General features: G+C 41.3%; 144 protein-coding genes, 1 tRNA gene and 2 pseudogenes (1 of these 147 only partly in view). 71 read left to right on the forward strand and 76 right to left on the reverse strand.

Annotated features, from left to right (window positions below; all coding sequences use genetic code 11):
- Positions 1 to 1,350, forward strand: the 3' portion of a protein-coding gene (locus tag CDG76_RS28275) for a cytochrome ubiquinol oxidase subunit I (RefSeq protein WP_094352183.1). The gene continues 93 nt to the left of window position 1, outside the view; 1,350 of the gene's 1,443 nt are visible here — the last part of the coding sequence; its start codon lies off the left edge, out of view; it ends in the stop codon at positions 1,348 to 1,350.
- A 203-nt stretch (positions 1,351 to 1,553) separates the two neighbouring features.
- The gene (gene cydB, locus CDG76_RS28280) at positions 1,554 to 2,567 is read left to right on the forward strand and encodes a cytochrome d ubiquinol oxidase subunit II (protein WP_094352184.1); all 1,014 of its coding nucleotides are present in this window, start codon (positions 1,554 to 1,556) and stop codon (positions 2,565 to 2,567) included.
- 233 nt (positions 2,568 to 2,800) lie between these two features.
- Here cydB and CDG76_RS28285 read toward each other — a convergent pair whose 3' ends face one another.
- On the reverse strand, positions 2,801 to 4,132 hold the full coding sequence (locus CDG76_RS28285) for an ABC transporter ATP-binding protein (RefSeq protein WP_094352185.1): 1,332 nt from the start codon (positions 4,130 to 4,132) through the stop codon (positions 2,801 to 2,803).
- Between the two features lie 165 nt (positions 4,133 to 4,297).
- On the opposite strand from CDG76_RS28285, the gene CDG76_RS28290 reads away from it, so the two are divergent.
- The 6 genes from CDG76_RS28290 (at position 4,298) to CDG76_RS28315 (ending at position 9,696) form a co-directional block, all read left to right on the forward strand.
- The gene (locus CDG76_RS28290; protein ID WP_094352186.1) at positions 4,298 to 5,554 is read left to right on the forward strand and encodes an FAD-dependent oxidoreductase; all 1,257 of its coding nucleotides are present in this window, start codon (positions 4,298 to 4,300) and stop codon (positions 5,552 to 5,554) included.
- 62 nt (positions 5,555 to 5,616) lie between these two features.
- Positions 5,617 to 5,811, forward strand: a complete 195-nt coding sequence (locus tag CDG76_RS28295; RefSeq protein WP_094352187.1) for a hypothetical protein — start codon at positions 5,617 to 5,619, stop codon at positions 5,809 to 5,811.
- A gap of 206 nt (positions 5,812 to 6,017) precedes the next feature.
- Positions 6,018 to 6,566, forward strand: a complete 549-nt coding sequence (locus CDG76_RS28300; protein ID WP_094352188.1) for a single-stranded DNA-binding protein — start codon at positions 6,018 to 6,020, stop codon at positions 6,564 to 6,566.
- 216 nt (positions 6,567 to 6,782) lie between these two features.
- Complete coding sequence (locus tag CDG76_RS28305; RefSeq protein ID WP_094352189.1) at positions 6,783 to 7,058, forward strand: hypothetical protein; 276 nt, start codon at positions 6,783 to 6,785, stop codon at positions 7,056 to 7,058.
- A 10-nt stretch (positions 7,059 to 7,068) separates the two neighbouring features.
- Positions 7,069 to 7,533 carry an HNH endonuclease gene (locus tag CDG76_RS28310; protein ID WP_094352190.1) on the forward strand — a complete coding sequence of 155 codons (465 nt, stop codon included), beginning with the start codon at positions 7,069 to 7,071 and terminating at the stop codon, positions 7,531 to 7,533.
- Positions 7,534 to 7,830: 297 nt separating this feature from the next.
- On the forward strand, positions 7,831 to 9,696 hold the full coding sequence (locus CDG76_RS28315; RefSeq protein ID WP_094352191.1) for an ABC transporter ATP-binding protein: 1,866 nt from the start codon (positions 7,831 to 7,833) through the stop codon (positions 9,694 to 9,696).
- A 65-nt stretch (positions 9,697 to 9,761) separates the two neighbouring features.
- On the opposite strand, the gene ureG is transcribed toward CDG76_RS28315, so the two are convergent.
- The 3 genes from ureG to ureE all read right to left on the reverse strand — a co-directional run bounded on the left by ureG (position 9,762) and on the right by ureE (position 11,569).
- A complete protein-coding gene (ureG, locus tag CDG76_RS28320; RefSeq protein WP_094352306.1) occupies positions 9,762 to 10,358 on the reverse strand; it encodes an urease accessory protein UreG in 597 nt (198 codons plus the stop codon).
- A gap of 100 nt (positions 10,359 to 10,458) precedes the next feature.
- Entirely contained in the window at positions 10,459 to 11,151 is a 693-nt protein-coding gene (locus CDG76_RS28325; RefSeq protein ID WP_094352192.1) for an urease accessory protein UreF, read from the reverse strand.
- The gene (ureE, locus tag CDG76_RS28330; RefSeq protein ID WP_094352193.1) at positions 11,126 to 11,569 is read right to left on the reverse strand and encodes an urease accessory protein UreE; all 444 of its coding nucleotides are present in this window, start codon (positions 11,567 to 11,569) and stop codon (positions 11,126 to 11,128) included. The genes CDG76_RS28325 and ureE overlap by 26 nt, the downstream gene beginning before the upstream one ends.
- Positions 11,570 to 11,944: 375 nt before the next feature.
- Here ureE and CDG76_RS28335 point away from each other — a divergent pair, with 375 nt between their 5' ends.
- The 4 genes from CDG76_RS28335 (at position 11,945) to CDG76_RS28350 (ending at position 19,680) form a co-directional block, all read left to right on the forward strand.
- A complete protein-coding gene (locus CDG76_RS28335; RefSeq protein WP_094352194.1) occupies positions 11,945 to 12,451 on the forward strand; it encodes a hypothetical protein in 507 nt (168 codons plus the stop codon).
- Between the two features lie 471 nt (positions 12,452 to 12,922).
- Positions 12,923 to 16,990, forward strand: coding sequence for a hypothetical protein (locus tag CDG76_RS28340; protein ID WP_094352195.1), 4,068 nt, complete (start codon positions 12,923 to 12,925; stop codon positions 16,988 to 16,990).
- Between the two features lie 166 nt (positions 16,991 to 17,156).
- Positions 17,157 to 18,614, forward strand: coding sequence for a lipase/acyltransferase domain-containing protein (locus CDG76_RS28345; protein ID WP_223265427.1), 1,458 nt, complete (start codon positions 17,157 to 17,159; stop codon positions 18,612 to 18,614).
- Positions 18,615 to 18,768: 154 nt separating this feature from the next.
- Entirely contained in the window at positions 18,769 to 19,680 is a 912-nt protein-coding gene (locus tag CDG76_RS28350) for a hypothetical protein (RefSeq protein WP_094352196.1), read from the forward strand.
- 77 nt (positions 19,681 to 19,757) lie between these two features.
- On the opposite strand, the gene CDG76_RS28355 is transcribed toward CDG76_RS28350, so the two are convergent.
- The 3 genes from CDG76_RS28355 to CDG76_RS37750 form a co-directional block, all read right to left on the reverse strand.
- Positions 19,758 to 21,497 (reverse strand): PAS domain-containing sensor histidine kinase, encoded by a 1,740-nt coding sequence (locus CDG76_RS28355; protein WP_094352308.1) that lies wholly within the window; start codon positions 21,495 to 21,497, stop codon positions 19,758 to 19,760.
- Positions 21,498 to 21,584: 87 nt separating this feature from the next.
- A complete protein-coding gene (locus tag CDG76_RS28360; RefSeq protein ID WP_094352197.1) occupies positions 21,585 to 24,329 on the reverse strand; it encodes a sensor histidine kinase in 2,745 nt (914 codons plus the stop codon).
- Entirely contained in the window at positions 24,320 to 24,466 is a 147-nt protein-coding gene (locus CDG76_RS37750; RefSeq protein ID WP_190241006.1) for a hypothetical protein, read from the reverse strand. Before CDG76_RS37750 ends, CDG76_RS28360 begins: the two co-directional genes overlap by 10 nt.
- Before the next feature lie 373 nt (positions 24,467 to 24,839).
- Between CDG76_RS37750 and CDG76_RS28365 the strand changes: the two genes are divergently transcribed.
- Positions 24,840 to 25,427, forward strand: a complete 588-nt coding sequence (locus CDG76_RS28365) for a Uma2 family endonuclease (protein ID WP_094352198.1) — start codon at positions 24,840 to 24,842, stop codon at positions 25,425 to 25,427.
- Between the two features lie 115 nt (positions 25,428 to 25,542).
- Here the strand turns inward: CDG76_RS28365 and CDG76_RS28370 are convergent, their stop codons facing one another.
- On the reverse strand, positions 25,543 to 26,634 hold the full coding sequence (locus tag CDG76_RS28370) for a hypothetical protein (protein WP_094352199.1): 1,092 nt from the start codon (positions 26,632 to 26,634) through the stop codon (positions 25,543 to 25,545).
- Between the two features lie 226 nt (positions 26,635 to 26,860).
- Here CDG76_RS28370 and ada point away from each other — a divergent pair, with 226 nt between their 5' ends.
- From ada to CDG76_RS28385, 3 genes are read left to right on the forward strand one after another with little or no spacing between them, the layout of a single operon-like run.
- Entirely contained in the window at positions 26,861 to 27,940 is a 1,080-nt protein-coding gene (gene ada, locus CDG76_RS28375; RefSeq protein WP_094352200.1) for a bifunctional DNA-binding transcriptional regulator/O6-methylguanine-DNA methyltransferase Ada, read from the forward strand.
- Entirely contained in the window at positions 27,924 to 28,583 is a 660-nt protein-coding gene (locus CDG76_RS28380) for a DNA-3-methyladenine glycosylase family protein (RefSeq protein WP_094352201.1), read from the forward strand. Before ada ends, CDG76_RS28380 begins: the two co-directional genes overlap by 17 nt.
- Before the next feature lie 44 nt (positions 28,584 to 28,627).
- Entirely contained in the window at positions 28,628 to 29,644 is a 1,017-nt protein-coding gene (locus CDG76_RS28385; RefSeq protein ID WP_094352202.1) for a DMT family transporter, read from the forward strand.
- A 358-nt stretch (positions 29,645 to 30,002) separates the two neighbouring features.
- On the opposite strand, the gene dapF is transcribed toward CDG76_RS28385, so the two are convergent.
- Positions 30,003 to 30,842 (reverse strand): diaminopimelate epimerase, encoded by an 840-nt coding sequence (gene dapF / locus CDG76_RS28390; protein WP_094352203.1) that lies wholly within the window; start codon positions 30,840 to 30,842, stop codon positions 30,003 to 30,005.
- 69 nt (positions 30,843 to 30,911) lie between these two features.
- Between dapF and CDG76_RS28395 the strand changes: the two genes are divergently transcribed.
- A complete protein-coding gene (locus tag CDG76_RS28395; protein WP_094352204.1) occupies positions 30,912 to 31,130 on the forward strand; it encodes an Hfq-related RNA-binding protein in 219 nt (72 codons plus the stop codon).
- Between the two features lie 369 nt (positions 31,131 to 31,499).
- Here CDG76_RS28395 and CDG76_RS28400 read toward each other — a convergent pair whose 3' ends face one another.
- The 5 genes from CDG76_RS28400 to CDG76_RS28420 all read right to left on the reverse strand — a co-directional run bounded on the left by CDG76_RS28400 (position 31,500) and on the right by CDG76_RS28420 (position 38,695).
- On the reverse strand, positions 31,500 to 33,284 hold the full coding sequence (locus tag CDG76_RS28400) for a diguanylate cyclase domain-containing protein (RefSeq protein ID WP_094352205.1): 1,785 nt from the start codon (positions 33,282 to 33,284) through the stop codon (positions 31,500 to 31,502).
- A 706-nt stretch (positions 33,285 to 33,990) separates the two neighbouring features.
- Positions 33,991 to 36,330, reverse strand: coding sequence for a cation:proton antiporter domain-containing protein (locus CDG76_RS28405; RefSeq protein ID WP_094352206.1), 2,340 nt, complete (start codon positions 36,328 to 36,330; stop codon positions 33,991 to 33,993).
- Between the two features lie 93 nt (positions 36,331 to 36,423).
- On the reverse strand, positions 36,424 to 36,726 hold the full coding sequence (locus CDG76_RS37755) for a hypothetical protein (protein ID WP_190241007.1): 303 nt from the start codon (positions 36,724 to 36,726) through the stop codon (positions 36,424 to 36,426).
- An 88-nt stretch (positions 36,727 to 36,814) separates the two neighbouring features.
- Complete coding sequence (locus CDG76_RS28415; RefSeq protein WP_094352207.1) at positions 36,815 to 37,789, reverse strand: SDR family NAD(P)-dependent oxidoreductase; 975 nt, start codon at positions 37,787 to 37,789, stop codon at positions 36,815 to 36,817.
- Between the two features lie 12 nt (positions 37,790 to 37,801).
- Complete coding sequence (locus CDG76_RS28420) at positions 37,802 to 38,695, reverse strand: hypothetical protein (protein WP_094352208.1); 894 nt, start codon at positions 38,693 to 38,695, stop codon at positions 37,802 to 37,804.
- A gap of 941 nt (positions 38,696 to 39,636) precedes the next feature.
- On the opposite strand from CDG76_RS28420, the gene CDG76_RS28425 reads away from it, so the two are divergent.
- Positions 39,637 to 42,222, forward strand: coding sequence for a GAF domain-containing protein (locus CDG76_RS28425; protein ID WP_094352209.1), 2,586 nt, complete (start codon positions 39,637 to 39,639; stop codon positions 42,220 to 42,222).
- 508 nt (positions 42,223 to 42,730) lie between these two features.
- On the opposite strand, the gene CDG76_RS28430 is transcribed toward CDG76_RS28425, so the two are convergent.
- The 4 genes from CDG76_RS28430 to CDG76_RS39225 form a co-directional block, all read right to left on the reverse strand.
- Positions 42,731 to 43,837 (reverse strand): response regulator, encoded by a 1,107-nt coding sequence (locus CDG76_RS28430; protein WP_094352210.1) that lies wholly within the window; start codon positions 43,835 to 43,837, stop codon positions 42,731 to 42,733.
- Between the two features lie 1,402 nt (positions 43,838 to 45,239).
- Positions 45,240 to 45,731 carry a hypothetical protein gene (locus tag CDG76_RS28435; protein WP_094352211.1) on the reverse strand — a complete coding sequence of 164 codons (492 nt, stop codon included), beginning with the start codon at positions 45,729 to 45,731 and terminating at the stop codon, positions 45,240 to 45,242.
- 343 nt (positions 45,732 to 46,074) lie between these two features.
- Positions 46,075 to 46,458: a pentapeptide repeat-containing protein gene (locus CDG76_RS28440; RefSeq protein WP_094352212.1), complete on the reverse strand. Its 384-nt coding sequence runs from the start codon at positions 46,456 to 46,458 to the stop codon at positions 46,075 to 46,077.
- A gap of 476 nt (positions 46,459 to 46,934) precedes the next feature.
- Positions 46,935 to 47,063 carry a hypothetical protein gene (locus tag CDG76_RS39225; protein ID WP_262984370.1) on the reverse strand — a complete coding sequence of 43 codons (129 nt, stop codon included), beginning with the start codon at positions 47,061 to 47,063 and terminating at the stop codon, positions 46,935 to 46,937.
- 1,372 nt (positions 47,064 to 48,435) lie between these two features.
- Here CDG76_RS39225 and CDG76_RS28445 point away from each other — a divergent pair.
- The 5 genes from CDG76_RS28445 to CDG76_RS28465 all read left to right on the forward strand — a co-directional run bounded on the left by CDG76_RS28445 (position 48,436) and on the right by CDG76_RS28465 (position 54,685).
- Entirely contained in the window at positions 48,436 to 49,665 is a 1,230-nt protein-coding gene (locus tag CDG76_RS28445) for a sedoheptulose 7-phosphate cyclase (protein ID WP_094352213.1), read from the forward strand.
- Positions 49,666 to 49,669: 4 nt separating this feature from the next.
- Positions 49,670 to 50,503 (forward strand): O-methyltransferase, encoded by an 834-nt coding sequence (locus tag CDG76_RS28450; RefSeq protein ID WP_094352214.1) that lies wholly within the window; start codon positions 49,670 to 49,672, stop codon positions 50,501 to 50,503.
- Positions 50,504 to 50,662: 159 nt separating this feature from the next.
- Positions 50,663 to 51,691, forward strand: a complete 1,029-nt coding sequence (locus CDG76_RS28455; protein WP_094352215.1) for a D-alanine--D-alanine ligase family protein — start codon at positions 50,663 to 50,665, stop codon at positions 51,689 to 51,691.
- Positions 51,692 to 51,822: 131 nt separating this feature from the next.
- Complete coding sequence (locus CDG76_RS28460) at positions 51,823 to 53,202, forward strand: ATP-grasp enzyme (RefSeq protein ID WP_094352216.1); 1,380 nt, start codon at positions 51,823 to 51,825, stop codon at positions 53,200 to 53,202.
- A gap of 154 nt (positions 53,203 to 53,356) precedes the next feature.
- On the forward strand, positions 53,357 to 54,685 hold the full coding sequence (locus tag CDG76_RS28465; protein WP_094352217.1) for an ATP-grasp enzyme: 1,329 nt from the start codon (positions 53,357 to 53,359) through the stop codon (positions 54,683 to 54,685).
- Positions 54,686 to 54,951: 266 nt separating this feature from the next.
- Here CDG76_RS28465 and CDG76_RS28470 read toward each other — a convergent pair whose 3' ends face one another.
- Positions 54,952 to 55,812 (reverse strand): alpha/beta fold hydrolase, encoded by an 861-nt coding sequence (locus tag CDG76_RS28470; RefSeq protein WP_094352218.1) that lies wholly within the window; start codon positions 55,810 to 55,812, stop codon positions 54,952 to 54,954.
- A gap of 454 nt (positions 55,813 to 56,266) precedes the next feature.
- Between CDG76_RS28470 and CDG76_RS38680 the strand changes: the two genes are divergently transcribed.
- Positions 56,267 to 56,485 carry a hypothetical protein gene (locus CDG76_RS38680; protein ID WP_223265428.1) on the forward strand — a complete coding sequence of 73 codons (219 nt, stop codon included), beginning with the start codon at positions 56,267 to 56,269 and terminating at the stop codon, positions 56,483 to 56,485.
- A gap of 17 nt (positions 56,486 to 56,502) precedes the next feature.
- Positions 56,503 to 57,261: a HesA/MoeB/ThiF family protein gene (locus CDG76_RS28480; RefSeq protein ID WP_094352219.1), complete on the forward strand. Its 759-nt coding sequence runs from the start codon at positions 56,503 to 56,505 to the stop codon at positions 57,259 to 57,261.
- A gap of 65 nt (positions 57,262 to 57,326) precedes the next feature.
- On the opposite strand, the gene CDG76_RS28485 is transcribed toward CDG76_RS28480, so the two are convergent.
- Both CDG76_RS28485 and CDG76_RS28490 read right to left on the reverse strand, forming a co-directional pair.
- Positions 57,327 to 57,536 (reverse strand): TOBE domain-containing protein, encoded by a 210-nt coding sequence (locus CDG76_RS28485; protein ID WP_094352220.1) that lies wholly within the window; start codon positions 57,534 to 57,536, stop codon positions 57,327 to 57,329.
- Between the two features lie 175 nt (positions 57,537 to 57,711).
- The gene (locus CDG76_RS28490) at positions 57,712 to 58,389 is read right to left on the reverse strand and encodes a hypothetical protein (RefSeq protein WP_094352221.1); all 678 of its coding nucleotides are present in this window, start codon (positions 58,387 to 58,389) and stop codon (positions 57,712 to 57,714) included.
- Between the two features lie 1,029 nt (positions 58,390 to 59,418).
- Between CDG76_RS28490 and CDG76_RS28495 the strand changes: the two genes are divergently transcribed.
- Positions 59,419 to 60,666, forward strand: coding sequence for an ISL3 family transposase (locus CDG76_RS28495; RefSeq protein WP_442946355.1), 1,248 nt, complete (start codon positions 59,419 to 59,421; stop codon positions 60,664 to 60,666).
- Between the two features lie 9 nt (positions 60,667 to 60,675).
- Here the strand turns inward: CDG76_RS28495 and modD are convergent, their stop codons facing one another.
- Entirely contained in the window at positions 60,676 to 61,476 is an 801-nt protein-coding gene (gene modD / locus CDG76_RS28500; RefSeq protein ID WP_094352222.1) for a ModD protein, read from the reverse strand.
- Positions 61,477 to 61,776: 300 nt separating this feature from the next.
- On the opposite strand from modD, the gene CDG76_RS28505 reads away from it, so the two are divergent.
- Entirely contained in the window at positions 61,777 to 61,974 is a 198-nt protein-coding gene (locus tag CDG76_RS28505) for a hypothetical protein (RefSeq protein WP_190241008.1), read from the forward strand.
- A gap of 110 nt (positions 61,975 to 62,084) precedes the next feature.
- Here the strand turns inward: CDG76_RS28505 and CDG76_RS28510 are convergent.
- The 3 genes from CDG76_RS28510 to CDG76_RS39230 all read right to left on the reverse strand — a co-directional run bounded on the left by CDG76_RS28510 (position 62,085) and on the right by CDG76_RS39230 (position 63,294).
- Positions 62,085 to 62,155, reverse strand: a tRNA-Cys gene (locus CDG76_RS28510).
- Between the two features lie 180 nt (positions 62,156 to 62,335).
- Positions 62,336 to 62,926, reverse strand: a complete 591-nt coding sequence (locus CDG76_RS28515; RefSeq protein ID WP_094352223.1) for a chromophore lyase CpcT/CpeT — start codon at positions 62,924 to 62,926, stop codon at positions 62,336 to 62,338.
- Positions 62,927 to 63,168: 242 nt separating this feature from the next.
- Complete coding sequence (locus CDG76_RS39230; protein ID WP_262984327.1) at positions 63,169 to 63,294, reverse strand: hypothetical protein; 126 nt, start codon at positions 63,292 to 63,294, stop codon at positions 63,169 to 63,171.
- Positions 63,295 to 63,430: 136 nt separating this feature from the next.
- On the opposite strand from CDG76_RS39230, the gene CDG76_RS28520 reads away from it, so the two are divergent.
- Together CDG76_RS28520 and CDG76_RS28525 are read left to right on the forward strand one after the other, a co-directional pair.
- Positions 63,431 to 64,663, forward strand: coding sequence for a tetratricopeptide repeat protein (locus tag CDG76_RS28520; protein ID WP_094352224.1), 1,233 nt, complete (start codon positions 63,431 to 63,433; stop codon positions 64,661 to 64,663).
- Positions 64,664 to 64,727: 64 nt separating this feature from the next.
- Entirely contained in the window at positions 64,728 to 65,474 is a 747-nt protein-coding gene (locus tag CDG76_RS28525; protein ID WP_094352225.1) for a Uma2 family endonuclease, read from the forward strand.
- Between the two features lie 73 nt (positions 65,475 to 65,547).
- On the opposite strand, the gene CDG76_RS28530 is transcribed toward CDG76_RS28525, so the two are convergent.
- The 4 genes from CDG76_RS28530 to CDG76_RS28545 form a co-directional block, all read right to left on the reverse strand.
- A complete protein-coding gene (locus CDG76_RS28530) occupies positions 65,548 to 65,982 on the reverse strand; it encodes a type II toxin-antitoxin system VapC family toxin (protein WP_094352226.1) in 435 nt (144 codons plus the stop codon).
- Entirely contained in the window at positions 65,982 to 66,281 is a 300-nt protein-coding gene (locus CDG76_RS28535) for a hypothetical protein (RefSeq protein WP_094352227.1), read from the reverse strand. The genes CDG76_RS28530 and CDG76_RS28535 overlap by 1 nt, the downstream gene beginning before the upstream one ends.
- A 152-nt stretch (positions 66,282 to 66,433) precedes the next feature.
- Positions 66,434 to 66,751, reverse strand: a complete 318-nt coding sequence (locus CDG76_RS28540) for a type II toxin-antitoxin system RelE/ParE family toxin (protein WP_094352228.1) — start codon at positions 66,749 to 66,751, stop codon at positions 66,434 to 66,436.
- The gene (locus tag CDG76_RS28545; protein ID WP_094352229.1) at positions 66,751 to 67,005 is read right to left on the reverse strand and encodes a type II toxin-antitoxin system ParD family antitoxin; all 255 of its coding nucleotides are present in this window, start codon (positions 67,003 to 67,005) and stop codon (positions 66,751 to 66,753) included. The genes CDG76_RS28540 and CDG76_RS28545 overlap by 1 nt, the downstream gene beginning before the upstream one ends.
- A 32-nt stretch (positions 67,006 to 67,037) precedes the next feature.
- Here CDG76_RS28545 and CDG76_RS37760 point away from each other — a divergent pair, with 32 nt between their 5' ends.
- Entirely contained in the window at positions 67,038 to 67,199 is a 162-nt protein-coding gene (locus CDG76_RS37760) for a hypothetical protein (RefSeq protein WP_190241009.1), read from the forward strand.
- Positions 67,200 to 67,230: 31 nt separating this feature from the next.
- Here CDG76_RS37760 and CDG76_RS28550 read toward each other — a convergent pair whose 3' ends face one another.
- On the reverse strand, positions 67,231 to 69,903 hold the full coding sequence (locus CDG76_RS28550) for a tetratricopeptide repeat protein (protein WP_094352230.1): 2,673 nt from the start codon (positions 69,901 to 69,903) through the stop codon (positions 67,231 to 67,233).
- A gap of 220 nt (positions 69,904 to 70,123) precedes the next feature.
- Positions 70,124 to 70,519 carry a hypothetical protein gene (locus CDG76_RS28555; protein WP_442946394.1) on the reverse strand — a complete coding sequence of 132 codons (396 nt, stop codon included), beginning with the start codon at positions 70,517 to 70,519 and terminating at the stop codon, positions 70,124 to 70,126.
- Between the two features lie 537 nt (positions 70,520 to 71,056).
- Here CDG76_RS28555 and CDG76_RS28560 point away from each other — a divergent pair.
- Positions 71,057 to 71,452, forward strand: coding sequence for a hypothetical protein (locus tag CDG76_RS28560; RefSeq protein WP_094352232.1), 396 nt, complete (start codon positions 71,057 to 71,059; stop codon positions 71,450 to 71,452).
- Between the two features lie 73 nt (positions 71,453 to 71,525).
- On the opposite strand, the gene CDG76_RS28565 is transcribed toward CDG76_RS28560, so the two are convergent.
- The 3 genes from CDG76_RS28565 to CDG76_RS28575 all read right to left on the reverse strand — a co-directional run bounded on the left by CDG76_RS28565 (position 71,526) and on the right by CDG76_RS28575 (position 73,771).
- Positions 71,526 to 72,533 carry an aldo/keto reductase gene (locus CDG76_RS28565; RefSeq protein WP_094352233.1) on the reverse strand — a complete coding sequence of 336 codons (1,008 nt, stop codon included), beginning with the start codon at positions 72,531 to 72,533 and terminating at the stop codon, positions 71,526 to 71,528.
- Positions 72,534 to 72,644: 111 nt separating this feature from the next.
- Positions 72,645 to 73,169: a hypothetical protein gene (locus CDG76_RS28570; protein WP_094352234.1), complete on the reverse strand. Its 525-nt coding sequence runs from the start codon at positions 73,167 to 73,169 to the stop codon at positions 72,645 to 72,647.
- Between the two features lie 290 nt (positions 73,170 to 73,459).
- On the reverse strand, positions 73,460 to 73,771 hold the full coding sequence (locus tag CDG76_RS28575; protein ID WP_094352235.1) for an RNA recognition motif domain-containing protein: 312 nt from the start codon (positions 73,769 to 73,771) through the stop codon (positions 73,460 to 73,462).
- Between the two features lie 391 nt (positions 73,772 to 74,162).
- Between CDG76_RS28575 and ilvA the strand changes: the two genes are divergently transcribed.
- A complete protein-coding gene (gene ilvA / locus CDG76_RS28580; protein WP_094352236.1) occupies positions 74,163 to 75,674 on the forward strand; it encodes a threonine ammonia-lyase, biosynthetic in 1,512 nt (503 codons plus the stop codon).
- 127 nt (positions 75,675 to 75,801) lie between these two features.
- On the opposite strand, the gene CDG76_RS28585 is transcribed toward ilvA, so the two are convergent.
- Complete coding sequence (locus CDG76_RS28585) at positions 75,802 to 76,842, reverse strand: hypothetical protein (RefSeq protein ID WP_094352237.1); 1,041 nt, start codon at positions 76,840 to 76,842, stop codon at positions 75,802 to 75,804.
- A gap of 10 nt (positions 76,843 to 76,852) precedes the next feature.
- Complete coding sequence (locus CDG76_RS38685) at positions 76,853 to 77,098, reverse strand: hypothetical protein (RefSeq protein ID WP_094352238.1); 246 nt, start codon at positions 77,096 to 77,098, stop codon at positions 76,853 to 76,855.
- Positions 77,099 to 77,362: 264 nt separating this feature from the next.
- On the opposite strand from CDG76_RS38685, the gene CDG76_RS37765 reads away from it, so the two are divergent.
- On the forward strand, positions 77,363 to 77,512 hold the full coding sequence (locus CDG76_RS37765) for a hypothetical protein (protein ID WP_190241010.1): 150 nt from the start codon (positions 77,363 to 77,365) through the stop codon (positions 77,510 to 77,512).
- 190 nt (positions 77,513 to 77,702) lie between these two features.
- Here the strand turns inward: CDG76_RS37765 and CDG76_RS28595 are convergent, their stop codons facing one another.
- Positions 77,703 to 79,181: a TonB family protein gene (locus CDG76_RS28595; protein ID WP_094352239.1), complete on the reverse strand. Its 1,479-nt coding sequence runs from the start codon at positions 79,179 to 79,181 to the stop codon at positions 77,703 to 77,705.
- Between the two features lie 342 nt (positions 79,182 to 79,523).
- On the opposite strand from CDG76_RS28595, the gene CDG76_RS28600 reads away from it, so the two are divergent.
- The 3 genes from CDG76_RS28600 (at position 79,524) to CDG76_RS28610 (ending at position 82,839) form a co-directional block, all read left to right on the forward strand.
- Positions 79,524 to 80,177: a MotA/TolQ/ExbB proton channel family protein gene (locus CDG76_RS28600; protein WP_094352240.1), complete on the forward strand. Its 654-nt coding sequence runs from the start codon at positions 79,524 to 79,526 to the stop codon at positions 80,175 to 80,177.
- Positions 80,161 to 80,565, forward strand: coding sequence for an ExbD/TolR family protein (locus CDG76_RS28605; protein WP_094352241.1), 405 nt, complete (start codon positions 80,161 to 80,163; stop codon positions 80,563 to 80,565). Before CDG76_RS28600 ends, CDG76_RS28605 begins: the two co-directional genes overlap by 17 nt.
- 339 nt (positions 80,566 to 80,904) lie before the next feature.
- A complete protein-coding gene (locus tag CDG76_RS28610; protein WP_094352242.1) occupies positions 80,905 to 82,839 on the forward strand; it encodes a type I restriction enzyme HsdR N-terminal domain-containing protein in 1,935 nt (644 codons plus the stop codon).
- 2 nt (positions 82,840 to 82,841) lie between these two features.
- Here CDG76_RS28610 and CDG76_RS28615 read toward each other — a convergent pair whose 3' ends face one another.
- From CDG76_RS28615 to CDG76_RS37770, 3 genes are all read right to left on the reverse strand, one after another.
- Positions 82,842 to 83,429: a Uma2 family endonuclease gene (locus tag CDG76_RS28615; protein WP_094352243.1), complete on the reverse strand. Its 588-nt coding sequence runs from the start codon at positions 83,427 to 83,429 to the stop codon at positions 82,842 to 82,844.
- An 81-nt stretch (positions 83,430 to 83,510) separates the two neighbouring features.
- Entirely contained in the window at positions 83,511 to 84,098 is a 588-nt protein-coding gene (locus CDG76_RS28620) for a Uma2 family endonuclease (protein ID WP_094352244.1), read from the reverse strand.
- On the reverse strand, positions 84,049 to 84,222 hold the full coding sequence (locus CDG76_RS37770; protein WP_190241011.1) for a hypothetical protein: 174 nt from the start codon (positions 84,220 to 84,222) through the stop codon (positions 84,049 to 84,051). The genes CDG76_RS28620 and CDG76_RS37770 overlap by 50 nt, the downstream gene beginning before the upstream one ends.
- A 110-nt stretch (positions 84,223 to 84,332) precedes the next feature.
- Between CDG76_RS37770 and CDG76_RS37775 the strand changes: the two genes are divergently transcribed.
- Both CDG76_RS37775 and CDG76_RS28630 read left to right on the forward strand, forming a co-directional pair.
- Positions 84,333 to 84,509, forward strand: a complete 177-nt coding sequence (locus CDG76_RS37775; RefSeq protein ID WP_190241012.1) for a DUF262 domain-containing protein — start codon at positions 84,333 to 84,335, stop codon at positions 84,507 to 84,509.
- Positions 84,510 to 84,766: 257 nt separating this feature from the next.
- Positions 84,767 to 85,222 (forward strand): nuclear transport factor 2 family protein, encoded by a 456-nt coding sequence (locus CDG76_RS28630; RefSeq protein WP_094352245.1) that lies wholly within the window; start codon positions 84,767 to 84,769, stop codon positions 85,220 to 85,222.
- Positions 85,223 to 85,638: 416 nt separating this feature from the next.
- On the opposite strand, the gene CDG76_RS28635 is transcribed toward CDG76_RS28630, so the two are convergent.
- Positions 85,639 to 86,331: a hypothetical protein gene (locus CDG76_RS28635; protein WP_094352246.1), complete on the reverse strand. Its 693-nt coding sequence runs from the start codon at positions 86,329 to 86,331 to the stop codon at positions 85,639 to 85,641.
- Between the two features lie 214 nt (positions 86,332 to 86,545).
- Between CDG76_RS28635 and CDG76_RS38690 the strand changes: the two genes are divergently transcribed.
- A complete protein-coding gene (locus tag CDG76_RS38690) occupies positions 86,546 to 86,752 on the forward strand; it encodes a hypothetical protein (protein WP_223265429.1) in 207 nt (68 codons plus the stop codon).
- Positions 86,753 to 86,815: 63 nt separating this feature from the next.
- Here CDG76_RS38690 and CDG76_RS28640 read toward each other — a convergent pair whose 3' ends face one another.
- Positions 86,816 to 87,778 (reverse strand): orange carotenoid protein N-terminal domain-containing protein, encoded by a 963-nt coding sequence (locus CDG76_RS28640; RefSeq protein ID WP_094352247.1) that lies wholly within the window; start codon positions 87,776 to 87,778, stop codon positions 86,816 to 86,818.
- Between the two features lie 82 nt (positions 87,779 to 87,860).
- Here CDG76_RS28640 and CDG76_RS37780 point away from each other — a divergent pair, with 82 nt between their 5' ends.
- Positions 87,861 to 88,022 (forward strand): hypothetical protein, encoded by a 162-nt coding sequence (locus tag CDG76_RS37780; protein WP_190241013.1) that lies wholly within the window; start codon positions 87,861 to 87,863, stop codon positions 88,020 to 88,022.
- Between the two features lie 194 nt (positions 88,023 to 88,216).
- Here CDG76_RS37780 and CDG76_RS37785 read toward each other — a convergent pair whose 3' ends face one another.
- Positions 88,217 to 88,378, reverse strand: a complete 162-nt coding sequence (locus CDG76_RS37785) for a hypothetical protein (protein ID WP_190241014.1) — start codon at positions 88,376 to 88,378, stop codon at positions 88,217 to 88,219.
- Positions 88,379 to 88,563: 185 nt separating this feature from the next.
- On the opposite strand from CDG76_RS37785, the gene CDG76_RS28645 reads away from it, so the two are divergent.
- A complete protein-coding gene (locus tag CDG76_RS28645) occupies positions 88,564 to 88,776 on the forward strand; it encodes a chlorophyll a/b-binding protein (protein ID WP_094352248.1) in 213 nt (70 codons plus the stop codon).
- A gap of 69 nt (positions 88,777 to 88,845) precedes the next feature.
- On the forward strand, positions 88,846 to 89,085 hold the full coding sequence (locus CDG76_RS28650; protein ID WP_094352249.1) for a hypothetical protein: 240 nt from the start codon (positions 88,846 to 88,848) through the stop codon (positions 89,083 to 89,085).
- Positions 89,086 to 89,575: 490 nt separating this feature from the next.
- Here the strand turns inward: CDG76_RS28650 and trpE are convergent, their stop codons facing one another.
- Both trpE and CDG76_RS28665 read right to left on the reverse strand, forming a co-directional pair.
- Positions 89,576 to 91,129, reverse strand: coding sequence for an anthranilate synthase component I (trpE, locus tag CDG76_RS28660; protein ID WP_094352309.1), 1,554 nt, complete (start codon positions 91,127 to 91,129; stop codon positions 89,576 to 89,578).
- Positions 91,130 to 91,277: 148 nt separating this feature from the next.
- Positions 91,278 to 93,287, reverse strand: a complete 2,010-nt coding sequence (locus tag CDG76_RS28665; RefSeq protein ID WP_094352251.1) for a DICT sensory domain-containing protein — start codon at positions 93,285 to 93,287, stop codon at positions 91,278 to 91,280.
- Between the two features lie 731 nt (positions 93,288 to 94,018).
- Between CDG76_RS28665 and CDG76_RS28670 the strand changes: the two genes are divergently transcribed.
- On the forward strand, positions 94,019 to 96,310 hold the full coding sequence (locus CDG76_RS28670) for an amylo-alpha-1,6-glucosidase (protein ID WP_094352252.1): 2,292 nt from the start codon (positions 94,019 to 94,021) through the stop codon (positions 96,308 to 96,310).
- Here CDG76_RS28670 and CDG76_RS39235 read toward each other — a convergent pair.
- The 9 genes from CDG76_RS39235 to CDG76_RS28710 form a co-directional block, all read right to left on the reverse strand.
- Positions 96,307 to 96,435 carry a hypothetical protein gene (locus CDG76_RS39235; protein WP_262984371.1) on the reverse strand — a complete coding sequence of 43 codons (129 nt, stop codon included), beginning with the start codon at positions 96,433 to 96,435 and terminating at the stop codon, positions 96,307 to 96,309. The two genes, CDG76_RS28670 and CDG76_RS39235, sit on opposite strands and share 4 nt — an antisense overlap.
- A 110-nt stretch (positions 96,436 to 96,545) precedes the next feature.
- Positions 96,546 to 97,226: a hypothetical protein gene (locus CDG76_RS28675; protein WP_094352253.1), complete on the reverse strand. Its 681-nt coding sequence runs from the start codon at positions 97,224 to 97,226 to the stop codon at positions 96,546 to 96,548.
- A complete protein-coding gene (locus CDG76_RS28680) occupies positions 97,226 to 97,639 on the reverse strand; it encodes a RusA family crossover junction endodeoxyribonuclease (protein ID WP_094352254.1) in 414 nt (137 codons plus the stop codon). The genes CDG76_RS28675 and CDG76_RS28680 overlap by 1 nt, the downstream gene beginning before the upstream one ends.
- Positions 97,640 to 97,737: 98 nt before the next feature.
- Entirely contained in the window at positions 97,738 to 98,034 is a 297-nt protein-coding gene (locus tag CDG76_RS28685; protein ID WP_094352255.1) for a hypothetical protein, read from the reverse strand.
- The gene (locus tag CDG76_RS28690; RefSeq protein WP_094352256.1) at positions 98,024 to 98,320 is read right to left on the reverse strand and encodes a BrnT family toxin; all 297 of its coding nucleotides are present in this window, start codon (positions 98,318 to 98,320) and stop codon (positions 98,024 to 98,026) included. The genes CDG76_RS28685 and CDG76_RS28690 overlap by 11 nt, the downstream gene beginning before the upstream one ends.
- 62 nt (positions 98,321 to 98,382) lie before the next feature.
- Positions 98,383 to 98,679 carry a type II toxin-antitoxin system RelE/ParE family toxin gene (locus CDG76_RS28695; protein ID WP_094352257.1) on the reverse strand — a complete coding sequence of 99 codons (297 nt, stop codon included), beginning with the start codon at positions 98,677 to 98,679 and terminating at the stop codon, positions 98,383 to 98,385.
- Positions 98,664 to 98,849 carry a hypothetical protein gene (locus CDG76_RS28700; protein WP_094352258.1) on the reverse strand — a complete coding sequence of 62 codons (186 nt, stop codon included), beginning with the start codon at positions 98,847 to 98,849 and terminating at the stop codon, positions 98,664 to 98,666. Before CDG76_RS28700 ends, CDG76_RS28695 begins: the two co-directional genes overlap by 16 nt.
- 174 nt (positions 98,850 to 99,023) lie before the next feature.
- Positions 99,024 to 99,353: a DUF2973 domain-containing protein gene (locus CDG76_RS28705; protein ID WP_094352259.1), complete on the reverse strand. Its 330-nt coding sequence runs from the start codon at positions 99,351 to 99,353 to the stop codon at positions 99,024 to 99,026.
- Between the two features lie 307 nt (positions 99,354 to 99,660).
- Positions 99,661 to 99,978, reverse strand: coding sequence for a DUF2605 domain-containing protein (locus CDG76_RS28710; protein WP_094352260.1), 318 nt, complete (start codon positions 99,976 to 99,978; stop codon positions 99,661 to 99,663).
- Positions 99,979 to 100,546: 568 nt separating this feature from the next.
- Between CDG76_RS28710 and thrS the strand changes: the two genes are divergently transcribed.
- From thrS to CDG76_RS28725, 3 genes are all read left to right on the forward strand, one after another.
- A complete protein-coding gene (gene thrS, locus CDG76_RS28715; protein ID WP_094352310.1) occupies positions 100,547 to 102,382 on the forward strand; it encodes a threonine--tRNA ligase in 1,836 nt (611 codons plus the stop codon).
- A 480-nt stretch (positions 102,383 to 102,862) separates the two neighbouring features.
- Positions 102,863 to 103,360, forward strand: a complete 498-nt coding sequence (locus CDG76_RS28720) for a hypothetical protein (protein WP_223265430.1) — start codon at positions 102,863 to 102,865, stop codon at positions 103,358 to 103,360.
- A 727-nt stretch (positions 103,361 to 104,087) separates the two neighbouring features.
- On the forward strand, positions 104,088 to 104,279 hold the full coding sequence (locus tag CDG76_RS28725) for a hypothetical protein (RefSeq protein ID WP_223265431.1): 192 nt from the start codon (positions 104,088 to 104,090) through the stop codon (positions 104,277 to 104,279).
- Between the two features lie 63 nt (positions 104,280 to 104,342).
- Here CDG76_RS28725 and CDG76_RS28730 read toward each other — a convergent pair whose 3' ends face one another.
- A complete protein-coding gene (locus tag CDG76_RS28730; protein WP_094352262.1) occupies positions 104,343 to 107,708 on the reverse strand; it encodes a HEAT repeat domain-containing protein in 3,366 nt (1,121 codons plus the stop codon).
- 344 nt (positions 107,709 to 108,052) lie between these two features.
- Here CDG76_RS28730 and CDG76_RS28735 point away from each other — a divergent pair, with 344 nt between their 5' ends.
- Complete coding sequence (locus CDG76_RS28735) at positions 108,053 to 108,922, forward strand: DUF4351 domain-containing protein (RefSeq protein ID WP_094352263.1); 870 nt, start codon at positions 108,053 to 108,055, stop codon at positions 108,920 to 108,922.
- A gap of 166 nt (positions 108,923 to 109,088) precedes the next feature.
- Here CDG76_RS28735 and CDG76_RS28740 read toward each other — a convergent pair whose 3' ends face one another.
- Positions 109,089 to 109,427: a hypothetical protein gene (locus CDG76_RS28740; protein ID WP_094352264.1), complete on the reverse strand. Its 339-nt coding sequence runs from the start codon at positions 109,425 to 109,427 to the stop codon at positions 109,089 to 109,091.
- Between the two features lie 141 nt (positions 109,428 to 109,568).
- Positions 109,569 to 112,118, reverse strand: coding sequence for a cyclic nucleotide-binding domain-containing protein (locus CDG76_RS28745; protein WP_094352265.1), 2,550 nt, complete (start codon positions 112,116 to 112,118; stop codon positions 109,569 to 109,571).
- Positions 112,119 to 112,992: 874 nt separating this feature from the next.
- On the opposite strand from CDG76_RS28745, the gene CDG76_RS39740 reads away from it, so the two are divergent.
- Positions 112,993 to 113,214, forward strand: a complete 222-nt coding sequence (locus tag CDG76_RS39740) for an H-NS family histone-like protein (protein WP_442946395.1) — start codon at positions 112,993 to 112,995, stop codon at positions 113,212 to 113,214.
- 124 nt (positions 113,215 to 113,338) lie between these two features.
- Here CDG76_RS39740 and CDG76_RS28755 read toward each other — a convergent pair whose 3' ends face one another.
- A complete protein-coding gene (locus CDG76_RS28755) occupies positions 113,339 to 113,986 on the reverse strand; it encodes a response regulator (protein WP_094352266.1) in 648 nt (215 codons plus the stop codon).
- Between the two features lie 3 nt (positions 113,987 to 113,989).
- Positions 113,990 to 115,210, reverse strand: a complete 1,221-nt coding sequence (locus CDG76_RS28760) for a sensor histidine kinase (RefSeq protein ID WP_223265432.1) — start codon at positions 115,208 to 115,210, stop codon at positions 113,990 to 113,992.
- Between the two features lie 479 nt (positions 115,211 to 115,689).
- Between CDG76_RS28760 and CDG76_RS28765 the strand changes: the two genes are divergently transcribed.
- The 11 genes from CDG76_RS28765 to CDG76_RS28825 all read left to right on the forward strand — a co-directional run bounded on the left by CDG76_RS28765 (position 115,690) and on the right by CDG76_RS28825 (position 128,472).
- The gene (locus CDG76_RS28765) at positions 115,690 to 116,073 is read left to right on the forward strand and encodes a hypothetical protein (protein WP_094352268.1); all 384 of its coding nucleotides are present in this window, start codon (positions 115,690 to 115,692) and stop codon (positions 116,071 to 116,073) included.
- 237 nt (positions 116,074 to 116,310) lie between these two features.
- Positions 116,311 to 116,727: a PDZ domain-containing protein gene (locus CDG76_RS28770; RefSeq protein ID WP_143854188.1), complete on the forward strand. Its 417-nt coding sequence runs from the start codon at positions 116,311 to 116,313 to the stop codon at positions 116,725 to 116,727.
- 19 nt (positions 116,728 to 116,746) lie between these two features.
- Positions 116,747 to 117,148 carry a hypothetical protein gene (locus CDG76_RS28775; RefSeq protein ID WP_094352270.1) on the forward strand — a complete coding sequence of 134 codons (402 nt, stop codon included), beginning with the start codon at positions 116,747 to 116,749 and terminating at the stop codon, positions 117,146 to 117,148.
- A gap of 6 nt (positions 117,149 to 117,154) precedes the next feature.
- Positions 117,155 to 118,141, forward strand: coding sequence for an RNA polymerase sigma factor, RpoD/SigA family (locus CDG76_RS28780; RefSeq protein WP_094352271.1), 987 nt, complete (start codon positions 117,155 to 117,157; stop codon positions 118,139 to 118,141).
- Between the two features lie 394 nt (positions 118,142 to 118,535).
- A complete protein-coding gene (locus tag CDG76_RS28790) occupies positions 118,536 to 119,324 on the forward strand; it encodes a biotin/lipoyl-binding protein (RefSeq protein WP_223265433.1) in 789 nt (262 codons plus the stop codon).
- 493 nt (positions 119,325 to 119,817) lie between these two features.
- Positions 119,818 to 120,582 carry a PPC domain-containing protein gene (locus CDG76_RS28795; protein ID WP_094352273.1) on the forward strand — a complete coding sequence of 255 codons (765 nt, stop codon included), beginning with the start codon at positions 119,818 to 119,820 and terminating at the stop codon, positions 120,580 to 120,582.
- Positions 120,583 to 121,728: 1,146 nt separating this feature from the next.
- Positions 121,729 to 122,487 carry a PPC domain-containing protein gene (locus CDG76_RS28805; RefSeq protein ID WP_094352274.1) on the forward strand — a complete coding sequence of 253 codons (759 nt, stop codon included), beginning with the start codon at positions 121,729 to 121,731 and terminating at the stop codon, positions 122,485 to 122,487.
- Between the two features lie 268 nt (positions 122,488 to 122,755).
- Positions 122,756 to 123,556 carry a peptidylprolyl isomerase gene (locus tag CDG76_RS28810; RefSeq protein ID WP_094352275.1) on the forward strand — a complete coding sequence of 267 codons (801 nt, stop codon included), beginning with the start codon at positions 122,756 to 122,758 and terminating at the stop codon, positions 123,554 to 123,556.
- 23 nt (positions 123,557 to 123,579) lie between these two features.
- Entirely contained in the window at positions 123,580 to 126,522 is a 2,943-nt protein-coding gene (locus CDG76_RS28815) for a peptidase domain-containing ABC transporter (protein WP_094352276.1), read from the forward strand.
- Positions 126,523 to 126,633: 111 nt separating this feature from the next.
- A complete protein-coding gene (locus CDG76_RS36580; protein WP_223265434.1) occupies positions 126,634 to 126,876 on the forward strand; it encodes a hypothetical protein in 243 nt (80 codons plus the stop codon).
- Positions 126,877 to 126,969: 93 nt separating this feature from the next.
- A complete protein-coding gene (locus tag CDG76_RS28825; protein ID WP_094352278.1) occupies positions 126,970 to 128,472 on the forward strand; it encodes an HlyD family efflux transporter periplasmic adaptor subunit in 1,503 nt (500 codons plus the stop codon).
- 66 nt (positions 128,473 to 128,538) lie between these two features.
- On the opposite strand, the gene CDG76_RS28830 is transcribed toward CDG76_RS28825, so the two are convergent.
- Both CDG76_RS28830 and CDG76_RS28835 read right to left on the reverse strand, forming a co-directional pair.
- Positions 128,539 to 129,135 (reverse strand): Uma2 family endonuclease, encoded by a 597-nt coding sequence (locus CDG76_RS28830; protein ID WP_094352279.1) that lies wholly within the window; start codon positions 129,133 to 129,135, stop codon positions 128,539 to 128,541.
- A gap of 209 nt (positions 129,136 to 129,344) precedes the next feature.
- The gene (locus tag CDG76_RS28835; protein WP_190241015.1) at positions 129,345 to 130,157 is read right to left on the reverse strand and encodes a class I SAM-dependent methyltransferase; all 813 of its coding nucleotides are present in this window, start codon (positions 130,155 to 130,157) and stop codon (positions 129,345 to 129,347) included.
- Between the two features lie 739 nt (positions 130,158 to 130,896).
- Between CDG76_RS28835 and CDG76_RS28840 the strand changes: the two genes are divergently transcribed.
- From CDG76_RS28840 to CDG76_RS37790, 4 genes are all read left to right on the forward strand, one after another.
- On the forward strand, positions 130,897 to 132,318 hold the full coding sequence (locus CDG76_RS28840; RefSeq protein ID WP_094352281.1) for an AAA-like domain-containing protein: 1,422 nt from the start codon (positions 130,897 to 130,899) through the stop codon (positions 132,316 to 132,318).
- Between the two features lie 5 nt (positions 132,319 to 132,323).
- On the forward strand, positions 132,324 to 133,898 hold the full coding sequence (locus CDG76_RS28845) for an AAA-like domain-containing protein (protein ID WP_094352282.1): 1,575 nt from the start codon (positions 132,324 to 132,326) through the stop codon (positions 133,896 to 133,898).
- A 549-nt stretch (positions 133,899 to 134,447) separates the two neighbouring features.
- A complete protein-coding gene (locus CDG76_RS28850; RefSeq protein WP_143854190.1) occupies positions 134,448 to 134,858 on the forward strand; it encodes a hypothetical protein in 411 nt (136 codons plus the stop codon).
- Between the two features lie 81 nt (positions 134,859 to 134,939).
- Positions 134,940 to 135,116, forward strand: a complete 177-nt coding sequence (locus CDG76_RS37790; RefSeq protein ID WP_223265435.1) for a hypothetical protein — start codon at positions 134,940 to 134,942, stop codon at positions 135,114 to 135,116.
- An 85-nt stretch (positions 135,117 to 135,201) separates the two neighbouring features.
- Here CDG76_RS37790 and CDG76_RS28855 read toward each other — a convergent pair whose 3' ends face one another.
- Together CDG76_RS28855 and CDG76_RS28860 are read right to left on the reverse strand one after the other, a co-directional pair.
- Entirely contained in the window at positions 135,202 to 135,870 is a 669-nt protein-coding gene (locus tag CDG76_RS28855; protein WP_094352312.1) for a hypothetical protein, read from the reverse strand.
- Positions 135,871 to 136,615: 745 nt separating this feature from the next.
- Positions 136,616 to 137,428 carry a response regulator gene (locus tag CDG76_RS28860; protein ID WP_094352284.1) on the reverse strand — a complete coding sequence of 271 codons (813 nt, stop codon included), beginning with the start codon at positions 137,426 to 137,428 and terminating at the stop codon, positions 136,616 to 136,618.
- Positions 137,429 to 137,745: 317 nt separating this feature from the next.
- On the opposite strand from CDG76_RS28860, the gene CDG76_RS28865 reads away from it, so the two are divergent.
- Entirely contained in the window at positions 137,746 to 138,993 is a 1,248-nt protein-coding gene (locus CDG76_RS28865) for an ISL3 family transposase (RefSeq protein WP_442946355.1), read from the forward strand.
- Positions 138,994 to 139,215: 222 nt separating this feature from the next.
- Here the strand turns inward: CDG76_RS28865 and CDG76_RS28870 are convergent, their stop codons facing one another.
- The 4 genes from CDG76_RS28870 to CDG76_RS28885 form a co-directional block, all read right to left on the reverse strand.
- The gene (locus CDG76_RS28870; RefSeq protein ID WP_094352285.1) at positions 139,216 to 141,696 is read right to left on the reverse strand and encodes a hybrid sensor histidine kinase/response regulator; all 2,481 of its coding nucleotides are present in this window, start codon (positions 141,694 to 141,696) and stop codon (positions 139,216 to 139,218) included.
- 94 nt (positions 141,697 to 141,790) lie between these two features.
- The gene (locus CDG76_RS28875; protein ID WP_094352286.1) at positions 141,791 to 143,236 is read right to left on the reverse strand and encodes an ABC transporter substrate-binding protein; all 1,446 of its coding nucleotides are present in this window, start codon (positions 143,234 to 143,236) and stop codon (positions 141,791 to 141,793) included.
- A 12-nt stretch (positions 143,237 to 143,248) separates the two neighbouring features.
- A complete protein-coding gene (locus CDG76_RS28880) occupies positions 143,249 to 144,733 on the reverse strand; it encodes a sugar ABC transporter substrate-binding protein (RefSeq protein ID WP_223265436.1) in 1,485 nt (494 codons plus the stop codon).
- 278 nt (positions 144,734 to 145,011) lie between these two features.
- Complete coding sequence (locus tag CDG76_RS28885; protein WP_094352287.1) at positions 145,012 to 147,822, reverse strand: beta strand repeat-containing protein; 2,811 nt, start codon at positions 147,820 to 147,822, stop codon at positions 145,012 to 145,014.
- Positions 147,823 to 148,772: 950 nt separating this feature from the next.
- Between CDG76_RS28885 and CDG76_RS36585 the strand changes: the two genes are divergently transcribed.
- Together CDG76_RS36585 and CDG76_RS28890 are read left to right on the forward strand one after the other, a co-directional pair.
- The gene (locus tag CDG76_RS36585) at positions 148,773 to 148,979 is read left to right on the forward strand and encodes a hypothetical protein (protein WP_143854191.1); all 207 of its coding nucleotides are present in this window, start codon (positions 148,773 to 148,775) and stop codon (positions 148,977 to 148,979) included.
- 546 nt (positions 148,980 to 149,525) lie between these two features.
- Positions 149,526 to 149,891: a hypothetical protein gene (locus CDG76_RS28890; protein WP_094352314.1), complete on the forward strand. Its 366-nt coding sequence runs from the start codon at positions 149,526 to 149,528 to the stop codon at positions 149,889 to 149,891.
- A gap of 529 nt (positions 149,892 to 150,420) precedes the next feature.
- On the opposite strand, the gene CDG76_RS28900 is transcribed toward CDG76_RS28890, so the two are convergent.
- Positions 150,421 to 155,853, reverse strand: a complete 5,433-nt coding sequence (locus CDG76_RS28900) for a trifunctional serine/threonine-protein kinase/ATP-binding protein/sensor histidine kinase (protein WP_094352289.1) — start codon at positions 155,851 to 155,853, stop codon at positions 150,421 to 150,423.
- Between the two features lie 304 nt (positions 155,854 to 156,157).
- Between CDG76_RS28900 and CDG76_RS28905 the strand changes: the two genes are divergently transcribed.
- Together CDG76_RS28905 and CDG76_RS28915 are read left to right on the forward strand one after the other, a co-directional pair.
- On the forward strand, positions 156,158 to 157,573 hold the full coding sequence (locus CDG76_RS28905) for a folate/biopterin family MFS transporter (protein ID WP_094352290.1): 1,416 nt from the start codon (positions 156,158 to 156,160) through the stop codon (positions 157,571 to 157,573).
- A gap of 349 nt (positions 157,574 to 157,922) precedes the next feature.
- Entirely contained in the window at positions 157,923 to 159,419 is a 1,497-nt protein-coding gene (locus tag CDG76_RS28915) for a carotenoid oxygenase family protein (RefSeq protein ID WP_094352292.1), read from the forward strand.
- Between the two features lie 4 nt (positions 159,420 to 159,423).
- Here CDG76_RS28915 and CDG76_RS28920 read toward each other — a convergent pair whose 3' ends face one another.
- The 3 genes from CDG76_RS28920 to kdpB form a co-directional block, all read right to left on the reverse strand.
- Positions 159,424 to 160,581: a universal stress protein gene (locus tag CDG76_RS28920; RefSeq protein WP_094352293.1), complete on the reverse strand. Its 1,158-nt coding sequence runs from the start codon at positions 160,579 to 160,581 to the stop codon at positions 159,424 to 159,426.
- A 61-nt stretch (positions 160,582 to 160,642) separates the two neighbouring features.
- The gene (gene kdpC / locus CDG76_RS28925) at positions 160,643 to 161,245 is read right to left on the reverse strand and encodes a K(+)-transporting ATPase subunit C (RefSeq protein WP_094352294.1); all 603 of its coding nucleotides are present in this window, start codon (positions 161,243 to 161,245) and stop codon (positions 160,643 to 160,645) included.
- 345 nt (positions 161,246 to 161,590) lie between these two features.
- Positions 161,591 to 163,696: a potassium-transporting ATPase subunit KdpB gene (kdpB, locus tag CDG76_RS28930; protein ID WP_094352295.1), complete on the reverse strand. Its 2,106-nt coding sequence runs from the start codon at positions 163,694 to 163,696 to the stop codon at positions 161,591 to 161,593.
- Positions 163,697 to 163,977: 281 nt separating this feature from the next.
- Between kdpB and CDG76_RS37795 the strand changes: the two genes are divergently transcribed.
- The gene (locus tag CDG76_RS37795; RefSeq protein WP_190241017.1) at positions 163,978 to 164,139 is read left to right on the forward strand and encodes a hypothetical protein; all 162 of its coding nucleotides are present in this window, start codon (positions 163,978 to 163,980) and stop codon (positions 164,137 to 164,139) included.
- Positions 164,140 to 164,249: 110 nt separating this feature from the next.
- Here CDG76_RS37795 and kdpA read toward each other — a convergent pair whose 3' ends face one another.
- Positions 164,250 to 165,935, reverse strand: a complete 1,686-nt coding sequence (gene kdpA / locus CDG76_RS28935) for a potassium-transporting ATPase subunit KdpA (RefSeq protein ID WP_094352296.1) — start codon at positions 165,933 to 165,935, stop codon at positions 164,250 to 164,252.
- Between the two features lie 756 nt (positions 165,936 to 166,691).
- Here kdpA and CDG76_RS28945 point away from each other — a divergent pair.
- Positions 166,692 to 167,786 (forward strand): annotated as a pseudogene (locus CDG76_RS28945) (sensor histidine kinase); the annotation flags it as partial.
- Between the two features lie 4 nt (positions 167,787 to 167,790).
- On the opposite strand, the pseudogene CDG76_RS39745 reads toward CDG76_RS28945, so the two are convergent.
- A pseudogene (locus CDG76_RS39745) lies at positions 167,791 to 167,865 on the reverse strand (DNA-binding response regulator); the annotation flags it as partial.
- A 105-nt stretch (positions 167,866 to 167,970) separates the two neighbouring features.
- Between CDG76_RS39745 and CDG76_RS28950 the strand changes: the two are divergent.
- A complete protein-coding gene (locus CDG76_RS28950; RefSeq protein WP_094352297.1) occupies positions 167,971 to 168,645 on the forward strand; it encodes a response regulator transcription factor in 675 nt (224 codons plus the stop codon).
- Between the two features lie 51 nt (positions 168,646 to 168,696).
- Here the strand turns inward: CDG76_RS28950 and CDG76_RS28955 are convergent, their stop codons facing one another.
- The 3 genes from CDG76_RS28955 to CDG76_RS28965 form a co-directional block, all read right to left on the reverse strand.
- On the reverse strand, positions 168,697 to 170,184 hold the full coding sequence (locus CDG76_RS28955; protein WP_223265438.1) for a hybrid sensor histidine kinase/response regulator: 1,488 nt from the start codon (positions 170,182 to 170,184) through the stop codon (positions 168,697 to 168,699).
- Between the two features lie 268 nt (positions 170,185 to 170,452).
- Positions 170,453 to 172,288 carry a GGDEF/EAL domain-containing response regulator gene (locus CDG76_RS28960; RefSeq protein WP_094352298.1) on the reverse strand — a complete coding sequence of 612 codons (1,836 nt, stop codon included), beginning with the start codon at positions 172,286 to 172,288 and terminating at the stop codon, positions 170,453 to 170,455.
- A partial coding sequence (locus CDG76_RS28965; protein WP_143854192.1) for an ATP-binding response regulator occupies positions 172,285 to 173,534 on the reverse strand: 1,250 nt, incomplete at its 5' end. The genes CDG76_RS28960 and CDG76_RS28965, both read right to left, overlap by 4 nt.

A 173,534-nucleotide genomic window follows, 5' to 3' on the forward strand; every position in this document is an offset into this window, starting at 1 on the left:
ATGGGGATTTATCTGGTCATCGTCGAAGGAATGTGGCTAAAAACACGCAATCCCGATTATTACCACCATGCTCGTTTCTGGGCAAAACTATATGTGTTGAACTTCGGTATTGGTGTAGCATCCGGTTTGCCGATGGAGTTTCAATTTGGCACAAACTGGGCACCGTTTTCTGAAGCCGTGGGTGACTTTTTTGGCAGCATTTTAGGCTTTGAGGCTTCGATGGCATTCATGCTAGAAGCCGGATTTTTGGGGATTATGCTGTTTGGTTGGGAACGAGTAAACCCAGTGGTTCACTATTTTGCCACCATTATGGTTGCCTTTGGCGCAAACCTATCTACCTTCTGGATTTTAGCGGCAAACTCTTGGTTACAGACCCCGGCAGGTGGGGAAATGGTCAACGGGAAGTTTGTTGTCGATGATTACTTTCAGGCAATCTTAAATCCCTTCATGCTCAACAGCGTCTCGCACATGTTTTTGGCGACGCTGGAAACTTCTCTGTTTGTGATTGGGGGAATTAGCGCCTGGTATATTCTCAACAAGCGTCATGAGGCCTTTTTTGCGCGATCGCTTAAAATTGTCTTGGCAATTGCGATCGCAGTCACCCCATTACAAATCTATATCGGACACCTCAGCGCCGAGCAGGTAGCAGATTATCAGCCTACCAAACTCGCCGCGATGGAAGCTAAGTGGGAAACCTCTCCAGCCGGACAGCCCGCACCCTGGAGTGTGGTGGCATTACCCAATAACCAGACTGAGCAAAACGACTGGGAATTCTCAATTCCCAACGGCTTAGGCTACATTTTGGAATTCAAACAGAACCTCTCTAAACCCGTTCTCGGACTGAAACATTGGCAGCCTAAAGATCGCCCCCGGATGGTGGGTTTGATTTATTATTCCTTCCGTATTATGAGCGGCATTGGCTTCTTCTTAGCTGGATTGATGGGACTCAGTGTGATTCAGTGGTTGCGGGGCAAACTCTCGCCAGAAGCGATCGCTCAACAGAAATGGCTACTGCGAATCTGGATTTTGGCGGCTCCACTGGGCTACATTGCTGTCGAATCAGGCTGGATTGTGCGTTGTGTTGGGCGGCAACCTTGGGTACTTTATGGGCAAATTCGCACGGCAGATGGAGTTTCTCACCTACCTGCTAGTGAAGTCTTAACATCCCTGCTAATTTTTGCTGTAATTTATACAGCCCTGTTTATTTGTGCCTTATTCTTTGGTAGTCGAATCATTCGTCAAGGCCCCAATCTAGAGCTTCCGGTTCCAGGCATTGACACCGAACCTGCCGCAGAAACTACTCCGGCTGAATTTATTCCAGATCAACGTCCTGTCGAAGCAGAGCAATAAAGAGTGCTGAGTATTGAGTATTGAGTGTTGAGTATTGAGTATTAGACCTCTTGCAAAAGTCCCTAACACCCCACCCCCAACCCCTCCCCGCAAGCGGGGAGGGGAGACAAAGCATAGCTTTGGCGGGGTGGGGTTCTTTCTTATTTTTGATTTATGCAAGAGGTCTATTGAGTGTTGAGTATGGTAAATCAATAGGTAACTGTATGGAGAATCTAGAACACTTTTTAGCACAAGTTTGGTTTGTCATTTTGGCTCTGTTTTTATTTCTCTATGTCATGTTAGACGGGTTTGATCTAGGCGTAGGTATCCTATCGCTAACCAGTTCCAATGACGACCGACGCGACATCTTAATGACGAGTTTGGGTAATATTTGGGATGCCAATGAAACCTGGTTGGTGTTGATGGGGGGTGCATTGTTTGGGGCATTTCCTCTTGCTTATGGCACCATTTTGAATGCGCTCTACATTCCCATTTTTGGGATGATCTTTGGCTTGATTTTTCGGGCTGTGGCCTTTGAGTTTCGAGAGCATTCTACAAACAAAGTGTTTTGGAATGTGGCGTTTGGAGTCGGTAGTTTCATGGCGGCGCTATTTCAAGGATTCGCCTTGGGCACCATTTTAGAAGGCATTAAGGTGGATGAAGCGGGTCACTTTATCGGCAGTATGTGGGATTGGTTCGATTGGCGATCGCTCTTAGTTGCCTTGACATTGATCCAGGGTTATGTATTGATTGGCTCCACCTATCTCATCTTAAAAACTGAGGGAGAACTGCAAACATCCCATTACCGCACAGCAAAAATCGCTGCCTGGACAACGCTTTTAGGTGCAATCTTAATTACGATCGCCACTCCTGTTGTGTATGAAAATGCCAGGGCAAAGTTATTTCATCAGCCAGAAGTGTATCTATTTTCAATCATTCCCGTGTTAGGTGTGCTGCTGATTTGGTTATTGATTCAAAGCCTAAACCGTAAAGCAGAAACTACTCCCCTGGTTTGGACAGTGCTGCTTTTTCTACTTACCTTTGTGGGCTTAGGATTAGTTGTTTTTCCCTATATTATTCCCCCAGGCATCACAATTTATCAGGCAGCCGCAGCACCTAGTGCATTAGTGTTCATGATTATTTTCATTGGATTTCTGATTCCCATTATGTTGTTCTACAACATCTACAATTACATTGTGTTTCGAGGGAAAGTGGCAGGTATAGATTATGGGAAATAGGTGACGCAATAAAGATGCGATACATCATCATAAAGACGCGATAAATCGCCGTCTATACAAAAGACCGATTATTGTAGAGACGGCGATTCATCGCGTCTCTTGCCTACGATTCATCGCGTCTCTTGCCTTAACCGAAGAACCAAAAGGTTTAGCACAGCTTCACAAATAAATGGTGTCTATCGAAAATTTAAAATCTAAAATTTGCTAAGTTTGTGTTTCTCTGTTGATTAATTTTATGGAAATATCGCTAACTCAGTTTCCGGGTCAAAAAAGTGAACTTTCTCTGGAGTTAGCGATAACCAAAGTTGCTCACCAGGTTGTACAAATCGGTCTGGTGGTATTCGCACTTGCAGGTAATTGGCTGTAGCGGCAGGTTGAGATCCCGGTTCGGCAATCTTAACAGCGAGAAATGAATCATTGCCGAGATTTTCTACCAAATCTACTTGTACAGGTAGATTTTTGGTTGCAGGCATACTCAAGTTTAAGTGTTCTGGGCGAATGCCTAAAATTAGAGTTTTCCCATCATATTTTTGTAGGGCTTTTCCCCAAACTTCTGGTAGCGTGAAACGCAACTGGGAATGAGTAATCAATAGAGGGGCATGAAATTCTACAGGAATAAAATTCATCGGTGGTGAACCAATGAACTCTGCTACAAAAAGGTTGGCAGGACGGTTGTAAAGTTCTAAGGGAGAAGCAACTTGCTGAATTTTACCCTCAGACATAATCGCAATGCGATCGCCCATTGTCATCGCTTCTGTTTGATCGTGGGTAACGTAAATTGTCGTTGTCCCCAATTGGCGCTGCAATTTCACAATTTGGGCGCGGGTTTCCGCCCGTAGTTTGGCATCTAAGTTAGAAAGCGGTTCATCCATTAAGAATACTTGGGGGTCACGCGCGATCGCTCTTCCCAATGCAACCCGTTGTCTTTGTCCCCCAGATAGCTGTTTGGGTAAGCGATTCAGCAATGTTTCAATTTGCAACAATTGAGCAACACTACGCACCTGCTGATCCACCGCCCGTTCTTTGTCAGAAGTGTAGCGTAATCCTTTAGGTAACTTTCTGGTCGCCCCCACAAAAAGATTTTCCGCCCACGTCCGAAGATAAGGAGATGAGGAAGTAATTTCTCCCCCTGCTTCCCCTGCTTCCCCTGCTTCCCCTGCTCTCCCAAAACGGCGGCGTAACCCAAAAGCGATGTTATCATACACCGTCATGTGGGGATAAAGGGCGTAATTTTGAAACACCATTGCGATGTCGCGTTCCTTGGGTGGTAGGTCATTGATCAAGCGATCGCCTATCCAGATATTACCGCCAGTCATCACTTCTAACCCAGCGATTAACCGCAGCAAGGTGCTTTTACCACAACCAGAAGGGCCCACCAGCACCATAAACTCGCCATCTGCGATCGTCAGGTTAATCCGCCGCAAGACGTTGACACTTCCCGCACGCTCTTGCGCTGGATCAACTTTATCCCCAGGTGTGAGGGGAGATTGAGTTTGTGAGGTAACACTTTCCCCTTTACGTGAGGAAAAACTTTTATAAACGTTTTCTAAAACAACTTGGGACACAACTGTTAATTCTTATCACTGGGCATGGAGCATTGGAAAAATGACTAATGAGACTTTAGCGCTCATAATAATACACGTTCAGGGTAAATACGAAAAGTTAAAAAAACAGCTTGCAACATCAAAAGCAAACTACCCTAAATTTTAGGGCTGTCAGGAGGTGTTGTGATGAATACCGATGTACCTAAAAATCTTTACCAAGATCCAAGCGTTAACCCTATCCATGACATTGTAGACGTACAAACCACAGATTGTTGCATTGTGGGTGGAGGCCCAGCAGGAGCAGTATTGGCGCTGTTGTTAGCGCGTCAAGGCATTTCTGTGATGTTGCTGGAAGCACACAAAGACTTCGATCGCGACTTTCGTGGCGATACGATTCATCCATCGGTGATGGAAATTATGGAGGAATTGGGACTTAGCGATCGCTTGCTACAACTTCCCCATACCAAAATGCGCCAAATTAGTATTCAAACTCCTCAAGATACGGTCACATTCGCAGATTTTAGTCATCTGAAAACCCACTACCCATACATTACAATGCTTCCCCAGGTAAAATTTCTGGAGTTCATCACCCAAGAAGCACAAAAATATCCTAGTTTCCATCTGGTGATGGGTGCGAATGTGCAGGAATTAATTTCCGAAAATGGCGTGATTCAAGGTGTCCGCTATCGCGGAGGCGGTGGCTGGCATGAAATCCGGGCAATACTGACAGTGGGTGCAGATGGTCGCCACTCACGTTTACGCCACCTGGGTGAGTTTGAGTCAATCGAAACCTCGCCGCCAATGGATATCCTTTGGTTTCGCCTACCGCGTCAACCAGAAGACCCAGAGGGGGGAATGGGGCGCTTTGGTAAACGTAACATCATCGCCATGCTTGACCGTGGTGATGAGTGGCAAGTTGCATATATCATCCCTAAAGGAGGCTATCAACAACTACGGGCTGCGGGTTTGGAGGAATTAAAAAAATCTATTGTCGAAGTAGTGCCAGAATTCCAGCAACGCATCCAAAATTTACATGATTGGTCACAAGTAGCTTTTCTCTCAGTGGAGTCCAGCCGCGTCAAACGCTGGTATCGTCCAGGGCTGCTACTCATCGGTGATGCAGCTCATATAATGTCCCCCGTTGGTGGAGTTGGGATTAACTACGCCATTCAAGATGCTGTAGTCGCGGCGAATGTACTCAGCAAACCGCTCAAAAAACAACAAGTACAACTTAGTGACCTAGCAAAAGTACAGCGTCAACGCGAGTTGCCCACACGCATCATTCAGGCGTTTCAAACTTTTATCCAAAAGCGGGTATTGGCCCCGGTTCTCAACTCAAATCGTACCTTTGTACCACCTGCGTTCTTGCGCTTACCCATCTTGCGCGACCTTCCCGCCAAGTTGATCGCCTTGGGTGTTTTTCCGGTTCACGTCAAGACTTAATTTTTGCCAATAATTTTTTCTATTTCTTCAATGGGTGGTACAATCATACTACTCATGCAGAATTGAATGCTCAATTTAGTCAAGCGAAGGTGGCGAACGGTATACTCAATGCTGTTCAAAGCGATCGCTTGGCTTTTATGCTAGAAAGGACTAAAAAGAATTCAGCACCCAGGTGGTCGCCGAGCGTAGCCGTTCGCGCAGCGTCTCCGGCAGGAGAGGTGAGTCAGAAGTCAGAATTGATAAAGAGTTTAGTATGATTGGTATATTCATTCATCAAGTGTTCTCCTGACTTCTGTTAGCGTAGCGGGGCGTAGCCCATTCTGACTCCTGAATTCTGTTATAAAATTTGTTCAAATATTATTAAAAAATGCAAACAATTAAACCTATCTAGATATTAATTGGCACTACATAGAAAAACCCCCACTTTTTCAATCAGTACTTTTTGCAGTCAGGAGTAATTTTAATGAACAGCTGCGTTTTAATGGCGGAAATTATTAACGAGCCGCAACTCCGTTATACAGCGGATAATTTGGGAGTTACGGAAATGCTGGTGCAGTTTCCCAATTCCCTGAAACCAGAAGATCCACCAGCCACCCTGAAAGTTGTTGGCTGGGGGAATTTAGCGACAGAAATTCAGCAAAACTACCACCAAGGCGATCGCGTCATTTTGGTAGGACGTTTAACGATGAATACTGTTGAGCGTCAAGAAGGTTTTAAAGAAAAACGCGCTGAATTGACGGTGCAGCAAATTCAATCTGTTGGAGGTAGTTTTAATACCGATCCATTACCCTCAGCAACCGTAACTCCATCATTTACTGAAACTGCTCCACGACAAACACCTTCAGCATCTCGTCCTCCACAGAAAGATGTTCCCACTTATGAGTCAGCAGCACGTCCAGCACCTACCCCAGCGCCAAGTTACGAACCCGTACCCCAACCCACAAATTATGAGCGAACCACTTATCCAGCAGTGAAAGAGCAAGAACCAGATCCAGATGACATTCCCTTTTAAAGTTGGTAGTTGAGCGTGTATTCAATTTGCTAACTAACATTACGATTAGACAATTTCTACAAATAGCCATCCTTGAGGATGTGCTATTTTTTTGTCTACGTTGATGCTTTACATCTTGTGTGAGATATCGCTTACCTACTCTGATTTCACCAACTCTCTATCTTCCCATGTAAGCTACAATCAAAATTACTTATCAATTAATTTTCTAGCACAGCTATGACCATTTCTCTGCCACCGAAAATCAATAGTCTTCCAACAACACTACCCATTGAGGGCGCGGTTCGGATTGATTTGGAGGAAGGTATTCCAGTTTTTCGAGCATCCACTACTGTTCAAAGTCGCATTGAAGAATTATTGGCGAAACAGCAAAACACTCAACTTAGCGCAGAGGAAGAAAAAGAACTTGATGGCTACGAAGAAATTGATGACTATATAAGCTTTGTAAATCGCACAATTCGTAATTTGGCTGTTGCTCCAACTCAGCAAGCATAATAAATAAATTGTGTCTTCTCGTAGCAAGATTTCTGAATCTATACAAAAGCAGGTACATCAACGTGCCAAGTGCCTGTGTGAATACTGTCATGCATCTGAACAATGGCAATATGTGCAGTTCACGGTAGATCATATTATGCCGTTGTCATTGGGTGGAACAGATAATTTGGAAAATCTGGCATTGGCTTGCTTTCACTGCAATCGCAGGAAGACAAATCGGCTGACAGCAACTGACCTTCAATCTGGAGAAGAAGTTTTACTGTTTAATCCGCGACAGCACATTTGGAGCGATCATTTTATTTGGTCTGTGGATGGACTATTAATTGTTGGTTTGACACCTATTGGACGAGTAACTGTCACTGTATTAGCCTTAAATCGGGAACGGGTTATCAATATTCGTGCAGCTGATAAAGAAATTGGTCGTCATCCACCAATGGACGATCTAATTCAAGAAAAAATTGATACAAACGAGTAAGGGATAGTACAATGTCTACGATGGTCACTGAGCGCAGCCGTACCACTTCGTGGAAGCAAGCTACGCGCAGCGTCTCGTAGAGAAGTGCGGGCTACGCCTATGCAATATTTTTGCGAAAATACATGAGCCGATCGCAATTTGCAGAGATCGCAAGCAGTTCTACATCGCAAATGCGTGTATATTGTGGAAGTATGTGAAAAACTGCCAAAAAGTGTAAAAACCAAATTTACTTACATATACATCAAAACTATTGTTAAAATCCAAATAATTTTAAGTTAATATTCATACCCAACTCCTATGAGAGAAACTGTCCTAGAGGTTCGCAATCTCCAAGTTGAATTTCCCGGTGATGGCAACATTAACAGAGCTTTGGATGGTATTTCCTTTGGGCTACATCGAGGTGAAACTCTAGGAATAGTAGGAGAATCGGGTAGTGGTAAATCAGTGACAGCACTAGCTGTGATGGGCTTGTTGCAAACTCCCGGTATAGTTACTGGCGGTGAAATCTGGTTTCGTCCGCAGGAGAATGGCAAAGCAATCGATTTGGTGAAATTGCCTCCTGAGCAAATGCAGTTACACCGGGGTGGCGACATTGCGATGATTTTTCAAGAACCGATGAGTTCGCTCAATCCAGTTTATGACATTGGGTTTCAGCTAACAGAAGCGATTGTGCGACATCAAAATGTGTCAGCAGCCCAAGCACGACAAATTGCGATCGCAGGTCTGCAAGAAGTAAAACTCCTACCTAGCGATGAGGAGATCCAACAGCAGTATACCGAAACTTCATCGAAACTAGAACCATCAAAGTTGTCACAGTTGGTTAAAGAACATAAAGAAGCCATGCTGGAACGCTACCCCCATGAACTTTCTGGGGGTCAGTTGCAACGGGTGATGATTGCAATGGCAATTTCTTGTAACCCATTAATCCTAATTGCCGATGAACCAACCACAGCCTTGGATGTGACGGTGCAAGCCACAATTTTGGACTTGTTGCGAGAATTGCAACAAAGCCGTGATATGGCAATGATTTTCATCACCCACGACTTGGGACTAATTTCAGAAATTGCTGACGAAGTAGCAGTTATGTATAGAGGCAAAGTTGTCGAATCTGGTACTTCTCGGCAAATTTTTAGCAGTCCCCAGCATCCATATACTAAAGGTTTGATCGCTTGTCGCCCCACACTCAACCGCCGTCCCCAAAAATTACTCACTGTTTCAGACTACATGAGTGCAGAAGAGACAGCAACCGGACAAGTAGTAATTCAGGCGAAAGAACCCGCACAACCCACAGAAGTCACCACTGAAGAGATTGCTGCAAGATTGGCAAACTTCAATGAATTGGAACCCCTGCTGCAAATTCGCAACCTGAAAGTTGGTTTTCCAGTGCGCGGGGTGTTTGGTGGGACAAAACGCTACAATATGGCAGTTAATGGCGTTTCCTTTGATGTCAAACCAGGGGAAACACTAGGTTTGGTTGGAGAATCTGGTTGCGGCAAAACCACCCTTGGCAGAACCTTGCTGCGATTAATTGAGCCGATGAGTGGTCAGATTATCTTTGAGAAACAAGATATTACCAGCCTCAAAGGAGAACCGTTGCAAAAACTGCGGCGGGAAATGCAAATAGTTTTCCAAAATCCTTTTAGTTCCCTCGATCCCCGGATGAAGGTTGGGGACGCGGTGATGGAACCTTTGGTAATTCACGCCGTTGGAAAAAGCAAACAACAACGACGCGTGCGAGTAGTTGAACTTTTAGAACGGGTGGGGTTGAGTGCAGATGCCGTTAACCGCTATCCGCATCAGTTTTCTGGCGGTCAACGCCAACGGATTTGCATAGCCCGTTCTTTGGCATTGAATCCTAAGTTTATCATCTGCGATGAATCAGTTTCAGCGCTGGATGTTTCCGTACAGGCGCAGGTATTAAATCTTCTTAAAGAGTTACAGTCAGACTTTCAGCTTACTTATATTTTTATTTCTCACGATTTAAGTGTGGTTAAGTTTATGAGCGATCGCATTTTAGTGATGAATCGCGGTCAAATTGTTGAAGAAGGCACAGCTGAAAGCATTTACCAAGAACCCAAAGAGGAATACACGCAAAAATTAATTGCTGCGATTCCTACTGGTAGTGCTGAACGGGTGCGAAGTCGTCATCTGAGGGCTTTATAGAAAGGGCGGTTAGAAACCGCGTCTACAAGAGACTTTACCCACCTCCGTGGGTTATAAAATTATTTTTAACAGATATTTGTGCAAACAAAGTTAATTACATCTGCAAGTCCAGACTGAGTTTTCAAATTAGTAAAAATAAAAGGTTTATCGCCGCGCATTTTTTTTGCATCTCGTTCCATCACATTTAAATCTGCACCAACATAAGGCGCAAGGTCAGTTTTGTTAATCACCAACAAATCAGATTTAGTAATACCGGGGCCACCCTTGCGGGGAATTTTATCACCAGCCGCAACATCGATGACGTAAATCGTTAAATCTACTAATTCTGGACTAAAGGTAGCAGCTAAATTATCACCGCCACTTTCCAAAAAGACTAAATTCAAATCAAGAAAACGTTCCTCTAACTGTTCAATTGCCGCCAAATTCATCGAAGCATCTTCGCGGATAGCAGTGTGAGGACAACCGCCAGTCTCTACACCCAAAATGCGATCGCTAGCCAACGCCTGAGAACGCACTAAAAACTGAGCATCCTCTTGAGTATAAATATCATTCGTCACCACCGCAATCTGATACTGCTCACGCAACCCCTTACACAAACCATCCACCAAAGCCGTCTTCCCCGAACCCACCGGGCCAGCAACTCCCACTCGAAATGCATTCATTTTTATTTGTCCTTTGTTATTTGTCATTTGTCACTTTCCCTTGGTAGATGGTTATTAGTTCTTAGTTTTTGACTAATGACTAATGACTAATGACCAATGACTAACTCCTAAACAACCTTGTATACTGTGTTTCATGCTGCATACTCGCTAGCGACAAACCCCAACTACAACAGGCGAGTTGATCGTCCTCCAACCCTAGAATTTCTAACGCCGCAGCACTGAGTAATGGTTGCAAATCTAGCAATAACCGTTGTCCTGCTGTTTGTCCAAGGGGAATCAGTTTCACACCAGCAGTAATCAAATTACTTGCCCAACTATGCAGATATGCGAGTAATGCGGCTTGGATACTGATTTCCCAATGGGCAACGGCAATGCCAAAAGCGATCGCATAATTGCAAGGATTACCGACAGTATTGGCAATAGGTACAATCTGCGGTTCTAGTTTACCAAGTAATTGGATCAGCGATCGCCCCATCTGCCAACTAGAGGCGCGTAATTCTTCTGTTTCTCTAGCAGCGGATAACCACAGATTCCAACGGCATAGGGACTCAATATCACCTATTTTTACAGCTTGCTGCGATCGTACCATCACCGCCGCCTCTAACCGAATTGCTCCGTAGAGCAACTCTGCTTTTAACCAATCTTTGAGATGTGTGTGGTTAGCGATCGTACCATTTTCTACCAGCATTTCCAAACCTTCAGAATAACTATATGCTCCCACAGGCAAAGCGGGGCTAGCCAGCTGCAAAATACTCAAAAGATGACTATCAGTGAGCATGATGGTGTTGTCCATAAGCTCCTAATTCTGGCTGAAACGGTAAAATTTCTTCTTTAACTTCTAACCCCAGTTGTTCTAACATCGCACGTAAAACTGAATCTGAGGACAAGCGTAAATAAATTGGAGTAATTTCTACAGGTACATGGCGATTTCCTAAATGATATGCCGCTCGTAATAATAAAAGTGGTGTTTGGGCAAAGGCAGTCAGCACTAGTTCTGGTTTAGCAGTAATTCTGATTAAACTACTATGGATTTCTTCTTGCAGAATATCGCCATCATGTAAGACGGTTCCTCTGGGTAAATGTAAAAACACAATACCATCTTCAGTTTCAAAACGATGACGGCTGCGGGTGCGTTCTTCTGCTGTTAGCGCCAGAGTAAAAGTAACTGCTACATCTATATTAGGTGGTTTAAGTTGGGTAAATGTCAGCATACAGAGTTTCGCTTGAACTTCCGCTTTTAATTATGGTTCTAGTCTAAACACTAATTATTGAGGGAGATGCTCTAAACCTACCTTTAACCCCATAAACCAGTATAAAAACCTCTATAACCGATGGAAAGCTCTAGAGGATCGAACTGCAAACAAGCCGATTTTAAAACCACATTAAGGGTCTTGTCAGTTTTTGGTAATCATATAGTGGTACGGTGGACTGGTTTAAGCAGAGGGCAATATTGCTTGAAAAGCTTATTATTTCGTTGACTTACAAAAGGTTTCGATTTTCTGTAGGTAAATTTATTTGGTATTTGCGAAATTTACCAATTTGCCGTTGTATAAGGTAATAACGATAAGATTATTGGAGACACGAATATGCTGAACCAAAAACAAGTTAAACCAGTAAAATCTAGCTTATATTCAAAAAAATTGAAAAGTTTTCTAGTTGGTAATTTCATCAAACCTAAGCTTTATTTATTGATATTGTTGACTGCAACCACTGGAGGGATTGTTATAGTCCCTGAGCTAGTTCCTCCAGTCCAGGCTGGAGTACCATGGCAAGAACTACCAGGATTACTACAACAATTTGAAAGATTTGTCTTGCCTACCTCTAAATTGTTCGATGGTCACGTTAGAATTCCCGGCAGGAGTGGGCGGGTTATTTTAGAATGCCTAAGCGACGCAGAGGAATATGGTGAGTTAGGAGCTGGTCTTTTTGTGTTGTTAAAACAAAATGGAGAGTGGGGGTCCAAGTACGTGATGCGCCACGGCGACCAGATAGAGGTGCCCGTTAAAAGTGGTTTACGTTATAAAGTACAGCGCTTAGACGGAAAAGGTGATCCCACTGGTGAATTGATAGAGGGAGTATTTGAAGAATACTAAGAATAAATGGCTTATTTTCCGCAATACCTTAGCCAAAATAAGAGGATGAAGAGAGGAGACCGATGTAACAAAATTATTGTCTTCGCATAAATTTCCAAGCTTAGGTGCGATCGCAAACTTTGAAGAGATATGACTGCGGTAGTAGAGTTATTGTCTCTCACAACGACAACTCAAAACCTACTCTCCAGCCTATGCCCGACATCTTATCACTGTTACAATGCCTCCTGCCGAGGGTTTTAGCTAACCTTTAAAACATCCCTTAATGTAGATTCCCGGTTTTGTGAAAGGCATCTGAGTGACAGAAAAAATTGGCAACCAAATATTGTTCCGAAATGAACCCAATTGAATTATCGATCTCTGGTTAAGGGAGCGCGAGGAACGGTTTTTCATCTTGACCAGTGAACCCGGAGTGGGAAAGAGTACAGTCGCTAATTTACCATTTTAATTGAAAACATTCTGGAATCTCAAACCATGACTGTTCTGTCTTCAAGCAAGGATGATTTGTTCAACTTGGAATTGATCCGCTCCTATGTGGACGTGGAACTGAACCCCCGATTTGTCGAACGCCATTGGCTGAAGCAGCAGGTTGAGGATAAGTTGGCTGATCCAGATTGCCGTTTTATATTACTGACCGCAGAACCAGGAGCGGGTAAGTCTGCTTTTATGGCTTGGCTGGCACATCAGCATCCTAATTGGTGTCGTTATTTCATCCGTCGTGACCAGCGCACTCCTTTTAGTGATGTCGGATCTCATTCATTCCTATTGCAGGTGGGATTCCAACTGGCAGCGATATATCCTGAACTGTTTAAGGAAGAACAAATTAAGATCGTAGTGGAGCAACGTATTAGTACAGCGACCGATAGTAACATTGTGGGTGCTTACATTAACAATATGTTTGCGTCTCCATTTTATAAAAAAGTTTTCCAGATTAAACAGCAGGTGACGCACAGCAAGGATACCAATATCACAGGAATTCACATTGATAATTTTTATCCTACCGAACGCGATTTGCCGCCAGAAAACCTTGAGTTCATGGCATTATTTGATCCAGCAAAAGCCATGATGGAACAAGTTGAGAACGGGGAGCATCCACAACGCCAGATTGTCGTGCTGGTGGATGCGTTGGATGAATTGCGTTATCAAGACAGCGAACTATCATTACTTAAGTGGCTGACAAACTGCCCAGAATTACCCGCAAATTTACGATTTGTCTTGACCTGTCGTCCCGATGATGACTTGCTGAGAAACTTTCGAGGAACTCAGCAGGGTCGTATTCAAGAAATAGAAATCGCGGAGGAAGATCCAGATGTGATTCAGGATTTGACTCGCTATACCCGTTTTCTGATTGAAACGCCAGAAGTGAATCAAATCCTGATCGAAATGTGTCAGGACTTGGATGAGTTTACCCATCAGGCAGTTACTAAGGCAAGTGGCAACTTTGGTTATTTAGGAGCAATCGGTCGTGCAGTAGATAAGGCAATTCGTCAGAATCAGGAGGAACTGCTTAGAGATATCCTTAAATTGTCTGAATTGCCCGATACTCTGCAATATCTATATGCTTTTTTCTTAAACAAGATTAAGGATACTGTTGCTAAAGAGAAAGTCAGCGTTGAAGATGCAGAGGGTGAGATTGGTTATATCCCAGTTTGGTCTGCTGTATATAAACCTATTCTGGGCATTCTTTCCGTTTCTCTTGAACCCCTGACTCCTCACCAGATTCAGAAACTAGGCTTAATCCAAGCTGAATTTGACTATATAACGGCAGCTATAGAGAAGTTACAACAGTTCCTAGATCAAGTAGGAAATTGTTATCGCCTTTACCACAGCACTTTACCTGAGTTTTTTATCTCACCAAAAACGAAAGAACGGACAGATTATTCCTACTGCTATGTGGATGCTGTTAAACAGAATCAGCGTATTGTCAACTATTACCAAGCGGGAGCAAAGTCTTGGGTAGAAGTCGATCTCAAGAAAATTGCAGAAGATGACTATGGACGACGGCATCTAGCTCAACATTTGGTAAGCGGAGATCGGGTTGAGGAACTTCATACGCTGTTGAAACTCAAGAAAGATGAAAGGAACGCCTGGTTCGATGCCAGAAAGTTAAAAGATGATGTTTTAGGTTTTCTGAATGATGTGAAACTTGCTTGGCAAATTGCTGAAAAAGAATTTTCTACTTCCCAATCCTCCCGCTCAATTGTTCTGCAATGTCGTTACGCCTTAATAACCTCATCCATCAACAGATTAACTGGTAAACTCCGAACTGAATTGGTTATAGAACTGGCAAGGAGAGACTTAGATACGGGCTGGGCTTATTTCCAACAAATGGTATCTAAGCAAAACTTAGATTTAGAGATTTTAAGTAAACTCGAACGTCAAACACCTGAATCTGAATTTGAGAAAAAGCTTTTACAGAATGTAGAAAAATTTTCTGACAAGAGTTACCAAATCTTGGTCAAATCCGCACTGATCCAATACTACCACTCTGAGTTATCAGATATTTTGGAGACAGTAAAAGTAATTGAGAAGGAGAAAGATAAAGTTCAAGCTCTAAAGATGTTAGTTCCCCACTTATCTTGGGATTCGATGCAACTATCAAAGATTTTAGAGGTGGCAGAGGGAATCTCAGATGAAGTTGTAGTTCAACTTTTGAGTATCCTGCCACAATATTTCTCCGAGTCTAAAGAACTGTTAGAAAAAGTTTTAACGATATCACAAAATTTTAATAGGTATCAGCGAGGAGATGTTCTGATTGGACTGGCACCATACTTATCTAATAAATTACTTAAACAGGCTTTAGACCGTGTACTAGTTGATGAAAATGAAGAATCTCAGGGGCGGTCTCTTGAGGCATTAGCCACTGCTCCCTACTTAAATGGAGACCTTGAAAAAAAGATTAGAAAAAAGGCAGAATCATATAAAAATCTGTATTTTAAAACTAAAGTACTTAGTGCTCTGTTAATACGCTTAACAGACCAATTAGACAAGGCCCAATTAGAGGCTCAATTAGATAATTTTCTACAAAAGGTACAGAGATTTGAAGATGAACATGATAAAGCTCAAATCATGAGCGTACTAGCATTTCGCTTGCCCTTAGACCAACTAGAGCAGATTTTACAAAAGGTGCAGACATTTGAAGATGAATATGATAAAGCTAAAATCCTGAGTATACTAGCATCTCGGTTGCCCTCAGACCAGCTAGAGCAAATTTTACAAAATGTGCAGACATTTAAATATGAGTATTCCAAAGTTTCGGTTTTAGAAAGACTAGCTAATAATCCCAATTTAACGTCAGGTCTAATAAAAACAATCCAGCAACAGGCAGAAAATTTTTATGACAAAGACAATAAAATTAAAGTTTTAAGTGCTTTAGTAATGCACTTGCCTCAAAACCAACGAGAAACATACTTCTCCACCAACCAACTAGTTAATATTTTGGAAGAGGTACAGACAATTAAGGATAACAAAGATGATTACCAAACTAACGCTATTAGATATTTGTTAGCTCAACTTCCACAACAGGTAGGAGTGTTAGAAGAAGTAAATACACTTGATGTTGAGTATTACAAAGATTTGGCTAAGAAAGAAATGACAATCTGTTTGTCTTCAGATCAACTAGATAAAATTCTACAAGAGGTAGAAAAGGTTGAACATGAAGAAGATAAAGTTTTCGCTTTGAGGGGAATAGCTATTACTCCCAACTTAGAGCCAGGTCTAATACAAAAAATTCAGCAACAGACAGAATCATTTCAACAGTATGGTAAAGTTCTAGTTCTCAGTGCGTTGTCAAAACACTGGGGATCATACTCGGAACTAATAAATAAGACTTTAAAAGAGGCAAATAAAATTGAAGATAACATTAATAAAGCTCAGGTTCTCAGCGCACTAGCATCTCACTTACCCTTAATCCAACTAGATAAAGTATTAGATAAACTTCTACAAGAGATACAGACACTTAAAGGTGAGTACTGGAAAGTAAAAGTTCTCAGTAAACTGGCATTCCGCTTATCCCAATTATCTTTAGATCAACACCACAATTCTTCAGATCAACACCACAATTCTTCAGATCAACACCACAATTGGCTATATAAAAACCACAAGGATCAAATTATACTTACTTTGGCACCAATCTTTCATTTAGATCAACTAGATGAAATTCTAGAACAGCTAATAGATCAAATTCTACAAGACATACAGATATCTAAAACAGGGGCTTTCAAACCTTTGGCTTTGAGTACAATATTACCCCATTTGGCGTTAGACCAAATAAAAAAGGTTCTAAAGGTGACACAAGTAATTGAGGATAGGTCTGAGCGTGCTGACATTTTGAGAGTTTTAGCACTTGAATTAGCAAAGTTTCCCTGCGATCATCTCCACGACCTTTGGGTTGAGATGCTTCACATCTTGGCTAGTCGCGACCGTAGGAGCTTGTTATCTGATTTTCGGGAGTTGACCCCCGTCATTTCTAGTCTAGGCAAGGATGAAGCAATAGTGAACATCTGTCATGCTATTAAAGACATAGGGCGGCAGTGGGCGTGAAGATACCATGCAATCCCTTACTTTAGGAATGAAAAGTGCCGGAACGATTATTAACGATATCATCAGCAAGTTTTATTCCAATTGTCAATAATTTGGACTAAATGACAATTTATTTAAAAGTTAATAAGCCAACACATATTAAAAAGCTTGAAAGGGGCTAAAAACAATGGCAAAAGTACAAATGCGTGATATCGTCGTTATTCTGCCTGGGATTACAGGTAGTGTTCTTCAGAAGGACGGCAAAGATATCTGGGCAGTATCGGGACAAGCTGCGTGGCAGGCTTTGCGTACTTTAGGGGACTCACTTCAGTGGCTAAAAATGGCAGGAGACGACCCTGACGCTGAGTATTTGGACGATGGTATCAAAGCAACTCGTTTGGTTGACGATGCACATCTTGTTCCAGGTTTGGTCAAAATTGATGGCTATACTACGACTGCACGATTGATAACAGATTACTTTGAGGTTATTTCTGGTGATATTCGTGAAGATAAGCCAGCAAATTTCTTTAAATTTCCCTACGACTGGCGACGTGATAATCGTGTAAACGCCAAAATACTCAAAAAATATCTGGATTTGCGTTTAAAGCAGTGGCGAGAATACACGGGTATTAAGGATGCTAAAGTCATTTTAATGGCACACAGCATGGGTGGACTCGTTTCTCGGTATTACTTGGAAGTGTTGCAAGGATGGCGAGATTGTAAAGCTCTTATTACCTTCGGTACACCCTTCCGAGGTTCTCTTAATGGTGTTAACTTTTTAGCAAACGGTTATAAACAACAATTCTTAGACTTAACTGAGGTAATGCGATCGCTTCCTTCAGTCTATCAATTGATGCCGATATACAAAATGTTAAAAATTGGCAACGAGTACCATCGTATTGCCGAAGCACCTGTAAAACTTCCCTACATCATCAAAGAACGCGCTGAAAACGCTCTCAAATTTCACCGCGAAATTGAAGATGCTGTAAATAGCCACAAAAATGATGCAGCCTATCACCAGTCTTACAAAATTATTCCCATAGTAGGTACTAAACAAACCACTTTCCAGTCAGCAAATTTCGCTGATGGTCAACTAACAGTTAGTTTAGACTTACCCACAGGCATTGATTCACTCTTAGGTGATGGTGATGGAACTGTTCCATACTTGTCAGCGATACCCATCGAATTATCTAGTGAATACAGGGAAACTTATATCCCTGGACAACATGGTTCGCTCCAAAACAATGACAAAATTTTAGGGCAACTCCTCGAACGTTTAAAAGGAATGCAAGTGCAAGGATTAGGTGATATCCGCGATCCATTTTATGTTGAAGTAAGTCCAAAAGCCGCAGAGCAACCAGCTATTTGTTTGACTTTGGATGACCTCTATTTAGCAGATGAGGCTATCGAGGTACGCGCCAAAATACTTAATACAGATAGAGATAACGGGCAACTGAAAGCCAAAATAGAACCTGTTTCTGGTGAGGGTAAATCTTTGAATGTAGATTTTGAGGAGCAAAACGGAGAATGGGTGCTGACACTTGGCGATTTAGCTCAAGGTTTGTATCGTCTAAAAGTACAAACTGAAAAAACTGGCGCTCAAGCTCCTATTCCTGTTAGTAGCTTGTTTGAAGTAGTCAAATAATCTCACTTGTCATGAGCAATTAAATAGATTGAATTTTGTAGAGGCATGATTAACAAAGTATCAACGCAGAGAAATTTTCTCTGGCGCGCTGATAACATTCATTTCTCTACAAACACATCTTTATCTTTTGATATAAAAATAAAGGAGTAATTCTATGTTACAGAATGAATGGAAATGGTCTAAAGCAGATGAAAAGTCATTGGCACAGTTTGTTAATGAAAAAGCTTTTGAACTATTGCTTAAGTTACCTGTTAATCGTTTTGATTTAATTAACACTCCCCAAGATCGCAAAGAACTAATCAAGACAATTTATGAAACTCTCCTCAGTCTTAAAATTCACTATGCTCATGAAAAGTATCAACCAGAGAAGGAAACACAACTCATACGAACCCCTTCTGCAATTCTCTCACAACCAGGAGAAGGAACGTGCCTAGATTTAGCACTCCTGTTCTGTAGTATATGCTTTGGATGTGATTTACTACCATTGGTGATTGTAATTGAAGGTCACGCATTGGCAGCAGTATCTCTTAACTATAAGCGGCAGAATGATGAATGGAATAAAGCCTTCGAGGCAGAGCGTAACTTATTTAATAATAATGAATTGTTTGCAGGAGAAGAAAAACGAGAGAAATTATTGGGGCTAATTAATGATGGAGATTACATTGCCATCGAATGTACGGGTTTTGCTCACTCCAAGACTTTGAGTGACTTGGAGCAGCCAGAAGCCAAGAAACGTGAGAAAGATGGAAGTTTACAATTTGATAGAGCTATTGATGTTGGTCGTCAACAACTTAGCAACCCGAAGCGACCTTTTAAATTTGCAATTGATATTGCAGCCGCTCAATACCTTTGGAAGATTCCGCCTTTAGAATTTCCAAGTTTATCAAGTGAAGCAACTCAATTAATTACAGCTGTAGCAGAGCAAAAATTTGGCACACTCAAAGACGGTAAAGTAATAGGTATTGATGCAAGAGGACTAGAGGGAGGTGGAAATTTAAAATCCAAACAAGATACTGATACTATGGAAGGCGGAGAAATGACAGGCATCAAATTGGGTAGCCTTTAACAAGTTTATTCATCTTTGTTCATCTATTTAGAGGTAAACAAATTAGCATAATATGTAATGAAGAACCAACTGTATTGTCATATAACTGGCAATGTAAACCAAAAATTTGCCCCTTCATCCAATGCACTATTCACACCAATTTCGCCGCCGTGAGCATTGATGATTTGTTTACACAAATACAAGCCCAATCCCAAACTTACAGAATTGCGGATACTTGCACCCCGAAAATAAAGGTCAAACAGCCGATCGCTTTGTTGTTGACTAATGCCCACGCCGTTATCACTAACAGTACAATAAATCATCTCACCCTCACGGGTAGCGTTGATTGTCAAAAGCAAACCAGGGGGATTATGTTTCAGAGCATTGACGATTAAGTTAGAAAAAACTCGCCATAGTTGCGTGGGATCTGCATTCACTAATGGCAAATCTGCGGATACCAAATTTGTGAGCTTGGCTTGATTTTGTGCTAATAATGGCTCTAAATCTGCGATCGCAGCTTCGACAACTGTCAGTAATTGTACGGTTTGGCGTTGTAAAACTACACCTTGCACCTCGCTGATATGAGTTTCCATCAACGAATTAATTAAGTTCAGTTGGCGATCGCTACTTTGAATCATCCGCTCTAAAATTGATCGGGAAATCGCAATATTTTCCTCTGAACGGGCCAGCAAATTCTTCAGCACCATTAAAGTACCCAGTACTGGGTTGCGTAAGTCGTGGGAAACTGCATGGAAAAATACTCGTAGTTCTTCTTCAGTTTGCTTGCGCTGGGTAATGTCTTCAATCAAACCTTCGTAGTAAAGCAGTTTAAGATGTTCGTCACGGACTGCGTAGGCTTTTTCGGAAATCCAGACAATACTCCCGTCTTGGCGATAAATTTGGGACTCGAAATCGGAAACGCTGCCATACTTTTCCATCAGGCGCACAAATTCTGCCCGGCGGTTCGGGTCAACGTACAATTGTTCAATATCAGTGAAATTTGCTGTCACCTCCTGCGCTACGGAGTAGCCATAAATCCTCGCTAAAGCAGGATTTGCCGTAATGTAATGTCCATCAGGGCTGCTTTGAAAAATTCCTTCAACGGCGTTTTCAAAAATGCTGCGATATTTAGCTTCGGCAACTTTGAGTTTTTGGTAGGCAGATTCTAGTTCTTGGCGGGCGAAAAATTCAGAACGTTGCAGGCGATCGTACAGATAAACACCGATGTCACATATAGTACAAAACCAGAAAATGTATAAAATGAACGTTACATTATATATTTCTGGGTGATCGGGGATTGGTGTTTTTAGCCCAAGTGTCGTATTTACACCAAAATAGTAAATCAGCACACTCACTTGAGTGAGCAAGTGAAGAATCCAGCAGACGGGCATCAACACAGCTTGGCTCAAGAACAGCAGCGACCAGCCGATGGTATCGGGTAGTGCGAAACCTCTGATGGTTGCAAACAACTGCGACGCTAAACTAATTGACCAAGAAGACCCTAAAAATAATAAATCTGGACGATGACGACCTAATTTAGTTTTATGTAAGGCAAAGCAAATAATTAATGTTGCAAGCATTGCAACATTAATTACTAGGCGCTGAGTTCTAAGTACTTCTGGCAGTTGCTGCAACTCTGCAAAAGGAAAAAACAGGCCGTAAATATCTCGCAAAGTAAAAGACAACAGACAGATCAGCGCCAGCCATAACCATAAACGTAATCTCTGCCACAAAAAACGGTTACGCCAAGCTCTGTAAAGACTAGTGATTTCATCTGTTGTTGGTGCAGAAAAGGTTTTTCTCCACCAGCTTTGCACTGTTGTAAATGGAGTAGCCATTAGCATCCGAGCAACTTTGCCCATACCTTGAGGGTGTTTCCTTTACTCAACATTGCTATAAATAACACCCTCTCATTTTTTGGTGATTTATGGGCGATTTGTTGCGGATGAAGTTGCCAAAGGTAGTGTAAACCAGAAAGTTAACCCACGCTTGCGGTTACTCATAACACCGATTTCGCCGCCATGCGCCTTAATAACTTTCCGACAAAGATACATTTTTAAGCCAATGCTTGTAGAGCAACAATCTTGAGGATCGCGGACATGGAGATCGAAAAGGCGATCGCACTCTACTTTACTCATTCCCACACCGTCATCTTGAATCTGAGTGCGAATCATTCCCGCCTCAACGGTGGCACTCAGGGTAAAATTTAATCCTGGTGGATTATTGTGCAAGCTATGTGCGATCAAATTTACCAAAACTTTCTGCAATCGAGTCCCATCTGCCATTACTAACGGCAAATCTGCGGGAACCAAGTTCTTCAGAGTCGCTTGATTTTGTGTCAGTATGGGTTCCAACTGGGAAAATGTGCCTCCCAGTAGGGTGCTAAATTGCACAGGTTCGATTTTGATCTCAAGACCCTGTTTTTCACAAGAATTAATTTCTAGCAATGAGTTAATCATCGTTAGTTGGCGATCGTTGCCCTGAATCATCCGCTCGATGATTGAGCGAGATATTGGAATTGAAGATTGGGCACTTGTACTGAGCGTAGTCGTTGGCGCAGCCTCTCCAAGAGTTGTATTGGGGATGGGGCATGGGGCATGGGAAGGAGGCAGAGGGGCAGCACTTCTCTCCGAGACGCTGCGCGTAGCTTGCTTCCACGAAGTGGTACGGCTACGCTCAGTGACCGAGGGGATGGGGGGCAGAGGGGAAAGACTTGCTGTAATTGCCCCCCTGCTCCCCTGCTCCTGCCCCTGATTTAACAAATTCTTTAACACCATCAAGTTACCCATCACCGAAGTTCGTAAATCGTGGGCAACTGTGTGCAAAACAACATCTTTGACGCGATGCAATTTTTCAACTTCTTGCATTTTCTGCTGCAACTGTGCTGTTCGTTCTTCTACTTGGTATTCTAAATTAGTGTTGAGTTCTGCTAGCTTTTGGCATATCTGGCTTTGTTGAATCGCGATCGCTAGCTGTTCTGACATCTGCTGTAACAAATCGATTTCTATTGGCTGCCAATGACGCGACCCTGAGCATTGATTAGCAATTAATGCGCCAAATAATTCGTTATTTAGCATAATTGGTACAGCCAAAGTAGCCTTCGTTTGGAATTTTCGATAGTGTGCTTTTACTTTGGGAGATACTGATATTTGGGTTATGTCTTCAACGACACGCACAAGATTATCTTTTAGTAAATTTCGTAATTCTTGTAAATAAGCTTCATCATTAATAGACCAACCTGAGACTGATGGATATTTGGGATCTACTGATTCGGCAATAGTTTTTATTCCTAAATTGGCATTATTTAAACCAATGAAAACTCGATCTGCTTGGAGAAATTGCCTAACTTCCGTCACGGTGGTTTGGAGAATTTGCTCTAAGTTCAGCGAAGATCGAATTCGCACTAGGGTTTCTGCCAACAAGCGATCGCGTTGCGCACAAAAGCGTAATTGTGCTTCTACTTGTTTGCGTTCTGTAATGTCGTGATGCACTGCTAAAATGGCAGGAATACCATTTAAATCAATGACTTCGGCTGACAGCAGCGTTGTAATTATCTCACCAGATTTTTGCCGAAAATCAATTTCTAAGTTACGAGCAACTCCCGTGCTTTGCAACTCTTGCACTAAGTTTAGGCGATCGCGATCGTTTACCCAAAGATTTAACTCAAAAGAAGTTTTACCAATTGCCTCATCTAGCCCATAACCTGAAAGATTCACAAAACTGTCGTTAACTTCGATAAAGCGTCCTTCTTGCAGCGTGCTAATGGTAATTGAATCAGGGCTGCAACTAAAAGCTTTAGCAAATTTTTGGGCAAGATTTTGTAAGGCGACTTCTCCTTGTTTGCGATCTGTGATATCTCGGACAATTGCTAGTACCTCATCTGTACCACTAACTACCAATCGTGCCTCATAATCTCTGACTCCCAAAGATGTTGGTAGTTGATATTCACAAGTTTGCAAAATTCCAGAATCTAAAGTTTTAGCGATCGCTACTTGGCTAATGGCTGCAACATCACTCGGCAATAACTCTTGCAAATTTTTTCCAACTATTTCTTCTCTCGAAAGAGTGATATTTGCGCCCTCACTTTTCAAATCTAGATACTCGCCATCGCGGCTGATGCGAAACATCAAATCGGGGATAGCATCCAAAATTGCTTTATACCGTGCCTCACTCTCTTGCAATTTTTCTTGGGCTTGTTTTCGGTCTGTAATATCCATAACCAAGCCATGCCAAAGAAAATCGCCATCTTCTTGTAATTCGGGTTGCGAAGTACCTTGAATCCATTTCAGTTTGCCACTAGGCGTAATGATCCGACCTTCCCAATGCCAAGGTGTAAGAGTATTGCGACAAACAGCAATAGATTCTGTAAAAGCTTGTATATCCTGTGGATGAATCAGTTTAGATAACACCCGAAAGTCTGCCTGTACAGCTTCTGGTTCTAATTCATACAAATATTTACAACCAGAACTAATATAAGGGATAAATACAGAACCATCCTGCCGTTGCAGAATTTGGAAAATCATCCCCGGTAAATTGGCAGCAACTGTTTCCAACAGAGGGATCTTCTCTGGTAGAAAATCTCGTTTATGCGGTAATTTTACAATTTCATCCACTCTTAGACCCTTTGATATATAAGCAATTGGCATAATATTCAAGGTAATCATAGCCATTGTAAAAGTTTTTTAGCTGTCGGCGCGTAGGCGTAGCCCGTCGTAGACATCGCTAACAGCAAAAAAAGTGGCTCTACTTTCAGAGTAGTTCTGGATGCTGCGATCGCATTCACCCAATCGGGTGAACCATTTGTCAAATAGCGAATCAGTTCAGGAGTGCTGAGTCACTTTGAGACAAAGGTTTCAATCCTTTTTTGAACACTAAGTACAGTTTTGCATAAATTCGTAGCTTTTTTAAACGCAAAGGAATGCAAAGAGAATGTAAAGATGTAGCACTGCTACCTTTTTAAAAGGGTTATGGATAATAACTAATTTATAAAAATGTCTAATAGGTGATTAATTAATAAAATTTTCTAGTCAGCTAATCGTCGTTCAAATAGTATCTCGGTGTCTTTGCGTAAGATTATCTGCACATCAGCTTATTCTCATATCCTTGAAAAACAAACCCTGATTTTAGGAACAATAACTATCTACTAGAATAGATATATTGCTTCCATCCAAACTGATAATATGAATACTACCACCGTCAGTTTACCTCCTACACTCGAATTAAATATCGACTTGACTGACGAGCAATTTTTTCAGCTTTGTCAAAATAATCGAGACTTAAAGTTTGAGCGGACAGCTTCAGGGGAATTAATTATTATGCCACCTACGGGCAGTAGTACTAGCGATAGTAATGCCGATTTAACTTATCAATTAAGAGCTTGGAGTCGTCAAAATAAGCTAGGGAAATCCTTTGACTCTTCTGGTGGTTTCAAACTTCCCAACGGTGCAGAGCGTTCTCCAGATGCTTCCTGGGTGAAAATGGAACGGTGGAATGCTTTAAGCGAAGCAGAAAAAGAAAGATTTGCTCCTTTGTGTCCCGATTTTGTGGTTGAGTTAATGTCTCCAAGTGATTCCTTAGAAAAAACGCGAGCAAAAATGAGGGAATACATCGAGAATGGCGCAAGATTAGGCTGGTTAATTAATAGAGGACAGCAACAGGTAGAAATTTATCGTCTCAATAGAGAAGTTGAGATTTTACAAAGTCCTAAAACTCTATCTGGAGAAGATGTTTTGCCAGGATTTGTTTTAGATTTAGCAGAAATTTGGTAAGTAATTGCCTACCCTGAATCATTCATAATCAACAAGATCCCCAACAAATTTTATGAAGTCGGGGATATGTGGGTTGCAATTCTCACAAATCAAATAGGATGGCTATACTATAAGATTATGATAATTTAATTTCACTAATAGCCCAGCCAAGTACTTCCAAAAACTGTTTGATAACTATTTCATCATTCAGAGCAGAAAAGGGAATATACCAGCAATAAGGATTAATAGAAATTGATGTTCCTACGACAGACTTAAATCGAGTCAGAAGTTCTGCTTTATGATCTTCTAAATTGAATGGTGGCTCGTAGGCACAAATTTCTACAGTGGCATTACTCCAAACTCGGAAAAAAGTGCGATTTTTTCCCTGGTAATAAAATTTAGGAACAAAAGAGCCATGACTTCTACCTGTACCCCATTGAATCTGCAACGTTTGAATAGTCGCCCATTCTAGAATCAGACTGGCGACATGAGCCGCTTTTGGGTTGTATTTAGTCTCAACTTCTTTCATGAAAGTTGATGCATTCCATTGTCTTTTATCCAAGGGAAACGTGGGAGGTTTCTTAATTTGTCCAATCACTCTAGGAACCAAAGTTTTTAAACCCTGACCCACATATTGTTTAATCTCTACTGCCAATACCTGTGCCGGACTCATTTGCTGATTTAAAAACTCGACTATCCGCTGAAGTTCGACAGAAATTTCATCAGCCACAAAAACGAGACGGACTTTACCTAATTGCAAGTTGGCTTTGACTTGTTGCCAAAACTTTTCTAAATCAGCCTCTTCATTACCAATTAAATCTATTAGTAGCTGTTCAGCATTGGAATTAGCTTCAAACTGGGTACGGATTTTCTCAATTGACCAATAAACTACTGCATTAGCTGCATAATCAAGCATCTGACCAACCACTTCTCGCCGAATCCGGGTATCGCTACTCCGCTTAACTTCTACAATGGTGGGAATTCCATCTTGATCGAGAAATAAATGATCGAGCGCCCAACGTCCAGCACTGTCTTCGCTATCTGGTATTGCTATCTCCCGTGAGATTAACAACCAGCGTCTTGGTGCAGTACTGTCAATCTGTTCTCCTGCTAACAAACTTGGATAGTCAGCTAGTAGCTTTTGTAACCCATCCTCTGATTCATAGGGTTCTTCCTTCATCTCAACTAATTGAGAATTATCCTGAATTAAGTAAATACCACCACTCATAAAAACTCCGTTGTGTTGACCTAATTTAAGGTTCCCGGTTTCATCCAGTAGTGAACACTCGTTCAGGGAGTTGGTACATTCAAAAACTGAGATAATCAACTTTGATCGCAACAATCAGATAGAAAGTAGTTTATCGATACATTTAATCTAGTTTTACCTAAAGCCAAAAACTAATAATGAACGCTCCAAAGTAGGGATACTTTGCAATAGATTTAAGGAGACATGAATGCAATTACAACAGACACAACTTTTAGAAGAAACGCTCTGGCAAGCAGTTCTCAATCGAGACTCCGCTTTTGAAGGTAAGTTTTTCTATGGTGTTCGTTCTACAGGTATTTATTGCCGACCGATTTGCCCTAGTCGCAGACCGAATCGGAATCAAGTTTGTTTCTTAAAGTCGGTACAAGAGGCTGAAATTACAGGTTTTCGAGCTTGTAAGCGCTGTCAGCCACAATCTGAAATAGTTCCAATTACAGCCAAAATCTTAGCAGTATGTCGATATATTGAAGCACAAGTTGACCACATTCCAACCCTCTCAGAATTATGCTCTCAGGTGGAAATGAGTCCCAGTTACCTGCAAAGAATATTTAAGCAAATAATTGGCGTATCGCCTTTTCAATATGCAGATGCGCTGCGTAGCCAGCGATTGAAGCAGCGCTTACAGTCGGGGGAAGAAATTGCTGATGCAGTTTACGATACAGGGTATGGTTCAAGTAGCCAACTGTATGAGAAAGCACCTAAACAACTGGGAATGACACCAAAGACTTACCAACAAGCTGGAAAGACAATTAACATTGTCTATGCGATCGCTCCATGTTCGCTAGGATATTTGCTTGTGGCAACAACAGAGAAGGGTATCTGCGCCGTAAAATTAGGTGATGAAGCAGACAAACTTGAACACATTTTGAACCAAGAATTTCACCAAGCGCAGATCGTGCGTGATGATTACACACACAAAGACTGGATACAATCAATCCTTGACTTTATTGCGGGAGATGTAACCCATCTCGATTTACCACTTGATGTCCGTGGGACAGCATTTCAGAAACAGGTTTGGCAAGCATTACAAAAAATTCCATACAGCGAAACGCGCACCTATGCCGATATCGCCCGTAATCTTGCCAAACCCCAAGCAGTCCGCGCGGTGGGTAATGCTTGTGGCGCTAATCCGATCGCGCTGATTGTACCATGTCACCGGGTGCTGCGGAGTGATGGCAGTCTTGGTGGTTATCACTGGGGAATTGAGCGCAAACAAAAACTGCTTACACAAGAATCGAAATTTCTCAAAGATGACTCAAACACCTGAACTAGAATCGCTGACTGAAGAAAGTCTTACCCGTGGTTTAATGGTGCTTGCCAAACTTGATAGCGATTTGGCTCGGATTTTAGAGACACTGGGGCCTCCACCTATATGGTCAAGAGAAGCGGGTTTTGCAACGCTGTTGTGTATAATTCTGGAACAACAAGTTTCTGTAGCGGCTGCAAGGGCAGTATTTACAAGACTCTGTGGGGTTGTTGTAACCCTGACGCCAGAAAATTTTCTGATATTGGATGATGTTCAATTAAGAGCAATTGGATTCAGTCGGCAAAAGATTCTATACTGTCGTGGGTTGGCTCAGGCGATGCCTACGGCGGGCAACGCCAACGCAACTGGTCAGCTTGACCTAACCAAGCTGGAAAAAATGGACGAAAATACGATCAGAACTGAGTTAAAGCGCCTCAAAGGCATCGGAGACTGGACAGTTGATATTTATTTGCTCATGGCGCTACAACGTCCTGATGTCTTTCCTAAAGGCGATTTAGCGATCGCGATCGCTCTACAAAAACTCAAAAACTTGGCGACGCGTCCAACACCAGTGCAACTAGAAGAAATGACACAGCAGTGGCGACCGTGGCGAGCAGTTGCGGCAAGACTTCTATGGCATTATTACCTAAGTAATCCCAAATAATTGCTCCTTCTCCCTTGGCGGTTCGTATAATAAATATAAACTAAATGGCAGAAAATCAATTAAGCCTAACATCAGAAAACTCTGATAAAACTTCAAAAATCCTGCCGATAATCATAGTAATAATTGCATTATTAGCTTTATCTTCAACAGCAATATTTATTAAAATTGCTGTTAGAGAAATGAGCGCTATTACTATATTATTTAATCGGTTATGGATAGCGACTATTATCTTTGGATTATGGAGTGGAATTAACCAAGTACAGACTCAAATTAAAGATGATGAACCTGTATTACCACAGCAGCGTTATCCAATCAAAGAGATAGCACTTTTAATAGCAGTGGGTTTAGTTCATGTATTAGGTCGATTATCTTGGACTTGGTCGCTAACTCAGACTGGTGCAGCTAATGCTAATGCGTTAGGTAGCCTCAATCCGCTATTTACTACTTTAGGAGGATGGCTATTTTTTAATCAAATTTTTGGGCGCAAATTTATCATCGGTTTGATCTTAGCCATAATCGGTGCGATCGCTGTTGTCTTTGAAGATTTGTTACGTTCTAATCATAATTTTACAGGTGATGCTGTTGCCCTCATATCATCGATATTTTATGCAGCAAACTTTTTACTTATTGAGCAGATCGGCAATAAGTTTTCAATTATCACCATCCTCGTGTGGCGCTGTGCGATCGCAACTTCATTGATGATACCAGTAGTGCTAATCTTGGAAAAACAAGTTTTCCCAGTTACCTTGTCGGGGTGGTTAGTAGTATTTGCGCTAGCTGCTATTTGCGAAGCCTTGGGTCATGGGCTAATTGTATACAGTCTCAAAAGTTTTTCATCAGGATTTATCTCTTTACTCTTACTACTCAATCCCGTGATTGTTGCGATTCTTGCTTGGATACTTTTCTCGGAAAACTTGAGTATTTTTAACTTGTTAGGGTTGGCTCTAATTTTAGGGGGTATATATCTCGCAATTTCTAATAAAGAATCTGTGCAATCTAAAATTAATCCCCAGAGCCAATCTCCACCAGAAATAGATTCATCCGCCAGTTCCCCAAAATAATATCAATTTGAAAAAATAATGCAACAAATAGACCATATTGTAGAGACGCGATTCATCGCGTCTTTACCCAAGGACGTGTTGCAATCATTAATTGAATTGGTATAAGAAACGGGTTCGACTTGATGGCACAGTAGTTTTGTAGGTTGGGTGCAGCGATAGCGTAACCCAACATAAAATTTGGTGGTAATGTTGGGTTGCGTTTCACTCCACCCAACCTACATAAATATATCTTTTAAAAAACTCTAGGTTTCAACATAGATGAGGTTTAGCTATAAGAAACGATGGCACAGCCTTCCACAGACATCGCTGTAAGGCTTCTATGGCACTACTACTTGAGTAATGCCAATAGTTAAGTCGGTTACAGTTTACCAGTGAATACCTTTTGGGCCGGGCCTGTCATATAAACTCGTTGGTCGATTTCTGACCATTCAATTTGCAAGGGGCCACCAGGTAATTCTACAGTCGCGGCGCGATCGCATTTCCCGGTTAGCACACCAGCTACTAAAGAAGCACAAGCACCAGTCCCGCAAGCTAATGTAATCCCAGCGCCCCGTTCCCACACCCGCATTTTCAAATAGTCACGGCGTACCACTTGAATAAATTCGGTATTTATGCGTTGCGGAAAAACTGGGTGATGCTCGAATTTGGGGCCGATGGTTTCTAGCTCAATTGCTGCGACATCTTCCACAAAGGTAATGCAGTGGGGATTTCCCATATTTACACAGGTGACATCCCAAGTTTTCCCCGCCACCTCTAACGGCTGATTAATTACTTTTTCTTGGGCGGGTGCAAGATTAGTCGGAATTTCGCTAGCGAGTAACCTGGGTAAACCCATGTCTACTTTAACTTGACCATTAGATAAGAGTTGGGGAGTCATTACACCACCCAAAGTATGAATGCGATATGAGTCTTGATTTCGGGATTCGCCTTCTAAGTCTGCCAAAAAGCCAGCTAAACAGCGAATGCCATTGCCACACATTTCCGGTTCAGAACCATCAGAATTAAAAATCCGCATGGTGTAGTCAGTGCCGTTTTCTCCCGGCAGGGCAAAAATTACACCATCAGCACCGATACCAAAATGGCGATCGCACAACTCGATCGCTTGCTCTGGAGTCACTATAGGCAAAGATGACGAGCGATTGTCAATCAAAATAAAGTCGTTGCCTAGACCATGATACTTAGTAAATTCGATTGCCATTTCTTCAAGGATGAATTATCAAGGATTAGTTACTCTTTATTTTGCCTTGTAGGTTCATCTTTACTAAAAATGCTTACCGAATTTGACACCACTTTACCCAGTATTAGACAAGTCCAAAACCTGATTAAACAAACAACGCCAGTTGAGTTAAAGCTGCTGACTGGCGATGTCCTCACAGGAAGGGTTTTATGGCAAGACCCACAGTGTATCTCTCTTGCTGATGAAAACAGTCAGCAAATCACCATTTGGAAACAAGCGATCGCATACATCAAGCCGCAAGTGAGTTAGGAGTGAGGCAGAAACATCACAACCCAATACTTTTCGGATAAACCTAACAATCTCTCTTTTGGTCTGGGGGAAAGGTTATACCAATTCAAAATTCAAAATTCAAAATTAAGAAAGCCAGACAGAACAGAGGTTTGGGAGTATGTATCTGTCGCATTCTTTTTTCAAATTGGTATTACTGGGTTTGGGGTAAAGGTAAATTCAAACCCTTTCCCTTTCCCCTTTTCCCCTTAACCGACAAGTATTGCAATACATCCTTGGCTAAAGACGCGATTCATCGCGTCTCTACAGATGGACTATTTATCGCATTATTTTTAAAATTGGTATCAATTTGGGGATATACCAGATGAAGCCTTATTCTTTCTCATAGGCTTAGAATTTTGCAGCACAAACCCACCGATTGCGTCCTTGTTCCTTAGCTTTATACAAAGCTTTGTCGGCTGCGTTAATCAATTCTTGAGGTGAACTTTTGTCTGTTGACCTTTGAGTTGCAACACCTAAACTGACTGTCACAAAATGTTGAAAATTATCTTTCTTTGTATGGGCAATCTTTAATTCTTGAATAGATTTTTGAATCAGCTTAGTTACTTTAATCGCACCTGATTCGTTCGTATTTGGCAAAATTACAACAAATTCTTCACCACCATAACGAGCTAGTAGATCGGTAGGACGCTTTAATACAGATTGTGCTGCATGAGCAACTTGTATTAAGCATTCATCCCCAGCTAAATGTCCATAAGAATCGTTATAATCCTTGAAATAGTCAATATCAAATATAATTAAAGATAAAGAATTTTCGCTTAGTTTTAGTCGATCCCATTCCTGCTCTAAAAACTGATCGAAACAATGACGGTTGGCGATTTGAGTTAGAGCATCTAGCTTACTAAGTTTTTCTAGCTGAGAATTTGCTAGTTCTAAAGCATTGTTTGCTTGAGCAAGTTGATTAGCTTGAGAGCGGAATTGCTCTAATAATTCAGAATGTTCTAAAGCGACATTAAACTGAGCAGCTAACTGGTGGATAAATTGAATTTCCGACTTTTTCCACTCGCGCGAACAATGGCACTGATGAACACATAGTAATCCCCATAAAGTTTTTCCTTTCATTAGAGGTGCAACAATTTGTGCCTTGATTTGAAATTGCTCTAACAGTTGAATGTGGCAATCTTTTAGACCAGCTTGATAAATATCTGATAATACCTGTATACGCCCTTGGTGATAAGCAAGTGCATATTTTCTACCAAAACAATCATCTTTCACTTTGATTGCGATCGCAGAATCGTAGTCAGGTAATACATTCTCAGAGACAAATTCCCCAGACGTATAGTTCGATTCCGGGTCAAATCGAAAGATACTGACGCGATCGCTACGGAGAGCCTTACGAATTTCGCGTACAGTAGTCTTAAACAAGGTGTCTATATTCAGAGATTCACGAATTTCAGCAACTAAATTAAACAGAATCTCCTGCTGCTGATTCGCTTTATAGAGTTCTGCTGCTTTTTGTTCTGCTTGAGCTAAAAATTCTGCTTGTTTTACTGCAAATCCTAACTGTGTTGCAATCTGAGACAGAAACTGAATTTCTAATTGTTTCCATTCATGTGGCTGTGAATGCTGATAAGCTGCAAGCACTCCCCACAGTTTTTTTCCCACAAAAATTGATGCAGTTGCATAAGCTCGAATATGGAACTGTTCTAAAATTTCTAAATGGCATTGAGATAAGCCTGCTGCGTAAATATCTGAAACAACTAAAGCTTCATTATTACGATACCGTCCACCTTGATTTTCTTGTAGATAAGAGTCATTCCAAACTGTATTTTTTCCTAATGTATCTACATCATCCCATCCAGTCTCTGCAAACTCAAAGTCGCTAACAAATTCTCCACCCCAGTTTTCATAGAAACGATAAACGGCAATTCTCTCAACGCGGAGTAACTTGCAAGTTTCTTTAGTGGCTGTACGAAAAATTGTTTCTAATTCAAGAGAAGCTCGAATTTTGCTAATAACTCGGTAAAGCGCCCTTTCTTGCTCTTCTAGCTGCTGAATTTGAATTTGTTTATCATGGAGTTTAGTTTCTAAATTACTAACACTAGGCTGTCCTAAAAGCTTACAGAGTAGATTAGCAGATACTCTGGTAATAATACGTAAACTTGTGTACAACATTATAAGTATAGTTTCAGTAATATTTTAAAGATGAAAAGAGACAGCTACAACGATGTAAAAACGTAGTTTTTCTTAGTTTATAACCATTATCGCGTAAGAAAGTTTCATGGTTACTTCTCTTCATCTGACTTTTACCATTAAGTCTTAAAAAGCTTGCTCAGAAATAATTTTGGATAAAGTACTGTAAATACAGTACAGTAATTATCATTATCGCCAAAGTATCTGATAACTGAAAATATGAGATGAAAAAGTATTGTAAAAACAGAATAAATTTGTAAAAAATAAAGCTCAATTCTTAGATAAATTCAGTTATCAAACAAGGTAATCAAATTCAGTAGACCGAAAACTTCTGCGATTGATAAAGATCAAGCAGATGACCCCATTAAATAGTTTTATGCAAAAGAGAATCAAAATTTAGAGTAGTCAAAGGTCAAAGGCAAAAGATCGCCAGTCCTCAAGCTTGATTTATCGCCTTATCCTGCAACCACTTTTCAAACATCCTCTTAAGCTCTTACGGATGGACTGTTACCGAAACTGAGCTGCAAATTACTCAGGATCTGGGTATTATCAAAAGCGATATTATCCTAGAAGAATATGAGAAAGCACCCCAAATACCAAGTCACTACCATCCCAAAGATGCGATGGCGTACCCGCCCGCCGTAGGCGATCGCTATATTCAGCCACTTAGCTTGCGGAGTATTAAAGTTCAATCAGTCACACTATCGGCAGGTAGAAAGTCTTTGAGCGCTTCTGCTTCACCAGCTTTCAGCACTGGGATCGAAAGGGGTACTGAACTAGCGATCGCAAATAACCCTTCTAGTTGACTCAAACCTGTCAAGCCACCACATAACAATACTTGGTCGCCAACTCGCAAATCCATGCCGCCATCAGGATAACGGATAAATTTACCATCTCGCCGGATTGCCTGTACCTGTACTCCAAATTGCTTGGCGATATCTAAATCTGCAAGGGTTTTACCTAGTGTTGGCGCGTCTGCATTGACTGTAACCCACTGACAAGCACTATTTTCTCCGGGAACAGCCGCTTGTCCCTTAGCGAATTCTGCCAAAGCTGCCAGTTCTTCATCAGCTCCCACTACCAGCAAGCGATCGCCTTCTGCCAATTTGGTTTGATTATTGGGATAATCGATTTCATCGCCGTTAGCGCGGCGAATTGCCATCAAACTCGCTCCAGTTAAATAGCGCATATCCGCTTCTTCTATGCTCATGCCAATTAAGGGCGAATCAGTTGGTAAAGGATACCAACGCTGATTTAAATCGCGGGTGGCTTGGCGCAAATCACGAGCAACTTCACTTGCAGAACGCTCTGGCCGCAAATCTAAATAATGATCGTTGCGGATTTGCTGCATTTCTCGTTGTACCACAGGTGGCGACAACAAACCTAAGCCAGTTAATAAATAGGTTGCCATTTCTAAGCTGGCTTCAAACTCTGGTTGTACAACTTCCCTGGCTCCCAATTGATACAGCACTTCAATATTTTTATCCTGAGTAGCACGGACAACCAAATCTAATTCTGGGCGCAATTCCAGAGCGCGTTTCAAGCAAAGACGGGTACTTATGGGGTCTGGGAGTGCGATCGCCATTCCTTTGGCATGATTCACCCCAGCAGTTTCTAAAACGTGTAAACTCACACAATTCCCATAGACATAAGACACCCCAGCCTCGCGCAACTGCTGAATTCTACTTTCTGATTGGTCGATTACCACCACAGGTAAGTCGTGTTGCTGCAACAACTTCACCAAATTCTTGCCGACTCGCCCATAGCCACAAACTACCACATGGTCTTTGAAAGGCAAATCTTCCGATACATCCCGCGCTTCATCTTCTTCTAAGTACGGTTTCAACCAAGGCATTGATTCGGCAAAGTTAAATAAAAATGGCACTAACCGCAGTACAAAAGGAGTCAGCATCAGAGTGACTGCGGTAGTTCCCAAAATTAATAAGTATATTTGTCGGGACACCAGCCCCAAAGACTGCCCTTCACTAGCGAGAACAAAGGAAAATTCCCCAATTTGCGCCAGTCCCAAACCGGCAATTATGGCTGTTTTCAAAGGATAGCGGAACAGTTTCACTAAGGGCGTGATAATCAAAAATTTACCTACGAAAACTATTGCTACCAACCCCAAAATCAATTCCAGGTTGTTCCACAAAAACACTGGGTCAATTAACATCCCAATGGCGGCAAAAAATAAACTGGCAAAGATATCTCGCAGTGGTTCGACATAAGTCAGGGTTTGGTCGGCGTACTCTACCTCAGAAATCATCAAACCCGCAACAAATGCACCCATTTCAATGGACAGTCCCAAATGCTCTGTCAATAGGGCAATGCCCAAACACAGGGCTACAACTCCTAATAAAAATAGTTCTTTACTTTCAGTACGGGCTAGCAGTTGCAACAAAGGCGGTATCAGCCAAATCCCCGCAGCTACCGCCCCGGCTGCAAATAAAGCAATCGAACCTAGCGCTGTTAGGACAGCAATGCCAATAGTTTCTGCTGGTTGGTTGAGGGCTGGTAAGACTGCTAACATCAGTCCTAGTGCCAAGTCCTGTACTACTAAAATTCCCAGCATCACTTGCCCGTGGGGCGTTTCTGTTTCGTTGCGCTCCATCAAGCATTTAAGGACAACCGCTGTGGAAGACAGCGACAGAATACACCCCAAAAACATTCCTTTAGCAGGTAAGGCTCCCCAGGCTCCGCTTAACCCGCATACTAAAACCGTGACCAAAATCGTCAAAGCAATCTGGAGTCCACCTCCACCAAGAGCGATCGCTTTTACCTTCTTGAGTTCCGCAAAGGAAAATTCCACACCCAAGGCGAATAACAAAAAGGCGACCCCGAATTGTGCCAGAGTCTCTACTTGAATCAGTTCTTTAATCAATCCCAGTCCCGTTGGCCCAATAACTATCCCGCCAATGAGATACCCCAGCAGCACGGGTTGTTGCAAAAGTGCCGCTAATAGTCCGCCACAGGCTGCAACGCCTAGAACTAAAACTAAATCAACAATTAACCGAAAATCTTCTTGCACCAGTTTTAAAAGAACTATTAAGACCTATTAATTCAGGATACAAAGTTTTACGATCTCAAACAGCTTGTTTAGTGAAGGGGTGACAAAATTTGCTTATATTGAAGGGGGTGGGCAGTAGGTGAGCAGGAAGGATACATCAAGATTTTTGAAGGTATTTTGATTCACGAGTATCAAAGGTGGATTCATCCAGTTCAAAGACTCGTTAACGGAGATAAAAGGTGGATTCATCCAGTTCAAAGACTCGTTAACGGAGATAAAAGGTGGATTCATCCAGTTCAAAGACTCGTTAACGGAGATAAAAGGTGGATTCATCCAGTTCAAAGACTCGTCAACGGAGTTCAAAGGTGGATTCATCCAGTTCAAAGACTCGTCAACGGAGATAAAAGGTGGATTCATCCAGTTCAAATACTCATGCACGAGTATCAAAGACTTATTGTCGCATTATTTAATGACGCATCTCTTCTGGCTCCATACCCAATCCCCATTAAATTTTAGGCGAACTGAGGGCATTCAATAACAGCAGTGACCACGGCATTTTTATATCAGGTATGAGCCATGAGTACTTTCTCAGTAGAGGCAATGCAGCAGGTAGTACAAAACGTAGAGAGCGTAGGGATGCAGGTTGATCGCCATTTTCATCTACAAGATTATATTTCTTAGCTAGTTCGGCAACAATCTGCACGCGTCCTGTATGGCGGATTATATTTGGCTCACTAGCAAGTGCAGCGATCGCTCGTCCAGTAAATAAGGGAGTTTCCCAGTTGTAGCGATCGCTTAAAAATGAGAAATTATTTTCAGTAACATTGGTTTGATTGATTTCCGAAGCAAAACGCGAAAAAAGCTCAGTACCAACAATACCCGGCCAAATTGAAACAGAAGTGACGTTATGGGGCTTTAACTCAACAGCCATATTAGCAGCTAGGCGATCGCAAGCTGCTTTGCCAACACCATAAACTGTATTAAAGAGATAAAACATACTACCCCATGAGGAAATGGTGCAAATGAGTCCAGAGTTACGTTTAGTCATCATCCGAGCCGCAAAAACACTCGCAATATAGTGGCTCCGAAGGCCAACGTTGTTGCTAGCATCCCAAAGAGTTGGTTCAGAATCCCAAAAAGGCTGTCCATGAGCGTCTTTTAATGCCTGAACTCCTGAGTAAACATTATTTACCAGTAGGTCGAGTTGACCATTTTGCTCATCTTGAATGCGATCGAAAAGCAAACGCACCTGCTCATCGTTGCTGTGGTCTACTTGGACGGGAATGCATACACCACCGACTTCCTCAATAGCTGATTTCGTTTCACTAAGACTTCCTGAAACCCCATCACTGGAGGAGTTGAGGCTGCGACCGGTGATGTATACAGTTGCACCTGCTTCACCAAGGCCAATGGCAATTCCTCTACCAATTCCCCGCGTAGCACCTGTTACTAAAGCCACTTTACCTTCAAGATGTTTCATGAGCGCTCATTTCTAATCTTTTACTGTTAAATATTGATTATTACAATATTCTTTCGTAGCAGTGACTGAAACAACTTCTACTTCGATCGGTTTTTCTTTAGTTCCATCGATCAGAAACTCACTAGCTCCTTCACGAGGTTTTTTTGGATTTCCCCAATCATAGGTGTAACCTAAACCTGTCCAAGGATAATGTTCTTGATTAGCAACTGCATAAGAAGTTGTGTATATCTCTTGCAAAATCGGATAACTAGCAGGAATCGGTATACCAAAAAGATTACAACTAGAATCATTAATTTCTGGATCGACACATGGTCTACTTAAATCTTCAGCTTTCACCCACATTTCGACAAAATGCGTCTTATTTGAATTTCTATTTAAAATTAAGCCTAAATACTGCTGTAACCTCAGAGAAAGCATAATATTACCGGGAATATTTATACCGATCCCCTTACAATTTTGACAAAATTCTTTAACTTGAGGAACAGCTGTTAACCAAGTCCGTGCTTCTATACTTTTTTTTGTACCTACTTTCCAATCCTCAGTTGGGTTTTTGACATATTTCCAACTCGCCATCAGATATTCAATTTTGCCATTATTTTCTCTCCACTTTGTTTGAGGATTAGTTTTTGATAATAACCAAAGATTTTTTACTACTTTCTCTTCACTCGGTCTTTTTGCATCCTCAATCGCTGCATCTAACTGCTTTTTCAGAGCTTTATAACTTTCTGGTTTATTTTTCTCCAGATACTCATTGACATTTGGATTAGTTTCTAATTGCGCTAATAAATCCTTTCTGAGGTTTGATGTACTCTGTATGGGAATTTCTGTAGCTAGCAAACTGGAATATCCGACTGCCAAAAATGCACCTGTCAAGCCTAAAAATACTTCAGTCTTTAATTTTTTCATTAAAATAATCCTGTGGATTTCCAACAATAGGGTGAATGTTCCAGCCTATGTAATATATGGGTTCAATTCAAAGATTAAATCTGATTTTATATTTATGTTTGGCTGAGATAATATTGTGCTTAATATTTTTAATTAACTCTATCTGTAGAAAAATGAATAGAGCTATAGGACTCATATTTGATTTTTGAACAAAACTCAGTACACCTTTATTCCTTCTTCCCAGTCCCCAGTCCCTTACCTCTACGAGTGATTCAGAAATCAAACCGGATTGCTATAGTAGTCTGTCACAGGCATCACAACAGATTAATAGAACTCATAATCAGCAGGGGCTAATATTAGACAAAATTCGCCCACCCTACGGGATCTTGCTACATCCCCCAACCCCTTCTCCCAAAATTGTGAGAAGGGGAGCGAATTTCAAAGTCCCTCTCCCAAGCTTGGGAGAGGGATTTAGGGTGAGGGCTTTTGATTCATGCAACAAGTCTATTGTTTACTCAGCACTTTCTTTTTCAGGCTGACATATCTGCGACAAGAAGCGATCGCAGTGAAACTAGAAGTGTTTACGTATAATTACTTATAAAATTCAGCCATTTTCAAATAAATCGACTATACTCTACGGATACAGCAATGCTCATTAGTGTGCCCTTGCAAAATCTTACAACGCAACACTAACAATAAATCCCCTGCGGAAAACATTGTTTTCTGGTTTATATGAGGGGTCTAACCCTCTATTTATCATCTGTATCCACCAGTGGGAAGGGGTTTTGGTCAAGCCATGCTTGTTGGTAATCAGCTTGAGCGTTTATTCACAGGATGACGCTGGCTAAACAAGCGATTAAACTATGGATAATGTCGAGCAATTGTTGCTTTTAACACCACTTACATAAATTTAATCTCATTGTTAAATCTAAAACCTCATCCTGTTATATAAAATATCAGTTATGTCAGCGTATCAAGGAAGTTGTGGGGAGACCACCGATTTGGTTATTGGTGTTCACAACCAAGAAAACCTCGAATTACCAGCAAAATCTGCTCCTGTGGGTGCTCTTGCCACAAGACAAGGAACTTTTTCTACGTTTCTTGCTCCCTTGACTCAGGATACTTTTAAACAGGTCGTTAAGGATGTCGAGCAAAAATTACAGATTGTTCATCAAACCCTATCAATGCTTGATTCTCAAGGGTTTGAAACCATTCTGCAAGAAATGTTGCATTCGATTACCTTAAAAACCGGGGAATTACTGGGGGCAGACCGGACGACGATATTTTTATTGGATGAAGAAAAACAAGAACTTTGGTCAATTTTAGCTGAGGGTGAGGGCGGTCGCTCTTTAGAAATTCGCATCCCCGCTAATAAAGGCATTGGTGGTGAAGTTGCCACTTTTAAAGAAGTTATCAATATTCCCTTTGATTTTTATAACGATCCGCGATCGCATTTTGCCCAAGAACAAGAAAAGAGAACTGGCTATCGCACCTACACTATGTTAGCTTTGCCACTCTTAAATGAACATGGGCAATTAGTTGCGGTAGTACAATTACTGAATAAATTAAAATCTGGGAATAATCACGATACTCCACTAGGAGAGCGCATTGATACCAAAGGTTTTACCAGTACTGACGAACAATTATTTCAAGAATTTGCCCCTTCGATTCGCTTAATTTTAGAGTCTTCGCGCTCTTTTTATGTAGCTACTCAAAAACAAAGAGCAGTGGCGGCGCTGATGAAGGCAATCAAGTCACTTTCTCAAAGCAGTCTCGACTTAGAAGACACCCTCAAACGGGTGATGGATGAAGCCAAAGAACTGATGAATGCCGATCGCAGTACACTATGGTTAATAGACCGCGATCGCCATGAATTGTGGACGAAAATTACCCAGGATGATGGTTCAACTAAAGAGTTGCGAGTCCCCGTAGGTAAAGGCTTTGCTGGTCTAGTAGCGGTTTCTGGCAAGAAACTAAATATTGCCTTTGATTTGTACGATCATCCTGACTCGGAGACAGCTAAAGAACTCGACCAACAAAATGGCTATCGCACCTGTAGTTTATTTTGTATGCCAGTGTTTAACGGCGATGAACAACTAATTGGTGTTACCCAACTCGTAAATAAAAAGAAATCTGGTGATTTTCCACCTTATAATCCAGCTGATTGGCCCAAAGCTCCCGACTGCTTCCAAGCTAGCTTTGACCGCAACGATGAAGAGTTCATGGAAGCTTTTAATATTCAAGCCGGAGTAGCGCTGCAAAATGCCCAGTTGTTTGCCACAGTCAAGCAACAAGAACAAATGCAACGGGACATTCTGCGTAGTCTTTCCAATGGAGTGGTTTCCACTGATAAAACTGGATTAATTATCGCCGCCAATGAAAGCGCCAAGCGTTTGCTAGGACTGGAGCCAGAAGACCGATTAGAAGGTAAATTAGTTACTGATGCGATCGCCCTCAAAGAAGGTGACTTTAGCAAGTGGTATCAGGATGCTTTACATGCAGTTGACTTAAAAGGCCGCCAGCAATATTACCCCGATCGCACACTCATAACTAATAGCATAAAACCGCACAGTATTAATTTATCAATTAACACAATTGCCGATGCTAGCGACCAAGAGCAAATCCGTGGGGCGCTGGTGGTGATGGAAGATATCAGTGATGAAAAGCGGCTCAAGAGTACGATGTACCGCTACATGACTCAGGAATTAGCCGAAGAATTGCTGAAATTGGATGATGCGAAACTAGGAGGCGCTCGTAAAGAAGTTTCGATTTTATTTTCTGATATTCGCGGCTACACCACTTTAACCGAAACCTTGGAAGCAGAAGAAGTGGTGAGTATGCTCAATGAATATTTTGAATCAATGGTGGAGGCAGTCTTTAAACATAAAGGCACCCTTGATAAATACATCGGTGATGCGATCATGGCTGTATTTGGTTCTCCCTTACCATTAGAAGAACACGCTTGGATGGCAGTGCAAACAGCCTTAGAAATGCGCGTTCGCTTGCACGAATTTAATCTACGTCGCCACGCAGTTAATAAGGCCAAAATCAAGATCGGCATTGGCATCAATTCTGATACCGTGATTAGTGGGAATATTGGCTCTAGCAAGCGGATGGAATTTACCGCCATTGGCGATGGCGTTAATCTAGGCTCCCGATTAGAAAGTGTCAGTAAACAGTATGGTTGCGACATTATTATTAGCCATAACACTTTTAAACCATGCCAAGATCATATTTGGGCTAGGGAACTAGATTACATTCGTGTCAAGGGCAGAAATGAGCCAGTAGCCATATATGAATTACTGGGTTTGCGTTCCAATCCGATTGAAAGCGAAAAATTGCAAGTGATTGAACATTATCAGAAAGGGCGTGAGTATTACCTCAAGCGGGAGTTTTATCTTGCAAGAGCTGAGTTTGCTAATGTTTTGGCAGCAGACAGCCAGGACAAAGCTGCTATGTTGCATCTGTTGCGTTGTCAGCATTGGTTACAATCACCCCCAACAGAATCAGATTGGGATGAAGGAGTCTGGACATTTCAGGAAAAATAACCCTACCGACTTTTCGGTTAGGGCTTGTAACTAATACCAAATTCGGGTGATTACTTATAATAAAACTTATCAATGTAGGTTGGGTTGTAGCAAGATCCCCGTAAGGGTACGGCAGTGAAACCCAACATGAACCTGACTTTTCATGTTATGTGGAAAAGTCCACCAAAAACCTAACCCCCTAACCCCCTTCCCGATGCGGGAAGGGGGAAAATTCAAAGTCTCTCTCCTTTTAGGAGAGAGAAATAGAAGTGAGGTTTTCCAGATGCCGTGAAAAGTCAGAACATGAACAAGGATCAAGCGTTGGGTTTCGTTCCTCAACCCAACCTACAGATGTTATAAGTATTTAACCGAAGCTGTGTTAATCTGCCTCTATAAGAGAATGACTAATTAATTTTAACTCACTCAGACAATATTCTATAACTATAATGATAGTGAAGCAGATAATATTCAACCTTAAATATCTAAAATAATAGGCTGTTTAAATAGATTAGCTTGCTATATTAGGAAATTAAACAATATGTTGAAAAATGACTTTTAGTAAATCTCCTTGTTTAAAAGGCTTAGTTAAATAGCCTGATGCTCTCACCATCTTAGCTTTAGCTCTATCCAGGAATCCTACTTTTTCTGACACCATAATAACAGGTGTATTTTTAAAATATGAGTGTTTACGCAGCAAAGAGCAGAGTTCATATCCATCGAGATTAGGCATTGATATATCCAACAAAATTATGTCGGGTTTTATACGGATAATCTGCATTAAAGCTTTTAAAGAATCAGTGACTCCGATAACGGAAAAGGTTTGCTCATCTAAATAACTTTTAATAGCATTCGATACCATAGGACTGTCATCAATACACAAGATTGTGTAGATTTTTCTGTCAGCAGGTGGTTGGATGATTTGCTGACCTCTGTGTTCATTAGTATTAATCGAGTAGGCTGCTGGTTTAGAGCCGTGTATTTTAGGCAACTTTGGCGTAGTTTTGGCTTTAGATGGTAGCTCATTTATTTGGAAAAATTGTGAGGTATGCGATTGATAACTTGGCGATGTTTGACGATAAACCGCTTCTCTTTCAGAGACGCTAACGCGAACATTTTGGGGCGTTAAACATCGTTCAACTAATAAACGAACATTTAGATGACAAAACTTTGGCATATCATCCAGAAAACTCTCAGGAATAAATTCATAACTTCCCTCCTCTAAATTCAAAAATGACTCTATAACTTCTAGCGCCAATTGCTCTATTAGCATTGCTGCTTGAGAAGAACTGATATATTTCTGATTGACTAACCAACAAATAGCCAGATAATCTGGGTTCGGTATTGCCTGATTTTCAATACCAGTTTCAAATATCGCCCGCAACTGATCTTTGATTCCGTCAGGGAGAGTAGAAATTTGCTCGCTCAAGCGTTGCAAATTTCTGTAAAGCGGCTCAAACATTTTCTCTGAGTAGCTGGCATAAATTAATTTCCCCTCATCTACATATATTGACCAAGAGCCTGATGTGCTAAACACCTGTAAACACCCAGTAACCGACTTACCAGTGATTTTTTTCAACAAAGGTAGGGGCTGGAGCTTTTGGAAAAATCTGTATCTACTAATCGGAAGTGTCTTCATTGCGATCGCTCTGGAATAAAATTAATATTTGCAGGCAAAATTAGTGAATTACCTTTTCGGAATTCACTGTGACTTTGTTGGAAGCACTGTTCAGATAAATATAGCGGTCATATTTGAGTTAGTACAGAGATTCCACACCCCCCAACTCTTAATTCACCAATCTCTGTTAAGCTATAATCCACAACTTACAACTAAACCAATTAATGCTACTGACCAATAGCAAAATTGCCCGACTAGTTGTCAGGATATAGTATTTCAAAAATTAGATTGGTTTTCTGTATCTTTAGCTAATCTAGCCAATCTAACAGTAACTCAAGTGCCACACAAAGACCATTGGCTCTCGCCCATCAGTCACAAAAGTATCATTGTTATCCGTATTTTGCAGCCTAAAATTATAGATACTTGAATTCTCTTGCAAAAGTTTTTTGTCCCTAATCCTGAAGTCTGGAGCGACCAAAATCTACTTTAATGTAAATGTAAATGTTTCTCCATCAAGGTTTATAGGCATTAAGTCCGCGCTAAGGAAGTATGTTTTCATATCCGTAACGAAAGTCGTCGGGTACTTTTTCAAGAAGTTTATTCTTGAGGGTAACTTCACAAGAGAAAAAGTATTATTCAAAACTAAGCATTCAAAAATTCCAATATCTTACTTAAGTTTGTGATTGTAGAGCAACTCTTAGTGTCGGAATTCGGCAAAATTATCACTTGCACAAGAGAATGGCAAAGCTCCGGCCAAGAATGAGTTTGCTGATAATTGCCGCCATGATGTTGTGTGGTGAGATGCACAGGCGACCAAATCAGCAGAAGGGAATCTCTTCATAAGTACTGAAAACGGGTTCTAATGTTGTGTGGGGCTAAATAGTCATCCTGCACAAATTGGAGTGACAAATTCAAGAACTTACAGGAAAATTCTTGATTAGTAGTAGATACCTTGCAAAATAGCTGTTTTCAGCTAGATGGTAGATAACAAGTAACATACTCACTAAAACTTAGGTTACTATAATTTTCAAAAAAAGTTAGCAGAAATATATAAACTTCATGATTAATCAGTAAAGTAAACATGAAAACTAATTAATATCATCTTCCAGAAAATTGTTATAAATATTTATTTTTTTAGATGTCCGGGAAACCTGAAAATGTACAGTAAAAGATAATTATATGTCTGCTGGAATCACACTTATAAAAAACTGAATCATTTTATGGTAGCAATTGATCTGAAAAATCCCAAGTTTGAAAAGTCACCAATATAAATACCAAATTGTACGCGTAGGCATAGCCTGTTGTAAATATCGTATTCATTAACCCATAAGATATATGTAGCGAAAAGACGCAAAGAATTTCTTTGCGTCTTTGGCGTGAGATTTATAAGTGGACATTCTCACCGTTATACTTCTCCATTTACTTAAAATTGCTCCCGCCAGCACCAGCTTAAAAGTGTACCACCAGCTACCAGCTTCACTACTTCCAGTAGCCAATAACTACCGTGTAGTAAATTCATTGTCGATGGAATAGCAGCAGCAGCTTCAAATAGGTTGAGTTGAACTCCTATAGCGCACATCTGCGGAGTTAAGAAATAGGTATCAAGGACAGCTATAGTGAGCAGCAGCACAGATAAAACAATACTACCAATACTCCAGTGATATCGGGTTTTGCTCAAAGCTAGTGCCCCAGTCAGGACTACAGCAGCTGATAATAATTCCATCCGATTGAAGTTCCAAAAAATCGTATAGCCTGCTGTCGTAAAACCAGCTTGACTCATCATCCCAGAAAGATAAAGGCTAGGCATAATTACCCAATCTAAAACTAGACTAGCACTGAGCCAAAAGCCCAAGGTCAATACGATCGCGGTTTGCCAAATTGGTCGTTTGAATTCTAGGTTAGAAATAGCAGTCATAAAATAATTGCGTGTGTTGTATTTCTTTAGTTTCTAACTTCACCAGCAGTTTGACAACTAATATCAACTAACCTTTACAAAGCGATCGCTCTTATATTCTGAAGTCAATACCAAGATTTTTTAAACTAAGTTAAGAAATCTTAAGTTTTTATAAAAAGTAATTTAAATAGATTTTGTCTGCTTAGAAATATTCAATTTTTTTCTATCGAAATTAACTTGTCAAGCAATATCGGATGTTGAAGCAGACACTTCAGTTATTTTGTACCTCATCTACTTGAAAACTGCTGTATGAAAATTCTTATTTGATTAGCTTCCTGTTGGCTGATAGAGTAACCCAGAATATTCATCCATGAATTATCTCTGGCCCGATGATAATCCTACCATCACCAACAATAGTATTTTGGAACAAGGCATTGTTAATGTAACCGAAATCACTAAGGTAAGACCCTTTGAGGTTGGCATTTTCAAATCTGGCGCCAACTATGTCAGCATCAGTCACATTAGCACCCTCCAAATTAGTACCAATTAAACTAGCCAGCCTCAATTTGGCATAACTGAGATTAGCCCCACTTAAATTAGCATCACTCAAATTAGCTGCCAATAGATTAGCTCGACTTAAGTTAGCCCCACTCAGATTAGCTCCACTCAAGTCAGCCTCTTGCAAATTCATCCCACTAAAGTCTCTTTCTCCAGCAGCATAGCGTTTGAGTAATTCTTTAGCATCCATAACTAACCTAGATTATGCACATTTAAAATAGCAAGCTTCATCAAAACTTAAAAAATTAAGACACAAATAACTTAAATATTTTTTTGCTGTATGAAATAATCTAAACTTGTTGATTTTGTTTTATTAACCTTATCTTAATTCTAGACCCTTGTAAATTAAGTGTTTGACATTTACCTTCTTAACCAGACTATCGCTCAAGTTCAAAATAATACTCTTTGCTGCCCAAGCAATACTGAAATATGTTTAGTAAATATAAATATCTGGGCTGATGGCTAAATGTATGCCTATCAGTCAAACGCCCCATTTGTCCTTACGAGTAATCTTTACACGTTAGAAATACTCAACTTTTTATATTGTAAAGTCACTAAGCGATCGCACTCGCAAATTCCCTCTTTTGACAGCTATCTAGCACAAAAATAACGTTGTCAATTTTCAACGCAGATATGATATAAAAACAGCGTGTGTTCCATGATTTCTTAGACTACACCAGTTGCGATCGCATCTATTGGCAATATTTTGCTATCTATGTGAATTAGTGTACTGTTGAGTTCATCCGGTAAATCGCGATCTTTTACCCGTGAACCATGCACGCAAAAGTGAAACATTAGACTTCTTGCAGAAGTGGGTAAAAGGATAAGGTATGGAATTTTCCCTTACCCTTTCCCCAACACCTTGTAAAAGTAACTTTTGCAAGATGTTTATTGTATGTACGTGCATCTAGAATCGACAAAGCGACGGATTTCGGGCAACGCAACGCATAATTAAATTCACCAGATATCTCTTAGATATAGCTACTGCATAAAATATCTTGTTGTATAAAGTATCTATCTTTAGACATATATTTTTGCAGATACTTGGTTATTCAGTACACCTCGTATGGTGGATTGACTTAAATATATTTACAAATGTTATGATTTATATTATTGTAATGTTATGATTTGTGTTGGACTTTCAGTAACCTACTAGTAAAATATTTGCTGGTTTAGCCTGAAAAGCGTTAATTTAGGACTAACAAAGCAATTTAAGCAAACTTAGAAACCTCTAACATACACAACTGTTCCTTAAAAAACTTAACTTTTTGTTACCAATAACTCAGATATTTAAATTATGAATTTTCAGGGGTTGCTGAAGTATGTATATTAAATACTGAGCAGTAAATTGACGAATAAAGGAGGTATCGTACTGATATTATGAACAGAATGCAGTTAGTCATCTTTGTTTTGAGCCATTTTATGGTTTGAGACTAATGCAAAAAACAGCGAGATGAGGATTAATCATGCCTGTAATATCAAATGTCAGCCTGGAGATAGACAATGATAAAACAGTATCAGTAGTTTACTTAGGTATGAGTTTTGCAAGGTCTAACGATCGGAAAGTTGCTAGAGACAAATATAGTGGAGTTAATAAAAATTCAGATAAACTTCCTAAAAGTCCACTGTTATTCTGAAGCAAAGAGAGTGTAGCGAGTTTAGTAATATAAGGTTTGAGATTAATGCTCACAAACAGCGAACTAACGATTAATCAGGGTTCTAATCTGAAATTGAAGCTGGGAGATAAACGATACAATCAGTTATCTCGGTTAGAATTTTTGCGGAATCGTACAGTTGGAAAGCCACTATATTTAGATATAGTGAAATCAATCTGAATTGATTCAGATGAGTTTCCCAAAATAAAAGTCAATAATCCACAGAAGAAGCAGGCAAATATTATTCCAATATATTGCTAGTGTATCTACTTGACTTGTTTGAGGTTATGCCGAATTAAAGGTTAACCCATCTACAGAATTTACTCAAATGAATGGTGTTGTTTAAAAACATTGCCAGTCAGTAATAAGCGTTAGCTTTTGATTGAAAGCTAATTTTGTCCTGTCTTTTATCTGAAAGGATAAAAAGCATGGTTGCTTGCTGGCATACATTAGGGTAAATCGCAATTATTACCGAAATCTCACAACTTTTTAATTGGAATAAGGGCAACAAAATGAATAAGGTTCAAGCATCATTTGAAGCTACTGAAGCTGCGTTTCACGTGCAAGGTTACGAAAAAATCGATTTTAGTCTTGTCTATGTGAACGGTGCATTTGATATTGAAAACAGAGAAATTGCAGATAGCTACGCAAAATTTGGTCGCTGTCTGACTGTAATTGATGCCAATGTTCATGAACTTTATGGCGATCAGATCAGGTCATATTTTAGACACTATGACATTGAACTGACAGTATTTCCAATCATCATTACAGAGCCAGCTAAAACCCTGGCAACTTTTGAGAAAATTATTGACGCTTTTTCGGATTTTGGCTTAGTTCGTAAAGAACCAGTCTTAGTTGTCGGTGGTGGTCTAGTTACTGATGTGGTTGGATTTGCTTGTGCTGCTTACCGTCGCAAGAGCAACTATATCCGCATTCCTACCACGTTGATTGGTTTAATCGATGCAGGTGTAGCGATTAAGGTAGCAGTTAATCATCGTAAAGAAAAAAATCGCTTGGGAGCATATCATGCACCTTTAAAAGTGATCCTCGATTTCTCATTTTTGAAAACCCTGCCAACGGCTCAAGTTCGTAATGGGATGGCAGAGTTGGTGAAAATTGCGGTAGTTTCTAACTCTGAAGTCTTTGAACTGCTATACGAATATGGCGAAGAACTGCTTTCCACTCACTTTGGACACGTGAATGCGACACCGGAAATTAAAGAGATTGCTCATAAAGTCAACTACGAGGCAATCAAAACTATGTTGGAGTTAGAAACTCCTAACTTGCATGAAATAGACCTCGATCGCGTCATTGCCTACGGTCACACTTGGAGTCCTACCTTGGAATTAGCACCTCAGATACCTCTATATCATGGTCATGCGGTCAATATAGATATGGCTTTGTCTGCAACCATTGCAGCACAACGGGGCTATATCACCACAGGAGAGCGCGATCGCATTCTAGACTTGATGAGTCGTATCGGTTTATCACTCGATCATCCTCTACTAGATGGGGATTTACTCTGGGATGCTACCCAATCTATAAGCTTGACACGAGATGGCAAAATACGTGCAGCTATGCCTTGTCCGATTGGTGAGTGCTTCTTTGCCAACGATCTAACTCGTGAAGAACTTGATGCTGCCCTAGCTGAACACAAACGTCTTTGTGCTAAATACCCTCGTGGCGGAAAAGGTGTTGACGCATACATTGAAAATCAAGAAGCCAAGCTAGTAGGGGTGTGAAAATATGACGAGTGTTTTAGGACGAGAAACAGCTAGACCGATAACGCCACACAGCATCTTAGTAGCCCAGCTACAGCAAACCCTCAAATTGGCGGAAGAGAACAACATTCCCGTAGAGATATTAGATTCTTTACGGCAGGGTGTTCAATTAGCGGCGGGTTTAGATCCCTACTTGGATGATTACACCACGCCCGAATCGAGCGCATTGACGACATTAGCGCAAAAAACTAGTAAAGAAGACTGGAGCAAACGCTTCAGCGATGGGGAAACAGTGCGTCAACTAGAGCAGGAAATGCTCTCAGGACATCTGGAAGGACAGACATTGAAAATGTTTGTTCATATCACCAAAGCAAAGCGCATTCTAGAAGTAGGAATGTTCACAGGGTATTCAGCTTTAGCAATGGCAGAAGCATTACCAAGTGATGGGCAACTTATCGGTTGCGAAGTAGATCCTTATGTTGCTGAATTTGCTCAAGCTTGCTTTAGTGAGTCTCTCCACGGTGACAAAATTGTTGTGGAAGTAGCACCTGCTCTAGAGACACTCCACAAGCTGGCTGCCAGAAATGAAGTATTCGATCTGATTTTCATTGATGCGGATAAAAAAGAGTATGTAGATTACTTCCAGACCATTTTGGATAGTAACTTACTGACTCCCGACGGGTTCATTTGTGTGGATAACACTTTGTTGCAGGGACAAGTTTACCTACCATCAGAACAGCGTACTGCCAACGGTGAAGCGATCGCTCAGTTCAACCGTGTTGTCGCTGCCGATCCTCGTGTAGAGCAAGTTCTGTTACCCATCCGAGATGGTATAACCCTGATTAGACGCGTTGTGTAATCGACACATGAGCAGAGAAGTCTGAGTCAAGGCTCAGACTTCAAAGGGATGAAGAAGATAAGAAGGAATAATTTCCGCTTGCTTCCTCATCTCTTCTCAAGCAATTTTTGCAATCGTAGTTGTTATATAAAAATACAACGGTACTTAGGAAAATGAATCATGCCAGTACTTCGTATCCTTCATTTAGTTGGATCTGCATACAATCATTTTTATTGTGAGTTGTCACGCAATTACGCCCAAAGCTGTCTGGTAGCTACGGCAAATCCATCGCTCTATGACTTTCTGATTGCATACATCACACTTGATGGCCAATGGCGATTTCCTTCCTCTCTCAGTCCAGAAGATATTGCTGTCGCTAAACCGATGCCTCTATCAGATGCCATACAGTTTATAACAGCGCAAAACATTGACCTGATGTTGCCACAAATGTTTTGTCTCCCTGGAATGACTGACTACCGGGCATTATTCGACTTGCTAAAGATCCCTTATATAGGCAATACTCCAGATGTGATGGCAATCACGGCCCACAAAGCCAGAACCAAAGCAATTGTCGCAGCAGCAGGGGTGAAAGTGCCTTCTGGAGAATTGCTTCGCCAAGGAGACGTTCCGACAATTACACCTCCAGTAGTCATCAAACCCGCAAATGCCGACAACTCTTTAGGAGTGTCCTTAGTCAAAGAAAAGAGTGAGTATGACGCTGCCTTGAAGAAAGCATTTGAATTTGCTTCGGAGGTAATTGTAGAAACATTCATTGAAGCCGGTCGAGAAGTCAGATGCGGCGCTATTGTCAAAGATGGGGAGCTAATCGGTTTACCCCTTGAAGAGTATCAGATAGACCCGCAAACTAGACCCATCCGCAGCTATACTGACAAATTCAAAATACCAATCGAGGGCGACTTGGCTTCAACTGCTAAAAATTATGTTCCAGGTTGGATTGTAGATATTAATGACCCGATAACCCAAAAGGTTCAGCAAGAAGTTAAGAAGTGTCATTTGGCTTTGGGCTGTCGCCATTATAGTTTATTTGACTTCCGGATCGACCCACAGGGACAACCTTGGTTCTTAGAAGCCGGGTTGTTTTGTATTTTTGACCACAACGCGGTGATTGCCTGTACGGCGAACGCAGCGGGAATTCCTTTAAATGAGTTATTTATGACGGCAATCAATGAAGCGTTGAGCGCGATCTAATGTCTAGCAAATCACCTTTTTAGCTTTCTTCTGACTTGGAATAGCAGAAGGTCTTCACTAGCGACAAGTAATAGAACTCGAATGTAGATTATTTGAGTCAACCAAGCATATATGATGTCACAATTACAACTATGAGGGAGAAGATTTTTGCAATATTCCAAAACTTGGGTACTCTTGCATTACTGGCGATCGCATTTCCCTTTAACTGCACCGTCGTACTAGCATTGCTACTGTGGAATTTTTTCAGCCGAGCGAATGCTAATCTTGTGGTTTTGAACGAGAATCCTAAAAATATCTTGATCGGTGGCGGTAAAATGACCAAAACCCTTCAGCTTGCGCGATCGTTTCACGCTGCTGGGCATCGAGTCATTTTATTCGATCTCAACAAATACTGGTTCAGTGGTTATCGATTTTCTAACTCTGTGGCTGGCTTTTACACAGTTCCTGACTCACACGAAGACAAAGACGGCTATACTCAAGCCGTGCGTGCGATCGCCAAAAAGGAAAACATAGACTTTTTTGTGCCGGTAGGCATTTTTGCTGCCAGCTACTTTGACTCGGAGCGCAAGCCAGTGTTATCAGGCTATTGTGAGAATTTCCACTTCGATGCTGATACAATGAGTATGCTCGATAACAAGTTTAGCTTTGCAGAAATTGCCCGCTCACTCTCGCTATCTGTCGCAAAAACCTTTTTAATTACAGATTCCGAACAAGTTCTTAAATTCGACTTTACCAACGAAAAGCGCAAGTACATTCTCAAAAGTATTGTCTATGACTCTGTTTTACGCTTGGATCTAACTAAGCTACCAATGGATTCTCCCGAAAAAATGGCGCTTCATGTCAAAAGCAAGCCAATTAGTAAAGATAAGCCTTGGGTATTGCAAGAGTTTATTCCTGGAACAGAATACTGTACTCACAGCACAGTGAGAAATGGTGAATTAACGGTACACTGCTGCTGCAAATCATCTGCTTTTCAAGTCAATTACGAAAACGTCGATCGCCCAGAAATTAAAGAGTGGGTGAGTCATTTTGTCAAAGAACTACAACTGACTGGACAAATTTCTTTTGACTTCATCCAGGCGGAAGATGGAACGGTTTATGCGATCGAGTGCAACGCCCGTACTCACTCTGCAATTACAATGTATTATAACCATCCAGGTTTAGCGGCTGCCTATCTTAGTAAAGAGCCTCCCGCTGAACCTCTGCAACCTCTGAGTAATAGTAAGCCTATTTATTGGCTTTATCACGAACTTTGGCGACTTAATGAAATTAGATCGTTAAAGCAGTTGCAAAAGTGGTTTAAAAATATTTGGCGAGGAAAGGATGCAATCTTTGAAGTAAACGACCCACTACCGTTCTTAATGGTACATCACTGGTACATTCCTTTACTATTACTCGATAGTTTGCGCTCCTTAAGAACTTGGGTGAGGATTGATTTTTGCATCGGGAAACTCATACAGTTTGGAGAAGACGTAAAATATAAAACCTCTATCTCTGCAACCCCTGAGTGATAATAAGCCTATTTATTGGCTTGCTCACGAACTTTGGAGATTTAATGAATTAAATCCTTAAAAAGGAAGCAAGGGCAGGATCGCATCTCCTTGTCTCTTTAACCTCTTCCTATGCACCAGCCACTGATTCCACTATCATGTCAAAATTCTAACTATGAGAAAGCATATTTTTGTAGTGTTCCAAAACTTGGGCACTCTTGTATTACTAGCGATCGCATTTCCCTTAAACTGCATCGTTGTCTTAACATCGCTACTATGGAACTTTGTTAAGCAACCATTCGGTAAGTCAATTGTTGTCAACCCCAATTCCAAAAATATCTTGATTGCTGGCGCGAGAATGACTAAAACCCTTCAGCTAGCGCGTTCATTTCATGCTGCTGGGCATCGGGTTATTATAATTGACATTGAGAAATTCTGGTCAAGTGGTAATAAATATTCTAACTCTGTTGCAGGCTTTTATACCGTTCCCGATCCAAGCAAAGACTTAGAAGGCTACGTTGAAAGCCTACACGCGATCGCCAAAACAGAAAAGATCGACTTTTTCATCCCGGTAGCGATTTTTTCCGTCATTCACTACGATCGAGGCCAGCCACCATTACCAGACTGTGTAGAGTTTTTCCACTTCGATGCTGATGTCACGGAAATCCTGGATGATAAGTTTGCCTTTGCTGAAACAGCGCGATCGTTCGGTTTATCTGTCCCCAAATCCTTCAAAATTACCGATCCCGCACAAGTCCTCAATTTCGACTTTTCTCAGGAGAAGCGCAAATACATTCTTAAAAGCATCCCCTACGATCAAATACGTCGCTTGAATCTCACCAAGCTACCTTGCGATACCAAATCAGAAACAGCGGCATTTGTCAATAGCTTGCCGATCAGTGAGAAAAACCCCTGGATTATGCAGGAATTTATCCCTGGAAAGGAATACTGCACTCACACTACCGCGCGAGATGGAGAGTCAAGAATGTACTGCTGCTGTGAGTCATCCGCCTTTCAAGTCAACTACGAAAACGTCGATCGGCTAGAAATTATGCAATGGGCGAGTCATTTTACCAAAAAACTGGGAAAAACCGGGCAACTTTCCTTTGACTTCATCGAGGCAGAAGACGGAACTGTTTACGCGATTGAGTGTAACCCCCGGACTCACTCCGCTATTACTATGTTTTACAATCATCCAGGAGTAGCGGATGCCTATCTTGGTAAAGAACCTCTGGCTGAATCTTTGCAGCCTCTTGCTGATAGTAAGCCAACCTATTGGCTGTACCACGAAGTTTGGCGGCTAAATGAGATTAGATCGTTTAAGCAACTACAAACTTGGGTAAGAAACATCAGACGGGGGAAAGAAGCAATTTTTGAGGTGAGCGATCCCTTACCCTTCCTGATGGTACATCACTGGCAGATTCCCTTACTCATTCTCGACAACTTACGAAGACTCAAAGGTTGGATAAGAATAGATTTTAATATGGGCGAGCTTATAGAGTGATACCAATCCGCATTCTAAAGCGTAATATTTGACATTCAAATTGCATATTGGATATGTAAAACAGATTTCTCAAAATTTTACCCTAACTACCCAAATCTTTTTTAACAATCAGTGGGACAAGTGATGCTAATCGGAATACACTAGATACAATAAATACTTCGGTTATGCCAAAAGACCCAGCAAATTGAGTGATGAAGCCACCGATAGTTGCTCCGAAAGCACCACTTGCTCCAGCAACAGCTGCGGCGATCGCTTAACTATTTGATCTAACGTTTGTAAACCAAGAAACCCGCGATCGCATCCAAAAGTGCTTCAGGCTCATCTGCGCGGATCAAATGACTGCTATTCTCAAAAATTCTCAAATCTGCATTAGGAATTGCCTGAGCAATTTCTTCAGAAAATTCTGGGGCGCAAATCCAGTCATGCCGACCTGCAATAACTAAAGTAGGTGCGGTAATTTTGTGTAACTGGTCAAGAATATTGTAGTTGCGGAGGAAACCGCCAAAAGCAACATTAATCGCATCAACTGAGAGAATATTTCGCTGCCAAGCAATGCCTGATGTGGTGGGATTATATCTTAGCGAATACATTGATCCCAACACTTGAAAATACTGTCTTAGCTGTTCTTCATTTTCAAAGTTTCCATCCCAAAGTCGTTGAGCGCTTGTTTTTTGTTCTTCAGTTCCCTTCGATGCGAGGATTTCCTTAGCCCGTTCTAAAAAGCCACTATGGGCTGCCGTGGCAATCACAATCAGATGAGAGACATTCTGAGGATAGCGGACTGCATAAGTCAGAGCCACCATACCACCGTAAGAACCGCCAATCACAACGATTTTGTCCAGACCAAGGTGTTGGCGCAACGCTTCCATATCTTCAACATTATTGTCTAGAGTATAGGTTTCTTTAGGCCCACGTGCAGACCTTCCTTGACCGCGATGGTCAAAATAGACTAGTTGAAGTTTTTGGCTTAAAGTCGAGAAGGTTGGTTTGAAGGAAGTATGATCCGCACCAGGTCCCCCGTGAATTAGAAAGGCGACAGGTTTAGAGCAGATGCTCGCGCCATCCACTACTAATGCAGAACCTTCCACATCAAAGAAAATCTCTGTATCTCTTATTTTCGCTCGCATTTTCGGGATTGTATAAAATTACGTGATTTACGCCTAATTATGAATGAGGTTAGCGCAGCAAGACGTAGCCCATTATGAATTAGTAATTATTTGGTTAGGAATAAGAATTAAATAACATACAATTTATGTCCCTGGTTTACCTCACCCTCAATCCCTCTCCTTATAAAAGAGAGGGAAGGTAGAGACAGGATGAAGTTTTGCATCTTATTTAATCCACGTTCCTTAGCTATCTCTCAAGCATTTTTTCTTAATCAATTCATAATTTACCAATCTAGCGATCTAGTAACCAAAAAAACTGGTAAAACATCACAGATTACCACTTGTAACTGACTGTTACCAACAACTGCGCCGTTTTCGACTACTACCAAGTTAAATGCAGAAATAATTTTCTCTGTTGGAAGTGTATTTGGTGGGGATAGAGCGCTAGATTCCGATCGCTGGAGAAGAATTTCCTGTGGGTACAGCTAGAGAGGCTGCAAGAGCTAACGAGTATACAGCATCGGGTGGACGAAGGCTTCAGGACAACGCAATTTTCAGCGCGAGAACCGCTATATTTGCACAAGCTCCCTTAATAGCACTTGGAGCAAATACCAACTTTACAGGTACTAAATCAGAAAAATGTATAGACAACTACAATACTTGCTACCAACTAGGTGGTAAATTTTACGACTGATAAAGAGATAAAAAGCGATGAACTTAACACCCAGTGAGTTAGAACGCTATCACCGCCAAATGATGCTTCCCAATTTTGGAGAAGCAGGACAAAAGCGCTTGAAGTCTGCAACGGTTTTGGTTACAGGTGTAGGGGGATTAGGCGGTACATCAGCACTTTATTTGGCAGTAGCAGGTGTTGGGCGGCTAATTCTAGTTCGGGGTGGTGACTTACGGCTAGATGATCTGAATCGTCAGGTTCTGATGACAAATGATTGGGTTGGTAAGCCAAGAGTATTCAAAGCCAGAGAAACTCTGCAAGCTATTAATCCTGATATTCGGGTGGAAGCAGTTCATGATTACGTTACAAAGGAGAATGTAGACTCTTTAGTGCAATCTGCTGATATAGCTGTTGATTGCGCCCACAATTTCACAGAGCGGAACTTGCTCAATGAGGCTTGCGTGCGCTGGCAAAAACCAATGGTGGAAGCTGCAATGGACGGAATGGAAGCTTACCTGACGACGATTATTCCTGGTGTCACTCCTTGTCTATCATGCTTGTTCCCAGAAAAGCCAGATTGGAATCAGCGTGGGTTCTCGGTTATCGGTGCTGTTTCTGGGACACTAGCTTGTCTTAGTGCATTAGAGGTAATAAAGTTGATTACTAAGTTTAGCCAACCCTTATTATCACAACTGCTGACAATCGACTTGATGCGAATGGAATTTGCCAAACGACATTCTTATCGCGATCCTTCATGTCTGGTGTGTGGTAGCAGTTCTTGCTCGGAAAATTCGTAAATAGTTGGATAATCGTAGCGATCGCTCTATGAGCAGATCGCCACAACTTATCTACTCATATCGAGCTATTCTGTAGCAATTATGACATCTGACGCTTTAATCACAGCGATCGCTTGTTTTCCCTCTTGAAGTTGGAGATGCTCTACCGACTCCTTGGTAATAATTGCAGTTACTTCCACCCCAGGCACAATTTCTAATATCACCTCAGAGTTGACTGCTCCTGGGTGAATTTTCTTAATAGTTCCTTTTAAGGAATTACGAGCGCTAACTTCCATATTTTGATTCTCCCAACTTATAAGATAATTCTGAACTGATTAATACTAACAACTATGAGATTGTTGGATTCTCCTCATTTAGTGAGATATCTTCAGCCTTACAGAAGAACTTAGATATCATACTGGTATTACAAGATCAACTCTTCGTTGTAGGCATCTTTAATCAGACGGGTTTTTAGAAATATTTTGGTTTCAAAGGAGAAGGAGGAGCAGATAATATGACAATATTTCTTACATTAGTAACATAACGACCTCCAGCTTTGTCACCTGGAACTACTAAACGAGCAAATCCTTCGTCTGTTAAAGGCACGACTTTACCATCATTACCTTTTTTTGCAAATGCAACTAGCACTGTTTTCCCTTCAAAGTTAGGTTGAATTTCACCAATAGCTACGACTGCACCATAGCAATCTGTGGCATCAACTAGAACATATTGCCTCAGAAAAGAGTTTTTAGAATTCACCCCAGAATTCCCAGGTTTTAGACCACCTCCGGCTTTCGGATTATTAATCAATTCCCATAGAGGAACTCCATAGTATGTTTCTGTTCGTGGCCCTGAGCCAGTTTGAAAGCTCACAGTGACTTCAGTAACTAATGCTGGATTTTGTTTTTTTAAAGCATCTTGTAAATTTCGCAGTTTTTGCAAGTTATAAGTGGCTGGATTATTGAGTTCTCCACCCAAGCGAAAACTTTGCGAAGAACCTCCAAGACACTTATTTTTATCCCAGACAGAAGGTGTTTTTTCTTCTTTTTCTGAGGGAAGACTACTTCTTGAGTCAGCTAAAGTAGGCTGCCATAAAACCAGTATCGATAGCATTAAAGACGCAATGGGTATCGTGCGGGTAAAACGCATAAAACATTTCTCCGTTTACTATTGAATATTGAAAAAACTAGATTGTTTTGCTCAAAGCTGTTTGCTTACCAAAAATTAGTATCGTTATCGCCAAAATTGAGCAATTTGACAATAGATTCTGTTAGATAAAAATAAAAACGGTTCTATCGTTAAACTTTTAACTCCTTACCAAACGCTACTAAATAGCTAGTTTTTAATATGATTTATTAAAAACTAATAAATCCTAACGCCAAAGTTAGCCACAAACCTCTTGTTAGATTTGCGTTTTTCCAAATGGATAAGTATATCTGTGTAATCTAATGAAGATAATACCAACTTATTGAGTAAAATACCAACTAATATAGTAATCAAACACGAACAAAATTAATTTTTATTTCTTTTTAAAATAGTTAAGCTTAATATTGTATAGAAACTAAGCTGTCGTTATTTACCTTATAAATAGGTAACTATCAAGTTAATAAACTCTTTATAAGTGAGACTCACCTGTAAATTGGAAAACTGTTCTAGTTATGGGGAAGGGTTGTAGTTGTCCCGACACTATAGTTTAAGCAAAACCATACAGCCACTAGACTATTCCGTGTATACAACCAATAGACCAAATAAATGCTACAATTCTTAGTGCAGTGAATAGAGCGATAGATGGCTATATCGCTCTATTTCATCAACTGCTTAAGAGCTTCGCAAAACGCCCACTTACTTCTGTTTTAAGTCTTGCCTAAGCCCTGTTCTTTCTGGCTCAACTCCTGCGTTTTAACAACTGCAATCTTAAGTATCAAACTAAGTTAAAAATGCCTACTGTGCCATTGTCATTTTGACTGCAATATCGCATGGTTTACCAAAGTACGGTGAACTTGTCACTAAAATATTTGGTTCTTCAGTACTTACTATGCTAAATTATTAGCTGCGAAGGTTAAAAAGTATAAAGAATTGCATAAAATATTTAGTAAAACTTTTGACATAATTGACTTAGGACGCAGATTCATTATTAACTGTAAGTACTAGAAAAGTATTTTTTGTCTATTTACAGTTATGAACAGGAAACAAAATATTAAAATACTAACAGAGCTTCTAGATTTAAAAGATGTGAAAGTTATATCACATCGCCTTCATGTCGGGATAGGAATGATTTTACAAATAGAATCAATAAAATCATACAGTACTTGTCCTCGCTGTGGTACAAAAAGCCATAGATTACATCAAAATCATCGATACATTGTTAAAGATTTACCTTTCGGTGAGAAACCAGTATTTTTAGAAATAAATAGAAGACAATTCAAATGCGAAGAATGTAAAAAACCCTTTAGTGAGAATTTAGATTTCGTGAGCCAGAAAAGAACTTATACAAAACGGCTGGCACACAAGATAATACAAGAGGTAGTAGAAAACGATATCCACAGTGTAGCTGATCAAGGGATAGTGACAACAGAAGAAATAGAAAGAATGTTAAAAGACGCTTCGCTTGAATTATCTGATGACAAACCTTCTCTGATAAAAAGACTTGGAATCGATGAGATAGCTCTGGTTAAGGGCAAGGGTAATTACTGCGCCGTACTAATAGATTTAGATACATCTAAGCTAGTAACTATTTTAAATGGGCGCACGCAAGAAGTAGTGAAGGAAACCCTTTTAGAATGGGGATATGAGGTCTTAGAACAAATTGAGGAAGTGAGTATAGATTTGTGGGTTGGTTATAAAAACGTTGTCACAGAATTAATGCCCAATGCTCAAGTAGTAGCAGATAGATTTCATGTAATGACACAGATTAATAAAGAATTAGATACACAGAGAAAACGAGAGAAACGGAGTCTAGAAGAATTAATTAAAAAAGCGCAATTATCAGCACAAAAAGCTGAATATGAAAAACTTTTATCGGGATTAAAAAATAGTAAGTACGTTTTACTTAAAAATGAGTCAGACTTAAATGAAGAGCAAATAAATAAACTTTCTGAAGTCAAGAATGTATCTCCTGTCTTAAAAGAAATGCATGAATTAAAAGAAAAATTTAGAAAGATTTTTAATAAGACAGATAATTGGTATCCGGGAGTTTTTAAACTCGGTATGTGGTTATCGAAAGCTAAAAAATATTTTCCCAAGAGTAACAATACTATTATCCGTTGGTTTGATGAGATAATTGCTTACTTTGATAATGGGACAAGTAGTGGTGCTGTGGAAGGTATTAATAACAAGATCAAGTTGATTAAACGTTCCGGTTATGGATTTAGAAACTTTGACAATTTCCGAGTTAGATGCTTATTGAATTGGCATTTTAACTATTAGTTAAGCATACTATGTACTGAAGAACCAAATATTTACACCAGTACTAGCATAATCCTTTATATTTTCAGAGGTAATACCACCAGCAGCTGCTAGTTTTAAGTTTGGATACTGCTGCTTCAATTTCAAAACTAGAGGCTCAAGGTCTAGTAGGGGAATTTTATCAAACTGAATTAAATCTACACCTGCTTGAGCAGCCATCCAAGCATCTTTTGGTGTATCTACTTCAACGCAAATATGTTGTTCTGGAAACTGTCGTCGCAGTTCATTCATGCGCTCAATTAACCCACCTATACCTCCCAGGAATATCAGGTGTTGGTTAAAGATCAGAACTGTTTCAGATAATCCTAAGCGATGAAAAAATCCTCCGCCAGCTAGAACTGCTTTGATGGAAAGCGCTCTAGTACCTGGAAAACATTTACGAGTAGTCACAATAGAAACAGATTGATTTACTGTTTTAGCAGTATCTACTAATACTCTTGTACGCGAAGCAATACCGGAGGCGTATTCCATCAAATTTAAAGCAACTCTCCAGCCACTGTGCAAAGCTTGAGCAGTGCCACTAGCTTGAAGAATTAATTGCTTTTCTTGGCAGACTGTACCACTTTCGACTTGATAATGAACTTCGGCACCACAATATTTTAATACTCTGGCTGCTTCTTCAGTAGCGCAAATGGTCATCGGATGACGGGTAGAAAACTCGATTTCACCAGGTTGCTTGCCAATGCCAAGTCCGTAGGTTGTCAAATCTAGGTAAGGAACATCTTCCTGAATTAACCTAGCGATCGCCTCATCTGAGAAGAAAACACTCATTTTAGTTTTATGATCGGCTGACAAATAAATAGCTCAATCAAGATTCCCACTAAACCTAATCTCATTCAGTTGTAGGAATTGTAATAATTACTACTGTTGTCCCAAATAGTTGGTAACAAAATAACTTTGTTAAGAAAGAATATATACCTCAGTCGCCAAAATTCGTTAAATGCTGAAATTGGAAGCTATTGACTTATAATATCAAGCTTGAATTTAGCAATCATACGGATAGTGTAAATTACAAACATAATCCAAAGAAGATTGAGAATGCTAAATTTAGATGCCATTGATCGTACAACAATGCAATCAGTTCCATACAGTTTTGACGAAAAACCAGAATCTGTCTTTCAAGATATTGCACCACTGGGCCAGTTTTCGGCTGTGATTGTGCGCTCAGATAATTCCTGGCACATGGTAACTCCAGTAGCATCGACTGCACTACAGTGCCGATTGGCTCTCAGGATTGCTTTTTTTCACAATCTCGATCCAGGTGCTTAGTCCGTAGTAAAAATCCAATTTCTACACAAAAGGCGATCGCCTCTATTTTCTGGAAACAAGTAGTTAACTAACAATACAAAAGGCAGTTAGCAGAGTATAGAGTATTCTGAAGGCGGCACCCGGATTTGAACCGGGGGTGGAGGTTTTGCAGACCTCTGCCTTACCACTTGGCTATGCCGCCACAGCAAGATTCCTTGAACTACTTTAATGTTCCTAAGATGTCTTAGTAGGCATTTTGTAGTCATAGGACGCTAGTTTAACCATGATAGCATAGGATTCTGAGGTAGAGATAGTGGGTTAACTGGATGTTTCTGGTAGTTTTTAAGCGATCGCTAAGTTATAAGTTTTGATTCCTCACTTGTTACACCTTGACTTCATTGGCAAAACTACCCCAACGGAGAAAGTGAAATGGGCCGGCGATAGAACCCCACAGACGTTCATCGGTGTCTAAATCCCTTCCCCTGTCGAGGCTGAAAAATTCTTGAGCGTCAATCTCAAATTCGTTATCCAGATAAGTATTTTTGCCGTCACGAACCACTATGCAGCCTTTACCAGGTTCAACTCTGCCTTTGAAGCTCTTACCTGTCCACTCTACAATCATGTTGCAGCCTGACATTTTTTCCAGTTGGTCAACAGACAACTCTTTGAGGCGTTCGGGTTCACGAGATGCACCGTAAAATTTTTGTTCTTCTTTAACGGTGTAGTGTTCAATAGCAATGTGGTTTTCTGCCGGAATCAACTTCATTACCCGCATCCGGTAGGGTTGATTAAGCATAAAATCATAAGCTTGTTCGAGAAATAAACTTACCCCTGAGAACAATTCTAAGGGAAGGGGACGGATACACACACGGATATGGGCATAAAAAGGCGGATTTTCAAAAGCTTGTTCTTGATTGCTAAAGTCAGCTGCCATCCAGCGGGCTAAGGTGGCGATATCAGTTGAATGAGTCATTACAAAACGATCGACTAGTTGCTTAAATATGATCTAGGATTATTTTGACACTCCCCTGACTCAAAAATCCTGGTTGCGATCGCAATTTTTAAATTATATCTACGATGGCTGCTTTGACTGGAGAAAATTAAACTGCTTCAGTACAAGTTAAACTGCTGACATCTTGTACTTAACAACTAGAACTCGTTAGGCATTTATTTTGGCAAAATCTTCACTTACTGTATCCTGAAGCCACATAGCTCTCAGCCTGGATTTCTCACGCATAGTGTAGGCTTCAGGGGAAGAGGAGTGTGGGGAGTGTGGGGAGTGTGGGGGGTAAGGCTTCTTCCCCATCCTCCCACACCTCCCACACCCCTTGGATTTCTCACAAGAAGTGAGAAATCCAGGTCAGGCAGGCTTTTCTTGTCAAGCTGGAGAAAAGCTGGAGAATAGTTAGTCAATAATAGGCATGGGGATAATTAGCAATTATCTCATGCAAATCACTCAAGGCAAAGTAAAGTACTCATGCTCAGGCACTTAATTGCGATCGCTACTGCCACTATACTCTTTAGCAATTCTTTAACGCTGGCAAAGAGTAAACCGCCGAAACCACCCGAACCCGATCAATTTCCTCCTAGCCCTCTAGAGATTACCACACCCGATCCACTGTCACCGCGATCGCCCAAGGATAAACAGCCGTTAACTCCCCAAGAACGGCAAAAGTTAGAACCAGCGTTAGATGCGTTAAATCAAGAAGCTGCGGCGAAACTGCAAGCAGGCGAACAGATTGCGGCGTTTGAAATTTGGAACCGAGAACTGCGTTTGCGGCGCTTTTTAGGTTCATTAGCAGAGGTGCAAGCATTATCACGAGTTGGCGCGATCGCTTGGAAGCTAAACGACGGACAAGAAGTACAATATATTACGGAAAGATTGCAAACGATTCAAAAACAGGCGCAATCTCAGCAAAAAACTGCCCCAATTGATTTAGAATTGTGGCGATCGCTAGGTGAAGCTTATAAAAATGTGCGATCGTCTAAACTGGCTATAGAAGCTTACAACCAAGTTTTGCTACTAGTGCGACAACAAAAAGATCAAGTAGCGGTATTAGAAACCCTCAAAACACTTGGAGAACTGCATTTGAGTTGGTTTGATTATCGCAAAGCTGCGCCAATCTACGAGGAATTGTTGAGTTTCGCTACATCTCTTGGCGATCGTGTAAACGAGGTAACATATCTGCAACAACTGGCTTATATTTACGAGCAGACAAGCCAACCACAGCAGTCATTGAATGTACTTAACAAACTAGCAGAAATTTATCTCAATGAAAATAAGCTTACGGAAATACCAGAATTAAAGCTAGCGATCGCTTCAGATTACGAATCTCTAGCTAAGAAAGATCCTAACTTACTGCTAGAAGCTTTTAATAATTATCAAGAAGCTTATACCACTGCTTGGCAATTAAAGGAGTACGTTCGGGCTGGTGATGCTTTGCAGAAGTTAATTGCGCTGTATCGTTCCCAAGGACAAACACAGGAGGCTTTGCAGGCTAGCGAAATTCTGGTGCAGATACAGGCGCAAGCCGCCAATTTTTACGGAATGATGCAAGCTTATGACCAAATTGGGCAATTGTATCTAGAACGCAAAGAATTTCCTCAAGCATTAACAGCTTTTCAACAAGGGTTAAAACTGGCGCAACAACTCAAACATCAAGAAGCATACTTTACTGGGCAAATTGCCAAACTATCGAAAGCAAACTAACTGAAATTTCTGCGATCGCTTAACATAAAAATACCCGTCACGCCTAACCACAAGGTGAAAAGCTATGTCAGAAACTACCCTAGCTACACCAGATATTCAACTTCCACCTACCCAAGCAGAATTACCATACGATGACGGTATCCCAATGGAAAGCCCACGACACAAAGCCCAGATGGATTTGCTGATAGATGCTTTGATACCTTGGTTGGAAGAACGAGAGGATGGGTTTATCGGCGGTAATATGTTTGTTTACTACAGTCTGGCCCAAGTGCGAAACAAAGACTTTAAAGGGCCAGACTTTTTTGCTGTGTTGGGAGTCCCGAAAGGAGAACGTCGCAGTTGGGTGGTTTGGGAAGAGGAGAAAGCACCAGATGTAGTCATTGAGTTGCTTTCTGACAGCACAGCCCAAGCAGACAAAAATCAGAAAAAGCTAATTTATCAAAATCAAATGCGTGTGCCAGAATATTTCTGGTTTGACCCTTTTAACCCTAATGATTGGGCTGGTTTTTCTAATGAGAAAGGAGCTTATCAACCTATTGCATTCAATGCTCAAAATCAGTTAGTCAGTCAATCTTTAGGGTTAGCATTGCAGTTGTGGCAGGGAAGTTATAAAGGTATTGATGCTACTTGGTTACGCTGGGCAAATTTGACAGGAGAATTGCTGCCAACTCCTGAAGAAAAGGAACGCCAAAGGGCAGACAAGGCAGAATCGCAGTTATTACAAACTGCACGCAACTTACTTGAGTCTGGGATGACAGTAGAACAGGTAGCTAGGTTAACAGGTTTGAATGTATCTGAGATAGAAACGTAGAACTCAGAAGATATAGCATTTGTGTTGATGAGAGAAAAGCGCCTGACGACAAGCCAAAGAAGCGTCTACGCATTTAATCAGGGACTTGTACAATGTGAGCGATTGCATTTCCCAAACGAGTAAAGTGATTTGGATTCAGGGTTAACAGAGTGTCTACCTCTGCTTTTAAAGCAGCTTGAGCAATTAAAGCATCAAAAATACCGCCACCTGGAAGATTTAAGGTTGCCATTTGAGCGATTGCAGCCTGATAGTCATTGAAAAGCAGTGGAACTCCCTCTAAATACTGTGACATATCTACAATAATCATCTCAGCTTGTTGGGGACTAATACGCGGCTGAATAGGTAAGCGTGTGATGACAGAATATGTTTCAGCTAAACTGTGAGTTGAGATAAACCCTTGGATTTGCCCAGATTTTGCAGCTTTAATCTTGGAAAAGCAAACAGAATGTTGCGGGTGATTGACAATGAATGCAGGAACTAAGACAGAAGTATCAAACAAGACTTTCATTAAGTTATTTGATCCTGAATGCGTTCTTCTCTCAACTCATCTATAAAAACATTAACATCAAAGGTTTCTGGTAATTCTGCCTCTACAACTAAAATCCCTTCTTTTCGATAAATATTTGGTTGGTTAAGAGGCAGTACATTGGTCATCTCAGAGTTTTGTTGAGTATGTTCTTCAGTAACTTGTTGACTCAGCGTGTCAATTTTTTCTGCAATAGCTTGCAAAACAAACTGTTCAGCCGAAATTCCCTGACTGCTTGCCCATTTTTCAATCTTTTGTTGGATTTGGGGAGGAAAGTTCATAGACGTAAATACAATTAATACTCCAATTGTAAAAGGCGATGTCTACGACGGGCTACGCTTACGCATTTGTGTTGATGAGAGAAAAGCGTAGGCGCAGCCCGTCGTAGACATCGCTCCACCAAAATAATCATACAAGCGATCGCTAATCAATATTATTGCTGTTCTAAAATCTTTTCTATATCTTGCCCTGCATAGAGAATCCGCACAACTTCAATGCTTTCATCTCGCTCAAAGTAAAAAATTAGATATTTTTTAAATCCTTTAACAGCCCATTTACGTAAACCTTGTAAACGAAGATTATCTAGGGGATAAGGGCTACCCATTCCAGGCATTCTTGCTAACTGTGCAAAAGTTTCTCTTATAGAGTCAAAAAATAAAAGAGCCGTGTCGGGGTTTTCTTGGGCAATGTAAGCAAAATACTCATCAATATCTAAACTGGCTTTGGGTGTAATGACTATCCGCTTTGTCATTATTTCTCTTGGTGGATCTGGTTGAGCAAATGTGTGCGTTTTTGCTGCCACCATTCATCATTAACTTCTATTGTTTCTCCACTTTCAAGTCCTGCAATTAAAAGTTCTTCTATATGTTCTTGCATCTTGCGTTTTTGGTCTTGAGCGATCAATTTTTGTAGATATTCGCTAACTGAACCGTAGCCACCTTCAGCTACTTGTTCTTCAATAAAGGCTTTCATCGACTCAGGCAAGGAAATATTAATGTTACTCATAACCTTGGCAGCGAGGTTAAACTATTTTTTCCATGTTATCAAGATTGTTAGGCGTTGTCTTTGCGGAAACGTTTAGCGATCGCACCTTGGTTGATGAGAAAATAGCGATGCCTTCTCTTTCAGAGACGCTACCGCGAACGGCAACGTCTTCTCTACGAGACGCTACGCGAACGACGATCGCTCAAAACTACTAGATTGCAAACTCTATCGCCTAGACTCACTCTTTTAATTACGAATTAATTTTTTAGCCAATCGCCACAACAGAGAAAACGGTAAAATTAATATCGCCTTTAACGTTTGCACAAACTGACCTAACCAAAGTTTCCAGATAGCACGGGGAGTAGACTGGCGTTGCAGGTTTGCTAGATTTTCTCGAATTGTCGCTGTATTGGGATGATTAACTCCTAGAACTCGTTGACACATTGCCAAAGCATCACTCAAGAGTGGTTTGGCATCCCTGTATCGCCCAAGGCTGTCGTAGAGTCCTGCTAAATTGTTCAAGCTAGTAACCACATTGGGATGATCGCCAGCAAACAGGCGCTTTCTCATTTCTAAAGCATCACTGTAGAGTGGTTCGGCATCGCTGTACCGCCCAAGGCTTTTGTAGAGTAAAGCTAAATTGTTCAAGCTAGTAGCCACATTGGGATGATCGCCAGTAAACAGGCGCTTTGTCATTGCCAAAGCATCAATGTAAAGTGGTTTGGCATCGCTGTACCGTCTAAGATTAGAGTAGAGTCCTGCTAAATTATTGAAGCTAGTAGCCACATCTGGATGGTCGCCAGCAAACAGGCGCTTTGTCATTGCCAAAGCATCAATGTAGAGTGGTTCAGCATCGCTGTACCGTTCAAGGCTATCGTAGAGTCCAGCTAAATTGTTCAAGCTATTAGCTACATGGGGATGGTCGCCAGCAAACAGGCGCTTTCTCATTGCCAAAGCATCACTGTAGAGTGGTTCGGCATCGCTGTACTGCCCAAGGCTCTCGTAGAGTAAAGCTAAATTGTTCAAGCTAGTAGCTACATGGGGATGGTCGCCAGCAAACAAGCGCTTTCTCATTGCCAAAGCATCACTGTAAAGTGGTTTGGCATCGCTGTACTGCCCAAGCTTAGAGAAGAGTAAAGCTAAATTGTTCAAGCTACTAGCCACATCTTGATGGTCGCCAGCAAACAAGCGCTTTGTCATTGCCAAAGCATCAATGTAGAGTGGTTTGGCATCGCTGTACCGTCCAAGGCTCTCGTACAGGAAAGCTAAATCGTTCAAGCTATTAGCTAAATGGGGATGGTCGCCAGCAAACAGGCGCTTTCTCATTGCCAAAGCATCACTGTAAAGTGGTTTGGCATCGCTGTACCGTCCAAGGCTAGAGTAGAGTAAAGCTAAATTGTTCAAGCTAGTAGCCACATTGGGATGGTCGCCAGCAAACAGAGCTTTGCAAACATTTACGCAATCTTCAAACCAAGGTTCTGCTAATTTATATAATCCTTGTCCATTATAAAATCTTCCTATTCCCACAAATATCCACAGTACTTGATCGTTGGGCACTGATGCTGTGAAAAATGTCTGTGCTTCTGTGGCTTCCTTTATCTCTGCAATTAAACGTTTTCCTATATCTTCAAGATGAAGAATAACATCTTTGAGGAATTCAATATCTTTAGAAGTAGGTGAATCAGGAAGGATTTGGGCTTTAGCTATCATCGCATTGGCAAAGGTTGTTTCTAAAACTGATTTGGTTTCGCCAGCCTCAGCTAACTCCTCTTGCAAAAACCACCGCACTAAGGCATGAATTTTATAATATCCTTCTCTTTCTTCTACCAGTTGCAGTAAGTTGCGCCCGTAGAGTTGCTTTTTAGCTGCGTTTAATTCATCTTCTGACCAAGTTAGCTGTCTTTCTTCCTGATTTTCTGCTTCCCCTCCACCTGTCGCCACCCAAATAACCAAATTCCAAAGAATCAGCGCAGGAGAAAATAAACTCAAAAATCTTCCTAGTTGTTGCGCCAGTGGGTCGAGTTCTGACCAAGTTAAAGCAAAGGCGGCTTTGACTCCCAGTTGAGTTGAGTTGAGAGTTTCCCGGTCTTGTAAAGCTGCTTCTGCTAATTTACGTTCTTGCAATCGCCTAAACATGATATCTAAGGATATTTCCGGGTCGCGTACCAAATAACCTCCAACTAACTCTATCCCCAAAGGCAAATATTCCAGACATTCACATATATTTGTTGCGCTTTGTGGTTGGTTTTCGACTCGCTTATCTTTTTCCCCCAACAGTCGTTTTAACAGTTCTAAGGCTTTGCCTGGTTCTTTTTGGGGCGAGAGAACATCTAAAGGAATCTCTTGAATAAAATTTGGGTCTAAATGCCGCAGTCGAGTAGTAATTAAGACTCGGAAGCGATTATCGTTGGGAACGACTTCGCGGAGGTTGTCTAAATCAGTTACATCATCGAAGACGATTAAAATCGGCAAGGGAGAGTCGGGATATTTAGACCAACACCAGGCGACTTGTTCTTTAAGGCTTAAAAGTCTGCCTCCTAATTCTTGGGGAATCTCCAAACCAAACTGCAACCGGAAAAACTCTAAAACTTCGGCGGCGAGATTAGTTTCTCTGTCGTTAAACCAGGCAATTCCCCCATAATCTTGTTCATATCGTCTGGCGTATTGGGTAGCTAATTCAGTTTTGCCCACGCCACCCATTCCGGCTATTGCTACATAGTCTTTGCGCTGCAAGTCTTCATGTAGCGTTGTCAGTTCTGTTTCTCGCCCGACGAAATTAACGGAACCGCGATAAGGGATAGATTTTGTGGGAGTTAACTGTTTTTGCCCCTCAATAATTTGAGTGCCAATGTTAACTTGAGCGCCAGGGGAAGCAAAAGCACCAATTTTTTCGGCAAACTTCCCGGAGTCTTCAGGCATACATAGTTAAATCTCAATACGGTTTAGTTAAGGGCTAATTGTACAAAATTGTGGGTTTTTGAGACGCGATATTGTGGGTTTTCGAGACGCGATAAATCGCCGTCTCTACAAGTGTTTTGGTCTTATCTGAACTGTATTGAGTTAAATCTTACTCCCCTTCCCTTGTAGGGAAGGGGTTGGGGGTTAGGTCACACGATAACTAATAACTTTTGCTGATAATTTAAAAAGACATATTTTCAATATTTCCTGTCCCACCTGGCATTACTACCTGACCAATCTTATCTGCTAATTTTTCCAGGTTAGGCATAGCCAGAATTTCAGCCAATTTAGAATTTGGTTCTGCTTTAGCTGCTGCTGCCAATTCCTGCATAGCTTGAGCTACTTCAGGATTAGCTTTAGCAGCCGATTGCACCTCTAGTACAGCCTTGCCATAATCAAGTGGTTGTTCTGGTGCTTTCTCGATCGCAGCTACAGTATGGGGAGACTGTTTTTTGAGGGTGATGAGAAACTTACCAGTCTTATCCAATAAAGTTTCTGTTACCTTTTCGGTTGTTTTTTCTAAGGCTTTAGTGGCTATTACAGAACCGATTGCGATCGCCGCAGTTTCAAGTATCATAATGCTGCCTTGACTATGTGTATCCTATTTACTTATTAACACACCGCTTTTGTTCTAAATTCCGCAGCTAAGTTAAAAAACCCAGATTTTACTCAGCGTTACGGATTTTGCATAGTTCAGCATTACTTTCTCAACTAATTGCGTGTGATATCTAGGCTTTTTGGAATTGAAACCAGTTGCCGTTACTAACATCGCCACTAACATCGCGCTTTAAGTTACTAAAATCATCAGTTTAGTTACTAACACTACGATTTTTGTTACAAACATGATTATTTTCGTTACAATATTACGAGTTTGTTACTAAAATAACGAGTTTAGTTACCACCGCTACGATTTTTGTTACAAACATCATAATTTTCGTTACAATGTTACGAGTTTAGTTACCACCACTACGATTTTCGTTACAAACATCATAATCTTAGTGGATATTACTTAAGCTATAGTTACATTAAACACCAAATTTGTGGATTTTACTCAACCAAAATTAAGCTTTAGTAAGGCAAGCTAGTTCTAGAACACAATAAAAAGAACATAATTATGCCTCGTCAAAAGCGTACATATCGCGCTCTAGAAAAAGCTGAATTGAGAATGTATGGACTTAAAGCAATTGATCCGAGTATGGATTTTGGCGATGCTCGCAGCTTGCAAAATATCACACAAATAATTCAGCAGTACCGTAGCAAAATAGAAGCTTATAATACTACTCTGGCTGTGATTGACTCTTACAAAAATGAGATGAAAGAGTTGGAAACAACTTTGAGCGACTTGACAGAAAAAATGCTCTTGGGAGTTGCCTTTAAGTACGGCAAAGACAGCCATGAATATGAGATGGCGGGTGGTGTTCGCAAAAGCGATCGCGTCCGCAGAAGCTTAGTTAGCCGTTTAAAAACTGGTACAGAACAAGTATCTACTAATAACACCCAAACCGTATAGTCTCATTACTCAAGTTATTACAAAAGTCTTCGTCTTACAGCACTTTTCAACTAAATTCAGCAACGTTAAAATTTTACTTAGTTTGAAAGATATTTTGTACCATTTTTTTGTCTGAATTTGCCGCCGCCTTATCTAACTCTGCAATCTCACCAGCGTCTAATTGCCAACCCAACGCCCCAAGATTCTCTCTCGCTTGTTCGACGCTCTTTGCTCCAGGGATGGGAATAGTTCCTTTACAGATGCACCAATTAATTGCTACCTGTGACATAGTTTTGTTTCTGAACTGTGCCACCTCTCGCAAACATTCCAAAAGAGATTTGCCAGCAGAAGCCGCTTCGCCTCTACGCATTCCTGATAATATTTGCTTAAATAACAGACCTCGAATGCCTTTAGGCAAAGGGCCTTGCTCAGAGTATTTTCCTGTCAATAGTCCCAAAGCGAGAGGGCTGTAGGCAATCAATTTAATGTCTAACTCATCACAAAGGTCTTTGAGCTTGAGTTGGGTGACAGGATATGTAGACAACAGAGAGTATTGAACTTGCAGAGTTGTAATCGGAACGCCTCGTTCGGCGAATTTTTTCTGCACTCGCATCAGCCGTTTCGGCCCATAATTGGATAATCCCACTCCCTTGACCAGTCTTTGCTCATACAAATCGGCAAGACCATCTAAAAGTCCTTCCTCTTGCCAAGGAGCATAGTTTGCTGTTGACCAATGCATCTGTACCAAATCGACATTTTTTCCCAGGCGTTGGGCAGATGATTGACAAGCCCTTACCATTGATTGACGTGTCCATCTCCACGGGTAAGCAGCAAGCTTAGTTGCAATACAAATATTTTCTTTGCCTGAACCTAGATATTCTCGGTTGAATCGTCCTAGAAGTAACTCACTCCGGCCATTCAATCTCCCCGTTCCGTAAGAATCGCCTGTATCAAATAAAGTTACACCGTTGCTGACACAAAGGTTAAAGACGGCCTGCAACTGCTCATCCATACTTTCGTCATATCCCCAAAGCAGTTGGTTGCCCCAGGCCCAAGTGCCGCAGCCCATGCTTGGGAGAGAGAGTTTTTGGAGAGTCTGCATCTTTGCTATTTGTAGATTGCCTTATTAATTATCAGGCATATATAGCAGTCCAAAATCATTCGTGAAAATTTGAGATAGTTATAACCACCCTGTAGTCTTGATTCATTAATTTCAACTTGACAGGCTACTATTAGGGAACATGGTCGGATTTGCCAAGAGCCAAGCTTTTTCAGTCCAGGCGTTATTAAATAACCCCACCTCTGACACGTTTAATTCAAATGAATGGGGTGGTGATTCTAGCAACAAGGGCGAACCTTTATCATGGGCCTCAACTAAGTTAACTATCCAGGGAAGAAAGTCTAAGATTTCTTTTGGTAATACAGTTAACTCGAAATCCCACAACAAATTCAGACCTCGGCAGACTTGTCCTTTTCTGGTTACTGTGACTCTACCAGCACTCTTGTTAATAGCCACTCGCAGAATGAATGGGCGGAATGGGACAAATTCATCGGGTGCTGTATAAGCGTATACATTTATATAGTTTAGTCTCTGCCTACGATCCATCCAAGATGCGATCGGTGAATTACTACTATAAGATGTACCAGTTATAAGTACTGGCATACTCATCGCAGCAGCAAAGTTAGTGTAAAACTTATGCCTTAGTTCGTTAACGATATGTTTAGCTTCTGGGTTCATGGTTGCTACACTTATTACAAAAACGATACCTGCGGTAAGCTACCCTAACGCATGGCTTCATAAGAATTATTTCCTAAAACCTCCTGCATCACTTCTCTACGAGAGGCTGCGCCAACGACTACGCTCAGTGACCACCTGCTCTCTGACTTGAAAGTGCTGAGTGCTGTTAGCGGATAGCTAAGGTTTAGCCCGTGCTGAGTGCTGAGTCAAAATACAAGTCCCAAAACGCAAAAAAGGCAGACTCCTTGTCTGCCCTTAAGACCTGAGAGTTAAATTTTTGGTTTTAGACCTTAATAGCGGCCACCACCACCGCCACCGCCACCATAGCCTCCTCGTCTACCACCAGAGGACCCGCCATCTGTCTTGGGCTTGGCTTTATTAACTTTTAAGCTTCGACCCATCCATTCAGCATTATCAAGGGCATCAATCGCTGCTTGTTCTTGTTCGTCTGATTCCAATTCCACAAAGCCGAAACCTCTCATCCGACCTGTTTCTCGGTCGATAGGCAATTGAACGTTTTTTACAGTTCCATATTCTGCAAAGACTTGGCGGAGGTCATCTTCTTTAACCTCATAAGATAGATTGCCGACGTAAATTGACATAGAATGTCTCCAGAATCAGGGGATGTAGAGATTTAGATCCGGAGAGGTCTGTAATACAAGTATACATAAAAACAAACTGTACAGCCGAATTTCATCTTCCACGCATACTTTAACATAAATTGAGAAGTTATGTTCTTAAGCAGCAGTATACTTAATATACTCAAATAGTTGGCAAAACTTGTTTAAAATCAACCTACCAGCGATCGCATGAAATTTGCAGCGATCAAAAAGTTTCCATAACTGAACTTATTTATCTTCAAAGAATATTAATTGGTAATTTTTAGATTTTGTTCAATCAAAATTTCGAGAGAGAACAAACCAATAAAACCAGTGCGATCGCTTGTAACGTAAAATTAATTTCCATCCAGCATTTGCTAACACCTTGACGCCCATGTTTTGCGACTACCTCATCCAAATTCTGACTGCCCGTGTATATGATGTTGCCCAGGAAACACCACTGGAGTATGCTCCAAATTTGTCTGCGCGGCTGAATAATCAACTCCTGTTGAAACGTGAGGATATGCAGTCAGTATTTTCCTTTAAACTGCGGGGTGCTTATAACAAGATGGTGCAACTGCCGCCAGATATATTGGCGCAGGGTGTAATTGCCGCGTCTGCGGGGAACCATGCTCAGGGAGTCGCTCTGGCAGCCAATCGCTTGGGAACTAAAGCGATTATCGTCATGCCAGTAACCACACCCCAAGTCAAGGTGGATGCGGTGAGAATGAGGGGCGGAGCAGTGGTGTTACATGGAAACACTTATGATGATGCTTATAGCTATGCCCGTGAATTAGAAGTAGAAAAAGGATTGACTTTTATTCATCCCTTTGACGATCCCCATGTAATTGCTGGACAGGGAACAATCGGGATGGAAATTTTACGGCAACATCAGCAACCCATCCATGCAATTTTTGTGGCAATTGGAGGGGGCGGATTAATTTCTGGGATTGGGGCTTATGTGAAACGGTTGCGTCCCGAAATCAAGATTATTGGTGTTGAACCAGTAGATGCTGATGCCATGTCTCAATCACTCAAAGCCGGACATCGGGTGCGCTTGTCCCAAGTGGGGTTATTTGCTGATGGCGTAGCGGTGCGGGAAGTAGGTGAAGAAACCTTCCGTTTATGTCAGCAGTATGTAGATGAAATTATTTTGGTGGATACAGACGATACTTGCGCTGCAATTAAAGATGTGTTTGAAGATACGCGATCCATTTTAGAACCAGCCGGTGCATTAGCGATCGCAGCTGCCAAAGCCTACGCCGAACGAGAACAAATCGAGGGACAAACCTTAATTGCTGTCGCCTGTGGTGCAAACATGAATTTCGATCGCCTCCGCTTTGTAGCAGAACGCGCAGAGTTCGGCGAACGCCGCGAAGCAATCTTTGCAGTCACAATTCCAGAGCAACGGGGAAGTATTCGCCAGTTTTGTGAATGTATTGGCAACCGTAATCTGACGGAGTTTAATTATCGTATTGCCGATGAAAAAACAGCCCATATTTTTGTCGGCGTGCAAATTCAAAATCGTGCTGATGCTGTCAAGATGGTAGAAACCTTTGAAGCTCATGGATTTGAAACCCTTGATTTAACGGACGACGAACTAACTAAACTACATCTGCGGCACATGGTGGGTGGACACTCTCCGCTAGCTAACAATGAATTACTCTACCGTTTTGAGTTTCCCGAACGTCCCGGCGCATTGATGAAGTTTGTTACTTCCATGAGTCCCGACTGGAATATTAGTCTTTTTCACTACCGCAACAATGGCGCAGACTACGGACGAATCGTTGTTGGTATCCAGGTTCCCCCCCACGAGATGGAAGATTGGCAAGCCTTTCTCGATCGCCTGGGCTATCGCTATTGGGATGAGAATAAGAATCCGGCGTACAAGCTGTTTTTGGGATAGGGGAGTGGAGAAGAAGCAGGGGGGCAGGGGGGCAGNGCAGAGGGGCAGGGAGGGGGAGAATAATAATAATTACCTCTTTCCCCTCTGCTCCCTGCTCCCTGCCCCTCTGCCTCTTCCCCATGCCAATTTAACGAGAACTCCCCTTCAATATCAGATTTGAGTCCCAAGTATAGAAGCCGATTTGATTAGGAACCCTAGCGAATCTACCTGTGCGATAGCCTCTAGATAGTTCATTCAGCACTTTATTTTTGATCTCTCTAGTTTGCTGAGAATCTAGTTCTCCATAAATTCCGGCGATGACTTCAGCAACGCTGAAAACTTTACCTGGATTTTCTTCCAACAGAGAAGTGAGGGCGTCAATTAAGAATTGACCCTCAAAGGCTTTGAGCATCGGTACTGTTTTTGTCGGGGGAACGAAAGGCTTCTTGTTTTTGTTCTTGATATTTCTAGAAGCACCATTACGATTACTTGGGGCTACCAAACTTAAATCCAGAGTATAACAACCTGGCTCATCGGGAATAGTTACCCAGTAATTCCTTTCTCTGCCTTGGGTGAGGGAAGATTGCACTCTACCTTTAACTACTTTGAATAGATTGGAATCTAACTCTCCATAAAGCGATCGCACGATAAAATCGATATGACAAACAGTACCTATCTGTTCTTGCAATAGCTGTTTTATGGCTTCCATTCGCGAGATAGTGTGCTGATACTGAGGTAGCATCGGAATTTCCACTACCTTCGTTGAACTATCGTTGTTCTCTAGGGCGATCTTTGGATCTGTTGATGTCGTTTGAGATTGACTCTCTTTTGTATCAACAGCAGCAGAAAAAGAATTATTTATCTCAAATCGCTCTGAGTCTTTTTGTACCGACTCTAAAGATTCCACCAAGTTGATTTCGCTGATGTCATCAAGGGGTGATAAAAACCGCAGAGAACTTTCCCCAGAAAGATTTGAGGTTTCATCAGTTGCCGTTAATCTTGATATCTGCTTGTTGGTATCAGAAAAAGACCAGTTAGACAACAACGCTTCTACATGATCCAGCTGCGATCGCGCCTGCACAAAGAGGCGTTCGTACTCTTCTGTCAGGCGAGCATAATAGTCTCGTAATTCCAACAGTGGTGAGAGAAAGGTTCCCGGAGGCGGTTCTAATTGTCCATTTTGAGTCATAGGGCTTTAATCAATTTAAATCGATGTCACTTTTATAAGACATTGCTCTGGGTTTTGCCTTGTGAGATGCTGGCTGGGATTTCTTAGGCGCTTGGGGAGGGCGACATCTCTCACAATATAAAGGTCGAGGGCCGAAAGTCTCGCGTTTTGTCAGATCGTTACACTCTTTACAGACAAACTGGAAAACACGAGTATGAATCTGTCTTTTGTGCGCCCTGACAGTATATTCCCTAACATCAATGAATTTACTTGCCATAATCAGGAATTGTGAATTGCCGACGTTATCAATGTCCTATCAATATAGCTATTCAAGCAAATCAAACCGCATCAGTGTGTGTTTATGTAGAAGTTTTATTCAAATCAGTGAATTTGACATCTAGACATAAAGTGCAGATGAGCAACTTGAGAGTTAGCCTTTGACTATTCTCCCAGCATATAATTGGTGATGAGCAAACACTACTACCATTCTTTAAGCGTAGGCGATTTACATTGCCCCGCTCATAAAAGTTGGTAGGAGAAAGTGCAGGATGATTTACTTCCACTACTATTGATTGATTGGCAAATCAAGCGATCGCCAGTGTCTCTAATAGCCCATCATAAAATTACCGCACTCCTAGCCCCTCTTCCTCATGCTAAATGGGTAATGCTTAATGGAGCCATTTCTGTCTAAAAAACAACCGCCTCCTAAAACAGGAGGCGGCGATCGTTGTTAATCGAAGTATGATTCCAATAAGTTTGATCCCTCTACTAGTAGTATGTCAAGTCAACTTCACGGGGTCAATAAGTTCGTAGTCAGAACTTTAGTCCTTTGTTAAGCGCTCAAGCACTTATTACTAACCCATGAATTTCAACTTGACAGACTACTGCTGACTGGGAGCAGCAGGTTGTGATTGAGGTTGTTGGCGTAAACGACGCAAAGAGTCCCGCAATTTATTCTGGCTAGCGTTATCTCTTCGCCGCCGCCGATTTGTGGTTGCTTGTGGCTTTTGTGATGAATCGGTAGTCGTTTGCTCGCGCCGGATGCGGCGTAGGGACTCTCTTGCAGTTCCTTGAGTACGAGTTGTTCTAGCTTCAGATGATGAGTTTCTCGCAGGACTTTCTGCTCTTTGAGGTTCCAACCGTCTACTCAATCCAGATATTGCTGGTCTTGATGCGGGTGTCAACTCTCTGCGCCTACGTCTTGGAGTTTCCTGTGTGGAGTTAGCAGCCGTTGTCTGTTGGGTTCTCTCTCTCTCTTGTGCTTGTCTTTGGGTTTTCCGTTCTTGAACTTGGCGATATCGCCGTGAACCTTGTAGAGCAAATTCAGTGGCTATAGATACCCCTTGTCTACCACCTTCTGCGGGTTTTAATTTCCATTCACGCGCTTGTCTCTTGGTTTCTTCATCCAAGTCGCGGTTTCCACTAGAGCGAGCAATCCGCACATTAGTAACATTGCCTTCTGCATCAGTATCTACAGCTACTTCTACTCTGCCTTCAACTCCTCGCCGTCTTGCGGCTTCTGGATACTTGGCATTACATTCACGGCAAGCTGCACGACCATTACCATTACCTGAACTGTTAATTTTTGGAGGTGTTGGCGCTGTTGCTACTGTCGGACGGTTTCCTACTCCGCTACCAATTCCACTGCCAGTACCACTGCCAGTGCCACTACCAATGCCGCTACCAATTCCACTGCCAGTGCCACTACCAATGCCGCTACCAGTGCCACTACCAGTGCCAGTGCCAGTACCACTGCCAATCCCACCGCCAGTGCCACTACCAGTACCTCCACCAGTGCCAATACCGCTACTTGTACCTACAGCAATACCACTACCTGAGCCTAAACCAACACCAGATCCCCCGCCACCGCCACCGCCACCCGCTGAACTTGCTTTGGAATCTTCAGACGCAGCTGATTGTGGAATGGGTGCAGATTTCACAGGTACTTCTGGTACCGATCGTGGAATAGGTGCAGATTTCACAGCAACTTCTGGCTTGATAGCAATTGCTTTTGGCGGCGTATTTATCGGCTGTGGCTTCTGAGGCACTGCTGTAATCTGTTCAAATTTTTCTACTGGTGGAGTTTCTATAGGTTGTTTTTGGACAACTTCTGGTTCTTTTTTTATTTCTTCTGGAATCTCTGCAATTGGTTTCTCTGGTTCCGCAGTCGGAGCATCCACGATCGCGACCTCTATAGGTTCTTCTTCTCCTGTGGGCACTCTTGTCAAATAATTACTTACGCCAGAAGACAGTACGCCGATATGCAGCGCCAGTGAACCTATTAGACTGTAAGTCAGAAAAGACTTGAGAGCCTCAACTTCTTTGGAACGTTGCTCGACAGTAATGCCGGAAAAGCTCATAGCTATTGCTACCTATTCTCACTAATTAAGCTATCTTAGAATGCAAGGTTACAAATATCAAGTAAACAATTCAAATTATTTGCGATCGCGTTACAGAACCCCGAACTAGCACGAACATCTTTTTGAACCACCAGTATCATGGCTTTTGGACAAAATTAATTTTTATTGCAATTAAATTAAATTAATTTATGTAAAACAAACGAACTAGTAAATAAAAATCATGAGCCTTTCATTTGAAAAAATTCTCATTATATTTTATATTTTGTTGAGAATAAGTTTCAGCTTTTCTCTAGATTCTGGTAGTCTAATTTTGTATTGTGGATGACGTTATAGAGGCACTACATGGGAATTCAAAATTTGTTTGCAGCAGGCGGTGTGGTCATGTGGCCCCTGTTGGCGTTTTCAGTATTGGGTGTGGCACTGATCGTTGAGCGGATCAGGTTTTGGGTAAGAATCAATCAGCGTCAAAGCCGTGTAGTGCGAGATGTTTTGAATCTCTACCGTCTTGATAATGTTGTCGGTGCAATGGATAAACTTCAGAAAAACGCAGATTTGCCACTCGCTCGGATTTTTCTGGCGGCTTTAGAATTAGAAGAGCCAAATCCAGAGGAATTCCGTTTGGCCTTAGAAAGTGAATCGCAAGCTGAGATACCTGTACTCAAACGTTTCCAAAACCTTTTCGAGACAATCATTAGTCTTGCCCCACTGTTAGGTCTTCTCGGCACAGTATTAGGATTGATAGCCTCCTTTGCTTCCCTAAATCTTGGTGATGTGGGAGGTAGTAAAACGACAAATGTTACGGCTGGGATTAGTGAAGCCCTGGTATCAACTGCATCAGGATTGATCGTTGCTATATTCATACTCTTGTTTGCCAATACCTTCCGGGGATTGTACCAACGGCAAATTGCACTAATTCAGGAGTATGGTGGACAGCTAGAATTACTTTACCGCCGTCGCTATGAACGAGGAGAAAAAACGTATGCGTCTACCAGATGAACCAGAACTTCCGCTACAGATCAACATCGTGCCGATGATTGACGTGATTTTTGCAATTTTGACATTTTTCATTATGTCAACTCTGTTTTTAACGCGTTCAGAAGGTTTGCCAGTAAATTTACCGAAGGCTGCCACCGCTAAACAACAGCAAGTTCCCACTAAAATTACCATTACGGTAGATGAAAAAGAACAGGTAAGCCTGAACCGTAAACCAATTGCAGTTGATGATTTAACAGCACAAGTGCGAACCTTAGTTGGTTCTAACCCAGAAGTATTAGTGATTATTAATGCTGATGAAAAAGTTGATTATGGTCGGGTGGTGGCGGTGATGGATCGGGTACGTCAGGTTCCGGGAGCTAAATTAGCGATCGCTACCCAAAGAGAATAAATAGATATATTGGGCATCAGAAGTTCAGAGAGTCAGGAAAATTCTATATTCTGACTCCTAACTCCTTCTTGTCTAATAGACATCCCCAGCAATTTATTATGCGTTGGCCAAAATCCTTGTTATACACAATTCATTAATTTTGCCTACCTGATTTTCACCAGATGTTTAATTCTAACGGCAGTAACTTTTATTAATGTAGGTTTTGTCAAGGTTAAATTTCAGCCGAATGGTTCCATTCTAGTATCTACAATCACGACATAATCCAAACTGACTTGATAAATTGCTAATTACACGAACAAAATAGGCATAGCAAATTTATACAAGCAGGTAGATTATCTGATGACTATTCCAGAGTCAATTAAAAAATTCATTACATGGATACAAGGTTTTGACCATCGTGTTTTACAAAATGAAGATGATGTAAAAGAAAAGTTTATTTTGCCCATGTTTCGCTATCTCTGCTATCCAGAGAGATGTCATCGTGAATGCTCTTTGAAAACATATCAATCAGAAATCTACGCCAAAAATCCAGAAATTGCTCAGATTTATTTTGCAACAGATGATGTTAAAAAACACAATACAAATACATCACTGATTTTTGTAGAAGCTATAGAACCGCAAAAAACTAAGTTAACTGAGGCTATTGAGCAAGCTAGATTTTATAGTAATCATTTTAATACACTATTTTTTATTGTCACCAATGGATGTGAAATCAAGGTTTTTCAGCGTCTACATTACAATCGAGAAGAATTAGTATTTGATTTAAACATAGATAGCTTAAAAAATAACGATATTGCCTCAAATTTTTATAACAAACTCAACTTTGATGTAGTTAAAAATATCGATAAAAACACAGCCAGTATTTTGACATATACTAAATTTAACTTAATAGAAAACTTAATTTTACGCAATCCAGATTTACAGTATTTTTTAGAAAAATGTGATTTTGAGCCTTCTATAACGCTAGAAGGCTACCACTTAGTTGTTGTTAAACCAAAAGTAGCGATCGCCTGTAATTTACCCAAAGCTTTTGGAGAAGGTAATTGTCAAATAGAATTCAGTAGTATTCTTTTTAAAGGTTTAAAAATTCACTTAAATCATCAAGATATTTTAGGTCAATTAATGACAGGATTACATACCCAGCCAGATTGGGGTTGTCGTAGTTTTTTGAAAGCACTAGATAAAGATAATTTTACAGTAAATTTAGGTCAAATAACAGTCATTTTATCAAAATTAGAAGCAACAGACTTGTGTTTGTGTGTTGATGAAATTTGTCAGAAATATCAAAATTTAATAATTGAATTTGAGAATGCTCTAGAAACATGGGATTTTAAATTTGTAAAGTTCTCAGAAGTTCGCGGTTTTATACTATTTTCTGTAAGACAAGAGTTATGGGAGTTGATGCAGCAGTTTGCTAAGGAATTTGATTATAATAAAGGTAAGTCAGAATGGCATCTATTTCATAGAGAAAATATATCAATTCGAGTCAGTCGAGGAATTCGCGACCATACATTTATCTTCCCCAAATTTGACAGAGATTTATCTTTATTACCTAGCAATCAAGTTAACATACTCTACGAAATAAATGATATCAATTTACAATCTATTGAAGTAGCTCAATTTGGCTTGTGGCAGCAAGATATTGGAGTACGAGGAACTTGGACAGCTAGATATACCAAACAGTGGTTATTAGATAAATATATTCTTAAGGTTATTAATTACTATTCAGAAACTTCTCAATTATCTGAAGCTGAATTGCTAGCAAAAATAACAAATGACAAAAGGGAACGTGCGCTGATTAAAGAAATTGATAATATTAGAGATTTAGTACCTTATCTTCGTGACATACAATCTTGGCTACATATTTATGTGGAAAATATTGCAGCTTCGCTATTGAAACCATATTACCAAGCCTATACAAATTTAGTGCGTAACACAGATTCTTCCATAACAGGCATAGACTATATTTTCGGAAATTTGCGGCGAGTTGAGTGGAAAAATACGCCAGAAGAAAATTATAGCAATTCCACAGACTGGAAAAACTTGACTTTTAAATATGCTATAGATTGCTTAGATCGGCAAGTAGTAAAAATCAATAATAGTGAATACGAGAATAGTTTCAAGGCAGATTTAATCACTCGGATATTTATTTGGATTATAGAAAATGGTAGAATATCTTTTTCACAAGCTCAGTTAAGTGCTGCTAAACAAGCTTTAATCCCACTTTGGGAACAAAGTCGTTTTGAAATGCGCTATATCTATCCTAATGAATAAAATTACATAATTTGCTGTAAATCCAACGCAAATCCAGGAAGTATATTTTCTCCAGATAAACTAGCAGGATTGTCTAATATTTCTACATCTTTACCTGGACGATAAATTTCTACTCGCTTATTTTTCCGATCAATTAACCAGCCTAATTGAGTGCCATTTTCGATATACTCCTGCATTTTCTCTTGCAATTCTTTCAAGGAATCAGTACGAGAACGCAACTCTACTACAAAATCAGGACAAATTGGGGCAAATTTTTCTTGTTGTTCTGGGGTTAAAGCATTCCATCGCTCAATTTTCACCCAAGAAACATCAGGAGAACGTTCTGCACCATTAGGTAGGGTGAAACCAGTTGAAGAGTCAAAACCTTTGCCTAATTTAGTTTGTTTATTCCAGATTCCTAATTCAACAACCATATCAAAGTTACGGTTGCCAGTATCACTACCTGTAGGTGGCATAATTAATAATTCCCCTGATGCTGTGCGCTCAAATCGATAATCGCGGTTTTTCTGACACATCTGGAAAAATTGATCATCACTTAAGTCGATTTTCAGTTTGAGGATTGAAGGTAAGGCAACTGTAGTAGCGTTCATAGACTTATCACGACATCTTACTTTCTGGTTTAGTGGTGTGGTAAATTTTATTTCGTTCTCAGTGCTTCTTAATCAAGAAAGCTACATAATCTGCTGTAAATTTAATACAAATCCAGGAAGTACATTTTCTCCAGATAAACTAGCAGGATTGTCTAATATTTCTACATCTTTACCTGGACGATAAATTTCCACTCGCTTGTTTTTCCGGTCAATTAACCAGCCTAATTGAGTGCCATTTTCGATATACTCCTGCATTTTCTCTTGCAATTCTTTCAAGGAATCAGTACGAGAACGCAACTCTACGACAAAATCAGGACAAATCGGGGCAAATTTTTCTTGTTGTTCTGGGGTTAAAGCATTCCATCGCTCAAGCTTCACCCAAGAAGCATCAGGAGAACGTTCTGCACCATTAGGTAGGGTGAAGCCAGTTGAAGAGTCAAAAACTTCGCCTAAATTAGTCTCAGAGTTCCAAATATCTAATTGAGTGGTGATCTTAACATTACGTCTGCCAGTGTCACTACCTGTAGGTGGCATAATTAATATTTCCCCTGATGGTGTGCGCTCAAATCTATAATTACTATTTTTCTGACACATTTGGAAAAATTGCTCATCAGTCAAGTCAATTTTCAATTTGAGTGTAGAAGGGAAACTGGTTGTCGTAGCGTTCATAGGCTATTCTGAGCATCTTACTTTCTAGTGTAGTGCTGTGTGGGGTGCGATCGCTGCCAGGAGATAATGGAGTGCGATCGCACTTTACACAACTTGCAACAAAACGTAAGGTACGAACACACACATGTGTAGTATAAGTGATACGATTACATAAATAATTATTGGCAAAAAGTCAATTTTCAGATATTGTATTCAGAAATCAGGGAGGAGTTCTATATATGCTAAGGATATCTTATGAGTAGGACAATTAACTTCCAAACTATTTCTTGGTTTTGGGATCTCTATAATAGAAAACTTCTTGAACTTGATCCACCTTATCAAAGACGTAGTGTTTGGAATCAAGATTATAAAGATTTTTTTATTGATACTGTACTTAATGGCTATCCTGCACCTGCAATATTTATATATTAGGAAATTACTCCTGAAGGAGTATCTAAGGTTAGCATAGTTGATGGAAAACAAAGATTATCTACTTTGTTTGAGTTTGCAAGCAATGAATTTCCTGTTTAAGAAAAAGCTACAATTGAAAGATTTCGCGGTCAATATTAAGAAATATTTTGCCTTTAACAACTTAGTTTTTAGCAAAAGCGATCGCAATGCAAAGAACTTCTGGTTAAATTTTATTAATGCTCTATAAGCTTAATACTTTAGAGGGTAGAAAAATCTAGATGCTTTGGTTATCTCAATGGCTAGTGTTAGGAACTATATTTGTTAGCTTAACTTTTAGCACACCTTTAGTTCCCAGTCAGTCTATGAACCAACAAAATATGCAGATATTAATAGAAAAAGCTAAAGATGCATGGGTTGCTCAAGATGTCGATGCCCTTGCACAATTGTTTACAGTTGACGGGGAACTAATCGTGCCTGGTCAATGCTGGCGGGGGCAAGAAAGAATTCGAGAAGGACTTGCCAATTTTAAACAAGAGTATTCAGATGTCAAAATAGACATCCGGCGGATTATCATTGGAGAAAATCAGGCAGCAGTAGAATGGTACTACGAAGATACAGAAAAAGCGACAGGTCGTCGTAATAAAGCTGATGACGTAATTGTTGTAGATTTTAAAGATAGTCAAATTAGTCGTTGGCGTGAATATTTTGACACACAAACGCCAACTAACAGATAGTTACATTAGCTGTGAAACTGCAATAGCCTTAATTTATTTTGAATCAAGGATATTCGAGTATCAAAACTAACTTGTAACGTAAAAAACACAAGACGTTTACCACCTCAGACCGCTCTGATGAAGAATTTAACCTTCCTTAAGTGATAGTAAAGTGGAGGAAGCGATAAAAACTCCACACCGTCAAGGATTTTTATTGATTTACACTGTTCAAACATCTGCGATCGCTCTCCTTCGATGTCTGATATTGGGCCACAGCGGCATAACACCCATACAGTACTCTCTGTTTTCATAAACTAGAATAGCTGACAGTTGGGTGAAAAACTCTCTCTCTCAAGTATAAACACTACCTAGTCAAGAGATATAGCTATATTGTTTATACAAACTTGTCTAAAGTAAGATTTTAATTCTTTATAACTTTAGCTGGTCATTTGACGCCGTTGGGACTGTAGTTGGTTAAACTGCTTTTGTTGTGGTGTTAATTGGTTGTAATCACTTGAAGATTGCATATCCCATTGTAATTCTGCTAGTAACAGTAAACTAACGGTCATAATTAGCCCCGTTGAGAGAAACTGCATGACACCGCAGTACGGTAAAACTAAAATTCCTAGCAAATGAATAAACCCCATCAAAATAAATGTGCGCGAACGCATTCCTACCCCAGTGCAAAGGTAGCCGATGGCACTTAATCCTAACCACAGTGGACACAAACGGATCAACACCTCTCCCCATCCCAAAAAAATGCTCAAATCGGTCAAGATTAAACCCATTAAGATTAAAATCGCCCAGCTATAAACAACCCAGCGTAGCTGTTCTACAGTTGCCCAAAACCAAGTTAAACTTACCATGCCAGCTGCACCCAATAAGGTAAGCACTGACCACAAAATCGCTTGGCTACTCCAGCTAATGGGTAGAAACTGAGCGGTTACGAAAATTCCAGATGAAATTAGTCCCCAGAGAATAAATGCTTGATCGACGCGAGTATAAAACTTTGAAAAGAGAGTGAAATTTCCAAATTGGTAGTTGAGACAGACTAGACCTTGAATATCTTGAAAATCTAGCTCTTGCTGTTTGTCACGCAGGAGAGGTTCAGAGGAATTGAAAAAAGTCATTGATAATCTATTACTCTTGGTAGATGAATAAATTATTACTCTATCCAAAGATATATTGTTATTTAAATATAAACAAGTAAAGAATAGTTGAGATGCTCTTGAGCAAGAAAGGTTCTGGAAGTCAATACTACTTATTCTGACTTCGTATACTCTGAGACATTATAAACTCCGCACTTACCTTAAAACTATTTAACAATCTTTTAAAAGATCCCTGATGAATCGGTTGTTTTCAATAGCGATCGCAACATTAAGATACCAAGTAAGGCGCTATCAGTTTCTTTTGCTTAACCTGGATTTCTCACTTGTGAGAAATCCAAGGGGTGTGGGAGGATGGGGAAGAAGTCTTACCCCCCACACTCCCCACACTCCCCACACTCCTCTTCCCCCTCTACTTACACTATGCGTGAGAAATCCGGGTTAAGCGTGGCGATGTCTACGACGGGCTACGCCTCATCCACGCTTAAGCAGCAACTAATCTAGCCCTCTATTTACGTACTAGGTTCAGCAGTTCTTTAGGAGAAGCCAACAAGTCAATCGCTACAAAGAAGATTTTGCCTTGGGGATCTAGCAAAAAGCGCCATGCAATATTCATGCCCACACTAGCACCGAACCAAGGGGTTTGGACTTTGCCTGTAACTTTAACTTGGGTATAGCCATCTTCTACAGGCTCAGATACGCCGCGCTCTGGGAGCATCTTCAATCCCTGGCATTCTTCACGCATATAAGCGCGAATTGCGTCTTGACCAACAATTGGTCTTTCAAAGGGAGGTTGCAAAGCACCTTCGGAACGAAACAGAGAAACCGCAGCATCAAAGTCATTGGCATTCATATTGTTGATATAGCCAAGTACCGTAGGATTGTTGATGCCCTCAATGGTGACTTTAGTCCGAAATGCTGGTGCAGTGGGAGGAGCTACCGGCTCTGAGACTTTTTTGTAACTACCAGGAGCATTCGGATCGAATCCCATGCTAATTACGGTATTACGTAGGATGGTAATTTGTTGACCTGAATCTGCATTGCGGATGGCTTGTAACACATCGGCAGCTTTAGGAGAAAGCTTGTAACCTGGTGGGATTGGAGCAACGATTCCCTGAGCCATCCATTCTCCTAACTGATACCAAAAGCCCAACTTGATATTCACGGTGAAGGATGCATAAGAACGGCACAGAGGAGTGTCAGCACGGTTAGCCAAATCGTACATGACTTGCGTTTGAGCCTCAAAAGGCATCTGCTTAATTTGTTCGAGTAAGCCTTGTGCAAGGATCATGTTGGCTGCCCCAGGAGCTGCAACTGTAATACTTCTACCCATCTCGGTATAAGCAAACCAAAGTAATGCTAGTTGATCTTCAGCATTGAGCTTAGAGAATGATTCGACGACGGTTGGAACAACGTCAGCAACTAGGGTGCCGGGAAAAATACTTTGAGCCGACTGGATGGTAAAAGACATAGCAGAAATTCCAAAAAGAAAATTACAGTTCTACCGAATGTGAAAAATCAAATGTGCAAAGACCGAGGAGAAATGCGTTCAATTGTTAATAAAGGCACTCAGTAGTTTTGGCATCACTAGAAAGCCTGTTGTAGACATAGATAGCTCTAATAAAGGCATAGTGATGCTGTTGCCGTTGAGTTTAGATACTTGGCAAAGCACATTGCAGCCTCAACTGCATAGTTATTTAGAAAGCCTTGATTAACGGTGGTTTAACGCATTGATGCTGTTTTTGTATCTTTATGTAAAGAAACATAACAAGTTCGTTACAAATAAGCAATACCTTCTCAGTTATATATTGATAATTTATGCTTATACAAAAAATAAGTTTTGCTGATGTTCAATTTAATGCAATTGGTACTTTTGTGTGGATCAAATTTCCATAATCCTTAGCTGTACCTATTCGCTATCAAACATCACGAGCGTCACAGGTACTGTCAATATGGTTCGGTTAAGATTTTTTGATGAAAATTCTAGATCGCTAAAGATGCGATAAATCATCACAAAGCGATAAATCGCCGTCTCTACAATAATCAGTCTTTCGTCCTGACGGCGATTCATCGCGTCTCTTGCCTGAACCGAACTGTATTGAGCCGACTGTAGACACGCCTAGTTCTTGTACAAATCCGAAATACCCTACTCACTTGGTACGGTTCCCACTACCTTTATTTATATGTCAAGTAGTTGCACAAAATATTTACAATAGTTAATATTCGTTTACAGAGAGCAAAAACAAAGAGTCAAAAATGGCAAGTAAAGGCTTTACCATTAACGAACGCAGCAAACTCAACAGATTTGCGATTGAACCCAAGGTTTATGTTGATGAAACTCCGCAGATAGGATTCACCAAATATGCCGAAAAACTCAATGGGCGTTTGGCAATGATTGCTTTTGTTTCACTCATAGCTGTAGAAGTTATCACTGGAAACGGTTTGATTGGATGGCTAACCAGCCTTTAAAGAAGACACTTTGAGATTTCTTAATTTTCTTTACTTGACGAATAAAGCAATTTAGAGGCAAACTTACTTATGAAAACTGATTTTGATTATCCCAAAAAGGATTTGATTGGACCCGTTGTTTTTAGACCTGCTTTCAACAACTTTGAGATTATCAATGCAAATCAAGCCTGGTCATTGTTTTTTACTGTCGGTCAAGATGACAAAGGACTGGGACAAGAAATTGAGTTTGGCAGACTTTTCACTAACCTTTTAATTGCCATTGGAGTAACTGGAATTATTTGGGCGATTTACTTCAGCCAATTAGGATGAGTAAGTTTGTTCATTTCTAGTGTGTAGTAACTTCAGTAGAGGTCTTGGATTTGGATACCAGGACTTCTTTTAAATTTTCAATTAAGTTTAAAAAACTCTGTTTAGCTTTGGAAAAAGTTTGATGTTGATTGGATTTATAAAGCTTCCCAATTTGTCACGGTATTGTGGATACGTGGGCTTAGAAGTAGCACAAATTGTTTCCAAACATCTTGCTGTTCAAAATAAAACCTATGTAATTCAAAATAGAAGGGTATTGATACATCAACTTTTAAAGTCTGGTCTGGATGCTCATACCGCAGATCGAACTGTTACTGTACTTATATCAAGCCCGATTTTACAATTAAGCAACAAAAACCAGTGTGCAATTAATTGTATGCGAAAGGAACTATACAAAAAGTAAAAGGGATTGGGGTTAGGGGAGAGGTGACAGGTTACAGAGAATAATCTGTACCCTCTAACCTTTACCCTATTCCCTTCTTCAGTCACTACTTCAACGCAAACAACGAATCGCCTCTAATAGACCTCTAGCTTTATTCAGCGTCTCTTCGTATTCTTTTTCTGGCTCAGAATCAGCTACTAAGCCTGCACCAGCCTGTACGCTGACAGTACGATCGTGTACTACCATTGTGCGAATTGCGATCGCAGTATTTAATTGTCCTTCAAAATCGTAATACCCATACACACCAGAATAAACACCCCGACGACTAGACTCTAACTCGTGGATAATTTCCATTGCCCTAATCTTGGGTGCGCCGCTTACCGTACCTGCTGGGAAGCTAGCTTTCAGTAAATCCCATGCTGTTTTACCAACTGCTAATTTACCCACAACATTGCTAACAATGTGCATTACATGGGAGTAGCGCTCAACCACCATTAACTCATCAACTTTGACGCTACCACTCTGACAAACACGCCCCAAATCATTCCGCCCTAAATCCACAAGCATCACGTGTTCGGCAATTTCTTTGGGGTCTTGGAGTAAATCTTGAGCAAAGGCTGCATCTTCCTGAGTAGTTTTACCTCGCGGACGCGTCCCAGCAATTGGGCGTACTGTCGCTATTACTCCACCATCAGAATCGGTTTCGGCTTTCACCATCACTTCAGGACTGGAACCGATAATTTGCCAATCTTGGAAGTTAAAGTAAGCCATGTAAGGCGAAGGATTTATCTGACGTAGCGACCGATAAAGGGCAAAAGGGTCGCCTGTGTATGTTGTTGATAGTCGCTGGGAAATTACTACTTGAAAAATATCACCTGCTTTAATGTAATCTTTCGCCTTCTCAACGCTGGCACAAAAATCAGGACGGGTAAAATTACTCTTATACTCCTCTGCGCCTCGGTCACTGAGCGTAGCCGAAGTGCTGCTCTCCTGCTCCCCTGCTCTCCTGCTCCCTGGCGGATTCCATTCCAATCGAGTTTTTTCCGGCGATAGGGGTAGAGATAGCTTTTCGAGCATTTGGGTGACGCGATCGCCAGCTTGTTGATATGCTGCTTTCAAATCTACATTCGGGTCGCGTAAATCAGCATAAGCGATCGCCCAAATTTTCCGCTTCACCTGGTCAAAAATCAACAGGTGGTCTACCTGCATCCACAACCCATCAGGGATATTTCGCTCATCTGGTGGATAAATTGGCACACGCGGCTCAATCCACTGGATCAATTCATAGCCCCAAAACCCAAACAAACCGCCAATTCCTGGCGGTAGCTGTGGTAATTTTACTGGCTTATAAGGTGCTAAACATTCGGCTAAAGCTGTAAAAGGGTCGCCAGCAAAAACCACCTGCGAACCATCGCGGTTTTTCTGAGTAGTGCGATCGCCCCTTGCTTCCAAAACCCACACCGGATCGCAGCCCACTAAACTATAGCGTCCCAGCTTTTCCCCACCTTCGATGGATTCCAACAAAAAGCTATAAGGCTGACCCGCACAGACTTTATACCAAGCAGATACGGGCGTATCTAAATCTGCCACCCATTCTTGATATACCGGGACGAAGTTGCCTTGTAGAGCTAGTTGAGAAAATTCGGAGAAATCGGGGAATACCATAAATTGCTTAGGGATGGGGCATGGGGCATTGGGCATGGGGNCTCCCCGCCTGCGGGGAGGGGAGAATTTGACGTAAGTCAAAGGCGGGGTGGGGTTCTTTTTTTGATTTATGCAAGAAGTCTAATGACTAATGACAAAGGACTAATACCTATTTACTCTTGACTTTTGTCCGCTTTTCCTCTTGGCTATTCTGAACAATCGGGATGGTGAAGTGAAACTGGCTACCCTGGTCTTTACCAGTTGACTCTGCCCAAATTTGCCCACCCCAGCCATTAACAATTTGACGGCAAATTGCTAAACCAAGTCCAGTGCCGCCAGTAGTGCGGCGCAGCGCTCCTTCTTCTTGATAGAAGCGGTCAAAAACTACTTCTAAACGATTTGGTTCAATGCCGCGTCCAGTGTCAGCTACAGTCACCTCTACCATTTGACGGCTGTTGTAAATCGCTTTAATCGTGATTTCTCCTTGGGGCGGCGTAAATTTCAAAGCATTGTCCATGAGTTTTGCCAGTACCTCGACTAGCCAATCACCATCTGCTCTGACTAAAGGTAGGTTTTCGGCAATTTGAGTCTTGATTTGGGGCGGCTTTTCCATTGAGGAACGCGTGCGATTTCGGCTGAGTGCTAAATCCACACATTCTTGTAAGGTGAGGGATTCTGGATGCCATTCCACCCGGCCGCTTTCCAAGTTGGAAAGTGTGAGAAAATCTTGTACCAGTTTTCGCATCCGCTCTGAGTCGGAAAGAGCGGTGTTGAGCATCACCTGCTGCAACTCCAAAGGCATATCCGGCTCGGTAGCGAGACTTTCCAGGCACACTTGAATTGTGGATAGGGGAGTACGCAGTTCGTGTCCAGTTATGGCTATGAGGTTGCTGCGAGTGCGGTCTAGGGCTTCTAGCTGCTGGTTAAGTTCTTCTAGGTTAGCGTAAGCCTCCGCTTGGATGAGAGCTGCTCCTACTTGGGTAGCGATCGCTTTTACCAAATCCAATTCCCCAGGTTGGCACTCGTGCGGTGGCATTCGGCAGTAATGTAACTCCACAATCCCCAATAATCGCCCCTGATAGAATACTGGTTCCATCAGCCAAGAACGAATGGCAAACTTTTTGGCGATCGTGGAAAGTCCTGGCGATTTGGTAACGCGGGGGTCACTCAGCGTATCGCTCACACAAACACCTTCGCCTTGTTCTACGATGTCCCGAAATAGGGAATTTTTCTCTAACTCCCAGGTTTGACCGCAAACAGATAAAACACCAGGCGTCAAAAACTCGTGTTCAATTATGGCTTGGCTATCTGTGGCTTGAGCGCGGTAAATTAAACAGCGACAAGCTTCTAGGTGTTGCCCTAATTCTTGTGCCGCCACTTGGAGAACTTCGTGAGGATCTAGCGATCGCCGAATAGCAGTACTAATTGAGTTGACTAATCGTTCTTTTCGTGCCTGGGCAGCAATAGAACGGTAAGCTTTGTGCAATTTGTACTGACTAGCTTGCAAATAAGTTACTAAGCGCTGCACAAAGGGATCTGTATCAATATCACAGGCATACTCGTTTACCTGTTCGGCTCCAGAGTAGTTTCGCGGCTCCCCGATGCCAAACCTCTGACGTGCCTCTTGAATTTTATTTGTCAGTTCTGGTCTGTAAACCAAAACCCTATCTAACAGTAATTCGGCGGCTTTCAGGCTAGCTCCTCTTTCCGATGTCCAAATTCCCTCAAATCTTCGAGCTGTGTCTATATCCAGATTAGGGCTTAGTTCCGGTAGTTGGTTGTTTTTGGCAAGAGAACCAAGGTTTTCTCGGCAAACCAGACAAGTAGCATAATTGTCAGCAATCACTACCAAATGCCACTCCTGACTTAAACCATCCGTTGGCTCAAAAGCCACTTTTTCGTAGTGTTCCGAACTGTTGGTGAAATCCGTCTCTGGAGCAGATAATACGTATATTTGATTACTTCGCAAAGCAAGTCGCTGGTAGCGATGAGCTTCTTGGCGGTAAAATCTCTCTCGCTGAAAACTAGCAATTACAAGGGGTTTCGCTAAAGTCGCAGCCAAAACTTGATCTTCCATCGCGTGGGAGAGCGCCGTTAATGAAGCCTTAAAATATAGCTGGGGCCGCAAGTAGGGTAGGGACTTTAGCAGATCACTCAGCACAGAAGTCGAAATGCTCATGAATTATTGTTAAACGCTCAACCTCGATCAGATCCACGTCACAGCTGCATTGTACAAATTCCAAGGGACTCTCAAGTTAAATAGACAGCTGCAATATGTAAAGAACGCTAAAAAGCGCTTTTCGCCAAAGCAGTCGCAACACTTCGTTACCAACTAGGAGGGGTACATACAACTTAATTGGTTGATTGACAACCTACTACGCCCAATATACATTCTTGACCAACTTTGCTATGTGCCTGCATAGGCAAAATCTTTCAGGAGTAGATACTAAAATACTAATTATTGTATGGTTTTAACTACTGTGTTAACTAATAATCACGAATCATTGATTGCATAGTCCACGACTAAGACAGGGAATAGGCAGTGAGGATTAGTATATGGCGGTTCTCGCTTGAGTAGAGGTATAAGAACCCCCTCACTGCAAACAAGGAGGGGACTATGATGTAATTTATATGATTAGAAAACGCTATAGTTCAATTACTTGAAAAGGGCTGTAAAAGCAGGGTGAGATAACTGACCGGACTTCCGCACCTTTTGTCTCTCTATGATACGATACGCTACTATTTTTTTGCACTGTGTATCTTGACACAAATCTTACTTTTTTCGACCTAAATAAATTTAGCTGCTCTGTCCCAAAGCAAGAAGGTATTTCTTCTTTACCCCTCTGCCCCTCTGCCTCTTGGGTAAGAGACTTCTACTCAAAAATAGACCCATACACGGAACTTTGACTAATGACACCGGATACACTCATGACCCCGGAAAAAATTTTCCTGGATGGAAAAACTTTTATTCCTGCCGAACAATTACCGATCCCGGAATGGCCTTGTGTTGTGGCTGAAAGATCGCAACCGACACTGACGGTTAAAGATGATGATTTATTTTTTGTGACAGATACTATCGGGAATATTTCTGGCTGTTCCCTCAACGATGGCAATCCCAGTATGGGACTGTTTTGTTGTGATACGAGATTTCTGAATCGCTTGGAGTTACAAATTGAAGGGCGATCGCCTGTACTCCTCAGTAGTACTGCTGAGAAAGGTTTTTCACTCTCAGTTTTGTGTACTACCCCCAAAATCGACGATCGCCTGAAAGCCGAGACTATCGGAATTCGCCGAGAAATCGTGCTGAATGGGGCACTATTTGAAGAAATAGAAGTATCTAACTACAGCACAACCACTGTCAATTTTGAACTAAGTATCAGTTTTGATGCGGATTTTGTAGATTTATTTGAAGTCCGGGGCTATGACAGAGAAAAACGAGGTCGGCTTTTACGTCTAGTAGAACCGACGACTGAGGAAGGAACATTTTCTCACGTCGATGGTGTTGCACCAATACCTAAAGAGCCATCTACCTCTAGGGAAGAATCCTTAACACTCGCCTATCAAGGTCTGGATGGCTCGGTGATGGAATCTCGGATTCTATTCCAGTATCGCCAACCAGACAATTTCAAGGGTTACACTGCGGTTTGGCAGCTTGAGTTGGCTTCTCACGAAACTCAAAAGCTGGGCTACCGAGTGAATATGTTGAGAAACAACCAGTCCAGTTCTACTGTGAGCGCCGCCACTACCTTAGGACAGGCAAAAGCTGCTGAATTGATGGAGGAGCAAAACTGGGTACAACAAATTACCCGCATTAGCTCGGATAAGAGTACCTTCAATCGAGTGATTGAGCAGGCTGAACAAGATATGTATTTGTTGCGCCAATCTTTTGGTAAGCATAAGACTGTTTCCGCTGGAGTGCCTTGGTTTTCGACATTATTTGGGCGAGATTCGTTGATTACAGCTTCCCAAACCCTGATGTTAAACTCGCAAATCGCCAAGGAAACTCTGATATTACTGGCGACATACCAAGGTAAAATTGACGACGAATGGCGCGAAGAAGAACCGGGTAAGATTTTGCACGAGTTACGTTTGGGAGAAATGGCTCGTTGTCAAGAAATTCCCCATACACCTTACTACGGTACTGTTGATGCCACTCCCTTGTGGCTGATGCTCTATGCCGAACATTATGCTTGGACTCACGATGGAGAACTCCTAGAGCAACTTTGGCCCAATGCTCTAGCGGCAATGGATTGGATCGATCGCAATATCAAACAAACTAGTTACCTCAGCTACTTCCGTACATCGAAACGCGGTCTTGCTAACCAAGGTTGGAAAGACTCTGGCGACTGTATCGTAGACCGCAAGGGAGAATTAGCCAACGGCCCAATTGCCCTTTGTGAGGTACAAGCTTACGTCTATGCTGCAAAAATGCGCCTAGCAGAAATAGCTAGGATGAAGAAGCGGCTAGATTTGGCAGATCGTTGGCAAGAAGAGGCGAGAAATCTTAAGGTTCGGTTTAATCAAGATTTTTGGGTAGAAGATCAAGATTTCTGCGCTCTGGCTTTGGATGGAGAAGGCAAGCCAGTAGACAGTATTACCTCAAATCCTGGTCATTGTCTGCATTTGGGACTCTTCACAGACGAAAAAGCTCATAGTGTAGCAGAACGGTTGCGGGCACCAGATATGTTTAATGGTTGGGGCATTCGGACTCTAAGTAGTTTGTCACCCGCTTATAATCCGATGGGTTATCACATTGGTTCGGTTTGGCCCCATGATAATGCTCTGATTGCAATGGGATTGCGATCGCTCGGTCTTATCGATCAAGCCTTAGAAATATTCCAAGGTTTATTTGACATGACTGAGCAACAACCCTATCAACGTCCTCCAGAACTTTTCTGCGGCTACGAACGGAACGGTGATAATGCCCCTGTGCAGTATCCGGTTGCTTGCACTCCCCAAGCTTGGGCTACGGGTAGTGTTTTCCAACTACTGCAAATGATGGTCAACTTGGTGCCTGATGCTCAAAATAATTGCTTGCGAATAATCGACCCCGCTTTGCCAGAATCGATTAATCGCCTGTCATTTCATAATTTGCGAGTCGGCCCCACCATCCTCGATTTGGAATTTGAGCGTTCTGGGACTACGACTGCTTGTCGCGTTGCGAAAAAACGGGGCAATTTACGGGTAGTTATCGAAGCTTAGAAAGCTAGTAGGGAGTAGGGAATTAATTTACTACTCCCTTTTTTCTGATTGGTGCGTAGGCATAGCCCGTTGTAGACATCGCGCACTGCCATCCACTGCAACAATCCAGTGTTATACCAATTCACTAAAATTATGAAACAGATGTAAACCCTAAAAGGCAAGTATCTCTAAGTTTTTTAATTGCGAATTGCGTTAGCGTAGCGGGGCGAAGCCCATTGCGAATTGTGAATTGGTATTAGCCTGCTTCATCGCCAGTGTGCAGAGTTCTTAAAAGCTGCTCTATAAGCTCGATCAATTCATATACATAATTTTGCGTAATTTGTGTAGTTTTGAAGCCATGAGCAATAGAATTACGTAATGGGAGTGCATTCATTAGTAACTGATACTCGGATTTTGAAATTACACCTTCAGTTACTAATTTATTTACTAAGTAGCGTGGATCAAATTTTTTTAAACTTAGCTCTTCCTTTTGGGCAATAAGTCTCAAAGTTGCTTCTACCAAAGACCAAGAATATAGGATAGCTGATTCTGGATGTTGCATTGTAAGTTGCTTTGCTACTTGCAACTGTGATTCTATTTCATGTTCTTGAAGAGAAGTCTCTGCTTTCAGAGAATACGTTGTATCCTCTGGGTTGGTCATTACTAATTCAAATCTCCAATCAGGATGTTTTTCTACCGCTTGAGCTAAATTACCTAAATATTGATTAGAAGAAGAGTTAAGTGAGGAGCGTGACTTAACTTCAATAACTACATTTTCTTTTCCCCTACGTACTATCATGTCAGGGCGATAGTGATTAAGGAAGTCAGGCAAGTCTTCTGGATTTGGATGAAAAAAAACTTCGTAACCTTTTTCACGATACTCCTGTGCTAGTTTCAGCAATCGCTCTCTTTCTAAGTTTGCGGTTGGAGTTTCCATCAAATAATTACCTCCTGGTTAGGAGCATCAATTACGACAATATATAAGAACTCATTGCCACGAGCAAAACCTTCCGCCAATGTCGAGGTCATGTTTTCTATTCTAAAGTTACTTGACAAATTCCTCTTTCTAACTAAGAGATCGCTTACTTGATTATCATCGACGTAGGCTAATCCTTTAATTGCATCTTGAATAGGCTTCACTATATTGTCTACATCCATTTTATCGGAATCATAGAAATAGGTTATCTGGAGCATAACCAACCCAGTAGCTGTTTTTTGTTGCGAAGACCAGTATTTTTTAGCCTCTTGTAGCACTGTCTTTTTCCAATCTTCAAGCCGATTGCCCTTACCACGCTTACGAGTCTGTTGTGATACTGGTGGGCCATCTACTATGAACTCAAATCTGGTCAATGCATTTTTAAATAATAGATCACAGGTTATTCTATGCTAGTAACCTCGAACACAAGCAGATAATTCCCGCTATTCATGACAGAGGAATGCTACCGTTACTAACTGTTGCTGCGTCGCTCAGTAACTTCGCTGAGTGCTTCACGAATTATCTCATCACTCACACCATGCCGTTTCAGACTTGCAATCAATGTTGAAACAGCATCACCCTCAAGTCGCTCAATATCTGCTCTAAGTCCTTGTCCGATGTAAGCACGAACTAATGGCTGATAACCAAAAAACCCTAATAATGGTGCTACTCGCTTCAAATCTTCAATCACATCTTCGGGAATGCGAATTGTGATTGTCGTCATTGGACGATTTTTATCGAGTCGCTTTTTTAAAACTTCAGCTTTCATAGTATTCACGTTCCTTGCGCGTCGCTTTCCGAGCCGAGATGATCCGAATCATGTCGTTTTCACGCTCAATGTAGACGACGTATAAAAGATTCCATCGTCTGTCCAAGCCAATCACAGCATCTCGCTCCTCATCATTTCGGCTTGCATCAATCACCACCAGAAACGGATCGAAGAAAGCTTCTACGGCTTGCTGAAATGTTATGCCGTCATGATTGCTAGGATTAATCCAAGCTTTCTCCTCGTTCCAAACGAAGGTGACACCATTAAGCACGAAAAACACATCCATACCTCATAGTCTAGGCAAGATGTATTTACGTTGTCAATACGTTTTCTTGTAAAAACTCACAGTTACAATTCAGGACTGAATCTTGATGCGTGCCAGAACCTTGCAATGCTCACCTGTTTTTTGGCTTCGTCAACCCGATAAATAATGCGATACGGCTTTAGGATTAACTGGCGAATGTTCGGCTCATCAAATTCTGAAACCTTTTGCCCCTTAAATGGAAATTGGCTTAGTTCTTTCGTTTTTGCTAATAAGCGCTTACCAAGCTCTCTGGCAGCTTCAGGATTATCTTGAGCAATGTACCGAATGATAGTCTCTAAATCTCCAACTGCTTTTGGCGAGAGAATTACTTGGTAGTCCATGTATCCATTATCTGCTCAACCTGCTCAATTGGAATCCCCTGCCCTTGGTCAATCTGGTCAAACCCTTCCCGTATAGCTGCAATAAACTCAATTTTCTGAACAATTTCTCTTAGGGTTACATCCTGGGGTAAATGTTTTACCAACTCAATAACGGCTTCTTTGTCACTCATAGCAACTTAAACCTGCGCCAAGTGGACAACACAATGTTAACTTACCAGCCTAGCGATGCGATCGCCTCAAATTTCAGGATGGGAATAAATTTCTACTAAAAAAATTAAGGATGTAAAAACAACAATCATTTACACCCAAACTGCTAACAGACGCGATTAATCGCGTCTCTACTTTTATGCTTCTTCGGAATTATCTCTTTTATGTCCTGGGGATGCTTCGTAAAGTGCATCGAGATGTTGACGCGCATCTTCAACGTTAATTGAACGCATTACCAAAAGTGGCTCTTTAATTAAGTTTCCAGCGCTATCTAATAACTCTGGATGGGGTACAAATTGTCTCTTTGATGAATAATAACCATAGTTGCCTTGGTTATTCATTGGCGAGGAATTCGTCGGGTAAGTTCGCTCCCGATCGAAACTGAACATAATCAGGTTACGGATTAAGTTGCCAACAGCTATAAATGCAAGGATTGTAAAAGCAAGAATGTAAAGCAGATGTAACATTGGATTTTCCTCCAGAACAGGAATTTTTTAAACTTTATTTTGTAACGCTTTGTTTCGCCGATACTGTGACTCACAGTTAAGACGAGTATTCTACGCACTCTTCATGCGCCTACATTTATATGGAGCTATTTGTCAACCGTTATTCCACTTACGGTAGCATAGGATACATTATTTTGTTAATCCAGATAATGTTAAGAAATTGTTAAGAATTTTCTACTATCTTTTTAACGACTGATTTACCATCTTGCGTAGACGCTTCCTTAGTAAGTCTTAAGACATCGTTAAGTTGTCAGCCGAAATTTAGCGCTTAGACTTCACGTCCTTGACGAAAGCGCATTGCGACATTCCAGCATTCTGTTACTAATTCATGCCAAGGCATTAACGTTGCCATATCAATCCCGACTTGTTTATCAGTTGCATTAAATAGCATCTTCGCCGTATTTAGTTCATCCTGCGCTTGCTTAACCCGCAAGAGCAAGTCAGATTGCTCTTGGTGACTCATAAATGATAGTTCCTCAGTTTCGAGTAAATGGCGCGATCGCGTAAACCAATGCTGAAAATCTTCTAGCAGCGGATCTAAAACCGTTTTGAACAACTCAGTCCCTGGTAAATTTGAGTCTGACATAAATGAGAGGCATATTTCAAACTTGCTTACTAATATTAACGTTATTTACGTTTCTTAATACTTTTTTGGTTTCTCTCATAATTTATTGATGTAAAAATTTGTAACAAAGGGCACAAAATTTATTATATAGTCTTGATATCTGGTTTGTACAGTGCCTTTGGAGAGGTAACTATAGGTATAAATGACATCGAGTTGCAATTCATAAGCTAATTTAGCGATCGCGAGCAATCCTGAATTTGACACTCAGGTAAGAAATCAAAAATTTATCTTTATCTTTGGATTGAAGAAGAATTCAGGAGTCAAAATTCAGGACTCATAATCAAAATAGTAGGGGATTCAAACCCGCCACCTAGAAACACCATAAAAGAAAACATATTTAGCGGAGTCTTAAACCCCTTTATTCATTACGCCAGTACTTCGACAAACTCAGTAACCATCGGATTCCAATTCATTCTGAATTCTTTCTTGATAGCTTAACTGGCAAAAACCAAAGTCGTTATAGTTGAATAAGCCTACAGATTCAGATAAATCAACTTTTGTAATCACTTCGCCAACGGTTCAGCAGCCAATGTCGCCAAATTCATCCAATCAGTCACAACAGTCAGAACAAGTTGAAAAAATTTATTTACCGCGTACCAGCGAATCGGAGAACTTAAAAAAGATTCGCCACACTGCTTCCCATGTAATGGCAATGGCAGTACAAAAGCTGTTTCCCAAGGCACAAGTTACAATCGGTCCTTGGATTGAAAACGGTTTTTACTACGACTTCGACAATCCAGAACCATTTAGCGAAAATGATCTCAAAGCCATCAAAAAAGAGATGGCGAAGATTATTAATCGCAAACTGGCAGTAATTCGGGAAGAAGTCAGCCGCGAAGAAGCCGAACGCCGGATTCAGGAAATTAAGGAACCTTATAAGCTAGAAATTCTGGCAGATATCAAAAACGAACCAATCACGATTTACCACCTGGGGAATGAATGGTGGGATTTGTGTGCAGGGCCTCATCTGGAAAATACCAGTGAATTAAACCCGAAAGCAATTGAACTAGAAAGCGTTGCTGGCGCTTATTGGCGTGGGGATGAAACTAAAGCCCAATTACAACGCATCTATGCCACCGCCTGGGAAAGCCCAGAACAACTCGCTGAATATAAACGACGTAAAGAAGAAGCGCTACGGCGAGATCACCGGAAACTAGGTAAGGAACTGGGATTATTTATATTTTCTGATCTAGTAGGGCCGGGTTTACCTTTGTGGACACCCAAAGGTACTTTGTTACGGAGTACTTTAGAAGACTTCCTGAAACAAGAACAGGTAAAACGGGGTTATTTATCTGTAGTAACGCCTCACATTGCCAGAGTAGATTTATTTAAAACCTCTGGACATTGGCAGAAATATAAAGAAGATATGTTCCCCTTGATGGCAGATGATCAGGAATCGGCTGCACAGGAACAAGGCTTTGTTATGAAGCCAATGAATTGCCCTTTCCATATCCAAATATATAAGAGTGAGTTGCGCTCTTATCGAGAACTACCGATGCGACTGGCGGAATTTGGTACTGTTTACCGCTACGAACAATCAGGGGAATTGGGCGGTTTAACACGGGTGCGCGGTTTTACTGTGGATGATTCTCACCTGTTCGTTACCCCAGAACAGCTAGATAGCGAATTCCTCAGTGTGGTGGATTTGATTTTGTCGGTGTTCAATAAGCTGCAACTGAAGAACTTTAAAGCTAGACTCAGTTTCCGCGATCCTGCTAGTGATAAGTACATCGGTTCAGATGAAGTTTGGGACAAAGCCGAAGGTGCGATTCGCCGGGCAGTTGAAACCTTGGGGATGGAACACTTTGAAGGTATTGGAGAAGCAGCTTTTTATGGGCCAAAACTTGACTTTATCTTTAGTGATGCCCTAGAACGGGAGTGGCAATTAGGAACTGTGCAGGTAGATTACAATTTGCCAGAACGCTTTGAGTTGGAATACGTCGCCGAAGATGGGGTTCGCAAACGTCCAGTGATGATTCACCGTGCGCCTTTTGGTTCGCTGGAAAGGTTAATTGGGATCTTAATTGAAGAATATGCAGGCGATTTCCCTTTGTGGTTAGCGCCAGTGCAAGCTAGATTATTACCCGTTGGTGATACACAGCTAGACTTTGCTAAAGATGTGGTGGCGAAAATGAGAGGGTTGGGCATCCGTGCAGAAGTTGATACCAGTGGCGATCGCTTGGGTAAACAAATTCGCAATGCAGAGAAAGAAAAAATACCAGTAATGGCAGTGGTGGGAGCTAAGGAAGTGGAAACTAACACCTTGAGTATCCGTACCCGCGCCTCTGGAGAATTGGGAGTTATCCCTGTCGATGAGGTGGTAGATAAAATGAAGGATGCGATCGCTAAGTTCGAGAATTTCTAAAATCTAACCGCAGACGCACACCAATTATGATTAGTGTGCGTCTTGCCTAGTAGGGTATTGAGGCTTACTGAATCGATGGTCTAGGTGTTGGGAAAGGAGCGATGTCTACGACGAGCTTCTCTACGAGACGCTACGCGAACGCTTACGTAACGTATTTAAATCAAAAACTTAATTAGATCCAGAAATTAAATATGCGTTATCCAGAACTCTTGTAGAGACGTAGCAGTACTACGTCTCTACATTTTTTTCACTCATATTTCTATTAATGGAGTTCAAAGATTTATTTTAATTTTGACTTTTAACGGGCTGTGGAAAGTTAGAAAGTATCACAGACGACAAAACTTTTCTCAATCACCGCACCCAAGAAAACTTTTCGAGTTATTCAACACTGTTAGGATTGATTTAAAGACTTGTGGAATCTGCTCTTCCTAAACAGACTGGACTTGCATAAATTACTGTCAATAATTTTTGACTCACATCATGAACCGCTTTACCTCTATTTTGCTCGCCGGCTTGATAGCATCTGCTTCAGCTTTGGCTATTTCTCCAAAAGCTGATGCTAATACACCAGCATCTTATCCTGCTGAGTTAGATAGCTACATCTCTCAACGCAATGATGATGGTAACTACGAACTTCATAGTCGTCACCATAGAAATGATGACTATGACCGCCAGAACGACCTTCGGAACATTCGTGACGATAATAACCGTCGCTATGAACGCGATAACAATCGCCGTTATGACCGCGATAACAATCGCCGCGATAACAATCGTCGCTATGACCGCGATAACAATCGCCGTTATGACCGCGATAATAACCGTCGTTATGAACGCGATAATAATCGCCGCTATGAACGCGATAATAACCGTCGTTATGAACGCGATAATAATCGCCGCTATGAACGCGATAATAACCTTCGCAACATTTATGACAATAACCGTCGCTATGAGCGCGATCGCGGCTGGGGTCGTGGTTAATTCCTTTGCCTATTTATTAAGCTTAGTTCCAGGTGAACTGAGCATTGATTCTACTTGGCGGTAGGACAAACACAATCTCTTTTTCCACTCATTACAATATCTGACTTTTCACTCTTATCTAGAAAACCTCGCTTCCATTCCCTAGTAATGAAATTTGCTCAGGGTTGAGGTTTAGCGTTAGCTTTTCTACACGACGTGAAAAGTCAGATTTTTATTAAATCAAGAATTTACCCTCAGCCTAGTGGTCTGTCAAATTCATTTTGACGGTTAGAGAGACGCGATAAATCGCCGTCTCTACAGGGAATTTATCCATCAATTATTTATTGACAGACTACTAGAAGTCTCTTTCTTCATTACGAACTTGTACTGAGCGTAGCCTTGGCGCAGCCTCTCGTAGAGAAGTATTACGAATTACGATCCTGTCTGCAACAATTGCACGAAAGTATCACTCATATCAAGTCCGGGTAATTAGTTGTGATTCCCATAGTCATTGCACCCCACCCCCAGCCCCTCCCCGCCGGCGGGGAGGGGAGACAAAGCATAGCTTTGGCGGGGTGGGGTTCTTAGGGTTTAGTAAGTAATCAAGCGGACATGATATCACAGTATGGTTTTTGGTATAAGCGGCGTATTGAATTAATTTTTTCTAACAGAAGACGGTAAAACTACTGTGTCAAAGACTCATTAATGGAGCTAAAAGNGCTCATTAATGGAGTTCAAAGACTCATTAATGGAGCTAAAAGACTCATTAATGGAGCTAAAAGGCTCATTAATGGAGTTCAAAGACTCATTAATGGAGCTAAAAGACTCATTAATGGAGTTCAAAGGCTCATTAATGGAGTTCAAAGGCTCATTAATGGAGCTAAAAGACTCATTAATGGAGTTCAAAGACTCATTAATGGAGTTCAAAGGCTCATTTTAATTAAATCAAAAATTTTCCCTCACACTATAAGTCTCTTTCTCAATTACGAATTACGAATTAATATCACGCTCTTGGCCGCAACAATTGCACGAAGGTATCACTCACAGTATGGTCTTTGGTATCGGCGGCGTATTGAACTAATTTTTCTTTCAATTCTGTGGCAGCATCTAAGGGGAGTAAGGTTGCTAGCAAAAAGTAGACACCACGAAAACGGGGGTCATCCATGTGGTCAATGAGCCGATTTTTAGCTTCCTGACTCTCGCCGAGAAAGTTTTGCACCAAAAAGAAATCCATAATCTTATCGTGGCGGAAGTACCATTCTCTCTTGGCTTCGCCTTTTTCGTCTTGCCACTGACGGCTAACAACCATTTTATACTTATCGTCTTCCAATGACTGTAATACCTGGTAAAACTCATCCACAGGTAACGCTTGCTCATCTTTCAGCCGCATTTGATAGACAGCATCGGAGAATTTTTTCAATGGAAATTCCTGGTTCCATTCTTGCAAATATTCTGCTGCCATCAATTGATATTGATGTTGTTGCAAGTGAAACAAATCGGGGTATTCGCCTTGGGATAGCATCAGGGCTACCACAGTTAAATCCATTGGATTAGAGAGAACCTTCTCAATCGCGCTTAATTCTTGTGGTGATTGCTGATTACTGAGGGCTTTGGTTAAAAAACTAGCAGTGGCTTGCTCATAATCAGTACCTTGAACTTTGGCATTTTTGGGCAGTCGTGGCTGACGGGAAATCAGAAATTGCTGAATTTGTGGTTCCTCAAGGGGGAGCAATTTATATATTTTGGCTGTTGAGGGTGGTGTCCACTCTAGGGGTTGGGTGGTCATGATGATGTTACCCCGGAAATAGCTTTCGGCAAACTGACAGATTTTTGCCCTGGTGTCGGCCGTAACTTCATTGAGTCCGTCAATGCAAATATCTAATGCGCCACTGTAAATTAAATTCTTGAGAAAATCAGCATCTTGTGCTTGTCCGTGTAGCTTGGCTTGAATTGCCTCAATTACCCCTTTGTAACACTTCTGGGCTGGTAGATAAACCACAAGCCGCCCAGAAGTTTTTACCAAATAGCGCAGATACATTGACTTACCCAAGCCGGAATCACCTTCCAAAATGACTTGTCCTTTGATGTTAGGTAGCACTTGGGTAATTGGTACGGGTTCATCTACACCGGGAACTTTCACTTTAGAATTTGGGAAGTAAGCTTCGGGGTTAAAACTATCTAACCCGGCATCGGCTAGTAGGGAAGGCTTGAAGGGTTCAAATAACTTTTCGCGGAAAAAGGGAACCCAGGTGAGAATTAAGCCGACGTAGCCGACTCCGAGAATACGCCTCACCCAAGGATTCCAGAAGAAGATGGCTTGAACTTGGGGAAACTTGGGATAAGCGAAGATGAGGGCAAGCCAAAAGGCAGCATGAATCAAAATAGTAGTTCTGGCATTGAGAAACCACTGCCAAGTTTTGAGGTTAACTATTACTGATTGCAGTGAATCAGCTTCGTTGTAGCCGGCTTTTTTGAGGTTGTTGTAGTGAGTTTCTAAGATAACAATATCTTGTGGTTGCCAAGAGACTTTTCTGGCAACTACAGCAATTTGCTTTGCTAAGTCTTCCCGTAATCGTGCTAAACCTTGGCTAGGTTCCCAGACTTGGGCAAATATTTTAAGAGTTTTATCACCGCGATCGTGGCTTAATGAAACAGGAATTGTTTTAGTGTCAGGAAAACCCAGCCATGTAAGCAGTGTTTTGACTTCATTAGTGCCGCCACCCAGAAAATATGTCAAAAATCGCCACTGTTCAAATTCTGATTGACCTACATAATAGACTCTATCCAGAATTGCTACAACATTATTCAGGTTGAGTTGTTCTATCTTACCCAATGCTTCTGCTGCATCTTTACGAAAATTTTTATCAACGGTTTCATCCTTGAAGAAGTCGAGAATATCTTTGACATAGGGTTTGGCAGCCTCCCCAATATTTCCCAATGCCACGGCTGCACCAGAACGAATATCAGCATCAATGGTTTTATCTTTGAGGATATCAGCAATATCTTTAACATAGAGTTTGCTAGTGTCTTCCACCCCCAGATTTGCCAATGCTTCTGCTGCACCGGAACGGATTCTGGAGTCATTCATATAGGTAATAGTGCTAGAAGTTTTATCCTTGAAGAAGTCAAAGATGTCTTTGACGTAGGGTTTGGCAACCTCCCCCAAATTTACTAATGCTACTGCTGCACGGGAACGAACATCAGCATCAATGGTTTTATCGTTGAAAAAGTCGAAGATGTCTTTAACGTAGGGTTTGGCAACCTCCCCCAGATTTCCCAATGCCGATGCTGCACTGGAACGAACATCTTTGTCAACGGATTTATCCTTGAGGATGTCAGCGATATCTTTGACGTAGGGCTTGGCAACCTCCCCCAGATTTCCCAATGCCGATGCTGCACTGGAACGAACATCTTTGTCAACGGATTTATCCTTGAGGATGTCAGCGATATCTTTGACGTAGGGTTTGGCAGCCTCCCCCAAATTTCCCAATGCCGATGCTGCACTGGAACGAACATTTGAGTCAACGTATTTATCCTTGAGGATGTCAGCGATGTCTTTGACGTAGGGTTTGGCAGCCTCCCCCAGATTTCCCAATGCCGATGCTGCACTGGAACGAACATTTGAGTCAACGTATTTATCCTTGAGGAACTCAGCGATGTCTTTGACGTAAGGTTTGGCATCCTCCCCCAAATTTCCCAATGGCCATGTTGCACCGGAACGAAACAATGCCCATGCTGCACTGTAACGAACATCTTTGTCAACGGTTTTATCCTTGAAGAAGTCAGCGATGTCTTTGACGTAGGGTTTGGCAGCCTCCCCCAGATTTTCCAATGCCCATGCTGCACTGTAACGAACATAGGGGTCAACGGTTTTATCCTTGAGGATGTCAACGATGTCTCTGACGTAGGGTTTGGCAGCCTCCCCTATATTTCCCAATGCCCATGCTGCACTGGAACGAACATTTGAGTCAACGGTTTTATCCTTGAGGATGTCAGCGATGTCTCTGACGTAGGGTTTGGCAGCCTCCCCTAGATTTCCCAATGCCCATGCTGCACTGGAACGAACACTTGAGTCAACAGTTTTATCCTTGAGGATTTTGGCAGCTTTCTGAGCAATATCCTCTGGTTTCTCAATCACCGCTTTCAAATTTTTTAGATCGTATTCATTGAATTTTTCAAAAGCGAGTTTTTTTACTCCGTCATGTCCATCATCAAGGGCAGCAACAATACCGTTAATCTGCCACGCTTCTGGCTTCGACTTAGGCTGTTCTTTCGCATTCACCCAAGGCAGGGAGAGGAAGAGAGTCAACAGCAGGATAAAGGGAAAAAGGAAAAAAGGCGATCGCTTTTTAATTATGTGCAGATACATTTGTATAATTCGTAATTTCTTTAGTAATAAAGGCTGTTTCTGCCCCTTCTTTAGTAGGGAAAGAGAAGGGAGTTAGGTTTTTACTAGTAAATCAGGAACCGCTACAGTTATCTTTTTACCGTCTGATAACTCAACCTAGCCAGAAATGAAATATTAATGTAATTATTACAGGAATTTAAAAAGATACGCTCAGAGTATAGTACCGAGCTTCCTTAAGCGATGGTGCGACGCCGATAGCGTAGCGGTAGCGAGTCCGCGAGCGTCATAGCCCGTCGTAGACATCGCCTACTCAAACCACTGCACGAGATAATAACAATACCTCGTTCAATTGTTAGCGATCGCAAATGTCTTTTGATAACCTTTGCAAACTACTGTCCGAAAAACATCCTGCTACCTTTGCCAGTTGGGTATTAGGAACACCGCAAACTTCCGTCACAGTCCTCAAAACTGAATTGAGCATTGAACCTATTCGCGCTGATTATGTCACATTCTTACAATTAGAAGGACGCATTCTCCATCTGGAATTTCAAACCAAACTAGAATCTACGCCACCCCTACCCTTGCGGATGCTAGATTATTGGGTACGCTTGTATCGTTTGTATCGCCTACCAATAACGCAAGTTGTCGTATTACTGCTTCCCCCTGCACCGGGAACAGTAATTGAAACTGTCTTCTGTGTCGAAACTACCCGTCATGAATATCGCGTGATTCGCTTATGGGAAGAAAATCCTGAACCATTCCTCAATGATCCCGCTTTGTTACCGTTAGCACCATTGGCCGCAACCACGCAACCCCAAGCTTTGTTGCAACAAGTTGTGGTCAAAGTTAATCAACTTGAGCCAAGACAACGACCAGAAATTTCCGCGTATACCCAAATCTTAGCGGGGTTAAAATACAATCAAGACTTGATTCGACAATTATTTCGGGAGGGTATGATGCGCGAGTCAGTGATTTATCAAGAAATTCTCGCTGAAGGTGAACAACGCGGCGAACAACGCGGACGGGAAGAAGGACGAAAGGCAGAAGGACAATTGCTGATTCTCCGTCAGCTTACTCGACGGGTGGGAGAATTACCCCAAGAGATGCTAGACCGCATTGAAACTCTCTCTTTAGAACAATTAGAAAATCTCGGTGAAGCATTATTGGATTTCCAGGCGATCGCGGATTTAGAAACCTGGTTTGGTACATTAGACGTAGGAGTGAAAATAACGTAGGTACAATTTATGAATTATGCCTACCAAGGATTTCGGGCAACGCATAATTAATTTCACTCCTATGTCTATTAGATGAATTTTTCCATTTGAGCCAATGTCTGATGGCGCTAGGGGAAAAAATAGTTTCAGAAGAACGAAAGCGAGTTGAGCTTGTCAAATCGCCACATTAAAGTTCAATTAACTTGAAGCCCCAAGGTTTGAGAGCCGCTAAAGCTATTTCTTCACTTACACCCTCATAAGCCTCCCATTCCAATGGGTGTTCTTTGGGATGCCCGTCGCCGACATTACCTGCAACTTTAATTATTGGACAGTTGGCGATGCGATCGCGCTCTAATCCTCTGGGAACTGCTAGTTCGATTTTGTGCCCGATAAACTTCGCGGTACTATCATTAGCTACAGATTCACGGATTAAACAAATATCACCAGCAGTCCCCCAAGTTGTTTGGTAAATGTGGAGGAATGATATATAAGTTGCAGGTTTGATGGATCTTTTTAGAACGTGCATTATCTGTAATCCTTACACTATGAGTCAAAAATCATAAATCATATAAGTATTTTCTATCACGTTCGTAGGGAAGAATGTTCTTAAATCACATTTTGCACCTAGCCCAGGCGATTAGAAACCGCCTGGTGGAAGATGTAAAGCTCAAAAGACGATAATCGCCCACATACTAACTCCCAAAGCGATCGCTGCTAGGTGTTGCCAAAGCAGCGATAGTTTCGCTAAACCCTTTGGTGTACCCACTGATTGCTTGGCAATTTTTTGCGTTAATAACATAGTCATCAACACTGAGAAAATTATCGTTGTACCTTGCAAAAAGGCAATCACAGCCGGATGAGCAACTAATATTGGCAATTGTTCACCACTCAAACCAAGAGTAGCAAAGGTAACAGGTAAAATCTTCCCGCCTTCGCCTAAGCCCAAACGTAGATAGTGAGCCAAATTACCTCCCAACACTAATGGTAGGTAGCCGTAGGCGAGTTCTACAAAGGATCGAGGCTTACGGTTAAAATTGAACACTTGGATCAAGCCATAAGCGCCAAAGGTAAGAGCTGCTGGAATAATTAACACTAGCAGCGATAATCCCAAGTGCTGCCAAAAATCAGTTAAATCCAGTTGCAGCCCTAACCAAGATTGCAACTCTGGCAAGCGATGGAGATAGATACCACCCAAGAGCAAAAACAATAATGCTACTTCATAAGTGCGGGGTACATGAGTTGTCCACAGTTCAATTCCAGGGGGACGCAAGTTGAACTCAACGGAACGATGGGGACAGGCTTTGAGGCAAGTCATGCACAGTACGCAATCTCGGTTATCTTCTAACTGCGCTGGGTGTGAGTATAAGGGACATCCATTGGTTTCCAGCCCTTCGCCTTTTTGCGGCCCACCTTTATAACACTGATAGGTGGTGCAACTGGCAGAACATATCCCTTGCTGTGCCCGGAGTTCCGTCATTGAGAGTTTTGCAAATAAACCATTCATTCCGCCGATGGGACAGAGATAGCGACACCAAAACCGGCGCTCAAAAAGAGCCGAGAAAATCATCGCTCCAGCAGTAATTAACAGCAGCAAACAAGCACTGAGATAAGCAGTATTTTCCAAATGCCAGAGTTCTTCCCATAAGAAAATTAGGGTAAATAAACCAAACATGAACCATCCACCCCATTGTTCAGCTTGTTCTCTCGGCCAGCGTTTGAGTTTTCGAGGCCACAGCCATAAAGAGAGCTTTTGGGTGATTTCTCCATAAATCATGAAGGGACAAACAGAACACCAGACACGTCCCAAAAAGGGAAAGAGAAATAAGAAGAAAGGCCACCACCAAGCCCAAAATAGATTTAATACGAAATTGCGATCGCGGGTTTGCGGCCCAATGAATAATATTGCCACAATAATCGCAAAAACTGTTGCAGTAAAACCATAATTAATGCGATCGGGCCACCAGTCACTACGTAAAAACCGCCGCAAATTAGGATAGGCATTTAACAGATTGACCCGAAATCGTTTTTTCTTAGTTTCGGCTGGCCAGAAAATTTCTTCTGTTAATTCATTCGCACCCTCAGCTTGCACGATCGCTCTTTCTACCAGATTTTTCAATTCCTTGAGGTTGCCAGGAAAATCATAAGACTGGAGGCGACGCAAAGCTTCTGGGGTAATGTGCGGTTTCGGAACGCCTCTAGAACGAGTGTAAAGACTGGTATAATATTCGACTTGTATCTGAATATCAGCTTTCCGTACCCGTAGCGGTGGTACTTTAATAATGTGACCAACAGAACGTTCAACTGTCGGCTGAGTTTTTTCTGAAACAATCAGAATTCTGGCTTTACTGGGACGAGCTTCGGCTACTGGATCTCCAGAACGACTGACGGGGGTATATGTACCAGTTTTGAGCAACTCCGTCACGGCAGGTAATAATTCTTCGGGCAATTCTTGGATGTTGTTGAGAACTAGAGTACCTTCCCCCAACCATTCCAACAGTCCGGGTTTGCCGCCAGCGCGACCAAATAAATCTGCGCCGCTAGTTTGGAGAATACCACAATTTACTTTAATAATTGGTTCTCGCCGTTTCGGAGAACCAAAGTGGATCAAGGCTGCTATATTGTCTTTTTCTAACCCTGGTTCTCCGAAAATATCCACAGATTTGCGATCGGCAGCCGCTTCTCGAATTTGCTCCCGCAGCCGCACAGCATAGCGACTTGTACCGACAATTCCCCGTTGTGCTTTGGTAACTAAATATGGGCGCAAGGCAATAGAACGTTCTTGCTCATAGCCAAGTGCAGATGTTACCTGAGCTAATTCTTGAGCCAATTGACGCGAAAAAGCCTGAGCAATTTCGGAGTATTGAGTGACTAATTCCCGAAATTTAGCAGCAGGTACAACCCACAAGTGACATTCGGTTACTGTAGTAATTGTGAATGGAGTTGATTCATCCAACAGTAATTCTTTGAGTTCAATCACTGCACCGGGAAGGAATCCACAAGCTAAAGCTGGGTTGCTTTGATTGGTGGTATTGCTTTCGAGTTGACCTTCTACGAGAATATAAAGGGCTTCTGGAGAATTGCCTTCACTAACTAAGTCAGTTTCGGCGGGTACAACTTGTTCTTCAATTACTTGAGCGATCGCATTTAATACTTCAGGTGAGAGAATTCCTAAACTCGTGCGTTCTTGTAGCCATATAACCGTTTCTGGAGATGTCATATTAAGTTCTCCCTGTAGGCTGCTGTATAACAAGAATTATCCCTGAAAGGGTATGTCAAAATATCTATATTCAGTGGTTGTGCATTAATACATAATGTGCAATAGACTTCTTGCATAAATTACAAAATTTGAACCCCACTCCGTCAAAGCTATGCTTTGCCTCCTCTCCCCAAGCTGGTTACAGTGTATATACAAGTCCTTCTCACCCCTCTAACTCCCCCGATTGGGCTACGGTGTACACAAAAGTTTTCTAAAGCTGCCCCACATCTTGACCTGCAATGCCAATGCATCGACCTGTTATGCCAATGCATCGACCTGCAATGCCAATACATCGACGTGTTATGCCAATACATCGACGTGTTATGCCAATGCATCGACCTGTTATGCCAATGCATCGACGTGTTATGCCAATGCATCGACCTGCTATGCCAATGCATCGACCTGCTATGCCAATACATCGACCTGCAAAGATTAGCCCACCCTAAGTTACACAGCAACTCTAAAAGATTTGTGTGTACGCCGTAGCCGATGTTTGGGGAGGGGATTAATACCATTTCACGAAATGCTTGATACAAATGATTTGTCTCTAACTCTTTCCCTCTGCTCCTCGGTAACAGAGCGCAGCCTCTCGTAGAAAAAGTGCTGCTCCTCGGTAACAGAGCGTAGCCGAAGTGCTCATATCATGTCCGCATAATTAGTTATGATTCCCACAGTCATTGCACCCCACCCCCAACCCCCTCCCCGCTTGCGGGGCTACGGTATTTAGAACTAAAAAGTAGGAAAAGTGGGAAAAGTAGGATGTTTTATCTTTCTTGTTGATTTTCTTATTACCCGTTGTTAGCTTGTTATTTAACTAGTATTAGGATTAGTGGATATGAAAAAAGTAAAAACGATAGAAATTAAAGATTTACAACCACAAATTGAGGAACTTGACGATTCAAAATTATTGGGTGTGGTTGGCGGTTCTGAAGCACTAAAGACAATCAATAATATTCGTACTTTAAGGGCGCAAGCTCGTGAAACGACTCTGGATACACTTGAAGAGATACTTGGAAAGTTGGAAATTGTAGTAAATGAACGTCAGGAGCAGAACTAGTTATTCTGCCACTGGACGGTGTTTTAATTTAGGTTTGTATTATTTATGTGCATAAAATGTCGGGAAATATGCCTTTCCCGACACTTTGTCTTTCTAGCGAACGATAACCTTGCCCAAGTAGACTCTACTTCAGTCCACTAAACAAAGAATGGGCAAACAAAGCGGCTTGAGTGCGATCGCGTAAACTCAACCGACTGAGAATATTAGTAACATAATTTTTAACAGTGTTTTCTGAAAGAAACAGCGATTCGGCAATTTCTCGGTTATTGGCTCCACAAGCAATTAACCGCAATACATCTAATTCTCTGGGTGTGAGTTGCGCCAATTCTGGAGGGGGTTGCACAGACTGGACAGGTGCGGTAATCGGCGTGAGTGCTTTCTCAAACAATCCCGGACCGAGTAGGGTTTGTCCCTTGTAGACGGATCGAATTGCCAACATTAATTCATCTGGTTCGGTATCCTTGAGCAAATAGCCCTTTGCACCCAGCCGCATCGCCTGGAAAACATACTCATCATCATCGAAGGTGGTGAGGACGAGAACCTTAATGTCAGGATATTGTTGAGCGATCGCTTTTGTGGTGGCGACTCCATCCATTACGGGCATCCGAATATCCATTAGCACAATATCGGGTTGCAGTGCGGCAATCTGTTCGAGTGCCCGTTGCCCATTTTCTGCCTCTCCAATTACCTGCATCTCTGCATTCGACTCAAGCATACTCTTAAGTCCCTGGCGAATCAGATGCTGATCGTCAACTAATAAAATCCGAATCATAAGCTAAAACACCAACAGCTTTGAGAGTGGCAAGGAAACAGAAATACAGCAACCTGTTCCTAGTTGACTGTGGAGATTTAACTGGCCACCCAGTGCAACCGTCCGTTCTCGCATCCCTTGTAATCCAAACCCGGTTGTATTTTGAGTGGGGTTAAAACCTTTTCCATTATCTTCGATTGACAGATGAATCATCCCAGGGTGAGCCAGAAGTTTAACGGTGACACTCGTCGCCTCGGCGTGTTTGCAAATATTTGTCAGCGATTCTTGCACAATGCGAAATAAAGCCGTGTTTACTTCTGTTGGTAAGGTGTGCGGTAGATCAATTTTACAGGATGGTTCAATACCTGTGGTTTGCTGAAAATCTATCAACAGCTTTTCAATGGATGATTTGAGAGATTGTCCTTGCAAAGGATTTGAACGCAAAACCGAAAGCGATCGCCGAATTTCTAGCAGCGCTTCAGCCCCCAGTTCTTTTGCCTGTTTGAGAAATGTCAATGCTTTATCATTATTTGATTGCCAAAACAACAGAGTATTATTAATCTGAATGGTTTGGGCGGCGAGAGTGTGTCCTAACCCATCATGAATTTCGCGGGCAATTCGGTTGCGTTCTTGCAAGGTTGCCTGATCTTCAATCCGCAGGGCATACTGGCAAAGTTGTTGATTGATGATCTCTAATTGCTGATGGGCAATTTCTAACTGCTCTCGACTTTGGCGCTCTGCAAGCAGGGCATTAATTAACAATAAAGCGAATACTAACGTTAAGCTAAACAATAATATATTACTTAATCGCCAATCCCAGGACATGAGGATCAGCTTATCTGGCAGAAAATTCTCAGGTACAATCGGTCTGGATAAAAGCAGTGTTCCATAAGAAAGCAGAGATAAAATCAAGACAGCCAACTGCCCCGATCGCTTAAATATGAGACAACTCCGCATCACCAGTACCAGACACAGCAAGAAAACGGAGCGAGTCGATAAAGTATGTTGAGTTGCTGGCAGCAAAATTAAACCAAATTCCAGGGCTGTATAAAGTAATTTGGTTTCCGGCTTCACCATTGGTAGCCTCAAACCCATCAAGCTGAAAGTTGCGATCGCCAGAACTCCTAGCGGCAAAGACCAGGACAACTGAAACGGCAGCAGAACTTCCATAAACACTGCCGTGGCTAATAACAGCCACTCTAGGTAAAGCAACAGACGGAAAGATGGGTAGGTCAAGCTAACCATAGAACTGTTCCAACTCAATGGTCTTTGTAACAAAACCATAGGTATTTTCACTATTTTAGAGGGAAATATTGAACTGGGGACTGGGGACTAGGGACTGGGGATTGGGGAGATTTGAATGGGAATTCAGACCCCAATCAAATCTTACTCATAATTTCTTCTCCAGTACCCAGTCCCCAGTACCCATTCCCCAGTACCCATTCCCCAGTACCCATTCCTCCCCTATATAACGAATCTGTCTCTAGTATTGATAGAGCCGTTTCGACTAATTAATTATTTCTAAATTAGGAAAAAAGTCACAATAACTTGAGTACTTTTTTACTGGTCAGGTTAGGAATTCTAGCTCATGTGCAAACTCATTCCAACTTCTAAGATTAGCTGGTGTGAGTAAAGCAGCAACTTTTTTAACATCTTCTAAACAGTCATAAACCGAAATTGAGTCAGAACAGTTCTATTACACACAACAAAAACCAGAGAAGTAAATGATTAAAAAACAGATAATTTTACCAACCCTGCTATTTGCAACTATCCTAATTACAGGAATGACAGGTTGCACCAGTACTAAATCTCCAGATGTGTCTCAAGGTAATGATTCTGGCACAAAGGTAGCTGATACTTCTACCACGAACTCTCCGGCATCGAATACGTCAGAACGCGCTCAAAAGCGCGAAGAAATTCGCAAGCAAGTTGAGGCAGTTCTGACCCCAGATCAGGTAAAGGAATTGTCAACGAAATTACAAAAAGGCGAAAAAATGCGTAAAGCAGTGTTGAGCCTAAATCTTACTGCTGAACAAAAGACTAAAATTCAGGATATTTTTAAGACTGCCTATCCCCACCGCAAAGGAAAATCTCAAGATAATTCCTAGTTGTTTTATCAAAACAGAATTCAGGAGTAATTATCTGTTACTGGGGTATTCAGACCTTCATTGATTGGATTCTGAATTCTGGATTATTCTTCAATAATTAAAGTATGTTTAAACAAAAATTGCTCGTCAAGATAGAACTGGCTGTTATAGCCACAATCTTTGTAGGAACTAGTCTATACACTTCCAAAGCTCTATCTAGGTAAACCACAACCTAGCTCTCAAAAACTGGTGGATGAGGTGTGGCAAATCCTAGATAAAAACTATGTTGATGTCAGCTTTAACCATCAAGATTGGCAAGCAATTCGCCAGCAGTATCTTAGCCGTTCCTATAGTTCCAAGAAAGAGGCTTATGGAGCGATTGAAGAAATGGTGGCGAAATTAGGCGATCGCTACACCGAGTTTTTTGACCCGCAAGAATTTAAAGCCCTAAATAACGATATTTCTGGCAACCTCAGTGGCGTAGGGCTGGAACTGGCACAGAATGAAAAAACTAAAGCCTTAACTGTTGTCGCCCCAATTCAAGGAACCCCTGCTTTTAAAGCGGGCATTTTGCCAGACGATGTAATTGTCCAAATTAACGGTCAAAAAACCCAGGGGATGAAAATTGACGATGCCGTGAAGCGGATTCTCGGCCCGGTGGGAACTAATAGATAATTTCAAGAATGAACAGGAATTGACGCAAGTACAGCAACAATATTCCTTAGCTACACATCTGCATCAACAACAAATTTTACTTGTGATCAATAACATGGAAGAAATCATGGAAAGATTTTCTAGACTTTACAATCGCATCCTAGAGATGAGTCGGTTCATTCTCGCGATTGTCAAGCTGTCATTTCTTCTAGGAGTTTCGCTTGTATTTTTGCTGTTATTTGGCATTATCGATTTGCAAAGGAAATTTCCCGATCTCAGCCTACCTGTAATTGTTTCTTTAGCAATTTGGGTATTGATTGCTCTTTTGGAACTAGTACTTGATACCTGGTTCTTTTATAAAAACCTCTATGGTTCATCAAGTCACTATCTGCACTTTTTCCCGAAAAAAAATACCCCAATTAATAGAATAGGCAGAGGCTAACTCAACATGAGTAACTTAACATCATTACCAGATACTAAAGCTATTAACACAAGCAAAGCATCTCAATTTACAACTGATACAGTACGTGCTTATCTTCAAGAAATTGGACGGATACCTCTGTTAACCCAAGAGCAAGAAGTTTTTTTTGCCCAACAAGTTCAACAGATGATGAAAATACTTGCTGAATCCGAAAAACTGACTGTTGAATTAAATCGTACCCCCACACTGTCAGAATGGTCTAACCAGATGCAGTTAAGCGAACAGGAACTACTTCAAAAGCTAAATCAAGGGAAAAAAGCCAAGCAGAAAATGATGGCGTCCAATCTCCGGCTCGTGGTGTCAATTGCCAAGCAATATCAGAGACGGAATTTAGAACTGATGGACTTAATTCAAGAAGGTACTTTGGGTTTGGAAAGAGGGATTGAGAAATTCAATCCGGCTTTAGGATACAGATTTTCAACCTACGTTTACTGGTGGATTCGTCAAGGAATTACTAGAGCGATCGCCCAACAAGGACGCGCAATTAGATTACCGATTCACATAAATGAGAAGTTAAATAAAATTAAGCGCGTTCAGCGAGAGTTATCTCAAAAACTGGGTCGCGTTCCTACCACTACGGAAATTGCTCATGCACTTTCTTTGGAGCCTAGTCAGATTCGGGAATATCTAACTTTAGCTCGTCAAACTATATCTCTAGATATTCGAGTTGGCTCAGAGAAAGATGTCAAGTTAGAAGATTTAATAGAAGATTACAGATATTCTGAGAATGGCTATACCACTGAGCAATCTCTCAATCAAGAACTTGAAGAATTATTGTCAAGTTTATCTAGACAACAACAAGAAATATTAAATTTACACTTTGGTTTGACAGATGGAAATGAACTTTCTCTAGAACAGATTGGTCAGCGCATGGGTATTAGTCGTGAACGAGTCAGACAGATAGAAAAACAAGCTCTCCACATTCTATATCGGCAGCTAAAAAATAATAAGTAAACGCGGGTAAAAACAAAGTATTAATTAAGATAATGAGATATTTTAAATATGATTAATTAAAAGGTATTTAACAATATTATTTGTTTGATTGGAAATCAACAAAATCATCATTATTTGACAAAGCACATCGAACAAACCGGAAAAAACTAATTATTTATACCAATTTGAAAAATGATTGCGACAGACGGAAAATTAAAACACTTGTCCAATGGATGTTTCACAATCCAAAATCGTTCGACTGAGCGACTTGTGCCGAGCGGAGCCGAGGTAAGCCGAAGTCTAAAATCCAAAATGGTATTAGATGTGCCGCTTCAAATGAAATTGGTATTAGCGGGAGTTGAGGTGATAAAGGATTTCACGGTTTTTAATTAACTAAAATGCATTGGAGGTTCTGATGAACCATGAAATTTCTAACGAGCGTTTGACTGAGAACAGCATAGAACCAGAGCTACCGCGATCGCCAAAAAAGAAAAAGATTCGTTTGGTAATTTTAGGGGTAATATTGCTGGCTGGGCTGGGTATTTTTGGTATTTATGCAGGTGCAGCCAAGTCAGACAAAACTGAAAAATCTGGGCGTAATAAGCAGCAAGTGACACCTGTAACCGTGGCAATGGTGACACAAAAAACGGTTCCGGTGCAATTGCAGGCGATCGGTAATGTGCAATCGGGTTCTACAGTTGCAATTACACCCCAAGCTAGCGGGCGGATTATTGGAGTTTATTTCAAGAAAGGTCAAGAGGTGAAAAAGGGACAACTTTTATTTACTCTAGATGACCGATCGCAAGCTGCTGCAATCCAGCAAGCTCAAGGTACTGTCGCCAAAGACCAAGCCTCGGTACAACAAGCAAGAGATGCATTAACTAGATTGGGTCAGGTAGACCAAGCTAGAGCCGCTTTAGTCAAAGACCAAGCCTTAGTGCGACAAGCGCAAGCGAATTTGGCTAAGGATCAAGCACAAGCAGAATTTGCTCAGGGACAGAGCGATCGCTATGGTGCATTGTATAAGAAAGGCGCGATTAGTTTAGATCAAGCACAGCAATACGTTTCCAATAGCAAATCGGCTACAGCAACCCTTCAGGCAGATCGAGAAGCGATCGCTAATGCTGAAGCAGTTTTGAAAAGCGATCGCATGGCGCTCACTAATGCTGGTGCAGTTATATGGAGACATGGCGGAAAAAGCTGAGTATGCACAGGCATTTCCAGCCAGAGGCTAGAAACGGGGTTTTAAAGGAGTTTCAGCTTAAGTTGACACCAATGGTTGAAGCTGCTCTCTCAGGTAAAGGTTAGAGAATTCTGATAGATTTTACGTCACTGCAACATCAGTACTGTCTGCCTTCTTTGTATCTGTTTGCCCTAGATAAGACTTTTTACGACTAAATAATACAAAGCATTTGAAATTTACTTTCAAAGACCTAACTATTGAGGTCTTTTTCATGCTGTGTTTATTTAAAAAACAGCTTAATTTAGATTCATGGTTCAACAACAGGTTCTGAACGCGGTAAGCGCAAAACTAAACAGCTAAGACTCTATTGAAAATAATAAATAATATTTATTTTCATCAACTTCTAAGCGACTACGTTCCAGTAAATATCGATTTCAAGCGATATTTACATCTGTGCAAACCACAACTTAATCTGAACTTGACCACATCACAATCAACACCTAAAGGACAAAAAATGGCACTTTTCAATCTTGGTACACTCGGTAGCACCCCTGTTGTCAGAGATAACTTCAGTTTAACTACCACAGACCCCACAGATGTCTTTAAATTCCAAATCACCAGTGGCAAAAATATCAACCTGTCTATGACAGACATCAGTGCTGGCGATGATGCCGACATCCGGCTGTTTCGAGACGCTAACAATAACGGTGTATTGGACAGCTTCGACCGAAATGTTGGACTTGTTTCCAATCGCGGAAGCAACCAAGATGAGGCGATTAACTTTAAAACTAGCTCAGGTACTTTTTTTGCGGAAGTATCTCGCTTTGCCTCAGGTAGTTCAGGCAATGTCAGTTACGATTTAGCCTTGTCTGCAACTCAACCTTCTGGAACTTTTCCGATTTCAGCCAGTTTCAGTAACCTTCTACCTAAAGAATTTGTACTTGGTAACTTGTCAGCTGATGTTACTCGTACAGGTAACGTCAATAACCAAAATACTACTGATGTTTACAACTTCTCTTTGGGATTCTTTGAGGGTGTCAACATTAAGTTGGACGGACTGAACGGCGATGCTGACATTAGCCTAATTCGGGACTCTAACAACAATCGCATCGTTGATGCTGGTGAGGAAGTTGCACGCTCTACTAGTGGAGGTACTGGGTCAGAGCTTATTTCCAACACTAACTTATCTGGTGACTACTTCTTGCAAGTCACTCAGTTCTCTACCTCTAACTACACTGTGACTTTCGACCACTTCACCACCCCCTTTGCTTTAGTTTAGGCATCGATAGTGGTGAGTAGTACTTGAAAGTTTTGTACGGCAACGCTTTCAAGGGTATGCAAATGATGTAAGCGGCAAAGAATCCTATCTGAACTTTGCCGCTTTTATTCCATACTTTAGACAAAAAAATTACATCAAACTTAACTAAAGCGGACTGAGCAACGATGCTGATATCCAACTAATTCGATACTTTAATCGCAATCGAGGAAATTGCCCGTTCTATTAAGAGCGGTATTACCTCAGATATTATTTCCAATATTAATAATGCTGGGAAATACTTTCTACAGGTCGAGCAATTCAAAGATAGCACTAACTATACTTTGACTTTTAACTAGTTCACCACCCCCTTTGCTTAAGTTTAGGCATCGGGAGTGGTGATTAGTACTTGAAAGTATTGTACGGCAATGCTTTCAAGGGTATGCAAATGATGCAAACGGCAGAAAGTTATACCTGAACTTACTGCTTCATTGCATAAATTATAGCCGCATCGATCAAATATTTCAACAAAATTGATGTTAAAGATTTTTTAAGCTTCAATCGGGGAAGGGATTTAGGCACAGATGTATGTCTGTGAAGTTCTATCGCCGGTTGATGAAGTGAAGTGTAACAAGTGAGGAGTGAAAACTCATAAATTAGCGATCGCTTAAAGACTACCAGAAACATCCAGTTAATCATAAGAAGCCTCTGAATTACCAGAGGCTTTTTTTGTATCAATGACAACAAGGCTTGTAGTGCTACCATCGCCTTGACACAAGCTTTCGCCTACTTCTTCACACATCTCTTATTTCATCAAACTCATTCTCGATTACGCCAATGGTGAGTCATAAGACTTTTTATGACTAAACAATACAAAACACTTGAAATTTACTTTAACAAACACCTAACTATAGAAGTCTTTTTCATGCTGTGTTTATTGAAAAAACAGTTTAATTTAGATTCATGGATAAACAACAAGTTCTGAACGCGGCAAGCACACAACCAAACAGCTAAGGGTCTATTGAAAATAATAAATAATATTTATTTTCATCAAATTCTCAGCCACTACATTCCAGTAAATATCGATTTCAATCGAAGATTTACATCTGTGCAAACCACAACTTAATCTGAACTTGACCACATCACAATCAACATCTAAAGGACAAAAAAATGGCACTTTTCGATCTTGGTACACTCGGTAGCACTCCTGTTGTTAAGAATAACTTTGATTTAACTACATCTGATACCACGGATGTCTTTCAGTTTAAAACCACCAGTGGCAAAAATATCAACCTGTCTCTCACAGATATCAGCGCGGGTGATGATGCCGATATCCGGCTGTTTAAGGATTCTAATCTTAACGGTGTATTGGATGACTTCGACCGAAAAGTTGGAATTGTTTCCAATCACGGAAGCAACCAAGATGAGGCGATTAACTTTAAAACTAGCCCAGGTACTTTTTTTGCGGAAGTCTCTCGCTTTGCTCCAGGTAGTTCAGGCAATGTCAGTTACAATTTAGCCTTATCTGCGACTGAACCTTCGGGAACTTTTCCGATTTCAGCCAGTTCCAGCAACCTTCTTCCTAAAGAATTTGTACTTGGTGACTTGTCAGGTAATGTCACTCGTACAGGTAACGTCAATAACCAGAACACTACCGATGTTTACAGCTTCTCTTTGGGATTTCGTCAGGGTGTTGATATCAGATTGGAAGGATTAAGCAGCGATGCTGATATCCGGGTGATTCGAGATTCTAACAACAATCGTATCGTCGATGCAGGTGAGGTAATTGCCAGCTCTAATAATGCAGGTATTACTTCAGAACTGATTTCCAACATTAGTGTACGTGGTGACTACTTCTTGCAGGTAACTGAATTCACTGGCGCCACTAACTACAACGTGACTTTTAACCAGTTCTCTGTCCCTGCTTAAGTTTAGGCATTAGCAGTGGTGAGTAGTACTTGAAAGCTTTGTACGGCAATGCTTTCAAGAGTATGCAAATGATGCAAGCGGTACAAATCTATACCTGAACTTTACCGAATGGCACTAAGAAAAGCCCAAAGACTTATTGTATCCTCGTTCCCAGCCTCCAGGCTGGGAAGCAGTTGGGACAAGGGCTGTATCTTAACTTAGTGCCATTCAAACTTTACCGCTTGCATTTCTCAATTTATCTCTGCACGGCTCAAATATTTGCACGAATATGAATAAAACATTACAACTAGGCGATGTCTACGACGGGCGTAGTGGCAGCGTCATCTTACCGCCAGAAATTATCCCCTTTTTAGCAAGTTACAATCTAATCCCGCAATTGTTATCTCAGAGCATTATTGAATTAGCGATCGCACCAATCGCTTGCACACAAGCCGAAACAACTCAGGCTCTACAGCAATTTTATCAGCTTTGGGATTTAAACAGCGAAGAAAAAATCCAAGATTGGTGTTTGCGTTATGGTTTAACTCAAGAAAAATTAGAACTTTTCGCCACCCGCAAGCTGAGAGTCGAAAAGTTCAAGCAAATAACTTGGGGACATCAATTAGAATCTTACTTTCTCAAATACAAAAAACATTTTGATAAAGTCATTTATTCTTTAATTCGGACTGAAAATAGAGGAACTGCTAACGAGCTATTCTTCCGAATTACAGAAGGAGAACAATCATTTTCGGAACTAGCTCGTGAATATTCTCAAGGGCCAGAAGCTGACACAAATGGCATCATCGGCCCAGTAGAACTTGGTACGATCGCTCCCAATTTTGCTCAGTTACTTTGCACAAGTCAAGTAGGTATAGTTCAACCACCCGTACCCTTTGGAGACTCATGGATAATTGTACGCGTGGAAAAGCTTATAACTGCCCAGTTGGACGATTTTATGCGCCAACGATTGCTGCAAGAAAATTTTGAAACTTGGTTTCAACAGCAACTAAATCAACTATTACCAGAAGAAAAAACCTGGATGGGAATCAACACCAAACCAGCACAGATTCAAGAAGCGAAGGCTGCTTAGAAATTATTAAAATCGGGTGCAAGATGATGACAAATACAACCATTGATATTCAAGAATATATTGCCGATCTATTTCCTTTTAATTATCTGCCACCAAATGTTTTAGAAAATTTGCTCGACAAGGTGCAATTTTGTCGTTATCGCATCGGGCAGGTAATAGTAACCAGGGAAGCTATGCCCAATTGGATTAGCATTATTTACCAAGGACAAGCGCGTTTATTAACCTACAATTCCCAAGGACAAAATCCGGCGACACTGAAGTTACTCTCAGCAGGAGAGGTTTTGGGTTGGGTAAGTTATATGCGGGGTATTGCTTGTGAAACTGCGATCGCTTCTACTGAAGTTATCGCTATTAATCTACCTATTGCTGGTTTTCTAACTTTACTCAAGCAGGAAGAGGCTTTTGTCCACGCCTTGCAAAATGAGATTACTCTCTTAGAAGTGCATGAACTGCTCACTGAAGAACTCAGCCGTCGCGCAGATGGTCGCAGGAATTTAGTTAAGCTTGCCCAGGCTGCAACTGAAGTTGCGATTATCCAAACAATTCCTGCACGCAAAGTTTTCCGCCAGCAGTTAGATTCAGAATTTTTGTGGTTAGTCAGCAGTAATCTCGATCCTGAGTTCCCTGTGGGGAGTCGCTTAGAGTTGGATGAACTCAATCCCAAGCTGAAATTTAATACAAATATGCGTCTGGTGGGATTGCCCAAATCAATACTTGGAGAAAATCTCGCTTCTCCTACACCAAAAACACTCTTACCCGCAGAGATTCCCTACGCCTCAGAAATTACTGTCACAGAAGCACCAGCTAAGGGTAAACAAAAGAAGTTTCCTTATATTAAAGGTAGAGGGCCGCTGGATGCAACACTAGCTTGCTTCCAGATGTTGAGCCAATACTTTAACATCTCCTGGCGCAGAGATACATTGCAGCGGGTGTTGACCAAGCAGTACGAACAGAAAGGTATTATATCTCTGCAATTTTGCGCTGCTGCTGCTGAGTTGATGGGGTTGACAACACAGATGGTAAAAGTTCCCGCTACCGCAGTCGGACGCTTGCAATTACCAGTAATGATTTCTTGGCAAGATAGTTTTGCAATTATTTACAAAAATAGCGAGCGAGAGTTACTCATTGCCGTTCCAGAGATGGGATTACTGCGCTACAAACTCCGAGACTTTGCCGAAAACTGGGGGGCTGAAGGAGAGGTTCTGCTGCTGCAAACCACCAAAAATACTCCCAAGGCGCGGTTTAGTTTGAGTTGGTTTGTACCCTCACTGCGGCGCTATCGCAAGGTGTTAATTGAAGTACTAATTGCTTCCATTGTTATTCAACTGTTTGGGCTGGTAAATCCCCTCGCCACACAGGTGATTATTGATAAAGTACTGGTTGGTAACAGTCCTGATACCCTGGAAGTTTTTGGCATCTTTTTGCTGGTAGTAGCAGTCATCGAAGCAATACTCACCAGTATCCGCACTCATTTATTTACAGATACCACTAACCGAATTGACCTCGCCCTTGGTTCTGAGGTGATTAATCACCTGTTGCGTCTGCCATTATCTTACTTTGAACGCCGTCCTGTGGGAGAATTGGCAACGCGAATTCACGAACTGGAAAATATTCGCTCTTTCTTAACTGGTACAGCTTTAACTGTGGTGATGGATGCTGTATTTTCAGTGGTCTACATTTTAGTAATGGCGATTTATAGCCCAGTGTTGACATTAGTTGCTTTGGCAACAGTACCCCTGTTTGGCTTGCTCAACTTGATGGTATCACCTGTGATGCGCCGACAATTGCAAGAAAAAGCTGAGTGCAATGCCGAGACGCAATCTTACCTAGTGGAAGTGATGGGGGGAATGCAGACAGTCAAGGCGCAAAATTTAGAAATGCGATCGCGTTGGCAATGGCAAGAACGCTATGCTCGTTACATCAGCGCTGGTTTCAAAACAGTCTCTACCCAAACTACTGCCGGTTCTGTTAGCAGTTTTCTCAACAAGTTTTCCAGTATGTTAGTGCTGTGGGTGGGAGCTTTTCTCGTCCTCAATCAGCACCTAACCTTGGGACAACTCATCGCTTTCCGCATCCTGGCTGGTTATGTTACTAGTCCCTTATTACGCCTAATGCAACTTTGGCAAAACTTCCAAGAAACCGCTCTATCTCTGCAACGCCTTGCTGATATTTTAGATACTCCCCAAGAAGTAGAAATCGGTAACTGTCAAAATATCCTTATGCCCAGTGTTCAAGGTAGCGTCCACTTTGAAAATCTCAGCTTCAGTTTCTCAGAACACGGGCCATTGCAACTATGCAATATTAACTTAGACTTTCCTGCTGGCTCCTTTGTGGGAATTGTTGGACAAAGTGGTTCTGGTAAAAGCACACTGCTAAAATTATTACCCAGACTTTACGAACCCAAGTCCGGCAAAATCTTGATTGATGGCTATGATATCAGCAAAGTAGAACTTTATTCTTTACGCCGTCAAATTGGTATGGTGTTACAAGATACCTTACTATTCGATGGCACAATCCGCGAAAACATTGCCTTGGGATATCCTGATGCTAGCGATGAAGAAATTATTACCGCCGCCAAGGTAGCGTTTGCCCACGACTTTATTATGTCTCTGCCCAGTGGCTATAACACCCGTGTGGGCGAACGAGGTTCAGGACTGTCTGGGGGACAACGCCAACGAGTAGCGATCGCTCGTACTGTTCTGCAAAATCCGCAATTACTGATTCTGGATGAAGCTACCAGCGCCTTAGATTACAATGCCGAAGCCCAAGTTTGCCGTAACTTGGCAACAGCTTTCCGAGATAAAACAGTGTTTTTCATTACTCACCGCCTCAGCACAATTCGCAATGCCGATGTCATTCTCATGATGGATCGAGGTGCTGTAGTAGAACAGGGTACTCATGAAGAATTGATGGCGCTCAAAGGTTATTACTACTGTCTGTATCAGCAACAGGAAGCGAAAGTTTAGTCATTTGTCATTTGTTAGCAGTAAATACTATTGCTTCAACTTTAAATAATGAAACTTCAAGCTTAAAACTCGATACTTCAGCCTTTGAACTCGGAAGTTGAGCCTTTTTGCTTGAACGTTGAGTCTTTGAACTCGGAAGTTGCACCTTTTTACTTGAACGTTGAGCCTTTGAACTCGGAAGTTGCACCTTTTTACTTGAACGTTGAGCCTTTGAACTCGGAAGTTGCACCTTTTTGCTTGAACGTTGCGGCTTTGAACTCGGAAGTTGCGCCTTTTTGCTTGAACGTTGCGGCTTTGAACTCGGAAGTTGCACCTTTTTACTTGAACATTGAGCTTCTGAACTTGGAACTTTAACCTTAGCACTCCTAATTCAGCACTCAACACTCCCTAATCCCCAGTCCCCAATCCCCAGTCCCCATTCCCCCATTCCCCATTCCCCATTCCCCAATGAATATTCAATATAAATTCGATCAACCAGTACTTTTACAACAAACTCCTACTTGGTCACGAGCGATCGCTTGGACTATTATCGGAGTTAGCACCTTCACAGTAATTTGGGCTTCAGTCTTCCAAATTGATGAATCAATTCATGCTACTGGCAAGTTAGAACCACAGGGTGCAGTCAAAGAAATTCAGGCTCCGATTCATGGTGTTGTCAATGAGATTCTAGTCAAAGATGGTCAGCGAGTCAAAAAAGGTGAAACACTTGTTACCCTAGAAAAAACTTCTTCTGAGGCGGAGTTAACTTCATTAAAACAAAGTCGCGCGGCTCAATTGCTGGCGAAACAGGCGCTAGAGCAAGAAAATGATTTCTATCGCCGTCAGCTTCAAGGGAACATATCACTACAAGAAGTGGCACAGCAAACCGCTCTGTTGAAAATTAAACCAGAACTCGCCTTTTTGACCAAGAGCCGAGCAGCGATTATTGCCGAAAATCAGTTGTACCGGACACAATTAAACGGTGCGACTGCTGGAAATACTCTTACAAGAGAGCAACAGTTACGCTTGCGAAATCGCCAAATAGAATTGGAATCGCGTTTAGCCACAGCTAATTTAGAAACGGGACAGACACAACAGCAATTTTTTCAGACTCAGGCGGAATTAACTAGCGCTAAAGAGTTGCTGACAATTAATCAACAAATTCTCCGCAGGTTTGAACCTCTAGCGCAGCAGGGGGCGATCTCCCAGGTGCAATACTTGAAACAACAGCAGGATGTCAGCAGCAAACAAGCAGAAGTGATTCGATTGAATCGGGAACAGCAACGATTACAATTAGCGATCGCACAGTCAAATGAAAAATTTCGCAATACTGCGGCTGTGTCTCAAGAAGACTTACTAGCCAAAATTACAGATAACGACAAAAACATTGCCGGAATTGACAGCCAATTAACTAAGGTAATTGTAGATAATCAGAAACGCCTCTATGAAATTAATAGTCAGATTGGAGAGATTGATAGTAAATTAACTCAGGCAGAACAAACCCTGAAATATCAGAAAATTACCGCACCCGTAGATGGAACCGTCTTTGAACTCAAAGCCAAAACAGCTGGATTTGTAGTGAATTCTAGCGAACCGCTCCTAAAACTCGTTCCTAGTGATAACTTGGTTGCTAACGTCTACATCACCAACCGCGATATCGGCTTTGTCAAAGAAGGGCAACAAGTGGATGTGAGAATTGATTCCTTTCCCTTCCAAGAGTATGGCGATATCAAAGGCGAACTAATTGAGATTGGCTCTGATGCCTTACCTCCAGACCAAGTTTATAATTTCTGGCGCTTCTCCGCAAAAGTCCGCCTACATGGGCAGAAGTTACTGATTAATCAGCGTCAAATTCCATTGCAATCAGGGATGTCCATTGATGCTAATGTGAAATTACGTCAGCGCACAATTATGAGTATCTTCACTGATTTCTTAGTGCAAAAGACTGAAAGCTTAAAGTCTCTGCGCTGAACAAAATCTTTTTTAACAGCAGTTTTCAAGCGTGAAACCCAGCATCCCATAAGTATGTGCGATCGCCTATTTCTGGAGCGCCTGTTGAAAAGTCTTGATCGCCTCTACGTGATTCACCATATTCATGCAACGTAACAACAAATCCAGATCGATTCCTTTCACCTCTTCACTACTAGAAACCTTTTCATAGTGAAGTGTATTGCCTTCTCCCCGCAGATGATAGACTTCTAACACACCATCTTCCCAAAACCACACTTCTTTGATATTTAACCGCTTGTATGCATCTAGTTTGTTGATGCCGCCACTGGAAAACACCACCTCGATCGCCAGATCGGGTAGCATCCGACCAGGAGCAAGTTTATAAGATTCATCCGCCTCTCGCTTGACAGCGACTGTTTCACTTTCCAGAGTCATTGAGCCAGTTGGAGTAAAGTCGAACCCTGCCATGAGCAGGTAAAGCTCCAATAATGCAGCAATCCTCTTTTTAACGGTTTCGTGGGGTTCTCCAGGCGTTCGTCGTATTTCCAGAATTCCATTCAGAAAAGAGAGCCGATATCCTGGACGGTCTAACAATTGCTCAACTGCTTTGAACTCTCTCCAGGTCATTCCCTCAAACAGAAGAGGTGATTCTTTTTTTGGTGTTGCTATCGTTGCTGGGGTCATTTGAGTCTCCAGTTTGTTTCCAGATTAGAAATAATCAGGTTTGGAGGGCGATGGGGCGATCGTTTCATTATTCTACTTGCATTGAGAGATGCGATCGCGATCGATAGAAATTCCTGCGTTTCTTGGGTTACAGAACCTTTACATCACAATCTTGTCTTCAAGTTTGAAACTTGTTTCGTCGGGACTGCCTTAAAGCGCTTGTTTTATCCTCACATTTCTAACTTCCGGCCAACCATATACCACAAACCCACGGCATAGCGAATGTAATTGAGTTCTGTAAAACCTGCTTTCGCAAACTCGTACTCGAAGTTGAAATGGATAAAGTCATCCAACCACGGTTCTTGAAAAGAAGCGCTCAGGGCGTATTCACCCCGATAGGTGTCAGCGTATAGTACCCAACCACCGGGTTTGGTGATGCGGTACATCTCCTTAAGAATTTTAGGCGTCCACTCTTTAGGTGTCTCGTGAAAGAGTAGTGACGACGTGACAAGATCGAAAGAGTTGTCAGGGTAGCCAGTGTTACGAGCGTCCACCTGCTCGAACGATGCCCGCTCACTCAATCCAGCCTTGTTAAACTTGTGCTGACTAATCACCAGCATATAAGGTGAAACATCAGTAACGCGAAAAGTAGCCTGTGGAAACCGCTGTGCCAGTGCCAACGCTCCACCCGCCGTACCTGCACCAAGCTCTAGCACCGTCTCAATTTGAGCGTCTTGAGGAATTAGTTCAGCCATGTTCTCGCGCAACTGCTGACAACTAACATTGTGGCTCATGGGAATAATCGCATCCATAGCAGCATCCCAGGCTAAACACGACTGAGGGTTGGTATAGGAATCAGTTGACCCATGAATGGGAGCGTGGATATAGTCAGGGTAATATTCATGCTCGGTATGGTAGCCTTTAAGTTCTTCCGCCCAATTAATTGAGGCATATTCCTGCATTACTGAGGGCATTGCTGCGGTAACGCGTTGAATTACCTCAGTTCGATACGCTTGTTTTTTTTCTGCATTCCATCTCGGCATAATCATCTCCTACTTACACTCGTTACTGGTGTTCCTAGATTCCAATCTGGGAACGAGAAATAAACTGCAAATATAATAGAGCAATACTTCGGACAGTTTTTAATTGAGCCACTTCACAAGAAAGCTATCGATCCTTTAGGGTGATGATTAGAACAAACAAGCACCAGAACGATAGCTAAACCACGTCTACCTTGAAAACCATAGTTTTTTGGAATTAGAGTAAAGCTCATAACTCAAGTCACGACAGAATAATACACTCTCCTTAAAACTCTAGGTTTCAAAATGGACGGGGTTTATATGTAAATTGTACAGAGTCTACTATAAAAAATGGACTGTTTGGGCAAACCACAGATGAAGGCGTTGACAAAAGAATATTGTCATCTCTAGTAATGTACCAACGCGCCAAGACAGTTTATCCAATTTGAAAAAAGAATGCAACAAATAGACCATTTGTAGAGACGCGATTCATCGCGTCTTCCCAAGGATATCCAAGGCACAAGGAACCAGACGATCCAGGCGTTGCAGTTTATTTCAAAATCAAAAATAAAAACTATGCTTTGTGTTGCGTAGACACAGAGCGGCTTATCGTCAGACATCGCCCGCTAAAAATAAGAGATAATCTCACAGCAGATGGATTGCACATTAATAAAGCTAACTGTTTAAATTTAAGTAAATAAGGAAAAAACTATGAAAAATTCCGCTAAAGTCTTATTTAAAACAAACTTTATTCTTTTTACAAATGAATATAGAAGAAGCGCTAGTAATTTTAGATACATTTCTTGAACATGGCTTAAGTGATGTTCAGGAAATAGTATTTCGTAAAGCTTGGGAAGGGCAAACTTATCCAGATATCGCCGAAAGCTGTGGTTATGATGCCAATTATATAAAAGATGTTGGTTCCAAATTATGGAAGTTACTTTCACAGGCTTTCGGGGAAGAGGTGACAAAAAGTAATTTTCGGTCAGTATTGAGACGGCGAGCGCAAAATAGCGTTATCTCAGAAAAACTACAACCTGTGCCAGCAGTCTTGAGACAGTCTCAGCCAACAAGCAAAACCAAAGATGGGATATCAGCGTCTTCTTTGGTAATCGAAAAACAAGACGAGAGAAAAACCCCAGTCTCTAATCCCGACTTTTTAGAAAATCCTGGTGGCTCAGTGCCCCTAAATTCCTTTTTTTACATAGAGCGTCCGCCAATTGAAGAACGCACCTATACCGAAATCAATAAACCTGGAAGCCTAATCAGAATCAAAGCCCCCAGCAAAATGGGAAAAACATCCCTAATGCACAGGATTCTTACTCATGCCAAACAGACTGGGGTACACACTGTACAGATTGGTTTGCAGAGGGCAGATAGTCAAGTTTTCACTAGCTTGGAAAAATTCTTACGCTGGTTTTGCGCTAACGTTAGTCGGCAGTTGAACCTAGAAATCAGACTAGATGATTATTGGGATGAGGATATTGGCAGCAAAGTTAGCTGCACATTGTATTTACAGGAGTATGTGCTAGAAAAAATCGACGCTCCGGTAGTCTTAGCTTTGGATGAAGTGAATCGCATTTTCGAGTATCCAGAAATCTCTAGGGATTTTCTGCCGCTACTGCGTTCTTGGTATGAAGATGCTTCCGAATTAGAAATCTGGCAAAAACTCCGACTAATAGTAGTTCATGCCACTGAAGCTTATATCCCGTTAGATATTAATCAATCGCCTTTCAATGTGGGACTGCCGATTAAGTTACCAGAATTTAGTTTAGAGCAGATGCAGGAATTGGCGGTGCGTCATAGACTCGATTGGGCCAAAGGTGAGAAAGGATTGGAAAAATTAGCTCCTCTACGAGCAATGATTGGCGGTCATCCTTATTTAGCTCGTTTGGCTCTTTATAACCTGGGAAATCAAGCAGTAACCCTAGAGCAGCTATTACAAGAGGCTCCGACAATTGCCGGCATTTATAGCAACTATTTACGGCATCATCTAGCCAATCTTCAAGAACATCCAGAACTCGCGATCGCACTCAAACGGGTAGTTACCTCTCCAACAAGTGTACAACTAGAAGCGATCGCTGCCTATAAATTAGAAAGTATGGGTCTGGTAAAACTTGAAGGAAATCAGGCAATGCCTAGCTGTGAATTATATCAGCTATATTTCCGAGAGCAATTAACCTAAACACTATGAATAAATACGAATATCAAATTGGCGGTAGTCTCAAAGTTGATGCTCCTAGCTATGTAGAACGGCAGGCTGACTTTGAACTTTATAATGCTTTAATTCAAGGTGAATTTTGTTATGTCTTTAGTTCCCGACAGATGGGTAAATCTAGCTTGCGGTTACAAACAAGGCATAAATTAGAACAAGCAGGCTACAGTTGTGCTTCTATCGACATGACTCGCATCGGCAACGGCAATATTACTCCTGCTCAATGGTATAAGGGCATAGTGATTGACTTATTGAGAAGCTTTAATCTCTTTAGCAAAGTTAATATAAAAGCCTGGTGGTCGGAGCGGGAAGATTTACCTGCATTACAGCGATTGAGTCAATTTGTCGAAGATATTTTGTTAGTTGAACTAAAAACTGAAAAAATATTTATTTTTATTGATGAAATTGATAGTGTTTTAGGTTTAAATTTCCCGGTGGTCGATTTTTTTACCCTAATTCGCTCATGCTACAATCAACGAGCCGAAAATCCCGAATATAACCGTCTAACTTGGGCGCTGTTCGGAGTTGCAACCCCTTCAGATTTGATTGCCGATCGCAACTGTACCCCATTTAATATCGGTAAATCTATTGAACTGCACGGCTTTAACTTATCGGAAGTTCAGCCATTAGCCGCAGGTTTAGAAAGTAAAGTAGCTAATCCGATGGCAGTTCTCAAAGAAATTTTAGCTTGGACAAATGGTCAGCCATTTCTGACTCAAAAACTCTGTCAGATAGTAGTGCAAGAAAGAAACTCTGGAAGCAAGGATGTTCAAGATCACAGAAGCTTAGAAGTGGATGAGCGTTATAAATTGGATGACCATTTACCGATTATTAATCAACATCTGATAAATTTTTATTACCAATTTCCCTTGTTAATTTTAGAAAAACTAGTGCAAACCCATATTATTGAGAAATGGGAGGCAAAAGACGATCCAGAGCATTTGAAAACAATCCGCGATCGCCTGCTGATAAATGAGCAACGTGCTGGAGGTTTGCTGGGATTGTACCAGCAAATTTTACAAGGTATTCAGGTAGCTAGTGATGATGGAGAAGAACAAATAGAACTGCTGTTATCGGGGTTAGTAACCAAGCAGCAAGGGCAACTAATAGTAAAGAATCGGATTTATGAAGAGGTTTTTAACCAAACTTGGGTAGAAAAACAATTAGCAAAATTACGGCCCTACTCCCAAGCATTTAACGCTTGGGTAGCCTCAGAGCATCGTGATAATTCCCGACTATTACGCGGGACAGCTTTACATGAGGCTTTAGCTTGGTCCCAAGGCAAAAGCTTGAGTGATTTAGATTATCAGTTTTTAGCAGCTAGCCAAGAATGCGATCGGCGAGAAGTTGAGACATGGTTAGAAGCAGAACGAACTAAAGAAGTTAAAGCTAGACTCGTTCAAGAGCAAAAAGCAGCTAGATTTCAAAGATTATTTTTTATAGGTGCGTTCGGTTGGGCATTAATAGTTGTTTTAGGATTAGGTATGGTGACTTTCGAGTATAAAAAGCACTGTTCAGTGACCTCAAAGCAATTACTACATTACCCATGAATGTTGGAGTTTAGACTAGTTATCGGTGCGAAACTGCTGAACAAATCAGATATAAAAATTTGTTAATAATCACTAGTTAGTACATATAATATCATGTCCGCTTGATTGCTTATTAAACCCGAAGAACCCCACCCCGCCAAAGCTGCGCTTTGTCTCCCCTCCCCGCAAGCGGGGAGGGGTTGGGGGTGGGGTGTAATGACTGTGGTTAGTATNGGTTTTCAGGTTTTAGCTAGATTTTTGAATTTATATTAGAAAATAAAGCCTCAAACCTTGATTGGGTGATAGTTTCAGTTTTCTGCTTCGATTATTGCTTAATGAGAGTGATGGAAGAGCGATAACTAGTGATTATTAACTAAGCCAGTTTTAACTATATTATCCCGCTAAAGTTGATAGGATAATTAAAAATCATCCTTAAATTTAATTGATAGTAATAATTTCCAACAAAACCGTGATAACTTATTTTATTTTTGAGAGTCTCTCGGCTAATAATAGTTAAATAATAATCTGGGTTTTTCCCCTCTTTTTGCAAAATGGGGATACTCCCGTTTTATGGCGATATTTTTTGTCATGTTACTATTAAGTCTGAACCTTATATGTTTACCAATAGCTAAGACTGCAAAAAAAGTTATGAGATGGATAATTTTTTATATAATAGTACCAGTAGTAATCTCAGCAATCATAGGATCGCTTTGGGCAATAATTTATTTACTGTATAGCCAAAATATTCAAGTAACTCTCAAGTTATTTTTATACTCATTTTTAGGAGGATTGCTTGGTGGAATAGTTGGTGCTTTTATTGGTCATTTAGTTGGTTCGACGGGATATAAGGAATTTACAGGTGATTTCATTTTTAGCTCTGAAAGCGCCAGTTGGCTTGTTTGGATTTCAATTTTCTGGATTATAGGCATTATTGTAGGAGCAGTTTTAGGAGGATTGATTTTCATCAGATTTTATTCATAATCCGTTCTGGATAAGTACGTGTTTATAGTTCCTAATACTATACATATATAAATGAAAACTCAAAGTGTCATAGCAATCGTAATGATTCCAACAGTAATTTTAGGAATGCTTGGAGCGATTTTGGCAATATTTTATTTCAGATATCCCCAAAATATTCAAGCAAGTTTGGAAGTGTTTTCCTACTTCTTTTGTGCCGGTTTGATTGCTGGAATAGTTGGTCTAATTATTGGTATTTTATTTAAGTCGATACTTTATTAAAGTATCAGATTTGCAACGGACATTATTAGAAGGTTCTTTGAGAGAGTACGCTAGTAGTACTTATTTGTTCATGCCCAAATAGCATTTATAATAAATCCTCTATCTCAGCATATTTCCGCAAGCGTGGTAGACACTGGCGTTGATAGAAACTGCTTAGTGTCGCAATTGACAGCCCAAAGTCTTTAGATAATTCTTTCCAGCTAACTTCCGGGGGTAAACGTTTGAGAATTAATACCTGACAATTTACGTCTGGACGCCCTTTAATGTGAGTACTACGTAGTTCCATATCCGAGTCTGTCTCCACCCATATCTCCAGGTTTTCCAAAATGGGAGGCGCTTGGGGGGTAGCTGGTATATTATCTATCGGGTCAATAGTTTCACCAATCTCACCCGACTTAGACTGACGAACCCCAAAGGAGACTGTTGTGGCTTGTTCCCGGTTTTGGTTGAGATAAAAGTCTTGTAGTCTGCGTTTTAGGTAAGCATCTAGCCAATTAATCACACTACCTTGAGTGGAGTCATAGGTTTGACCTGTCAGACCATCACAAACATTGCGGCAGAAATACAACCAAGTTTGTTGCAGTGCGTCTTGATAGTAGGGAGTATTTTCCTTCCAGAGTTTACCTTGTGTCAAACGAATGACTTGCGTGAGCAACTTCTGACGTTGAGGGCTTCCAGGTGGATGTCTACGGGCTTCGGCAACTAAGGATGCTAGCTGTTCATTTAGATCCTTCTTAACTGAGGTGCTAAACAATAGATGCCTGACTTCCTGTTTTACTGGTAGTGAATGACTCTGAATGTCTAAATCAGTAGTAACATCTTCTACAGTCAAAGAGTTGTTGCTCACCCGATCAGTATTTCCTTGCTCAGATGCCTGAATACAGCGATGAATTGCTTCTTCAGGCGGGATAAAATCTTGGTTTATACTATTTTTTCGCATCTTATTTTCTTTCCTCAAGTTTATTTTTTCCACATACTTTGCTGGCTTGATACACTACAAAGCATCTCTTTGCTTGATTTTTGATGCTGTCACTATCTGTCAGATATCAGAGGTAATAACGCTATAGTTGCAATGGGCAATACCCTTTTGCTCGCCGGCTCAATTCAATCCACACCATCAACTCAGTAGGAGGACATAATTAAATGTAAAATGCAAATCATAATAACCTGTTGCTGTTGGGGTTTTCCCTTTTGCTTCTACTTATTAGACGTTCTTGAGGTTCTGGATTGAAGTTGACTTTGACCATACCTTTAATTTAAGTGAATCATTCACTTTTTGACAGCATGAAAAAGTCATAATTCGTCAGGAATTTTGCCGTCAAAGTTTTATTAATTTATGTAAAAAATGTCGGTAACGTCAGAAAAAATCTCTTTTCCCACCTGTGTTAGCAGTTTTGGATTAGAAGTCTTGACTAAAGGTATCTTCCAGCAATCTCAGACTACATATTCATTTACAGAATTTTTGATACAAAACACTTTAGTGGCTTGCTGAAATAGTGTTAGTTGGAGGTGATATCGCGGACACTAGCACAATGGTACTCCTGTCCGTTTAACTCCAGATAATTGACAGTTATTTCTACGGCTATATCCTGACCATCTTGAGTTCGTTGAGTAGACTCAAAAGTGAGAGAGGCTTTCTGTCTAACTTCCTCCCAGTGCGATCGCCAAGCAACCGTCGAAAAATTTGGATTTATATCGTAAACAGTCATGGTCAGTAATTGTGCGCGGGAGTAGCCAAGATGACGACAGGCGGCTTCATTCACGTAAACAAGCTGGGCATCCGAATTGACAAAAAAGATAGAATCCTTAAATTTATCTAGATAAAACTGACTGAGGCGCAGGGCTGATTCTGCTTTTTGGCGATCGCTAATTTCCTGCTGCAAAAGTATATTTTGCTGGGTCAGTTGTTTTTGCAACCTTCGGATAGTCAAGTTATTTTCTACACGGGCAAAAACCTCTTCTTCACTAAAAGGTTTGGTAATATAATCCACTCCCCCGACAGCAAAAGCTTTAACTTTGTCAAAAACTTCATCCAAGGCGCTAATAAAAATCACCGGAATGTCGCAGGTTTTCTCTGAGGCTTTCAAATGTTGACAGACTTCATAACCATTCATTTCTGGCATCATGATGTCAAGCAAAATTAAATCAGGCGGTGCAGCTTGTGCTGTTTTCAAAGCTGTTTGTCCGTTAATAACTCTCCGAATTTCATAGCCAACCTGAGTTAGCATAGCGGATAAAAGTCTCAGATTGTCGGGTGTATCATCAACAACAAGAATATTTGCTTTTGGTAGCTGAACTTGATGGTTATCCATATTTATTAGAACTAATTTTTTAAAAAAGAATTCAGGAGTCAGAAATCAGAATTCAGAATTTAATTGGAGTCCGACTGGTGAATGAATGGGTTTAAGATCCCCACCAAATCTTTTGGTGCATTCACGACACGAAGATTTAGTGATGTTTAATTAGTGGGTTCTTCAGTACTTACTATGCTAAATTATTAGCTGCGAAGGTTAAAAAGTATAAAGAATTGCATAAAATATTTAGTAAAACTTTTGACATAATTGACTTAGGACGCAGATTCATTATTAACTGTAAGTACTAGAAAAGTATTTTTTGTCTATTTACAGTTATGAACAGGAAACAAAATATTAAAATACTAACAGAGCTTCTAGATTTAAAAGATGTGAAAGTTATATCACATCGCCTTCATGTCGGGATAGGAATGATTTTACAAATAGAATCAATAAAATCATACAGTACTTGTCCTCGCTGTGGTACAAAAAGCCATAGATTACATCAAAATCATCGATACATTGTTAAAGATTTACCTTTCGGTGAGAAACCAGTATTTTTAGAAATAAATAGAAGACAATTCAAATGCGAAGAATGTAAAAAACCCTTTAGTGAGAATTTAGATTTCGTGAGCCAGAAAAGAACTTATACAAAACGGCTGGCACACAAGATAATACAAGAGGTAGTAGAAAACGATATCCACAGTGTAGCTGATCAAGGGATAGTGACAACAGAAGAAATAGAAAGAATGTTAAAAGACGCTTCGCTTGAATTATCTGATGACAAACCTTCTCTGATAAAAAGACTTGGAATCGATGAGATAGCTCTGGTTAAGGGCAAGGGTAATTACTGCGCCGTACTAATAGATTTAGATACATCTAAGCTAGTAACTATTTTAAATGGGCGCACGCAAGAAGTAGTGAAGGAAACCCTTTTAGAATGGGGATATGAGGTCTTAGAACAAATTGAGGAAGTGAGTATAGATTTGTGGGTTGGTTATAAAAACGTTGTCACAGAATTAATGCCCAATGCTCAAGTAGTAGCAGATAGATTTCATGTAATGACACAGATTAATAAAGAATTAGATACACAGAGAAAACGAGAGAAACGGAGTCTAGAAGAATTAATTAAAAAAGCGCAATTATCAGCACAAAAAGCTGAATATGAAAAACTTTTATCGGGATTAAAAAATAGTAAGTACGTTTTACTTAAAAATGAGTCAGACTTAAATGAAGAGCAAATAAATAAACTTTCTGAAGTCAAGAATGTATCTCCTGTCTTAAAAGAAATGCATGAATTAAAAGAAAAATTTAGAAAGATTTTTAATAAGACAGATAATTGGTATCCGGGAGTTTTTAAACTCGGTATGTGGTTATCGAAAGCTAAAAAATATTTTCCCAAGAGTAACAATACTATTATCCGTTGGTTTGATGAGATAATTGCTTACTTTGATAATGGGACAAGTAGTGGTGCTGTGGAAGGTATTAATAACAAGATCAAGTTGATTAAACGTTCCGGTTATGGATTTAGAAACTTTGACAATTTCCGAGTTAGATGCTTATTGAATTGGCATTTTAACTATTAGTTAAGCATACTATGTACTGAAGAACCAATTAGTGGCGGATCTCATATCAAGTCTGGCTAATTAGTTATGATTTCTCCAGTCATTGCACCCCACAAGCCAGATGCGTTTAATAAGTAATCAAGCGGACATCATATCAATCCCCCACTTTCTTATTCTGACTCCTGTTAGCGGAGCGGGGCTAAGCCCATTCTGACTTTTGAATTCTGATTCAAAAATCATTTCTTACAGTTGTGTTAAATCAATAACTTTATCAATACGAAAGTTATTAACCCAATCAGACAGAGTGTTTGTCAAAAGAGCAGATTCTTCAGGAATTTGCTCAAGCAAGCTAAAAATCAGCTTTTCATCGGTACACAGTGCCGCTTGGTGTAGCTGTGCTACCCACTCAGTGGGCATCTGAGCCAGCATCTCTTCTAATGATAAAAGTTTAAGGTCGGAATTTTCGGCAAATTCGTCTTTTTGAAGGGGTTTCTCTGCATATAAATAACGCACCCCTAAATATTTAGACATCATATTCAAGATTACTTCCTCTCGGAACGGCTTACGTACAAAGTCGTTGCAGCCAGCCGATAAAACCACGAAGCGCTCCTCATCAAAAGCACTAGCAGTTAGGGCAATAATCACAGTAGCTTGACCTTTTAAAGTAGCTCTAATTTGTTTAGTAGCTTCATACCCATCCATTATAGGCATCCGCATATCCATCCAAATCAGTTGCGGTTCCCAGGTTTCCCAAAGAGTCACTCCTTCTTGACCATTTTCAGCGTGACGTACCTCGAAGCCAAGGGATATTAGCATCTTGACTAGGAGCTCGCGATTTTCCCATTTATCTTCAACTACTAAGATTCGGTATTTTGGTTGATTAGGCTCTAAACCAATTACTCGTCGTTTTAGCTGTCGAATTGGAGCTTCAGCTACTTCTGCTAGACTAATTTGGAGATCAAAAGAAAAAATCGTTCCTTGACCCAAAGTACTGCTAACAGTAATACTTCCCCCCATTAGATGCACGAATTGTTGGCTAATAGTTAAACCCAAACCTGTTCCTTGCTGAGATTTTCGACCTGTTTCTGTTTGAACAAAGGGCTTAAATAATTTTTCAATTTCGGCAGGTGCAATCCCTGTCCCGGTATCTTCGACTTCAAAATGAAGCCAGAAGAATGAAGGGCGAGAGTTTTTTATTACTTGTGTCCCTTCTTGTTGCTGTAGTTTACTTTCTTCCTTCATTCTAACTCGCAAACTCACGCCACCTTCTTGAGTAAATTTGATAGCATTACCAAGGAGGTTAATCAAAATTTGACGCAATTTACTTTCATCTGTATGCACATATCTAGGAACTTCAGGTCTACGCTCAAACATCAACTGTAAACCTTTGGATTCCGCTTTAATTTGAAACATCTCTTCAAGTGAATCAAGTAGAGTGTACAAGTCAAAGCTATTGTTATTCAGTGTCGTTAAACCCGCCTCAATTTTGGACATTGACAACACATCATTAATCAAGGTAAGCAAATGTTCTCCACTGCGACTGATAATTTCTAAATGTTCCAACTGAGAAGCATTGATAGAAGAATCGCGCATCATTAGCTGAGTAAAGCCAAGGATGCTGTTAAGAGGAGTACGAAGTTCGTGACTCATGTTTGCGAGAAATTCACTTTTGGCACGGTTGGCAGTTTCGGCTTCTTTGGCTTTTAGTTCTAATCTATGGCTGTAATTCTCTAACTGCTCGCCAGAGATTTTTAACTGTCGTGTTAGCCAAGACACTCCAATCAATAGAAATCCCATTGATAAGAATCCCACTAGCATCATTGTTCCTGCTAATCGCCGAGCCGGCGCAAAGGCTTCTTCCTGGTTCATCTCCACCATTAAGGCTAGGTCTTGGTCATTGAGCCAGTGATATACCCCAATTACTAACACTCCAGCATAGTTTGGATAAAGTCCTTGACCACTAATTCCACCCATTGCTGCATCAATACCTTGGCTACTAACTCCTTGAGAAAAGTCCGGTGTTTTATTTTTATCTTTAGAAATAAAAGCGTTTTTAGTTACCAAAGAACCAATCAAATAAGTTTCTCCACTCTTACCTAAGCCTGTACGTTCGCGTACAATTTGATCTATTCTGCCTAAATTTAGATCGGCTAAAAGAACACCTTGACGTACCTTGGCTGCATCACGTAGAGGGGTTGCAAAAGTCACTGATGGCTTACCAGTAATCGGTGAGGCATAAAAGATGGGGGCAAAAGAGTCTCCTGGCTGAATCTGTTCAATATAGGTGATGTTAGCTGAAATTTCATATTGACCTTCACGCTGTTTATTAGTAGATAAAATAATCCGATTGCTCCGGTCAAGAATGGAAATTTCTCCCAGACTTGGCTTGATTGTAGCCATATTTGTGAGATAATCTGAGAGAACTTTATAAGCTTTACGATAATTTGCGTCGGCAACTTTGGAATTTAAAAGGATTTGAAAATTATTTTGTACGTCTGGAAACTGAGTTACTAAGAGAAAGTCTCGTTCTTGGTCTTCAAACCAACGGGTAATTTCTTCCTCTTTCAGAGTTGCAGCAGCACTGAGTCGTTCAAAAGCAGCTTGCTTCAAAGCTTCCCTCGCATTGAGAAAAGCAAATCCTCCTACTACACCTACAGTTACCAAGGATAGGAATAAGAAGGAACTGGCAACTTTAATAGTTAGGTGCTGATTCCAGAAGTTCATATATTTACAACTTGTTTCTTATTCTAAAGATATTTATCTTTTTTATTATTCATGCAGATAGGTTATTCCTTTAGTTAATATAAATAATTATTGATTACCATTGAGCAAAAATTTGTTTGATCTGCTTAATTGCTTCATCAGTTGCTTGCTTTGGAGAAATTTTATCTACAATTATTCGATTAAGAGCTTTTCCCCAGATATTCTCCTCTAACACTACGCTGTATGCCGGGTTTTGGACATAATAAAACAACCGCGTTGAACCTTCCGTCATTGTCTTGACCGCAGTTGAAACGTGTGGGTCAGCTGGGTTTTTCCAAAATGGGTCTTGCCAAAGTGTCTTAATGACAGGTAAATTACAGCCTCCAGCAGCTTTCAGATACTTACCTATCACCTGTGATTGGGTGAGATATGCAAGAAAATCCAAAGCTTTTTTCTGTTGCTGGGAATCGGCGAACAAAACGGCTTGCCGAAGTGTGAGTAGATAACGCATTGGCTTGCCGTTGGGTTTGTTGGGAAATTTTAAAATACCAAGCTTATGGCGATAGGTGTCGGGATCTTGGCGCACAGAGCAAGGAATTGAGAGCGTATTGTTAGGAGTCATTACCACCATACGGTTGAGCAAGCTGCGATTATTATCTGGATTTAACCAATTGAGTGCATCTGGTGGCACATAACCTTGTTGGTAAAATTTGGTATACCAATCTAATACCTGGACAATTTTTTGTCTGACCTTTGGATCGTCGATCAGGAGTTTACCTTCTGAGTCGATAATTTGCACATCGTATGCTTCTAAAATATGCTCAAAAAAGATGTAGGTATCTGAAGCTCCAATAGAGAAAGGAAAACCTAACCCATAAATATTTGGTTTTTGCTGTTTTGCCCGCAGTTCGTTCTGCACTTTTTTCCAAAACTCCCAAAAACCATCCCAATCTTTGGGGATATCTCTTTCACTGCGACCTATTTGCTCTAGTAAGTCTCGCCAGTAAAAAATATGAGCCGTTGCCTGATTGATTGGAACTGCATAGTAACTTCGCTTTTTTGCAGCATTATTATAATAATTAACAGCTTGCAGAGCATATTCAGGATAAAGATTTTTGACTGGCTCAATTACATCCGTTACATCCGCTAGTTTCCCTTCCCAAGCCAGATATGGATTCAACGCTCTCTCAGCGCCGTAACTCATCATGATATCGGGTGGATTACCCGCGTGAATGGCCCTACGCGCCTTCTGCGGTAACTCATCGCCGATATAGAAGGAAAGCTTGACTTGATTACCAGTTTGTTTTTCCCAGTTGCTCACCAACTGCTTGATTGCTTCATCCTCATCGACAGTAAAACCTTTATCCCACCAAATCTTTAAAACTGTGTTGTCAGTACGGGAATGGGTGACTGAAGATTGTTTTAATTGAGAGGTGTTAGTACAAGCAATAATTATCAAGCTGAGTGTCAATATGATGAACACATATCTGCGATAATGGTAATATTGCGGCTGATTATGAAAGCCTTTAGCAATTTGACTAGCTTTTGTTTTAAATATCATCTTTATAAAAGCTTACTGCCATTGGTCAAAAATTTGCTTAATTCGTGCGATCGCTTCATCAGCTGCTTGCTCTGAAGAAATTTTATCTACAACAATTCGATTGAGCGCCTTACCCCAGACATTATCTTTTAAAACCAAGCTATAAGCTGGGTTTTGGACAAAATAAAATGGGCGAGTTTCTCTGTTGAGAAATATATTAATGGCAGCTGAGAGATAGGGATCTTTGGAATTTTTCCAAAAAGGATCTTCCCACGCCGATGTTAAAACTGGTAAATGACGACCTCCAGAAGCCTTGAGATAATTTCCCATCACTTCTGGTTGTATTAAGTATGCAAGAAACTCCTTAGCTAGTTTCTGTTTCTGAGAATCGGCAAATAAAAACGCTTCCTTAACCGTAATTAAGTAGCGCATTGGCAAACCATTGAGTTTATTTGGAAACTCTAAGATACCAAGCTTTTGATAATATGTATCAGGGTTTTGCCGCACAGCAGCAGGAATTGAAAGCGAGTTGTTAGGAGTCATAACCACGCTTTGATTGAGTAAGCTACGATTATTATCTGGATTCAACCAATTTATAGCATCTGGTGGGACGTAGCCTTGCTGATAAAAATTTGTGTACCATTTTAAGCTGTTAATAATACCTTGACGCACTTTCGGATCGTCAAGGAGCAGTTTATCCTTAGAATCTAAAATTTGCACATCGTATGCTTCTAAAATCTGCTCAAATAAGTAGTATGTATCAGCAGAACTAATGCCGAAGGTAAATCCTAAGCCATAAATATTCTGTTTTTTATCTGGTATTTGTTTTGTCCGCAAGTCATCCTGTATTTGTTTCCAAAGCTCCCAAAAATCATCCCAATCTTTTGGTATATCACTTTCTTTACGACCTATTTGCTTTAGCAAATCTCGCCAGTAGAAAATATGAATAGTTGCTTGGCTCATTGGCAGAGCATAATAGCTTCGCTTTTGAGTAACGTTGTTATAAAACTGAACACTTTTGAGGATTTTTTTCGGGTAAAAACTTTTAAGTGGCTCAATTACATCTGATACATCTGCTAGTTTGCCTTCCCAACTTAAACGGGGAATAATTTCTCGATCGGCAGTATAACTGGTAACAATATCAGGTAGGTTGCCAGCCTGAATTTCTCTTTGAATCTTCCGTGTTAGCTCATCTGTGGAATATAAAGAAAGCTTTATTTTGTTGCCAGTTTGTTTTTCCCACTCGCTAACTAGTTGCTTGAGGGCTTCATCTTCTTCCTGAGTAAAACCTTTATCCCACCAAATCCTTAAATCGGTAGTTTCACTGGATAACTTATTAAATGGAGAAGGGGAGGATTGATATGTGTTAGTGCAAGCAACAATTATCAAGCAGAGGATTAATGCTATGAGTGCGTAGCGACGGTTGGTTAGTCTTGGTACTACGCTAAAAGCTTCTTTAGCTCTCTGCTGACTCTTCAAGACTTGAGTAATCTGACTGGCTTTTTTTCTGGACACCACACTTATAGAGCTTATATTTAAACTGAATACATATACTCAATTTAAGGCTTTTTGTTGCTCTCTCAATAATTTACAAGCGATCGCTCTTAAAAGAGATGGGTAACTGCTTGCTCTTGGATAAGACGGAGCGCGTTAGCAACACATCGCCTCGCCATTTACACCGATTGGAATAATTATTGTACCGCGTGGTTTAATAATTCCATTGATAAATCAAATGCGAGGTGCTGAATATAACACCTCGCATTCTGAAGATTTCTATTTGACTGTAGGGTTGAGGATTAAACAACTAGCAAGTTATTTTGACTTAGTGACACTCCACCAGATAGTTGTGCAAATTGTACCTGAGCAAATCCACCCGCACTGCCATCTTGGTCAAAATATAGTGCGCCTGTAGTATTGTTATAGATAAATCGCTGATTGCTCGTTGTTGCAGATGCTCCAAGAGTAAAAGAGCTAGCTGAGAGTAAACCTGATGATAACGCGCCACCAAAACCAGCAGCCGATACCTGAATCAGTTCATTAGTCACGTTGAAGTTATAAATACTATCAACGCCTTCACTGAAACTATTGAAAACAAATGTATCAGTACCCGTTCCTCCATAAAGGTTATCATTACCTTTGCCACCTCTGAAGGTGTTTTTACCAGAAGCGCCAGAGGCTGTGAGAGTATCATTACCATCGCCTCCATCCAGTAGATTATTGCCTGATGAATAGTCAACAATCAAGCGATCGTCATTAGCACCACCATTGAGCGTATTATTCCCAGAGACAGTATAAGCTCCGTAGGAGGAATATAAGGAGGCTGAACCAGCGGCTGTCAGAGTATCATTGCCATCGCCCCCATTCAGTAGGTTATTGCCTGATGAATAGTTGGTAACTAAGTTATCATCACCAGCGCCACCATTGAGGGTATTTTTACCAGAGATAGCATCAAGAGAAAAATTGCCTCGGTAGTCGTCATAGGAGCCAGAGACATCAAGAGAATCATTATCATCACCACCAGAGAGCAAATTATTACCATTTGAATAGTCAGCACTCAAATAATCCTTACCTGCACCGCCGAGAATCGTGTTATTTCCACGTCCCCCAGCGAGGGTATCGTTGCCATTGCTCCCCACAATCAAATCATCGTATTCTGTACCTGAGATATTTAATTGTTCGATATTCTTGTAGCTCACCTGATTCGGGCCTGCTGTAATCGAACCAGCATTAGTAGCAGCATTGAATGTCGAAGTGATTCCCTGGCCGATGGAATAGTTATAGAAGGACAACAAATCGTCACCTTTCCCTCCATCTATGGTATCTTTGCCGCGATCGCCTCCGGTGAGTGTATCATTGCCATTGCCACCTACAATCAAGTCATTGTAGGCTGTACCTGAGATATTTAATCGTTCAATATTCTTGTAGCTAACCTGATTCGTACCTGATGTAATGGAGCCAGTGTTAGTAACAGCATTGAATGTCGTTGTGATTCCCTTACCGTCGCTAGAATTACTGTAATAATAGCCTTCCAATAAATCATCACCTTTTCCGCCATCGATAGTATCATTGCCACTACTACTCCCGTAGAGCGAGATAGTATCGTTGCCATTACTCCCCACAATCAAGTCATTGTAGGCTGTACCAGAGATATGTAATCCTTCGATATTCTTATAGTTAATCAGATCATTGCCCGCCCTAATGGAGCCAGTGTTAGTAGCAGCATTGAATGTTGAAGTGATTCCCCCACTAGGATAGATATACGAAACGCTCAACAAATCGTTACCTGTCCCCCCATCTACTGTTTGAGTCGCTAAGGAAGGTGGAGAAGTATATAGGACGAAAGAGAAGGAATCATTACCATTCTCTCCATTGAAAATGTTATTACCAAACCTACCCTCGGCTTTTTTGTCGTCGTAGTAGCCAGAGGCAAAGAAAGAATCATTACCATCCCCCCCATTGAGGATGTTATCGCCTGTTGAATAGTTAACACTCAATTGATCGTCACCAGCACCACCATTGAGAGTGTTATCACCGGAGGTAAAAGAGGCGGAATAGTCGTATTCGCGAGAGGCGCTAAGAGAATCATTGCCATCTCCTCCATTGAGGATGTTATCGCCTGTTGAATAGTTAGCATCTAATTGATCGTCACCAGCACCACCGTTGAGGGTGTTATTGCCATCTGTCTTAGACGCAGAGAGATTATCATTGCCATCTTCTCCATTGAGAATGTTATCGCCTGTTGAAGAGGTAGCACTGAATTGATCGTTACCAGCACCACCGTTAAGGATGTTATCGCTGGTTGAATAATCAACATTCAAGTAATCGTTACCTTCACCGCCAAAAATCGTATCATTGCCATAATTTAAATCATTGCCACTACTGCCTCCGAAGAGTAAATCGTTGCCATTGCTCCCGACAATAAAATCAGCGTAGGTTGTACCTCTAATTTCTAATTGTTCGATATTGTTGTAGTTAATCCGATTTGTGCCAGACCTAATTGAGCCACTGTTAGTAGCAGCATCAAAACTCGAAGTGATTGCTTTAGTAGCACGGGTGTAATATACAGACAAGTAATCCTGACCTGTTTCTCCATTTACACTTTGAGTCGTTAAGGAATAGGGGGCAGTTTTTGAGGCGGACAAATAGAACGTGTCATTACCAGCGCCTCCATTTAGAGTGTTTCTACCCCGGACTTCATCAGCGTAAAAGGAATCATCGCCGTCTTTGCCTGAAACTGTATTGTTGCCAGCAGAATAGCTAATATCAAGGTAGTCATCCCCTACATCTCCACTGAGGATGTTATTTCCAGAAGAATAGGAAGCATCAAGGGTATCATTTCCCTCATCACCCCGCAGCAGGTTATTACCAGTACCACCACGTAGGGAGTCACTACCCGTACCACCACGGAGAGAGTCGTTATCCGTACCACCAAGGAGAGTATCATTGCCTGCACCACCAATGAGGGTATCATTTCCGGCATCACCGCTTAAAAGGTCGTTGCCATTTTTGCCATCGATGATATCATTACCTACCTTAGCGTTGATTGTATCTGCATCCTGAGTACCCAGTAGAGTATCCTTACCGTTGGTTCCAATGATATTCACCATAACTCTCACCTTCCTGAATTGATATTTTGAGTAACTTCAGCTATTAACTTGTTGTTAATGTTGTTTAAAAACGCACAGAAATCGCCGAGAGTTAACGCTTTCGACATACTTTTATGTCACCCTTGAGGGCTAGCAATTTTCTCGAAGATTTACCCTATTGATAAGCTTGTAAGCAGGACTTATCTAACTGACTTGAAAAAGGCAGGAGGCAGGAGGTTCAAAGTTAAAGTCTTTACCTATTCCCTATTTCCTTTTTCATTCGTTATTTGTATACCAGTAATAATGCTATTTACGACTATCTAAGTCTTAAGCATTGTACATATTTATGAGCGTGTATTTAGGAAAACAGATGGTTTCACGCTTTTTTTATCATTCTTGATCCGCAGATCAACCCAGCCATCACTGAACAAAATGCCGAAAAATTAAGCTTGAATGCTTAAAACCAACACTTCATATTTCTTATCAAAGCGTAGCCCTACTGTCGTAAATATAGAGAATAATTCACTTTCGATAGGGAAAGAATTTTTATGCAATTGTTGTGGACTGTTGCCCGTGGGTGTGTAGCTTAAAAATAAGAAACATCTAAATAACACTTTGATAACCATATCTGAATATTTACTGAGATGTCCACACTTAAAGACATATCTTTGCATACTCTTCACATTATTTGCCGATCGGTATAATGTCAGTACTTATCTTTATGTGTTCTTCATGTCTTGATAACCACTAGTACCGCAAGGCGGAATTAAAAATTAAAAATTAAAAATTAAAAATTAATACAGCGTAAGCATTTCATTGGTTTTGAATGGGTGGTTTATTTACGCCGTGCTGTACTAGTAACTCAGAATGCAGCAGCTAAATAGCAGCTAAACAGTTGTTTGATTTACTCGTGTAGCGTGTCGTCCCCCTAGTAGACAAGCAAGCTGTAAGAGTTTTTTAAATCTGGGGTTATGCTGCGAGGTTCTGACGACCAGTTACAGGAGTTGAAAGCGATGCCTACGGCAACCCGTTCGCGTAGCGTCTCCGACAGGAGAAGCGGGAACGCACTGGAGCATTGGTATGACTATCTCCCAAACAAACATACCCGCGTAGTCCGTCCTAGCGATCGCACAGAAATTACTGAGGACGGTGGATCTGAAACTGGGCTATATTGGTAGGCTTTGAACAAAAATAGATTTTTATAAAAAATAACAGTCGCCAGGGAATGAAAGCGTATTAAATAATGGATTTCTTTGACCATGCCAATCTAAACAAGAATGCAATATCAATATATAGATAAGACCTTAACGTAGTATAAGACTGTAGTGGCATCTCTGCACGCGATCTGTTTGAGATTGTCACGCACAAACCCTGATTATTTCAAGGTTCGTGCGATCGCAAACGAAGAGTCATATCATGTCCGGCTAATTAATTATAATTCCCTTTCTCTATGCAGAAATCCCAAAAACTCATCCCCTCTGCGGTCTTAATGATAAGTCTTTAACCAGACATGATATTCAATGGTGCCCCTACGGGCGTACCTCACGTAAACGAGAACTGCTATAAATAAATGTAAAGAATAAGTTGGCATTGCATAAACTTTGCTTTCTAGCTTGATGAATTAACTAAGAAGCTAAAAAGTTGAAGGTACAAGATTGAAAATATCTTGTTATCTCCTTAATTAGTTGATTCAACAAGAACATAGTTCTTTTACAGGAGAAAAAATGAGTACATTAGAGCAAAGTCTTAGTCAATTTCGAGCTTTACCAAAACCAGAGTCATCTCGATTAATTGACTTTGAAGAAGCAGAAATTCGTCCTGGTATAGTAAGTGGCACTTATATTTTAGTTGTCAGAGGGACGAAACCATACTTGAATTTGGAAGTGAATCTTGTACCACTTGTATACGTCCAGCAACCTGAATATTGGGGAGTTGAGGTCGTTGGCACTTTGCCCGGAATCGGACTACCAGCTACCGCACCTTATACAGTTTCTCTGCCAGTAGACGGTATTCGTGGCAAACAAGGTATTGAAGTTATTGGTGCTAATGGTTCCAAGCAACTGCCTTTTCTAGATGTTAAGCATTCCTAATTCCCGATATGAATATGTGTAGAACCACCATCTTAAAAGCTGTTACAAAAGCTTAAAAATCGCCCGAAAATTTATTTTCAGGCTAAAAGCTCAAGTTGGTTTAAACGGACTAAGAATATTTGATTAGTCCGTTTAAACCAATTCTTGCTATTAGAGGTTGTTTGAAAAGTCTAATTTATATCATGTCCGCATAATTAGTTATGCTAACCACAGTCATTGCACCCCACACGCCAGTCGCTCATGGGGGAAACCCCCAAGACCGCGCTGGCTCCCCTTAATCCCCTCCCCGCTCTTCGGGAGGGGAGACAAAGCGTAGCTTTGGCGGGGGTGGGGTTCTTCAGGTTTAATAAGCAATTAAGCGGACATGATATTACGCAAAGTCTCCAACGCCACTTGCTACAACGCGGGGAACCCGCGCAACGCAGTGGCTCCCCAACCTACAATTTTTTTGCAACACTTTAGCCTAGACAGTCCATTACAAGACTACCGAGATTTTTTCAGAAATCAAATATGATTCCTATAGGTAGAGTTAAAATACTGGAATCTCAATGACAAATTCTGTTCCTTCACCAAGTACAGAATTGCAACTCAAGCTTCCATCATGGGTTTCCTCAACAATTTGACGAGCGATCGCTAATCCTAATCCCGTTCCTTTCCCAACCTCTTTGGTTGTAAATAGGTGGTCGAAGATCCGCAATCTAATTTCCTCTGACATCCCTTGACCATTATCTTTCATACGAATTATTACCGTTTGTTCGTTACTGGATACTTCAGTTTGAATCAGTATTTGCTGACGATCGCCTTGCACTTGGGCAAAAGAACGCCCCTCAATGGATGCATCGAAGACATCAATTGCATTTGCAAGGATGTTCATAAATACTTGATTTAGCTGTCCTAAAAAGCACTCGACAGGAGGTAAATTCCCGTATTCAGTGATGACTTCGATCGCTGGACGTTTTTCGTTAGCTTTGAGGCGATATTTCAAAATTAACAGAGTACTCTCAATCCCTTCATGGAGGTTACAAGCAACTTTTTCGGCTGTATCGGCTCTGGAGAAGGTGCGGAGACTGGTACTAATATCTTTAATTCGTTCTGAAGCCACCTTCATCGAACTTACTAGCTTTGGTAAATCTTCAATCAAGAATTCGAGGTCAATTTTTTCGCCATGCTCAATGACTGCGATCGCCGGAGTGGGATGATGTTGTTTAAACAATTGGATATGGGCGAGTAAGTCTTGAGTATACTCTTCGGCATTGTGGAGGCTACCTTCCAGAAATCCAATGGGATTATTAATTTCATGTGCCACACCTGCAACCAAATTGCCCAAGGTTGCCATTTTTTCGTTTTGCACCATTTGTAATTGAGCTTGCTCAAGTTCTTGCAGCGATCGCTCTAGTTGATGAGCATAATTCTGGTATTCTTGATAAAGGCGGGCATTTTCTAGAGAGATGGCAGCTTGAGCGCATAGCAGTTGGATAACTTCGGTGCGATCGCGAGTAAATGCACCAATTGTTAGCGGATTTTCTAGATATAGCAGCCCAATGATTTTTCCCTGATTTAATATCGGCGTACACAACACACTCTTAGGTTGTTGCTGCATGAAATATGGATCGGCGATAAAATCAGTTTGTGCTGTTGCATCATCCAGAACAACAGTTTTTAAACTGTGTTTGACAAAGTTCATCAGTGTAATGGGAATATCTTCGCTGGTTGACAGTGGTACAGATAATAGGGTGACTCCTTCATCAATAGTGGCTATGGCTTCAACCACTAAATTTTCCTGTTTGAGTACAAGTAATGCAGCTTTTTGTGCCCCAGCATTTTCCATCACTACTTGCAAAAGTGTAGTGAGTAATTGCTCTAATTCAATTTCACTGGATAGAGCTTGTGAGGCTTTTAAGATGGTGGACAAATCGAGGGCTTCCGAAATACTGCTGCTAGAAAGGTTTGTGTGGATGGTTTGATTTGGTAATAATGATGCATCGACAGTTGAACTCAGTTGAAAGTGATTAATTTGCCCTTGTAAGATAGGAATAAGCAGTTGAGGATAGCGTTTTTCTAAGTCTTCAGTTTTAGCTTTAGCGCCCCAACGTGCATAGCAGTAATAAGCTTCTTGCATATAAACTTGGGCGATTTTTTCTTTGTCCCAGTTGAGGTAAAACTTCGCCGCTAGTTCATTACTCAAGGCTTCTTCTTGGATATATGCATGTTCTTTCGCTAGAGTTATGGCGCGATTGTACAATTCCATTGCTTTATTTTTATGCAGCAAAATCCGCTGCCGTTCTGCTTCAACTAAATAAAATTTGTGTTGATGATTCATTGGGGCATGATGCGCCCATTTTTTCAGCTTTTTCTGATGGGATGTGACTTTTTTAAGAATCTGTTTTTGCTCATTAGCCGTTGCTGTTGGATAGAGAATTAGTTGGGTTAACGCCTCATAAAAATAAACTATTGGTACAACTGCTGCCGATGTTACCCCATCTAAATAAGTTATTGCCTGAATTGCTGCCTCAGATGCTCTGGTATAATTTTCAAACAGGTAGCAAAGTATCAATTCATTGGTATAGCTAAAGCTCAATCCAGTGCGATCGCCTGCTTGCTCTTGTAATGAACGGATAGTTTGGGCATCATAAACAGCACCTGATAAGTAACTGGGATCGGTAGATTGTCCTAACAAATTCAAGATGGCTTGACGAAATGAATTAATATAAGTCTGGGGTTTTTCTTGTCTAAAATGGCTGTAGACTTCAGCATAGTCACCCATCTGTTTTTCTAACTCAGCCAATTCTTGCCCTATAAAGTATCCATGAAAACTACAGCTATAGCTAGCCCAAGCCGCATATTCAATATCTCCGGTTTCTAAACCCACTTGATAGGCTTCAATTAACGGTGCAATTGTGTCTTTAAGGGGTTGATGCCAGTGATTAATAAATGTTTGAACAATGAAGAAAGTTCTAGCTTTGAATTCCTTGCTATGGAATTTTTCAAGAACTTGTAATGCTAATTGACCAAATTTATAACCTGTCTCAATATTTCCCAGAATGCCACACTCAATCAATCCATACCAGGCATAGCCAAATGCAGATGCGGCAGCATTGCCGTACTGCATCGATAAATTGACTTCGCTCAAGATTATTGGTGGCAGTAAATCTGGACGAGCAATATAAGCCGTTGAATTCGTACTAGCCAAAATTCGGATTGCTGCTAGTTGTTTATCCCCAGTCATATTAGGTAAATCAATCAAACTTAAAGGAGATTTACCTACAAATCGTAATTTTGTTTGGGCTAGATTGAGTAATGTTTGTATTTTATTTGCTTGATGAGATAGTTTCACACCTAAGAGATTTAGCAGTGCGATCGCAGTCCGAATTGAATCATCAAAACGACTCTGAGCTAAATAAGATTGGATTTGAATCTCAATCGATTTCACCTGATCTATTAAGACTTTAGCATGTTGTTGCACTTGCTCAACAAACCCTTCTACCTCGTCAAACTGGCCCATAAGATAGGCTGCCGAAGCGGCTTCTTCATACAAGGCTAATGTGAGTGAATACTGTTGTTGCCAGCTATCTTTTCTCAATAGCTGAATACCGCAACTGATATATTCTATTGCATTCGTATAAGCAGTAGATAGTTTGGCTTTTTGCCCAGCCAGCAAATTTAACTCTGCTAATTGATCTCGCTCAGACTGTTGAGTTATTAGCTTTACACCAATATTTAACTGATTAACAATCTCAAAAATTCTCTCTTCCTGCTTTTGAATCGGTATTTTGCTTAATAGCAGTTGGCCAATTTGCAGATGGATAGATTGCTTTTTTGACTCTGGGATCAACGCATAAGCTGCTTGTTGAACGCGATCGTGTAAAAATTTATAGTTTACAGTAAGCGCACTTTGTACTAAATCCTGTGTTTCTCGCCCGACATAAAATTTGTAAACTTCACTTTGGGGCAGAATTAATCCCTCTTGTAATGCTTTCCAGAGAAATGTTGCTGTTTCGGTTTCAGAATTTTCAGAAACAATTGCCAATGTTGCCAAATCAAATTGATTACCAATACAAGCCGCTAATTTCAAAACATTCTGCGTTGATTCTGATAATTTTCGCAACTGCAATACCATAAAATCAACTACATCATCTGTCAGGGCTAACGCCTTCATCTGGGCAATATCACACTGCCAACTGCCGCTATTTAAATCAAATTTAATTAGCTGATCTTGATGCAGTGCTTTGAAAAATTGTGTACTAAAAAATGGATTACCTTTGGTTTTCTGATATACTAACTGTGTTAAGATTTCTGTAGTTTCTAGCGAACAGTTTAGAGTATCGGCAACCAATTGATTTAAACTAGCTTCACTCAGCGGTGCTAATGTAATTTTGTTAATAGTAGCATTAGCTTTGGCAATTTCATCTAATGTCAACATCAATGGATGGGCAGCAGAAACTTCATTGTCTCGATAAGCTCCAATTAATAATAAATATCCTGAGTTTGACTCATTCATTAGTAACTGGATCAACTTCATTGATGCTGAATCAGCCCACTGCATATCATCTAAAAATATGACTAGGGGATGTTCTTTGGTAGTGAATACTTGAATAAACCTTTGTAATAATAAATTAAACCGATTCTGGGCTGCATTTGCTGAAAGTTCCGTTGCCGGTGGTTGTTGGCCAATAATTTGTTCTAGTTCGGGAATTACCTCAAGAATGACTTGCCCCTGATCGCCCAGCACTTGTAAAATTTTATTTTTCCAAGTTGACAAATGGACATCACTTTCACTCAGCAATTGTCCCATTAAGTCTCGAAACGCCTGCACAAAAGCAAAAAAGGGAATATTCCGATTAAATTGGTCAAATTTGCCTTTGATGAAGTAGCCCCGCTGCCGGACAATGGGTTTGTGAACCTCGTTAACAATTGCTGTTTTACCAATACCAGAAAAACCAGCCACCAGCATTAATTCCGTCTGATTGTTGGTAACACGTTCAAATGCTTTGAGCAGAGTTTCAACTTCATGCTCGCGACCATAGAGTTTTTCTGGGATAATAAAGCGATCGCACACATCCCGTTGAGCAATTGGGAAACTTGCAATTTTCCCCGTCTCCTTGAGTTGAGCCAAACAATTTTCTAAATCATATTTTAGCCCGAATGCGCTCTGATAGCGGTCTTCAGCATTTTTCGCCATCAGTTTCATCACGATATCACACAGAACTTGAGGAATCTCTTTCCTATTCCCTGTTCCCTGTCCCCTCTCCCCTAAAAGTGGTGGAAGTTTGGCAATATGACAATGCACCAATTCCATCGGATCGTGCGATTGAAATGGTAATTCCCTTGATAGCAGCTCATAAAAAGTTACACCTAAAGAATAAAAATCAGTACGGTAATCAATCCCCCGATTCATTCGTCCGGTTTGCTCTGGAGACAAATAGCCGAGTGTTCCTTCTAATACATTAGGACTCATCAGGATTTGAGTTTCTCGTGGCAGCAGAGATGCAATACTAAAGTCAATTAACTTAACTTCTTTAGTTTCTGGATTAATTAAAACATTGGCGGGTTTAATATCTTTGTGAATAATCCGATGATGAATTAGGATATCTAATGCATCACACAGAGCGATCGCTAAAAGTAAAAATTCTTGTAAAGACACCATATTTGCCGTCTGGTAACAAGCAAAATAATCTTTCAGAGAAATCCCACCAAAATCTTCCATTACCAACGCATAACCATTTTGATACGCCTCCAGACTGTAGGTTTGGACGATCGCAGATGAGTTAAGATTTTTGGCAATTGTGTACTGATTGCGAAACTGCAACAGATCGCTGAAACTGGGATATGAATTTTTTAGCAGTTTAATTACTACAGGTAATGAGTCAGTTTCTCGATACCCTCGATAAACTAGAGTTCTAGAACCATTGTAGATTTCTTCAGTTATGTCGTATCCGGGAATACTGACCATGCTGCTGACCATACTGCTAAACCGTGGTAATTTCTGAATTTATTGTTCCCAAATCAGTAACGCCAGTTTATGTGTGTCTTTTGAGACAAGTCACAGGGGCAAATCATCGCAGTAGATAGAACTGTATTTGATGTCCCAAATTCAAAGCAGAATAGCCGTTCAGAAACGAGAACATCTTCCTAGAAGAAAAAAAAGTTGTTAGAAAAGCCTTAAATAATACTCCACGAAGAAACCAAAGGAAAAAGGTGAGAAAAAACCCACCTCCTCGGAATCGATATGATAGACAAGTAAATAAAAATTAAAAAATATTTATCGAATGGTAGATCAATCATCTGGCTTGTCCAAGGTCAAAGACTCATTAACACAAAAAATCTTCTTGGGTAATGAACCAAATGCGGAGTTAATTGCAATTCTCACCGTTTACTTTGTTCAAGGAATTTTAGGGCTATCGCGTCTAGCCGTTAGCTTTTTCCTCAAAGATGAACTAATGCTGAGTCCAGTCCAGGTGTCGGCGCTATTGGGAATTGTCTTCCTACCTTGGATGATCAAGCCGGTGTTTGGTTTTATCTCTGATGGCTTGCCTATATTTGGCTATCGTCGCCGTCCTTACTTGATTTTATCGGGGATACTGGGAACTGCTTCTTGGATGAGTCTGGCCACAATAGTTAATACTAGCTGGGCAGCTACCTTAGCGATCGCTCTTAGTTCTCTTAGTGTCGCCATGAGTGATGTCATCGTTGACTCGCTAGTTGTAGAACGAGCCAGAGACGAATCGCAAGCAAAAGCGGGTTCACTACAATCTCTCTGCTGGGGTGCTTCTGCGATCGGAGGTTTAATAACAGCCTACTCTAGCGGTCTACTACTCCAATACTTTACTACCCGTACCGTCTTTGGGATTACCGCTTTATTTCCGCTGATCGTTTCAGGGGTGGCTTGGTTAATTGCTGAGTCCCCCGTTAACCAAGATGCTGAAGATAGTAATCAGACCAACCCTTTACCAATCAAACATCAACTGGAGCAGCTACGCCAAGCCATTAGTCAAAAAACAATTTGGCTACCAATGGCATTTATCTTCATCTGGCAAGCTACCCCAAATGCTGAATCAGCCTTTTTCTACTTCTCTACCAACGAACTTCACTTTGAACCAGAATTCTTGGGGCGAGTAAACTTGGTGGGAAGTTTTGCTTCTTTGGCAGGTGTTTGGATTTTTCAACGTTTCCTCAAAAGCATCCCTTTTCGCGTGATTTTTGCTTGGAGTACTGTCCTTTCGTCACTTTTGGGGATGACGATGCTGTTGTTGGTGACTCACACAAACAGGCTATTGGGTATAGATGACCACTGGTTTAGTTTGGGTGATAGCCTGATTCTGACTGTGATGGGGAAAATTGTCTTTATGCAAGTGATGGTTCTAGCAGCAAGGCTTTGTCCTTCTGGAGTAGAAGCAACATTATTTGCCTTGTTAATGTCAGTCTATAATTCAGCCGGAACAGTTTCTCAAGCATTCGGGGCATTAATCACGTATTGGCTGGGGATCACCGCAACAAACTTTGAGTCACTTTGGCTATTGGTGCTAATTACTAATCTCAGCACCCTATTACCCCTACCATTTATCAACTGGCTACCTGCTGCTGAAGAACAAACTGAGACATTCAAAGATGGGGAAGAAGCGTTTTTGCCAGATTTGATGTCTGAATTGGTACTGAGAGAACCAGAGTCGAAAATAGTCGAATAGTGTCAAAAGAAGCAGGGGAGCAGCACTTCGGCTACGCTCAGTGACCGAGGAGCAGGGAGCAAGGGGGAGGGACTGAGACGGAGCTTGTACTCCGCCCCAGTCAAGCGACCACCGAAGGAGGGGGTTGTACCCATGTTCCAATGCAGCTTCACGGCTTCTCTGCGAGACGCTGCGCGAACGGGGCAGGGATTGCTCCCCCTGCTCCCAGCTAAGTGCCCCTCCGCCTCTTCGGTAATAAATCTCACCCGGAGTCGAGGTAGTGTCCTGCCTTCGCGTTGTAGTAAAGCTGCAAAAAAATTCTTTTTAGCTGTTACATTTTCGTCCAAAATAACAAGAAAAAACAAAGTATATGCGTTTGAAAAGTCAAGAAACCCCAGTTACAGAAAAATCCTACACTCGTGCAGACTGGCAAGGAGGATATCAATCTCTTACCCAAGAGTTTGATTATTGGATTGATGATATAGAAGGACAAATCCCCACAGAGTTACAAGGTACGTTGTTTAGAAATGGCCCCGGTTTGCTGGATGTGAATGGGCAGTTTCTTCATCATCCGTTTGATGGGGATGGGATGATTAGCAAAATTACTTTTACCAACGGTCGTGCCCATTTTCGCAACCGCTTTGTCCGCACAACTGGCTATTTAGCAGAGCAAAAGGCGGGAAAAATTCTCTATCGTGGTACTTTTGGTACTCAAAAACCCGGCGGTTGGCTAGCGAATATCTTTGACTTCAAACTCAAAAATATCGCCAATACAAATGTTATCTATTGGGGTGGAAAACTGCTAGCAATGTGGGAAGCGGCTGAACCATATCGCCTCGATCCCTATACTCTTGAAACCTTGGGGAATGAATATTTTAATGGTGCTTTGTCAGCAGGTGAAGCTTTCGCTGCACATCCCCGTTTGGAAAAAAATTGTGAGCAAGATGGGGGCGCACCTTGCCTAGTAAATTTCTCAACTAAACCAGGATTATCTACCACAATTAATATTTTTGAGCTAAACTCAGCAGGTGAAATTGTGAGACAGCAGGCTCATAAGGTTCCAGGTTTCTGTTTCATTCACGATTTTGTGATTACTCCCAATTACTGCATCTTCTTTCAAAATCCTGTCACCTTTAATCCCATACCTTTCGCCTTGGGAATACGTGCGGCGGGAGAATGTATCAAATTTCAGCCAAATAAGCCAACTCAAATTCTAATTATTCCCCGTTTCCCCAAAGAAGAGCAAGAAAAGATAAAAACTCTGGAAACTCAGTCGGGTTTCGTCTTCCACCACGTTAATGCTTTTGAGGTAGGAGAGGAAGTTAGGATTGACTCCATTTGCTACCAAGATTTATTAAAAGTTGAACCTAAAAGTGATTTTCGACAAGTTGATTTTGAAGCGTCTTCACCTGGGCAACTTTGGCGATTTTATCTGAATCTAAAGGATGGGACAGTCCGGCAGGAATTGATTGATAGCCGTTGTTGTGAATTTCCCAGTATACATCCGGCGAATGTGGGAGGTTCTTATCGATATCTATATATAGGTGCGGCTCATGCGGAGACTGGTAATGCTCCCTTACAAGCATTGCTGAAAATTGATTTAGAGTCTGGAGAAAGACAACTTTGGAGTGCTGCACCCCGTGGTTTTGTCGGTGAACCGATTTTTGTCCCGCGCCCAGGTTCTGAAAAGGAAGATGATGGTTGGGTATTAGCTTTGGTTTATGATGCTGCCCATCACCGCTCAGATTTGGTAATTTTAGATGCTAGTGATTTCTCTAAAGGAGCAATTTCGCGGCTACATCTGAAGCATCATATCCCCTATGGTCTACATGGGAGCTTTACTTCTGAGGTTTTTGGGGAAATTTGATCGCTTATTTGGGTGAAACCATTTTTTCGCTGGCAATGATATGCAAATCTATATTTTTGAGCAAGCGTACCAATTTTTGCGTCAAAGATCCTTTGAGGAGCATTTGCCAGCGCGATCGCTGACTTTCTCCAATTACAATTTGGGTGATACGATGTCTCTCGGCGACTTCAGCGATCGCATTAGCTATATTACTGTTGCTAACACGAAGAAAAGTACCTTCAAATTCTTTACAAAGCTTTTCACAAGTGTGGATGTGTAAGCTTTCCTCCTTAGTGAGGAAGCGTTCTGGATCGGCAACAAACAAGGTATAAAGCGGCGCATTCATATAGTTAGCCAATCTCGCACCCCGACGTAACAGCTGCACTGAGTTGGGATAAGTGGAAACACACACCAAAACCCGCTCGTGAATATTACAAAATTGCCCATTGGGAGTAGAAGCGATCGCATTTCCTTCCACGTTGTCTGCTACTTCCCGCAAAGCCAACTCCCGCAAAGCAATCAGGTTACGGCGTTGGAAAAAATTATCGAGGGATTGTTGGATTTTTTCTGGTGCATAAATCTTGCCTTCTAATAACCGTTCTTGCAGTGTTTCCGGTGTGACATCTATTACCACTATTTCATCTGCTTCATCCAGAATCCTGTCAGGAACTCGCTCCCGGACTACCACACCTGTAATTCTGGCTACTAAGTCATTGAGACTTTCCAAATGTTGCACATTCATTGTGGAGTAGACATCAATCCCGGCTGCCAAAACTACTTCTACATCTTCGTAGCGCTTTTCGCGTGGCGAACCAGGGACATTGGTATGGGCAAGTTCATCGATTAAGACTAATTGGGGCGATCGCTTTAAAATAGTATCTGTATCCATATCTGTCAGCGTCAACTCACCGCGAGGATATTTCTTACGGGGTATAATTTCCAGTCCCTCTGCCTTTTCAGCTGTCTCCTTGCGTCCGTGGGTTTCCAAAAGCCCAACGACGACATCAATTCCTTCCTGTTTGAATGCGTGTCCCTCTTCCAGCATTCGGTAGGTTTTGCCTACTCCAGGAGCCATACCAATAAAGATTTTATGCTTACCCCGCCGTCGTGCCGGATAAAGCGAGTAACTTGCAGAATTTAAAGGCACATTTGCAGCTGAACCAGTATTAGTATTATCTGACATTTCTAGCACTCCTATTACATGGCAAAACCATCATTACCAATGCCCAATGCCCAATGCCCATTTACTGATTTGGCTGACGATTAATATCTTGCAAATCAAGAGCATAATTCAATCGGAAAACATTCACTCCCGGTTCGCCAAAAATCCCTAAAAATCTGCCATCAGTATACTGATTAATTAAACGTAAAATCTCATCTTCTTTTACTCCCCGCGCACCAGCAACCCGCGTCAATTGCTGCCGTGCTGCTTTAAAGGAAATATGCGGATCTAAACCAGAACCAGAGGTATAAATTATATCGGCTATGGGTTGAAGATTTTCCTCTCGCAATTTATCTGCCTCTTCTAAAATCCGCTTAAGTAGTTCTGGATTGCTTGCAGCGAGATTGCTAGCACCAGATATGCCAGTTGGCTTGGCTTTTTTGCCTTGGCTATATCTAACAGTGCTGGGACGAGAATGGAAATATCGCTCAGATGTGAACACTTGACCAATCAAAGCGGAACCAATTGGTTCATCATTTTGACCCAGCTTGATGCTGCCGTTAGCTTGATAAGGGAAAAAAACTTGACCCACTACAAGGATTATTAGAGGATAGATGATTGCAGTCAACAACCAAAGCATTAGAGTTATAAAAATTGCTCTGATAGTTTCTCGAATAATAGCCATAAAAAGTTTTCCAATTGCGCCTAAAATTTAATTTTTAATTTTTAATTTTTTTGCCCACCTAACAGGAGGTTATAAGATACTGTTAGCAACAGCATAAACAACAACTGGGGCAGTTACCACATTCAAGCACAGCACATTCAAGCACAGTAAGATCAAAATAGCGAGTGGTAGATGTTGTTTATGCCATTGCGACTAAACAAAGGATATCGTCAAAGCAGTGCTGAATGAAAACGATATTTATTTATATTCTTCTTGTCCCTCCCGTCAACAGGTAAAAGTAAAAATGTTTATTATTTTACTTTGGTCAAGATGCGATCGTTTCCAGCGTCTCTACTTTTGCTATCCTTAAGCCAAGCCCACAAGTGTAATCAGTACATCGATCAATTTAATTGCAATAAACGGCGCAATCACCCCACCTAAGCCGTAAATTAAGATATTGCGTTGGAGTAACTGATTAGCTGTCAGTGGTCTAAACCTCACACCCTTTAATGCCAAGGGAATCAAAGCGGGAATAATCAAAGCATTATAAATCAATGCTGAGAGTACAGCAGATTTAGGGCTAGTCAAATTCATAATATTCAGGCTTTGCAGGTTAGCAGCGACAAATATCACTGGGATAATTGCAAAGTATTTAGCAATATCATTAGCGATGGAAAATGTCGTCAATGCCCCGCGAGTAATCAACAATTGTTTACCAATACCAATGATATCGAGTAGTTTTGTGGGATCGGAGTCCAAATCGAGCATGTTGGCGGCTTCTTTTGCAGCTTGCGTTCCTGTATTCATCGCCACGCCGACGTTAGCTTGGGCTAATGCGGGAGCATCGTTAGTTCCATCTCCCGTCATAGCGACCAGTTTACCTGCTGCTTGTTCCTGCTTAATGATACTGATTTTGTCTTCTGGTGTGGCTTCGGCAATGAAGTCATCAACCCCAGCTTCTTTGGCAATGACAGAAGCGGTAATTCGGTTGTCTCCAGTTAGCATGATGGTACGCACTCCCATCCGTCGCAGTTGCTCAAAGCGATCGCGGATACCAGGTTTAACTATATCTTTGAGATAAATAATCCCATAGATTTCGTTATCTAAGCTAACTGCTAAGGGTGTACCTCCCAGGCGAGAAACTCGTTCGTAGGCAGCATCCAATTCTGGTATATCGTGTCCGTTGCGGGAACGGACAAATCCTTTAATAGCTTCTACTGCTCCCTTTCTGGCTTCATACCCACCAGGTAAATTCGTCCCACTCATCCGGGTTTTGGCGGAAAAAGTAACTCCTTCTGCCTGAGTGGAGTCAAAATCAAACCGTGCGCCCAACTTTTCTGCTAGTCGGACAATGGATTTTCCTTCTGGTGTATTGTCAAAGACACTAGCTGCCCAAGCAACATTAGCAATTTCCGACATTGAATGACCGTTGAGGGGAATAAACTCTTCCGCCAGACGGTTGCCGAGGGTAATTGTACCTGTTTTGTCGAGAAGTAAAGTGTTGATATCGCCACAGGCTTCGACTGCTCGTCCTGATGTGGCAATGACGTTAAATTGGGCAACTCGATCCATACCAGCAATACCGATGGTACTTAGTAAGCCGCCAATGGTAGTAGGAATTAACGCTACTAATAAGGCAATTAAAATTGGGACGCTGACTGGACTGTTGACATAGTAAGCAAGTGCGGGCAAGGTGACTACAACTAACAAAAACACTAAGCTGAGAACTGCCAACAATACCGTGAGGGCAATTTCATTGGGTGTTTTGCTGCGTTCTGCCCCTTCTACTAAAGTAATCATCCGGTCAATAAAGCCTTTGCCTGGGTCTGTAGTAATACGGATAATTAGTTCATCTGAGATAATCCGCGTCCCACCAGTGACGGAACTAGCAACATCGGAGCCTGATTCTTTTAATACTGGTGCAGATTCCCCAGTAATTGCCGATTCATCCACTGAGGCCACACCCATGATTACTTCACCATCGGCGGGGATGATATCGCCAGCAACAACGTAGATGGTATCGCCCTGTTTGAGGCTGGTGGATGAAACTTCACTAAGTGTGCCATCGGCAGCAAGTTTTTTCGCGATCGCCTCTAACTTTGTTAACCGCAAGGCATCGGCTTGGGCTTTACCCCGCCCTTCTGCCACTGCTTCGGCAAAATTGGCAAACCAAACTGTAAAGAATAAAATCCCCGACAACAAGGCGTTGAAAACTTGTGGGTTCTTTTGAAGGGCTGGGCCAAATAGGTTGGGATCGATCGTTAGCAATAGGAGGATGATTGTCCCTACCCAAACTACAAAGATTACTGGATTTTTGATTGCATACTTAGGGTTGAGCTTGACAAAAGCATCTCTAATTGCTCTTAAGTACAGCCACTTATTATTTGCCCTGGTCTTTTTACGTTTTTGGCGGCGATCGCCAGAACGAGAACTTGGGCGTCTAGCTTTGAAGTTAGTTGCCACTGGATTCATAAATAAAGTTAGCAGTGAGAAGTTAGGAGTTAGGAGTTATAGGAACTTCTAATAAAAAAATATCCAACCTGTAGGATGCGTTAGTAACGCATCCTACGAAACCGGATAATTTATAAGATAACGGCAGGAGCCAGGAGGAAATAAGTATGAATGGAAACTTTAGTTCTGAGTAATTACCCAGTTAAAAATAAGATACTGGTACGAGACGCGTAGTGCAAGATATAGCTGAGTGATGTTAGCAGGGCGTTGAGAAATCAACACTGTCCCTGGATTTCTCACAAGTGATAAATCCAAGGGGTGTGGGAGGTGTGGGAGGTGTGGGAGGATGGGGAAGAAGTCTTACCCCCCACACTCCCCACACTCCCCACACTCCTCTTCCCCCTCTGCCTACACTATGCGTGAGAAATCCGGGTGTCCTAACATATCTAACTACAGCTATATAAACCTTTCTTGCTTGAATCTCACACTTTTAAGTCTGGGTTACTCCTTTCTCCTGCCTCCTGAATTATTTTTTGATATTTTCTCAATTTCAAACTTATAACTCATAACTTTTCTAACTGCCAGATGCTAGTTTTAAACCCTCAGCGATGGGGCCTAAAGCCAGAACGGGAAAGAAAGTTAATACTCCCAAAACCAGCGTGACTCCAGCCGTGATCCCAGTAAATACTAGAGAATCAGTTCTCAGGGTTGCAGGGGTTTCTTGTACTGGTTGTTTGCGAGACATCCCGTCAGCTAGCAGCAGGATGGCAATCATCGGAATGTAGCGTCCTCCGATTAGGCTAACTAAAGTACTCAAGTTCCACCACAGGGTGTTATCCCCCAAGCCCTCTAAGCCCGAACCATTATTTGCTGCTGCTGAGGCATATTCATAAACTACTTGAGAAATACCGTGATAGCCAGCGTTGCTAATTCCAGATAGGGAGATGGGATAAGCCAAAGCGATCGCACTGGGAATCAAAACTAGAATTGGGTGAATCAACAGCACTACACTAGCGAGGACGATTTCCCGTTTTTCAACTTTGCGTCCTAAAAACTCTGGAGTACGTCCTGCCATGAGTCCAGTGAGGAACACTGTGAGAATTAAGTAAATAAATAAGTAAGCTGTTCCAGTTCCTTGACCACCCCAGATAACCTGGATAAATAAGTTGAAGAGAGTCGAAAATATTCCTTGCGGCATCAAAGAATCGTGCATCCCGTTCACAGCACCAGACATAGTAGCAGTAGTCATCACTGCCCAAAATGCTGTTTGTGCCCAACCAAATCGAACTTCTTTCCCCTCTAAATTGGGCTGTTCTAATCTAAAGGCAGTATTAACCAGGGGATTACCTTGCAGTTCTCCCACGGCTGTCACTCCCACCAGAACGACAAAAATCACAAACACCATCCAAAAAAGTAGCCAAGCTTGTTTGATATTGTTGGCAAATATACCGTAGGTGTAAATCAAGGCTGCTGGGATAGAAATCATGGCCAGCATTTCTATCAAATTAGAAGCGCCATTGGGATTTTCAAAGGGGTGAGCTGAGTTTACGCCAAAAAAGCCACCGCCGTTCTCGCCCAAAAGTTTGATCATTTCAAAGGATGCCACCGGGCCTCTGGCCAGATATTGCGTCCCGCCTTCTAAGGTTTGCACATCCATAGTTCCAGCTAATGTTTGTGGTACACCTGCTACCAGCAAAGCGATCGCGCCAATAATCGAAATCGGCAGCAATATTCGGGTAATTCCACGGACGAGATCGACGTAAAAGTTTCCCAGTCTTCTACCCGTCAACCCGCGAATAAAGGCAATTCCTACGGCTAAACCGGTGGCTGCGGAGGTGAACATCAAAAAGCCTAAAGCCGCTACCTGGCTAAAATAGCTTAAGGTTGTCTCACCTGCATAGTGTTGTTGGTCGGTATTCGTTACAAATGAAATCGTTGTATGCAGCAATACATCCCACGTGGGCGCACCGAAGCCGTTTGGATTCCAGGGTAAGAGTCTCTGAAAATATATCAGAAAATACACTGAAATAGCCATGACCGTGTTGCAACAGAGTATGGCCCGGATATACTCCCAACCCGTCATGTCATCTTTTCTCCGAACACCCGCAAATACGAACATACTTCGCTCTATGGGGTTCATTAAAAAATCAAGCAGTGTTCTTTCTCCCAAAAAGACACGCGCTATGTATTTTCCGAATAATGGAGTGATTGCTATGACAATACACAGCGTTATGCCAATTTGCAAAAAACCTTGTCCCATATATTTTACGCTAAATTAAATTTAAGTCCTAGCAAGCCAATTTTTAGAAATAACGGATTTTGAGGAATTTACTATTTTCAGTTATCACTATTTTCCCGATACTTGTTCAAGTTTTTGTTAAGAATATTTAATCTTTACTTTTAATTCATCTATTTAAACTAATTAGGATTATTTGTTTATACAATACATTTTCCAAGTTTGCAGAACTTATACACTCAGATTCCCCATTACGTTGCTCCCTGACAACATCGACAACGCCGCTGCCGCCCCCGATACCTGATGGTCACGCACTTCTAAGTATCTCTGGAACTACTCTAAATTCCGATGCCTTGAGATTTCCTGAATTACCCGCAGTGAGATACCAGCGTTACTCATCTGGGTTAAGGCAGTACGCTGAAAGCCTGCGATCGATCTACAGACTATAAGGATTTGACCTTGATTAGTCAGAATTACTTAAGTGAGATTAGCGTAGCTTGCCGCCGTAGGCATCGCTCCTATATATCTCCAATCACTGCATTAGGGGCGATCCTGGCATTTTAGGAAAATTGTACCTTAACCGCAAAGGCAATGGTCGTAAAATTGATTTAGAAATTGATTTGATTTTGCTTGTACCAGGTGGGTTAGAAATTAATTAAAAATTCTCTTTCGTGTTGACAAGTATACAGTTAATTATATCTCTGCAAGAATGGCGATCGCGCTGACGGCAGTATGCTCCAAATATATTTCAGGACTAGGCAGATTTTTAGTAAATCATAAATGACGATATTAAGTCGATTATTGACTATGAAAGAAGCTATAAATGAGCGTGGAAGGACCTATGGGCTAATAGCGATCGCCTTTGCGATCGTGATAATACTGGAATATTTGACACCCCCTGAGTACGTATTTGGCTACCTCTACACAGGGACGATTTTATTAGCAGATTCCCGCTTGAATCGGGGAGCAGTTTTGGGGATCACTCTTGCAGCAACAGGATTAACATTATTGAATTTGTTTGTCCCAGGAGGAGAAATAATTAATTCTCCAACGTTGGCAAATAGGTTAATTGCAGTGTTGGCGTTGATGGTAACAGGTTGGTTAAGCGATCGCAACCATCGCAACGAAGAAGCGATCGCTTATACTCAAGCACAATTACGCTCCCAAGAACAACTAGCTATCATGCGTGAAGATTTTGTTTCTACCCTAACGCATGATTTGAAAACACCCCTATTAGGAGCAATTGAAACGCTGAAATATTTTCAAAATGAGCAATTTGGTGAAATCACACCCATGCAAGCAAAAGTCTTACAAACAATGGCTCGTAGTCATCGGAGTACACTGCAATTAGTCCAAACACTTTTAGATGTATACCGCAATGATGCCGAAGGGCTGAAATTACAGATATCACCAGTTAACTTGGTGACAGTGGCGGAGGAGATAATCGCTACACTGAGTGAACTAGCGAGAACACGTCAGGTTTATATTTCTCTGCACTATGGCGAATCAGATTTTCGGAGCTTTCTCTGGGTAAACGGCGATTCTTTACAACTTGGGCGAGTCTTCAGCAATCTCCTGAGTAATGGCATTAACCATACCCCTCGTGGCGGTAAAGTGGAAGTAGTATTTGAAGGTTATTCTAGCGATCAAGTGGTAAAAATACTCGATACTGGTTCCGGGATTACCGAAAAAGAGTTACCTCACTTATTTGAAAGATTTTATCAAGGAAATAGCGATCGCCACGTCTCCGGTTCTGGGCTAGGACTTTATTTGACCAGGCAAATAATTACTGCTCATGGGGGTACAATTTGGGCAGAGAATCGCTCACCACGCGGCGCACTGTTTGCTTTCCGACTCCCAGCTTGTCCACCACCGGGGAGGTTTCTTGTTGCAACCGCATCCGCAAACCAAGCCGAAACAATTCATCATCTTCAACTAGTAAGATTTTTGTCATTTGTTATTGGTCATTTGTCATTTGTCATTTGTCATTCGTCAGGAATTATTATNATAATAATTCCTGACGAATGACAAATGACAAATGACAAATGACCAATAACAAATGACAAAAATCTTACTAGTTGAAGATGATGAATTGTTTCGGCTTGGTTTGCGGATGCGGTTGCAACAAGAAACCAGTTTGGAGATTGTTGCAGAAGCGGAAGATGGGGAACAAGCTGTAGAATTAGCCAATCACTATCCTCTGGATTTGGTGTTGCTGGATATAGGTTTACCCGGAATTGGCGGGATTGAGGCTTGTCGCCAAATCAAGCAGAAGCACCCAAATTTACCAATTCTCGTCTTAACGTCTCGTTCTGAAAAACCCCTGATTTCGCGGTTAATTGCCGCTGGGGCGCAAGGTTACTGTCTTAAAGGTATTCCGGCTGAATCTTTGATATTAGCAGTGCGATCGGTTGCTGCGGGCGCTTCTTGGTGGGATCAAACGGCAACAACTGAAATTAGAGCCGCTTTTGAGGGCAATTCGATGGCGGTGCAATCCGCAAAAACTGAGGAATCTCTAGAAAATCCTTTAACGAAGCGGGAGCAAGAAATTTTGGCACTAGTAGCAACTGGCAAAAGCAATCAAGAAATTGCTGAAATTCTCTACATTGCCCCTGGTACTGTGCGGGTTCATGTCCATGCTATTTTACAGAAACTAGAAGTACGCGATCGCACTCAAGCCGCAGTCTTAGCCATCCAAAAAGGATTGGTAGCACCAGAATTGTTGATTAATTAGATTTATTGGTCATTTGTCATTTGTCATTTGTCATTGGTCATTGGTCATTTGTCAGGAATTATTATTCTCTCCTACTTCCCTGCTCCCCTGCTTCCCCTGCTCCCCCTGTTCCTCTGCTTCTCTGCTCTCCATCTCCCTAATCCCCAGTCCCAATCCCTTTTCCGATTTTGAAAATTGCGATGAGATATCAGGCTGCTCTATGGGAATTTCGATCGCAAACTCTGCTCCTTTGCCCACAGATGAGTTACAGCTAATATTTCCTCGGTGTTTTTGGACGATAATCTGATAACTAATAGACAATCCTAGCCCACTACCTTTACCTACAGGTTTTGTGGTAAAAAATGGATCAAATAAACGCGATCGCAACGACTCTTCAATACCAAGACCATTATCAGCGATCGCAATTTTGACTAGATTCAAGTCTGTCACCTCTGTCTGAATCCGAATTTGGGGAGTAGGGAGTAGGGAGTAGGGAGTAGAAGATTGATTCGTCACTCCCCATTGCTCCCGATCCCCAGAGTGGGGTCCAAGTTCGCCACTCCCCACTCCCTCTTCTATTGCATCAATAGCATTATTCAACAAATGCATAAATACTTGATTTAGTTCACTCGCATAACAAGTGACTAGGGGTAAGTTACCATAATCTTTGACTACAACAATTGCCGGGCGATCGGCTGCTTCCCTAAGCCGATGTTGTAACATCACTAAAGTATTTTCGATGTCTTCATGGATATTTACCCGTTTCATCTCTGCTTCATCATGCCGAGAAAAATGTTGTAGCGCCAGTACAATTTCCCGAATGCGATCGGAGCCTCTATACATTGCACCTATCAGGTTTTGTAGATCCTTTATAATAAAATTCAAGTCTACATCTTTGGATATTTGCTGAACTTTTGGTGTGGGTTTGGGATATTCCTGCTGATAGACCTCAATTATATTTACTAGGTCTTCCACATATTGACCAGCATATTGGAGATTTCCATAAATAAAACTGATCGGGTTATTAATCTCATGAGCCAGCCCAGCTACTAACTGTCCCAGTGCCACCATCTTTTCGTTCTGAATTTGTTGAACTTGAGAGGCTTTCAAGTTGTCAAGAGCCTGTTGCAGCAAAAAGTTTTTTTCTTGCAGTTTAACTTGGAGCAAGCGTAAATTAATTTGATTTTCAATTCGCAACACCACTTCTGCACCATGAAAAGGTTTTGCAATATAATCTACACCACCAACATCAAATGCCTTTACCTTATCGACAACATCATCCAGGGCGCTAATAAAAATTACTGGGACTTCACTAGTTTTATCGTCAGCTTTTAGTTGTTGACAAACTTGGTAGCCATCCATACCTGGCATATTGATATCCAGCAAAATCACATCGGGCAAAACCATTTGACATGCAGTCAGTGCCATTTTACCGTTTAAGGCTTTGCGAACTTCAAAACCTTGTGCAGTCAACATCGCCGATAAAAGCCGCAAATTATCTGGGGTATCATCGACCACCAAAATATTTCTTTTCTGATGGTTAGTTTGATTAAAATGCATTATTGATCAAAAGTTATGCGTATAATTATTGAGGATAGTAAATCCTTCTTTGAAATCACCTTAAAATTTGTTGACCGATTTCACCGAAATACTTGTATTTATAGTTTAACTCTCACGTGGCTGGAGAGTTTTGCAGATTATCGAAGCTATTAGCCACTTATCACCTTTGGCAACATGATGAATTGTTGTCATGATTGTAGTAAATAGCACTCACAGATTCTCTAGCCAAGGATCGACAACAAAATTTTTTCCAGGTGCTACTTGATAGCTACCATTGAGGTGCTGAGGTGAGCAACTCAACAGCCAGTCGTTGTTCTATGGGTTTAGAAAATAAATATCCTTGAGCGAAATTACAGTTTAAACTTCTCAATTGCGCTAACTGTTCTTGTGTTTCAACACCTTCAGCGATCGCACTCATCCCCATTGAGTTGGCAATGCCAATCATTGCTGGCACTAACCCCATATTCTCTTTGTTATCTTGCATCCGTTTGACGAAAGATTTATCAATTTTGAGTGCATTCAAAGGAAAGCTATGCAGGTAACTTAAAGAGGAATATCCTGTACCAAAGTCATCCATGATCAACTTGATTTTTCGCTGCTTTAGTCGTTCAAGAATTATTTTTATTGCATCGGTATTTTCCATAATTACACTTTCGGTAATTTCTAATTCTAAATATGCCGGATTTATTTGATTTTCATAAATTATTCGGTCAATTTGTTCTACTAAATTCGGCTGTAAAAATAATCTTGCACTCAAATTGACACTCATAGTTAGAGGTTCTGGTGTCACTGGATAATGTTGCCAGATGCTTAATTGATGACAAGCTGATTGTAATACCCAAGTATTGATGGCATTAATTAAACCTGTTTCTTCGGCTACAGGAATAAATTCTATGGGAGAAACCAAACCACGAATCGGATGTTGCCAGCGTACCAAGGCTTCAAATCCAGAAATTCTACCTGTAAGCAGGGAAATAATTGGCTGATAGTAAACGAGGAATTCTCGCCTTTCTACAGCCCTCCGCAGGTCATTTTCTAACTCTAAAAGCTGAATAGCTTCCTGATGCATCGCTGGATTAAAAACGTGATAGTTAGCCCTTCCTTGAGCCTTAGCCCGATACATTGCCGTATCAGCATCTCGCAGCAAATACTCTGGACGATCGTAATCTTTATTGCCCCAAGTAATGCCAATACTGGCATTCATAAATACTTCATATCTTGACAGTTGAAAAGCAAGTGATAACTGTTGCAAAATACTTTCTGCAACTTGGATTGCTATATTGATATCTGTGATATTTTCTAAGAGAATTCCAAATTCGTCCCCGCCCAATCGTGCTAAAGTATCAACAGGTATGATACATGCTTGTAAGCGTTTAGCAATGGCTATCAGCAATTCATCTCCTACCGGATGACCAAGGGAATCATTGACAACTTTGAAGCGATCGCAGTCCAAAAAAAGTACTGCAAACTGATAACTAGAATCTTGCTTCGCCCGATTTAGAGCATTTTCTAGTCGCTGAATAAACAAAACTCGGTTTGATAATCCAGTCAAAGAGTCATGCAGTGCTATATCTAACAGTTGACTTTGCAATTTTTGGCGAGAATGGATTTCTTGCTGGAGTTTTTGGAGAGTTTTTTCTAGCTCTCCAGTCCGTTGTTTTACCCTATGTTCTAGTTCAACATTTAGTTTCAATATTTCTAATCGCGCCGATCTCAATGCCAGTTGATTTTGCACACGTACTAAAACTTCTTGAAACTCAAAAGGTTTGGTGATATAGTCTACACCACCGACTTTAAAGGCTTTAACTTTGTCAAAAACATCATCTAAAGCGCTAATAAAAATTACTGGGATATCGGCTGTTAGATCCCAAGCTTTAAAGGTCTGGCAAATTTCATACCCATCTACTTCTGGCATCATGATATCGAGTAGAATCAAATCAGGTAATAATGTTTGAGTTGCTGTCAGTGCCATTTGCCAGTTTAACGCTTTACGAACGTTATACCCTTCCCTTGTCAATATGGAGGATAAAACCCGGAGGTTATCCGCCATATCATCAACGATCAAAATATCTTTTTTATTAGGGTCTAAATGCTCGTAATTCATTCTAATTTTGTTGTAGTCAATTCCATGATTTTCTCAAACTGATAGTTATTTGCTAAATCCCTGAGAACTTGGAAAACTTGAGCATTATCTGATGGAATTTGCTTGAGTAACTCTAAAATCAGTTCATCGCTACAGCTGGCTGCGGCATAGTGAATCTGTTGGAGCCACTCAGGTGACATTTGTGATAAATGGCCCAGGAGTTCGGCAACACTTACAAAAATCTGTGTAGCTCGATCGACAACTACTGTGTTTGTGGTTTCTACTTGATTGGTATATTTTAAACCCAGATGTTTGCTCAGTTTTTCCAATAATACTTCCTGTTTGAATGGCTTGCGAATAAAATCATCACAGCCAATGGACAAAATTTTCTGGCGTTCTTCTTCAAAGGCGCTAGCAGTTAGGGCAATAATGATTGTATTTGTATTGGAGCGATCCGGCGTTGTTCTAGAGAAGTCGTAAGGGGGAGCCAAGGCTGTTGGCAGTCGCGATCGCAAAGTGGACGCACCAGAAGCATCATTTTCTATAACACCAGTTGTTTCTGCTGCGGAAGACTCTTTGCGTACAACTTTCAGAACCTCACCCTCGACTGAATCGGTTAACTCCTCTGCAAGGTACTGGCTCCCCGATGACACCAGTTGTTTCAATTTTGGGAACCTCCGCGACGTATTGGCTGTTCCATGCCCGATTTCTCTAGCTTTAATAATTCTTGTGGCTTCGTAACCGTCCATGACTGGCATTCGCATATCCATAAAAATCAAGTGTGGTTGCCAAGATTCCCAATTAGCGATCGCTTCACTACCATTTGTAGCTTCATTAACTTCAAAGCCGAGAGATGTGAGAATTTTAACTAGCAATATACGGCTTTCTTTGGAATCGTCAACTACTAGGATGCGGTATACTTTTTCACTAGGAGCTAAAGCTCTAATTTGTGATTTAATTTGGTTGATCGGGATTTCTCTGGGGCAAGTTAGAGCAATCTGAACATCAAAGGCAAATGTACTACCGACACCAGGCATCGTACTGACAGTAATATCACCTCCCATCAGTTGCACGTATTTACGACTAATCGCTAAACCCAGTCCCGTCCCTTGTTGGAATTTTCTGCCAATTTCAGTTTGTTCAAAAGCCTCAAACAGCAAGTCAAGTTCTTGTGGGGCAATACCACAGCCAGTATCTTCTATCTCGAAGAAAAGAAGAGACGGATAAAAAAGATTTTGCTCCCCTTGCTCCCCTGCCCCCCCGCTCC

Origin of the sequence: Nostoc sp. 'Peltigera membranacea cyanobiont' 210A, from assembly GCF_002246015.1 — a bacterium.
GTDB lineage: Bacteria > Cyanobacteriota > Cyanobacteriia > Cyanobacteriales > Nostocaceae > Nostoc.

Excerpts from the sequence above, each read along its gene's own strand:
- cydB (WP_094352184.1), top strand. The coding sequence starts at position 1,554 with ATGGAGAATCTAGAACACTTTTTAGCACAAGTTTGGTTTGTCATTTTG.
- CDG76_RS28290 (WP_094352186.1), top strand. The coding sequence starts at position 4,298 with ATGAATACCGATGTACCTAAAAATCTTTACCAAGATCCAAGCGTTAAC.
- CDG76_RS28300 (WP_094352188.1), top strand. The coding sequence starts at position 6,018 with ATGAACAGCTGCGTTTTAATGGCGGAAATTATTAACGAGCCGCAACTC.
- CDG76_RS28305 (WP_094352189.1), top strand. The coding sequence starts at position 6,783 with ATGACCATTTCTCTGCCACCGAAAATCAATAGTCTTCCAACAACACTA.
- CDG76_RS28315 (WP_094352191.1), top strand. The coding sequence starts at position 7,831 with ATGAGAGAAACTGTCCTAGAGGTTCGCAATCTCCAAGTTGAATTTCCC.
- ureG (WP_094352306.1), bottom strand. The coding sequence starts at position 10,358 with ATGAATGCATTTCGAGTGGGAGTTGCTGGCCCGGTGGGTTCGGGGAAG.
- CDG76_RS28325 (WP_094352192.1), bottom strand. The coding sequence starts at position 11,151 with ATGGACAACACCATCATGCTCACTGATAGTCATCTTTTGAGTATTTTG.
- ureE (WP_094352193.1), bottom strand. The coding sequence starts at position 11,569 with ATGCTGACATTTACCCAACTTAAACCACCTAATATAGATGTAGCAGTT.
- CDG76_RS28335 (WP_094352194.1), top strand. The coding sequence starts at position 11,945 with ATGCTGAACCAAAAACAAGTTAAACCAGTAAAATCTAGCTTATATTCA.
- CDG76_RS28340 (WP_094352195.1), top strand. The coding sequence starts at position 12,923 with ATGACTGTTCTGTCTTCAAGCAAGGATGATTTGTTCAACTTGGAATTG.
- CDG76_RS28345 (WP_223265427.1), top strand. The coding sequence starts at position 17,157 with ATGGCAAAAGTACAAATGCGTGATATCGTCGTTATTCTGCCTGGGATT.
- CDG76_RS28350 (WP_094352196.1), top strand. The coding sequence starts at position 18,769 with ATGTTACAGAATGAATGGAAATGGTCTAAAGCAGATGAAAAGTCATTG.
- CDG76_RS28355 (WP_094352308.1), bottom strand. The coding sequence starts at position 21,497 with ATGGCTACTCCATTTACAACAGTGCAAAGCTGGTGGAGAAAAACCTTT.
- CDG76_RS28360 (WP_094352197.1), bottom strand. The coding sequence starts at position 24,329 with ATGGCTATGATTACCTTGAATATTATGCCAATTGCTTATATATCAAAG.
- CDG76_RS28365 (WP_094352198.1), top strand. The coding sequence starts at position 24,840 with ATGAATACTACCACCGTCAGTTTACCTCCTACACTCGAATTAAATATC.
- CDG76_RS28370 (WP_094352199.1), bottom strand. The coding sequence starts at position 26,634 with ATGAGTGGTGGTATTTACTTAATTCAGGATAATTCTCAATTAGTTGAG.
- ada (WP_094352200.1), top strand. The coding sequence starts at position 26,861 with ATGCAATTACAACAGACACAACTTTTAGAAGAAACGCTCTGGCAAGCA.
- CDG76_RS28380 (WP_094352201.1), top strand. The coding sequence starts at position 27,924 with ATGACTCAAACACCTGAACTAGAATCGCTGACTGAAGAAAGTCTTACC.
- CDG76_RS28385 (WP_094352202.1), top strand. The coding sequence starts at position 28,628 with ATGGCAGAAAATCAATTAAGCCTAACATCAGAAAACTCTGATAAAACT.
- dapF (WP_094352203.1), bottom strand. The coding sequence starts at position 30,842 with ATGGCAATCGAATTTACTAAGTATCATGGTCTAGGCAACGACTTTATT.
- CDG76_RS28395 (WP_094352204.1), top strand. The coding sequence starts at position 30,912 with ATGCTTACCGAATTTGACACCACTTTACCCAGTATTAGACAAGTCCAA.
- CDG76_RS28400 (WP_094352205.1), bottom strand. The coding sequence starts at position 33,284 with ATGTTGTACACAAGTTTACGTATTATTACCAGAGTATCTGCTAATCTA.
- CDG76_RS37755 (WP_190241007.1), bottom strand. The coding sequence starts at position 36,726 with ATGAATCCACCTTTTATCTCCGTTGACGAGTCTTTGAACTGGATGAAT.
- CDG76_RS28415 (WP_094352207.1), bottom strand. The coding sequence starts at position 37,789 with ATGAAACATCTTGAAGGTAAAGTGGCTTTAGTAACAGGTGCTACGCGG.
- CDG76_RS28420 (WP_094352208.1), bottom strand. The coding sequence starts at position 38,695 with ATGAAAAAATTAAAGACTGAAGTATTTTTAGGCTTGACAGGTGCATTT.
- CDG76_RS28425 (WP_094352209.1), top strand. The coding sequence starts at position 39,637 with ATGTCAGCGTATCAAGGAAGTTGTGGGGAGACCACCGATTTGGTTATT.
- CDG76_RS28430 (WP_094352210.1), bottom strand. The coding sequence starts at position 43,837 with ATGAAGACACTTCCGATTAGTAGATACAGATTTTTCCAAAAGCTCCAG.
- CDG76_RS28435 (WP_094352211.1), bottom strand. The coding sequence starts at position 45,731 with ATGACTGCTATTTCTAACCTAGAATTCAAACGACCAATTTGGCAAACC.
- CDG76_RS28440 (WP_094352212.1), bottom strand. The coding sequence starts at position 46,458 with ATGGATGCTAAAGAATTACTCAAACGCTATGCTGCTGGAGAAAGAGAC.
- CDG76_RS39225 (WP_262984370.1), bottom strand. The coding sequence starts at position 47,063 with ATGTTTCACTTTTGCGTGCATGGTTCACGGGTAAAAGATCGCGATTTA.
- CDG76_RS28445 (WP_094352213.1), top strand. The coding sequence starts at position 48,436 with ATGAATAAGGTTCAAGCATCATTTGAAGCTACTGAAGCTGCGTTTCAC.
- CDG76_RS28450 (WP_094352214.1), top strand. The coding sequence starts at position 49,670 with ATGACGAGTGTTTTAGGACGAGAAACAGCTAGACCGATAACGCCACAC.
- CDG76_RS28455 (WP_094352215.1), top strand. The coding sequence starts at position 50,663 with ATGCCAGTACTTCGTATCCTTCATTTAGTTGGATCTGCATACAATCAT.
- CDG76_RS28460 (WP_094352216.1), top strand. The coding sequence starts at position 51,823 with ATGAGGGAGAAGATTTTTGCAATATTCCAAAACTTGGGTACTCTTGCA.
- CDG76_RS28465 (WP_094352217.1), top strand. The coding sequence starts at position 53,357 with ATGAGAAAGCATATTTTTGTAGTGTTCCAAAACTTGGGCACTCTTGTA.
- CDG76_RS28470 (WP_094352218.1), bottom strand. The coding sequence starts at position 55,812 with ATGCGAGCGAAAATAAGAGATACAGAGATTTTCTTTGATGTGGAAGGT.
- CDG76_RS28480 (WP_094352219.1), top strand. The coding sequence starts at position 56,503 with ATGAACTTAACACCCAGTGAGTTAGAACGCTATCACCGCCAAATGATG.
- CDG76_RS28485 (WP_094352220.1), bottom strand. The coding sequence starts at position 57,536 with ATGGAAGTTAGCGCTCGTAATTCCTTAAAAGGAACTATTAAGAAAATT.
- CDG76_RS28490 (WP_094352221.1), bottom strand. The coding sequence starts at position 58,389 with ATGCGTTTTACCCGCACGATACCCATTGCGTCTTTAATGCTATCGATA.
- CDG76_RS28495 (WP_442946355.1), top strand. The coding sequence starts at position 59,419 with ATGAACAGGAAACAAAATATTAAAATACTAACAGAGCTTCTAGATTTA.
- modD (WP_094352222.1), bottom strand. The coding sequence starts at position 61,476 with ATGAGTGTTTTCTTCTCAGATGAGGCGATCGCTAGGTTAATTCAGGAA.
- CDG76_RS28505 (WP_190241008.1), top strand. The coding sequence starts at position 61,777 with ATGCAATCAGTTCCATACAGTTTTGACGAAAAACCAGAATCTGTCTTT.
- CDG76_RS28515 (WP_094352223.1), bottom strand. The coding sequence starts at position 62,926 with ATGACTCATTCAACTGATATCGCCACCTTAGCCCGCTGGATGGCAGCT.
- CDG76_RS28520 (WP_094352224.1), top strand. The coding sequence starts at position 63,431 with ATGCTCAGGCACTTAATTGCGATCGCTACTGCCACTATACTCTTTAGC.
- CDG76_RS28525 (WP_094352225.1), top strand. The coding sequence starts at position 64,728 with ATGTCAGAAACTACCCTAGCTACACCAGATATTCAACTTCCACCTACC.
- CDG76_RS28530 (WP_094352226.1), bottom strand. The coding sequence starts at position 65,982 with ATGAAAGTCTTGTTTGATACTTCTGTCTTAGTTCCTGCATTCATTGTC.
- CDG76_RS28535 (WP_094352227.1), bottom strand. The coding sequence starts at position 66,281 with ATGAACTTTCCTCCCCAAATCCAACAAAAGATTGAAAAATGGGCAAGC.
- CDG76_RS28540 (WP_094352228.1), bottom strand. The coding sequence starts at position 66,751 with ATGACAAAGCGGATAGTCATTACACCCAAAGCCAGTTTAGATATTGAT.
- CDG76_RS28545 (WP_094352229.1), bottom strand. The coding sequence starts at position 67,005 with ATGAGTAACATTAATATTTCCTTGCCTGAGTCGATGAAAGCCTTTATT.
- CDG76_RS37760 (WP_190241009.1), top strand. The coding sequence starts at position 67,038 with ATGTTATCAAGATTGTTAGGCGTTGTCTTTGCGGAAACGTTTAGCGAT.
- CDG76_RS28550 (WP_094352230.1), bottom strand. The coding sequence starts at position 69,903 with ATGCCTGAAGACTCCGGGAAGTTTGCCGAAAAAATTGGTGCTTTTGCT.
- CDG76_RS28555 (WP_442946394.1), bottom strand. The coding sequence starts at position 70,519 with ATGATACTTGAAACTGCGGCGATCGCAATCGGTTCTGTAATAGCCACT.
- CDG76_RS28560 (WP_094352232.1), top strand. The coding sequence starts at position 71,057 with ATGCCTCGTCAAAAGCGTACATATCGCGCTCTAGAAAAAGCTGAATTG.
- CDG76_RS28565 (WP_094352233.1), bottom strand. The coding sequence starts at position 72,533 with ATGCAGACTCTCCAAAAACTCTCTCTCCCAAGCATGGGCTGCGGCACT.
- CDG76_RS28570 (WP_094352234.1), bottom strand. The coding sequence starts at position 73,169 with ATGAACCCAGAAGCTAAACATATCGTTAACGAACTAAGGCATAAGTTT.
- CDG76_RS28575 (WP_094352235.1), bottom strand. The coding sequence starts at position 73,771 with ATGTCAATTTACGTCGGCAATCTATCTTATGAGGTTAAAGAAGATGAC.
- ilvA (WP_094352236.1), top strand. The coding sequence starts at position 74,163 with ATGTTTTGCGACTACCTCATCCAAATTCTGACTGCCCGTGTATATGAT.
- CDG76_RS28585 (WP_094352237.1), bottom strand. The coding sequence starts at position 76,842 with ATGACTCAAAATGGACAATTAGAACCGCCTCCGGGAACCTTTCTCTCA.
- CDG76_RS38685 (WP_094352238.1), bottom strand. The coding sequence starts at position 77,098 with ATGGCAAGTAAATTCATTGATGTTAGGGAATATACTGTCAGGGCGCAC.
- CDG76_RS28595 (WP_094352239.1), bottom strand. The coding sequence starts at position 79,181 with ATGAGCTTTTCCGGCATTACTGTCGAGCAACGTTCCAAAGAAGTTGAG.
- CDG76_RS28600 (WP_094352240.1), top strand. The coding sequence starts at position 79,524 with ATGGGAATTCAAAATTTGTTTGCAGCAGGCGGTGTGGTCATGTGGCCC.
- CDG76_RS28605 (WP_094352241.1), top strand. The coding sequence starts at position 80,161 with ATGCGTCTACCAGATGAACCAGAACTTCCGCTACAGATCAACATCGTG.
- CDG76_RS28610 (WP_094352242.1), top strand. The coding sequence starts at position 80,905 with ATGACTATTCCAGAGTCAATTAAAAAATTCATTACATGGATACAAGGT.
- CDG76_RS28615 (WP_094352243.1), bottom strand. The coding sequence starts at position 83,429 with ATGAACGCTACTACAGTTGCCTTACCTTCAATCCTCAAACTGAAAATC.
- CDG76_RS28620 (WP_094352244.1), bottom strand. The coding sequence starts at position 84,098 with ATGAACGCTACGACAACCAGTTTCCCTTCTACACTCAAATTGAAAATT.
- CDG76_RS37775 (WP_190241012.1), top strand. The coding sequence starts at position 84,333 with ATGAGTAGGACAATTAACTTCCAAACTATTTCTTGGTTTTGGGATCTC.
- CDG76_RS28630 (WP_094352245.1), top strand. The coding sequence starts at position 84,767 with ATGCTTTGGTTATCTCAATGGCTAGTGTTAGGAACTATATTTGTTAGC.
- CDG76_RS28635 (WP_094352246.1), bottom strand. The coding sequence starts at position 86,331 with ATGACTTTTTTCAATTCCTCTGAACCTCTCCTGCGTGACAAACAGCAA.
- CDG76_RS38690 (WP_223265429.1), top strand. The coding sequence starts at position 86,546 with ATGAATCGGTTGTTTTCAATAGCGATCGCAACATTAAGATACCAAGTA.
- CDG76_RS28640 (WP_094352247.1), bottom strand. The coding sequence starts at position 87,778 with ATGTCTTTTACCATCCAGTCGGCTCAAAGTATTTTTCCCGGCACCCTA.
- CDG76_RS37785 (WP_190241014.1), bottom strand. The coding sequence starts at position 88,378 with ATGAATCGCCGTCAGGACGAAAGACTGATTATTGTAGAGACGGCGATT.
- CDG76_RS28645 (WP_094352248.1), top strand. The coding sequence starts at position 88,564 with ATGGCAAGTAAAGGCTTTACCATTAACGAACGCAGCAAACTCAACAGA.
- CDG76_RS28650 (WP_094352249.1), top strand. The coding sequence starts at position 88,846 with ATGAAAACTGATTTTGATTATCCCAAAAAGGATTTGATTGGACCCGTT.
- trpE (WP_094352309.1), bottom strand. The coding sequence starts at position 91,129 with ATGGTATTCCCCGATTTCTCCGAATTTTCTCAACTAGCTCTACAAGGC.
- CDG76_RS28665 (WP_094352251.1), bottom strand. The coding sequence starts at position 93,287 with ATGAGCATTTCGACTTCTGTGCTGAGTGATCTGCTAAAGTCCCTACCC.
- CDG76_RS28670 (WP_094352252.1), top strand. The coding sequence starts at position 94,019 with ATGACACCGGATACACTCATGACCCCGGAAAAAATTTTCCTGGATGGA.
- CDG76_RS28675 (WP_094352253.1), bottom strand. The coding sequence starts at position 97,226 with ATGGAAACTCCAACCGCAAACTTAGAAAGAGAGCGATTGCTGAAACTA.
- CDG76_RS28685 (WP_094352255.1), bottom strand. The coding sequence starts at position 98,034 with ATGAAAGCTGAAGTTTTAAAAAAGCGACTCGATAAAAATCGTCCAATG.
- CDG76_RS28690 (WP_094352256.1), bottom strand. The coding sequence starts at position 98,320 with ATGGATGTGTTTTTCGTGCTTAATGGTGTCACCTTCGTTTGGAACGAG.
- CDG76_RS28695 (WP_094352257.1), bottom strand. The coding sequence starts at position 98,679 with ATGGACTACCAAGTAATTCTCTCGCCAAAAGCAGTTGGAGATTTAGAG.
- CDG76_RS28700 (WP_094352258.1), bottom strand. The coding sequence starts at position 98,849 with ATGAGTGACAAAGAAGCCGTTATTGAGTTGGTAAAACATTTACCCCAG.
- CDG76_RS28705 (WP_094352259.1), bottom strand. The coding sequence starts at position 99,353 with ATGTTACATCTGCTTTACATTCTTGCTTTTACAATCCTTGCATTTATA.
- CDG76_RS28710 (WP_094352260.1), bottom strand. The coding sequence starts at position 99,978 with ATGTCAGACTCAAATTTACCAGGGACTGAGTTGTTCAAAACGGTTTTA.
- thrS (WP_094352310.1), top strand. The coding sequence starts at position 100,547 with ATGTCGCCAAATTCATCCAATCAGTCACAACAGTCAGAACAAGTTGAA.
- CDG76_RS28720 (WP_223265430.1), top strand. The coding sequence starts at position 102,863 with ATGAACCGCTTTACCTCTATTTTGCTCGCCGGCTTGATAGCATCTGCT.
- CDG76_RS28725 (WP_223265431.1), top strand. The coding sequence starts at position 104,088 with ATGGAGCTAAAAGACTCATTAATGGAGCTAAAAGGCTCATTAATGGAG.
- CDG76_RS28730 (WP_094352262.1), bottom strand. The coding sequence starts at position 107,708 with ATGTATCTGCACATAATTAAAAAGCGATCGCCTTTTTTCCTTTTTCCC.
- CDG76_RS28735 (WP_094352263.1), top strand. The coding sequence starts at position 108,053 with ATGTCTTTTGATAACCTTTGCAAACTACTGTCCGAAAAACATCCTGCT.
- CDG76_RS28740 (WP_094352264.1), bottom strand. The coding sequence starts at position 109,427 with ATGCACGTTCTAAAAAGATCCATCAAACCTGCAACTTATATATCATTC.
- CDG76_RS28745 (WP_094352265.1), bottom strand. The coding sequence starts at position 112,118 with ATGACATCTCCAGAAACGGTTATATGGCTACAAGAACGCACGAGTTTA.
- CDG76_RS39740 (WP_442946395.1), top strand. The coding sequence starts at position 112,993 with ATGAAAAAAGTAAAAACGATAGAAATTAAAGATTTACAACCACAAATT.
- CDG76_RS28755 (WP_094352266.1), bottom strand. The coding sequence starts at position 113,986 with ATGATTCGGATTTTATTAGTTGACGATCAGCATCTGATTCGCCAGGGA.
- CDG76_RS28760 (WP_223265432.1), bottom strand. The coding sequence starts at position 115,210 with ATGGTTAGCTTGACCTACCCATCTTTCCGTCTGTTGCTTTACCTAGAG.
- CDG76_RS28765 (WP_094352268.1), top strand. The coding sequence starts at position 115,690 with ATGATTAAAAAACAGATAATTTTACCAACCCTGCTATTTGCAACTATC.
- CDG76_RS28780 (WP_094352271.1), top strand. The coding sequence starts at position 117,155 with ATGAGTAACTTAACATCATTACCAGATACTAAAGCTATTAACACAAGC.
- CDG76_RS28790 (WP_223265433.1), top strand. The coding sequence starts at position 118,536 with ATGAACCATGAAATTTCTAACGAGCGTTTGACTGAGAACAGCATAGAA.
- CDG76_RS28795 (WP_094352273.1), top strand. The coding sequence starts at position 119,818 with ATGGCACTTTTCAATCTTGGTACACTCGGTAGCACCCCTGTTGTCAGA.
- CDG76_RS28805 (WP_094352274.1), top strand. The coding sequence starts at position 121,729 with ATGGCACTTTTCGATCTTGGTACACTCGGTAGCACTCCTGTTGTTAAG.
- CDG76_RS28810 (WP_094352275.1), top strand. The coding sequence starts at position 122,756 with ATGAATAAAACATTACAACTAGGCGATGTCTACGACGGGCGTAGTGGC.
- CDG76_RS28815 (WP_094352276.1), top strand. The coding sequence starts at position 123,580 with ATGATGACAAATACAACCATTGATATTCAAGAATATATTGCCGATCTA.
- CDG76_RS28825 (WP_094352278.1), top strand. The coding sequence starts at position 126,970 with ATGAATATTCAATATAAATTCGATCAACCAGTACTTTTACAACAAACT.
- CDG76_RS28830 (WP_094352279.1), bottom strand. The coding sequence starts at position 129,135 with ATGACCCCAGCAACGATAGCAACACCAAAAAAAGAATCACCTCTTCTG.
- CDG76_RS28835 (WP_190241015.1), bottom strand. The coding sequence starts at position 130,157 with ATGCCGAGATGGAATGCAGAAAAAAAACAAGCGTATCGAACTGAGGTA.
- CDG76_RS28840 (WP_094352281.1), top strand. The coding sequence starts at position 130,897 with ATGAATATAGAAGAAGCGCTAGTAATTTTAGATACATTTCTTGAACAT.
- CDG76_RS28845 (WP_094352282.1), top strand. The coding sequence starts at position 132,324 with ATGAATAAATACGAATATCAAATTGGCGGTAGTCTCAAAGTTGATGCT.
- CDG76_RS28850 (WP_143854190.1), top strand. The coding sequence starts at position 134,448 with ATGGCGATATTTTTTGTCATGTTACTATTAAGTCTGAACCTTATATGT.
- CDG76_RS37790 (WP_223265435.1), top strand. The coding sequence starts at position 134,940 with ATGATTCCAACAGTAATTTTAGGAATGCTTGGAGCGATTTTGGCAATA.
- CDG76_RS28860 (WP_094352284.1), bottom strand. The coding sequence starts at position 137,428 with ATGGATAACCATCAAGTTCAGCTACCAAAAGCAAATATTCTTGTTGTT.
- CDG76_RS28865 (WP_442946355.1), top strand. The coding sequence starts at position 137,746 with ATGAACAGGAAACAAAATATTAAAATACTAACAGAGCTTCTAGATTTA.
- CDG76_RS28870 (WP_094352285.1), bottom strand. The coding sequence starts at position 141,696 with ATGAACTTCTGGAATCAGCACCTAACTATTAAAGTTGCCAGTTCCTTC.
- CDG76_RS28875 (WP_094352286.1), bottom strand. The coding sequence starts at position 143,236 with ATGATATTTAAAACAAAAGCTAGTCAAATTGCTAAAGGCTTTCATAAT.
- CDG76_RS28885 (WP_094352287.1), bottom strand. The coding sequence starts at position 147,822 with ATGGTGAATATCATTGGAACCAACGGTAAGGATACTCTACTGGGTACT.
- CDG76_RS36585 (WP_143854191.1), top strand. The coding sequence starts at position 148,773 with ATGCTGCGAGGTTCTGACGACCAGTTACAGGAGTTGAAAGCGATGCCT.
- CDG76_RS28890 (WP_094352314.1), top strand. The coding sequence starts at position 149,526 with ATGAGTACATTAGAGCAAAGTCTTAGTCAATTTCGAGCTTTACCAAAA.
- CDG76_RS28900 (WP_094352289.1), bottom strand. The coding sequence starts at position 155,853 with ATGGTCAGCAGCATGGTCAGTATTCCCGGATACGACATAACTGAAGAA.
- CDG76_RS28905 (WP_094352290.1), top strand. The coding sequence starts at position 156,158 with ATGGTAGATCAATCATCTGGCTTGTCCAAGGTCAAAGACTCATTAACA.
- CDG76_RS28915 (WP_094352292.1), top strand. The coding sequence starts at position 157,923 with ATGCGTTTGAAAAGTCAAGAAACCCCAGTTACAGAAAAATCCTACACT.
- CDG76_RS28920 (WP_094352293.1), bottom strand. The coding sequence starts at position 160,581 with ATGTCAGATAATACTAATACTGGTTCAGCTGCAAATGTGCCTTTAAAT.
- kdpC (WP_094352294.1), bottom strand. The coding sequence starts at position 161,245 with ATGGCTATTATTCGAGAAACTATCAGAGCAATTTTTATAACTCTAATG.
- kdpB (WP_094352295.1), bottom strand. The coding sequence starts at position 163,696 with ATGAATCCAGTGGCAACTAACTTCAAAGCTAGACGCCCAAGTTCTCGT.
- kdpA (WP_094352296.1), bottom strand. The coding sequence starts at position 165,935 with ATGGGACAAGGTTTTTTGCAAATTGGCATAACGCTGTGTATTGTCATA.
- CDG76_RS28950 (WP_094352297.1), top strand. The coding sequence starts at position 167,971 with ATGACAAAAATCTTACTAGTTGAAGATGATGAATTGTTTCGGCTTGGT.
- CDG76_RS28955 (WP_223265438.1), bottom strand. The coding sequence starts at position 170,184 with ATGCATTTTAATCAAACTAACCATCAGAAAAGAAATATTTTGGTGGTC.
- CDG76_RS28960 (WP_094352298.1), bottom strand. The coding sequence starts at position 172,288 with ATGAATTACGAGCATTTAGACCCTAATAAAAAAGATATTTTGATCGTT.